Annotated in this window: 219 protein-coding genes; 130 read left to right on the top strand and 89 right to left on the bottom strand. The window is 67.4% G+C overall.

Translation table 11 applies throughout. The features are described 5' to 3' along the window. Window positions 1-19 precede the first annotated feature (19 nt). A complete protein-coding gene (locus AAHH99_RS07215; RefSeq protein WP_418768051.1) occupies window positions 20-520 on the bottom strand; it encodes a murein hydrolase activator EnvC family protein in 501 nt (166 codons plus the stop codon). Between the two features lie 286 nt (window positions 521-806). Here AAHH99_RS07215 and rpsB point away from each other — a divergent pair, with 286 nt between their 5' ends. The 3 genes from rpsB (at window position 807) to AAHH99_RS07200 (ending at window position 4,035) form a co-directional block, all read left to right on the top strand. Next, window positions 807-1,670: a 30S ribosomal protein S2 gene (rpsB, locus tag AAHH99_RS07210; protein ID WP_094292201.1), complete on the top strand. Its 864-nt coding sequence runs from the start codon at window positions 807-809 to the stop codon at window positions 1,668-1,670. A gap of 12 nt (window positions 1,671-1,682) precedes the next feature. Beyond that, entirely contained in the window at window positions 1,683-2,498 is an 816-nt protein-coding gene (gene tsf / locus AAHH99_RS07205) for a translation elongation factor Ts (protein ID WP_068197883.1), read from the top strand. Window positions 2,499-2,628: 130 nt separating this feature from the next. Then, entirely contained in the window at window positions 2,629-4,035 is a 1,407-nt protein-coding gene (locus AAHH99_RS07200; RefSeq protein ID WP_418768050.1) for an amidase, read from the top strand. Here the strand turns inward: AAHH99_RS07200 and AAHH99_RS07195 are convergent. Together AAHH99_RS07195 and AAHH99_RS07190 are read right to left on the bottom strand one after the other, a co-directional pair. Further along, the gene (locus tag AAHH99_RS07195; protein ID WP_418768049.1) at window positions 4,032-5,153 is read right to left on the bottom strand and encodes a glycerate kinase; all 1,122 of its coding nucleotides are present in this window, start codon (window positions 5,151-5,153) and stop codon (window positions 4,032-4,034) included. The two genes, AAHH99_RS07200 and AAHH99_RS07195, sit on opposite strands and share 4 nt — an antisense overlap. Before the next feature lie 19 nt (window positions 5,154-5,172). Next, the gene (locus AAHH99_RS07190; protein ID WP_068197875.1) at window positions 5,173-5,598 is read right to left on the bottom strand and encodes a MarR family winged helix-turn-helix transcriptional regulator; all 426 of its coding nucleotides are present in this window, start codon (window positions 5,596-5,598) and stop codon (window positions 5,173-5,175) included. A gap of 45 nt (window positions 5,599-5,643) precedes the next feature. On the opposite strand from AAHH99_RS07190, the gene AAHH99_RS07185 reads away from it, so the two are divergent. The 5 genes from AAHH99_RS07185 to rlmN all read left to right on the top strand — a co-directional run bounded on the left by AAHH99_RS07185 (window position 5,644) and on the right by rlmN (window position 9,888). Continuing rightward, window positions 5,644-6,321 carry a class I SAM-dependent methyltransferase gene (locus tag AAHH99_RS07185; protein WP_418768048.1) on the top strand — a complete coding sequence of 226 codons (678 nt, stop codon included), beginning with the start codon at window positions 5,644-5,646 and terminating at the stop codon, window positions 6,319-6,321. A gap of 198 nt (window positions 6,322-6,519) precedes the next feature. Beyond that, window positions 6,520-7,221, top strand: coding sequence for a UMP kinase (pyrH, locus tag AAHH99_RS07180; protein WP_068198329.1), 702 nt, complete (start codon window positions 6,520-6,522; stop codon window positions 7,219-7,221). 73 nt (window positions 7,222-7,294) lie between these two features. Next, window positions 7,295-7,852: a ribosome recycling factor gene (frr, locus tag AAHH99_RS07175; protein ID WP_418768047.1), complete on the top strand. Its 558-nt coding sequence runs from the start codon at window positions 7,295-7,297 to the stop codon at window positions 7,850-7,852. Further along, window positions 7,852-8,730 (top strand): phosphatidate cytidylyltransferase, encoded by an 879-nt coding sequence (locus tag AAHH99_RS07170; protein WP_418768046.1) that lies wholly within the window; start codon window positions 7,852-7,854, stop codon window positions 8,728-8,730. The genes frr and AAHH99_RS07170 overlap by 1 nt, the downstream gene beginning before the upstream one ends. Window positions 8,731-8,763: 33 nt before the next feature. Continuing rightward, complete coding sequence (gene rlmN, locus AAHH99_RS07165; RefSeq protein WP_418768045.1) at window positions 8,764-9,888, top strand: 23S rRNA (adenine(2503)-C(2))-methyltransferase RlmN; 1,125 nt, start codon at window positions 8,764-8,766, stop codon at window positions 9,886-9,888. A gap of 71 nt (window positions 9,889-9,959) precedes the next feature. Here rlmN and AAHH99_RS07160 read toward each other — a convergent pair whose 3' ends face one another. Genes AAHH99_RS07160 through AAHH99_RS07145 form a run of 4 tightly spaced genes read right to left on the bottom strand, consistent with a single transcriptional unit; the run spans window position 9,960 to window position 13,616 of the window. Next, on the bottom strand, window positions 9,960-10,394 hold the full coding sequence (locus AAHH99_RS07160; protein WP_418768044.1) for a nuclear transport factor 2 family protein: 435 nt from the start codon (window positions 10,392-10,394) through the stop codon (window positions 9,960-9,962). Continuing rightward, a complete protein-coding gene (locus AAHH99_RS07155) occupies window positions 10,391-11,887 on the bottom strand; it encodes an aldehyde dehydrogenase family protein (RefSeq protein WP_418768043.1) in 1,497 nt (498 codons plus the stop codon). The genes AAHH99_RS07160 and AAHH99_RS07155 overlap by 4 nt, the downstream gene beginning before the upstream one ends. Before the next feature lie 58 nt (window positions 11,888-11,945). Continuing rightward, window positions 11,946-12,491, bottom strand: coding sequence for a TetR/AcrR family transcriptional regulator (locus AAHH99_RS07150; RefSeq protein WP_418768042.1), 546 nt, complete (start codon window positions 12,489-12,491; stop codon window positions 11,946-11,948). A 21-nt stretch (window positions 12,492-12,512) separates the two neighbouring features. After that, entirely contained in the window at window positions 12,513-13,616 is a 1,104-nt protein-coding gene (locus AAHH99_RS07145; RefSeq protein WP_418768041.1) for a phosphotransferase, read from the bottom strand. Between the two features lie 44 nt (window positions 13,617-13,660). Between AAHH99_RS07145 and AAHH99_RS07140 the strand changes: the two genes are divergently transcribed. Further along, complete coding sequence (locus AAHH99_RS07140; protein WP_418768040.1) at window positions 13,661-14,827, top strand: CaiB/BaiF CoA transferase family protein; 1,167 nt, start codon at window positions 13,661-13,663, stop codon at window positions 14,825-14,827. Here the strand turns inward: AAHH99_RS07140 and AAHH99_RS07135 are convergent. Further along, window positions 14,808-15,338 carry a TetR/AcrR family transcriptional regulator gene (locus AAHH99_RS07135; protein WP_418768039.1) on the bottom strand — a complete coding sequence of 177 codons (531 nt, stop codon included), beginning with the start codon at window positions 15,336-15,338 and terminating at the stop codon, window positions 14,808-14,810. The two genes, AAHH99_RS07140 and AAHH99_RS07135, sit on opposite strands and share 20 nt — an antisense overlap. Window positions 15,339-15,382: 44 nt before the next feature. Here AAHH99_RS07135 and AAHH99_RS07130 point away from each other — a divergent pair, with 44 nt between their 5' ends. From AAHH99_RS07130 to AAHH99_RS07120, 3 genes are read left to right on the top strand one after another with little or no spacing between them, the layout of a single operon-like run. Next, window positions 15,383-16,624, top strand: a complete 1,242-nt coding sequence (locus AAHH99_RS07130; protein ID WP_418768038.1) for a cytochrome P450 — start codon at window positions 15,383-15,385, stop codon at window positions 16,622-16,624. 8 nt (window positions 16,625-16,632) lie between these two features. Further along, the gene (locus AAHH99_RS07125; RefSeq protein WP_418768037.1) at window positions 16,633-16,824 is read left to right on the top strand and encodes a ferredoxin; all 192 of its coding nucleotides are present in this window, start codon (window positions 16,633-16,635) and stop codon (window positions 16,822-16,824) included. 60 nt (window positions 16,825-16,884) lie between these two features. After that, window positions 16,885-17,646, top strand: coding sequence for a MarP family serine protease (locus AAHH99_RS07120; protein WP_418768036.1), 762 nt, complete (start codon window positions 16,885-16,887; stop codon window positions 17,644-17,646). Here the strand turns inward: AAHH99_RS07120 and AAHH99_RS07115 are convergent, their stop codons facing one another. Together AAHH99_RS07115 and AAHH99_RS07110 are read right to left on the bottom strand one after the other, a co-directional pair. Further along, window positions 17,647-18,462: a thioesterase family protein gene (locus AAHH99_RS07115; RefSeq protein WP_418768035.1), complete on the bottom strand. Its 816-nt coding sequence runs from the start codon at window positions 18,460-18,462 to the stop codon at window positions 17,647-17,649. Continuing rightward, a complete protein-coding gene (locus AAHH99_RS07110; RefSeq protein WP_418768034.1) occupies window positions 18,459-19,277 on the bottom strand; it encodes an SMP-30/gluconolactonase/LRE family protein in 819 nt (272 codons plus the stop codon). The genes AAHH99_RS07115 and AAHH99_RS07110 overlap by 4 nt, the downstream gene beginning before the upstream one ends. 73 nt (window positions 19,278-19,350) lie before the next feature. Between AAHH99_RS07110 and AAHH99_RS07105 the strand changes: the two genes are divergently transcribed. Genes AAHH99_RS07105 through AAHH99_RS07075 form a run of 7 tightly spaced genes read left to right on the top strand, consistent with a single transcriptional unit; the run spans window position 19,351 to window position 26,134 of the window. Next, window positions 19,351-20,055, top strand: coding sequence for an NIPSNAP family protein (locus tag AAHH99_RS07105; protein WP_418768033.1), 705 nt, complete (start codon window positions 19,351-19,353; stop codon window positions 20,053-20,055). Next, window positions 20,052-21,290: a cytochrome P450 gene (locus tag AAHH99_RS07100; protein WP_418768032.1), complete on the top strand. Its 1,239-nt coding sequence runs from the start codon at window positions 20,052-20,054 to the stop codon at window positions 21,288-21,290. Before AAHH99_RS07105 ends, AAHH99_RS07100 begins: the two co-directional genes overlap by 4 nt. Before the next feature lies 1 nt (window position 21,291). Next, window positions 21,292-22,260, top strand: coding sequence for a zinc-binding dehydrogenase (locus AAHH99_RS07095; protein WP_418768031.1), 969 nt, complete (start codon window positions 21,292-21,294; stop codon window positions 22,258-22,260). Beyond that, window positions 22,257-22,994 (top strand): HpcH/HpaI aldolase family protein, encoded by a 738-nt coding sequence (locus AAHH99_RS07090; RefSeq protein ID WP_418768030.1) that lies wholly within the window; start codon window positions 22,257-22,259, stop codon window positions 22,992-22,994. The genes AAHH99_RS07095 and AAHH99_RS07090 overlap by 4 nt, the downstream gene beginning before the upstream one ends. Continuing rightward, a complete protein-coding gene (locus AAHH99_RS07085; RefSeq protein WP_418768029.1) occupies window positions 22,991-23,713 on the top strand; it encodes an SDR family NAD(P)-dependent oxidoreductase in 723 nt (240 codons plus the stop codon). Before AAHH99_RS07090 ends, AAHH99_RS07085 begins: the two co-directional genes overlap by 4 nt. Beyond that, window positions 23,710-25,215 carry a flavin-containing monooxygenase gene (locus tag AAHH99_RS07080; RefSeq protein WP_418768028.1) on the top strand — a complete coding sequence of 502 codons (1,506 nt, stop codon included), beginning with the start codon at window positions 23,710-23,712 and terminating at the stop codon, window positions 25,213-25,215. Before AAHH99_RS07085 ends, AAHH99_RS07080 begins: the two co-directional genes overlap by 4 nt. 4 nt (window positions 25,216-25,219) lie before the next feature. Continuing rightward, entirely contained in the window at window positions 25,220-26,134 is a 915-nt protein-coding gene (locus AAHH99_RS07075; RefSeq protein ID WP_418768027.1) for an alpha/beta hydrolase, read from the top strand. Window positions 26,135-26,221: 87 nt separating this feature from the next. On the opposite strand, the gene AAHH99_RS07070 is transcribed toward AAHH99_RS07075, so the two are convergent. Beyond that, on the bottom strand, window positions 26,222-26,692 hold the full coding sequence (locus AAHH99_RS07070) for an SRPBCC family protein (protein WP_418768026.1): 471 nt from the start codon (window positions 26,690-26,692) through the stop codon (window positions 26,222-26,224). 68 nt (window positions 26,693-26,760) lie between these two features. Here AAHH99_RS07070 and AAHH99_RS07065 point away from each other — a divergent pair, with 68 nt between their 5' ends. Continuing rightward, window positions 26,761-27,924, top strand: coding sequence for an acyl-CoA dehydrogenase family protein (locus tag AAHH99_RS07065; protein ID WP_418768025.1), 1,164 nt, complete (start codon window positions 26,761-26,763; stop codon window positions 27,922-27,924). On the opposite strand, the gene AAHH99_RS07060 is transcribed toward AAHH99_RS07065, so the two are convergent. Next, window positions 27,921-28,850: an LLM class flavin-dependent oxidoreductase gene (locus tag AAHH99_RS07060; RefSeq protein WP_418769541.1), complete on the bottom strand. Its 930-nt coding sequence runs from the start codon at window positions 28,848-28,850 to the stop codon at window positions 27,921-27,923. The two genes, AAHH99_RS07065 and AAHH99_RS07060, sit on opposite strands and share 4 nt — an antisense overlap. Before the next feature lie 101 nt (window positions 28,851-28,951). On the opposite strand from AAHH99_RS07060, the gene AAHH99_RS07055 reads away from it, so the two are divergent. Continuing rightward, a complete protein-coding gene (locus AAHH99_RS07055; protein ID WP_418768024.1) occupies window positions 28,952-29,869 on the top strand; it encodes an LLM class F420-dependent oxidoreductase in 918 nt (305 codons plus the stop codon). Window positions 29,870-29,960: 91 nt separating this feature from the next. Here the strand turns inward: AAHH99_RS07055 and AAHH99_RS07050 are convergent, their stop codons facing one another. Further along, window positions 29,961-30,644: a DUF427 domain-containing protein gene (locus tag AAHH99_RS07050; protein WP_418768023.1), complete on the bottom strand. Its 684-nt coding sequence runs from the start codon at window positions 30,642-30,644 to the stop codon at window positions 29,961-29,963. A 116-nt stretch (window positions 30,645-30,760) separates the two neighbouring features. Here AAHH99_RS07050 and AAHH99_RS07045 point away from each other — a divergent pair, with 116 nt between their 5' ends. Next, window positions 30,761-32,188, top strand: coding sequence for a WS/DGAT/MGAT family O-acyltransferase (locus AAHH99_RS07045; RefSeq protein WP_418768022.1), 1,428 nt, complete (start codon window positions 30,761-30,763; stop codon window positions 32,186-32,188). Between the two features lie 107 nt (window positions 32,189-32,295). Then, window positions 32,296-32,850, top strand: a complete 555-nt coding sequence (locus tag AAHH99_RS07040; protein WP_418768021.1) for a hypothetical protein — start codon at window positions 32,296-32,298, stop codon at window positions 32,848-32,850. On the opposite strand, the gene AAHH99_RS07035 is transcribed toward AAHH99_RS07040, so the two are convergent. Continuing rightward, complete coding sequence (locus AAHH99_RS07035) at window positions 32,847-33,101, bottom strand: DUF2631 domain-containing protein (protein WP_418768020.1); 255 nt, start codon at window positions 33,099-33,101, stop codon at window positions 32,847-32,849. The two genes, AAHH99_RS07040 and AAHH99_RS07035, sit on opposite strands and share 4 nt — an antisense overlap. 89 nt (window positions 33,102-33,190) lie before the next feature. Here AAHH99_RS07035 and AAHH99_RS07030 point away from each other — a divergent pair, with 89 nt between their 5' ends. Beyond that, a complete protein-coding gene (locus tag AAHH99_RS07030; protein WP_233151204.1) occupies window positions 33,191-34,051 on the top strand; it encodes a mycofactocin-coupled SDR family oxidoreductase in 861 nt (286 codons plus the stop codon). Here AAHH99_RS07030 and AAHH99_RS07025 read toward each other — a convergent pair. Continuing rightward, a complete protein-coding gene (locus AAHH99_RS07025; protein ID WP_418768019.1) occupies window positions 34,044-35,336 on the bottom strand; it encodes a cryptochrome/photolyase family protein in 1,293 nt (430 codons plus the stop codon). The two genes, AAHH99_RS07030 and AAHH99_RS07025, sit on opposite strands and share 8 nt — an antisense overlap. Window positions 35,337-35,375: 39 nt before the next feature. On the opposite strand from AAHH99_RS07025, the gene AAHH99_RS07020 reads away from it, so the two are divergent. Together AAHH99_RS07020 and AAHH99_RS07015 are read left to right on the top strand one after the other, a co-directional pair. Beyond that, window positions 35,376-36,248 carry a TIGR03619 family F420-dependent LLM class oxidoreductase gene (locus AAHH99_RS07020; RefSeq protein ID WP_418768018.1) on the top strand — a complete coding sequence of 291 codons (873 nt, stop codon included), beginning with the start codon at window positions 35,376-35,378 and terminating at the stop codon, window positions 36,246-36,248. Beyond that, a complete protein-coding gene (locus AAHH99_RS07015) occupies window positions 36,245-36,655 on the top strand; it encodes an ester cyclase (RefSeq protein ID WP_418768017.1) in 411 nt (136 codons plus the stop codon). Before AAHH99_RS07020 ends, AAHH99_RS07015 begins: the two co-directional genes overlap by 4 nt. A 78-nt stretch (window positions 36,656-36,733) precedes the next feature. Here the strand turns inward: AAHH99_RS07015 and AAHH99_RS07010 are convergent, their stop codons facing one another. Both AAHH99_RS07010 and AAHH99_RS07005 read right to left on the bottom strand, forming a co-directional pair. Then, window positions 36,734-37,315, bottom strand: coding sequence for a fasciclin domain-containing protein (locus tag AAHH99_RS07010; RefSeq protein WP_418768016.1), 582 nt, complete (start codon window positions 37,313-37,315; stop codon window positions 36,734-36,736). 174 nt (window positions 37,316-37,489) lie between these two features. Continuing rightward, window positions 37,490-38,158: a fasciclin domain-containing protein gene (locus AAHH99_RS07005; protein ID WP_418768015.1), complete on the bottom strand. Its 669-nt coding sequence runs from the start codon at window positions 38,156-38,158 to the stop codon at window positions 37,490-37,492. Between the two features lie 181 nt (window positions 38,159-38,339). On the opposite strand from AAHH99_RS07005, the gene dxr reads away from it, so the two are divergent. The 11 genes from dxr (at window position 38,340) to AAHH99_RS06950 (ending at window position 49,894) form a co-directional block, all read left to right on the top strand. Further along, window positions 38,340-39,530 carry a 1-deoxy-D-xylulose-5-phosphate reductoisomerase gene (dxr, locus tag AAHH99_RS07000; protein ID WP_064415033.1) on the top strand — a complete coding sequence of 397 codons (1,191 nt, stop codon included), beginning with the start codon at window positions 38,340-38,342 and terminating at the stop codon, window positions 39,528-39,530. Then, window positions 39,527-40,750 (top strand): M50 family metallopeptidase, encoded by a 1,224-nt coding sequence (locus tag AAHH99_RS06995; RefSeq protein WP_418768014.1) that lies wholly within the window; start codon window positions 39,527-39,529, stop codon window positions 40,748-40,750. Before dxr ends, AAHH99_RS06995 begins: the two co-directional genes overlap by 4 nt. Window positions 40,751-40,765: 15 nt before the next feature. Further along, on the top strand, window positions 40,766-41,941 hold the full coding sequence (gene ispG, locus AAHH99_RS06990) for a flavodoxin-dependent (E)-4-hydroxy-3-methylbut-2-enyl-diphosphate synthase (RefSeq protein ID WP_418768013.1): 1,176 nt from the start codon (window positions 40,766-40,768) through the stop codon (window positions 41,939-41,941). A gap of 53 nt (window positions 41,942-41,994) precedes the next feature. Next, window positions 41,995-42,849, top strand: coding sequence for a GNAT family N-acetyltransferase (locus AAHH99_RS06985; RefSeq protein ID WP_064414940.1), 855 nt, complete (start codon window positions 41,995-41,997; stop codon window positions 42,847-42,849). 35 nt (window positions 42,850-42,884) lie between these two features. After that, entirely contained in the window at window positions 42,885-43,541 is a 657-nt protein-coding gene (locus tag AAHH99_RS06980) for a GNAT family N-acetyltransferase (RefSeq protein ID WP_064414941.1), read from the top strand. A 176-nt stretch (window positions 43,542-43,717) separates the two neighbouring features. Beyond that, a complete protein-coding gene (locus AAHH99_RS06975) occupies window positions 43,718-45,526 on the top strand; it encodes a penicillin-binding transpeptidase domain-containing protein (protein WP_418768012.1) in 1,809 nt (602 codons plus the stop codon). Window positions 45,527-45,558: 32 nt separating this feature from the next. Further along, window positions 45,559-46,143 carry a DUF1707 SHOCT-like domain-containing protein gene (locus AAHH99_RS06970; protein ID WP_418768011.1) on the top strand — a complete coding sequence of 195 codons (585 nt, stop codon included), beginning with the start codon at window positions 45,559-45,561 and terminating at the stop codon, window positions 46,141-46,143. 19 nt (window positions 46,144-46,162) lie between these two features. Continuing rightward, a complete protein-coding gene (map, locus tag AAHH99_RS06965; RefSeq protein WP_418768010.1) occupies window positions 46,163-47,023 on the top strand; it encodes a type I methionyl aminopeptidase in 861 nt (286 codons plus the stop codon). Between the two features lie 94 nt (window positions 47,024-47,117). Continuing rightward, entirely contained in the window at window positions 47,118-48,605 is a 1,488-nt protein-coding gene (locus AAHH99_RS06960; RefSeq protein ID WP_418768009.1) for a cobyric acid synthase, read from the top strand. Further along, window positions 48,602-49,267: a hypothetical protein gene (locus AAHH99_RS06955; RefSeq protein WP_418768008.1), complete on the top strand. Its 666-nt coding sequence runs from the start codon at window positions 48,602-48,604 to the stop codon at window positions 49,265-49,267. The genes AAHH99_RS06960 and AAHH99_RS06955 overlap by 4 nt, the downstream gene beginning before the upstream one ends. A 63-nt stretch (window positions 49,268-49,330) precedes the next feature. Continuing rightward, window positions 49,331-49,894, top strand: coding sequence for an alpha/beta fold hydrolase (locus AAHH99_RS06950; protein WP_418768007.1), 564 nt, complete (start codon window positions 49,331-49,333; stop codon window positions 49,892-49,894). 1 nt (window position 49,895) lies between these two features. On the opposite strand, the gene ngg is transcribed toward AAHH99_RS06950, so the two are convergent. From ngg to AAHH99_RS06935, 3 genes are all read right to left on the bottom strand, one after another. Continuing rightward, window positions 49,896-51,662: an N-acetylglutaminylglutamine synthetase gene (gene ngg, locus AAHH99_RS06945; RefSeq protein ID WP_418768006.1), complete on the bottom strand. Its 1,767-nt coding sequence runs from the start codon at window positions 51,660-51,662 to the stop codon at window positions 49,896-49,898. Beyond that, entirely contained in the window at window positions 51,659-53,476 is a 1,818-nt protein-coding gene (locus tag AAHH99_RS06940; RefSeq protein WP_418768005.1) for an N-acetylglutaminylglutamine amidotransferase, read from the bottom strand. Before AAHH99_RS06940 ends, ngg begins: the two co-directional genes overlap by 4 nt. Before the next feature lie 129 nt (window positions 53,477-53,605). Beyond that, window positions 53,606-55,150: an amino acid permease gene (locus AAHH99_RS06935; protein WP_418768004.1), complete on the bottom strand. Its 1,545-nt coding sequence runs from the start codon at window positions 55,148-55,150 to the stop codon at window positions 53,606-53,608. A 175-nt stretch (window positions 55,151-55,325) separates the two neighbouring features. On the opposite strand from AAHH99_RS06935, the gene AAHH99_RS06930 reads away from it, so the two are divergent. The 12 genes from AAHH99_RS06930 to AAHH99_RS06875 all read left to right on the top strand — a co-directional run bounded on the left by AAHH99_RS06930 (window position 55,326) and on the right by AAHH99_RS06875 (window position 67,578). Then, window positions 55,326-56,705, top strand: a complete 1,380-nt coding sequence (locus AAHH99_RS06930; protein ID WP_418768003.1) for a glutamine synthetase family protein — start codon at window positions 55,326-55,328, stop codon at window positions 56,703-56,705. Beyond that, a complete protein-coding gene (locus AAHH99_RS06925) occupies window positions 56,692-57,477 on the top strand; it encodes a gamma-glutamyl-gamma-aminobutyrate hydrolase family protein (protein WP_418768002.1) in 786 nt (261 codons plus the stop codon). Before AAHH99_RS06930 ends, AAHH99_RS06925 begins: the two co-directional genes overlap by 14 nt. After that, a complete protein-coding gene (locus AAHH99_RS06920) occupies window positions 57,474-58,841 on the top strand; it encodes an aldehyde dehydrogenase family protein (RefSeq protein ID WP_418768001.1) in 1,368 nt (455 codons plus the stop codon). Before AAHH99_RS06925 ends, AAHH99_RS06920 begins: the two co-directional genes overlap by 4 nt. Further along, complete coding sequence (locus AAHH99_RS06915; protein WP_418768000.1) at window positions 58,842-59,615, top strand: 3-oxoacyl-ACP reductase; 774 nt, start codon at window positions 58,842-58,844, stop codon at window positions 59,613-59,615. A 2-nt stretch (window positions 59,616-59,617) separates the two neighbouring features. Next, complete coding sequence (locus AAHH99_RS06910; RefSeq protein ID WP_418767999.1) at window positions 59,618-60,367, top strand: FadR/GntR family transcriptional regulator; 750 nt, start codon at window positions 59,618-59,620, stop codon at window positions 60,365-60,367. Between the two features lie 124 nt (window positions 60,368-60,491). Continuing rightward, window positions 60,492-60,821: an ArsR/SmtB family transcription factor gene (locus AAHH99_RS06905; protein WP_164673997.1), complete on the top strand. Its 330-nt coding sequence runs from the start codon at window positions 60,492-60,494 to the stop codon at window positions 60,819-60,821. A gap of 114 nt (window positions 60,822-60,935) precedes the next feature. Further along, window positions 60,936-61,796, top strand: a complete 861-nt coding sequence (locus tag AAHH99_RS06900) for a class I SAM-dependent methyltransferase (protein WP_418767998.1) — start codon at window positions 60,936-60,938, stop codon at window positions 61,794-61,796. Window positions 61,797-61,863: 67 nt separating this feature from the next. Continuing rightward, window positions 61,864-64,698, top strand: a complete 2,835-nt coding sequence (locus AAHH99_RS06895) for a BTAD domain-containing putative transcriptional regulator (RefSeq protein ID WP_418769540.1) — start codon at window positions 61,864-61,866, stop codon at window positions 64,696-64,698. Between the two features lie 336 nt (window positions 64,699-65,034). Next, window positions 65,035-65,712, top strand: a complete 678-nt coding sequence (locus tag AAHH99_RS06890) for an energy-coupling factor ABC transporter permease (protein ID WP_418769539.1) — start codon at window positions 65,035-65,037, stop codon at window positions 65,710-65,712. After that, window positions 65,709-66,065, top strand: coding sequence for a PDGLE domain-containing protein (locus AAHH99_RS06885; protein ID WP_418767997.1), 357 nt, complete (start codon window positions 65,709-65,711; stop codon window positions 66,063-66,065). The genes AAHH99_RS06890 and AAHH99_RS06885 overlap by 4 nt, the downstream gene beginning before the upstream one ends. A 2-nt stretch (window positions 66,066-66,067) precedes the next feature. Then, the gene (cbiQ, locus tag AAHH99_RS06880) at window positions 66,068-66,841 is read left to right on the top strand and encodes a cobalt ECF transporter T component CbiQ (RefSeq protein WP_418767996.1); all 774 of its coding nucleotides are present in this window, start codon (window positions 66,068-66,070) and stop codon (window positions 66,839-66,841) included. Next, the gene (locus tag AAHH99_RS06875; protein WP_418767995.1) at window positions 66,838-67,578 is read left to right on the top strand and encodes an energy-coupling factor ABC transporter ATP-binding protein; all 741 of its coding nucleotides are present in this window, start codon (window positions 66,838-66,840) and stop codon (window positions 67,576-67,578) included. Before cbiQ ends, AAHH99_RS06875 begins: the two co-directional genes overlap by 4 nt. Before the next feature lie 56 nt (window positions 67,579-67,634). Here the strand turns inward: AAHH99_RS06875 and mtr are convergent, their stop codons facing one another. Both mtr and AAHH99_RS06865 read right to left on the bottom strand, forming a co-directional pair. Then, window positions 67,635-69,050 (bottom strand): mycothione reductase, encoded by a 1,416-nt coding sequence (gene mtr / locus AAHH99_RS06870; RefSeq protein ID WP_418767994.1) that lies wholly within the window; start codon window positions 69,048-69,050, stop codon window positions 67,635-67,637. Beyond that, a complete protein-coding gene (locus AAHH99_RS06865) occupies window positions 69,047-70,024 on the bottom strand; it encodes an alpha/beta hydrolase (RefSeq protein ID WP_418769538.1) in 978 nt (325 codons plus the stop codon). The genes mtr and AAHH99_RS06865 overlap by 4 nt, the downstream gene beginning before the upstream one ends. A 211-nt stretch (window positions 70,025-70,235) precedes the next feature. Here AAHH99_RS06865 and mqo point away from each other — a divergent pair, with 211 nt between their 5' ends. From mqo to AAHH99_RS06820, 9 genes are all read left to right on the top strand, one after another. Further along, a complete protein-coding gene (gene mqo, locus AAHH99_RS06860) occupies window positions 70,236-71,735 on the top strand; it encodes a malate dehydrogenase (quinone) (RefSeq protein WP_418767993.1) in 1,500 nt (499 codons plus the stop codon). After that, the gene (locus tag AAHH99_RS06855; protein WP_418767992.1) at window positions 71,732-72,178 is read left to right on the top strand and encodes a GNAT family N-acetyltransferase; all 447 of its coding nucleotides are present in this window, start codon (window positions 71,732-71,734) and stop codon (window positions 72,176-72,178) included. Before mqo ends, AAHH99_RS06855 begins: the two co-directional genes overlap by 4 nt. Then, on the top strand, window positions 72,175-74,037 hold the full coding sequence (locus AAHH99_RS06850; RefSeq protein WP_418767991.1) for a magnesium chelatase subunit D family protein: 1,863 nt from the start codon (window positions 72,175-72,177) through the stop codon (window positions 74,035-74,037). The genes AAHH99_RS06855 and AAHH99_RS06850 overlap by 4 nt, the downstream gene beginning before the upstream one ends. A gap of 31 nt (window positions 74,038-74,068) precedes the next feature. Further along, on the top strand, window positions 74,069-74,683 hold the full coding sequence (gene cobO / locus AAHH99_RS06845; RefSeq protein ID WP_418767990.1) for a cob(I)yrinic acid a,c-diamide adenosyltransferase: 615 nt from the start codon (window positions 74,069-74,071) through the stop codon (window positions 74,681-74,683). Between the two features lie 76 nt (window positions 74,684-74,759). After that, the gene (locus tag AAHH99_RS06840; RefSeq protein WP_418767989.1) at window positions 74,760-76,172 is read left to right on the top strand and encodes a cobyrinate a,c-diamide synthase; all 1,413 of its coding nucleotides are present in this window, start codon (window positions 74,760-74,762) and stop codon (window positions 76,170-76,172) included. After that, window positions 76,169-77,374 carry a uroporphyrinogen-III C-methyltransferase gene (gene cobA, locus AAHH99_RS06835; protein ID WP_418767988.1) on the top strand — a complete coding sequence of 402 codons (1,206 nt, stop codon included), beginning with the start codon at window positions 76,169-76,171 and terminating at the stop codon, window positions 77,372-77,374. Before AAHH99_RS06840 ends, cobA begins: the two co-directional genes overlap by 4 nt. A gap of 32 nt (window positions 77,375-77,406) precedes the next feature. After that, a complete protein-coding gene (locus tag AAHH99_RS06830) occupies window positions 77,407-78,999 on the top strand; it encodes an MFS transporter (protein WP_418767987.1) in 1,593 nt (530 codons plus the stop codon). A 97-nt stretch (window positions 79,000-79,096) separates the two neighbouring features. Continuing rightward, on the top strand, window positions 79,097-80,614 hold the full coding sequence (locus tag AAHH99_RS06825; RefSeq protein WP_418767986.1) for an MFS transporter: 1,518 nt from the start codon (window positions 79,097-79,099) through the stop codon (window positions 80,612-80,614). A 66-nt stretch (window positions 80,615-80,680) separates the two neighbouring features. Beyond that, window positions 80,681-82,438 (top strand): proline--tRNA ligase, encoded by a 1,758-nt coding sequence (locus tag AAHH99_RS06820; protein ID WP_418767985.1) that lies wholly within the window; start codon window positions 80,681-80,683, stop codon window positions 82,436-82,438. Between the two features lie 74 nt (window positions 82,439-82,512). Here AAHH99_RS06820 and AAHH99_RS06815 read toward each other — a convergent pair whose 3' ends face one another. Beyond that, on the bottom strand, window positions 82,513-82,980 hold the full coding sequence (locus AAHH99_RS06815) for a ferritin-like domain-containing protein (RefSeq protein ID WP_418767984.1): 468 nt from the start codon (window positions 82,978-82,980) through the stop codon (window positions 82,513-82,515). After that, the gene (locus AAHH99_RS06810) at window positions 82,977-83,486 is read right to left on the bottom strand and encodes a hypothetical protein (protein ID WP_418769537.1); all 510 of its coding nucleotides are present in this window, start codon (window positions 83,484-83,486) and stop codon (window positions 82,977-82,979) included. The genes AAHH99_RS06815 and AAHH99_RS06810 overlap by 4 nt, the downstream gene beginning before the upstream one ends. 96 nt (window positions 83,487-83,582) lie before the next feature. Here AAHH99_RS06810 and rimP point away from each other — a divergent pair, with 96 nt between their 5' ends. The 7 genes from rimP to AAHH99_RS06775 all read left to right on the top strand — a co-directional run bounded on the left by rimP (window position 83,583) and on the right by AAHH99_RS06775 (window position 91,292). Next, a complete protein-coding gene (rimP, locus tag AAHH99_RS06805) occupies window positions 83,583-84,161 on the top strand; it encodes a ribosome maturation factor RimP (protein ID WP_418767983.1) in 579 nt (192 codons plus the stop codon). Then, on the top strand, window positions 84,158-85,201 hold the full coding sequence (nusA, locus tag AAHH99_RS06800) for a transcription termination factor NusA (RefSeq protein WP_418767982.1): 1,044 nt from the start codon (window positions 84,158-84,160) through the stop codon (window positions 85,199-85,201). The genes rimP and nusA overlap by 4 nt, the downstream gene beginning before the upstream one ends. Beyond that, window positions 85,111-85,671: a YlxR family protein gene (locus AAHH99_RS06795; protein ID WP_418767981.1), complete on the top strand. Its 561-nt coding sequence runs from the start codon at window positions 85,111-85,113 to the stop codon at window positions 85,669-85,671. The genes nusA and AAHH99_RS06795 overlap by 91 nt, the downstream gene beginning before the upstream one ends. 78 nt (window positions 85,672-85,749) lie before the next feature. Continuing rightward, the gene (infB, locus tag AAHH99_RS06790) at window positions 85,750-88,479 is read left to right on the top strand and encodes a translation initiation factor IF-2 (RefSeq protein WP_418767980.1); all 2,730 of its coding nucleotides are present in this window, start codon (window positions 85,750-85,752) and stop codon (window positions 88,477-88,479) included. Next, window positions 88,480-88,983, top strand: a complete 504-nt coding sequence (gene rbfA / locus AAHH99_RS06785) for a 30S ribosome-binding factor RbfA (RefSeq protein ID WP_064349765.1) — start codon at window positions 88,480-88,482, stop codon at window positions 88,981-88,983. It begins immediately after the preceding gene. Beyond that, entirely contained in the window at window positions 88,958-89,956 is a 999-nt protein-coding gene (locus AAHH99_RS06780; RefSeq protein WP_418767979.1) for a DHH family phosphoesterase, read from the top strand. Before rbfA ends, AAHH99_RS06780 begins: the two co-directional genes overlap by 26 nt. A 7-nt stretch (window positions 89,957-89,963) precedes the next feature. Continuing rightward, entirely contained in the window at window positions 89,964-91,292 is a 1,329-nt protein-coding gene (locus AAHH99_RS06775) for an MATE family efflux transporter (RefSeq protein WP_418769536.1), read from the top strand. A gap of 135 nt (window positions 91,293-91,427) precedes the next feature. Here AAHH99_RS06775 and AAHH99_RS06770 read toward each other — a convergent pair whose 3' ends face one another. After that, complete coding sequence (locus tag AAHH99_RS06770) at window positions 91,428-91,994, bottom strand: class I SAM-dependent methyltransferase (protein WP_418767978.1); 567 nt, start codon at window positions 91,992-91,994, stop codon at window positions 91,428-91,430. 121 nt (window positions 91,995-92,115) lie between these two features. Next, on the bottom strand, window positions 92,116-92,871 hold the full coding sequence (locus tag AAHH99_RS06765; protein ID WP_418767977.1) for an enoyl-CoA hydratase: 756 nt from the start codon (window positions 92,869-92,871) through the stop codon (window positions 92,116-92,118). Window positions 92,872-92,893: 22 nt separating this feature from the next. Here AAHH99_RS06765 and AAHH99_RS06760 point away from each other — a divergent pair, with 22 nt between their 5' ends. Then, window positions 92,894-93,175 carry a DUF2277 domain-containing protein gene (locus AAHH99_RS06760; protein ID WP_418767976.1) on the top strand — a complete coding sequence of 94 codons (282 nt, stop codon included), beginning with the start codon at window positions 92,894-92,896 and terminating at the stop codon, window positions 93,173-93,175. A 25-nt stretch (window positions 93,176-93,200) separates the two neighbouring features. Beyond that, window positions 93,201-93,761 carry a DUF1802 family protein gene (locus tag AAHH99_RS06755; RefSeq protein ID WP_418767975.1) on the top strand — a complete coding sequence of 187 codons (561 nt, stop codon included), beginning with the start codon at window positions 93,201-93,203 and terminating at the stop codon, window positions 93,759-93,761. Window positions 93,762-93,769: 8 nt separating this feature from the next. On the opposite strand, the gene AAHH99_RS06750 is transcribed toward AAHH99_RS06755, so the two are convergent. Continuing rightward, the gene (locus tag AAHH99_RS06750; protein ID WP_418767974.1) at window positions 93,770-95,440 is read right to left on the bottom strand and encodes a CocE/NonD family hydrolase; all 1,671 of its coding nucleotides are present in this window, start codon (window positions 95,438-95,440) and stop codon (window positions 93,770-93,772) included. A gap of 9 nt (window positions 95,441-95,449) precedes the next feature. Continuing rightward, window positions 95,450-96,058, bottom strand: a complete 609-nt coding sequence (locus tag AAHH99_RS06745; protein ID WP_418767973.1) for a TetR/AcrR family transcriptional regulator — start codon at window positions 96,056-96,058, stop codon at window positions 95,450-95,452. Between the two features lie 43 nt (window positions 96,059-96,101). Here AAHH99_RS06745 and AAHH99_RS06740 point away from each other — a divergent pair, with 43 nt between their 5' ends. Beyond that, complete coding sequence (locus AAHH99_RS06740) at window positions 96,102-97,256, top strand: sulfotransferase family protein (protein ID WP_418767972.1); 1,155 nt, start codon at window positions 96,102-96,104, stop codon at window positions 97,254-97,256. Next, window positions 97,253-98,359, top strand: coding sequence for a hypothetical protein (locus AAHH99_RS06735; RefSeq protein ID WP_418767971.1), 1,107 nt, complete (start codon window positions 97,253-97,255; stop codon window positions 98,357-98,359). The genes AAHH99_RS06740 and AAHH99_RS06735 overlap by 4 nt, the downstream gene beginning before the upstream one ends. On the opposite strand, the gene AAHH99_RS06730 is transcribed toward AAHH99_RS06735, so the two are convergent. After that, window positions 98,347-98,916, bottom strand: coding sequence for a DUF3558 domain-containing protein (locus AAHH99_RS06730; RefSeq protein WP_418767970.1), 570 nt, complete (start codon window positions 98,914-98,916; stop codon window positions 98,347-98,349). The genes AAHH99_RS06735 and AAHH99_RS06730 overlap by 13 nt on opposite strands. A gap of 131 nt (window positions 98,917-99,047) precedes the next feature. Here AAHH99_RS06730 and AAHH99_RS06725 point away from each other — a divergent pair, with 131 nt between their 5' ends. Genes AAHH99_RS06725 through AAHH99_RS06710 form a run of 4 tightly spaced genes read left to right on the top strand, consistent with a single transcriptional unit; the run spans window position 99,048 to window position 102,027 of the window. Next, a complete protein-coding gene (locus AAHH99_RS06725; RefSeq protein ID WP_418767969.1) occupies window positions 99,048-100,004 on the top strand; it encodes a metallophosphoesterase family protein in 957 nt (318 codons plus the stop codon). Further along, window positions 100,001-100,681 carry a 4'-phosphopantetheinyl transferase family protein gene (locus AAHH99_RS06720; RefSeq protein ID WP_418767968.1) on the top strand — a complete coding sequence of 227 codons (681 nt, stop codon included), beginning with the start codon at window positions 100,001-100,003 and terminating at the stop codon, window positions 100,679-100,681. The genes AAHH99_RS06725 and AAHH99_RS06720 overlap by 4 nt, the downstream gene beginning before the upstream one ends. Beyond that, entirely contained in the window at window positions 100,678-101,559 is an 882-nt protein-coding gene (gene truB, locus AAHH99_RS06715; protein ID WP_418767967.1) for a tRNA pseudouridine(55) synthase TruB, read from the top strand. The genes AAHH99_RS06720 and truB overlap by 4 nt, the downstream gene beginning before the upstream one ends. A gap of 51 nt (window positions 101,560-101,610) precedes the next feature. Further along, complete coding sequence (locus AAHH99_RS06710) at window positions 101,611-102,027, top strand: DUF6632 domain-containing protein (protein ID WP_418767966.1); 417 nt, start codon at window positions 101,611-101,613, stop codon at window positions 102,025-102,027. A 170-nt stretch (window positions 102,028-102,197) separates the two neighbouring features. Here AAHH99_RS06710 and mntR read toward each other — a convergent pair whose 3' ends face one another. Then, window positions 102,198-102,893 carry a manganese-binding transcriptional regulator MntR gene (gene mntR / locus AAHH99_RS06705; protein ID WP_418767965.1) on the bottom strand — a complete coding sequence of 232 codons (696 nt, stop codon included), beginning with the start codon at window positions 102,891-102,893 and terminating at the stop codon, window positions 102,198-102,200. 83 nt (window positions 102,894-102,976) lie between these two features. Here mntR and AAHH99_RS06700 point away from each other — a divergent pair, with 83 nt between their 5' ends. The 5 genes from AAHH99_RS06700 (at window position 102,977) to bla (ending at window position 109,195) form a co-directional block, all read left to right on the top strand. Then, entirely contained in the window at window positions 102,977-103,957 is a 981-nt protein-coding gene (locus AAHH99_RS06700) for a bifunctional riboflavin kinase/FAD synthetase (protein ID WP_418767964.1), read from the top strand. Window positions 103,958-104,103: 146 nt separating this feature from the next. Beyond that, window positions 104,104-104,373, top strand: a complete 270-nt coding sequence (gene rpsO / locus AAHH99_RS06695) for a 30S ribosomal protein S15 (protein WP_418767963.1) — start codon at window positions 104,104-104,106, stop codon at window positions 104,371-104,373. Between the two features lie 311 nt (window positions 104,374-104,684). Further along, window positions 104,685-106,961 carry a polyribonucleotide nucleotidyltransferase gene (locus AAHH99_RS06690; protein WP_418767962.1) on the top strand — a complete coding sequence of 759 codons (2,277 nt, stop codon included), beginning with the start codon at window positions 104,685-104,687 and terminating at the stop codon, window positions 106,959-106,961. Further along, complete coding sequence (locus AAHH99_RS06685) at window positions 106,939-108,279, top strand: M16 family metallopeptidase (protein ID WP_418769535.1); 1,341 nt, start codon at window positions 106,939-106,941, stop codon at window positions 108,277-108,279. The genes AAHH99_RS06690 and AAHH99_RS06685 overlap by 23 nt, the downstream gene beginning before the upstream one ends. Before the next feature lie 19 nt (window positions 108,280-108,298). Continuing rightward, window positions 108,299-109,195, top strand: coding sequence for a class A beta-lactamase (gene bla / locus AAHH99_RS06680; RefSeq protein ID WP_418767961.1), 897 nt, complete (start codon window positions 108,299-108,301; stop codon window positions 109,193-109,195). 216 nt (window positions 109,196-109,411) lie between these two features. Here bla and ald read toward each other — a convergent pair whose 3' ends face one another. Then, entirely contained in the window at window positions 109,412-110,524 is a 1,113-nt protein-coding gene (gene ald / locus AAHH99_RS06675; protein WP_418767960.1) for an alanine dehydrogenase, read from the bottom strand. A gap of 90 nt (window positions 110,525-110,614) precedes the next feature. Between ald and AAHH99_RS06670 the strand changes: the two genes are divergently transcribed. Continuing rightward, entirely contained in the window at window positions 110,615-111,130 is a 516-nt protein-coding gene (locus tag AAHH99_RS06670; RefSeq protein ID WP_418767959.1) for an Lrp/AsnC family transcriptional regulator, read from the top strand. 19 nt (window positions 111,131-111,149) lie between these two features. Here the strand turns inward: AAHH99_RS06670 and AAHH99_RS06665 are convergent, their stop codons facing one another. Then, on the bottom strand, window positions 111,150-111,668 hold the full coding sequence (locus AAHH99_RS06665; protein WP_418767958.1) for a general stress protein: 519 nt from the start codon (window positions 111,666-111,668) through the stop codon (window positions 111,150-111,152). Between the two features lie 92 nt (window positions 111,669-111,760). Between AAHH99_RS06665 and dapB the strand changes: the two genes are divergently transcribed. The 4 genes from dapB to AAHH99_RS06645 are packed head-to-tail and all read left to right on the top strand — an operon-like array spanning window position 111,761 to window position 113,878. Then, the gene (dapB, locus tag AAHH99_RS06660; protein ID WP_418767957.1) at window positions 111,761-112,495 is read left to right on the top strand and encodes a 4-hydroxy-tetrahydrodipicolinate reductase; all 735 of its coding nucleotides are present in this window, start codon (window positions 111,761-111,763) and stop codon (window positions 112,493-112,495) included. After that, complete coding sequence (locus tag AAHH99_RS06655; RefSeq protein ID WP_064428291.1) at window positions 112,495-112,962, top strand: hypothetical protein; 468 nt, start codon at window positions 112,495-112,497, stop codon at window positions 112,960-112,962. Before dapB ends, AAHH99_RS06655 begins: the two co-directional genes overlap by 1 nt. Next, complete coding sequence (locus AAHH99_RS06650) at window positions 112,959-113,417, top strand: flavodoxin family protein (protein ID WP_418767956.1); 459 nt, start codon at window positions 112,959-112,961, stop codon at window positions 113,415-113,417. Before AAHH99_RS06655 ends, AAHH99_RS06650 begins: the two co-directional genes overlap by 4 nt. 2 nt (window positions 113,418-113,419) lie before the next feature. Continuing rightward, entirely contained in the window at window positions 113,420-113,878 is a 459-nt protein-coding gene (locus AAHH99_RS06645; RefSeq protein ID WP_418767955.1) for a hypothetical protein, read from the top strand. Here AAHH99_RS06645 and AAHH99_RS06640 read toward each other — a convergent pair. Together AAHH99_RS06640 and AAHH99_RS06635 are read right to left on the bottom strand one after the other, a co-directional pair. Beyond that, window positions 113,872-114,795 carry an HpcH/HpaI aldolase/citrate lyase family protein gene (locus AAHH99_RS06640; protein WP_064428288.1) on the bottom strand — a complete coding sequence of 308 codons (924 nt, stop codon included), beginning with the start codon at window positions 114,793-114,795 and terminating at the stop codon, window positions 113,872-113,874. The two genes, AAHH99_RS06645 and AAHH99_RS06640, sit on opposite strands and share 7 nt — an antisense overlap. A 57-nt stretch (window positions 114,796-114,852) precedes the next feature. Next, window positions 114,853-115,593 carry a dienelactone hydrolase family protein gene (locus tag AAHH99_RS06635; RefSeq protein ID WP_064426051.1) on the bottom strand — a complete coding sequence of 247 codons (741 nt, stop codon included), beginning with the start codon at window positions 115,591-115,593 and terminating at the stop codon, window positions 114,853-114,855. Window positions 115,594-115,636: 43 nt separating this feature from the next. On the opposite strand from AAHH99_RS06635, the gene AAHH99_RS06630 reads away from it, so the two are divergent. The 3 genes from AAHH99_RS06630 to AAHH99_RS06620 are packed head-to-tail and all read left to right on the top strand — an operon-like array spanning window position 115,637 to window position 118,166. Then, window positions 115,637-116,437: a thymidylate synthase gene (locus AAHH99_RS06630; RefSeq protein ID WP_418769534.1), complete on the top strand. Its 801-nt coding sequence runs from the start codon at window positions 115,637-115,639 to the stop codon at window positions 116,435-116,437. Further along, window positions 116,427-116,915, top strand: coding sequence for a dihydrofolate reductase (locus AAHH99_RS06625; RefSeq protein WP_418767954.1), 489 nt, complete (start codon window positions 116,427-116,429; stop codon window positions 116,913-116,915). The genes AAHH99_RS06630 and AAHH99_RS06625 overlap by 11 nt, the downstream gene beginning before the upstream one ends. A 33-nt stretch (window positions 116,916-116,948) precedes the next feature. Continuing rightward, window positions 116,949-118,166, top strand: coding sequence for a winged helix-turn-helix domain-containing protein (locus AAHH99_RS06620; RefSeq protein ID WP_418767953.1), 1,218 nt, complete (start codon window positions 116,949-116,951; stop codon window positions 118,164-118,166). 30 nt (window positions 118,167-118,196) lie between these two features. Here the strand turns inward: AAHH99_RS06620 and AAHH99_RS06615 are convergent, their stop codons facing one another. Beyond that, window positions 118,197-118,496, bottom strand: coding sequence for a DUF4193 domain-containing protein (locus AAHH99_RS06615; RefSeq protein WP_066809211.1), 300 nt, complete (start codon window positions 118,494-118,496; stop codon window positions 118,197-118,199). Between the two features lie 228 nt (window positions 118,497-118,724). On the opposite strand from AAHH99_RS06615, the gene thyX reads away from it, so the two are divergent. From thyX to AAHH99_RS06600, 3 genes are read left to right on the top strand one after another with little or no spacing between them, the layout of a single operon-like run. Next, window positions 118,725-119,489 carry an FAD-dependent thymidylate synthase gene (gene thyX / locus AAHH99_RS06610; RefSeq protein ID WP_418767952.1) on the top strand — a complete coding sequence of 255 codons (765 nt, stop codon included), beginning with the start codon at window positions 118,725-118,727 and terminating at the stop codon, window positions 119,487-119,489. Window positions 119,490-119,512: 23 nt separating this feature from the next. Next, window positions 119,513-120,415 carry a 4-hydroxy-tetrahydrodipicolinate synthase gene (gene dapA, locus AAHH99_RS06605; RefSeq protein ID WP_418767951.1) on the top strand — a complete coding sequence of 301 codons (903 nt, stop codon included), beginning with the start codon at window positions 119,513-119,515 and terminating at the stop codon, window positions 120,413-120,415. Further along, complete coding sequence (locus AAHH99_RS06600; protein WP_418767950.1) at window positions 120,415-122,094, top strand: ribonuclease J; 1,680 nt, start codon at window positions 120,415-120,417, stop codon at window positions 122,092-122,094. Before dapA ends, AAHH99_RS06600 begins: the two co-directional genes overlap by 1 nt. Before the next feature lie 253 nt (window positions 122,095-122,347). Here AAHH99_RS06600 and AAHH99_RS06595 read toward each other — a convergent pair whose 3' ends face one another. The 3 genes from AAHH99_RS06595 to AAHH99_RS06585 all read right to left on the bottom strand — a co-directional run bounded on the left by AAHH99_RS06595 (window position 122,348) and on the right by AAHH99_RS06585 (window position 124,006). After that, window positions 122,348-123,160 carry a mycofactocin-coupled SDR family oxidoreductase gene (locus AAHH99_RS06595; protein WP_418767949.1) on the bottom strand — a complete coding sequence of 271 codons (813 nt, stop codon included), beginning with the start codon at window positions 123,158-123,160 and terminating at the stop codon, window positions 122,348-122,350. Next, window positions 123,160-123,486 (bottom strand): putative quinol monooxygenase, encoded by a 327-nt coding sequence (locus tag AAHH99_RS06590; RefSeq protein ID WP_418767948.1) that lies wholly within the window; start codon window positions 123,484-123,486, stop codon window positions 123,160-123,162. The genes AAHH99_RS06595 and AAHH99_RS06590 overlap by 1 nt, the downstream gene beginning before the upstream one ends. 67 nt (window positions 123,487-123,553) lie before the next feature. Further along, window positions 123,554-124,006, bottom strand: a complete 453-nt coding sequence (locus AAHH99_RS06585; protein WP_418767947.1) for a DUF2834 domain-containing protein — start codon at window positions 124,004-124,006, stop codon at window positions 123,554-123,556. 98 nt (window positions 124,007-124,104) lie between these two features. On the opposite strand from AAHH99_RS06585, the gene AAHH99_RS06580 reads away from it, so the two are divergent. Beyond that, window positions 124,105-126,600, top strand: coding sequence for a DNA translocase FtsK (locus tag AAHH99_RS06580; protein WP_418767946.1), 2,496 nt, complete (start codon window positions 124,105-124,107; stop codon window positions 126,598-126,600). 48 nt (window positions 126,601-126,648) lie between these two features. Here AAHH99_RS06580 and AAHH99_RS06575 read toward each other — a convergent pair whose 3' ends face one another. Beyond that, window positions 126,649-127,158, bottom strand: a complete 510-nt coding sequence (locus AAHH99_RS06575; RefSeq protein WP_198957133.1) for an amino-acid N-acetyltransferase — start codon at window positions 127,156-127,158, stop codon at window positions 126,649-126,651. Window positions 127,159-127,199: 41 nt separating this feature from the next. Here AAHH99_RS06575 and pgsA point away from each other — a divergent pair, with 41 nt between their 5' ends. The 5 genes from pgsA (at window position 127,200) to pspM (ending at window position 130,444) form a co-directional block, all read left to right on the top strand. Next, entirely contained in the window at window positions 127,200-127,796 is a 597-nt protein-coding gene (pgsA, locus tag AAHH99_RS06570) for a CDP-diacylglycerol--glycerol-3-phosphate 3-phosphatidyltransferase (RefSeq protein WP_064428481.1), read from the top strand. Then, window positions 127,774-128,262 carry a CinA family protein gene (locus AAHH99_RS06565; protein ID WP_418767945.1) on the top strand — a complete coding sequence of 163 codons (489 nt, stop codon included), beginning with the start codon at window positions 127,774-127,776 and terminating at the stop codon, window positions 128,260-128,262. The genes pgsA and AAHH99_RS06565 overlap by 23 nt, the downstream gene beginning before the upstream one ends. Before the next feature lie 83 nt (window positions 128,263-128,345). Then, window positions 128,346-128,666 carry a transcriptional regulator ClgR gene (clgR, locus tag AAHH99_RS06560; protein ID WP_064395243.1) on the top strand — a complete coding sequence of 107 codons (321 nt, stop codon included), beginning with the start codon at window positions 128,346-128,348 and terminating at the stop codon, window positions 128,664-128,666. 116 nt (window positions 128,667-128,782) lie between these two features. After that, on the top strand, window positions 128,783-129,598 hold the full coding sequence (gene pspA / locus AAHH99_RS06555; RefSeq protein WP_066841468.1) for a phage shock protein PspA: 816 nt from the start codon (window positions 128,783-128,785) through the stop codon (window positions 129,596-129,598). A gap of 15 nt (window positions 129,599-129,613) precedes the next feature. Continuing rightward, complete coding sequence (gene pspM / locus AAHH99_RS06550) at window positions 129,614-130,444, top strand: phage shock envelope stress response protein PspM (RefSeq protein WP_418767944.1); 831 nt, start codon at window positions 129,614-129,616, stop codon at window positions 130,442-130,444. Here the strand turns inward: pspM and AAHH99_RS06545 are convergent, their stop codons facing one another. Beyond that, entirely contained in the window at window positions 130,445-130,885 is a 441-nt protein-coding gene (locus AAHH99_RS06545) for a limonene-1,2-epoxide hydrolase family protein (protein ID WP_418767943.1), read from the bottom strand. A 42-nt stretch (window positions 130,886-130,927) separates the two neighbouring features. Here AAHH99_RS06545 and AAHH99_RS06540 point away from each other — a divergent pair, with 42 nt between their 5' ends. Next, entirely contained in the window at window positions 130,928-132,100 is a 1,173-nt protein-coding gene (locus tag AAHH99_RS06540) for a glycosyltransferase (protein ID WP_418767942.1), read from the top strand. Between the two features lie 9 nt (window positions 132,101-132,109). Next, a complete protein-coding gene (locus AAHH99_RS06535; RefSeq protein WP_064416978.1) occupies window positions 132,110-132,304 on the top strand; it encodes a DUF3046 domain-containing protein in 195 nt (64 codons plus the stop codon). A 4-nt stretch (window positions 132,305-132,308) separates the two neighbouring features. Here AAHH99_RS06535 and AAHH99_RS06530 read toward each other — a convergent pair whose 3' ends face one another. The 19 genes from AAHH99_RS06530 to hypA form a co-directional block, all read right to left on the bottom strand. Beyond that, window positions 132,309-132,752, bottom strand: a complete 444-nt coding sequence (locus AAHH99_RS06530; RefSeq protein ID WP_418767941.1) for a hypothetical protein — start codon at window positions 132,750-132,752, stop codon at window positions 132,309-132,311. A gap of 53 nt (window positions 132,753-132,805) precedes the next feature. Beyond that, window positions 132,806-133,933 carry a hydrogenase formation protein HypD gene (gene hypD / locus AAHH99_RS06525; protein ID WP_418767940.1) on the bottom strand — a complete coding sequence of 376 codons (1,128 nt, stop codon included), beginning with the start codon at window positions 133,931-133,933 and terminating at the stop codon, window positions 132,806-132,808. 10 nt (window positions 133,934-133,943) lie between these two features. After that, window positions 133,944-134,216 (bottom strand): HypC/HybG/HupF family hydrogenase formation chaperone, encoded by a 273-nt coding sequence (locus tag AAHH99_RS06520; RefSeq protein WP_418767939.1) that lies wholly within the window; start codon window positions 134,214-134,216, stop codon window positions 133,944-133,946. 12 nt (window positions 134,217-134,228) lie between these two features. Beyond that, the gene (hypE, locus tag AAHH99_RS06515) at window positions 134,229-135,323 is read right to left on the bottom strand and encodes a hydrogenase expression/formation protein HypE (protein WP_418767938.1); all 1,095 of its coding nucleotides are present in this window, start codon (window positions 135,321-135,323) and stop codon (window positions 134,229-134,231) included. Next, window positions 135,320-136,006 carry a D-sedoheptulose-7-phosphate isomerase gene (locus AAHH99_RS06510; protein WP_418767937.1) on the bottom strand — a complete coding sequence of 229 codons (687 nt, stop codon included), beginning with the start codon at window positions 136,004-136,006 and terminating at the stop codon, window positions 135,320-135,322. Before AAHH99_RS06510 ends, hypE begins: the two co-directional genes overlap by 4 nt. Further along, window positions 136,003-136,728, bottom strand: coding sequence for a HypC/HybG/HupF family hydrogenase formation chaperone (locus AAHH99_RS06505; RefSeq protein ID WP_418767936.1), 726 nt, complete (start codon window positions 136,726-136,728; stop codon window positions 136,003-136,005). The genes AAHH99_RS06510 and AAHH99_RS06505 overlap by 4 nt, the downstream gene beginning before the upstream one ends. After that, window positions 136,725-137,444, bottom strand: coding sequence for a DUF6390 family protein (locus AAHH99_RS06500; RefSeq protein ID WP_418767935.1), 720 nt, complete (start codon window positions 137,442-137,444; stop codon window positions 136,725-136,727). Before AAHH99_RS06500 ends, AAHH99_RS06505 begins: the two co-directional genes overlap by 4 nt. Further along, complete coding sequence (hypF, locus tag AAHH99_RS06495) at window positions 137,441-139,747, bottom strand: carbamoyltransferase HypF (RefSeq protein ID WP_418767934.1); 2,307 nt, start codon at window positions 139,745-139,747, stop codon at window positions 137,441-137,443. Before hypF ends, AAHH99_RS06500 begins: the two co-directional genes overlap by 4 nt. Beyond that, window positions 139,744-140,007 (bottom strand): HypC/HybG/HupF family hydrogenase formation chaperone, encoded by a 264-nt coding sequence (locus tag AAHH99_RS06490; protein WP_064395255.1) that lies wholly within the window; start codon window positions 140,005-140,007, stop codon window positions 139,744-139,746. The genes hypF and AAHH99_RS06490 overlap by 4 nt, the downstream gene beginning before the upstream one ends. 3 nt (window positions 140,008-140,010) lie before the next feature. Beyond that, window positions 140,011-140,487, bottom strand: a complete 477-nt coding sequence (locus AAHH99_RS06485) for a hydrogenase maturation protease (protein ID WP_418769533.1) — start codon at window positions 140,485-140,487, stop codon at window positions 140,011-140,013. 28 nt (window positions 140,488-140,515) lie between these two features. Further along, complete coding sequence (locus AAHH99_RS06480) at window positions 140,516-140,635, bottom strand: DUF6893 family small protein (protein WP_418767933.1); 120 nt, start codon at window positions 140,633-140,635, stop codon at window positions 140,516-140,518. Further along, window positions 140,626-141,963 (bottom strand): hypothetical protein, encoded by a 1,338-nt coding sequence (locus AAHH99_RS06475; protein WP_418767932.1) that lies wholly within the window; start codon window positions 141,961-141,963, stop codon window positions 140,626-140,628. The genes AAHH99_RS06480 and AAHH99_RS06475 overlap by 10 nt, the downstream gene beginning before the upstream one ends. Then, complete coding sequence (locus AAHH99_RS06470) at window positions 141,960-142,604, bottom strand: DUF6084 family protein (protein ID WP_418767931.1); 645 nt, start codon at window positions 142,602-142,604, stop codon at window positions 141,960-141,962. Before AAHH99_RS06470 ends, AAHH99_RS06475 begins: the two co-directional genes overlap by 4 nt. Then, window positions 142,592-143,233, bottom strand: coding sequence for a DUF5947 family protein (locus AAHH99_RS06465; RefSeq protein ID WP_418767930.1), 642 nt, complete (start codon window positions 143,231-143,233; stop codon window positions 142,592-142,594). Before AAHH99_RS06465 ends, AAHH99_RS06470 begins: the two co-directional genes overlap by 13 nt. Further along, window positions 143,230-144,168 carry a NifU family protein gene (locus tag AAHH99_RS06460; RefSeq protein ID WP_418767929.1) on the bottom strand — a complete coding sequence of 313 codons (939 nt, stop codon included), beginning with the start codon at window positions 144,166-144,168 and terminating at the stop codon, window positions 143,230-143,232. The genes AAHH99_RS06465 and AAHH99_RS06460 overlap by 4 nt, the downstream gene beginning before the upstream one ends. A 3-nt stretch (window positions 144,169-144,171) precedes the next feature. After that, window positions 144,172-145,968 (bottom strand): nickel-dependent hydrogenase large subunit, encoded by a 1,797-nt coding sequence (locus AAHH99_RS06455; protein ID WP_418767928.1) that lies wholly within the window; start codon window positions 145,966-145,968, stop codon window positions 144,172-144,174. 87 nt (window positions 145,969-146,055) lie between these two features. Further along, entirely contained in the window at window positions 146,056-147,111 is a 1,056-nt protein-coding gene (locus AAHH99_RS06450; protein WP_418767927.1) for a hydrogenase expression protein HypE, read from the bottom strand. Window positions 147,112-147,232: 121 nt separating this feature from the next. Continuing rightward, complete coding sequence (hypB, locus tag AAHH99_RS06445; protein WP_418769532.1) at window positions 147,233-148,054, bottom strand: hydrogenase nickel incorporation protein HypB; 822 nt, start codon at window positions 148,052-148,054, stop codon at window positions 147,233-147,235. 2 nt (window positions 148,055-148,056) lie between these two features. After that, entirely contained in the window at window positions 148,057-148,386 is a 330-nt protein-coding gene (hypA, locus tag AAHH99_RS06440; RefSeq protein WP_418767926.1) for a hydrogenase maturation nickel metallochaperone HypA, read from the bottom strand. A 271-nt stretch (window positions 148,387-148,657) separates the two neighbouring features. Here hypA and recA point away from each other — a divergent pair, with 271 nt between their 5' ends. The 3 genes from recA (at window position 148,658) to AAHH99_RS06425 (ending at window position 152,209) form a co-directional block, all read left to right on the top strand. Next, window positions 148,658-150,811: an intein-containing recombinase RecA gene (recA, locus tag AAHH99_RS06435; protein WP_418767925.1), complete on the top strand. Its 2,154-nt coding sequence runs from the start codon at window positions 148,658-148,660 to the stop codon at window positions 150,809-150,811. Beyond that, complete coding sequence (recX, locus tag AAHH99_RS06430; protein ID WP_418767924.1) at window positions 150,780-151,301, top strand: recombination regulator RecX; 522 nt, start codon at window positions 150,780-150,782, stop codon at window positions 151,299-151,301. Before recA ends, recX begins: the two co-directional genes overlap by 32 nt. A gap of 86 nt (window positions 151,302-151,387) precedes the next feature. Further along, entirely contained in the window at window positions 151,388-152,209 is an 822-nt protein-coding gene (locus AAHH99_RS06425) for a TIGR03560 family F420-dependent LLM class oxidoreductase (RefSeq protein WP_418767923.1), read from the top strand. Here AAHH99_RS06425 and AAHH99_RS06420 read toward each other — a convergent pair whose 3' ends face one another. The 4 genes from AAHH99_RS06420 to AAHH99_RS06405 are packed head-to-tail and all read right to left on the bottom strand — an operon-like array spanning window position 152,210 to window position 155,365. After that, on the bottom strand, window positions 152,210-153,091 hold the full coding sequence (locus AAHH99_RS06420; protein ID WP_418767922.1) for an amino acid ABC transporter permease: 882 nt from the start codon (window positions 153,089-153,091) through the stop codon (window positions 152,210-152,212). Then, complete coding sequence (locus tag AAHH99_RS06415) at window positions 153,088-153,771, bottom strand: amino acid ABC transporter permease (RefSeq protein ID WP_418767921.1); 684 nt, start codon at window positions 153,769-153,771, stop codon at window positions 153,088-153,090. Before AAHH99_RS06415 ends, AAHH99_RS06420 begins: the two co-directional genes overlap by 4 nt. A gap of 27 nt (window positions 153,772-153,798) precedes the next feature. Further along, the gene (locus tag AAHH99_RS06410; protein WP_418767920.1) at window positions 153,799-154,620 is read right to left on the bottom strand and encodes a glutamate ABC transporter substrate-binding protein; all 822 of its coding nucleotides are present in this window, start codon (window positions 154,618-154,620) and stop codon (window positions 153,799-153,801) included. Window positions 154,621-154,636: 16 nt separating this feature from the next. Then, window positions 154,637-155,365 carry an amino acid ABC transporter ATP-binding protein gene (locus AAHH99_RS06405; protein ID WP_064395601.1) on the bottom strand — a complete coding sequence of 243 codons (729 nt, stop codon included), beginning with the start codon at window positions 155,363-155,365 and terminating at the stop codon, window positions 154,637-154,639. Between the two features lie 157 nt (window positions 155,366-155,522). Between AAHH99_RS06405 and miaB the strand changes: the two genes are divergently transcribed. After that, window positions 155,523-157,076 carry a tRNA (N6-isopentenyl adenosine(37)-C2)-methylthiotransferase MiaB gene (gene miaB / locus AAHH99_RS06400; protein ID WP_418769530.1) on the top strand — a complete coding sequence of 518 codons (1,554 nt, stop codon included), beginning with the start codon at window positions 155,523-155,525 and terminating at the stop codon, window positions 157,074-157,076. Beyond that, entirely contained in the window at window positions 157,064-157,660 is a 597-nt protein-coding gene (locus tag AAHH99_RS06395) for a hypothetical protein (RefSeq protein ID WP_418767919.1), read from the top strand. The genes miaB and AAHH99_RS06395 overlap by 13 nt, the downstream gene beginning before the upstream one ends. Window positions 157,661-157,665: 5 nt before the next feature. Here the strand turns inward: AAHH99_RS06395 and AAHH99_RS06390 are convergent, their stop codons facing one another. Further along, window positions 157,666-158,103, bottom strand: coding sequence for a lipoprotein LpqH (locus AAHH99_RS06390; RefSeq protein WP_418767918.1), 438 nt, complete (start codon window positions 158,101-158,103; stop codon window positions 157,666-157,668). Window positions 158,104-158,182: 79 nt separating this feature from the next. Next, complete coding sequence (locus AAHH99_RS06385) at window positions 158,183-159,406, bottom strand: DUF349 domain-containing protein (RefSeq protein ID WP_418769529.1); 1,224 nt, start codon at window positions 159,404-159,406, stop codon at window positions 158,183-158,185. Between AAHH99_RS06385 and AAHH99_RS06380 the strand changes: the two genes are divergently transcribed. The 6 genes from AAHH99_RS06380 (at window position 159,399) to hflX (ending at window position 164,552) form a co-directional block, all read left to right on the top strand. Then, a complete protein-coding gene (locus tag AAHH99_RS06380; RefSeq protein WP_418769662.1) occupies window positions 159,399-159,575 on the top strand; it encodes a hypothetical protein in 177 nt (58 codons plus the stop codon). The two genes, AAHH99_RS06385 and AAHH99_RS06380, sit on opposite strands and share 8 nt — an antisense overlap. Window positions 159,576-159,686: 111 nt before the next feature. Continuing rightward, window positions 159,687-160,562 (top strand): DMT family transporter, encoded by an 876-nt coding sequence (locus AAHH99_RS06375; RefSeq protein ID WP_418767917.1) that lies wholly within the window; start codon window positions 159,687-159,689, stop codon window positions 160,560-160,562. Window positions 160,563-160,572: 10 nt separating this feature from the next. Continuing rightward, window positions 160,573-161,262, top strand: coding sequence for a hypothetical protein (locus tag AAHH99_RS06370; protein ID WP_418767916.1), 690 nt, complete (start codon window positions 160,573-160,575; stop codon window positions 161,260-161,262). Between the two features lie 13 nt (window positions 161,263-161,275). Next, complete coding sequence (gene miaA, locus AAHH99_RS06365) at window positions 161,276-162,184, top strand: tRNA (adenosine(37)-N6)-dimethylallyltransferase MiaA (protein WP_418767915.1); 909 nt, start codon at window positions 161,276-161,278, stop codon at window positions 162,182-162,184. 4 nt (window positions 162,185-162,188) lie between these two features. Then, window positions 162,189-163,061 carry a diaminopimelate epimerase gene (gene dapF / locus AAHH99_RS06360; protein ID WP_418767914.1) on the top strand — a complete coding sequence of 291 codons (873 nt, stop codon included), beginning with the start codon at window positions 162,189-162,191 and terminating at the stop codon, window positions 163,059-163,061. A gap of 45 nt (window positions 163,062-163,106) precedes the next feature. Continuing rightward, window positions 163,107-164,552, top strand: a complete 1,446-nt coding sequence (gene hflX / locus AAHH99_RS06355; RefSeq protein ID WP_418767913.1) for a GTPase HflX — start codon at window positions 163,107-163,109, stop codon at window positions 164,550-164,552. Window positions 164,553-164,624: 72 nt separating this feature from the next. Here the strand turns inward: hflX and AAHH99_RS06350 are convergent, their stop codons facing one another. Both AAHH99_RS06350 and AAHH99_RS06345 read right to left on the bottom strand, forming a co-directional pair. Then, complete coding sequence (locus AAHH99_RS06350; RefSeq protein WP_064395281.1) at window positions 164,625-164,882, bottom strand: CsbD family protein; 258 nt, start codon at window positions 164,880-164,882, stop codon at window positions 164,625-164,627. Window positions 164,883-164,973: 91 nt separating this feature from the next. Beyond that, the gene (locus AAHH99_RS06345) at window positions 164,974-167,259 is read right to left on the bottom strand and encodes a molybdopterin-dependent oxidoreductase (protein ID WP_418767912.1); all 2,286 of its coding nucleotides are present in this window, start codon (window positions 167,257-167,259) and stop codon (window positions 164,974-164,976) included. 419 nt (window positions 167,260-167,678) lie between these two features. Here AAHH99_RS06345 and AAHH99_RS06340 point away from each other — a divergent pair, with 419 nt between their 5' ends. Further along, window positions 167,679-169,826, top strand: a complete 2,148-nt coding sequence (locus AAHH99_RS06340) for an LGFP repeat-containing protein (RefSeq protein WP_418767911.1) — start codon at window positions 167,679-167,681, stop codon at window positions 169,824-169,826. Here the strand turns inward: AAHH99_RS06340 and lexA are convergent. Then, window positions 169,823-170,518 (bottom strand): transcriptional repressor LexA, encoded by a 696-nt coding sequence (gene lexA, locus AAHH99_RS06335; protein WP_418767910.1) that lies wholly within the window; start codon window positions 170,516-170,518, stop codon window positions 169,823-169,825. The two genes, AAHH99_RS06340 and lexA, sit on opposite strands and share 4 nt — an antisense overlap. A gap of 219 nt (window positions 170,519-170,737) precedes the next feature. Here lexA and AAHH99_RS06330 point away from each other — a divergent pair, with 219 nt between their 5' ends. Beyond that, window positions 170,738-171,193, top strand: coding sequence for a LysM peptidoglycan-binding domain-containing protein (locus tag AAHH99_RS06330; protein WP_418767909.1), 456 nt, complete (start codon window positions 170,738-170,740; stop codon window positions 171,191-171,193). Between the two features lie 162 nt (window positions 171,194-171,355). Continuing rightward, entirely contained in the window at window positions 171,356-171,826 is a 471-nt protein-coding gene (gene nrdR, locus AAHH99_RS06325; RefSeq protein WP_064350988.1) for a transcriptional regulator NrdR, read from the top strand. Between the two features lie 19 nt (window positions 171,827-171,845). On the opposite strand, the gene AAHH99_RS06320 is transcribed toward nrdR, so the two are convergent. The 4 genes from AAHH99_RS06320 to sthA all read right to left on the bottom strand — a co-directional run bounded on the left by AAHH99_RS06320 (window position 171,846) and on the right by sthA (window position 176,216). Further along, complete coding sequence (locus AAHH99_RS06320) at window positions 171,846-172,532, bottom strand: PhzF family phenazine biosynthesis protein (protein ID WP_418767908.1); 687 nt, start codon at window positions 172,530-172,532, stop codon at window positions 171,846-171,848. Between the two features lie 58 nt (window positions 172,533-172,590). Further along, a complete protein-coding gene (locus tag AAHH99_RS06315; RefSeq protein WP_418767907.1) occupies window positions 172,591-173,613 on the bottom strand; it encodes an alpha/beta fold hydrolase in 1,023 nt (340 codons plus the stop codon). A 67-nt stretch (window positions 173,614-173,680) separates the two neighbouring features. Then, on the bottom strand, window positions 173,681-174,670 hold the full coding sequence (locus tag AAHH99_RS06310; protein ID WP_068197516.1) for a proteasome assembly chaperone family protein: 990 nt from the start codon (window positions 174,668-174,670) through the stop codon (window positions 173,681-173,683). A 139-nt stretch (window positions 174,671-174,809) separates the two neighbouring features. Then, window positions 174,810-176,216, bottom strand: a complete 1,407-nt coding sequence (sthA, locus tag AAHH99_RS06305; RefSeq protein WP_418769528.1) for a Si-specific NAD(P)(+) transhydrogenase — start codon at window positions 176,214-176,216, stop codon at window positions 174,810-174,812. A gap of 161 nt (window positions 176,217-176,377) precedes the next feature. On the opposite strand from sthA, the gene AAHH99_RS06300 reads away from it, so the two are divergent. Continuing rightward, the gene (locus tag AAHH99_RS06300) at window positions 176,378-177,418 is read left to right on the top strand and encodes a DUF4192 domain-containing protein (protein ID WP_064426033.1); all 1,041 of its coding nucleotides are present in this window, start codon (window positions 176,378-176,380) and stop codon (window positions 177,416-177,418) included. A 29-nt stretch (window positions 177,419-177,447) separates the two neighbouring features. On the opposite strand, the gene AAHH99_RS06295 is transcribed toward AAHH99_RS06300, so the two are convergent. The 3 genes from AAHH99_RS06295 to AAHH99_RS06285 form a co-directional block, all read right to left on the bottom strand. Continuing rightward, entirely contained in the window at window positions 177,448-178,143 is a 696-nt protein-coding gene (locus AAHH99_RS06295; RefSeq protein WP_064417002.1) for a metal-dependent transcriptional regulator, read from the bottom strand. A gap of 134 nt (window positions 178,144-178,277) precedes the next feature. Further along, window positions 178,278-179,237: a sigma-70 family RNA polymerase sigma factor SigB gene (gene sigB, locus AAHH99_RS06290; RefSeq protein WP_064426032.1), complete on the bottom strand. Its 960-nt coding sequence runs from the start codon at window positions 179,235-179,237 to the stop codon at window positions 178,278-178,280. A 147-nt stretch (window positions 179,238-179,384) separates the two neighbouring features. Next, the gene (locus AAHH99_RS06285; protein WP_418767906.1) at window positions 179,385-179,804 is read right to left on the bottom strand and encodes a DUF3099 domain-containing protein; all 420 of its coding nucleotides are present in this window, start codon (window positions 179,802-179,804) and stop codon (window positions 179,385-179,387) included. Window positions 179,805-179,852: 48 nt separating this feature from the next. On the opposite strand from AAHH99_RS06285, the gene AAHH99_RS06280 reads away from it, so the two are divergent. Beyond that, window positions 179,853-180,089 carry a DUF3039 domain-containing protein gene (locus AAHH99_RS06280; RefSeq protein ID WP_064426140.1) on the top strand — a complete coding sequence of 79 codons (237 nt, stop codon included), beginning with the start codon at window positions 179,853-179,855 and terminating at the stop codon, window positions 180,087-180,089. Here AAHH99_RS06280 and AAHH99_RS06275 read toward each other — a convergent pair. Then, complete coding sequence (locus AAHH99_RS06275) at window positions 180,079-181,095, bottom strand: YihY/virulence factor BrkB family protein (RefSeq protein WP_418767905.1); 1,017 nt, start codon at window positions 181,093-181,095, stop codon at window positions 180,079-180,081. The genes AAHH99_RS06280 and AAHH99_RS06275 overlap by 11 nt on opposite strands. 64 nt (window positions 181,096-181,159) lie before the next feature. Then, on the bottom strand, window positions 181,160-181,354 hold the full coding sequence (locus tag AAHH99_RS06270; protein ID WP_064350917.1) for a DUF7455 domain-containing protein: 195 nt from the start codon (window positions 181,352-181,354) through the stop codon (window positions 181,160-181,162). A 130-nt stretch (window positions 181,355-181,484) separates the two neighbouring features. Between AAHH99_RS06270 and AAHH99_RS06265 the strand changes: the two genes are divergently transcribed. Together AAHH99_RS06265 and AAHH99_RS06260 are read left to right on the top strand one after the other, a co-directional pair. After that, on the top strand, window positions 181,485-181,844 hold the full coding sequence (locus tag AAHH99_RS06265; protein WP_064426029.1) for a DUF952 domain-containing protein: 360 nt from the start codon (window positions 181,485-181,487) through the stop codon (window positions 181,842-181,844). 108 nt (window positions 181,845-181,952) lie between these two features. Beyond that, on the top strand, window positions 181,953-182,735 hold the full coding sequence (locus AAHH99_RS06260) for a hypothetical protein (protein ID WP_418767904.1): 783 nt from the start codon (window positions 181,953-181,955) through the stop codon (window positions 182,733-182,735). A 13-nt stretch (window positions 182,736-182,748) separates the two neighbouring features. Here the strand turns inward: AAHH99_RS06260 and AAHH99_RS06255 are convergent, their stop codons facing one another. Beyond that, the gene (locus AAHH99_RS06255) at window positions 182,749-183,813 is read right to left on the bottom strand and encodes a methyltransferase (protein WP_082693900.1); all 1,065 of its coding nucleotides are present in this window, start codon (window positions 183,811-183,813) and stop codon (window positions 182,749-182,751) included. 247 nt (window positions 183,814-184,060) lie between these two features. On the opposite strand from AAHH99_RS06255, the gene AAHH99_RS06250 reads away from it, so the two are divergent. Next, window positions 184,061-184,549, top strand: coding sequence for a hypothetical protein (locus AAHH99_RS06250; protein WP_418767903.1), 489 nt, complete (start codon window positions 184,061-184,063; stop codon window positions 184,547-184,549). Window positions 184,550-184,552: 3 nt separating this feature from the next. Here the strand turns inward: AAHH99_RS06250 and AAHH99_RS06245 are convergent, their stop codons facing one another. After that, the gene (locus tag AAHH99_RS06245) at window positions 184,553-186,049 is read right to left on the bottom strand and encodes an RNA polymerase sigma factor (protein WP_418767902.1); all 1,497 of its coding nucleotides are present in this window, start codon (window positions 186,047-186,049) and stop codon (window positions 184,553-184,555) included. Between the two features lie 172 nt (window positions 186,050-186,221). Further along, window positions 186,222-187,028: a polyphosphate--glucose phosphotransferase gene (gene ppgK / locus AAHH99_RS06240; protein WP_418767901.1), complete on the bottom strand. Its 807-nt coding sequence runs from the start codon at window positions 187,026-187,028 to the stop codon at window positions 186,222-186,224. Window positions 187,029-187,163: 135 nt separating this feature from the next. On the opposite strand from ppgK, the gene AAHH99_RS06235 reads away from it, so the two are divergent. Then, a complete protein-coding gene (locus AAHH99_RS06235) occupies window positions 187,164-188,012 on the top strand; it encodes an inositol monophosphatase family protein (RefSeq protein WP_418767900.1) in 849 nt (282 codons plus the stop codon). Window positions 188,013-188,033: 21 nt separating this feature from the next. Here the strand turns inward: AAHH99_RS06235 and cei are convergent, their stop codons facing one another. Then, window positions 188,034-188,690, bottom strand: coding sequence for an envelope integrity protein Cei (gene cei, locus AAHH99_RS06230; RefSeq protein ID WP_418767899.1), 657 nt, complete (start codon window positions 188,688-188,690; stop codon window positions 188,034-188,036). A 165-nt stretch (window positions 188,691-188,855) separates the two neighbouring features. Here cei and AAHH99_RS06225 point away from each other — a divergent pair, with 165 nt between their 5' ends. After that, window positions 188,856-189,158 (top strand): DUF4193 domain-containing protein, encoded by a 303-nt coding sequence (locus tag AAHH99_RS06225; RefSeq protein ID WP_064350907.1) that lies wholly within the window; start codon window positions 188,856-188,858, stop codon window positions 189,156-189,158. Window positions 189,159-189,175: 17 nt separating this feature from the next. Here the strand turns inward: AAHH99_RS06225 and AAHH99_RS06220 are convergent, their stop codons facing one another. Beyond that, entirely contained in the window at window positions 189,176-189,652 is a 477-nt protein-coding gene (locus AAHH99_RS06220; RefSeq protein WP_418767898.1) for a DUF3093 domain-containing protein, read from the bottom strand. A gap of 25 nt (window positions 189,653-189,677) precedes the next feature. Between AAHH99_RS06220 and dut the strand changes: the two genes are divergently transcribed. Then, on the top strand, window positions 189,678-190,142 hold the full coding sequence (gene dut / locus AAHH99_RS06215; RefSeq protein WP_418767897.1) for a dUTP diphosphatase: 465 nt from the start codon (window positions 189,678-189,680) through the stop codon (window positions 190,140-190,142). Between the two features lies 1 nt (window position 190,143). After that, the gene (locus AAHH99_RS06210) at window positions 190,144-190,920 is read left to right on the top strand and encodes a DUF3710 domain-containing protein (protein ID WP_066841416.1); all 777 of its coding nucleotides are present in this window, start codon (window positions 190,144-190,146) and stop codon (window positions 190,918-190,920) included. A gap of 101 nt (window positions 190,921-191,021) precedes the next feature. On the opposite strand, the gene AAHH99_RS06205 is transcribed toward AAHH99_RS06210, so the two are convergent. Further along, a complete protein-coding gene (locus tag AAHH99_RS06205; RefSeq protein ID WP_418767896.1) occupies window positions 191,022-191,720 on the bottom strand; it encodes an alpha/beta hydrolase in 699 nt (232 codons plus the stop codon). A 135-nt stretch (window positions 191,721-191,855) separates the two neighbouring features. On the opposite strand from AAHH99_RS06205, the gene AAHH99_RS06200 reads away from it, so the two are divergent. Both AAHH99_RS06200 and AAHH99_RS06195 read left to right on the top strand, forming a co-directional pair. Next, entirely contained in the window at window positions 191,856-192,227 is a 372-nt protein-coding gene (locus AAHH99_RS06200) for an OB-fold nucleic acid binding domain-containing protein (protein ID WP_418767895.1), read from the top strand. After that, complete coding sequence (locus AAHH99_RS06195; protein ID WP_418767894.1) at window positions 192,224-192,907, top strand: DUF3159 domain-containing protein; 684 nt, start codon at window positions 192,224-192,226, stop codon at window positions 192,905-192,907. The genes AAHH99_RS06200 and AAHH99_RS06195 overlap by 4 nt, the downstream gene beginning before the upstream one ends. 11 nt (window positions 192,908-192,918) lie before the next feature. Here the strand turns inward: AAHH99_RS06195 and AAHH99_RS06190 are convergent, their stop codons facing one another. Both AAHH99_RS06190 and AAHH99_RS06185 read right to left on the bottom strand, forming a co-directional pair. Continuing rightward, window positions 192,919-193,575 carry a potassium channel family protein gene (locus AAHH99_RS06190; protein WP_418767893.1) on the bottom strand — a complete coding sequence of 219 codons (657 nt, stop codon included), beginning with the start codon at window positions 193,573-193,575 and terminating at the stop codon, window positions 192,919-192,921. Then, window positions 193,572-194,243 (bottom strand): potassium channel family protein, encoded by a 672-nt coding sequence (locus AAHH99_RS06185; protein WP_082961556.1) that lies wholly within the window; start codon window positions 194,241-194,243, stop codon window positions 193,572-193,574. The genes AAHH99_RS06190 and AAHH99_RS06185 overlap by 4 nt, the downstream gene beginning before the upstream one ends. 85 nt (window positions 194,244-194,328) lie before the next feature. Between AAHH99_RS06185 and AAHH99_RS06180 the strand changes: the two genes are divergently transcribed. From AAHH99_RS06180 to AAHH99_RS06170, 3 genes are read left to right on the top strand one after another with little or no spacing between them, the layout of a single operon-like run. Then, window positions 194,329-196,323, top strand: coding sequence for an APC family permease (locus AAHH99_RS06180; protein WP_418767892.1), 1,995 nt, complete (start codon window positions 194,329-194,331; stop codon window positions 196,321-196,323). Then, complete coding sequence (locus tag AAHH99_RS06175) at window positions 196,320-197,540, top strand: class I SAM-dependent RNA methyltransferase (protein WP_418767891.1); 1,221 nt, start codon at window positions 196,320-196,322, stop codon at window positions 197,538-197,540. The genes AAHH99_RS06180 and AAHH99_RS06175 overlap by 4 nt, the downstream gene beginning before the upstream one ends. A gap of 18 nt (window positions 197,541-197,558) precedes the next feature. Continuing rightward, window positions 197,559-198,038, top strand: coding sequence for an MSMEG_6728 family protein (locus AAHH99_RS06170; protein WP_064426020.1), 480 nt, complete (start codon window positions 197,559-197,561; stop codon window positions 198,036-198,038). A gap of 2 nt (window positions 198,039-198,040) precedes the next feature. Here the strand turns inward: AAHH99_RS06170 and AAHH99_RS06165 are convergent, their stop codons facing one another. Then, window positions 198,041-198,502, bottom strand: a complete 462-nt coding sequence (locus tag AAHH99_RS06165) for a hypothetical protein (protein ID WP_064426019.1) — start codon at window positions 198,500-198,502, stop codon at window positions 198,041-198,043. Next, entirely contained in the window at window positions 198,499-198,903 is a 405-nt protein-coding gene (locus tag AAHH99_RS06160) for a GbsR/MarR family transcriptional regulator (RefSeq protein WP_082680649.1), read from the bottom strand. The genes AAHH99_RS06165 and AAHH99_RS06160 overlap by 4 nt, the downstream gene beginning before the upstream one ends. A gap of 180 nt (window positions 198,904-199,083) precedes the next feature. Here AAHH99_RS06160 and AAHH99_RS06155 point away from each other — a divergent pair, with 180 nt between their 5' ends. From AAHH99_RS06155 to AAHH99_RS06145, 3 genes are read left to right on the top strand one after another with little or no spacing between them, the layout of a single operon-like run. Further along, complete coding sequence (locus tag AAHH99_RS06155) at window positions 199,084-199,989, top strand: ABC transporter ATP-binding protein (protein WP_064417018.1); 906 nt, start codon at window positions 199,084-199,086, stop codon at window positions 199,987-199,989. Continuing rightward, window positions 199,986-200,699, top strand: coding sequence for a hypothetical protein (locus AAHH99_RS06150; protein WP_064415849.1), 714 nt, complete (start codon window positions 199,986-199,988; stop codon window positions 200,697-200,699). Before AAHH99_RS06155 ends, AAHH99_RS06150 begins: the two co-directional genes overlap by 4 nt. Next, on the top strand, window positions 200,699-201,454 hold the full coding sequence (locus AAHH99_RS06145) for an ABC transporter permease (protein WP_418767890.1): 756 nt from the start codon (window positions 200,699-200,701) through the stop codon (window positions 201,452-201,454). Before AAHH99_RS06150 ends, AAHH99_RS06145 begins: the two co-directional genes overlap by 1 nt. A gap of 29 nt (window positions 201,455-201,483) precedes the next feature. Here AAHH99_RS06145 and AAHH99_RS06140 read toward each other — a convergent pair whose 3' ends face one another. Beyond that, window positions 201,484-203,115, bottom strand: a complete 1,632-nt coding sequence (locus AAHH99_RS06140; protein WP_418767889.1) for an ABC transporter permease — start codon at window positions 203,113-203,115, stop codon at window positions 201,484-201,486. Then, window positions 203,112-204,035, bottom strand: a complete 924-nt coding sequence (locus AAHH99_RS06135) for an ATP-binding cassette domain-containing protein (protein WP_418767888.1) — start codon at window positions 204,033-204,035, stop codon at window positions 203,112-203,114. Before AAHH99_RS06135 ends, AAHH99_RS06140 begins: the two co-directional genes overlap by 4 nt. Window positions 204,036-204,240: 205 nt before the next feature. Between AAHH99_RS06135 and nhaA the strand changes: the two genes are divergently transcribed. Both nhaA and dxs read left to right on the top strand, forming a co-directional pair. Further along, window positions 204,241-205,569, top strand: coding sequence for a Na+/H+ antiporter NhaA (gene nhaA / locus AAHH99_RS06130; protein WP_064415845.1), 1,329 nt, complete (start codon window positions 204,241-204,243; stop codon window positions 205,567-205,569). Between the two features lie 28 nt (window positions 205,570-205,597). Further along, window positions 205,598-207,511 carry a 1-deoxy-D-xylulose-5-phosphate synthase gene (dxs, locus tag AAHH99_RS06125; protein WP_418767887.1) on the top strand — a complete coding sequence of 638 codons (1,914 nt, stop codon included), beginning with the start codon at window positions 205,598-205,600 and terminating at the stop codon, window positions 207,509-207,511. The last annotated feature ends 19 nt before the right edge of the window (window positions 207,512-207,530 follow it).

Genomic DNA, 207,530 nt, shown 5'->3' with positions numbered 1-207,530 from the left:
TTCGCGCAAAAAGGGGAGCTCAGCCGGGGGTCGGTTTGAGGCGGATCGGGGTGGTGACCACGAGGGCGAGCGGGTCGACGTAGTCGGCGCGCGACGCGGGACCCCACATCGCTCCCCAGTGCAGGCAGGCCGAGCGTGGGCAGCCGGGATGTCCGGCTTCCAGCACGCCGATCACCGCCTCGGCGTCGATGCGTTGTCCCCGCACGACCGTCGCCCGGACCGGTTCATAGCTGGTCCGCAGACCGCCGGGGTGGGCGATCGAGACGACCGGCCGCCCCGCCAGCTCACCCGCGAAGGCCACGGTGCCCTCGGCCGCCGCCAGCACGCGTTGGCCGGGTACGCCCGCCAGGTCGACGCCTCGATGCCCGGGCGTCCAGTTCGGCTCTGCCGCGTCGAAAGTCCTGGTCACCTCGGGGCGCGGCCGCAGCGGCCAGGTCAACCGGCCGCCGTCGGCCGCGACGGGTCCCGCCAAGACCAGCCCGGACACCAGCGCGGCGCAAGCGAGCGCGACCCATCGCATCACCCCACCTCAGCGGGTGATGCCCGACCGGCGCCAGAGTGCGACGCGGATCTGTGGACAGCCTGCTCGGCGTGGAAAAAGCACCCCTTGCGCGGGGTGTAAACTGCTAACCGCAGCTCGCTTGCGCGGGCTGACTTCGCGTGTCTGCACCCGCGACCCGTTCCACTAGGTCGTTTCCCCGGATGCCGTCGGTCCCGTCTCCAGACGGGTTCTGGCATTCCGAGCAGTCACCAGGGATCGGCGTCGCCCGGCGCCGGCATCAACCGACGAAAAGGACCATGGACTCATGGCTGTTGTAACCATGAAGCAGCTGCTCGACAGCGGCACCCACTTCGGGCATCAGACCCGTCGCTGGAACCCCAAGATGAAGCGGTTCATCTTCACCGACCGCAACGGCATCTACATCATCGACCTGCAGCAGACGCTGACCTATATCGACAAGGCGTACGAGTTCGTCAAGGAGACGGTCGCGCACGGCGGGACGATCATGTTCGTCGGCACCAAGAAGCAGGCGCAGGAGTCGATCGCCGAAGAGGCCACCCGCGTCGGCATGCCATATGTGAACCAGCGCTGGCTGGGCGGCATGCTCACCAACTTCCAGACCGTGCACAAGCGGCTGCAGCGTCTCAAGGAACTCGAGACGATGGAGCAGACCGGCGGGTTCGAGGGTCGCACCAAGAAGGAAATCCTGATGCTGACCCGCGAGAAGAACAAGCTCGAACGGTCGCTCGGTGGTATCCGGGACATGTCCAAGCTGCCCTCGGCCGTGTGGGTCGTCGACACCAACAAGGAGCACATCGCCGTCGGTGAGGCGCGCAAGCTCAACATCCCGGTCATCGCGATCCTCGACACCAACTGCGACCCGGATCTCGTCGACTACCCGATCCCGGGCAACGACGACGCGATCCGTTCGGCTGCGCTGCTGACCAAGGTGATCGCCGCCGCGGTCGCCGAGGGTCTGCAGGCCCGCGCGGGCGTGGGTCGCGACGGTGACAAGCCGGACGCCGACGCCGCCGAGCCGCTCGCCGAGTGGGAGCAGGAGCTGCTTGCGAGCGCGACCGCCACCGCAAGCCCCACCGCCGCGGGTGCCGCGCCCGGCACCCCCGAGGCGGACGTCCAGACCGAACCGAAACCCTCCCAGAATCCGTAAGAGAAGGCTGATATGGCTAACTACACCGCTGCCGACGTCAAGCGACTGCGGGAGCTGACCGGCGCCGGCATGCTCGACAGCAAGAACGCGCTTGTCGAGGCCGACGGCGACTTCGACAAGGCCGTCGAGTTGCTGCGCATCAAGGGCGCCAAGGACGTCGGCAAGCGTGCCGAGCGCGCGACCGCCGAAGGCCTGGTGGCCGCAAAGGACGGCGCGCTGATCGAGCTCAACTCCGAAACCGACTTCGTCGCCAAGAACTCGGAGTTCCAGTCCGTCGCCGAGCAGATCGTCGCCGCCGCGGCCGCCGCCAAGGCGACCGACATCGACGCGCTCAAGGCTGCGAAGGTGGGCGATACCACCGTCGAGCAGGTCATCGCGGATCTGTCGGCCAAGATCGGCGAGAAGCTCGAGCTGCGTCGCGTCGCCTACTTCGACGGGGCGGTGGAGACCTACCTGCACAAGCGTGCCGCGGACCTTCCGCCCGCCGTGGGTGTGCTGGTCGAGTACCAAGGCGATAACAAGGAGGCCGCCCACGCGGTCGCCCTCCAGATCGCCGCGCTCAAGGCCAAGTACCTCACCCGGGAGGACGTGCCCGAGGATGTCGTCGCCAACGAGCGGCGCATCGCCGAGGAGACCGCGCGCAACGAGGGCAAGCCCGAGCAGGCCCTGCCCAAGATCGTCGAGGGCCGCGTGACCGGCTTCTTCAAGGACGTCGTGCTGCTCGACCAGCCGTCGGTGTCTGACAGCAAGAAGACCGTGAAGGCCCTGCTCGACGAGGCGGGTGTGACCGTGACCCGCTTTGTTCGCTTTGAAGTCGGCCAAGCCTGACCACTTCTTAGCGAACCAGTCTCCAGCGCGAGCGCTCATCGTTGTACGGCCCGGACGCCGGGAACCGTACAAGGGTGAGCGCTCGCGCATTTGTGGGGCCGTGGCGGTACGACTTGGTACCGTCGTCGGCATGACTCGGATAAGCGCCTTCGGCGACGACGCCCTCGGCGATCTCGATGCGGTCGGTCTGGTGGAGGCGCTGCAGGCGGGCGCGGTGTCGCGAGCCGAACTCGTCGACGCCGCGATCGCCCGCACCGAGGCCGTCAATCCGGCGCTCAACGGACTCGCGTACGAGGCGTTCGAGCAAGCCCGCGCGCGTGCTGCGGCCCGTCCCTACGGCGGCTACTTCAACGGGGTTCCGTCGTTCCTCAAGGACAACGTCGCGGTGGCCGGCATGCCGACGATGAACGGCACCGACGCCTGGGATCCGCATCCGGAGCGCACACACGGCGACTTCGCGCGATCATTCCTCGCGACGGGCCTGGCTCCGATCGGCAAGACGCAGATGTCGGAATTCGGTTTCAGCGCCTCGGCCGAGCATCCCCGCATTGGACCTGTGCGCAATCCGTGGAACACCGAGCACACCGCGGGCGCCTCGTCGTCGGGTTCCGCGGCGTTCGTCGCCGCTGGGGTGGTGCCGATCGCGCACGCCAATGACGGCGGCGGGTCGATCCGAATCCCCGCCTGCTGCAACGGGTTGGTGGGTCTCAAACCGTCGCGCGGTCGGCTGCCGCTGGACAAGAAGCTGCGCCAGATGCCGCTGCGCATCGTCGCCAACGGCGTTGTCACGCGCACCGTGCGCGATACCGCGGCGTTCTATCGCGAGATCGAGCGGGTGTACCGCGATCCGCGGCTGCCCGCGATCGGCAACATCACCGGACCCGGAACGCAGCGGCTGCGCATCGCGGTGTGCACCCAGTCGATCTCGCGCGAGGCCAGCCCCGAGGTGCGCGAGCTGACGCTGAAGAACGCCGCCCTGTTGGAGGAACTGGGACACCGGGTGACGGTGATCGACAACCCCGTGCCGTCGCACTTCATGAACGACTTCCTGCTCTACTGGGCGTTTCTCGCGTTCGCGCTCGTGCGCAGCGGACGTACGTTGGGTCCGAACTTCAACCGCGGGCGTCTGGACAATCTGACGCTCGGCCTCGACCGTCACGCGTCGCGCAACCTGCATCGGTTGCCCAGGGCGATCGCGCGGCTCGCACGGATCCGTCAACTCACCGAGCGCGCAACCCAAGACCACGACGTGGTGTTGACACCCACGCTCGCCGACGTCACGCCGCGGATCGGCCACCTCGACCCGACGCTCGACTACCAGACGATCATCGACCGGCTCATCGAGTGGGTGGCGTTCACGCCGCTGCAGAACGCCACCGGTGAGCCGGCGATCTCGCTGCCCCTGGCCGAGTCCGCCTCGGGCCTTCCCGTCGGCATCATGTTCGCCGCGCCGGTGGGCCACGAGGGCCGGTTGCTCAAGTTGGCCTACGAACTCGAAGAAGCGCGTCCGTTCAAGCGGATTCACGACGCGGGCTAGAGGGAGCGGCAGACCTCGGCCGTCGCGCGGGTGAGCGACTGGGCGCCCTCGCGCAGCGCTCGCTCGATCGGTGTGCCCTCGGCGGTGATCGCGACCAGTCGCTCGACGCCGTGGTCGAGCAGCACGGCGGCGTCGGGGGCGACCCGACCGGCGAAGATGACCACCCGTGCCCCGGCGCGCAACGCCGCCCGGGCCACGCCGAACGGCGTCTTGCCCATGACGGTCTGAGCGTCGACGCTGCCCTCGCCGGTGAACACCCAGTCGGCACCGTGCAGCGCCCGTTCGAGCCCGACGGTCTCGGCCACCTCTTCGACGCCGGGTCTGCTTACCGCGCAGAGGAATTCGACGAGCGCGAATCCCACGCCGCCCGCTGCCCCGGCGCCGGGGCGCTGCGGTTGGGTGCCGCCGAGCGTCGCCGACGCGACGGTGGCCAACCGTGCCAGACCCGCCTCGAGTCGCGCGACGCCGTCGGGGCCGGCGCCCTTCTGCGGGCCGAACACCGCGCTGGCGCCGCTGGGACCCAGCAGCGGCGCGGTGACGTCGGAGGCCACCCGGATCCGGATATCGCGCAGGCGGGGATCCAGCCCCGTGACGTCGATGCGTTCGAGGCGTTCGAGGTCCCCGCCGCCGGGGGCCAGCGGTTTGCCATCGGCGTCGAGGAACGCCGCGCCCAGCGCGGTGAGCATGCCCGTCCCTCCGTCGTTGGTGGCCGAACCGCCCAGCCCGATCAAGAAGTCCTCGGCGCCGCGGTCGAGGGCCGCGCGAATCAGCTGACCGACTCCGAAGGTGCTCGCGGACATGATGTTTCGGTCGGCGGGGGCGATGAGTTCCAGACCCGCCGCGGCCGCCATCTCGATCGCGGCCAACTGGCGCAGCGGGACATAGCCGTACCGGGCGGTGACGGTGCGGCCGAGTGCGTCGGCCACTGGCACCTCGACGTGTTCACCGTGCAACGCGTCGACGACGGCGTCGACGGTGCCCTCGCCGCCGTCGGCCATGGGCACGCCGATGACCTCGGCGTCGGGCAGCACCTCCGTGACACCGGCCCTCATCGCGGCGACCGCTTCGGACGCCGTCATCGACTCCTTGAATGAGTCAGGCGCCAGGACGATCTTCATGGACGTAGTCTCGCAGAACTCAGTCCGTTCCGAGCGCCGCGAGGATCTGCTTGAAGTCCCGTTGCTGGCGTTGACTCAGATTCGCCATCAACTTGCGCTCCGCCGCGCGCACGCCGGAATCGGTGCGTTTCAACAACTCCCGGCCCTCACGCGTGAGCTGGGCGGGCAGCGACCGTCCTGAAGACACGCTCGCGGGGCGGGAGACGAGCCCGCGGTCCTCGAGGCCGCGCAGCACCATGTTCATCGCCTGCGGCGAAACGTTGAAGTCGCGGGCCAGTTCCGCATTGGACCGTCCTTCGTGCTGGGAAAGGATCCGCATGCACAGGTACTGGGGGAACGCCACGCCAAGGGGTTCGAGCACCGTCGTGGTGACCTCGGCACGTAGGGCCTTGGCGACGCGGGACAGGAGCAAACCCAGCGGCTGATCCTCGAGCGGGCCATTCATGTCAACTATATTGACATATATCAACTACATTGATATCAACGATGCATGACCGAACCAACGGGTGAGCTGTTCGAGAACGCATACAAGGGCGAGATGCCCGAGATGAGCGGCGGCAAGCCGCCGTGGAGCATCGGTGAGCCGCAGCCGGAGCTCATGCCCCTAATAGAAGAGGGCAGATTCCACGGCGACGTGCTCGACGCGGGGTGCGGTGAGGCCGCGCTGGCGATCCACCTCGCCGAACGGGGCTACACCACGGTGGGTCTGGACCAGTCGCCCACCGCGATCGAGCTGGCCAGGCAGGAGGCCGCCAAGCGCGAGCTGACGAACGCGACCTTCGACGTCGCCGATATCAGCGACTTCTCGGGCTACGACGGCCGGTTCGGCACGATCGTCGACTCGACGCTGTTCCACTCGATGCCCGTGGAACTGCGCGACGGCTATCAGCGTTCGATCGTGCGCGCCGCGGCACCAGGCGCCTCCTACTTCGTGTTGGTGTTCGACAGGGCGGGCATGCCCAACGGTCCGGCCAACCCCGTCACCGAAGACGAGTTGCGCGACGTCGTCTCCAAGTACTGGACGATCGACGAGATCAGACCGGCGCGCATACACGGCGTCTTCCCGGACGGATTCGAGGAGTTCTTTCCGGCGCTCGACATCCGCGACGAGCCGAAAGGCCGCAAATCCGTGCCCGCCTGGTTGCTGAGCGCCCACCTGCCCGACTGACCCGGCGAGTCGCGACCCACTGGCCGCCCTCGGGCCCGTCATGAGGCAGGATGAAGGGGATCTCAGCGAGGACCCGTAAGGAGTCGGATGGCGGATCCCAACGTCGCCGGTCAGGCAGCTCCGAACTCCGAAGTCGCCACCGGAGCGGCTCCGGACGCGAGCAAACCCAACGGAGCCGCCGCAGGTTCCATCCGTCCCATGTACACCCGGGTACTGCTCAAGCTGGGCGGCGAGATGTTCGGCGGTGGGGAAGTGGGCCTCGATCCCGACGTCGTCCACCTGGTGGCGCGTCAGATCGCCGAAGTGGTCCGCAGCGGCGTGCAGGTGGCCGTGGTCATCGGCGGCGGCAATTTCTTCCGCGGTGCGCAACTGCAGCAGCGCGGCATGGAGCGCACCCGCAGTGACTACATGGGGATGCTCGGCACCGTCATGAACAGCCTGGCGCTGCAGGACTTCCTGGAGAAGGAAGGCATCGCGACCCGGGTACAGACCGCCATCACGATGGGTCAGGTCGCCGAACCGTACATCCCGCTGCGCGCCGTGCGGCACCTCGAGAAGGGTCGCGTCGTCATCTTCGGGGCGGGCATGGGCCTGCCGTACTTCTCCACCGACACCACCGCCGCCCAGCGCGCGCTCGAGATCGGCGCCGAGGTGGTGCTGATGGCCAAGGCCGTCGACGGCGTCTTCACCGCCGACCCGCGCCAGAACCCCGACGCCGAACTGCTCACCGCGATCAGCCACCGCGAAGTCATCGACCGCGGCCTGAAGGTGGCCGACGCCACCGCGTTCAGCCTGTGTATGGACAACGGCATGCCGATCCTGGTGTTCAACCTGCTCACCGACGGCAATATCGCCCGGGCGGTCGCGGGTGAGAAGATCGGAACACTGGTCACCACCTGACGCCCCCCGCGCCCGCAGCGAAGGTGCACACGCGAGACCGGTGACCGACGCGCACTGACGAAGGAGAAGGACCGTGATCGACGAAACCCTCTTCGATGCCGAGGAGAAGATGGAGAAGGCGGTGTCGGTCGCGCGCGATGACCTGTCGTCGATCCGCACCGGCCGCGCCAATCCCGGCATGTTCTCGCGTGTCAACGTCGACTACTACGGATCGCCGACACCGATCACTCAGCTGTCGAGCATCAACGTGCCCGAGGCGCGCATGGTGGTGATCAAGCCCTACGAGACGGGCCAGCTGCGCAACATCGAGGATGCGATCCGCAACTCTGACCTCGGGGTGAACCCCACCAACGACGGCAATGTCATCCGCGTGGCGATCCCGCAGCTGACCGAGGAGCGACGCCGCGACCTGGTCAAGCAGGCCAAGGCGAAAGGCGAGGACGCCAAGGTCGCGGTGCGCAACATCCGCCGCAAGGCGATGGAGGAGCTGCACCGCATCAAGAAAGACGGCGAGGCAGGCGAGGACGAGGTGTCGCGCGCGGAGAAGGACCTCGACAAGTCCACCGCCACCTACACCCACCAGATCGACGAGCTGGTCAAGCACAAAGAAGGCGAGCTGCTGGAGGTCTAGTGACCGAACAGCAGAAGGGTCCCGTGGCAGAGACGCCGGTCGACGAACCGCCCAAGAAGAAGTCGCGGGCGGGCCGCGACCTGCCCGCCGCCATCGGAGTCGGCGTCCTGCTCGGCGCCATGGCGATCGGAATCCTGCTCTTCTGGCCGATCGGATGGCTGCCCGTGCTGGCGGTGTTCATACCGATCGCCACCCACGAGGTGATCCGCCGACTGCGCGAGGCCGGATACGACCTTCCTGCGATTCCGTTGCTGCTCGGCGGCCAGGCGATGATCTGGTTGAGCTGGCCGTTCGGGCCGGCCGGGGTGCTAGGAGCGTACGGCGGGACGGTCGTCGTCTGCATGGTGTGGCGGCTGGTCGGGCACGGTTTGCGCCACCAACCGGTCAACTACCTTCGCGACATCGCCGCCGCGGTGCTGCTGTCGACGTGGGTGCCGTTGTTCGCCAGCTTCAGCGCGCTGCTGATCTTCCAGGACCACGGCGGCGGCAGGGTGTTCACGGTGATCGCGACCGTCGTGTTCGCCGACATCGGCGGCTATGTGGCCGGTGTGCTGTTCGGCAAGCATCTGATGGCGCCGGAGATCAGCCCGAAGAAGTCGTGGGAGGGCCTTGGCGGCTCGCTGGTGTTCGGCACCGCCGCCGCTGTGCTGTCGGTGACGTTCCTGATGGACAAGCCCGCCTGGGTCGGCCTGCCGCTCGGGCTCATGCTGGTGATCACCGGTGTGCTCGGTGACTTGGTCGAGTCGCAGGTCAAACGCGACCTCGGAATCAAGGACATGGGCACGCTGCTGCCCGGCCACGGCGGCATCATGGACCGCATCGACGCGATGCTCCCGTCGGCCGTCGCGGGTTGGATCGTCCTGACGCTGTTGGCGTGACGCCCCGCGGAGCTGGGATACTGGTCGGAGCTCATGCCCACCTCGTTGCCGCTCGTCTTCGATGCCCCGCGCCGCGCCATGCCGCCGCGGCATTTCGCCGACCTCGACGACGCGGGTCGTGCCGCGGCCGTCGGTGAACTCGGGCTGCCGGCGTTTCGGGCCAAACAGCTGGCCAACCAGTACTACGGCAGGCTGATCGCCGACCCCCACCAGATGACCGACCTGCCCGCAGGCCTGCGCGACCAGGTGGCCGGCGACCTGTTCCCCACGCTGCTCGATGCGGTACGCGAGATCGAGACCGATGCGGGCGAGACGCGCAAGATGCTGTGGCGCGCGGTCGACGGCACCACGTTCGAGTCGGTACTGATGCGCTATCCGCAACGCAACACCGTCTGTATCTCGTCGCAGGCCGGATGTGGGATGGCCTGCCCGTTCTGCGCGACTGGCCAGGGCGGACTCAAACGCAACCTGTCGACGGCCGAGATCCTCGAACAGGTACGGGCGGCCGCGGTGGAACTGCGTGACCGCGACGGCGACGGAATCACACCTGCGGCGCGAGGCGGGCGGCTGTCCAACATCGTGTTCATGGGCATGGGGGAGCCACTTGCCAACTACAACCGGGTGCTGGCCGCAGTGCGGCGGATCATCGCCCCCGCCCCCAACGGTTTCGGGATCTCGGCCCGGTCGGTCACGGTGTCGACGGTCGGGCTGGCGCCCGCGATCCGCAAGCTCGCCGATGAACGGCTCGGGGTCACGCTGGCGTTGTCACTGCACGCCCCGGACGACGAACTACGCGACACGCTCGTCCCGGTGAACAACCGCTGGAAGGTGTCTGAGGCGCTCGACGCCGCCCGCTACTACGCCGACGCGACCGGCCGTCGGGTGTCGGTCGAGTACGCGTTGATCCGTGATGTCAACGACCAGCCTTGGCGGGCAGACCTTTTGGGTAAGCGACTGCACGGCGCGCTCGGCCCGCTCGCGCACGTCAACGTCATCCCGCTGAACCCGACACCGGGCAGCGAGTGGGATGCCAGTCCCAAACCGGCCGAACGCGAGTTCGTCCGGCGTGTCCGCGAGCGCGGCGTGTCCTGCACTGTTCGCGACACGCGTGGGCGTGAAATCGCGGCGGCCTGTGGGCAGTTGGCGGCCCAAAGCTGAGTTCGTCGCCTCGAGACCGACGTATTGGCGGGTTCCGCTCGGACTTTCGCGCCAGAACGTCGGTCTGGGCGTTACTGAGCGGGGGGATTGGTGAACCAGACGTTCTCCTCGACCAGGCGACGGCTGCGCCAGCCGCCGCCTGTCCGCACGAGTTCGTGATGGTAGTACCCGCCGCAGAAGCTGGGCCCGGTCATGCCGGGCAACTGCATCGGGTTGTAGAACATCGCCCGGACCCGCGCGGTGTCACCCTCGGGCCCGGTGTCGACATCGGCCTCGATGTTGGTGACGTGGTGCAGGCTCCAGGCGATCACCCCGAAGTTCGCCGCGAACCAGTCCACCGCCTCGTCGCGGCTCCCGACGACAGCCCCCGCCGACGAGTAGTCGATGTGGGCGTCGTCGGTGAACACTGAGCGGTACAGCTCCCAGTCCTTGGTGTCGACCGCGCGGGCGTAGCGGTACAGCAGCGCGGCGATCTCGGCCGTATCGCTGGCGGAGGCCTGGGTCATGGCGCCGCGGTGTCGGGCATGCCGATCGTCTTGGCTTCGAGGTATTCCTTGTATCCCTCTTCGCCGTTGCGGTAACCCAGCCCGCTCTGTTTGGTGCCGCCGAACGGGCTGTTGATGCCGAAGTGGCTCTTGGCGTTGATCGTCACGTTGCCGGTGCGCATGCGGCAGGCCACCGCGAACGCGCGATCGAGGTCGGCGCCGGACACCTCACCGGACAGCCCGTAGATCGTGTTGTTGGCGATCGCGACCGCCTCGTCGTCGGTGTCGTACGGGGTGACCGTGAGCACGGGGCCGAAGATCTCCTCCTGGGCCACCTGGGAATTCGGGTCGACATCGGCCAACAGCGTCGGCTGGGTGTAGTAGCCGGTCGGCAGGTTCTCCGGGATGCCGCCGCCGGTGACAAGCCGCGCACCGGAGTCGATACCGCTCTTGATCAGGCCGAGAACCTTCTGGCGCTGGGTCTCGCTGATCTGCGGGCCCTGCATGTTGCCCGGTGTCCACGGGTCGCCGACCGGGAAGCCCTCCATCATCGTCTTGAGGATCTCGATGCCTTCGTCATAGCGGCTGCGCGGCAACAGGATCCGGCTCGGCAGGATGCAAGACTGCCCGCTCATCACGCACGCCATCATCGCCGCCATCGACAACGCCGAGTTGAAGTCGGCGTCGTCGAGCACGATGTGGGCCGACTTGCCGCCCAACTCCAGCAGCGTCTTCTTCACCGTCGGCGCGCCTGCGGCCAGGATGGCCCGCCCAGTGGCCGTCGACCCGGTGAACGTGATCATGTCGACCCGCGGATCGGCGGACAGCGCAGCGCCGACCTCGTTGGAGTTGGACACCACCACGTTGAACACCCCGGCCGGGATGTCGGTCTCCTCGGCGACGATGCGGGCGTACTCGCTGCCCGACCACGGCGTCAGCTGCGCGGGTTTGAGGACGACGGTGTTACCGGCCATCAGCGCGGGCACGGTCTCGGCGACGTTGAGGTAGAACGGCACGTTCCACGGGGTGATCGCGCCGACCACACCGACCGGCTCGTAGTGGATCTTGCGGCGGGCCGGGCCCAGCGGTGTCTCGTGCACGCCGTTGTCAACCAGGTAGTCGAAGTTCTTGCCGTGCTCGGCCCAGTGCTTGACCTCGTCGATCGGGCTCTCGATCTGGCTGCCGCTCACCGATACGGGGCAGCCGACCTCGGTGATCAGGATCCGGCGCAGCCGCTCCTTATTGCGTTCGAACGCCTTGTGCAGCTGGGTCAGGCAGTGGTAGCGGAAGTCCAGATCGCGCGACCAGTCGGTTTCGTCGAAGGCGCGCCGCGCCGCACCCACCGCGCGTGCCATGTCCTCGACGGTGCCGTCGGTCGCCCGGCCTGCGACCTGTTCACTGGCGGGGTGAATGACATCGAACGTCGCGCCACTGGCCGTGGTCTGCATTTCGCCGTCGATCAACATCCGCTCGTCGCCGGCCAGCACGCCGGTATCAGTCTCAACCTGGGTCATGCGGACAGCTTTACAAATTTTTGCGCGAGTGTCAGCTTTTCGGGCCGGAGCCTTACGCCTAACCCTGTGGCTTGATCCCGGTGGCGTGCCGCAGTTGCGCCAGGAACTGGTCGTCGTCGTCGCTGCGCACGATGTAGTGCGAGATCGCGACCCGAATTGCGGTGGCCGCCTTGACCGCTGCGTTCGGGCCGCTCAACAGCTTCTGCAGGCGCGCCCGCATGAGCGGAATGATCTTCGTCAGCTGCGGGATGACGACCTCGGGTTCGATGTCGACCACGCGAACACCGGAGTACGAGTGCTGGTATTCGACGATGAACCGCAACGCGGCGTCGAGCTTCTCGTTGCCCCGCAGGCCGGCCGTCGCCTTACTGATGCCGTTGTCGAACAGGTCACGCTCGAAAACGCCGAACGCGTCGAGCAGTTCACCTTTGGAGGCGAACCAGCGGTAAAGCGTCGGGCGGGACACGCCGGCCTGCAACGCGACCTCCGAGAGGCTGAGCTTGGTCTGCCCGCTTCGGGCCAGGACCTCCGAGGTCGCGACGAGAATCCGGTGCCGCGTCGAGGTGTCCTCGGGTCCGAGTGCGTCGCGCAGCGCTTCGTCCACGGGGCAAGCGTAGATCGTTCTTCACATCGACTTCTGGAGTACGGCGACAGTGTCGAGATCTTCTAGCGCCGCGATGCCGCGGCGCAGGCCCTCCAGGGCGATGCCCTCGGCCTGCATGCCTCCCAACCCGGCGGTGATCAGCGCGGCGACGTAGGCGTAGAGGGCGCCCTGGCGGTACCGCTCCCACAGCTCGTCGCGGTCCAACTCCGGTCCGCCGCATGCGGTGAGCGCTTGGCGGTAGACGTCGAGCAGGTCGCGTTGGTGCGCCTGGCGATCGGCGGGCGTCATGCTGGTGACCAGGGTGTACGCCAGCTCACGGTTGGGATGCCCGCGCCGGACGGCTTGCCAGTCCAGTAGCCCGGCCTCACCGTTGCGGAAGTACACATTGCCCGGATGCGCGTCCCCGTGCATCACGGTGTGGGGCGGCTCGTCGATGAGCCGGGCCACGGCACGGTAGTTCTCGTCGATGAATCGGCCGGCGTCGACCGCGATATCGGTGCGCTCGGCGATGCGGCGCGCCGACGTCTTCAACAGCGGCCCGGTGAGCAGTGACGCGGTATCGCCCGATGCGGTGTAGAGCCAGTCGGGCACCTGGTTCCAGAAGGTCGCGTGCAGCCTCGCCTGCAGCTCGACGATCTTGGCGGCCCGGTCGGCGCTGATCGGATGCAAGGTGTCGGGAAACTCGCATTCGTCGGCGGGCAGATCCTCCAGCACGAGGACGTAGCGACCCGTCACCGAGTCGAACACCGAGCCGTGACACGTCGGGACGCCGGTGAGCCGCGGGGACAGTTCGCGGTAGAAGCGGGTTTCGGTCGCGCCCAGCCGACCCATCTCGCCCATCAGGCGCGTGGCGACCGTCTCGGCGGCCAGCTTGACGAACACGGTCGGCGGGACGTCGTCTCCGATGAGCCCGAGCCGGGCACGCGACGAGGTGCCGGAGTCGCCGCCCAGCACCGACACCGCGGTCACAGGGCGGCCGATGATCCGCGACATGGCGGGCGCGTCCAGTTCGGACACGCACCGCGGAAGTGAGCGGAGACGGCCGAACGCGGCGTCGGTGGCGATACGTTGTACCCCGCGGCCCACATGTGTGGCCAGGCCGAGCACCGGCGCAGTGTGCTTCACCACGCCAGTTTACAAATTCGGGAATACATGTAAAGAAGGTGTCGATGGCGGGTCCGCTCGAGGGAGTGCGGGTGGTTGAACTCGGCGTGTGGGTCGCCGGGCCGGCGGCTGCCGGGATACTCGCCGACTGGGGCGCCGACGTCGTCAAGATCGAACCGCCGACAGGCGATCCGGCGCGGTTGTTCGGCAAGATGCTCGGTGTCGACGGCGACGTGAGCCCGCCGTTCGAGATGGACAACCGCGGTAAGCGCAGCATCGTGCTCGACATGACGACCGCCGACGGCCGCGCCAAGGCCCGCGAATTGATCGAGGGCGCAGACGTTTTCGTGACCAACGTCCGGCCCGGCGCGCTGGCGCGCATGGGGCTGGACTTCGCGGCTCTCGCCACGCACAATCCGCAATTGGTGTACGGGCTGATCACCGGCTACGGCGACAGCGGTCCGGACGCGGACCGGGCGGCCTACGATGTCGCCGCGTTCTGGGCGCGAGCGGGGCTGGCCCACTTGCTGACCCGTCCCGGCCAGACCCCGCCGTTTCAACGCGGCGGAATGGGCGACCACGCGGCGGGGATGACGCTGGCCGCCGCGATCTGCGCCGCGATGGTGGCGCGGGGCCGCACCGGGAAGGGGCAGTTGGTCAGCACGTCGCTGTACCGCCAGGGGGCTTACACGGTGAGCTTCGACCTCAACACCTTTCTGCTGACCGGGAATTCGATCGCGATCGGGCAGCGGGAAACGATGGGCAACCCCTGCATGAACAACTACGCGGCCGGTGACGGGCGCCGCTTCTGGATCGTCGGCTTGGAAGCGGGCAGGCACTGGCCGCCGTTGTGTCGCGCGGTCGGGCGTCCAGAGTGGCTGACCGATCCCCGGTTCGACACCCCGCGGGCACGCGCCGTCAACGCGGTCGAACTCGTCGCCGAACTCGACGAGATCTTCGCCTCGAAAACCCTCGCCGAGTGGGCGGAGGTCTTCGCCACCGAACCGGACTTCTTCTGGTCGCCGATCAACTCGCTGGAGGACATCGTGGCCGACGAGCAGTTCCACGCCGCGGGCGGCATCGTCTACGTGCCCGACGGCGAAGGCGCGGCCCCGATGGTCGCCTCACCGGCCGACTTCTCCGGTACGCCATGGGAGCCCCGATGGGCCGCACCGCGCTTGGGCCAGCACACCGACGAGATCACAGCCGAGCTCAAGACGTCGGGTGCTTAACCCGCACGGCATGGCGTAGCTGCGCGAGGAAGTCGGCGTCATCGTCGCTGCGCACCAGATAGTGAGACACCGCGACCCGCACCGCCGTCGCCACGGCAAGACCGGGGTCGGGTCCAGTGGCCAGCCGCTCCAGGCGCTGGCGCATCAACGGAATCACCCGGGAGAGCCGTTTGATCACTTGCTCCGGTTCGATGTCGATCATCCGCAGACCCGGATAGGACTGCTGGTAGTCGACGATCACCCGCAGCGCCGCGTCGAGCCGTTCGCTCGGAGGCAAGCCCGCCGTCGCCTCGGCCACCGCATGTTCGTAGTACTGGCGTTCCCACACCACGAACGCGTCGAGCAGGTCACGCTTGGAGGCGAACCATCGGTAGAGAGTGGGACGGGAGACCTGCGCCTGCAGTGCGACCTCGGAGAGGCTGAGCTTGGTCATGCCGTGGCGGCCGAGCACTTCTGCGGTCGCGGCGAGGATGCGTTCGCGCGTCGAGGAGTCTGCATCGGCTACCGGCACCGTCATAGCTTTACAAACATTTGACGAAGTGTCACGCTGAATCGGTGACTTCAGCCCGCGAATACAGCGCTGTCGACATCACGTCGGAAGAGTTCTGGAGCCGGCCCTTTGCCGCGCGCGACGAGACGTTCGCACGGCTGCGGGCCGCCGACGGGTTGTCCTGGCACCCTCCGCTGCCGTCCATGTTCGGGATCGAGGAGCCCGGCTTCTGGGCACTGACGCGGCGCGACGACATCGCCTACGTCAGCCAGCATCCCGAATTGTTCACCTCGGCTCAGGGCGTGGCGCTAAACCCGATGCCGGCCGAGATCCAGCGGTTCGCCTCGTTCTTCTTGACCATGGACCCGCCGCAGCACACCGTGTACCGCCGGCTGATCAGCTCAGCGTTCACCCCGCGCAACGTGCGGCTGATAGAGGAACAGATTCACAAGAACGCGGTCACCATCGTCGAAAACCTCGTCGACGCGGGCGAAGTCGACTTCGTGTCGGCATGCTCGGCGCAGCTGCCCATGCTGACGATCATGGACATGCTCGGCGTGCCCAGTGCCGACCAGCCCGCCGTCGCCTATGCAGCAGAGAAATTGTTTGGCATGAGCGACGACGAGTACGCCACCGAGGACGAGCGCGTCGCCGACCCGGTCGCGCAGATCGCGCTGTTGTCGAACACCGGCGTCGACCTGGCCAAGTTCCGGCGCACCCACCCCGGCGACGACCTGATGACGAGCATCGTCAACGCCGAGGTCGACGGCCACCGGCTGACTGACGAGGAGATCGGGGCTTTCCTGATCCTGCTCGCCTCGGCCGGCAACGACACCACCAAGCAGGCGACGACGCACGCGATGATGGCGCTGGTCGACAACCCCCGAGAGCGTGACTGGTTGATGGAGGACTTCGACGGCCGGATCGGTTTGGCCATCGAGGAATTCGTCCGCTGGTCCTCGCCGGTCCTGCAGTTCGCGCGTTTTGTCACCGAGGACACCGAGATCAACGGCCAGCCGGTCCGCGAGGGCGAAAAGGTCGCGCTGTTCTACTGCTCGGCCAACCGCGACGAGGCCGCGTTCGCCGACCCCGACACGTTCGACCTGTCCCGATCGCCCAACCCGCATCTCGGGTTCGGCGGCGGAGGCCCGCATTTCTGCCTGGGAAGCCAGCTGGCCAAAGCCGAGTTGCGAAACCTGTTCCGGGAGTTGCTGACTCGGTTGACGACGATCGAGTTCGGCGAACCCGACCTGCTGTACAGCAGCTTCGTGCACGGCGTCAAACGGCTACCCGCCGTCGTTCGCTAGGAGTGGGCATGCGCGTCGAAGTCGATCTGGACCGGTGCACCGGACACGGGATCTGCGAGTCGATCGCCGAAGACGTGTTCGAGGTGGGTGACGACGGCATCGTGCTGATCCAAGAGCCGGAGCGTCCGGAGTCCGACAGGGACCGGATGCAGCAGGCGGTGACGCAGTGCCCGGCCGCGGCGTTGCGCCTGCTCGACTAGCTCGACTGGCTGGGCAAGCTTCACCTCCGATTCGCCTCCCGCGGAGTTATCGTTTCGGCAATGAGGTCGAAATTGCTTGCGGTGTGCCTGGTCGCGATCGGCGCGACCGGCTGCGGCGCGATCAGGGGATCGTTCGACCTCGTCGCCGAGGAGCCCACTCCGATCGCGATCACCACGCTCGCCGCACCCGATGCCACGCTGGCCGACAGCGCAATCGTCGCCGAGGTGGCCCGCAGCGTCGTGAAGATCCACACGGAGGCCCTGCAGTGCGCGAGGACGGTGGACGGCAGCGGGGTCGTCGTCGCACCGAACCGGGTGATGTCTGCCGCACACACCGTGGCGGGCGCGGACGTCGTCAGAGTCTGGGCGGGCGACCGGGAGATACCGGCCACCGTCGTCGTTTTCGACCCCGCGATGGACGTCGCCGTGCTCGACGTGCCCGACCTGCACGCCCCCACGCTGGCGATGGACCAGCGCACCGCCGTCATCGGCGCCGATGCCCTCGTGCTCGGATATCCGGGCGGAGCGCAGTTCGTGGCCACCCCTGCGCGAATCCGCAGGGTCATGGAGCTTCTCGTGCCGGACATCTACCGCACCACGACGGTGAACCGCGAGGTCTACGTCATCAGGGGGCCGATCCGGCGCGGCGGTTCCGGCGGACCGCTCATCGACCTGAACGGCCACGTGCTCGGCATCAGCTTCGGGGCGGCCATCGACGACCCCGAGACAGGTTTCGTGCTCACCGCCAAGCAGGTCTCCGCGATGGTGACCGACGGGGCGCGCGCCAACAAGCCGGTCGCGACCGGTGCCTGCACGCCCTGATCAGCGCTGGGGCATCGGCCGGACGAGCACGGACTGCTGGATCGCGCCGACAGCGCCGGTCTCGTCGAAAAGCGTGCCGAGCGTCGTGCCGATGCCGTCGGGCCCGTAACTGGTCTCGGCGCGGATACCGATCCACTCGCCCTCCGGGATCCGGTGCACATGCACGACGAGGTCGGTGTTCATGAACGTCCAGCGGCGGATGTCGAGCTTGGTCCCGATGCCGTTGGCGTCGTCAGCCACCGCGAACAACCGCTCCAGCGGTGTCATGGCCTCGCCATTGACCAGGTCGACCTCCGGGCGGATCCACGACTCGCCGGGCCCCTCGCGCAGTGGTTCGGTCAACCACCGCCAGTCGAGGCTGTGTACGTAGTTGCGATCCCAGTCCTTTTTCATGTCACGGCTTTTCGCCTCGGACAGCGGGCGCAGGGGAGGTTGCGGCGCATGCTGCACGGCGTGGGTGTCGACGGTCTTCAACCGCCACCCGCTGGCCCGCGCGACAGGCCGCGGGTCCCCGTCCGGCCGCGCAGCGAGCAGTTCGGAGCTGACGAGCTCGATCTGCCTGCCCGAGCGCTCGATTCGCGACCGCACCCACAGATCACCCTCGGCGGGAACACCGCCGAGCAGGTCGATCAGCACCCGACTCAAGCGGGTGTCGTCGCGGGCCTCGCAGCGTTCGAGCGCGCGAACCAGGATGGCGGACACCGGCGCTCCGTGCTGGATCGCGGCCGACCAGGTGCTGCGGACCAGGTCGGTCGCGCGGAATTTCTCGCCGAGTGGATCGGCGTCGTCGATGAGCTCGTAATACGAATCGCTCACGGTAACCCGGCTCCCGGTATGTCGACGGTGGTCGCATCGAGGCGCGACAGCTTGGTGCCTTGCAGCCGCTGCGGGTACGCCTCGGTGCTGGACAACAGAAACAAGGTCCGACGCTCGGGACCGCCGAGCGCGCAGGCGATCGCGATGCGCTCGCCGATATCGATGCGGTCGGTGACGCCGCCGCCTTCGGTGATCCGCTCGAACTGACCGGCCAGCGTCATCGCGGCCCACACGCCTCCCTCGGCGTCGAGGCAGATGCCGTCCGGTGGCCCGTCCAGCCTGTCGGCGAAGACGCGGCGTTCGGACAGTGCGCCGTCGTCGGCTTTGGAGTACGCGGTCAGTCGGCGGCCGGTCGACTCGGCGACGATCAGCGTCGTGCCGTCGGCGGTGATGACCATCCCGTTCGGGAAGTCGAGGCCGTCGGCGACGACGGTGAAGGTGCCGTCGGGATCGAACCGCACGATCACTCCGTCTTCGCGGGCCTGGGATCCGACGTAGGCGCGCCCGATGCCGTCGACGACCATGTCGCCGAGTGGGGCCGGGACGATCGCGGACAGGTCGGCGATCGTCGTGACGTTCTCGCCGTCGTAGCGCAGCACCTGGCGCGCCTCGGTGGAGGAGATCAGCAACGACCCGTCGGGGCGAAATCCAAGGCCGGCAGGCGCGTGGCCGGGCAGCGGCAGCGTCGTCAGATCACCGCTGAGGTCGACGGTGTGCACCGCCCCGCCGAGCATGTCGGAGAACCAGAGCAGACCCTCGAACCAGCGCGGGCCCTCTGCGAAGCAGAACCCCTTCGCCAGTGGGGTCAGGGTCACCCGGGGCACACCTTTACAAAACACGCGACAAGTGTCACGCTCGCAAGGTGTCGCTGTCAAACGGGTGCACGTCATGAAGAAGTACTACGGTCACACGCTGCTCTATCTCCACGAGACCATCGCGCTCGGTTCTGGCCGGTCCGACCGGTTCAGTGAGGTTTTTGGCGACGTGTACCAGCCGATGATGGCTGAGCTGGGGGCGCGGTTGTTCGCGATCTGGGAGACGACGCCGTACAACGGCCACTGGCCCCAGGTCACGATCATCTGGGAGATCGACAAGTTCGCCGACTATGCGCGCATCGGTAAGGCCCAGGCCAGGTGCGGCACCCATGAGGAAGCCGCAGCGAAATGGTCGGCGTTTCTCGCCGAGATCGGCGCCTCGGGTGAGGGCCGCATCATGTACGCGGGCAAATACAATCGGACACTCGCCCAGCTGCAGGATGCGAACTTCCGTGCCGGCCTGGTGATCCAGGAGATCATGCAGACCAAACCCGGCCGCCAGGACGACTACATCCGTGAACTGGAACGCCTCTACGTACCGTGGTCGGAACGCACCGGAAAGCGTTGGCTCGGTTCGTTCATCACGACCTTCCGCTTCAACGAGGTCATCCATTACTGGGCGCTCGACGACGACTGGGACTGCTTCGCCAACCACTACCCGTCGTGGAAGGACAGCCCGCCCGCCGAGATCGTCACCTGGATGAGCGTCGCGCCCGCGTTGCGCGACGGCTGGGAAGACTCCATCCTGGCCGCCCTACCGCCGTCACCGCTGCGATGAAAATGACTGTTCTCGAGACGTTTTCCTATGATCCGTTCGACCCGGCGGTGATGGCTGATCCGCTGCCGTTCTATCGGGCGCTGCGCGATCGGTACCCGGTGTACTACGTCGAGAAATGGGACACCTACGCACTTTCGCGTTTCGAGGACATCTGGCGGGTGTTGGAGGTCAACGACGGCACGTTCGTCGCCTCCGAGGGAACCCTGCCCGCGGCAACGATTCTCGCGAAGCACAACGATGGGCCCGTGCCCGATCCGGCGCTGCATCCGATGCCCTTCCACGCCAACTTCGACGCGCCGATCTACGACACCGTGCGACGCTGCACGTCGGCTCCGTTCCGGCCGAGGTCGGCCGGCAAGTTGGGCGACCGCATCCGTCAACTGGCCAACGAGCGCCTCGACGAGTTGCTGCCGCACGGCGCCTTCGACCTGACCCAGGACTACGGCGGCATCGTCGCCGCATCCGTGATCTGCGAATTGCTCGGATTGCCGGTGGATCTCGCGGCCGACGTGCTGGCGACCGTCAACGCGGGCAGCCTCGCGCAGCCGGGAAGCGGGGTCGAGGTGGCCAATGCACGGCCGGGTTACCTGGAGTACCTGATTCCGATCATCCAGCGCAGCAGGACCACACCCGGCGAGAACCCGATCGCCGACAACCTGATCGAGTACCGGCTGCCGGACGGCTCGGCGTTCAACGATGTCGAGGCCGCCACCCAGTTGCTCGGGATCTTCATCGGCGGAACCGAAACGGTGCCGAAGATCGTCGCACACGGTCTCTGGGAGCTGGGCCTTCGGCCCGATCAGCTGTCCGCCGTGCGCAGCGACATCGACACCCACGTGCCCGTCGCGCGCGAGGAGATGATCCGCTATTGCGCGCCCGCGCAATGGTTTGCACGCACTGTGCGTAAACCGTTCACCATGCACGGCATCACAATGCGGCCCGGGCAGCGGATCATCTCACTGCTGGCGTCGGCCAACCGTGACGAACGCGAATACTCCGAACCCGACGCGTTCATCTGGAACCGTCCCATCGAGCGCCTGCTGACCTTCGGTCGCGGACAACACTTCTGCCTCGGGGTGCACCTGGCGCGGTTGGAGATCGGCATCATGGTGACCGAATGGCTCAAGCGGGTCGGAGACTGGTGCATCGACGGTGAGGCCGCTTCACGGCCGCCGTCGAGTTTCCAATGGGGCTGGAGCAGTGTTCCTGTCGAGGTGCACCCGGAGGGTGTGTGAGATGTGGTCCTATCGACTGGTCGCGCCGTACACCTTCGAGCGCCAAGACATTCCGGAGACAACGCCGGATTCGTTGGCGGATCAGCAGGTGCTGCTGCGCTTTCGCGCGGCGGGGGTCTGCGGTAGCGACCTGCCGCCGTTCCGGGGTGTTCGCGGCAAGATCGCCGGCGATCGGGGGGTGAGCGCGGCCGAGATGCCGGGCTTCCCGATCCACGAGGTCGTCGGCGAGGTGATCGCCAGCAGGCATCGCAGCCACGGTGTGGGGGACTGGGTCGTCGGCTGGGCGTCCGGCTTCGACGGCCTGATGCAACATGTCGTCGCCGACGGCGACGGGCTGGCCTACTACGACCATAATCTGAGCCCGCAGCATGCCGTCGCACTGCAGCCGCTGGCGTGTGTGCTGTATGCGGTCGAACAGTTGCCCAAACTCAAAGGCCTGCACGTCGCGGTGATCGGGCAGGGCTCGATCGGTCTGCTGTTCTCCTATGCGGCAAAGGCGTTCGGCGCACGTCGCGTCACCGGCGTCGACCCGGTCGACCGCGACGTGGTGGGCAAGGAGTTCGGCGTGGACACGATCGTGCGCGCCACCAGCGACCGGTGGGTGAGCCACCTCGAGCCCGGCGACCGGCCCGATGTGGTAATCGAAGCCGTCGGGCACCAGGTCGCCACCCTCGGTCACGCGATCGAGGCAGCCGCGCCAGGTGGGACCGTGTTCTATTTCGGTGTGCCCGACGACGACAGCTATCCGATCAGCATGCGCACCATGCTGCGCAACAACCTGACGCTGAAGTCGGGTGTGACCCTGGACCGGCGACGGATGCTGGCCGCTGCCAACGAGTTCGTCCGGCACCACCCCGATCTGCTGCCCGCCTATGTCACACACACATTCGGCGTCGACGATGCCCAGGCCGCGTTCGAACTCGCGTGCCGCCCCGCACCCGACCGCATCAAGATCGCGATCGTCGAATGACCAGCCGAATTCAGCAGGCGCTCGCCACCCGTGAGCACGTGTGGGGAGGATGGGTGGTCGGACCGACCATCATGGGTCCCGAAGAATTCGCCCAGGCCGGCTACGACTACGTCGGATTCGACGTGCAGCACGGGTATCTGAGCGACGCCGATGTCGCGCTGTTATTGCGTCGCCTCGAACACGTCCGGATCGCGACGGCGGTGCGGTTACCCTCTGCCGACCCCGCACCGATCGGCCGTGTGCTCGATGCGGGCGCCGACGCCGTCATCATCGCGATGGTGGAATCGCCGGAGCAGGCCGCCGGGGCCGTCGCGGCGACCCGGTACCCACCCGCGGGGGTGCGCAGCTACGGGCCGCTGCGCGCCGACGTCGGCCGCGTTCCGGCCGAACACGAAGCCCGCGCTGGGGTATTCGCGATGATCGAGAGCGTGCGGGGACTGGCCGCGGTCGACGAGATCTGCGCGGTGCCCGGAGTGACGGGCGTGTACGTCGGCCCCAACGATTTGGCGATCGCGCTCGGACACGCCCCGGCCGCGGCCTGGACCGCGGCGCCCGTCACGGACGCGCTCGCTCGTATCCAGTCCAGCGCCGCCGCGTCCGGCGTGATCGCCGGCATCCACGCCGGCAAGAATGGAAGGACCATGGCCGACATGGGGTATCGCATGCTCACGGTGGCGTCGGAGTCTCAGGCGTTGCGGCGCGGCGCCGAGGAGATCCTCAGGGATTCCCAGTGACGGGCGATCGCGTCGCGCTGGTGACCGGCGCCGCACGCGGGCAGGGCGCGGCGATCACGAAACGCCTTCTCCAGGACGGGTTCCGGGTCGCGGCATGTGACGTGCGGATGGACGAACTGCGGGCGACGATCGCCGACCTCGGCGACGAGGTGATCCCGGTCGAACTCGACGTCACTTCGCCCGAGCAGTGGCAAGCCGCCGTGAGCCAGGTGGTCGACCGGTTCGGGGGGTTGTCGACGCTGATCAACAACGCCGGGGTGCTGCATCGGTGCTCACTCGACGACGAAACACCCGAGGCGTTCGAAAGCAGTTGGCAGTTCAACTGTCTGGGCCCGTTCCTCGGAATCAAGGCGGCACTGGAGCATCTCCGGCGGGCAGCGGGGCCCGCGATCGTCAACACTGTCAGCACCGGTGCCATTCGGCCCTTCCCGAACCACGCCGCGTACGGATCGTCGAAGTGGGCGTTGCGTGGGCTGACCCAAGCCGCCGCCGCTGAACTCGTTGGGGCCGGCATTCGGGTCAATGCGGTGTTCCCGGGCCCGATCGAGACCCCGATGCTCGACCCCGCCACACAGCAGCGGCTGACCGCGACGCTCGGCCGGATCGGGAAGCCCGACGAGGTCGCGAACGTGGTCGCCTTTCTGGTCTCCGAGCAGGCGTCCTTCATGACGGGAGCCGAAGTCGTCGTGGATGGAGGGCAATGCCTTCGAATCGGGTGAGGTATCCGAGCCCTTCGGTCGGGATCATCGGCGCCGGCCCCGGCGGCCTCGCGCTGGGAATCTTCCTGCGTAAGGCCGGATTTAGGAACTTTACGATCTTCGATCGTGAGGACGGCGTCGGCGGTACATGGCGAACCAACACCTACCCTGGCCTGGCCTGCGATGTGAAGTCGCATCTGTACTCCTACTCGTTCGACCTCAACCCCGACTGGTCACGGCTGTGGTCCGGGCAGAAGGAGATCCTCGAGTACTTCGAACGCTGCGCGCAGCGCTACGAACTCACGCCGCACCTGCGGCTCAACACCGAGATCACCTCGGCGCGATGGGCGGGCGACCGGTGGCAGCTGACCTCGGCGACCGGTGAACACTTCGCATTCGACATGGTGGTCTCCGCGGTCGGATTGTTCACCCGTCCCGTCATGCCCGACCTGGTGCAAGAGGAGCCGTTCACCGGCACACTGATGCACACTGCGCGGTGGGACCATGCGGTGAACTTGGTCGGCAAGCGAGTCGCGATGCTGGGCACGGGTTCCACGGCGGCGCAACTGGTTCCGGAGGTCGCCAAGGTGGCCGAGCGGGTCTATTCGGTACAGCGCTCACCGACATGGGTGCTGCCCAAACCTGACCGTGCCTACACCGAGCGTGAGAAGTGGATGTTTCGCAACATCCCGCTGGCGAAGAAGATCTACCGGACCCGGCTGTGGCTGCGCAGCGAGTCGAACATCGCGGTCATCGAGGACGGCAGCGACAAGACGCAGGAGTTCAAGGGCATTGCGCTCAAGACGCTCGAGGCGACGATCCCCGACGACGAGTTGCGTGACAAGCTGACCCCCGACCATCCTTTCGGCTGCAAGCGGTTGGTGTTCGCCACCGACTACCTGCAGTCGCTGACCCAACCGCACGTCGAGGTCATCGCGAGCCCGGCGCGAGCGTTGCGGGCGCGCTCGCTGGTGACGGAGGATGGCACCGAACTCGACGTCGACGTGGTGCTCTGCGCGACGGGCTATGCCGCCGCCGACTATTTGGGCCAGATCGAGGTTGTCGGCGAGGGCGCGGTCACGCTGCGCGAGACCTGGAGCGAGGGCGCCTACGCCTACCTGGGCATGGCGGTGCCGCGCTTTCCCAACTTCTTCATGCTCTACGGTCCCAACACCAACGTCGGGTCCAACAGCGTGATCTTCATGCTCGAGGCGCAGGCGTACTACATCGTGCGGGCGCTCAAACACCTTCGGCGCCGCGGTAAGTCGTACATCGAGGTTCGGCCGCGCACCATGGCGGCGTTCCTGGCCAAGATCGACGGCTGGATGCAAGGCACCGTCTGGCTGACCCGCTGCAGCAACTACTTTCGCGCCGCCAACGGCCGGGTCGTCACGCAGTGGCCGCGCAGTGCCCGGGCGTTCTGGGGTATGACGCGACGGTTCAAGGCGTCCGACTACACGTTCGACCCGCCACGGCGGGACCGGGCGGCGACGAAGCACACCCCGACCGCTGCGAGGCGCTGACGTCGTGACCCTCACCGAGCGACTCGACCCCGCGCTGCGCCACCTGGCGGAGGCCCGGACCGACCTGTCGCCCGGACTGCTCGGCGTCGTGCGCGACTCGCTCAACCAGCGCCGCGCCGAAACGGCCAGGGCGGTCAACGACATCGTCGTCGAGATCGAAGAGCGGGTGGCGCACTCGGTTCCGGTGCGGATCTACCGCGGCGCGGCCGCACCGTCACCGGCGGCGATCTACTGCCACGCCGGGGCGTTCGTATTGGGCAACCTCGACACCGACCACCTGCAGTGCGTCGAGCTGGCCAGGCGCGGCGGTTGTACGGTGCTCTCGGTCGACTACAGGCTGGCGCCCGAGCATCCGTTCCCTGCGGCGCTCGATGACGCGCTGGCCGTGCTGAACTGGACGGCCGAGTGCGCGACCGAACTCGGCCTCGACGCCACCAGGTTGGCGGTCGCGGGAAGCAGCGCAGGTGGCGCGCTGGCGGCAGGACTCGCGCAACTCTCGGCGGACTCGTCGGCGCCGCCGGTGGTGTTTCAGCTGCTGCACCAACCGGTGCTCGACGACCGGCCCACCGAATCGAAGACGGAGTTCACCACGACGCCCGGTTTCGACGGGCCCGCCACCGAGATGATGTGGCGGCACTACCTCGGCGATACGGCCGCCGACGCGTCCGCGGTTCCGGCCCGCTCGGCCGACTTGTCCGGTGTGGCAGACGCTTTCATCAGTTGCTCAGAGCTCGACCCGTTACGTGACGAAGCGGTGGAGTATGGGTTGCGGCTGATGCGCGCCGGCGTCGCGACCGAACTGCATGTGTTTCCGGGCACCTGTCACGGGTTCGACTCGCTGCTTCCCGAGTGGGACACCAGTATCCGGCTGTTCGAACTGCAGGGCACGGCGCTGCAGCGCGCGTTGCACGGAAGCTGAATACGCACGCTCGCCGGCCGCGAGTGTCCACAAATTGTCGCGATGTGGCGGCGTGTCGTGTGCAGACACGGTCGCTCGCGGAAGTTTTTACAAGGTGAGTTCGCGGGCGATCGCGGAGTGGTAGGCGTCGATGTGTGCAGGGTTGACCGCCCGGAAGAACCCGTCGGGCATCGGGGCGTGCTTGGGGGCCTCGACCGTCATCGTCCGAGTGAACAGCGTGATGTCTTCGCCCGGCCGGGTGAAGTGGTACTCGACGGTGATGCGTCCCTCCATGCCGCCGTTGCCGTCGGGGTCGTGACCGAGGCGGCCGACCGAGGTGAAGACCCAGATGGTCGGGCGGGCGGCGACGGCCAGGTGCCAGGTGAAGATGCGATCGCCGTCGGCACCGGTCTCGGTCCAGGTGTCGCCGACGCGCAACGGCAGGTGGTCGGGCAATCCGCCGATGTGGGCGCTGGTGGGATACGTCTTGGGCCAGTTCGACGGGTTGGTCACGAAGTCGTAGATCTCCGCCGCCGGGTGTCGAAACGCGGTCTCCGAGCTGGTGGTGACGATCCCCAATGTGCTGCCTTCCGTGGATGAACCGGTTGAGACTTTACAACTAACCGCACTAGTGTCACGGTGTCCAGGTGGACTTCTCCCGCCTAGAGCTGAGCGAGGACGACCGGGTGTTTCAGGACGAGCTCCGGGACTTCCTGCGCTCCGTCGTCACCGACGAGGTCATCCAAAGGGACCGCGAAACGGGTGAGAACTTCGACGAGGGTGTCCATCTGGCGCTCGCCGCGCGCGGATACCTCGCTGCCGACTTCAATTCCGAGGCCGAAGGCGGATTCAACGCCATCCGTCGACGGATCTGGGAGCTGGAGATCGGCCGCTCCCACGCACCGTGGTTCCACTGGCCCACGACGATGATGGTGGCACGCAGCCTGCAGCAGTTCGGCTCCGAGGAACTGAAGCAGGAGATCCTGCCGATGGTTCTCTCGGGGCACTACCGGCTCTGCTTGGGCTACACGGAACCCGAGGGTGGCTCGGACGTCGCGACCTGCAAGACCCGGGCGGTGCGTGACGGCGACGCCTGGGTGGTCAACGGCTCCAAGATGTTCACGTCCAACGCGCACAACGCGCATTACGTTTTCCTGATCACCAACACCGACCCCGCCGCGCCGAAACACCAGAGCCTGACGATGTTCCTGGTGCCGCTCTCCTCGCCGGGCATCGAGATCCAACCGATCCGCACCGTCGACGGCGACCGCACCAACATCACCTACTACAGCGACGTCCGCGTCGACGACAAGTACCGCGTCGGCGCGGTCAACGGCGGCTGGTCGGTGCTGCGCGAGGCGCTCAACGCCGAGCACGGCACCATCGAACGCGACGACCAGGGTCTGCAGAAGCTGGCGACGATGACCGAGCACCTGCTACTGCTCGCCGAGGCGGCCGACCGCATCGCCGCCGTTGTCGGCGAGGAGGATTCGGCCCGGTATCGCCTTGGCCGCGCGATCGCCAGGATCGAGGCTGCGATGAGCACGCCGGAGATGTTCGGCAGGGTGGCGAACGCCCAGACGATGCGCGACGTCGCACCCGATCTGATGGACCTCTCGGGCGCCGCGGGCGGCTTGCCGACCGGTGTCGAGGGCGCAGCGGGCGACGGGGGAGTCGAGTACGCCTTCCGCCTGGCCGGACCCGCCGGTATCTACGGCGGCACGCTGGAGGTGTTCCGCAACATGATCGCCCAGCACGCACTCGGACTCGGGCGGCCGAACTACTCACCGCCGGCGAAGCGTCCGGCCTAGAGTCGCGCGATCACCTCGCAGGCCAACAGGTCCAAGGTCTGGTCGGATGCCCGATCGTGGGTAAACAGCACGATCTGACCGAAACCGAGGTCCTGCAGTTCATGCAGCCGGTCGACGACGGCGGACGGCGTTCCGATCAGGCCCCCCTCGTGCAGCCCGAATGCCGATGCGCCGAAACGCTTCTCGGCCAGCCGCTTCACGTCCGGCAGCGACGCGTCGTCGGGCGCCAGCGCCATCACCGCCTCGACCGACAGCACGACGCTCGACGGATCCCGGCCGACGTCCTCACAGATGGCGCGCAGGACCGACACCTTGTGGTGCAGTTCGCCCAGTGCGTACGTCGGCACGTTCCAGACGTCGGCGTACCGCGCGACCAACGGCAGGGTGTACTTCTCGCCGACGCCGCCGACCACGATGGGTGGCCTCTGCTGTACAGGACCAGGTTTGACGGGGAAATCCGTGACCGTGAAATGCTTGCCGCTGAAGTCGATTCGCTCGTCGGCGAAGGCCTGGGTGAGGATCTCCAGCGTCTCGCCGAGGCGTTCGGAACGCTCGCGAAATGACCCCCACGGCAGCCCCACCCGGTTGTGCTCGTCCTCGATCGAGCCGCTGCCGAGCCCGAGCTGCAGCCGGCCGGCCGAGATCTGGTCGAGTGTGGTGACCATCTTGGCCAGCACCGCGGGATGGCGAAACTGGTTGCACAGCACCATGTGTCCGACGCGGATCCGTTCGGTGTTGCTGAGCAGCGCGGTGGCCAGCGTCCACGCCTCCAGCGACGGATAGTCCGGCACGCCCGGGCCGTAGAGATGGTCGTAGAGCCACAGCGAGTCGATGCCGAGTTGCTCGCAGCGCCGGGTGCGATCCAGCATCTGCCCGTAGGTGAAGCCCATCTGAGGCAGGTACACGCCGATCTCGGGCTTGCCCATGTCCGCAGTTCCCATCGCTGTCGAAGCTGTACTTTCCGCGGTTCGCATGGTAACGACATTCTCGGAAAACGAGAAGAATGTTCTAGACGGGACACACATATATGCGGTTCACCTTCACCCATCCGATGCACAGCCACCCGTACAACCCGGAGTTGGTCACCGGCAGGGGGATCGCCACCGTCGCGGCCGCTGCCGAGGCCGCGGGGTTTCACGGCTTCGGTTTCACCGACCACCCGGCGCCGACTGAGCGCTGGCTGAACGCCGGTGGTCATGATGCGGTGGACCCGTTCGTGGCCATGGGTTACGCGGCCGCCACGACGACCACGCTGCGGCTCATCCCCAACATCGTCGTGCTCCCGTACCGCAATCCGTTCGTGGTGGCCAAGGCCGGTGCCACCCTGGACCTGTTGTCGGAAGGGCGGTTCAACCTCGGCGTGGGGGTCGGCTACCTGAAACGCGAATTCGCGGCGCTAGGAGTCGATTTCGAGGAGCGAGCGGCTCTGTTCGAGGAGGCGCTGGAGGTCATCCGCGGCATCTGGACAACCGACGACTTCTCGTACGAGGGCCGTCACTTCACCGCCAGCGGGATCACCGCGCACCCGCGACCCCTCACCGACCCCCATCCGCCCATCTGGATCGGCGGCAACACCGGCGCCGCCCGCAAGCGCGTCGTCGCCTACGGCGACGGGTGGTGCCCGTTCCCCGCACCGGCAGTACTGGCCCAGACCGCGCGCACGGCGCCGATGGACGTGGACGCTCTGACGTCCGGCGTCGAGGATCTTCGCCGTCGCTTCGACGAGGCAGAACGCGACTGGTCGCGCATCGACATCACGTTCACCAATCCCGACGGTGGCAACCCCGGCGGCGACGACTTCAACGCCGACGCGTACCTGTCCGGCCTGGAGAAGCTGGCCGGGGTCGGGGTGACGTGGGTTCAGGTCGGCCTTCCGGGTGACAGCCTCGCGCACGTGCTCGAGACCATCGAGCGGTTCGGGGAGTCGGTGATCGCCCAAGCCTAGCTACGGTCGCCGAATCTGAACTTCTGTGCGATATTTCGGCGCAAAGTCGAGCATAAATTCAGGTTCGGCGCGGGGGTTATCGGCGCGGGGGTTATTGGTCGGGCGACGGCAACTCGGCCAGCACGTCGGCGCGGGCCGGGTCGAAGCTGAAGAAGCCTGCGATCGGCAGCGTCTCGGGCGGCGGGTCCGGATAGCTCCACGCGATGTCCTCGACGACCGTGTCGCCGACGACGGCCGACCAGTACGACGCGTAGCCCTTGTAGTTGCAGTAGGTGGTGGTCGGTGACGGCCGTAGCAGGTCCGTTCGCACGTGCGACGGGTCGACGTAGAGGCGCGGCTCGAGCGACGTCTCGAACACGATCACCGTCTCTGTCGTGTCGACCAGTGCCTGGCCCGCCACCGTCACCCGCAGCGCGCGATCGGTCGGGCGGCAGTCCACGCGGTGATACGGGTTGGGCGGATAGTGCACGAGCGTGCGGCCTTCCTCCAGCCAGGTGTCGACGGCGTCCCATGGCACGCGGACATAACCGGGCGCCTCGACCACAGGCTCACTCGGAAGGTCGCCGACCTCGTCGACGGGAAAGGCGTAGCTGAGCGGATGGTCGCGCCGATGCACCATCAGCGCCCGCTCGGTGTCGAGCACCGGGCGACCGCCGCGCAGGGCCTGCACGCGGCGCGGATGCGGTTCGACGAACACCACGTCGTCGGGCAGCGGGGGCGTGAACCAACCGGCCGGATCGTTGCTCAGCGGTCCGCGGGCGGCGACGAGGGTCATGCCGTCAGCCTTACAAATTTCGCGCACATCGTCACCTCTTGTCCGAACGCGCTTGAGAAAGAGCACGATTGGGAAACCGGTAGGCGTCGGCTGGGCGAGGTGGGATGCGGGGAGGAATGAAGCGACTCAACGGCGTGGACGCGTTGATGCTGTACAGCGAGACGCCCGAGGTCCACATGCACACCCTCAAGATCGGCATCCTCGACGTGTCGAATGTCCCCAACTACAGCTTCGAGATGTTCCGGGAGGTCGCGTATCCGCGCCTGCTGGGACTGGCGGCACTGCGCTACCAGCTCGTCGACATCCCGCTGCGACTCCACCATCCGATGTGGTGGGAGAACCCCGACATCGACCTCGACTACCACCTGCGCCGCGCACGAGTCGCACCGCCGGGCGGACGGCGCGAACTCGACGACCTGATCGGCGAGATCGCCAGCACGCCGCTGGATCGCAGCCGCCCGCTGTGGGAGATGTACGTCGCCGAGGGGTTGGCCGACGGCCGCGTCGCGATCATCCATAAGGTCCATCATGTGCTGGCCGACGGCGTCGCCTCGGCCAATCAATTGGCCAAGGCCCTGGAAGACGAGACGCCGACGCCCGTTCGCGCCGTGGCCGATCCCGCGATGAGGTCCACCGCGCAGCTGCTCAAGGCCGCGGGCCGCGACCACGCGCACCTCATCCGCCGACTGCCCAGGCTCGTCAACGAGACGGCAGCCGGTGTCGCCCGGGTGCGCAAGCGCGCCAAGGAGCGCGGCCGTCATCCCGATCTGGCGCGCAACTTCGCCCCGCCGCAGACTTTCCTCAACCACGTCGTGTCCCCTGGCCGCCGCTTCGCGACGGCGCCGCTGTCGTTGGCCGAAGTCAAGGAGACCGGCAGGCATCTAGGTGTGACGCTCAACGATATCGTGCTGGCTACCGCGGCCGGGGCGCTGCGCACGCTGCTGCTGCGCTATGACGGGCACGCCGATGCACCGCTGATCGCCGGTGTTCCGGTCAGCACCAACCCCTCGCGAGATCGGTTGACGGGCAACGAGTTCACCTACATGATGCCGTCGCTGCCGGTGCACACCGCCGATCCACTGGAACGGGTCCGGCTCACCGCGCTGGCGACCAAGATCGCCAAGGAGAGCCATCAGTTGCTCGGACCGACGGTGCTGCCGGCGTGGATGTCGTATCTACCGCCGGCTCTGGCGCCCAGGTTCTTCCGATTGCAGGCGCGCCGGATGGAGTCGGGCGCGGTGATGAACCTGACCATCTCCAATGTGGCGGGACCCCGCGACCCCGGGCATATCGCCGGTGGCGTCCTCAGCGAGATCTACTCGGTGGGGCCGGTCGTCACGGGCAGCGGGATGAACATCACGGTGTGGAGCTACGTCGATCAACTTGCCATCTCGGTACTGACCGACGACCGCACACTCGACGACCCGCATGAGGCCACCGACGCGCTGCTGGAATCCTTCGCCGATATCCGCCGCGCGGCCGGACTCCCCGGCGAGTTGGCCACCGTGGCATCGGCGATGCCGCTGGCCGCCGCGTCTCACTGACCGGCACCGCGACGTCGGACCTTTACAGATCGCGACAATAGTGTCACGCTCTAAGGGCGCCGCGACGGCCCCTCGACCGGCGTCGCTGACCCGATCGGATAGGAACTATGGCAACTCGACCCTTTCCCGACGACGTCGTGTCGGTCGACGGTGCTTCGGCTGCCGACGGCCCGGCCAACTACCATCACCTGACGGTCCTGGCGGCCGACCTGGCCGATGTGATCGGGTCTGCGGGCGGCTGGCTGTTCGACCGGGCGCGGGCCGGGTGGGATGTCGACGTGTGGATCGCGGACTGCGCTGACGAGCGGCCGCTGACGATCCTGGGCGCCAACGCCGTCGACGACACCGGTGAGGCTGTCCTGCGCGATGTACCCCGCAACGGCGCGCTGGCGGTCAGTGCGGCGCTGCTGCGCGACGATCCACGGGTCCGCGCCGGCGTCTTCGAGCTGGCGAGGCGCGGCGTCGAGGTGACGGCCTGGGGTGATGACCGGTCGGGTGATTTCGGTGATCGCATCGACACGATCGAGCACCAGCTCAGCGTCGCGGCCCGCGCGTTCAAGGCCCATGCCCTGACCGCGGCCGGATTGACGCACAGCGTGGGGGCCACCGAGACGCTGGTCGGCCTAGGGGTCGATTCCTTCCGGCCGCTGAATCCGGTCTAGCGGATCCAGCCGCGTCTGCGCAGCCACCAGTCGCGCGCCACCGCGGCCAGAATCAGCACGGCGAATCCGATCAGGAAGAGGTCCTCGACGCGCCCGGTGTGGTTGCCGTGGATGAGGGCGAGCAGGAACAGCGCCGCGATGATGCCGCCGATGTGGAAGAACTTGGGGTTCTCCTTCGACCATCCCCACTCGGCGGACGGCACGTCTTCGACGTCGACCCCGCTGTGTCGCTGCACCTCGGTGTTGGCCACGGCTGCTCCTCATGGTCGGGCTCGATACTGCCGACATTCTGGCATATGCGTATTCAGGGCCTACTACGCCGGCCGTAGGGTGATGCGTCATGACAGCGCGGACGCGAGGAGCGCAACGGCAGATGCAGTTCGAGGGCAAGGTCGCATTCATCACTGGCGCGGCGCGAGGTCAGGGCCGGGCGCACGCCGTGCGGTTCGCCGAGGAGGGCGCCGACATCATCGCCGTCGACCTGTGCGAGCAGATCGACAGCGTCGCCTATCCCATGGCGACGCAGGAGGACCTCGACGAGACCGTCAACCTGGTGGAGAAGACCGGCCGCAGGATCATCGCCGAACGCGGAGACGTCCGCGACCTGGAGCGGATGCAGGAGATCGCGGCCAAGGGCACCCAAGAGTTCGGCCGTATCGACTTCGTGCTCGCCAATGCGGGGATCCTGCCCGCCGCGGGGGACCAGGGGCGCGAGATCTCCGCGTTCGTCGACGCGGTGAACGTCATGCTCAACGGCGTCTACTACACGATCACCGCGACGTTGCCTGCGCTGCTCGCCCACGGCGACGGTGGCGCGATCGTCATCACCAGTTCGGCGGCCGCGTTCAAGCCCGTCACCGTCGACTTCGGCACCATGAACCACGGCGCGGCGGGCTACACGGTCGCCAAGCACGGAGTCATCGGCGTGATGCGCCACTTCGCGCGGGCGTTGGCGGAGAAAAACATTCGCGTCAACTCGGTGCACCCTGGCGGGGTGGCCACGCCGATGATCTACAACGAGGCGTTGGCGCAGTGGTCGGGTGAGCATCCGGCGTTCAGCGTCAGTCAGCAGCCGCTGCTGAACGTTCCACCGGTCGAGCCCGAGGCGATCAGCGACGCGATGGTGTACCTGTGCGGCGCAACCGGCAGATACCTTACCGGGGTGGCGCTGCCGGTCGACGGGGGTCAGATCATCAAGTGATCTCGGCGTACCGCCGCAGCGCCTCCTTGCGTTCGGCGGCGTGGTCGACGATCGGCTCCGGATAGATGTCGTCGTCGAGGTCGGGCACCCAGCGCCGTACGTAACTGCCGTCGTGATCGAACTTCTCACCCTGGGTGGTCGGGTTGAAGACGCGGAAGAACGGCGCGGCGTCCGTCCCGGTGCCTGCGGCCCATTGCCAGCCATGCTGATTGTTGGCCATGTCGCCGTCCACCAGCTGCTCGAGGAACCATCGTGCACCCCACTGCCACGGCAGATGCAGGTCCTTGACCAGGAAGGAGGCGACGATCATCCGGACCCGGTTGTGCATCCAGCCGGTCTCGGCGAGCTGGCGCATGCCGGCGTCGACGATGGGATAGCCCGTCCTGCCCTCTTTCCAGGCCTCGAACCGCTTCTGTGCGTCGGGACCGTCGTCGAGGCTCATCCCGTCGAACGACCGATTGAAGTTCCACCAGACGCTGCGCGGCCATTCGCCCAGCACCGCGGCGTAGAAGTCGCGAAACGCCAACTCCCGCAGGTACGCCTGCGCGCCCTCGCCCCGGCCGAGATCGGCGGCCATGGTGCGCGGATGGATGGTGCCGAACTTCAGATGCGCCGACATGCGGCTGGTGCCGTTCAGATCGGGGCGGTTCCGGTCGTCGGCATACGTATCGAGTCCGTTGGCCACAAACGACTTCCACTGCTTGCGGGCCGCCGTTTCACCGGCGGGCATGTCGAGGTCGACACCTGCGTCCGGGATGTCCACCGCGCCCCCGACATCCGACGGGTCGAGCCAGCGCGCCGATTTCGGGCCGGACGTGGCAGGTGCGCGCCAGCCGTGTTCGCGCCAGGCTCGGTGAAACGGGGTGAACACCTTGTACGGGGTGCCGTCGGGTTTTTTCACCCGGCCGGGGGAGACGAGGTACGGCGAGCCCGACGCCTCGAGAGGGATATCGCCCAGCGCGGCCGCCACGGCATCGTCGCGCCGCCGAGCGAACGGCGTGTAGTCCGCCGAGATGTGCACCGCGGAGGCGCCAATAGCCTTGGTCGCAGCGGGTATTCGCTTCTCAGGCCGGCCTCGCGTGACGTACAGCCTGCCGCCGAGGCCGTCGCGCAGATCGCGCAACGCGTCGTAGAGGTACTGCAGTCGACGGGCTCCCGCCGACGCTTCGAGCCGGGGGTCGAGGACGTAACAGGCGAACACCTCGCCGTCAGCGGCGGCCGCGGCCAGCAGTGAGGGCAGATCGCGCAGGCGCAGATCGCGACGAAACCACAACAATGTGGGCATGGCATTGATGCTGCCCTGAAATCGCGGTAGAGAAACAGGATGGAGTTCTGGTCGGGCACCGCGTTCATGAAAACGTCAGAGATCCTCGGGCTCGCCCGCGCCTTCGACGAGGCCGGTTACGACGGGATGGTGTGCTCGGACCACATGATCTACCCGCGCGAACTCAGTTCGCCGTATCCGGATTCGCCGACCGGAAAACCGATGTGGGCACCGGAGACCGCCTGGCCCGACTGCTGGGTGCAGATCGGTGCGATGGCCGCGGTGACGACGCGGCTGCGGTTCTCCAACGCCGTGTACATCGCGCCGGCACGACCGCTGCTGGAGGTGGCCAAGCAGGTCGCGACCGCGTCGGTGCTGTCCGACGGGCGGGTGTCGCTGGCCGCGGGCGTCGGCTGGATGCGCGAGGAGTACGAGTTGATGGGCCAGGATTTCGGCACCCGCGGCAAGCGGCTCGACGAGATGATCCCCGCCCTGCGCGAACTGTGGCGCGGCGGTTGGGTGTCGTGGAGCGGCGAGTACTACCAGGTGCCGGAGATGATGATCGAACCCCATCCGGTGTCCCCGGTGCCGATCTTGTGCGGCGGGGAGTCCGACGCCGCGCTGCGTCGCGCCGCACGGCTGTGTGACGGGTGGGTCGGCTACGCCTACCGGTGGGACGATGCCGTGGGCTACGCCCAGAAGTTGCGCGCGCTGCTGCGCGAGTACGGCCGCGAGAACGCCCCGTTCGACATCATGCTGGCGCTGCTCGAGCCGCCGTCACCGGATTTGTACAAGCGGGCCGAGGACGCAGGCATCACCGCGGTGATGTGCAGTCCGTGGATGGGTATGGACCTCGAACCCGGTGGGGTGGAGCGGTATCGCGAGCCGATCGAGCGGTTCGCCGAGACCATCATCGCCAAGGTGCGGGGATGACCTTCTCCGAGGACGAGATCCGCGAACTGGTCGAGTGCTTGTACATCTCGATCGACCGCAGGGACTGGGCGACGGTCGAAACCCTGGTCTCGCCACGGCTGGTCGTCGAGGTCAACGGACCACCGGCCCTCGGGTGGCAGGAGTGGCAGTCGCACCTCGAAGAGTTCACCCGGGGGTTCTCCGACGGACGGCATGCGATCGAGGAGATTCTGGTCGACGGTTCGCACGGCGTCACGCGCTTCACGTTCACCGGCACCCATGACGGCGAGTTCCGCGGCGTACCGGCGACCGGGACCAAGGTCTCGGTCACCGGAATCCACATCGACCGGTTCCAGGGCGACATGCTGGTCGTGCACCGCGGCCAACTCGACATGCACGGGCTGCTGCGACAACTCGGGGCCGGCTGAGGCAGGGCTGCCGCCGACAGGAGAGGGCAGCCCGGTTCGGGGGTACCGGGCCGCCCTCGGATCCTGTTGTGGCGCAGATCAGTTCATCGGGGGCATCAGCACCGTGTCGATGAGGTAGACGGTGGCGTTGGCCGTCTGAACGCCGCCGCACACCACCGAGGCGTCGTTGACCCGCAGGTCAGACCCGTGACCGCTCACGGTGACATCGGAGCCCTGCACCGTCTTGTGCGTGCCGACGACCTGAGCCGGATCGGCCTGGCCGGGCACCACGTGGTAGGTCAGGATGCTGGTCAGCAACTCCGAGTCGGTCTTGAGTGTCTCGATGGTGGCCGGGTCGATCTTGGCGAACGCGTCGTCGGTCGGTGCGAACACCGTGAACTGGCCGCCGTCGAGCGTCTCGACGAGGTTGACGTTCGGATTGAGCTGTCCCGAAACAGCTTTCGTCAACGTGGTCAGCAGCGGGTTGTTCGAAGCCGCGACCGTGACCGGATCCTGGGCCATGCCCATCACCGAGCCCGGACCTTCAGGCACCTGCTGTGCGTATGCTGTGCAGCCGGGTCCGACCATCTCGGCCTGGGCCGTGGCGGTGGTGCCCAGCATCAGGGTGGTGGCTCCCAACGCGGCCAACCCTGCGCCGGCCAATCTCTTCCTTGCGTTCATTCCTCGTGCTCCATTCAGGACGGGACGGCTTGTGCCGTCGGATCTTTGCTTCGATCTCTATTCGGTGCCGACAACGTGCCGGATGGGTGGCAATTTCCGATCGGGGTTGCGACGGGCCCGGAACCGCGCATGTGGAGTCGAAAGCGATTCCGGGCCCGCCCGCAAGGGAGCGGCCTAGGAGGCGGCCGGCGGCATCAGGACGGTGTCGATCATGTACACCGTCGCGTTGGCAGTGCGCACTCCGCCGCACACCAGGCCCGCGTCGTTGACCTCCAGGTTGTCGCCCTCACCGGTCACCGTGACGGTCGCGCCCTGCACGGTCTTGTGGTCGCCTGCGACCTGCGCCGGGCTGGCCTGGCCGGGCACCACGTGGTAGGTCAGGATGCTGGTCAGCAACTCCGAGTCGGTCTTGAGCGTCTCGATGGTGGCCGGGTCGATCTTGGCGAATGCATCGTCGGTCGGGGCGAAGACGGTGAACTCCCCGCCGTTGAGCGTGTCGACGAGGTTGACGTTCGGGTTGAGCTGTCCGGACAGCGCCTGCGTCAGCGTCGTGAGCATCGGGTTGTTCGACGCGGCGACAGTCACCGGGTCCTGCGCCATTCCGGCCACCGAGCCCGGACCCGAGGGCACCTGCTCGGCGTACGTCGCACAACCGGCCCCCACCAAATCGGCGGCCGGGTCCATGGACTGCTCCATCGGTGCGGGCGCGACGCTGGTCGGCGTCGACTCCGCCGCGGCCGAGGGCGCCGCGGAGGTGGCGTCGTTCGAACACGCCGAGAGGGTCAGGATCGCGGCCGCGGCCACCCCCGCCACGGATACGGACTTGCCGAAGTTGATCTTCATGCGCTGCTCCCTTGTCGTGGACGGGTTGGTGCCGTCCTCTGCTGTGACACCGGGAATTCGGACCGCGGCGGTGAGTGGATGGGTCCCGTCAGATTCGCGTCACAATTCGACGGCGGATGACGCCCTCCCTCGGCAGGGCTGACGAGTGGGCGCCGGCAGGCGGCACAATGGTTCGGTGAGTATTTCCGGCGGAGCCGAGCGCGGCGACGGGGCGTCAGGCCGGCGACGCGTGCTGATCCTCGGCAGCACCGGATCGATCGGGACGCAGGCGCTCGACGTCATCGCCGCCAACCCCGACCGCTTCGAGGTGGTCGGCCTGGCCGCCGGCGGCGCCAACCCGGACCTGCTGGCGCGGCAGCGTGCAACGACCGGTGTGACCAATATCGCGGTCGCCGACCAGGTGGCCGCCGCCCGCGTCGGAGACGTCACGTACGCAGGACCCGGCGCCGTCACCGCGCTCGTCGAGAACACCGATGCCGACGTGGTGCTCAACGCGCTCGTCGGCGCGCTGGGGCTGCGGCCGACGCTGGCCGCGCTCGGGACCGGTGCACGTCTGGCGCTGGCGAACAAGGAGTCGCTCGTCGCCGGTGGCCCCTTGGTGCTCAAGGCCGCCCGACCAGGTCAGATCGTGCCCGTGGACTCCGAACACTCGGCGATGGCGCAGTGCCTGCGCGCAGGTGGCCCCGACGAAGTGGCCAAGATCGTGCTGACCGCATCGGGCGGTCCCTTCCGCGGTTGGGACGCCGAGCGGCTGGAGTCGGTGACCCCCGAGCAGGCCGGCGCCCACCCGACCTGGTCGATGGGGCCGATGAACACGCTCAACTCGGCGTCGCTGGTCAACAAGGGGCTCGAGCTGATCGAGACGCACCTGCTGTTCGGCGTGCCCTACGACCGCATCGAGGTGGTGGTGCACCCGCAGTCGATCGTGCACTCGATGGTCACGTTCACCGACGGTTCGACGGTGGCGCAGGCCAGCCCGCCGGATATGAAGCTGCCGATCGCGCTGGCCCTCGGGTGGCCGCAGAGGGTTCCCGCGGCGGCGTTGGCCTGCGACTTCAGCACCGCCTCGACCTGGGATTTCGAGCCGCTCGACGATGAGGTGTTCCCCGCCGTGGCGCTGGCCCGCCACGCCGGGGAAGGGGGTGGCTGCCTGCCGGCGGTCTACAACGCCGCCAACGAGGAGGCGGCCGCGGCGTTCCTCGACGGGCGTATCCGCTTCCCGGAGATCGTGCGCACCATCGACGACGTGCTGCGCGCTGCCGACCAGTGGGCCGCCGAACCAGCTACCGTGGATGACGTACTTGACGCCCAGCAGTGGGCGCGTGACCGTGCCGCGCGCGCGGTCGAGCGGAAGGTAATCAGCACCAGATGATGTGGCTCACCGGTGTCGTGCTGTTCGCACTGGCCATCTTGGTTTCGGTGGCGCTGCATGAATGCGGCCACATGTGGGTGGCGCGCGCCACCGGAATGAAGGTGCGCCGCTACTTCGTGGGCTTCGGTCCGACGCTGTGGGCGACGTGGCGGGCGAACAAGCTCGGGGACCGCACCGAGTACGGCGTCAAGGCGGTCCCGCTGGGCGGATTCTGCGACATCGCGGGCATGACCTCGGTGGAGGAACTCGCGCCCGACGAGCAGGACCGCGCGATGTACAAGCAGAAGACGTGGAAGCGCGTCGCGGTGTTGGCCGCCGGGCCGGGGATGAACTTCGTCATCGGCCTGGTGCTGATCTACGGCATCGCCGTGGTGTGGGGCCTGCCCAACCTGCACGCGCCGACCACGGCGATCGTCGGTGAGACGTCGTGCGTGAAGGCCGAAGTCAGCAGGGGTCAGCTCGGTGACTGCCTGGCGCCCTCGCCGGCCGCGGCCGCGGGCATCCAAGCCGGGGACACGGTGGTCAAGATCGGCGATACGCCGGTGGCGAACTTCGACGAGTTGGTCACCGCCGTCCGCGCGCTCGACGGTCCGACCGAGTTCACCGTGCAGCGCGACGGCGACGAGTTCACGACCCTCGTCGACGTCGTCCCCGCCCAGCGGTGGGTCGCCAAGGGTGATGTGGCCGAACCGGTTCCCGTCGGCACGGTCGGTATCACCGCGGCGCAGTTCGGGCCCACGCAGTACAACGCGCTGTCGGCGGCACCCGCGACGATCGCGTTCACCGGCGACCTGGCCGTGGAGATCGGTAAGTCGCTGGCCAAGCTGCCGACCAAGATGGGCGCGCTGGTGCGCTCCATCGGCGGTGAGGAGCGTGACCCCGAAACACCGATCAGCGTCGTCGGCGCCAGCATCATCGGCGGCGACGCCGTGGATCAGGGGCTGTGGGTGGCGTTCTGGTTCTTCCTGGCGCAGTTGAACTTCGTGCTCGGAGCGATCAACCTCGTACCGCTGCTGCCGTTCGACGGCGGTCACATCGCGATCGCGTTCTACGAGAAGATCCGCAACTCGATCCGGTCGGCACGCGGCAAGGTGGCCGCGGCTCCGGTCAACTACCTGAGGCTGATGCCCGCCACGTACGTGATCCTCGTCGTGGTGGCCGGCTACATGCTGTTGACCGTGACCGCCGACTTCGTCAACCCCATCAGAATCTTCCAGTAAGCAGTAGGAGAGTAAATGGCCTCCGGCCAACAGATCGGACCTCAACAAATAGGACTGGGCATGCCGGCGCCCCCGGCACCGGTTCTCGCGCCCCGACGCAAAACCCGTCAGTTCATGGTTGGCGATGTCGGCATCGGCAGCGATCATCCGATTGCGGTGCAGTCCATGTGCACCACCAAGACTCACGACGTCAACTCAACGCTGCAGCAGATCGCCGAATTGACGGCGTCGGGCTGCGACATCGTGCGGGTGGCGTGCCCGCGCCAGGAGGACGCCGACGCGCTCGCCGAGATCGCCCGCCACAGCCAGATCCCGGTGATCGCCGACATCCACTTTCAGCCGAAGTACATCTTCGCCGCCATCGACGCCGGGTGCGCGGCTGTGCGCGTCAACCCCGGCAACATCAAGGAGTTCGACGGCCGCGTCGGCGAGGTCGCCAAGGCCGCGGGCGCGGCGGGCATCCCGATCCGTATCGGCGTCAACGCCGGGTCGCTGGACAAGCGCTTCATGGAGAAGTACGGCAAGGCCACGCCCGAGGCGCTGGTCGAGTCCGCGCTGTGGGAAGCCTCGCTGTTCGAGGAGCACGGCTTCGGCGACATCAAGATCAGCGTGAAGCACAACGACCCCGTCGTGATGGTGGCCGCCTACGAACAGCTGGCCGCGCAGTGCGACTACCCGCTGCATCTGGGCGTCACCGAGGCGGGCCCGGCGTTTCAGGGCACGATCAAGTCGGCGGTCGCGTTCGGCGCATTGCTGTCCAAGGGCATCGGGGACACCATCCGCGTCTCGCTGTCGGCGCCGCCCGCCGAAGAGGTCAAGGTGGGCAACCAGATCCTCGAATCGCTGAACCTGCGTCCGCGGTCGCTGGAGATCGTGTCGTGCCCGTCGTGTGGGCGCGCCCAGGTCGACGTCTACTCGTTGGCCAACGAGGTCACCGCCGGACTGGAGGGGATGGACGTTCCGCTGCGCGTCGCCGTGATGGGTTGTGTCGTCAACGGTCCCGGCGAGGCGCGCGAAGCCGACCTCGGGGTGGCCTCCGGCAACGGCAAGGGTCAGATCTTCGTCAAGGGCGAGGTCATCAAGACCGTCCCCGAGGCCCAGATCGTCGAGACGCTGATCGAAGAGGCCATGAGAATCGCTGAAGAGCGCGGAACAGATGCCAGCGGTTCGCCGGTCGTGACCGTAAGCTGAATGTGATCCCAAACACCGGGTAGACCGCCCGGTGTCGGCGAGAAAGAGATCCCATGTCGGCACCGCCGCTGTTTCGTCACGTCGACGAACGACGGGTCTCGGTGGTGCGTGACGTCGGCGCCGTGATGCGGGTGCTCGACGAGGATCCGATCGGCTCGTGCATGGTCGCCTGCCGGGTGGCCGAATACGGTGTGGAACCTTCGGCGATCGGCGGGGAACTGTGGACGCGGCGCAGGCCCACCGAATCGCTGTGCTACGCCGGTGCGAACCTGATTCCGTTGCGCGGGGACATGATTGACCTTCATGCGTTCGCCGAGAAGGCGATGAGCACCGCGCGTCGCTGCTCCTCGCTGGTCGGGCGGGCCGAGTTGGTGCTGCCGATGTGGCGTCGCCTCGAGAACGCCTGGGGTGCCGCCCGCGATGTGCGTGAGCATCAGCCGCTTCTGGCGTTGAGCACGCCGCCGTCGTGTGCGACCGATCCCGCCGTACGCCAGGTGCGTGCCGACGAACTCGACGCCTACCTCGTCGCCTCGATCGACATGTTCATCGGTGAGGTCGGTATCGATCCGCGGCTCGGCGATGGAGGCAGGGGATACCGCAGGCGGGTCGCCGGTCTGATCGCCGCGGGCAGGGCGTGGGCCCGCTTCGAGCGCGGCGAGGTGGTGTTCAAGGCCGAGGTCGGTTCGCAGTCGCCGACGGTCGGACAGATCCAGGGCGTGTGGGTGCACCCCGACTGGCGCGGGCATGGTCTGGGCGCCACGGGCACCGCCACGCTGGCCGAGGCGGTGGTCCGGTCCGGGCGCACGGCGAGCCTGTACGTCAACGACTTCAACACCGTCGCGCGGGCCACCTATGAGCGCGTCGGCTTCCAACAGGTGGGAACGTTCGCGACCGTTCTGCTCGACTGACCGTTCCGGGCGCCCGACTCATTTACGCTCACGGCATGGCTGACGACGACCGCACAATCGCGCGCAGGGAGATCGCCGACACGATGGTTCGCGCGCTGGAGCGGCGGCACGAACTGCTCGACGTCATCGTCGATTCCGAGGACTACGACGCCGCGATCGAGGCGATCGCGAGCATGCTCGGCGCATCGCACACGGCCGCCGAGGCGGTGCTGCGGCTGTCGTTCGATCGGCTGACCAAGGTGTCGCGGCGCCGGATCGCCGCCGAACTCGAGGACCTCAACAACCAGCTCAGCTTCACCATGGGTGAGCCGGCACGCAGCGCGGACAGCATGGCGCTGCGCCCGTTCCTCGCCGACGCCGATCGCGACATCTTCGCCGCACGCACCCAGGACGTGCGCGAGGCGGGCGACGGGTCGCGCGCCCCCGCGGGCGACCTCGACGACGAGATCCGCGCCGGCCTACGACGCGTCGACGCGGAAGAGGCGGCTTGGCTGGTCGCGGTGCACGGCTCCGAGAAGATCGGGATGGTGTTCGGCGACCTGGTCTCCGGTGAGGTCAACGTGCGGATCTGGATCCACCCCGACCATCGCAAGCAGGGTTACGGCACCGCGGCGCTGCGCAAGTCGCGCTCGGAGATGGCCGCCTACTTCCCAGGAGTGCCGCTGGTGGTGCGGGCGCCGGCCGCGGGCTGACATTCGGCGCCGGCCGGCGCTGCGGCCCGCCGGCGCGCGCTGCGGACCTTGACGGGTTGATCCCACGCACCAGGTGCGTGCGATCAACCCCTTAAGCCCTCCAATCCGAGAACCGGCCCCCACAACGCGGTGCGCCTCCCGGGATTGCGGGTCTCGACTTCGTAACATCTGCCCCAATGGCATCTTCAGTAACACGCATAGTGAGCCTGGCCGCGGTCGGAATCCTGGCCGTCGGCCTCAACAGCGCCTGTACACCCAAGCCTGCCGGACCTGAGACCGCCGCCGAGAAGTTCTTCGCGGCCCTCGCGACCGGTGACACCGCGGGCGCGGCCGAACTCAGCGACCGGCCCGCCGATGCGCGCGAAGACCTCAACGAAGCGTGGGCCGGACTGCAGGCCACCCACCTGGACACACAGATCCTGGGCTCCAAGTACGCGATGGACACCGGCAGCGTCACCTACCGCTACACGTGGCATCTGCCGAAAGACCGCACCTGGACCTACGACGGACAGCTGAACATGGTCCGAGACGAGGGCCGGTGGATCGTGCGGTGGAGCGCCACCGGCCTGCACCCGCGGCTCGGCGAGAACCAGACCTTCGCACTGCGCGCCGACTCACCCCCGCGGGCGTCGGTGATCGAGCGGGGCGGCACCGAGGTGCTGGTGCCGGGATACCTGTACAGCTACTCGCTGGACGCGCGGGAGGCTGGCGGGTCGCTGATGCAGACCGCGCGGGCCGTCGTCGACGCTTTGCGGCCCTTCGACAACACGCTCGACGCACAGCGGCTCGCCGAGCAGGCCAGCTCGTCCAAACAGCCGCTGAACCTGATCACGCTGCGCAAGGCCGACCATGACCGGGTGGCCGCCGCGATCGGTGCGCATCCCGGTGTGGTCATCACGCCGCTGGCCGAAATGCTGCCCACCGACGAGACTTTCGCGCCGGCGATCGTCGGTGAGGTCAAGAGGGCGGTCGCGGGTGAACTGGCCGGCGATGCGGGGTGGCGGGTGGTCACCGTCAACCAGAACGGCGTCGACGTCGACGTGCTCAACGAGGTGCCGGGGGATCCCGCACCGTCGATCCGGATCAGCCTCGACCGGTCGGTCCAGGACGCCGCGCAGAACGCGGTCAACTTCACCGGCAAGAAGGCGATGATCGTCGTGATCAAACCGTCGACCGGTGAGATCCTGGCCGTCGCTCAGAACGCCGCCGCCGACACCGAGGGCCTCATCGCCACCACCGGCCTGTATCCGCCCGGGTCGACGTTCAAGATGGTGACCGCCGGTGCGGCCATCGAACGCGATATGGCCACCCCGAACACGATGCTTCCGTGCCCCGGCACGATGGACATCGGCCACCGGACGGTGCCCAACTACGGCGGCTTCGACCTCGGCACGGTGCCGATGTCGCGGGCGTTCGCCAGTTCCTGCAACACCACCTTCGCCGAACTGGCCAGCCGGATGCCGCCGCGCGGGTTGACGATGGCCGCGGCCAAGTACGGCATCGGAGCCGACTACGACGTCCCCGGGCTGAGGACCGTGACCGGTTCCGTACCGCCCACCGTCGACCTCGCCGAGCGCACCGAGGACGGCTTCGGTCAGGGCAAGGTGCTGGCCAGCCCGTTCGGCATGGCGTTGGCCGCGGCGACCGTCGCCGCCGGGAAAACCCCTGTCCCGCAACTGATTCAGGGCAAGGAGACCGAGATCGCCGAGAGCCCTGCGCCGATGGACCCGAAGATCGTCGAAGGGCTGCGGCCGATGATGCGGCTGGTGGTGACCAACGGCACCGCCGAGGACCTGCAGGGTGCGGGCGACGTGCGCGGCAAGACCGGTGAGGCGGAGTTCGCGGGCGGTTCGCACTCGTGGTTCGCCGGGTACCGCGGCGACATGGCGTTCGCGGCGATGATCGTCGGGGGCGGTTCCTCGGAGTACGCGGTGCGCATGCTCAAGGGCATGCTCGACGGGCTGCCGCCGGACTACCTGGCCTGATCGGGCGTCGTCGCCGTACCGTGGAACGTGCGATGACCGAGACCAATCACGACGCCATGCGCGTCTCCGACGCCGACCGCAACGGCACGCTGCGGCGACTGCACAACGCCGTCGCGCTGGGCCTGATCGACATCGAAGAGTTCGAGGAGCGCTCGGCGGCGGTAGCGCGGGCGCGGCTGCACTCGGACCTGGACGCGCTGGTGGGCGACCTGCCCGGACCGGGTGCGATCGTCACCTCGGCCGCCGATCGCATCGAGTTGCGCGGTGTGCTCGGCTCGCTCAAGCGGCACGGCGAATGGACGGTGCCGAGCCGGCTGGCCCTGCACCGGCGGATGGGTTCGGTGGACCTGGACCTGACCCGGGCGCGCTTTGCCGGGCCGATGGTCGTCATCGAGCTCGACCTGAAGTTCGGCGGGCTCGAACTGCGGCTGCCCGACGGGGCCAGCGCCTCCATCGACGACGTCGAGGTCAACGTGGGCAGCGCCCGCGACCACCGCAGGGACGCACCTGCCGAAGGCAACCCGCACGTGATCCTGACCGGGAAGGTGGTCTTCGGCTCGGTGGACATCCGCGGACCCCGCCGGTCCTGGCGGTTGAGCCCGTTCGACCGGCGCTAGCCTCGTCTACCCTGTTGACATGCCCGTTCGTACCGCCCTCCGCCCCGGCGTGGTTTTTCCTACGCTGCCGGTGCCCGCGTCCATCCCGCGGCCGGAGTACGCCTGGAAGCCGACCGTCGACGAGGGCCGCGAACCGTGGGTGCAGACGCCCGAGGTGATCGAGAAGATGCGCGTCGCGGGTAGGATCGCGGCGGGCGCGCTGGCCGAGGCGGGTAAAGCCGTCGCGCCGGGCGTCACGACCGACGAGCTCGACCGCATCGCGCACGAGTTCATGATCGACAACGGCGCCTATCCGTCCACGCTCGGTTACAAGGGTTTCCCGAAGTCCTGCTGCACCTCGCTCAACGAGATCATCTGCCACGGCATCCCGGACTCGACGGTCATCGAGGACGGCGACATCGTCAACATCGACGTGACCGCATACATCGACGGTGTGCACGGCGACACCAACGCGACATTCCTCGCGGGCGACGTCTCCGAGGAACACCGGCTGCTCGTCGAGCGGACACGGGAAGCGACCATGCGCGCGATCAAGGCCGTCAAACCCGGACGGCAGCTGTCCGTCGTCGGCAGGGTCATCGAGTCCTACGCGAACCGGTTCGGCTACAACGTGGTTCGCGACTTCACCGGCCACGGCATCGGCACCACATTCCACAACGGCCTTGTCGTCCTACACTACGACCAGCCCGCAGTGGAGACCGTGCTGGAGCCGGGTATGACGTTCACCATCGAGCCGATGATCAACCTCGGCGGCCTCGACTACGAGATCTGGGACGACGGTTGGACCGTCGCCACCACCGACAAGAAGTGGACCGCGCAGTTCGAGCACACGCTCGTGGTTACCGACGAGGGCGCCGAGATACTGACAGTCGCCGACTAGGGCGCTCGACTGTGAATCCGACGACGCCCAGGCATGTGATCCCGTCGCCAGATTCACAAACGAGGGGTGGCGTACTGACCGCGGAGGGCGATCGATGAGCGGCGCGCTCCTGGTGGCCGGGACCACCTCGGACGCGGGCAAGTCGATGGTGGTGGCCGGGCTGTGTCGGCTGTTGGCGCGCAAGGGTATTCGCGTCGCACCGTTCAAGGCGCAGAACATGTCGAACAACTCCGCGGTCACCGTCGACGGCGGCGAGATCGGCCGCGCCCAGGCGATGCAGGCCCGCGCCGCCGGTCTATCGCCGCACACGCGGTTCAACCCGATCCTGCTCAAACCCGGCAGCGACCGCACCTCGCAGCTGGTGGTTCGCGGTCGGGTGGTCGACACCGTCAGCGCACGCGACTACATCGGGCACCGTGAGCACCTTAGAGCGGTGGTCGTCGACGAACTGAAGCAACTGCGGACCGAATTCGACGCCGTCATCTGCGAGGGCGCCGGCTCGCCCGCCGAAATCAACCTGCGGGCAACCGATCTGGCGAACATGGGCTTGGCTCGCGCGGCGGGCCTACCGGTGATTGTCGTCGGCGACATCGACCGCGGCGGCGTGCTCGCGCACCTGTACGGCACCGTCGCGGTGCTCGAACCCGAGGACCAACGCTTGATCGCCGGCTTCGTGGTCAACAAGTTCCGCGGTGACCCGTCGCTGCTCGATCCCGGTCTGGCGCGGCTACAGGAGCTGTCGGGGCGGCCGACCTACGGCGTCATCCCGTATGCCGAGGGTTTGTGGCTGGACACCGAGGACTCGGTCTCGGTGGTGGCTCGTCGCGTGGTCGGTGAACCGCAGCCCCCGCGGGGTGAGCAGTGGTTGCGGGTGGCCGCGATCCGGTTGCCGCGCATCTCCAACTCGACCGACGTCGAGGCCCTCGCCTGTGAGCCGGGCGTGCTCGTGCGCTGGGTCGGCGAACCCGCCGATCTCGTCGATGTCGACGTGGTCGTCATCCCCGGCAGCAAGGCCACCGTCGCCGACCTGGATTGGCTGCGCCGCAGCGGGCTTGCCGACGCGCTGAGCGCACACGCCGCCCGCGGTATGCCCGTGCTGGGGGTGTGTGGCGGCTTCCAGATGCTGTGCGCGCGCATCGACGACGCCGTGGAATCCGGGGCAGGCGTCGTGCCCGGCCTGAACCTGCTCGAGGCCGACATCGTCTTCGCGCCCGAGAAGACCCTGTTGCATCACGAAGAACCGTTGTCCGGCTACGAGATTCATCACGGCCAGATCGGCCGCTCGGCCGAGCAACCGTGGCTCGGGGTTGGCTTGCGGCGCGGGGCGGTGTACGGCACCCACTGGCACGGCGTGCTCGACAACGACGACGTGCGGCGCGCATGGCTGGTGGAGGTCGCGCAGGCGGCCGGCCGCGACGGGTTCGTCGTGGCCGACGATGTCTACGTCAGTTCCCGACGCGACGCGCAACTCGACCTGATGGCCGACCTGCTGACCAGCCATCTCGACGTGGACGCGGTGCTCACCCTGCTCTCCGACGGCGCGCCGGCCCGGCCCGACATCGTGACGGGACTGCGGCGATGATGCGGCGACTCGCCGTGGCGGCCGCCCTGACCGCGGTCACGTTGACCGGTTGCGCGCACTCGACCGTGGGCTCGCCGACCTGGCCAGGCGCCCGCCTGGACCGAGCGCTGCTCACCGCGGCCGACTTCCCGCAGGGGGTGCAGTTCGACCACGTCGTCCGCGAACCGGGCGAGGGTGGCGACGGTGCTGGTGCCCCACCGGCCATGCTGTCCCGACCGGCGGGGTGTTCGGAGGGACTCACCCGGGTGATCGCCGAGACGGGGGAGCGTGGGCCGGGCAGCGCCGCGGAGTACGTCGTGGGCTATGACGGCGCCCGCATCGTGATGACGGTGCTGACATGGCGTCTGGATCTCGACAAGCTGGCGGCCACGGCCGAACGGTGTGCGCACTTCGAGACGTTCTTCGACGAGTCCTCGCCGGGCATCCCGATGACGACGACCAGGATGGATCCATCTCGCGCCGACGCGCTCGTCTACGAGCAGACCATGCAACTCGGCGGAGTCGACAGCAGCGTCTACTTCACGTTCGAGAACATCGGGACCATGGCGGTGTACGGTGTCGCGTTCCCGACTCCGAACCCGACAATTCCGGTCAAAGCCACGCTGCCGCAGACCTTTCTGGACATCGCGACCGAGCAGGCCGAGCGCGTCCCCGCGCTCTGAATCGCCCCGTTCACTCCCCGCGAAATGACCGCGTCGCCCCGTCGACCGCTGTAGCGTGGCCCAATGCCATCCACCACGGTCACCGTCGAGGGGTTCAGCGTGCCCGTCGACGTCGCCGGTCCCGAGAAGGGGTCGGTCGTGGTGGTGCTCGGGGCGGGCCATCAGCCGGCCGCCGCCTATGACGCCGTCTGTCAACGGCTGCACACCGCATCGCTGCGGACCGTCGTCGTGCCTCCCGATCCCCGGCTGACCGCGAAGTCGGTGGTCGGCATCCTCGACACCCTTGGCGTGAAATGGGCGCTCCTGGTGGGCGACCGCGTCGGCGGTGAGCTGGCGTGGGAACTGGCCGCCACCCGGCTCGACCGGTTCATCGGGTTGGTCGTCATCGACCGCGGGCACCCGCGCGTCGCGGACGCCGCGGGCGTGGTCCGCGACGAGCACTGCCCGCCGGTCGAGATGAACACCACGGCACTGGTCAGCACCCCGCGGGCGCGCGCGGTCGCCAAGGCCAGCCAGCGCTATGTGTACGGCGACTACCGGATAGTCGACCTGCTCGGCAGGCGCAACGCCGCCGAATCCACGGCCCAGCTGGCCGCCGAGATCGTGATGCGCACCAGCACCTGGTGACTCAGGCGGGCGACTCCTCGGGCGTCCACGCCTGAGGCAGCGCCGGGCTGCCCGGGAACAGAAAATCGACGAAAGCCTTTGCGGTGGGCTGTGGTTCGTGATTGGCCAGCCCGGGGCGCTCGTTGGCCTCGATGAAGACGTACTCCGGCTCGGTGACGTCGGGCACCAGCAGGTCGATCCCGGTGACAGGGATGCCGATCGCGTGGGCGGCCCTGACCCCGACGTCACACAGGTGGGGATGGACCTTGGCGGTCACGTCGTGAATGGTGCCGCCCTGATGCAGGTTCGCGGTGCGCCGCACCCGCAGTCGCTCGCCCTCGGGAAGCACATCGTCGAACGACCAACCCGCCTCCGTGACCGTTGACTCGGTGACCGCGTCGATCGGGATGCGCGATTCCCCGCCCGTGGCCGCCGCCCGGCGCCGGCTCTGCGCCTCGATCAGCTCGCGCACCGTGTGGTGTCCGGTCCCGACGACCTCGGCGGGCTTGCGTAGCGCCGCGGCCACCACCTTGCCGTCGATGACCACCAGCCGAAGATCGTCGCCGGGTGCCCGCTGCTCGATCAGCACGTGCGGATGTTCTTTGCGTGCGCGGGCCAGCGCGGCGTCCAAGTCCTCGGCGCTGCTGATGCCGACGGTGATGCCCTTGCCCTGCTCACCCCGGGTCGGCTTGACCACGACGTCGCCGACCTCCTCCAGAAACTCGTGGTCCTTTTCGTCGAAGGTCGCCAGCCTGCCCTTGGGCACCGTAATACCGTTCTCGGCCACCAGCCGCCGGGTGAGCCGCTTGTCGTCGCAGCGCGCCATCGCGACTGCGGAAGTGAACTCCGACAACGACTCCCGGGTGATGACAGTGCGGCCGCCGTGAGACAAGCGCATCTCACCGGCCTCGGCGTCGAGCACCTCGACCCAGATCCCGCGGCGCATGGCCTCGTCGGCGATGATCCGCGCGTACGGGTTGAGGTCCTCGACGGTCTCGGGCGGATGGGTGAACAGCGGTTCGTTGATCGCGTTCTTGCGTTTGACCGCCATGACCGGGACGCGGTGGAAGCCCAGCTTCTCGTAGAGCGAGATCGCGGCGGCGTTGTCGTGGCTGACCGACAGGTCCATGTAGGCCCGGCCGCGATCGCGGTAGATCGCGGCCAGCGCCCGGGTGAGCGCCGCGCCGACACCGGGCAGGCTCGTCGTCGGGTCGACGGCCAACGTCCACAGGCTCGACCCGTTCTCCGGATCGGAGAACAGCCGTTTGTGGTCGACACCGGTCACGGTGCCCAGCACGGACCCGTCGTCGCGCACCGCGACCAGATAATCGAGGGCGTCCTGAGTCCGGTGGTTGTTCCACAGCACCTCGACGGGCGCGGGCACCATGCCGCAGCGCACGTACACGCGGTTCATCTCGTCGGCGTCGTCGGCGCTCTGCAGCGCGCGCACCGAGAACCCGTTCGGCGTCCGGTCGGGATCGGGGTCCTCGGTGAACCGCAGCCGGTAGGTGTGGCTCGGGTCGATGAAGAGCTCGGCGGGCGCCATCGACACCAGGACGTGGGGTTCGCGCGCGTAGATGCAGATGTCGCGTCGTCCGGGTCCCTCATGCCTGAGCACTTCGGCCAGCTTGGCGGGGTCGGCGAACGTCTGACCGAAAACCAGCCGCCCCCAACCCATCTCGATGACAACGTCGTCGGCCATCGCGTCGACGAGATGCTGCGGTGACGCGTCGTGCAAGCCGAGGGTGATCGCTTCGGTCTGCTCTGCGTCGGGCCCGAGCGCCGTCATGCCGCGGGTCCGGTGATGCTGTGCCGCTGCAACCACAGCTCGAGCAGCGCCAGTTGCCACAGTTCGTTACCGCGCAGCGGCGTCAGGCGTCCGTTCGGGTCAGCAAGCAACCGTTCGATCGCGGCGGGTCGGAACAAGTCGCGTTCCTTAACCGCGGGCGCGTACAACGCGTCGCGCACCATGTCCAGGTACGGGCCCTCGAGATGGGTGAGCGCAGGCACCGGGAAATAGCCCTTCGGCCGGTCGATGACGTCGGATGGAATCACCTGGCGCGCGGCTTGCTTGAGCACACCCTTGCCTTCGTGGGCGATCTTCAGCTCGGGTGGGCAGGTGGCGGCGAGCTCGACGAGTTCGTGGTCGAGGAACGGCACGCGACCTTCCAGACCCCACGCCATCGTCATGTTGTCGACGCGCTTGACCGGGTCGTCGACGAGCATGACGGTGGTGTCCAGTCGCAGGCCGCGGTCGATGCCGGTTTGGGCGCCTGCCCGCGCGAAGTGCTCGGTGACGAAGTCCAGGCTCGGGTCGCCGTCGACGGCGAACGCCGGCGTCACCAGAGCGTCGTAGCCCGCGCGGTCGCGGTCGAAGAACGCCTTGCGGTAGCTGGCCACCGCTCCGTCGATCGACGCCGCGTCGGGTCCGCCCAGCGGCGGGTACCAGTGGTATCCGGCGAACACCTCGTCGGCGCCCTGACCGGACTGCACGACCTTGACGTGCTTGGCCACCTCCTGGCTGAGCAGGTAGAAGGCAACGCAGTCGTGGCTGACCATCGGTTCGCTCATAGCGCCGATCGCGCCGTCGAGCGCGGGCAGCATGCGGTCGGTGCCGATGCGGATCTGGTGATGGTCGGTGCCGAAGTGCTCGGCGATGATGTCGGAGTACTTGAATTCGTCGCCGGCCACACCGCCGACCGATTCGAAGCCGATCGAGAACGTCTTGAGTCCGTGCTGACCCGCCTCGGCGAGCAGCCCGACTATCAGGCTGGAGTCGACGCCGCCCGAGAGCAGGCAGCCGACGGGCACGTCGGCGACAAGGCGTCGCTCCACGGCCACGCGCAACGCGTCGAGAACGGCGTTCTCCCAGTCCCGTTCGGACCAGTCGGCCCGGTCCGCCCTGCGGGTGAAGTCGGGCTCCCAGTACGTCGTGGTCGTGCGGCGGCCGTCGGGCTCGATCGCCACCAGCGACGCCGGCGGCACCTTGGCCACACCGCGCAGGATCGTGCGCGGCGCGGGCACCACCGAGTGGAACGACATGTAGTGGTGCAGCGCGATCGGATCGATGCGGGTGTCCACCGATCCGTCCTTGGCACCACCGGCCAGCAACGCAGGCAGCGACGACGCGAACCGAACGCGGGCGGAATTCTCGCTGATATACAGCGGTTTGATGCCGAGCCGGTCGCGCCCGAGCAGCACCCGGCCGCTGTCACGCTCGACAATCGCGAACGCGAACATGCCGTGGAGGTGGTCGACGAACCGGTCGCCCCAGTGGTGATACGCCTTGAGCAGCACCTCGGTGTCGCTGTGGGAGAAGAACCGATAGCCGTGGCCGCTGAGCTCGCGGCGCAGCTCCTTGTAGTTGTAGATGCAGCCGTTCCATGCGATCGCCAACCCCAGCTCGGGGTCGAGCATGGGCTGACCGCCCGCTTCGGAGAGATCGATGATTTTCAGGCGACGGTGACCCAGCGCGACCCTGCCCTGAGACCAGGCGCCCGCCGAGTCCGGGCCCCTCGGTGTCATCGCCTCGGCCATCGCCGAGACAGCTGCTACATCAGGTATCCGGCCGTCGAGACGCACCTCGCCGGTGGCTCCACACACGCCCTCGACATTACCCTTGTTGACGGTAGCGAAACCTGTTACGGGTGTGACGTGGGTCTAGTCACCGCTGGTCGCACCGCAAAACCGCCGACGCGGGGCTCCCCACGGGCAACGGTTGGCGCTGGCGGCTCACTCGGTGCGGCCCTGGAGTATCTCGTCCTCGATGGTGCCGCCGAGACCTTCGGCGCTCGGGTCGTAGCCGTGCAGGCCCCCGGTGACGGCGTACTCCTCTTCGGGTGACAGCACCAGGCGGTGCCTGCCGTACAGACCGAACACCAGCAGCCCCAGGATGTAGAGGATGACGATCGCGATGACCGCGGGCCGGTAGTCCGGGTTGACAAGGATGCCGACGAACGTCACCGCCGCGATGACCAGCGCGACGACCGCACCCGAGTTGCCGGTCGGGCTCACCCACGGTCGTCGCGCGTTGGGGAATTTGCGGCGCAGCAGGATGAACGAGATCATCTGCAGTCCGTACGCCAGCACCGCACCCCACACCGCGATGTTGAGGACCACCGCGCCGGCGCCTTCGTTGTAGTTGACGATGAGCAGCGCCACGAATCCGATGACCGCGCCCGCCAGCAGCGCGACGTACGGTGTCTGCCGAGAACCGGTCAGCGACAACGTCTTCGGGTAGTAGCCGGCGCGGCTCAGCGAGTACATGTTGCGGCCGTAGGCGTACATGATGCCCTGCAGGCTGGCCAGCAGGCCGATCAGCGCGAACGCCGACAACACCGCGGCGAGGTCGGCGGGCAGGAAGGCGCGGAAGCCGTCGAGCAGCGGCTCGTCGGAACTGCCCAGCGCCTCGGACCCGGTCACCGCCGGGTTGAGGAAGAACACGATCGCACCGCAGCCGATCAGCGAGAGCAGTCCCCAGATGCCGGCGCGGGGGATGTCGCGGGCCGGGTCGTGCGCCTCCTCGGCCGCCAGCGGAAGCTCCTCGATGCCCAAAAAGAACCACATCGCGAAGGGCATTGCGTACAGGATCGCCACCCAGCCGAACGGCAGGAACGTCGAGGAACCCGCGGCGTCCGGATCGGGCGCGATATCGAAAAGCTTGCTGAAGTCCACGGCGCCGTTGGCGATGGCCAGGATGCCGAACAACACCAGGATGCCGATCGACAGGATCGCGACGACGAGGGCGAACTTGAACGAGATCTCCGCACCCCACGAGTTCAGCCCGACGAAGAGCGCATACAGGATGATCCACCACACCCACATCGGCAGGGAGAGGTTGAACAGGTCGGTCGTGACGGCGTTGGCGTAGGAAGCCGAGAAGTAGACGATCACCGCGGTGGTGAACACGTACTCGATGGTCTCGGCGAACCCGGTGACGAAGCCGCCCCAGGGGCCCATCGCGGCGCGCGCGAATGAGTACGCGCCGCCGGTATGTGGCATGGCCGCCGACATCTCCCCGATCGAGAAGAGCATGCCGAAGTACATGATCACGATGACGACCGAAGCGATCGCCAAGCCGCCCCATCCGGCCGCGCCGATGCCGAAGTTCCAGCCGGAGAAGTCGCCGGAGATGACCGCGGCGACGCCGATGCCCCACAGGCCCCAGAAGCCTGCGGTGCGTTTGAGTTGCCGCTTCTCGAAGTAACCCTCGCCCGCTTGGCTGTAGGTGACCCCGCCCGAGCGCTTCATCTGGTCCCGTGCCTGATCTTGGGCCACGTGGTCGCTCCGTTCTTGCGGTTATGGGGCATAGGGAGAATAAACTTGCAAAGGTCTGGTGTCCTACCTTTGGAAATGACTTTTCTGTAAAGCCCTGGGCGAACGCCGGAGCGAGCCGCATCCAATGGTTGACTACCCGCAATCTCGCGCTGTCGAAGGAAAGGCCCCACCACGGATGAGCGTCACATCGGGCATGTTGTCGCAGACCGACCTCGAGCGCATGGTCGCCGACAGGGAGATCGACACGGTGATCGTCGGGTTCTGCGACATGCAGGGCAGGCTCACCGGGAAGCGGGTGTCGGCCCGGTTGTTCGTCGAGGAGGTTGCCGAGCACGGCGCAGAGTGCTGCAACTACCTGCTGGCGGTCGACGTCGACATGAACACCGTCCAGGGCTACTCGATGTCGAGCTGGGAGACCGGCTACGGGGACATGGTGATGACGCCGGACTTCTCGACGCTGCGGCTGATTCCGTGGCTGCCCGGCACCGCGATGGTGATGGCCGACCTGGGTTGGCACGACGGCAGCCCGGTCGAGCAGGCCCCGAGGAGCATCCTCAACCGTCAGATTGACCGGCTCGCCGAACGCGGTCTGGTGCCCTACGTCGGGACCGAACTCGAGTTCATGTTGTTCGACGACGGCTTCCGCGAGGCGTGGGCCAAGGGGTATCGCGGGTTGACGGCGGCCTCGGACTACAACGTCGACTACGCGATGCTCGGCTCGACCCGGATGGAGCCGCTGCTGCGCGACATCCGGCTCGGCATGAGCGGTGCGGGCATGTACTGCGAGGGCGTCAAGGGGGAGTGCAATCTCGGCCAGCAGGAGATCGCGTTCCGCTTCGACCATGCCCGGGTCACCTGTGACAACCACACGATCTACAAGAACGGCGCCAAGGAGATCGCCGACCAGCACGGCAAGAGCCTGACGTTCATGGCGAAATTCGATGAGCGCGAAGGAAACAGCTGCCATGTGCACATTTCGCTGCGGGGCGACGACGGCAGTCCTGATGGCACAGCGGTGTTCGCCGACGACACCGACCCGCTCGGAATGTCGCCGATGTTCCGCAGCTTTGTAGCCGGGCAGCTGGCCACGATGCGGGAGATGACGCTGTTCTACGCACCGAACATCAACTCCTACAAGCGGTTCGTCGACGGTAGTTTCGCCCCGACCGCGGTCGCGTGGGGTCTGGACAACCGAACCTGTGCGCTGCGCGTCGTCGGCCACGGCCACGGCATGCGGATGGAGAACCGCGCCCCCGGGGGTGACGTCAATCAGTACCTCGCGGTCTCGGCGTTGATCGCCGGCGGCCTGTACGGCATCGACCGCGAACTCGAGCTGCCCGAGCCGATGGAGGGTAACGCGTACACCAGTGGTGTCGAACGGCTTCCGACCACACTCACCGAGGCTGCCGCGCTGTTCGAGAAGTCCGAGGTGGCGCGGGCCGCGTTCGGCGACGAGGTGGTCGAGCACTACCTCAACAACGCCCGCGTCGAATTGGACGCGTTCAACGCCGCCGTCACGGACTGGGAGAGGATTCGCGGTTTTGAGCGGCTCTAGTGTTTCGGCAGGCGAGCACAAGCGCAGACCCGTACTCGGGCTGACCACCTACCTGCAGCAGGCGCAGACCGGGGTGTGGGATGTGCGGGCGAGCTTCCTGCCCGCGATCTACTTCGAGGGTGTCGAACTGGCCGGCGGGATCTCGGTTCTGCTTCCGCCGCAACCCGTCGACGACCACATCGCCGACCGGGTGCTCGACGGGCTCGACGGCGTGATCATCACCGGTGGGCGCGACGTCGTGCCTGCGCACTACGGCCAGGAACCGCACCCGGCCACCGACGCCGACGTCGAAGACAACCGGCGCCGTGACCAGTTCGAGTTCGCGCTGGTGCGTGGCGCGCTGCGGCGCGGCATGCCGGTGCTGGGCATCTGCCGCGGCGCGCAGGTGCTCAACGTCGCGCTGGGCGGCACGCTGCACCAGCACCTGCCCGACGTCATCGGGCACAACCGCCATCAGCAGGGCAATGCGGTGTTCACCACGTCGACCATCCGCACCGTTGCGGGCACTCGGTTGGCCGAGCTCATCGGCGAGTCGTCGGACGCGCAGTGCTACCACCACCAGGCCATCGATCGACTCGGCGACGGCCTGGTGATCAGCGCTCAGGACGACGACGGTGTCATCGAGGCGGTCGAAGTCGACAGGGCGGCGCACCCGGACGATTTCGTGCTGGCCGTGCAGTGGCATCCCGAAGAGCGCCTCGACGACCTGCGGCTGTTCGCCGCCGTCGTCGAAGCGGCGGACGCATACGCAACAGAAAGGGCGAACGCTTGAGCACATCCGACGTGATCAACCCGGCGACCGAGGAGCTGCTGCGCACCGTCGAGCAGACCGACGAGGCCGCAGTCGATGATGCGGTGGCCCGGGCGAAAGCGGCACAACGGGATTGGGCGCGGCAGGCGCCCGCCGAACGCGCGGCGGCGCTGCGCGCGTTCGCGGCGACGGTCGACGCGCACATCGACGAGCTGGCGGCGCTGGAAGTCGCCAACTCCGGGCACCCCGTCGGGAACGCCGAGTGGGAGGCCGGCCATGTCCGCGACGTGCTGCAGTTCTACGCTGCCACACCGGAACGCTTGTCCGGCAAGCAGATTCCGGTCGCGGGCGGCATCGACGTGACGTTCAACGAGCCGCTCGGCGTTGTCGGCGTCATCACGCCCTGGAACTTTCCGATGACAATCGCCTCGTGGGGTTTCGCGCCTGCGCTCGCCGCGGGCAACGCGGTGCTCATCAAACCCGCGGAGTGGACGCCGCTCACCACGATCCGACTGGGGGAGTTGGCGGTCGAGGCGGGAATCCCTGCCGACGTGTTCTGCGTGCTGCCCGGTAAGGGCTCGGTGGTGGGGGAACGTTTCGTCTCGCACCCCGACGTGCGCAAGGTGGTGTTCACCGGTTCCACCGCGGTCGGCACCCGCGTCATGGCGGGCGCGGCCAAACAGGTCAAACGCGTCACCCTCGAACTGGGTGGCAAGAGCGCCAACATCGTCTTCGACGACTGTGATCTGGAGCAGGCGGCGGCCACCGCGCCGTACGGGGTGTTCGACAACGCGGGCCAGGACTGCTGTGCGCGCAGTCGAATACTGGTGCAGCGCAACGTCTACGACCGCTTCATGGAACTATTCGAGCCCGCGGTCAAGGGTGTGGTGGTCGGCGACCCGCGCGCCAAGGACACCGAGATGGGCCCGCTGGTGTCGAAGGGGCACTGGAACACCGTCGCCTCCTTCGTGCCCGACGACGCGCCCGTCGCGTTCCGCGGCTCGGCTCCCTCAGGCCCGGGGTACTGGTTCCCGCCGACGGTATTGACGCCGCAGCGTACCGACCGCACGGTGCGCGAGGAGATCTTCGGACCGGTGGTCACCGTGCTGCCGTTCGACGACGAGGCCGACGCGATCGCGCTGGCCAACGACACCCCCTACGGGTTGTCCGGGTCGATCTGGACAGAGAACCTATCGCGGGCGGTGCGGGTGTCGCGGGCGGTGGAGGCGGGCAACCTGTCGGTCAATTCGCATTCCTCGGTGCGGTACAACACGCCGTTCGGCGGCTTCAAACAGTCCGGCCTCGGACGCGAACTCGGCCCCGACGCGCCGCTGTCGTTCACCGAAACCAAGAACGTGTTCATCGCCGTGCAGGAGGCGCCCTAGATGGATCTGACGCAACGCTTGGCGGGCAAGGTCGCCGTCATCACCGGTGGTGCCAGCGGCATCGGCCTGGCGAGCGCCAGGCGGATGACGGCCGAGGGCGCGACCGTCGTCATCGGCGACATCGACCCGGCGGCCGGAAAGACCGTCGCCGACGATCTGAACGGCACCTTCGTCCAGGTCGACGTCTCCGACCAGGTCGCGGTGGACAAGCTGTTCGACACCGCCGCCGAGACACACGGATCGGTCGATATCGCGTTCAACAACGCGGGCATCAGCCCACCTGAGGACGGTCTCATCGAGGACACCGGCATCGACGCCTGGCAGCGGGTTCAGGACGTCAACCTCAAATCGGTGTTCTTCTGCTGTAAAGCGGCGCTGCGGCACATGGTTCCGCAGCAGAAGGGGTCGATCATCAACACCGCGTCGTTCGTCGCGGTCGTCGGCTCGGCGACGTCGCAGATTTCCTACACCGCCTCGAAGGGCGGTGTGCTGACCATGTCGCGTGAACTCGGTGTGCAGTACGCACGGCAGGGAATTCGCGTCAACGCGCTGTGTCCCGGACCCGTCAACACGCCGCTGCTGCAGGAGTTGTTCGCCAAGGATCCGGAGCGCGCGGCACGGCGGTTGGTGCATGTGCCGGTGGGCCGGTTCGCCGAACCGGAGGAACTCGCCGCCGCGGTCGCCTTTTTGGCCAGCGATGACGCGTCGTTTATCACCGCGTCGAGCTTCCTGGTCGACGGCGGTATCGGCGGCCACTACGTCACCCCGCTGTAGCCATGTCGGCCGACTCGGACGTACCAGTGGCGCACGTGGGGTTCACCGCGTTGGCGGCCGCCGAAGCGCTGCTGCGTCCGGTGCGTGGGGGTAACGCCTTCGAGGACACCGTGGCACGGCTCCTGCAGACCATCCGGCTCGGTGTGTTGGCGCCCGGCGAATGCCTGCCGCCCGAGCGTGAACTCGCCTCGCGTCTCGGCGTCAGCCGCGACACCGTGCGCGAGGCGATCAAGTCGCTGTCCGACGCGGGTTATCTGGTATCTCGGCGCGGACGGTACGGAGGGACGTTTCTCTCCGATGAACTGCCGCGACCTATTGCCCGAACCGACGCGGTGACGCGCGCGGAGATCGACGACGCGCTGCGCCTGCGGGAGATCCTCGAAGTCGGCGCCGCGCACATGGCGGCCAGCCGCACGCTGACCGCATCGGAGCGCGAACAACTGTGGGCCCGGATGACCGACGTCCGCGCCGCTGCCGCCGACGACTACCGCCGGCTCGACTCGCGCCTGCACCTGGCGATCGCCGAGGCCGCCGGATCGCCGTCGCTGGTCCCGCTGCTGGCCGAGAACAGGATGCGGCTCAACGCCCTGCTCGACCAGATCCCGCTGCTGCCACGCAACATCGCCCATTCCGACGAGCAGCACGAGGCGATCGTCCTCGCGATCCTGGCCGGCGACGGCGACCGAGCGGCATCAGCGATGCGGGCTCACATCGAGGGGTCGGCCGCGCTGCTGCACGGCTTCCTCGACTGAAGCCACGCACCCCACCCCCAGCACCGCGAGTGTGCGTGTCGGCACACGACACGCCGCCGAATTCTCGACATCCGCGCACGCTCGTGCGCCCGCGAGCGTGCACATCGGCGCTACATTGAGTCCCGTGAACGAGCCAGTCGGCCAGGTGGACGTCGAACGCGCTGCGTCGGCGCTTGCCGACGTGGACACCGCCAGCTGGACACAGCGGTTCGACCTGCTGTCGGACCCGCACCGGCTGGAGATTCTGCTCACCCTGCATCGGGTGCCGGGGATCCGCGTCGGAGACCTCGCAGCGGCGCTGGGCCGCTCGGAAAACGCCGTCTCCCAAGCGCTTCGCGTACTGCGCCAGCAGGGCTGGGTCAGCGCGACTCGGGTGGGACGGGCCGTCAGCTACCGCCTCGACGACGAGATCGTGCACGACCTGCTGCACTGGATCGGCGCCCGGCACGGTTGACTCCTGACCAGGGCATTTCACGATTTCCGAATCGCCATTTCACACCCTCGACCGATCGTCGGAACCGTCAGAATGAACATGCTCGGCGGATGACGGGCAGAGAGACCGAGGCGCATGACCATGAAGAACACCCTCGACAACACGACCGAGCACGACGCGGACCGCGCACTGAAGGCCAAGCACCGGGCGCTGTGGGCCTCGGGTGACTACCCGGCCGTTGCCGCCGAGTTGATTCCCCAGCTGGGCCCTGAACTGGTGCGCGCCTGCGGGGTCCGCGCTGGCGACCGCGTGCTCGACGTCGCCGCGGGCTCCGGCAACGCGGCCGTCCCGGCCGCCACGGCGGGTGCGACCGTCACGGCAAGTGACCTCACCCCGGAGTTGTTCACGGCCGGGCGCGCGATCGCCGACCGGCAGGGAGTCCAGATCGAATGGGTCGAAGCTGACGCCGAGGCGATGCCGTTTGCCGACAACAGCTTTGACGTCGTCATGTCGTGCGTCGGAGCGATGTTCGCACCGCACCATCAGGCCGCCGCCGATGAACTGTTGCGGGTGTGCCGGCCGGGCGGAACCATCGGAATGATCAATTGGACTCCAGACGGGTTCATCGGCAACCTGTTCACAACGATGAAGCCCTACGCGCCGCCTCCGCCGCCCGGTGCGAGCCCCGCACCGCTGTGGGGAGACGAAGCGCATGTGCAGTCGCTGTTCGCCGACCGGGTGACCGATCTGCGGATGCAGCGGCACACCGTCCGAATGGATCACTGCGCGAGCCCGCTCGAGTTCAGGGAGTACTGGAAGCGCAACTACGGGCCAACGATCGCCACCTATGCGTTCAACGCCGGTGAGCCACAGCGGATCGCCGACCTCGACCGTGACTTCCTGCGGTTCCTCACCGACTGGCCCCGCTCGGCGGCCAACGCGTATGACGCCGAGTATTTGCTGGTCACTGCCACCAAGGCGGCACCGGGGCGCTGATTGTCCGTACTTGACGAATAGCCCGGACACCCGCTGCGGCCTGGTGAAAGCTGTGAGCGTGACGGTGATGTTCCGGCTGCTCGGCGACATCGGGGCCGACATCGACGGTGAACGCGTCGACGTCGGGCACGCGCGACAGCGTGCGGTTCTCGTCGCGATGCTGATCGACCTCAACCGCCCGGTCCCGTCCGACCAGCTGATCTATCGCGTGTGGGCCGACGAGCCGCCCTACCGCGCGCGTAACGCCCTGGCCGCCTACGTGTCCCGGTTGCGGGCGGTCATCGGGCACAGCGGAGGCGTCGATATCAAGCGGGAGTCCGGCGGCTACATCCTGCTGGCCGACCCGATGACCGTCGACCTGTACCGTTTCAGCCACCTGACCAACCAGGCGCGCGCCGCGGTGGACCCCGTCGAAGCCGACGAGCTGTTCGCCCGAGCGCTGCAGCTCTGGCGTGGCAGCCCGTTCGTCACGCTGGACACCCCATGGCTGAACGAGGTCAGAAACTCCCTGCACGCCGAACGGCTGGTCGTGGCACTGGATCGCAACGACACCGCGTTGCGCGTCGGCCGCCACGCCGAGTTGCTCCCCGAACTGACCACGATGCTGGCCGAGCACCCGCTCGACGAGCGGTTGGCCGCGCAGCTGATGTTGGCGCAGTACCGGTGTGGCCGTCAGGCCGACGCACTCGAGACGTTCCGCGCAATGCGTGAACGGCTCGTCGACGAGCTGGGCGCCGATCCGAGTCCGGCGCTGCAACAGGTGCATATGCAGCTTCTAGAGGGTGATCCGGAGCGCGTGGCTCCGCCGGCCGCAGCACCCGCGGCCGTCAGCGCGCGGCCCCGGATGAACCTTCCGCGGCGGAGCACCAGTTTCATCGGCCGCGACGACGACGTCGCGCACGTACTGGACGTCTTGCGTGAACGTTCACTCGTGACGCTGACCGGGGTCGGCGGTGTAGGTAAGACGCGACTGGCCCTCGAGGCCGCCGTTAGGGCCGAAGCGCGCTTCACCGACGGCGTCACGCTCGTCGAGCTCGCACCGCTGGATGACGGTGCCGCCGTTGGTCATACCGTGGCGGCCGCGCTTCACCTGCAGCAACGCCATGGGCTCGGCATCGAAGAAACAGTGATCGATTACCTGCGAACAAAAAACCTGCTGCTGGTTCTGGACAACTGCGAACACCTGCTCGACCCGGTCGCGCGGCTGACCGACTCGATCGTCGCCAATTGCCCCGACGTGCTTGTCCTGGCCACCAGTCGAGAAGCGATCGGCGTTGATGGGGAACACATCTGGCCGATTTCGCCGCTGTCGCTCGACGAGGCCACCGAGTTGTTCGCCGATCGGGCCAGGGCGAGCCGGCACGATTTCGCCTTGGAAGACGAGCCCGTGGGCGCCGTCGCAGAAATCTGTCGACGCGTCGACGGTCTGCCGCTGGCGATCGAACTGGCGGCCGCGCGGATGCGGGCGATGAGCAGTCTGGATGTCGCGCGCCGGTTGGACGGGTTGCGATTACTCAGGGGCGGGACGCGCGGAAGCCCACGTCAACAGAGCCTTCTTGCGACGATCGAGTGGTCTTATCGTTTGTTGACCGACGCGGAACAACAGCTGTTCTCCGCATTGTCGGTGTTCGCGGGTGGTTTCGATCTCGAAGCCGCGCATACCGTCTGCGGCGTCGGGGAGGAGGACGACACGCTTGACTCGATCAACGGACTCGTCGAGAAATCGATGGTCCTACGGAGGGCAGCGGCCGATCGAACACGGTACACGGTTCTCGAGATGCTGCGCGCTTACGGGCGGGACCGTCTGCAGGACAAGGGCATCGGAAAGCTGCTGGCCTCGCGACATGCGGAGTACTACACCACTCTGGCCGAAAGCGCCGCTGCCGGCATGCATGGGCCCGACGAGCGGATGTGGGTGGACAGAATGCTGCCCGACTACGACAACCTGCGGGCCGCGTTCGAGCACGCGCTCTCGGTTCAGGATGTCGACACCGCGCTGCGGTTGGTGACCTCACTACCCGAAGTCGTCCACCTACGACACAGCTACGAATCGGCAGGATGGGCCGAGCGCGTCGCCGAAGTGGCCGATCCCGCTCACCCGCTCTACACCGCGGCCGTCGGCTTCGCCGCGCGAGGCGCGTGGAACAGGGGCGAATTCGACACGGCCCGTTCGCTCGCGAAACTCGCGCAGGGGCGCACGCCGGCACGAGGCACCGCCCGCGTCGCCTATCCCGCTGATGTGCTCGCCGACGTCGCGCTCTACGAGGGCGATGCGACCGCAAGCCTGCTGCACTACGCGGCGGAGGCGAAGCGGGCACGGGATGATTCCGACCCGATTCGTCTGGTGTGGACGCTCTTCTACATTTCGATATGCCATGCCGCACTACGAGTTCCGTTCGACGGGGTGGCTGCGGCCGAGGAGGCGGTTCGCGTCGCGGACGAGACACGCAATCCGACGGCGCGGTCGATGGGTCGTTATGCACTCGGCTTGGTGCTCAAGAAATCCGAGCCGGATCGCGCGTTGCAGTTGTTCGACGAAGCCGCCGCGTCGGCCGCGTCGGTGCGGAATCTGTGGTGGTACGGCATTGCGCTGATGGAGGCCGCAGCGACCCGGGCCGTGCACAGCGAACCCGACGAGGCTGCAAGAGTTCTCGTCGACGTGCTCGATCATTGGGATCGAGTGGGGGACTGGAGCCAGCAATGGCTCAACCTGCGCTACGTGACCCGATTCCTCGACCGCATCGGAGCCGACGACGATGCGCTCGCACTTCACCAGGCGCTGACCGCCGCCGGCAAGGAGTCGCCGCTCGGCGACGTTCGCGTCAACCACGGGCAACGCCGTCTGACTGGCGTCGAGGCGGTCGAACTGGCCAGGGCGACCCTCCTGCGTTGCTGCCGATAACCGTGTGAACAGCGGGTTTCACGATCCGTCAAGGAAGACGGAAACCGCGCGCGCGACGGTGATGACGTAACAGTTCGCGGGAACGGCCCGCGGGCGAATGCGAAGGAGAAACATCATGGGAACAGTGCTCAACCGGGCGATCGCCGCGACGTTGCTGTCCGCGGCCCTCGCGACGCCGGCAGTCGCCGGTCTCACCGCAGGTACTGCCGCAGCCAAGCCGGGCCATCATGCCCGCCCGGTCCCGCCGAAGGCCAAAGCTCGCATGAACACCTGTTCAGCTAGACAGGTGTTGCATGCGAGTTTTAGGCTCGCGGGGTGACCTCTTCGTACGTTGCGATGCACATGAGCGACGGCATCGTCAACGCCCCGACCTCCGTCGTCTTCGGCGTCATCGCTGTCGCCGCAGTCGCGCTCTGCGCGACCAAAGCGCGCAACGAACTCGACGAGCGCACGGTGCCGCTGGCAGGCCTCGTCGCCGCGTTCATCTTCGCCGTCCAGTTGATCAACTTCCCGATCCTGCCGGGGGTCAGCGGTCACCTGCTCGGCGGGGCGCTCGCCGCGATCCTGGTCGGCCCCTACACCGGGGCGCTGTGCATCGCCATCGTGCTGGTGGTCCAGGCGCTGCTGTTCGCCGACGGCGGGGTCACCGCGCTGGGCACCAACATCGTCAACATGGCGGTGATCGGTGTCGCGGCCGGCTATCTGACCGCCGTCCTGCTCTACACCATGGTCAGGAAGCGCGCCGAAGTACCAGTGGCCGGCCTGGGCGTGATCGCCTTCGTCGCTGCGCTGATCGGGACCATCTGTGCGGCAATGGGCTTCGTCGTCGAGTACGCGATCGGCGGCGCGGCCACCACGTCAATGGGCGCGGTGACGGGCTACATGCTCGGCACCCATGCGCTGATCGGCGTGGGAGAGGGCGTCATCACAGCGGTCACCGTGATGGCTGTCGCGCGTTCGCGTCCCGACCTCGTCTACCTGTTGCGCCGGACCCGACAGGAGGTCGCGGCATGAGGTCGCGCTGGCAGTTCTTGGCGGGTTTCGCGGTCGTCACGTTGCTGATCGCGGGGGTGGTGTCGTACTTCGCCAGCTCGAGCCCCGACGGGCTCGACTCGACGACGCTGCGCGGGTGCGAGGTCGTCGAGACCGCCGAGGGCGAGGAACTCACCGGAGAGTGCATAGCCCAGCACGCCGAGGAGCACAGCCTGGCGGCCTCCCCGCTCGCCGACTACGCCGTCGGCGGACGCGACGGCACCGGCGGCATCGCCGGGATCGTCGGCGTGCTCGCGACGCTCGTCGTCGCAGGATCGGTGTTCTGGTTGATCGCGCGGAGCCGCAGGGCGACCGACCGCAGCGGATCGGGCTGATCGTGGGCGCGGGCGCTCACCCCCTCTACCGGCACGACGACTCCATCGTGCATCGCGCCCCCGCCGAGGTGAAGGTCGTCTGCCTCGTGGTGTTCGTACTCGCGGTCGTCGCGACCCCGCGGGAGATGTTCTGGCCCTTCGTCGTCTACGCGGTGATCGTCGTCGGCATCTGGCGTCTCGCGCACATTCCGCTGCGGTGGGTCCTGCCGCGGATGCTGATCGAAGCGCCGTTCCTCGTCCTGGCCGTGCTGCTGCCGTTCGCCGAGGGCAGCGAACGAATCGACGTTGCGGGAGTGGCGCTTTCGGTCAGCGGGTTGTGGGCGGCATGGGGCATCGTCATCAAGGGCACGCTCGGGGTCGCGGCGGCACTGACCGTGGCCGCCACCACGTCGACGACAGAGCTGCCCACCGCGCTGGGTCGGCTCGGTGTGCCCGCGATCGCGACGTCTGTGCTTGTGCTGATGATCCGCTACGTCGACCTGCTGACCGCCGAGGCCGGCCGGATGCGCATGGCGCGCATATCGCGTGGCGATTCACCGCGCGTCCTGCATCAGGCCGGTGCGATCGCGAGGGGTATCGGTGCGCTGTTCCTGCGGTCCTACGAACGCGGTGAACGAGTCTACGTCGCGATGCTGTCGCGCGGGTTCGACGGCAACGCACCGGATCTGGCCGTGATCGGTGCGCCACCGCGCGCGGTCGCGTCGCAGTGGGTGATCGTGATGGCTCCGGCCGCGGCCGCGGTGGCGGTTTCCGCGTCGGCGTGGGTGCTGCGATGAACGCGATCACGATCGAGGGTCTGCGCCACGTCTACCCGGACGGCCACGTCGCCCTCGACGGTGTCGACCTGACCGTGCGTGGCGGCGAACGCATCGCCGTGCTGGGCCCCAACGGCGCGGGCAAGACCACGCTGATGCTGCACCTCAACGGCGTGCTGACCGCGACGTCGGGTTCGGTGCGCATCGCCGATGTCGCGCTGACCCGCAAGACGCTTCACGACGTGCGCAGGCGCGTGGGCCTGGTCTTCCAGGACCCCGACGACCAATTGTTCATGCCGACGGTCGCCCAGGATGTGGCATTCGGTCCCGCCAACTTCGGCTTGCGCGGTGACGCGCTGGCCGACCGGGTGCGAGAAGCGCTTCAGACGGTGTCTCTGACCGAGGAGGCCGACCGCAGCCCCACCCACCTGTCGGCGGGCCAGCGTCGCCGTGCGGCGTTGGCGACCGTGCTGGCTTGCCGACCCGACATCCTCGTGCTCGACGAACCGTCGGCGAACCTCGATCCCGTCGCTCGCCGGGAACTGGCCGAGACGTTGTCCGCGCTGAACTCCACGATGTTGATCGTCACGCACGACCTGCCCTACGCCGCCCAGCTGTGCGAGCGGGCGGTCGTGATGGACCGCGGCGTGATCGTCGCCGACCGGCCCATCCGGGAGATCCTCGCCGACACCGAACTGCTTGCCGCGCACCGGCTCGAGCTGCCGTGGGGTTTCGAGGTGCCCACCCGCCCGCCCTGACTTGTGCACATCGAGGAGCGTTGAGCGCTCCCAGATGTGCACAAATCGCCGGGAAGTCAGTGTCGTCGGGACGGCGGCCACGGCGGCTCGCCACACAGCGCCAGCAATGCGTTCTCGACAACCTCCGGCAGGGCGGGGTGAATCCAGTACTGCCCGCGCGCCATCTCCTGCGCGGGCAGGTCGAACGCCATGCCCTGGACGACCGGCTGGATCAGCGATGACGCCTGATGGCCCATGATGTGCGCACCGAGGAGCAGCCCGGTGTCGTCGTCGACGATGAGTTTGGCAATACCCGCGGTGTCCTCCATCGCCCACCCGTAGGCGACGTCGGCGTAATCCTGGATCTTCACCCGGATCCGGAAACCCTGTGCGCGCGCCTCGTTCTCGGTCAACCCGACGCTGGCGATCTGTGGGTCGGTAAAGACCGCCGACGGGACATGGCGGTGGTTGGCAGGCATGAGCGCGTCCGTGTCGTCCCAGTCCTGCAGGAGGTTGTGTTTGACGACGCGCGCTTCGTGGTTGGCCACATGCTTGAGCTGGAAGTCCGACGAGACGTCACCGAGCGCGAAAATGCCGCGGGCGGTGGTGCGTTGATATTCGTCGACGACGACCTGTCCGCTTGCGGTCACCTTCACACCGGCGTGCTCTGCGTCGAGCAGGTCGCCGTTGGGGACGCGACCAGTCGCGACCAGCAGGACGTCACCGCGCAGTTTCGAGCCGTCGTGACAGGTGACTTCGACGCCGCCGTCGACCTCGCGGGCGTCGGCGAGCTCGTGATGGTTGCGCACCTCCCACTTCTTGGCGGCGATGTCGGTGAAGCGCATCGCGATGTCGTCGTCATGGCCGCGCAGCAGTGTGCTGCCGCGGATCAGCAGCGTGATCCTGCTGCCGAGCGACGAGAAGATGTGGGCGAATTCGCAAGCGACATAACCACCGCCGACGATGATCAAGTGCTCGGGCAGATCGGTGATCCGCATGATCGTGTCGCTGGTGTGGTACGGCGCACCGCATTCGGTGACCGCGTCGGGTACCACCGCGCGGGAACCGGCCGCGATCACCACCTGGTCGGCGGTGAACTCATCGCCGTCGTCGGTGCGCAGCCAGTACCGGCCGTCGGGTCTCGTGGGCGCAAACATGGTGTGGCTGGAGAACACCTGCACATTCGGTGAGGAGCGGCGGTAGTTCTCTCCCGCGACGGCCAACGGGTCGATCCGTCCGAACACCCGCGAGACGATGTCGGGCCATCGCACCGCGTCGATGTGCGCGTCGACGCCGTATCGCGCCGCGTCCCTGACGTTGTCGGCGATGCCTGCCGCGTAGACGAACATCTTCGTCGGGATGCAACCGACATTGAGGCAGGTTCCGCCGAACACACTCTGCTCGCAGATCGCGATCTTCTTGTCGATGTAGCGCTCGTCGAGGATCGAGTTACCCGAGCCGGTTCCGATGATCGCGATGTCGAAGTGCGTCATGATGACCAGCCTCCTGGGGATCGGGTGACGGCAGAGCCGCGGCCGGCCGGGTCGAGGTACCAGTCCAGCCACCGGTCCAGTTCGCCGTAGGCGGCCCGCCGTGCCTCGGGTACCGACAGGAACACGTCGTGCTTGGCGTCGACGATCGGCACGATCGTGGTCCGGTTGCCGATGCATCCGGCCCACCGGGCGATCTGTTTGACGTCGAGCACCGCATCGCCCTTCTGAATCGCGTCCGGGTCCTTCACCTCGCGCACGCTGCGGTCCGAGCGCAGGACGAGGTTGGGCACACCCACGTCGAGACCGCGGTGCAGTCTCGCGTGGCCCCGGCGGATCGCGGTGATCCAGCCCGTCGTGACGGGAAAGCCGCCGACGGGCTTCCACTTCAGGTCGTAGTCGAAGTCGCCGTGGTAGTCGCGGTGCAGCGACGAACCGTAGCCACCCTCGCTCGGCGGGCGCACCACCAGCCGCTTGTTCACCCGCGAGACGGCGCCCAGTGCGGCGCGCGTCGGTGCGGCCCGAAGGATCGACGGCCCCTGTAGGTCCAGCCACGGGCTGTTCAGCACGAGGCCGCCGACGCGTTTGCGCCCGGTCCGCGCGCGGCGACGCAACCGGTCCAGCCACAGCGACACGATCAGCCCACCGGCCGAGTGCCCGTACACCAGGATCTCCGCGGGGGACACCGAACCGATGATGTCGAGTGCGCGCTCGAGTTCGACGTCGTAGCGGGCCAGGTCGGTGGTGAAGTGAGGTGTCTGGCCCTCGCGCCACGAACGCCCGCATTTGTGCAGGTCGATCGCGTAGAAGGCGAATCCGCGACCGGCGAAGTGATCGGCGAGCTCGATGTTGAAGAAGTAGTCGGTGAACCCGTGCACCAACAGCACCGCGCGCATGGCCGACCGATCCGGCTCGCCACGGCGCACCAGGGTCGCGACGAGCTCGCCCTCCCCGTCCGGGTCCGCGCCGAGGGCCATCGTGTGTTGCCAGTAGCCCGGCAGCACGTCTGCCTTCCAGTCGGGCACGACAGCAACGATAGTCGCGACAGCCGGTGCCGCCGCGTGAAGCGGCCCGATGGCGTTCCGCGCGCTGATCGCGCGGGGATTGAGAACGCCCTTTGCGGGCTAACCTGATGATCGACCATGACCGCCGCGAGCGGAAAACCGAGTCCAGTCGGGGGAACTGAGAGTGTCTGACGAACCGAGAAAGACAGACGTCGTGCTCATCGGGGCCGGCATCATGAGCGGAACGTTGGGCGCGCTGCTGCGACAGCTGGAGCCCGACTGGGACATCACACTGATCGAGCGCCTCGACGCCGCGGCCGCCGAGAGCAGCGACGCCTGGAACAACGCCGGTACCGGCCACTCGGCGCTGTGCGAGCTGAACTACACGCCGCAACAGCCCGACGGGTCGATCGACATCTCCAAGGCGGTGCGGGTCAACGAGCAGTTCCAGGTGACGCGCCAGTTCTGGGCGTACGCGGTGGAGAACGGGTTGATCAGCGATCCGCGCAGCTTCCTCAACCCGATCCCGCATGTGAGTTTCGTGCACGGCGCCGAAAGCGTGAAGTATCTGCGGCGCCGCTACGGAGCGTTGGTGACCAACCCGCTGTTCGCGCGCATGGAGTACATCGACGACGAGGACGAGTTCACCCGGCGGCTGCCGCTGATGGCCGAGAAGCGCGACTTCTCCGAACCGGTCGCGCTCAACTGGACCGAGCAGGGCACCGACGTCGACTTCGGCGCCTTGTCACGCCAGCTGCTCGGCTACGTCGCCCAGCGCGGTATGACCACATATTTCGGGCATGAGGTGCGCGATCTGGAGCAGGAGTCCGACGGTTCGTGGACGCTGAAGCTGGTCAATCTGCGCACCGGGCGAACCAGCAAGCTCAAGGCCGGCTTCGTGTTCGTCGGCGCGGGTGGCGGGGCGTTGAACCTGTTGCAGAAGGCAGGCATGAAGGAAGCCAAGAACTTCGGCGGCTTCCCGGTCAGCGGCAAGTTCCTGCGCACCGATGTCCCGCGCCTGACCGATGCGCACCAGGCCAAGGTGTACGGCCAGCCGCCGGTGGGTGCGCCGCCGATGTCGGTCCCGCACCTGGACACGCGCGTCATCAACGGCCGGTCCTGGTTGCTGTTCGGGCCGTTCGCCGGCTGGTCACCGAAATTCCTCAAACAGGGCGACGTCTCGGACCTGCCCGAATCCATCACGCTCAACAACGTCGCGTCGATGGTCAACGTCGCGCTCACCCAGTTCGGACTGCTCAAGTACCTGGTGGGCCAGCTGATGCTGTCGGACGCCGAGCGAATCGAAGCGCTACGCGAGTTCGCGCCCAGCGCAAAGGAATCCGACTGGGAGCTCAACGTGGCGGGGCAACGCGTCCAGGTCATCTGCGGTAAGAGCGGCAAGGGCGTCCTCGACTTCGGCACCACCGTGCTCACCTCCGGTGACGGCACCATCGCCGGGCTGCTCGGCGCTTCCCCGGGCGCCTCGACCGCGGTGCCCGCGATGATCGACGTGCTGCAACGCTGCTTCGCCAAGCGCTATCCGGTGTGGGAGTCCGAGATCAAGGAGATGGTGCCGTCGCTGGGACACGAGTTGTCCTCCGAGCCTGCGCTGTTCGACGAGGTGTGGTCGCACGGAACGCGGGTCCTGCGCCTCGAGGAGTCCTCGGCGGTGGCCACGGGATGACGGTTGCGCTGCGCCGCAGCTGGTCTCGAGACCTCGACGCCGCAACGCTCTACGAACTGCTCAAGCTGCGGGTCGAGGTCTTCGTCGTGGAGCAGGCCATTCCGTATCCAGAACTCGACGGCCGCGATCTTCTCGCCGAGACGCGGCACTTCTGGCTGGAAACGTCCACCGGTGAGGTGATTTCGACGCTGCGTCTGATGGAGGAGCATCCCGGCGGGCAGAAGGGCTTCCGCATCGGCCGGGTGTGCACCAAGCGTGAGGTGCGCGGGCAGGGGCACAGCACGCGGCTGCTCCAGGCCGCGCTGGCCGAGGTGGGCGACTATCCCTGCCGCATCGACTCCCAGACGTACCTGGCCGATATGTATGCCCGCCTCGGCTTCGTCCGCGACGGAGAGGAGTTCATGCAGGACGGCATTCCGCACGTCCCTATGCTGAAGCCGTGACCTATCCCTTCAGCGCGATCGTCGGCCATGACCGTCTGCGGCTGGCGCTGCTGCTGTGCGCGATCCGCCCCGACATCGGAGGGGTGCTGATCCGCGGGGAGAAGGGCACCGCGAAGTCGACGGCGGTGCGGGGCCTGGCCAAGGTGCTGGAAGCGGCGGCCGCAGCGGACAGGGCGTCGGGCACCACTGGTCAGCTGGTCGAACTGCCGATAGGCGCCACCGAGGACCGGGTGGTCGGCTCGCTGGATTTGCAGAAGGTGCTGCGTGACGGTGAGCACGCGTTCTCGCCGGGACTTCTCGCCCGAGCGCACGGCGGCGTGCTCTACGTCGACGAGGTGAACCTGCTGCACGACCATCTGGTCGACGTGCTGCTCGACGCCGCGGCGATGGGCCGGGTGCACGTCGAGCGCGACGGGGTGTCGCACAGCCATGAGGCACGCTTCGTGCTGATCGGCACGATGAATCCCGAAGAGGGCGAACTGCGTCCACAGCTGCTCGACCGGTTCGGGCTCACCGTCGACGTGCGGGCCTCGCGCGACGTCGACGTGCGCGTCGAGGTGATCCGACAACGCATGGCGTACGAGGCCGATCCCGCCGGGTTTGCCCAACGCTACGCCGAACACGACGACGAACTGGCGCGCCGTGTCGCGGCGGCCCGCGCTTCGGTCGACTCGGTTTCGTTGCCCGACACCGAATTACGTCGGATCGCGGCGTTGTGCGCGGCGTTCGACGTCGACGGCATGCGTGCCGACCTGGTGGTCGCCAGGACCGCCGTCGCGCACGCCGCGTGGCGCGGGGCCGAGGTGGTGACCGAGGAGGACATCCGGGTGGCCGCCGAACTCGCACTGCCGCACCGCCGACGCCGCGACCCGTTCGACGACCCCGGCCTCGATCCAGGTCAACTCGACGACGCGATGGCGCAGGCCGACGAGGCCACCGACGAAAACCCCGACCCCGAACCGGATCCGGAACCGCCAGGCGGTGGCGCGTCGTCGCCGCCGGAGGATGACAGCCGCGATGGGCAACCGTTGCAACGGAATTCGGGGAGTACCTCGCGTCCCAGCGCGGCACCCTCGGCGGTGTTCCGCACCCGCTCGCTGGTAGTGCCCGGTGTGGGGGAGGGGGCGCCAGGTCGCCGGTCGCGGGCGCGTAACCGTACCGGCAAGACGATCTCGGCCACGCCAGACGGCCGTACCGGTCATGGCGTGCACGTGTTCGGCACCCTGCTGGCCGCCGTGGAGAGCCAACGCAGACCCGGAGCGCCCCGGCCGCAACCGGGCGATGTGCGGCGCGCGATCCGAGAGGGCCGCGAGGGGAACCTGGTGATCTTCGTGGTCGACGCGTCGGGGTCGATGGCCGCGCGCGACCGGATGTCCGCGGTCGGGGGTGCGGCGCTGTCGCTGTTGCGCGACGCCTACCAGCGCCGCGACAAGGTCGCCGTCATCACCTTCCGCCAAAGCGACGCGAAAGTCCTGCTGCCCCCGACGTCGTCGGTGCATATCGCCAGCCGGCGCCTGGCCCGTTTCGACACCGGCGGCAAGACGCCTCTGGCGGAAGGCTTGTTGGCGGCGCGCGACCTGATCGTGAGGGAGAAGGCACGCGACCGCGCCCGACGCAGCCTCGTGGTGGTGCTGACCGACGGACGCGCCACCGGCGGTGCCGACCCCTTGGGGCGCACGCGCTCGGCCGCCGCGCGGTTGGTGGCCGAAGGCGCCGCCGCGGTCGTAGTGGACTGCGAAACGTCGTATGTGCGGTTGGGTCTGGCCGAAGAGCTCGCCGAACAACTGGACGCCCCGGCGGTGCGGCTGGCCCAGCTGCGGGCGGACAGCCTCACCGACGTGATCCGCACCGCCGCCTGAGATGGGCCACACGGAATAGGGAGAGGTACATATGCCTCAGGGTCAGCCGCTGACGGTTCCCGACGACGGGTTGACCACCCGCGCACGCCGCAACGCCCCACTGTTCGCCGTGCACACCGGTGCGGGTAAGGGCAAGTCGACCGCGGCGTTCGGCATGGCGCTGCGCGCATGGAATCAGGGCTTTGATATTGCGGTGTTTCAGTTCGTCAAGAGCGCCAAGTGGAAGGTGGGCGAGGAAGCGGCCTTCCGCGAACTCGGCAAGCTGCACGACGAGCACGGTGTCGGGGGACGGGTGCAGTGGCACAAGATGGGTTCGGGATGGTCCTGGTCGCGCAAACACGGCGACGACGTCGACCACGCCGCGGCGGCGGCCGACGGCTGGGCCGAGATCGCGCGGCGGCTCGCCGACGAACGCCACGACTTCTATGTGCTCGACGAGTTCACCTATCCGCTGAAGTGGGGCTGGATCGACGTGGACGAGGTGGTCGAGACGATCCGCTCGCGACCCGGGATGCAGCACGTCGTCGTCACCGGTCGCGACGCGCCGCAGCAGTTGCTCGATGCCGCGGATCTGGTCACCGAGATGACCAAGATCAAGCACCCGATGGACGTCGGGCGCAAGGGTCAGAAGGGCATCGAGTGGTGACGCACCGTCGCGCGAGCGTGCGCAAAGTGTCGAGAATTGGTGGCGTGTCGTGTGCACACACGCACGCTCGCGGGGAATGGGCGCCGTGACCAGGGCGACGCCTGCGGTGGTGATCGCCGCGCCCGCGTCGGGTAGCGGAAAGACCACCGTCGCAACGGGTTTGATGGGAGCGCTGCGGCGGGCGGGCCGGGCGGTCGCGCCGTTCAAGGTCGGCCCCGACTTCATCGACCCCGGCTATCACGCGCTGGCCTCGCTACGGCCCGGCCGCAACCTCGACCCCGTCCTGATGGGGGAGCACCTGATCGGCCCGTTGTTCCGGCACGGCAGCGCCCGAGCCGACATCGCGGTCATCGAAGGCGTGATGGGGCTTTTCGACGGCCGCATCACCGAGGAGTCGCGCGGCAATGCGTTCGGATCCACCGCGCATGTCGCCGCTCTGCTGGGCGCGCCGGTCGTCATGGTCGTCGACGCCCGCGGACAGAGCCACAGCATCGCCGCACTGCTGCACGGCTTTTCGACGTTCGACACCTCGGTTCGCGTCGCCGGGGTGATCCTCAACCGCGTCGGCTCGCCGCGCCACGAGGAGGTGCTGCGCCAAGCCTGCGAACACGCCGGCATCCCGGTCTTGGGTGCGATTCCCCGGTGCGACCAAATGTCTGTCCCTTCACGTCATCTGGGCTTGGTTACCGCGGTCGAACACGGCGACAGGGCGCGGGAGGCGGTGGAGGCGATGACCACGCTCGTCGGTCGCCACGTCGACCTGGGCTGGATCGCCGCGCTGGCCGACAGCAGGGTCATGGACGACCCCTGGGACGCCGAGGAGGTGACTCCCGTCGGCGGAAACGCCATGGTGGCGCTGGCGTCGGGCAGGGCGTTCAGCTTCGGTTACGCCGAACATCGCGAAGTGCTCACCGCGGCGGGCGCCGAGGTCGTCGAGTTCGACCCGCTGACCGACGCGCTGCCGTCGGGCGCCGACGCCCTCGTCGTCCCCGGCGGTTTCCCGGAGGAGTTCGTCGCCGAACTCTCGGCCAACGACGTCGCCCGCACGCAGATCAGACGACTGGCGGCGTCGGGGGCCCCCGTGCACGCCGAATGCGCGGGCCTGACCTATCTCGTCGACGACCTCGATGGTCACCCGATGTGTGGGGTGATCTCCGGCTCGGCGACGTTCACCGACCGCCTCACACTTGGCTACCGCGAGGCCGTCGTGGTGGCCGACTCGCCATTGCACTCGATCGGCGACCGGATGATGGGACACGAATTTCACCGCACCGCAGTCACTTTCAAAGACGACTACGCCCCCGCGTGGATCTTCACCGGCCAGGCCGCCGGCCGCAGGAGGGACGGTGTCGTGAACGGCGCAGTGCATGCCGGCTACCTGCACACCCACCCCGCCGCGCACCCGCGGGCGATCAGCCGCTTCGTGGCGGTGGCCGCAACCTCTAAGCTCGCGCCGATGAGCTCGCGCGAACAGGATCCGGATCAGTGATCGAGAACGCCTATCTGGTCGGTCTGCGCCTGACCGGCAGGAAAGTCGTCGTCGTAGGCGGCGGCAGTGTCGCGCAGCGCCGCTTGCCGCTTCTGGTGGCCAACGGCGCCGACGTGGTCGTGATCGCGCGCGAGGCCACGCCCGCGGTCGAGGCGATGAGTGGAATCACGCTGCAGCTGCGCGAGTTTCAACCTGGCGACCTTCAGGGCGCCTGGTACGCGATCGCGGCCACTGACGACCCGGCCGTCAACGCCACCGTCGTCGCCGAGGCCGAGGACCGCCACATCTTCTGTGTGCGCGCGGACGTGGCCGTCGAGGGCACGGCCGTCACCCCCGCATCGTTCGAGTACGAGGGGCTGTCGGTCGGTGTGCTCGCCGGCGGTGAGCACCGCCGGTCGGCGGCGATCAGGTCGGCGATCCACGAGGCCATGCAGCGCGGGCTCATCGCACCGGACAGTTCGGCGACCACCGACGTCGTACACGGCGGGGTGGCGCTCGTGGGAGGGGGACCGGGCGACCCCGAGTTGATCACCGTTCGCGGGCGTCGGCTGTTGGCGCACGCCGACGTCGTCGTCGCCGATCGCCTCGCACCGCAGGAACTGCTGGCCGAGATGCCGCCGCATGTCGAGGTCATCGACGCGTCGAAGATCCCGTACGGCCGGGCCATGGCACAGGACGCGATCAACGGCCTGCTGATCGACCGCGCGAAAGAGGGCAAGTTCGTCGTAAGGCTCAAGGGCGGCGACCCGTTCGTGTTCGCCCGCGGATATGAAGAGGTGCTGGCGTGCGCCGAGGCCGGTATCCCGGTCACCGTCGTACCCGGTGTGACCAGTGCCATAGGGGTTCCCGCGCTCGCGGGTGTGCCCGTCACCCACCGGCACGTCACGCACGAATTCGTGGTGGTGAGCGGGCATGTCGCGCCCGGGCATCCCGAATCGTTAGTGAATTGGAATGCCTTGGCCGCGCTCTCGGGCACCATCGTGTTGCTGATGGCGGTCGAACGCATCGAACTGTTCGCCGAGGCTCTGCAGGAAGGCGGACGACCTGCGAATACGCCGGTTCTGGTTGTTCAGCACGGCACCACCGCCGCACAGCGTACTTTGCGCGCGACGCTCGCCGATGTCGCAGAACGCATCCGGGAGGACGGAATTCGGCCGCCTGCGATCATCGTTATCGGGCCCGTGGCCGCCTTCGCCGGTTAAAGGGATCTTAAGATTACTGTAAGGTAACCCCCATGACGGCTCTCAATGACGCAGAGCGTGCTGCCATGCGCCGTGACGCCGAGGGTGGGGCAAATCGAGCATTTCCACCGCACTCCCAGAAGACCGCTATCGGGTCTGCGCGCGGGCAAACCGGCAGGTCCTCGGCGTGGCTGCCATCGCCGAGGTTCATCGCTGCGGTCATCGCGATCGGCGGTATGCAGCTGCTCGCGACCATGGACAGCACGATCGCGATCGTCGCGCTTCCTAAGATCCAGGACGAGCTGAGCCTCTCCGACGCCGGCCGTAGCTGGGTGATCACCGCCTACGTGCTGACCTTCGGCGGGTTGATGCTGCTCGGCGGGCGACTCGGCGACACGATCGGCCGCAAGCGCACCTTCATCGTCGGCGTGGCGCTGTTCACCATCGCTTCGATCCTGTGTGGTCTCGCGTGGAACGAGGCGACGCTTGTGGTCGCCCGGCTGCTGCAGGGCGTCGGCGCGGCCATCGCGTCACCGACCGCGCTGGCGTTGATCGCGACGACGTTCCCGAAGGGCCCGGCCCGCAACGCGGCCACCGCGATCTTCGCCGCGATGACCGGTATCGGCTCGGTGATGGGCCTGATCGTCGGTGGTGCGCTTACCGAGGTGTCGTGGCGCTGGGCGTTCCTGATCAACGTCCCGATCGGCCTGGTGATGATCCACCTGGCCCGCAAGACCCTGCGGGAGACGAACCGCGAGCGGCTAAAGCTGGACGCCGCAGGCGCCCTCTTGGCCACGCTCGCCTGTACCGCAGCGGTGTTCGGGTTCTCGATGGGGCCCGAACAGGGCTGGCTGTCACCGATCACGCTGGGTTCCGGTCTCACTGCGTGCGCTGCTTTCCTGGCGTTCCTCTACGTCGAGCGCACCGCGGCCAACCCGGTCCTGCCGTTCGACCTGTTCAAGGACCGCAATCGGGTCGCGACCTTCGCCGCGGTGTTCCTGGCCGGCGGCGTGATGTTCACGCTGACCGTCCTGATCGGCCTGTACGTGCAGGACATCATGGGCTACAGCCCGCTGCGCGCAGGCATCGGATTCATTCCGTTCGTAATCGCGCTCGGGATCGGGCTCGGGCTCTCGTCGCAGCTGGTGCAGATGTTCCCGCCGCGACTCTTGGTCATCGCCGGCGGCGTGCTGGTGCTGGGTGCGATGATCTACGGCTCCACGCTCGACGCGAACATCCCGTACTTCCCGAACCTGGTGCTGCCGATCACCGTCGGCGGGCTGGGCATCGGAATGATCGTGGTGCCGCTGATGCTGTCGGCGATCGCCGGCGTCGGCTTCGACCAGATCGGTCCGGTGTCGGCCATCGCGCTGATGCTGCAGAACCTCGGCGGGCCCGTCGTGCTGGCCATCATCCAGGCCGTGATCACGTCGCGCACGCTGTATCTGGGCGGCACCACCGGCCCCGTCAACGACATGAGTGCCGCACAGCTGCACGCCCTCGACCAGGGCTACACCTACGGGCTGCTGTGGGTGGCCGCGGTCGCGGTGATGGTCGGGCTCGCCTCGCTGTTCATCGGCTACAGCGCGTCGCAGGTTGCGCATGCGCAGGAAGTCAAGGACGCGATCGACTCCGGAGAGCTTTAGCTCGACATCCAACTCCGGAGAGCTCTGACTCCGGTGTAGTCCGTCGCGCGCGGCGCGACCGAATACACCGAAATCGCACTCGGTAGGGTGGCTGACCATGTCTGCCGTCGGTGGTTCCTCCGAGTCGACGGACCGTCCCGTGCCGCCCGCGGCGTTGCCGCTCGCGAAGTCCGTTCTGGGCCCGGCGATCATCGCGATCACCGGCATGCAGCTGATGTCGACCCTCGACGGCACGATCGTGATCGTCGCGCTGCCCCGGATGCAGGCCGACCTCGGCCTCACCGACGCCAGCAAGAGCTGGGTGATCACCGCTTACGTCTTGGCGTTCGGCGGGCTGCTGCTGCTCGGCGGGCGCGTCGGCGACGCGATCGGCCACAAGCGCGCATTCCTGTCCGGCGTCGGGGTGTTCACCATCGCCTCGCTGGTCTGTGGCCTGGCCACTGATCCCGCCACGCTGATCGTCGCGCGCGCGGTACAGGGCACCGGGGCGGCGGTGGCAGCGCCGACCGGGCTGGCGCTGATCGCGACGACTTACGCGGTCGGCCAGGCGCGTAACCGGGCGTTGGCCATATCGGCGGCCATGCAGGGCATCGGCTCGGTGCTCGGGCTGGTGCTCGGCGGCGCGTTGACGGTGATCTCCTGGCGGCTGGCGTTTCTGATCAACGTGCCGATCGGTATCGCGATCATCACCATCGCGGTCCTCAAACTCGCCGAAACACACCACGAGCGACTCAAACTCGACATCACCGGTGCGCTGCTGGCGACGCTGGGCTGCTCGTCGGCGGTGCTCGTCTTCACCCAGGGCCCGCCGCGCGGCTGGATCGACCCGCTGGTCATCGGCGCCGCGGTAGCGTCCGCGGTCTTCTTCATCAGCTTCCTGCTCGTCGAACGCACCGCGCAGCACCCCATCGTGCCGTTCTCGGTGTTCGACAACCGCAACCGGGTCATGACGTTCATCGCGCTGTTTCTGGCAGGCGGCGTGCTGCTGACGCTGACGGTGATGATCGGTCTGCTGGTGCAGGACGTGCTGGGCTACTCGGCCCTGGAGGCGGGCATCTGCTTCATCCCGTTCGCGCTCGCGTTCGGGGTGGGCACCGCGGTGGCCGCCCGGCTCGCGCCGCACGTCGCCCCGCGCTGGCTGATCCTCGGCGGCGGCATCTTCGTCCTCGGCGCGATGCTGTACGGGTCGACGCTGGACCGCAGCATCCCCTACTTCCCGGACCTGTTCGCGCCGATCGTGGTCGGCGGCTTCGGCATCGGAGCCATCGCGGTGATCCTGCCGCTGTGCGCGATCGCGGGAGTGGGCCCCGGCGAGATCGGCCCGGTGTCGTCGATCACGCTGATGGTGCAGAACCTCGGCGGCCCGGTGGTGCTCGTCGTCATCCAGGCGGTGCAGACGTCGCGCACGCTGTACCTGGGCGGTACCACCGGACCGGTCAAGGACATGACGCCTGCCCAGCTCGACGCGCTCGGCTACGGCTACACCTACTCGCTGTTGTGGGTCGCCGGTGTCGCGGTGATGGTCGGTATCGCCGCGTTCTTCATCGGTTTCTCGTCGCGCCAGATCGCCTCCGCGCAGCACACCAAGGAAGCCGTGGAGGCCGGCGAGCTGTAGCTGGGGCCCGGCGGGGTAAGAGCGGTGGCGATCGGTGGATCAACACAGTCAGTAAGGTTGTCGGCTGTGATCACCCGCATGTCGGAGCTGTTCCTGCGCACCCTGCGCGACGACCCAGCCGACGCCGAAGTGCCCAGCCACAAACTGCTGATCCGCGCCGGCTACATCCGACCGGTCGGGCCCGGGCTCTACAGCTGGCTGCCGCTGGGGCTGCGGGTGCTGCGCAACATCGAACGGGTCGTCCGCGACGAGATGACCGCGATCGGCGGCCAGGAGATCCTCTTCCCGGCGCTCCTGCCGAAGGGGCCCTACGAGACGACGAACCGCTGGACCGAGTACGGCGACGGCGTGTTCCGGCTGCAGGACCGCAGGCGCAACGACTACATGCTCGGCCCGACGCACGAAGAGTTCTTCACCATGACGGTGAAGGGGGAGTACAACAGCTACAAGGATTTTCCGCTGCTGCTGTTCCAGATCCAGACCAAGTACCGCGACGAGGCCCGCCCGCGGGCGGGAATCCTGCGCGGCCGCGAGTTCGTCATGAAGGACTCGTACTCGTTCGACGTCGACGACGACGGGCTGCGCGCGCAGTACCTGGCCCACCGCGACGCCTACCGGCGCATTTTCGACCGGTTGGGGGTGCGCTACGTCATCGTCTCGGCCGTTTCCGGGGCGATGGGCGGCAGCGCATCCGAGGAGTTCCTGGCCGAAAGCGAGATCGGCGAGGACACGTTCGTGCGGTGTCTGGAGTCCGGTTATGCCGCCAACGTCGAAGCGGTGACCACGGCCGCCCCGGCGCCGCTGCCGGTCGACGGCCAGCCCGAGGCCAAGGTCCACGACACCCCGGGCACCCCGACGATCGCCACGCTGGTCGACTGGGCCAACGCGGCGCTGGATCGCACCGTCACCGCCGCCGACACCCTGAAGAACGTGATGCTCAAGACCCGCGTGCCCGGCGGCGAGTGGGAGCTGCTGGGCATCGGCGTGCCCGGTGACCGCGAGGTCGACGACAAGCGCCTGGGCGCTGCGCTCGAACCGGCCGAGTACGCGCTGCTCGACGACGCCGACTTCGCCAAGTATCCGTTTCTCGCCAAGGGGTATATCGGTCCGAAAGCGTTGCTGGCGAACGGGATTCGTTACCTCATCGATCCGCGTGTGGTCGAGGGCACGTCGTGGATCACCGGTGCCGACGAGCCCGGCAAGCACGTCGTCGGCCTGGTGGCGGGCCGCGACTTCGTCGCCGACGGCACGATCGAGGCCGCCGAGGTACGCGACGGCGATCTGTCGCCGGACGGGGCGGGGCCGCTGGTGAGTGCGCGCGGTATCGAGATCGGTCACATCTTCCAGCTGGGCCGTAAGTACACCGACGCGTTCGAGGTCGACGTGCTCGGCGAGAACGGCAAGCCGGTCCGGTTGACCATGGGTTCCTACGGCATCGGGGTGTCGCGGCTGGTCGCCGTCATCGCCGAACAACACCACGACGAGCTCGGCCTGCGCTGGCCGGCGGAGGTGTCGCCGTTCGACGTCCACCTCGTCATCGCGAACAAGGACGCCGCCGCTCGCGGAGGGGCCGAAGAACTGGCTGGCGAGTTGGATCGGCGCGGGATCGACGTGCTGCTCGACGACCGCACCGCCTCGCCAGGGGTGAAGTTCAAGGACGCCGAACTGCTCGGCGTGCCGTGGCTCGTCGTGATCGGCCGCGGCTGGGCCGACGGCGTGGTCGAGCTGCGCAACCGGTTCACCGGCGAGACGCGCGAAATCTCCGTGAGCGGCCGGGACGGCGATGCCGCGGCGGAGATCGCGGGGGCGCTCACTTCGCCGTAGGCCGAACGTGGGTTACCCGCACGCCACAGGCGGGTGGAGCGTGACACAAGCCCACAGTCGGCGCCTCGTGACCGCTACTCGCTTCCGCCCGGGAATGCGACGGTGACCGGCGTCGTGCCGAGCAGTTGGCTCCACCGTGCCGCCATCACCGCACACTGCGTCAGCGCCTCGACGCCGAAGGCCCGGTCCTGTTCGGTGCTGGCCTGCTCGACGACCGCGCGCCAGGCGACGGCCGCGTCCTCTTCCATCCGCACCGCGAGTTTGGCGGCGTCGGCGGGCGTTTTGACCTCCATCGGCAGCTGGTAACCCGCGGCGGGCAGCGGGCCGACGATCGACCGGTCCTCCAGCATCTGCAGCCCGGTCTCACGGCGTTCGCGGTGCTCGGCCATGGCCTTCGACACCAGCCAGTTGTCGTCGGGCGCCGAACGCGCAGACACGACGCCGTATCCGTAGATGGTCGCGTGTTCGGTGGCGATCGCGTCGTAGAGCGCGCCGTCGGCGGCCTCCGACGGCCGCGTCGGGGTGGGCTCCGCCGATGTCATCGCGGCTTCTCCGGTTCGGCGAGGGCGACCGTGTACGCGGCGGTGCACGCCGCGGCGATCGAGGCGAGCAGTCCGGCGCGGTAGCCGGAGAGCTTGGCCGCGAGCTCGGCGGCGCTGGACGCCGAGACCCGCAGTGCGTTGGCGGCGTCCTTGGCGGTGCGCGGCTTCGCCGGCTCTGCGGTCGTGCTGGTCGGAGTGGACGTGGGTGCCTGTTCGCCGCGCAGCCGGACCAACTCGTCGGAGAGCGCCTGGGCATGGGCGGCGCGTTCGGCGGCCACCGCCGTCAACGCCTCGACGACGGGTCCGCGCTCGTTGGCCGCCGCGTCGGTGGCCAGCTGGCTGTCGGTGCGAGCCCGGTCGAGTTGAGCAGCGAGTTCGTCGACCTCGGGCGGCGGGGGCGGTGTGCCGCAGGCCGCCGCGGTCGCGCCCAGCAGCGCCAATGCCGCCGCCGAGGCCAACACGCGTCTCCTGCTGACGGTCGGCGGGGGGCTCGGCACGGACAACATCTTGCCATTGCGCTTCGTTCGCATCGGTGTTCGTTTGGCGTTTTACCGCGGCGACGCTGGCGTATCGTGGAGTGTCGGTTCCAAGGTGTGCCACCGATGGATCGAGTCCGGACAACTCAAGACGAGGAGCTCGCCGTGACGGAGCATTCTGCGCGATTACCGTCGCAGAACGAGGTGATCGAGCTACTCGACGGCGAGTTCGCGCGCGCGGGTTACGAAATCGAGGACGTGATCGTCGACCCGGCCGCGCGTCCGCCGCGCATCACGGTGGTGGCCGACGGGGACGACGGCCTCGACCTCGCTTCGATCGCCCAACTGTCCCGTACTGCTTCTGCGCTGCTCGACGAGGTCGACGCGCGATCCGCCCCCTATGTACTCGAGGTCACCTCACCGGGTGTGGACCGGCCGCTGACCGCCGAGAAGCACTACCGCCGGGCGCGCGGCCGCAAGGTCGAGCTGACGCTGTCCGACGGCTCGGAGCTCACCGGCAGGCTCGGCGAAACCCGCGACGGCATGGTGCGTTTGGTGGTGCGCACCGGCCGGCAGGCCACCTTCTCCGTCCGGGAGTTGCCGCTCGACGGTATCGCCAAAGCTGTTGTGCAAGTTGAATTCTCGCCCCCCAATCCGCGAGAGCTGGAGCTGGTCGGCCAATCTGGGAAGGAGGCGTCGGCGTGAATATCGACATGGCCGCGCTACACGCCATCGAGGTCGACCGCGGAATTCCGGTGGGCGAGCTCGTCGAAACCATCAAATCCGCCCTGCTGACCGCCTATCGACACACCGAGGGCCATGCCGCCGAGGCGCGCATCGAGATCGACCGCAAGACCGGCGAGGTCAAGGTCATCGCGTCTGAGGTCGACGAGGACGGCAACACGATCACCGAGTGGGAGGACACCCCAGAGGGTTTCGGCCGCGTGGCCGCGACGACGGCGCGCCAGGTGATGCTGCAGCGATTCCGCGACGCCGAGAACGAGAAGACCTACGGTGAGTTCTCCGCCCGCGAAGGCGACATCGTCGGCGGGGTGATCCAGCGCGATGCACGGGCCAACGCCCGCGGCCTCGTCGTCGTCCGGATGGGCAGTGAGACCAAGGGTTCCGAAGGCGTCATCCCCGCCGCCGAGCAGGTGCCCGGCGAGCGCTACGAACACGGCGACCGGTTGCGCTGCTACGTCGTGGGCGTCAGCCGCGGCGCGCGGGAACCGCTGATCACGCTGTCGCGCACGCACCCGAACCTGGTGCGCAAACTGTTCTCGCTCGAGGTACCCGAGATCGCCGAGGGCTCGGTCGAGATCGTGGCGGTCGCCAGGGAGGCCGGTCACCGCTCGAAGATCGCGGTGGCCTCCCGGGTGCCGGGACTGAACGCCAAGGGTGCCTGCATCGGGCCGATGGGTCAGCGGGTGCGCAACGTGATGAGCGAACTGTCGGGCGAGAAGATCGACATCATCGACTACGACCCCGATCCGGCGAAGTTCGTCGCCAACGCGCTCTCACCGGCCAAGGTCGTCTCGGTGACGGTCATCGACGAGGCCGCCCGCGCGGCCCGCGTCGTCGTACCCGACTTCCAGTTGTCGCTGGCCATCGGCAAGGAGGGGCAGAACGCCCGGCTGGCGGCCCGGCTCACCGGGTGGCGCATCGACATCCGCAGCGACGCGCCTCCCGCGGGCACCGGAGAGCCCGACCAGGACGCCGCACGCGGTGCCGTGGGGGACCGGTAAGCGCCGGCCGGCGCACGCGTCCACGCCGAGCAGCGCAGCCATTTCAAATACCAGCGGACGTGACGGTAGACTCACCTGTGATCCAGCGCGAGACTTCGGCTTCGGCGCAACGACGCAGCCCCGACGATCCTGTCGGACCGGTGCGGACCTGCGTTGGTTGCCGAAAGCGAGAGCTGGCCGTCGAACTGCTTCGGGTGGTCGCCGTCGGCAACGTCGATGGGGCTGGGAATTCTCTCAGCACCGTCACCGTTGACCACGCGAGAAAGCTGCCGGGGCGGGGTGCGTGGCTGCATCCCACTCCACAGTGCCTCGAGGCAGCGATTCGTCGGCGAGCGTTCGGTCGAGCGTTGCGTATCACCGGTTCACCGGACCTATCCGCGGTGATCGAGTATGTCGGCACTCGTAGCAGTGCAGACCCGCCCGAGCCCTCGGCAACAGAACAGGTAGCGAAGAACATGAGCACACCGTGAAGTCCCGATGACCATGCGTCATAGCTAACCCGAGGCGCGGCGCCTACCACCGCTGACGCCTCTAGAGATGGAGATGTAGTGGCAGGTAAGGCCCGTGTACACGAGTTGGCCAAGGAACTCGGTGTCACCAGTAAGGAAGTTCTCGCTCGTCTGAGCGAACAGGGCGAATTCGTCAAATCCGCGTCCTCCACCGTGGAGGCCCCGGTCGCGCGCCGGTTGCGCGAATCCTTCGGCGGCGGCAAGAAGGCCGCCGAGAAGGTCAAATCCGAGGGCAATGGTTCGGCGGCTGCCTCGTCGACCGCTGCGCCCGCCGCGCCTGCCAAGAGCGCCGCTCCGGCGGAGCCCGCAAAGGCGCCCGCGCCCAAGCCCGCGGCACCCGCCGCCGAGGCTCCGTCCGCCGCGCCTCCCGCGCCTCCCGCGGCGGCCGCCGCCCCGCCGGCCACACCGGCTGCGCCGCCCACCCGCCCGGGGCCGACACCCGGCCCCCGGCCGGGCCCCACGCCCGGTGCGCCGAAACCGGCGCCACGCGTTCCCCGCGTTGGCAACAACCCGTTCTCCTCTCAACAGCCGGTCGACCGGCCGATGCCCCGTCCCCAAGGCCCCCGGCCCGGACCCGGTGGTCCGCGTCCCGGTGCCCCACGCCCAGGCGGGGCGACGCCCGGCAACATGCCGCCGCGCCCGCCCGGCGCGCGGCCCGGCGCGATGGGTCGCCCCGGTGGTCCGCGTCCCGGCCCCGGTGGCCGCGGACCGGGTGGCGGCGGTGGTCGTCCCGGCGGTCCCGGCGGTGGTGGCGGTGGCGGTAACTACCGCGGCGGTGGCGGCGGCGCACCCGCCGGCGGAGGTTTCCGGGGCCGTCCAGGTGGTGGTGGCCGCCCCGGCCAGCGTGGCGGTGCGGCCGGTGCGTTCGGTCGTCCCGGCGGCGCGCCCAAGCGTGGACGTAAGTCGAAAAGGGCGAAACGCGCCGAATACGAGAACATGCAGGCGCCGGTCGTCGGTGGCGTCCGGCTGCCGCACGGCAACGGTGAGACCATCCGGCTGGCCCGCGGCGCATCGCTGAGCGACTTCGCCGAGAAGATCGACGCCAACCCGGCCACGCTGGTGCAGGCGCTGTTCAACCTCGGCGAGATGGTCACCGCGACGCAGTCCGTCGGCGACGACACCCTCGAACTGCTCGGCAGCGAGATGAACTACAAGGTTCAGGTCGTCTCCCCGGAGGACGAGGACCGCGAACTGCTCGAGTCGTTCGACCTCACCTACGGCGAGGACGAAGGGGGCGAAGAGGACCTCGAACAGCGTCCGCCGGTCGTCACCGTCATGGGTCACGTCGACCACGGCAAGACCCGACTGCTGGACACCATCCGTCAGGCCAACGTCCGCGAGGGCGAGGCCGGCGGCATCACCCAGCACATCGGCGCCTACCAAGTCCAGGTTGACCTCGACGGCAACGTCCGCCCGATCACGTTCATCGACACCCCGGGTCACGAGGCGTTCACCGCCATGCGAGCCCGCGGTGCGAAGGCCACCGACATCGCGATCCTGGTAGTCGCCGCCGACGACGGCGTGATGCCGCAGACGGTCGAGGCCATCAACCACGCGCAGGCGGCCGAGGTGCCGATCGTGGTGGCGGTCAACAAGATCGACAAGGAAGGCGCCGATCCGGCCAAGATCCGCGGCCAGCTCACCGAATACGGGCTGATTCCCGAGGACTACGGCGGCGACACGATGTTCGTCGACATCTCCGCCAAACAGGGCACCAACATCGACGCGCTGCTGGAAGCGGTCGTGCTGACCGCGGACGCGGCCCTGGACCTGCGGGCCAACCCGGACATGGAGGCCCAGGGTGTGGCGATCGAGGCGCACCTGGACCGCGGCCGCGGCCCGGTGGCCACGGTGCTGGTGCAGCGCGGCACGCTGCGGGTCGGCGACTCCATCGTGTCGGGTGACGCCTACGGGCGTGTCCGCCGCATGGTGGACGAACACGGCGAGGATGTCGAGGAGGCGTTGCCGTCGCGGCCCGTGCAGGTCATCGGCTTCACGTCGGTGCCGGGTGCAGGTGACAACCTGCTCGTCGTCGACGAGGACCGCATCGCGCGTCAGATCGCCGACCGGCGCAGCGCCCGCAAGCGCAACGCGCTGGCCGCGCGCAGCCGCAAGCGGATCAGCCTCGAGGACCTGGATTCGGCGCTGAAGGAAACCAGCCAGCTGAACCTGATCCTGAAGGGCGACAACGCCGGTACGGTCGAGGCGCTCGAGGAGGCCCTGCTGGGTATCCAGATCGACGACGAAGTCGAACTGCGCGTCATCGACCGCGGCGTCGGCGGTGTCACCGAGACCAACGTCAACCTGGCGTCGGCCTCGGACGCGATCATCATCGGCTTCAACGTCCGCGCGGAGGGCAAGGCCACCGAGCTCGCCAACCGCGAGGGTGTCGAGATCCGCTACTACTCGATCATCTACCAGGCGATCGACGAGATCGAAGCGGCGCTCAAGGGCATGCTCAAGCCGATCTACGAGGAGCGCGAACTCGGCCGCGCCGAGATCCGCGCGATCTTCCGGTCGTCGAAGGTCGGCAACATCGCCGGCTGCCTCGTCCAGTCGGGCATCATGCGACGCAACGCGAAGGCGCGGCTGCTGCGCGACAACGTCGTGGTGGCCGAGAACCTCACCGTGTCGTCGCTGCGCAGGGAGAAGGACGACGTCACCGAGGTCCGCGAGGGTTATGAATGCGGTCTGACGCTGACGTATTCCGACATCAAGGAAGGCGACGTCATCGAGACCTACGAGTTGGTCGAGAAGGAACGGGTGTAGATGGCTGACCCCGCACGGGCGAAGCGATTGGCCAAACGCATTTCCACCATCGTCGCCTCGGCGATCGAGTACGAGATCAAGGATCCGCGGCTGTCGGGTGTGACGATCACCGACGCCAAGGTCACCAACGATCTGCACGACGCGACGCTGTACTACACGGTGCTCGGCGCGTCGCTGTCCGAGGAGCCGGATTACGGCGGGGCAGCGGCGGCGCTCGAGAAAGCCAAGGGTGTGCTGCGGTCCAAGGTGGGCGCGAGCCTGGGTGTGCGTTTCACGCCCACGCTCGCGTTCGAGCGCGACACCGTTCCCGACGCCGCGGTCAAGATGGAGGAACTGCTGGCCCGCGCCCGCGCCGCAGATGAGGATTTGGCGAGAGTTCGGCAAGGTGCCAAGCACGCCGGCGATGCGGACCCGTACCGTGTCAGTGAGGTGGAGGGCGAGGCAGTAGCCGGGGGGCCCGACGACTCTGAGGACAGCGGTGACCGCGATCGACAAGACGACTGACGCCCTGGAAGTGGGCGATCGGGTTGACGCCCACGGCGCAGCCGAACTGTTGTCAACGGCCGCCTCGGTCGGAGTGGTCTGCCACGTCTATCCCGACGCCGACACCATCGGCGCCGGTCTGGCGCTGGCGCTGGTGCTCGACCAGGTCGGCAAGAGCGTCGAGGTGAGTTTCGCGGCGCCGGAGAAGCTGCCCGAATCACTGCAGTCGCTTCCCGGCGGGCATCTGCTCGTCGGCCCGGACGAGATGCGCCGCGACCCCGACCTGATCGTCACCGTCGACATCCCCAGCATCAACCGCCTTGGTGCGCTGCGCGGCGTCGTCGACGACGGTCGCGAGGTCCTCGTCATCGACCACCACGCCTCCAACCAACTGTTCGGCACCGCCAACTACGTCGACGCCTCGGCGGACTCCACCACGATGCTGGTGGCCGACCTGCTCGACGCGTGGGACAAGCCGATCGACATCGGCGTCGCGCACTGCCTGTACGCGGGCCTGACCACCGACACCGGTTCGTTCCGGTGGGCCAGCCCGCGCGCGCACCGGTTGGCGGCACGCCTCGTCGATCTCGGCGTCGACAATGCCGGCATCAGCCGGACCCTGCTCGACACCCATCCCTACGCCTGGCTGCCGATGCTGTCTCGGGTGCTGTCCTCGGCGCAGCTGTTGCGAGATGCCGCCGGTGGCCGGGGCCTGGTGTACGCGGTGGTGTCACACCACGAATGGGTCAACGCCCGGCCCGAGGAAGTCGAAAGCATCGTCGACATCGTGCGCACCACCGACGAGGCCGAGGTGGCCGCGGTGTTCAAGGAGATCGAGCCGGGGCACTGGTCGGTGTCGATGCGGGCCAAGTCTTACGACCTGTCGCCGGTCGCGAGCGGGTTCGGCGGTGGCGGTCACCGCCTGGCCGCGGGATATTCGGCCACCGGGTCCGCCGAGGACGTGGTGAAGGCGTTGCACGCGGCCCTTGGCTGAGCCCGAACTGGGGCCGCCGAACGCTCCGGTGACGGGCCGCCGGATCGCCGGGCTGGCATTTCCGGCACTCGGAGTGCTGGCGGCCGAACCCATCTACCTGCTGTTCGATCTCGCGGTCGTGGGCCGGTTGGGCGCACTGGCACTGGCGGGTCTGGCGATCGGCGGGCTGATACTGACCACGCTGAGCTCCCAGATGACGTTTCTGGCGTACGGGACCACCGCCCGGTCGGCCCGCTTCTACGGCGCAGGCAATCGGGCGGCCGCCGTCGGGGAAGGCGTGCAGGCCACCTGGCTGGCGTTGGCGTTGGGTGTGGTCATTGTCGCCGCGGTGCAGGTGTTCGCGGTTCCGCTGGTGTCGGCGTTGGCGGGGTCGTCCGACGGGGGAGAGATCGCCGACGAAGCGTTGTCGTGGGTGCGCATCGCGATCATCGGCGTACCCGCGATCCTGGTGTCGGCGGCGGGCAACGGGTGGATGCGCGGGGTGCAGGACATCGTGCGGCCGCTCAAGTTCGTGGTGTTCGGGTTCGGGGTGTCGGCAGTGCTGTGCCCGCTGCTGGTCTACGGCTTGCTCGGTATGCCCCGGCTCGGTTTGCCCGGCTCGGCCGTCGCGAACGCGGTGGGACAGTGGATGGCCGCCGCGTTGTTCTGTCGTGCACTGCTGATCGAACGGGTGCCCCTGCGGGTGCACCCCGGGGTGTTGCGCGCGCAGGTGGTGATGGGCCGCGATCTGGTGTTGCGCACGCTGGCGTTTCAAGCATGTTTCGTGTCGGCGGGAGCTGTCGCGGCCCGGTTCGGCGCGGCCGCCGTCGCCGCGCACCAGGTCGTGCTGCAGCTTTGGAATTTCCTTGCGCTGGTGTTGGATTCGCTGGCGATCGCCGCGCAATCGCTGGTCGGTGCGGCGCTGGGCGCGGGTCAGCTGACGCACGCCAAATCGGTGGCGTGGCGGGTGACGATCTTCTCGGCGTTGGCCTCGGCGGTGCTTGCCGTCGTGTTCGCGGCCGGTGCGTCGGTGTTTCCCAGCGTGTTCACCGACGACCGCTCGGTGCTCGACGCCATCGGGGTGCCGTGGTGGTTCATGGTGGCCCAATTGCCGATTGCCGGAATCGTTTTCGCACTCGACGGGGTGCTGTTGGGCGCCGGCGACGCGAAGTTCATGCGCAACGCGACGCTGGCCAGCGCGCTGGTGGGCTTCCTGCCGTTGATCTGGCTGTCGTTGGCGTTCGGCTGGGGGCTGCTGGGTATCTGGGCGGGGCTGTCGACGTTCATGGTGCTGCGGTTGGTGTTCGTCGGTTGGCGCGCGTTCTCGGGCCGCTGGCTGGTGCCGGGCACCGCTTAGCCCCTCGCATCTCCCGTTATGTGCCGCGAACGAGCGTGTTTGCCCACGACACGCCGCGGATTTCCGACACTTTGCGCACGCTCGAAGCGGACTCAGCGTGCGGTTGCGTCGGCAGTCGCGGTTCTGTGCTGTTTTCTATGCGCCGGCGCGCGCTATCGCGGCCCAGCCGAACTCCGTCGTCTTGACCCGAACATCGCCAAATCCCGCTGCCGCCAACCGATCCGGCAGCGCCGCGGGGTCGACGGGGTTGTAGGTGTCGCCTTCGTGCGCGACGGCCAACTCGTCGCTACCGAGGCTGTCACTGGCCACCAGCGCCGCCCCGGGCCGCAACACCCGGGCGACCTCGGCGAACAGCCGGTCCTGAAGTTCGGCGGTGGGGACGTGATGCAGCATCGTGAAACACGCCGCGCCGGAGAAGCGGTCGTCGTCATAGGTCAGCGCAGTCGCATCGCCGCGCACGATCTCGACGGTCGGGACCTTGGCGAAGCGAGCCGTCAGCATCGCCGCGAGTTCGTCGTCGATCTCCACCGACGTCAGCCGGCCCACCGACTCGCTAAGCACGTCGGTGGTGGCGCCGTAGCCTGGGCCGACCTCGAGCACGTCGTCGCCGAGGTCGATCTCACCCAACGCCCACGGCAGAATCACCTCGCGGATCAGCTGTCGCCATTCCTCGCTGCCGCAGTACTCATGCGCTTCGTTCACGCTCGCAGCGTACGAGCGACCGCAAACTGCTGTAAATCCGCGGCGTGTCGTGGGCAGACGCGGTCGCTCGCAAGGTGGTGCGCTCGCGCACGCTGGCGCCGGAAACGGAGCGAGGGGCCGGTCAGCGGACTTGGGAGCGGCCTCGCTGCAGGACGGCGTCGCGGTTGGCGGCGATGTCATCTCCGCTGGTCGTGCGCATCCATTCGCGCGCCGACGCCGCCTCGATCCACAGTCCCTCGTTGGTCTGCGCCTCGTCGATGCGGTGATACGACGCCAGCAGCGCGCGTACGGCCAGCTGGTTGTTGCCGACGATCGACGCCGCGACCTGCCGGGCGGTCGACATGAGCTCGGCGTGCGGCACCACCTGGGTGACCAACCCGGTCCGCAGCGCCTCCTCGGCCGACAGGTAGTCGCCGGTCAGGCTCATCCGGCGGGCCATTCCGACGCCGACCTTCTGCGGCAACCGCACAGACAGCCCCCACGTCGGCAACAGCCCCACCCGGGCGTGCGTATCGGCGAAGCGCGCCTGTTCGGAGGCGATCAGCACATCGCAGTACAACGCGATCTCGAGGCCACCGGTGACCGCCGCACCGTTGATCGCGCCGATCACCGGCTTGGTCATCGGCGGCCACTTCGGCGAGATGTCGGGCAGCTCGGTGGTGTCGCCCAGCTCCTTGAGGTCCAGACCCGCGCAGAACACCGGATCGGCGCCGGTGACGATCACGACGTCGACGTCGTCGTCGGCCTGGGCCTCACCGAGGGCGCGGTAGAACCGCTTGCGCAGTTCGGACGACAGCGCGTTGCGCGACTGCGGCCGGTTGAGGGTCAGGGTGCGCACCCGGTCGCGGGTGTCGATGAGCAGGATGTCGTCAGTCACCCGACGAACCTATCGTGGAGCCATGTGCCGAAACATCACCGAGCTACGCGGACTCGAACCGGCGGCGACCGACGAGGAGATCGAGGCCGCCGCGCGGCAGTACATTCGCAAGGTCAGCGGCATCACCCGGCCGACTTCGGTCAACGCCGAGGCCTTCGAGGCCGCCGTCGCGGAGGTCACCGCCACCACCCACCGGCTGCTGACGTCGCTGCCGGCCCGGCGCCAGCCGCCGAAGACGGTGCCGCCGTTGCGCCGCCCCGAGGTGCGGGCCCGCATGAACAGCAAAGCGGCGGCCGCGACATAGCGGACGAAGCGACACAACCGGTCCCATGACGACGACGCTGACGCAGCCGGCGCTCAAGGAGTGGAGTGCTGCCATCCACGCACTGCTGGACGGCAGGCAGACCGTTCTGCTGCGCAAGGGCGGTATTCACGAGAAGCGCTTCGCGGTCACGGCATCGCGCTTTCTGCTGTTTCCGACGGTCGCGCACAGCCACGCCGAGCGGGTGCGCGCCGAGCACCGCGATCTGCTCGAAGTGGCGACCGCCGACAGCACAGAAGCTGCGGTGGTGGTCCGCGCCGGTGCCCGCGTCGTCGCCGCAGTCGAGGTGAATAAGCCCGAGGCGCTCGAAAAGATTGCGCCCCTGCATATTTGGACCGACGAATCGGTGCGTGCCGACCGGCTCGATTTTCGGCCCAAGCATCGGCTCACCGCGCTCGTCGTCCGGGCCAGCCCGCTGGTGCGGCCGCTGCGACTCGAACGCACACCCGAATACGCAGGTTGCACCAGCTGGGTGCAGCTGCCGATCGACCCCGAGTGGGCGGCCCCAGTGCACGACGACGCCACGCTGCACGAGATCGCCGAGCGGTTGCGCCGTTCGGTGGGCTGACCCGTACCTCAGCCCGCGGGCGGCTGCGGCGCGGCGGGCAGCACAAGCCGTGACGCGCCGTCGCCGAGATGCACCGTGTGGGTGGCCGGCGCGAGGTTCTTACCCGTCCCGAGCGGTTCGCCGGTACCGAGGTTGCGGGCGAACCGGGGGTGCGACCCGCCCGCCACGAGCACGCGGATCCGTGAACCCGCACCGAAGCGATGCGCGATCGGGTCGAGTTCGATGCGCACCAGTCCGGAATCCGGTGCGGCGCTGAGGTAACCGTCGCTCACGTTGTGTGAGCGTCCCTTGGCGTCGACCTCGCTCAGGCGCACGAACAGATCGTTGTACGGGTTGTCGCACGAATGCGACAGCTCCACGGCCGGCATCCCCACCACGTACTTGTCGGCGGGCAGGCGGTCGCCGGTGAAGCTCAACACGTCGGCACGCTGCGCCAACCGGGTGTCTCTGCGATATCCGCCCTTTGGCGACAGCAGCCGGCCGCCCACCGTCGGCGTCGGCTTCGCCGGGTTGTAGGTGAACGTCGAGGGAGCCGCGGTCTCCGGCGGGACGGCATCGCCGAGGCGACCACCCGGCTGAAGGTAGCGCACCACTTCGGGCATGGCCGGCGGCCAGTCGGGCAGGTCGATCCAGCCGCTGCCGTTGATGAAGATCCGCACCGGCTGACGCCGCTTGCTCTCGGCACCGGCGAGATGAGCGCCCAACCAGTCGAGTGTCTCGCGGATGGCGGTCGGCGCGGCCTTGGTCATCAGCTGGGTGTGGTTCCACGGGCCGACGGTCAGTCCGACCTCGACTCCGCGTTCACGCAGCCGCCGATACTGGGCCATCGTCTGCTCCAGGAACAGGTCCTGCCAGCCGCTGATCAGCAGCACCGGCACGTCGGCGGTGTCCAAGGCCCGACGCAGGTTCAGCGCGGTCCAGAAGGGATCGTCGGCATCGGGGTGATCGAGCCAGGACTCCCACCACGGCGCGCCCTCGCCCAACAGCGCGCGGCCCGCCTCGCCGGCGGGCAGCCGGCTCATCGCACGGGCGAGCCGGCGCCGCGACCGCAGCTGTCGCACCAGCGCCCGCGCGCGGTTCGGATCCTCCTGGGAGGCCACCAGGTGGCTCCAGCCGAGGAAGTCGCTCAACGCGAACGAACCGGGACCCCACCGCGGCCCGCTGACGTCGTGCGGACCGACGGTGATCACCGCGGCCTTCATCTCCGGTGGTGGGTCGGTGAGCAACGCCCACTGGGTGAAACCGAGATACGACAGCCCGATCGTGGCGAACGAGCCGGTGAACCACTCCTGGTCGCGCAGCCACTCGACGGTGTCGGCGCCGTCGGCGATCTCGTTGACCATCGGGTCGAAGTCCCCGCCGGAGCCGTAGGTTCCGCGAACGCTCTGCAGGACGACGTGATAGCCGCGGGCGGCGTAGACGCGGCCGTAGATGGCGGCGAAGGGGAAGTCGCGGCCATAGGGGCAGCGGACCAGCAGCGTGCCGGCCGGGTCTGGCGTGCTGGGCGCATAGTGGTCGGCGCGCAACTCGACCCCGTCGCGCATCGGTACGCGGACCTTGCGGACCGTGAAGTCGGTGGTGTGCGGCGGCAGCCGCAGCAGGCGTGACACGGTGCGTCCGGTGAGCTGCTTGACCTTCGAACGGGATGCCGGCGTGGCGGCGACGGAGGATGCGGTCACGTCACGAGGCTACGCAGACTCGATGCCGCCGCGTCCGATCGCCTGTGTCACCTGGGCCATCAACGAGTCGATCGCACCCGTGGCCGCGTCACCGTCCAGGCCCCACACCGCGACCAGGCGCTCGTAGGTGGCCGGGCTCCACAGCACGTCGAGCAGGCCCGCGATCGCGCGCCGCTGTTCGTCGGGTAGCTGCGGTGAGGCCTCGTTCACGGCTCGCAACAGCGCGTCACGGCGGCGGACGTCGGAGCTGACGAACGCGGGATCGGCCGGCGACGGTGTGCTGTGCTTGACCGAGAAGCGTTGCAGCGACGCGAAAACCCGCGCCGTCACCTCGCTCAGGTTCGCCAACGTGACGTCCTCATAGGACACCCCGGCTTCGGTCTCGAGCCGTTGCATCACCGCGTCGTGCAGATGGCGTTCGGTCGGAAAATGCCGGTACACCGTCCGCTCGCCGACCCCGGCCCGCGCGGCGACGGCCTTGAACGTCAGCTCGCGCCAGTCCCACGTCTCGAACTCGTGCACCAGCGCACTGCCCGCGGCGACGATGCGCTCGCGGGTGTGTGCGGCCTTGCGCCTGCGGACGCTGTTGTCGTACGAGCGCGTTGACGGCCCGACCATAGTAGTGGCAGTGTACTGTCACCAATTCGGTGGGAGGTGCAGGGTGGTATCCGTCGAGGATCTGATGGCCGCGGCCGTCGAGCGCACCGGCCTCGACGACTTCGGCGAGGACTCGTTTCGCGAGGGCCTGGAGATCCTCGTCCGTGCGCTTAGCGACGAAGCCCGGCTCAACGCACGCGGCCAAGACTTCGTCTACAACCGCATCGGACTGCACCTGTCGCAGCGGCTCCAGGTGGAGGATTGGTGCCGCCGCAACCCCGACATCGACGACGAGCAGATCGCCTCGCCGCTGTTCGGGTTGGGCCTGCCGCGGACGGGGTCGACCGCGCTGTCGTTCCTGCTCGCGCAGGATCCCGATGTCCGTTATCTGCGCAGCTGGGAGTCCGCGCAGCCGTGCCCTCCACCGTCGACCGTGCGCGGCCACGACCCGCGCATCCCGCCCGATCAGCGGCCCGTCCTCGTGGGCACTCGTCACCACGTGCCGACCGACATCCGCGGCCCGATGGAATGCCTGGACCTGATGGCGCTCGACTTCAAGTCCCAAATCTTCCAGGCCTACGCACAGATTCCGACCTACTCTCAATGGCTCTGTGACCGAGCGGATTTCACGTCGACGTACCGGTATGAGCGACGGGTGCTCAAGTTGCTCCAGTGGGGGGAACCGGCGCGCCCATGGCGGCTCAAGTCGCCGGCACACGTGCTTTCGCTGGACTACCTCGACCGCGTGTTCCCCGATGCCCGCTTCGTCATGACGCACCGCGATCCGACCGACGTGCTGCTGTCGGTTGTAGACGTCTACGCCGACATCGTCGGCGGTTTCACCGATCACCTCGACCGGCGCTACCTCGGTGAACTGAACGTCACCCAGTGGTCGACGGGTATCGCGCGGGCGATGGCGTTCCGGGACAGGGCCGCGGACCGGTTCTACGACATCGACTTTCGGGCGATGCAGAACGATCCGATCGGCGAAGTCGAGCGGCTGTACAGCTGGCTCGGCGAGACGGTGACCGAACGGTTCGAGGCCGGTATGCGGGCGTGGTGGGCCGAGAACGCCGAGAAGCGTGAGCCACACCCCAAGGCCGCGCCAGAGGCATTCGGCCTGGACGACAACGTGATTCGGCCGTTGTTCGCCGCCTACGTAGACGCCTACGCGGGCGGTTCTCGGCGTCCCGACCGGCCGAAGGAAAGCGCCCCATGACCGTCGACGTGACGGGCGGCATCGACCCCGCCCGCGAGTACATGTTCGCCGAGCGGCCGCAGGACCCCGAGATGCGGGATTCGGTGAGCTTCTGGGTGTTCGACGACAGCGGCCGGGTCGGCCTGCCGAGGATCGGCATCGAGGCGGTCGCATCCAATTGGGACGCTCACGGACTGCAGGTCAACCTGGCGTTCGCCGACGGACGCGTCTACCGCTTGCGCGCCGACGGGCAGAGCGCGCCGGTCGAGGGCCGCGACGGAAGGCCGACGGTACTCGGCGCGGGGCCGCTGACGTTCGAGTGCGTGGCGCCGTTCGACACGTGGACGGTGGCGTTCGATGGTCAGGCCGTCCAGACGTCCTCGGAGGCGCTCGCCGCCGGTGACAAGAGTGGCCCACTGGTCGACGTGCGGTTCGAGGTCGAGGCGAGAATGGCGGTGCCACCGTGGATTCAAGGGGCGATGGGCGATGAGGCCGCCGACCAACTGAAGACGACGGTGGTCGGCGAGCTCATGGGCGGCGCCCGTTACGAACAGTTGTTCCGCGCCGACGGAACCGTGGAGGTGGCGGGACACCGGCACCCCTTGTCGGGAAGCGGACTGCGCATCCGTCGCCAAGGCGTGCGCCGACTGGAGGGGTTCTGGGGGCACTGCTGGCAGTCCGCGCTGTTCGGGAGTGGACGAGCGTTCGGCTACATCGCCTACCCGCCGCGGCCCGACGGGCAGCCGAACTACAACGAGGGTTACCTGTACCTCGGGGACTCGGCGGGCCTGATCCCCGCCCGCGTCGTAGAGGCGCCGTGGCTGCGGCGGCTGTGGCCGCGCGGGGAGGACGTGTCGCTGGTGCTCGAAACGGCCCGCGGAACCGTGCGCATCGAGGGGGAGACGGTGCTGTCCACCCACGACATCACCGATCCCGCCGAGCTTCCCGCCGAACAACTGGAGAAGATGGCCAATTGGACGTTCCCGGCCCTGCAGCAGGCCGGTGTGCGCTACCGCTGGGACGGCGAGGAGGCGATCGGGATGCTGGAGCGGTCCAGCCCAATGGACCGCATCGAACACGACGGGTCGAACGCGACGGCCGATCAGAAGACTCAGAACACGTAGTGCGGAATCAGCTCGTGCGCTCGCTGCAGGTTGGTCTGCATGCAGTCGGGGTCTGGCTCGGAGTAGATCGGCGAGTAGAACAGCGATTGCTGCAGCACGCCGTAGCTGGTGTCGAAGGCGATCATGCAGGTGATCCACCAGCGGTTGTTCCAGTCCGTCGGCTTCATGACCCAGTACTGCGCCGCCCGGTGCCCGTCGATGTCGAGTTGGACCGCGTCGGCGGGCAGCGTCTGCTCATAGGTGCGCCAGACGATCGCCTCTACGGCCAGTTGATAGTTCCCCGCGTCGTACCTGCACCGCAGCTGATCCTCCGGCGTCGGCGGCGTGAACGTCAGACCGATCGCCTGCACCGCCTCGAGCGGAATCTGCTTGCACGGGTTGAACGGCGACGGATCGGTGGTCTCGATGACGGGCCACTTGATCGACGTCGTGACATTCGTCATCGGAATGTCGACGGCATCCACCCGCGGGGCGCCCGCCGGGTTGGCCTGCCACACCACCATCACCGCAGCGATCAGTGCGCACAGTGCCGAGACCAAGCGCAGCTTGGCGAGCATGTCACCCCTTTGTTCGTCGGTCCGACCCTGCGGGGAGTGTAGCGGGCCGCTGCCAGCGCCCGAGAGGAAACAAGAACCTGTTCTAGTTGCCGGACGAACCGCGCACATCCGGTTAAGTACCCTGGTCAGTTGTGACACGCGACGGCCGACGACCCACCCTCTGGGCGATCAGCGACTTGCACACGGGTCACACAGGCAACAAACCCGTGACCGAGTCGCTGCACCCGGCCTCGCCCGACGACTGGCTCATCGTCGCCGGCGACGTCGCCGAACGCACCGACGAGATCCGCTGGGCCCTGGACTTGTTGCGCAAACGGTTCGCCAAGGTGATCTGGATTCCGGGCAACCACGAGCTGTGGACCACCAACCGCGACCCGATGCAGATCTTCGGGAAGGCCCGCTATGACTACCTGGTCAACATGTGCGACGAGATGGGCATCATCACCCCCGAGCACCCGTTCCCGGTATGGACCGAGGAGGGCGGCCCGGCCACGATCGTGCCGATGTTCCTGCTGTACGACTACACCTTCCTGCCCGAAGGCGCCGCCACCAAGGCCGAAGGGCTGGCCATCGCGCGCGAGCGCAACGTCGTCGGCACCGACGAGTTCCTGCTGTCCGCCGAGCCCTACGCCACCCGCGACGCGTGGTGCCGCGACCGGGTGGCCTACACCCGCAAAAGGCTCGAGGACCTCGACTGGATGACGCCGACAGTGCTGGTGAACCACTTCCCGATGGTTCGCGAACCCTGCGACGCGATGTTCTATCCGGAGTTCTCGCTGTGGTGCGGCACCACCGCCACCGCCGACTGGCACACCCGCTACAACGCGGTGTGCTCGGTCTACGGGCACCTGCACATTCCGCGCACGACGTGGTACGACGGTGTGAGGTTCGAGGAGGTCTCGGTCGGTTATCCGCGAGAGTGGCGCCGCCGCAAGCCATATCGCTGGATGCGCCAGATCTTGCCCGACCCGGGGTATCCGCCCGGGTACCTCAACGAGTTCGGCGGCCACTTCCAGATCACCCAGGAGATGCGAGACAACGCGCAGAAGATGCAACAACGGATCCGCGACAGGCAGGTCTCGCGATGACGGTCGCCGCTTCGCTGCTGTCCGGTGTGTTGCCGGCGACGACGACGGGACTGGCCGCCGCCGAGGTCTACCGCGACCCGCCGGACCTGGCGCCGCTGCCCGAGGAGGAGCCTCTGGTCGCCAGGTCGGTGGCCAAGCGGCGCAACGAGTTCGTCACGGTGCGGTACTGCGCGCGGCAGGCACTCTCCGAGATCGGTGTCGGACCGGTGCCGATCCTGAAGGGGGAGAAGGGCGAACCCCGGTGGCCCGACGGCATCGTCGGCTCGCTGACGCACTGTGAGGGCTATCGCGGCGCTGTGGTCGGCCGGCAGGCCGAGGTGCGGTCGGTGGGCATCGACGCAGAACCGCACGGCGTGCTGCCCGACGGTGTGCTCGATGCGATCAGCCTCCCCGCCGAGCGGACCGAGCTGCAGCAGCTGCCGGGCGAACTGCACTGGGACCGAATCCTGTTCTGCGCCAAAGAGGCGACCTACAAGGCGTGGTTCCCGGTGACCCGCCGGTGGCTGGGCTTCGAGGACGCGCACATCGTCTTCGACGTGGACAACAGCGGCACCTCCGGCGGTTTCGTCTCGCGAATTCTGATCGACCCGGCGGCGATGCACGGACCCCCACTGGAAACCCTGGCCGGCCGGTGGTCGGTTCGCGACGGTCTGGCGCTGACCGCGATCGTGCTATGACCGAAGCGGGTCTGGTCATCGTCGACAAACCCGCGGGCATGACGAGCCATGACGTTGTCGGCCGCTGCCGTCGCTTCTTCGGCACCCGCAAGGTCGGCCATGCCGGGACCCTGGACCCGATGGCCACCGGCGTTCTCGTCATCGGGATCGAGCGCGCCACCAAGATACTCGGACTGCTGACGGCGACGGACAAGGCGTACTCCGCGACCATCCGGCTCGGCCAGACCACCTCGACCGACGACGCCGAAGGCGAAATGCTGCAGCAGGTTTCGGCCGACAGCGTCACCGACGAGCACATCGAGCGCGCGGTCGCGGACCTTCGCGGCGAGATCGACCAGGTCCCGTCGGCGGTGAGCGCGATCAAAATCGGCGGACAACGCGCCTACAAACTCGCGCGCGAAGGGCAGGCCGTCGAGTTGGCACCCCGCCGCGTGCGTATCGAACGCTTCGCGGTGCTCGACGTCCGCCGCGAATCCGGCGTCGTCGATCTCGATGTCGAGGTAGAGTGCTCCAGCGGCACCTACATCCGCGCACTGGCCCGCGACATCGGCGCCGCGCTGGGAGTCGGGGGGCATCTCATGGCGTTGCGCCGCACCAGAGTCGGCGGTTTCGGGTTGACCGAGGCGCGCACACTCGACGAGCTCGCCGAAAACCCGCGCCTGTCCTACAGCCTCGACACCGCATGTCTTCTTGCCTTTCCGCGGCGGGACCTGACCGCGAACGAGGTCGAGGACGTGCGGCACGGCCGACCGCTCAAACCGGGTGGCCTCACAGGTATTTACGCCGCAACGGCTCAGGACGGCCAGGTCATCGCGCTGCTGGAAGACCGATCGGATCGCACGAAGTCGGTCGTCGTGCTGCGTCCGGCGACCTTGTAGCCCGGCGCATCCGGGCGCATACTGACGCCGTCCTAGAGATGGGAGCCGAAAATGGCGTCTCCGTACAAGGCTCTTCAGATCGCATTGGGCGTGTTCGGCGTGGTCGCCCTCTGCTTGTATCCGCTTGCCGCGTTGTGGCCGTCAGGTTGGGCGTGGCATCCGGGACCGCCGCATCACTCCGACTACTTCATGATGATCGTCGGGCTGTATGCGACCCTCGGGGTCTTTCTGGTGTGGGCGGCGCGAAACCCGCGCGCTCATCTGAGCCTGATCTGGTTCGCGGTGTGGTCCAGCGTCGTGCACGCCGTCATCATGGCGGTGCAGTCGGTGCGCGGTGAGCACCAGACCGGGCATCTGGTGGGCGATGTGCCCGCGCTGCTGTTGGTCGCGATCGTGCTCGCGGTGCTCGTGCGGGCTTCTGGGCTCACGATGGCCGAGGAACAGCCCGCCGCCGTCGAACGAAGCTGATCGGGCACCCCGCGAATGTGGAGCCATGGCGAAACTCCTTCGGTCGGTTATCGCCGCCGACCATTCGGGAAGGCGCCCGCCTTGCAGCGAAAATACGCTGGCAGCGAATAATTCGCTGATAGGCGGGCACTCATCGCAGTGGTCGGCAGCCCGCCGTAGCCACCAACGCGCTAGCTCGCGACCACCCAGATCGCTTCTGCGGCAGGGCTCCCCAGCTCGACGGTGGTGTCGTCGCCGTCAGCCGACTCGATGGCCACCGAGATCATGCCGGCGAAGTCGCGCCGCGCCACCACGCGAAGGCGCGAGTCCAGGCTGATGCCGACACTGTCGAAGTACCGCAGCATCTCCGGATCGGCGTCCGAGATGCGCGCGATCGTGCCGCGGTCGCCGTCGTTGCAGGCCGACAATTGGCGCGCGTCCGGGGCGGGCACGCGTCCGTCGGCGGCCGGAATCGGATCACCGTGTGGATCGCGCGTCGGGTGCCCGAGCTTGGCGTCAATGCGGTCGAGCATCCGGTCCGACACCGCGTGCTCGAGCACCTCGGCCTCATCGTGCACCTCGTCCCAGCTGTAACCCAGCTCGCGCACGAGGAACGTCTCCATCAGCCGGTGCCTGCGCACCATCGCCAGGGCGGCGGCCCGGCCGGCTTCGGTCAACGTCACCGCGCCGTACTTCTCGTGATCAACCAGACCCTGGTCGGCGAGCTTGCGGATCGACTCCGAGGCGGTGCTGGCCGACACGCCGAGACGCTCGGCCAGCAGCTTGGTGCTCACCTTCTCCTGCGACCACTCCTGGACGGTCCAGATGACTTTCAAGTAGTCCTGGGCAACCGTCGTCAGGTCACGCGCATCGCCGGCAGGATTCACAATGACAAAGTTTAGGCAATACTCACCTCATCTGGGGGATCCGGCGACGCGCGGGACCCCTCTCGCGCCGTAGGCTTGTCCTCGTGCAGCGCTGGCGGGGACAAGACGAGATCCCGACGGACTGGGGCCGATGCGTGGTCACCATCGGGGTTTTCGACGGTGTACATCGCGGACACCAGGAGCTGATCAACCACGCGGTCAAGGCCGCCCGGTCCCGCGGCGTGCCCACGGTGCTGATGACCTTCGACCCCCACCCCATGGAGGTGGTCTTCCCGGGCAGCCATCCCGCCCAGCTGACCACGCTGACCCGGCGCGCCGAACTGGTCGAGGAACTCGGCATCGACGTCTTCCTGGTCATGCCGTTCAGCGCCGACTTCATGAAGCTGACCCCGGAGCGCTACATCCACGAACTCCTGGTCGAACGCCTGCACGTGGTGGAGGTAGTCGTGGGGGAGAACTTCACCTTCGGCAAGAAGGCGGCGGGCAACGTCGAGCTGCTGCGCCAGGCCGGCGAGCGGTTCGGCTTCGCCGTGGAGAGCATGACCCTGGTTTCCGAGGTGGCCGACACCGACCGGGACAGGGCCGTCACGTTCTCCTCGACCTACATCCGGTCCTGTGTCGACGCGGGCGACGTCGTCGCCGCCGCCGAGGCACTGGGGCGCCCGCACCGCGTCGAGGGCGTCGTGGTGCGCGGCGATGGACGGGGCAAAGTGCTGGGCTTTCCGACCGCCAATGTGGCGCCGCCCATGTACTCGGCGATCCCCGCCGACGGCGTCTACGCGGCGTGGTTCACCGTGCTCGGCCACGGACCGGTCGCGGGCAGCGTCATCCCCGGCGAGCGGTACCAGGCCGCGGTCTCGGTGGGGACCAATCCGACATTCTCCGGGCGCACCCGCACCGTCGAGGCGTTCGTGCTCGATACCACCGCCGACTTGTACGGCCAGCACGTCGCCGTCGATTTCGTTGCCCGGTTGCGCGGCCAGGAGAGGTTCGCCAACGTCGAGGACCTGGTCGAGCAGATGGGTCGCGACACCGAACACGCCCGCACACTCTTGGCTCGGTGACGCCGGCAACGTTGAGCTGCGATTTCGCCGCTCACCTCGGCCGCTGCTAGACTGCCTGCCGACCGGGCGTGCGCTGCAGTTCGCGGCGGCCGCGCCTTCCCGGGGCCCACCCCCTTCCCGCGGACTGAAAAAGATGGAGTTGTTTCGTGGCGCTTACCGCCGAAGAGAAAAAGTCGATCCTGACCGACTACGGCCTGCATGACACAGATACCGGCTCGCCGGAGGCGCAGGTCGCCCTGCTGACCAAGCGGATCATCGACCTCACCGAGCACCTGAAGGTGCACAAGCACGATCACCACTCGCGGCGTGGTCTGCTGCTGCTTGTCGGCCGCAGGCGCCGGCTACTCAAGTATGTGGCTCAGGTCGACGTCCAGCGGTACCGCACGCTGATCGAACGACTCGGCCTGCGTCGCTGACCTCGTACCGTCGCGCGAACGCGCGACGGGATTCGGCCGCGTACTCCTCGCAGAGTACGATGGCTTCGTTCGACTGCCACTGAGGCGCGAACGACCTGGGTGCGGTTTTCGCAGCTCCGCGAGCACCGTTCCCGCGTGTCATAACCAGGACCTGCTCGATCGCGCGGTCTTCGGTAGTGGCTGCCGGAAGAACTGCCGGCAGCTTCGATCGATGGCCGTAGCCGCATCGAGGCCGGTGGTTCAAGCGCTGTGACGACGCGAAAACAGCTAAACAGTGGAGACACTGAACCAGAGAGGCCATACGGACACCTATGTCTGTAGTTGAAATTGAAGACGGCGTGTACGAAGCGACCGCCGTGATCGACAACGGGAGCTTTGGCACCCGCACCATCCGTTTCGAGACCGGCCGGCTGGCCCAGCAGGCCGCCGGCGCCGTCGTCGCCTACCTCGACGACGAGACGATGTTGCTCTCGGCGACGTCGGCCAGCAAGAACCCTAAAGACCATTTCGACTTCTTCCCGTTGACCATCGACGTCGAAGAGCGCATGTATGCCGCGGGTCGCATCCCCGGTTCGTTCTTCCGCCGCGAAGGCCGCCCGTCGACCGATGCGATCCTGACCTGCCGGCTGATCGACCGTCCGCTGCGGCCGACGTTCGTCGCCGGCCTGCGCAACGAGATCCAGGTCGTGGTCACCGTCATGAGCCTGGATCCGAAGGATCTGTACGACGTGGTCGCGATCAACGCCGCGTCGGCGTCCACGCAGATCGCGGGCCTGCCGTTCTCCGGGCCGGTCGGCGGCGTGCGTGTCGCGCTGATCGACGGGACCTGGGTCGCCTTCCCGACCGTCGAGCAGCTCGAGCGGGCGGTGTTCGACATGGTCGTCGCCGGTCGTGTAGTCGCGGGGACCGCAGACCAAGAAGAAGAAGAAGTGGCGATCATGATGGTGGAGGCCGAGGCCACCGACAATGTCGTCGAGTTGATCGCCGGCGGTGCGCAGGCGCCCACCGAGAGCGTCGTGGCCGAGGGCCTGGAGGCCGCCAAACCGTTCATCGCGAGCCTGTGCGCGGCCCAGCAGGAGCTGGCCGAGCGCGCCGCCAAGCCGACCGCCGACTACCCGGTGTTCCCGGAGTACGGCGAAGACGTCTACTACGCCGTCGCCTCGGTGGCCACCGACGCATTGTCGGAGGCGCTGACCATCGCCGGTAAGGCCGAGCGCAACGACCGCACCGACGAGATCAAGGCCGAGGTGCTCGAGCGGCTGGCCGAGCAGTACGCGGGCCGTGAGAAGGAGGTCGGCGCCGCATTCCGCTCGCTGACCAAAAAGCTTGTGCGCCAGCGTATTCTGACTGACCACTTCCGCATCGACGGGCGCGGCATCACCGACATCCGCGCGTTGAGTGCCGAGGTCGCCGTCGTCCCGCGGGCGCACGGCAGCGCGCTGTTCGAGCGCGGCGAGACTCAGATCCTGGGCGTCACCACGCTGGACATGATGAAGCTGGCCCAGCAGATCGACTCGCTGGGGCCCGAAACCTCCAAGCGCTACATGCATCACTACAACTTCCCGCCCTACTCGACCGGTGAGACCGGCCGTGTCGGTTCGCCGAAGCGCCGCGAGATCGGCCACGGTGCGCTGGCGGAGCGGGCGCTGATGCCGGTGCTGCCCAGCGTCGAGGAGTTCCCGTACGCGATCCGCCAGGTGTCGGAGGCGTTGAGCTCCAACGGTTCGACGTCGATGGGCTCGGTGTGCGCATCGACGCTCGCGCTGCTCAACGCCGGTGTGCCGCTCAAGGCCCCGGTCGCGGGCATCGCGATGGGTCTGGTGTCCGACGACATCGAGGTTGACGGAAAGACCGAGCGCCGGTTCGTCGCGCTCACCGACATCCTCGGTGCCGAGGATGCGTTCGGCGACATGGACTTTAAGGTCGCGGGCACCAAGGAGTTCGTCACCGCGCTGCAGCTGGACACCAAGCTCGACGGTATTCCTTCGCAGGTGCTGGCCGGTGCGCTGTCGCAGGCCAAGGACGCCCGGCTGACGATCCTCGAGGTGATGGCCGAGGCCATCGACGGGCCCGACGAGATGAGCCCGTACGCCCCGCGGATCACCACGATCAAGGTGCCCGTCGACAAGATCGGCGAGGTGATCGGGCCCAAAGGCAAGATCATCAACCAGATCACCGAGGAGACCGGCGCGTCTATCTCCATCGAGGACGACGGCACGGTGTTCGTCGGCGCGACCGACGGGCCGTCGGCGCAGGCGGCGGTCGACAAGATCAATGCGATCGCCAATCCGCAGCTTCCCAAGGTCGGCGAGCGGTTCCTCGGAACCGTGGTCAAGACAACGGATTTCGGCGCCTTCGTGTCGCTGCTTCCGGGTCGCGACGGGCTGGTCCACATCTCGAAGCTGGGGCGCGGCAAGCGGATCGCCAAGGTCGAGGACGTCGTCAAGGTCGGTGACAAGCTGCGTGTGGAGATCGCCGACATCGACAACCGTGGGAAGATCTCGCTGATCCTCGTCGATGAACAGGAAGATGGAGCCGCGTCCAATTCCGACGCCGCGCCGGCAGATGCCGCAGCGGCCAGCAGTTAGGGCGTTGCGCCACACCGAACGTGGCGACAGATCAGCGGAGGCAGTGCGTCGCACGGTGTTACCCGGTGGCCTGCGTGTGGTCACCGAGTACCTCCCGTCGGTGCATTCGGCGTCGGTCGGCCTATGGGTCAACGTCGGTTCGCGCGACGAGGGCCCGAGTGTCGCGGGCGCGGCCCACTTCCTCGAGCACTTGCTGTTCAAGTCGACGCCGACCCGGTCGGCGGTCAGCATCGCGCAGGCCGTCGACGCGGTCGGCGGTGAGCTGAACGCCTTCACCGCCCGCGAGCACACCTGCTACTACGCGCACGTGCTCGACTCCGATCTGGAGTTGGCCGTCGACCTCGTCGCCGACGTCGTCTTGCGCGGACAGTGTGCGGCCGAGGACGTCGAGATCGAACGCGACGTGGTGCTCGAGGAGATCGCGATGCGCGACGACGATCCCGAGGACACCCTCGGCGACGAGTTCCTTGCCGCGATGTTCGGCTCGCATCCGGTTGGACGCCCGGTGATCGGCAGCGTGGACTCGATCTCCTCGATGACACGCGCCCAACTGCACTCCTTCCACGTCCGCCGCTACACCCCCGAGCGGATGGTGCTCGCGGTGGCGGGCAATGTCGATCACGACGACGTGGTGTCGCTGGCGGGCGAGTACTTCGGCGCGCGACTGGTGCGTGGCCGCACACCGGTGCCGCCCCGCAAGGGCGCCGGCCGGGTGGGTGGACGCCCGAGCCTGGAACTGGTCAACCGGGACTCCGAACAGACGCACCTTTCGCTGGGTGTGCGCACACCGGGACGGCACTGGGAACACCGCTGGGCGCTGTCGGTGCTGAACACCGCGCTCGGCGGCGGCCTCAGTTCGCGGCTGTTCCAGGAGATTCGCGAGGCCCGCGGATTGGCGTACTCGGTGTACTCGACGATCGACACCTTCTCCGACAGCGGCGCGCTTTCGGTGTACGCGGGTTGCCTGCCCGACCGCTTCGACGAGGTTGCCCGCGTGACCACCGATGTGCTCGAGGCCGTCGCAAGCGACGGGATCACCGAAGGCGAGTGCCGTATCGCGAAGGGTTCACTGCGCGGCGGACTGGTGCTCGGCCTGGAGGATTCGGGCTCGCGAATGAACCGCATCGGCCGCAGCGAACTACATTTCGGTGAACACCGCACCATCGACGAGACGCTGGCGAAGATCGACGCCGTCACGCTCGACGAGGTCAACGCCGTCGCGCGCCGGCTTCTGCGGCGGCCCTACGGTGGCGCTGTGTTGGGCCCGCTTCAATCGAAACGGTCACTGCCTCAGCCGCTCCGGGCCATCGCCGGCTGATCACCTACGCTGGGGGCCCATGGCTGGGTTGTCACGTCGTCACGTTCTGATCGGTGGATTGACACTGGCGGCGCACGCCGCATCACCGCACAAGTTCGCCATAGCCGACCCCAACCGTCCCCTGCAGCCGATCGAGGACGGGCTCGGCGAGATGGAGCGTCGCCAGAACGCGTTTATCGGGGTGTTCGCAACCAATCTCGGCACCGGGCGCACCATCGCGCATCGTGGGCAGCACCCGTTCGCGATGTGCTCGACGTTCAAGACCTACGCCGCCGCGCGGGTGCTGCAGAAGGCCGAGCGCGGTGAGCTCGCGCTCACCGATCGCGTCACCATCGAGCCGGGCGATCTCGTGCCCAACTCGCCGGTGACCGAGGCGCACGTCGGGCAGACGATGACGCTGGCGGAGCTGTGTCAGGCCGCCCTGCAGCGAAGCGACAACGCCGCGGGCAACTGGCTGCTGCGGGTGATCGGTGGTCCGTCCGGCGTTACTGACTTCGCCCGCAGCATCGGCGACGAACGGTCCCGACTCGACCGCTGGGAGATCGAGCTGAACGCGGCAGTGCCCGGGGATCCGCGCGACACCACCACACCCGAGGCCATCGGAAACGGTTACCGGGCGATACTCACCGGCAATGTGCTCGCCGAGCCGCAACGCCGGCAGCTCGAGGACTGGATGCGGGCCAATCAGACGTCGAGCGTGCGACCGGTGCTGCCGCCGGACTGGGCGACAGCCGACAAGACCGGCAGCGGTGACTACGCGAGCACCAACGACGTCGGTATCGCGTTCGGCCCAGCCGGTGAGCGATTGCTGCTGGCGATCATGACCAGGACCGCGGCAAACGACCCCGACGTCCCGAACGACCGGCAGCTGGTCGGTGAAGTGGCTTCTGTGCTGTTCGCCGGCCTTCTGGCTTGATATCGGACGAAGGCGCCAGCATTGCCCGGTCACCCCTCGGGACCGGGTCAAGCTGGCTTGTCAGCGGCTGTCCCCCCACGCTCTTCGCCCCCCGCACCGAGCGTCAGCCGCTGGACTAAACGGTATGGCATGGAGCGCGACGGAGGAATCGGGCGAATCCCTATCTTTTTGCACCGGCACGTTTAAGGGTGGCCGGCAAACACGCCGAGCGTGGGGTCAGAGCAGCACCGATGGATCCGTGTACGGCAGGTCGAGGCCGGCGGCGACCTGTGCGGACAGCAGGGCGCCTTCGTGAGTGGACAAACCCCTCGCGAGCGAGGCATCCGCACGGCAGGCCGCGTGCCAGCCGTGGTCGGCCAGCTCGAGCACGTACGGCATGGTCGCGTTGGTCAGGGCGAAGGTCGAGCTGCGGGGCACCGCGCCGGGCATATTGGCGACGCAGTAGAGGAGCGTGTCGTGCACGGCATACGTCGGGTCGTCGTGCGTGGTCGGACGCGAATCCTCGAAGCACCCACCCTGGTCGATGGCGATGTCGACCAGCACCGCGCCCGGCCTCATGTGGGCGACAGTCGAATTCGTCACCAGTTTGGGCGCTTTGGCGCCCGGCACCAGGACCGCGCCGATGACGAGGTCGGCGTCCTTCACCGCATCCTCGAGCTCCAGGATCGACGAGTAACGGGTTCCGACGCGCCCGCCGAACTCCGCATCCACGTCGCGCAGCCTGTCGAGGCTGACGTCGAACACGGTGACGTGTGCGCCCATGCCCGCGGCCACGCGCGCGGCATTGCGGCCGGCGGTGCCGCCGCCGATCACGACGACGTTGGCGGGAGCCACGCCCGGCACGCCGCCCATCAAGACCCCGCGGCCGCCGTGGCTGCGCATCAAGTGGTAGGCCCCGACCTGGGCAGCCAACCGTCCGGCAACCTCGCTCATCGGGGCCAGCAGGGGAAGGGCGCCGTCGGCGGTCTGAACGGTTTCGTAGGCGATCGACGTCGTCCCCGACGCCATCAGCGCTTCGGTGCACGGCCGCGACGCCGCCAGATGCAGGTAGGTGAACAGCGTCTGGCCCCGACGCATGCGGTGATATTCGGCTTCGATCGGCTCCTTGACCTTGAGCAGGAGTTCGGCCTCGGCCCATACCTGGTCGGCGCTGTTGATGACCTGCGCGCCTGCGCGTTTGAAATCTGCATCCGAGATCGCCGAACCGTCGCCGGCACCGGCTTGGATGATCACCTCATGGCCGCGGTGCACCAACTCGGCGACTCCGGCCGGGGTGATTGCGACCCGGTATTCGTTGTTCTTGATCTCGGTCGGGATGCCGACACGCATGATCGCTCCTCTGCTGTATGCTGCCTCCAGTGTGAAGAAGCTTCGTTTGATCACGCAATTCCTGTGGTTGAAATTCTGTAAGATTGCGCTATGAGCGAAGTATCTTCATTCTCAGGGGCCTCGGGGGGGCCCGGCCCGAAGGATGTTCGCCCGGTTGCCCTCGACGACGTCGACCGCCGGATTCTCACCGCGCTGCACCGTGAGGCGCGGATGTCGAACAACGCACTGGCCGAGGCGGTCGGGATTGCGCCGTCGACATGCCACGGCCGGGTCCGCCGACTGCAGGAGTCGGGGGTGATCCGCGGTTTCTACACCGACATCGATCCAGCCGCGATCGGTCTGCCGCTACAGGCGATGATCTCGGTGAGCCTGCAGTCCAGCGCTCGCGGCCGGATTCACACCTTCATCCAGCAGATCCGGCGCAGGCCCCAGGTGATGGACGTGTACTTCCTCGCGGGCGCCGACGACTTCATCCTCCACGTCGCCGCGCGTGACACCGACGACCTACGGTCGTTCGTAGTGGAGAACCTCAACGCCGATGCCGACGTGGCCGGTACTCAAACGTCGCTGATCTTCGAACACCTGCGAGGTGCGTCGCCGCTCTAGCGGCGGGAAGCATTGCTGCTCAGTCCATTTGGGTGTAACGCGCTGCGTCGGCGGCGTACTGCGGCGGCACGCACACCTCGTAGCGCCGGGCTTCGAGTGTCTCGACGCTGGAGAAGTCCCGTTCGCCTCTGGTCGTCACATGCGCGACGAACCCGAACACCGCGCCCCAGAACGCGCCGATCGTCAGCGCGATCAGCATGGTCACGATCCACACCGGACCCACCGTGAAAATCGCGAACAGCAGCCCGATGAACAACCCGAACCAAGCGCCGCTCGCGGCGCCGGCGAACGCCGCCCGTCCCTTGGTCATACGTCCCGTGATGCGTTCGACCGTGCGCAGATCATCGCCGATGATGCGCACGTGCTCGACGGGGAAGCCGCCGTCGGACATGCGGTCCACCAGCCGTTGCGCCTCGGGATAGTTGTCGAACGTCGCGATGACCTGGCGTGCGGGCCGCTGGTCGCCCAGCTGCTGCTCGGGCCGTCCACTCATATCCGTCACTTCGAACTCCATCTGCTGTCGTTCCGGTGTCCTCATGCATGGTTACCCGCTTTAAGGGGGCGCCGTCACCGAAAGCGGCGATCCGGTCGCGTCGATCAAGCTGGGCCCCGGGTGGATAAGGTGACGCCATGCGAGTCGGAGTGCTGGGGGCAAAGGGCAAGGTCGGCGCGACGATGGTCGAGGCCGTGCAAGCCGCCGAAGACCTGACCTTCACCGCGGGAGTCGACGCGGGCGATCCGTTGAGCCTGCTGACCGACAGCCAGACCGAGGTCGTCATCGACTTCACCCATCCCGACGTCGTGATGGACAACCTCGAGTTCCTCATCGGCAACGGGATACACGCCGTCGTCGGCACCACCGGGTTCACCGACGAGCGGTTGGAGACCGTCCGGGAATGGCTGGACGCCAAACCCGATGCGGCGGTCCTGATCGCGCCGAACTTCGCGATCGGCGCGGTGTTGTCCATGCATTTCGCCCAGCAGGCCGCGCGGCACTTCGAATCGGTTGAAGTCATCGAACTGCACCATCCGCACAAGGCCGACGCCCCGTCCGGCACCGCGGCGCGCACCGCGCGACTCATCGCCGAGGCGCGAAAAGACATGCCGCCCAACCCCGATGCCACCAGCACCGGTCTTGACGGCGCGCGGGGTGCTGACGTCGACGGGGTTCCGGTTCATTCGGTGCGCCTGGCCGGGCTGGTCGCTCATCAGGAGGTGCTGTTCGGCACGCAGGGGGAGACGCTGACGATCCGGCACGACAGCCTGGACCGGACCTCCTTCGTGCCAGGAGTCCTGCTCGCGGTGCGGCGGGTGGCCGAACGGCCGGGGCTCACCGTGGGTATCGAGCCGCTCCTCGACCTCTGATGGCCGACGGCGGGCGCGTCCTGCGCATCCAGCTGCTGATCGGCTTCATGTGTGTCGCGCTGGTCGTGTACTTCGTGCTGCTCGGCCGTCTGGCGATGGCATTTGTCACGACCGGGGAGCCCGCCGCCGTCGGGCTGGGCCTGGCGCTGATGGTGCTTCCACTGATCGGGCTGTGGGCCATGCTCAGCACGCTGCGCGCCGGCCTGGCCCATCAGCGGCTTGCGCGGATCTGCCACGACGAGGGGATGGAACTCGACGTCAGCGCGCTGCCCCGGATGCCGTCCGGGCGAATCCAGCGCGACGCCGCCGACGCGTTGTTCGTTACCGTGCGTGCGGAACTGGACAACGACCCGCAGAACTGGCGACGGTGGTATCGCCTGGCGCGTGCCTACGACTACGCCGGTGACCGCAGCAGGGCGCGGGAAGCGATGAAGAGGGCTGTCGAGATGGAGGAGCGGGACCGATGAGCAGGACGCTGTTGGTCGTGCACCACACCCCGTCGCCGGGAACCCGCGAACTGCTCGAGGCCGTCCTCGCAGGCGCCGGGGATCCCGAAATCGAGGGCGTCGAGACCGTGGTTCGCCCGGCGCTGGCCGCCACCCTGCCCGACATGCTCGACGCCGACGGCTACCTGTTCGGGACCACGGCCAACTTCGGGTACATGAGCGGCGCGCTCAAGCACTTCTTCGACACCGTTTACTACCCGAGCCTCGACCATGTCGGCGGCCGGCCGTACGGCGTGTGGGTGCACGGCAACAACGACACCGTCGGCGCGGTCAACGCGGTGGACAAGCTCGCGACCGGACTCGCCCTGACCAAGGCCGCCGATGCGCTGGAGGTCGTCGGCGGCGTGGACGCGGGCGTGCGGGAACGCGCCTACGAACTCGGTGGCACACTGGCCGCGACGCTGATGGAGGACTAGCCATGCCGGGGATCGCCGAACTCGCCTTGGGCGCAGCTCCTATCGCAGGAGGAGCGATGATGGGTGTGATCGCGGGCAATCTCAAGCCTCCCGATGTACGCGGCCTGATCGCCAAGGACCTCGACCTGCTGGACCGGATTCCTCTCGAGCAGGCCGAGCGGCGGGCCCGGCTGCAAGCGAGTATCGATCAGCGCATCGACGATCTGATCTCAGCGGGCGAGCGGACGCGCGAACTTCGTCAGGCGGCCATGTCCTACGAGGGCAACTGGCGCGACATCGTGGTGTTCATCTGCGCGATCCTGTTCACCGTCGTGTGGTGGAACGTCGACCACGACCGGACGAACTGGCTGGTGATGTTCGTCGCGATGATCCTGCTGTCGGTAGCGGCGGGGATATACGCGGGGCGCGGTGTGTTGCGCGCCGTCCGCCACTTCATGCGCAACCGCGACGGCGGTCAGTAGTGGTAGGTATCCGACGGCGCCGGGATGTGTGCGGGATCGTCGACGTCGTCGAACTCCGAAACCTCGATGCCGTACGCGCGGGCCAGGTCCAGGATCTTGTTCGCCCTGGCGATCCGGGGTAGATCGGACCCGTTGCGGATCTCACCGCCGTCACGGTCGAACTCGACGAAAAACTCCTTGGCCCAGGCGATTTCCTCGGGTGACGGGGAAAGGCCCTCGTTGACCGTGGTGCACTGTTCGGGTGTGAGGCAGATCTTGCCCGTCATACCGAACTCGACCGACACCGCCGTGGCCTCGCTGAGCTTGAGCGCACTCGAACCGACCGTGGGACCGTCGATCGCGCTCGGGAGGTGGGCGGCCTTGGCCGCGATCGTGAACCGCGACCGAGCGTAGGCCAGCGTGGTCGGACTCTCGCCGAAGCCGGTGTCGCGCCGGAAGTCGCCAATGCCGAAGGCCAGCCGGAACGTGCCCTTGGCCGCCGCGATCGCGGTGATGCGTTCGAGCCCCCGGGCGGTTTCGACCAGCGCGACGATCGGCACCCCCGGTAGCCGATTGGCGGTTTCGGTGACGTGGTCGACGGACTCGACCATCGCCAGCATCACCCCACCGACCGACGTCTTGGCCAGAGCGTCGAGGTCGTCGGCCCACCACGGCGTGCCGAAGCCGTTGACGCGGACCCAGTCAGTGTTCCCCTCGGTCAGCCAGCGCACGACGTTGTCGCGGGCGACGTTCTTGTCCTTCGGTGCGACGGCGTCCTCGATGTCCAGGACGACGATGTCGGCTCGTGACCGCACGGCAGGGGCGAACCGGTCGTACTGTGCGCCGTTGACCAGCAGCCAGCTGCGGGCCAGCACCGGGTCGATACGCGAGCCGACGTCCTCGTGGTCCGCGTGAGCGCCGTGATCCTGAACGTCCATCGGATTATCGTCGCGTATCGGTCCGGCAGGGTGTGACTGGACCCGGTGGAATGCGCCTCAATTGGGCAGAGCGGATTCGAACAGCTCCTGCAGTGCGATCCAGTGCCGTTGGGCGGCCTCTTCGTCGTACGGGGCGTTGTCGGGCACCGCGAAGCCGTGGCCGGCTGGATAGAACTCCACCGTGTGGGCGACGTTCGCTGCGGTCAAAGCTTTGTCGAGGGTTTCGGCGTGCGCGTTGGTGAAGCCCTGGTCTTTCTTTGCGCCTGCGACATAGACGGTGGCCTTCATCCGGTCGGCGAGCAGGTGCGGGCTGGTGGGTTCGTCGGTGACCAGGCCACTGGCGTGGAAAGATCCCGCCGCGGCGACCCGGTCGGGTACACGACCGGCCACGATGACCGAGGTCCGCCCGCCCATGCAGTAGCCGCAGACGCCGAATGTGTCGCCCTTGACCTCCGGCCGTGACTGCAGGAAGTCAAAGAAGGCTGCGGCGTCGGAGGCCATCATGTCCGGGGTGATCGAGGAGATCATTCCGAACAGGCGTTTGCGCTGCTTCGGGTCGGTGAACGCGGTTTGCATGTCGAACGGCTCCCAGTCGCCGTGGCGGTAGTACACGTCGGGCAGCAGCACCGCATGGCCGAAGCCCGCCAGCCGCGCGGCCATTTCCTGGAAGGTGTCGCGGACTCCGCCGGCGTCGACGTACATCACGACACCGGTCCACGGTCCGGGACCGTTCGGGGTGTGCAGGGTGACAGGGCAGGTGCCGTCGGCAGTGGTGACGGTCGTGGAGATGCTCGGCATGGCCTCCGTTCTACTCGCCGGGTCTGGAAGTAAGCTGACCGACGTGCCGATCGCCACCCCGTACGAGGATCTCCTGCGGCTGGTGATGGAGCGTGGGACCCCGAAGTCCGACCGCACCGGCACCGGCACCCGCAGCCTGTTCGGTCACCAGATGCGCTACGACCTTGCGGCCGGTTTTCCGCTCATCACCACCAAGAAGGTGCACACCAAGTCGATCGTGTACGAGCTGTTGTGGTTCTTGCGCGGCGACTCGAACGTGCGCTGGCTACAGGAGCGCGGCGTCACCATCTGGGACGAATGGGCATCTCCGACAGGGGATCTCGGCCCTGTGTACGGTGTGCAGTGGCGGGCGTGGCCGACGCCGTCGGGCGAGCACATCGACCAGATCCGCGCCGCGCTGGAGCTGCTGAAGTCCGATCCCGACTCGCGCCGCAACATCGTCTCGGCGTGGAACGTCGGGGAGATTCCGCAGATGGCGTTGCCGCCGTGCCACGCGTTCTTCCAGTTCTACGTCGCCGACGGCAAACTGTCGTGCCAGCTGTATCAGCGCAGCGCCGATCTGTTCCTCGGGGTGCCGTTCAACATCGCCAGCTACGCGCTGCTGACCCACATGATGGCGGCGCAGGCCGGGTTGGAGGTCGGCGAGTTCATCTGGACGGGCGGCGACTGCCACATCTACGACAATCACGTCGAGCAGGTGCAGTTGCAGCTCAGCCGCGACCCCCGGCCATACCCCGAACTCGTTCTGGCGCCGCGTGATTCGATCTTCGACTACACCTACGAAGACGTCGCCATCCTCAATTACGACCCGCATCCAGCGATCAAGGCCCCGGTTGCGGTCTAACGTCGGACTCATCTGGGCACAGTCGAGCTCTGGTGTCATCGGCCGCGGCGGCGGTATCCCATGGCGCCTGCCCGAGGACCAGGCCCGATTCAAGGAACTGACGATGGGCCACACCGTCGTGATGGGCAGGTTGACGTGGGAGTCGCTGCCCGCCAAGGTCCGTCCGTTGCCCGGGCGTCGCAACGTGGTGCTCACCCACCGGCCCGACTACGCGGCCGAGGGGGCAGAGGTGGTGGCGTCGCTGGACGACGCGCTGACCGATGATCCGGTCTGGGTGATCGGCGGTGCGCAGATTTACCTGGCTGCCCTGCAGGTCGCTACCCGCTGCGAGGTGACCGAGGTCGAGATCGACCTGCCGCGTCAGGACTCCGACGTGATGGCCCCGGTGCTCGACGAGTCCTGGATCGGTGCGGCGGGGGATTGGCTGACCAGCACCTCGGGATTGCGCTACCGCTTCTACAGCTACCGGAAGCGCTGACGCGCTGTCGGTGCCGTCCGGCACGATGAAGACGTGCCGACCAGACTCACGGCCAATCAGGCGCGGCGTGTCGCCGTCGCTGCGCAAGGTCTCGCCGAGCCGCGTCCGCGGGGCTCTGTCACCCGCGCGCACCTGCGCAGGCTGATCTCTCGGATCCAGGTGTTGCAGTTGGACTCGGTGTCGGTGTCGGTGCGCGCGCATTACGCGCCGGTGTTCAGCCGGCTCGGGCCCTACGACCGCGATGTGCTCGATCGGGCGGCGTGGAGTCATTCGGGGCGGGCTCCGCGGGTGCTCGTCGAGTACTGGGCGCATGAGGCCGCGCTGATGGCCGTCGACGACTGGCCGCTGCTGCGCTGGCGGATGCGCGAGTACACGCACGGCAGGTGGGGCAAGGAGATCGTCAAGAAGAACGCCAAGCTGGTTGACGACGTGGTCGGCGCCGTGACGGAGTTGGGCCCGTCGACCGCAGGCGAGATCGAGGCGTATCTGGGCGCTGAACAACGCGGCCGGAAGGGTCCGTGGTGGGACCGCAGCGACACGAAGTGGGTGACCGAGGCGTTGTTCGCGTCGGGGGTGCTGACGACGGCCACTCGGGTCGGATTCGCCCGGCACTACGATCTGTCGGAGCGGGTGCTGCCGCCGGAAGTGTTCGCCCGTGAGGTTGATGAGGCGGATGCCGTCAGGGAGTTGGTGCTGAGGGCGTCGGGCGCTCTCGGGGTGGGCACCGAGCAGGACATCCGCGACTATTTCCGGCTGTCGCCGGCGCAGGTGAAGCCTGCGATCGCGAAACTGGTCGTCGACGGCGAGCTGGAACCGGTGGAGGTCGACGGATGGAAGGGGCCGGCATATCTGCGCGCGGGACAGATCATTCCGCGACGCGATCGCGGAACGGCGCTGCTGTGCCCGTTCGATCCGCTGATCTTCTTCCGGCCGCGGGTGGAGCGCCTGTTCGGCGGCTTCAGGTACCGCATCGAGATCTACACCCCGGCAGCGAAGCGGCAGTACGGCTACTACGTGTGGCCGTTTCTGCTCGACGGTGAACTGGTCGGAAGGGTCGATTTGAAGGCCGATCGGGCCGCGGGCGTCCTGCACGTTGTGGGCGCGTTCGCGGAGGAGGGCGCAGAGCGGTCGCGGGTAGCTCCGGCGTTGGCGGACAAACTGCGGACCATGGCGTCGTGGCTCGGGTTGTCAGTCGTCACGGTCGGCGCGAACGGCGACCTGGTCGACGACTTGCGCCGAGAGTCGGGTTGACGCAACCCGACACTCGGCCGGAAACGACGCTCAGACGCAGTCGGCGCAGATCGTGCGGTCGCCAGATTGCAGTGCCAGCCGGCTGTGGTGCTGCACCAGGAAGCAACTTGAGCAGGTGAACTCGTCGGCCTGCTTCGGGATCACCCGGACCGTGAGCTCTTCACCGGACAGGTCCATGTCGGGCAGGACGATCGGGTCGACCCCGTCACCGTCATCGACGTCGAGAACTGCGATGTCAGCCTGGCCACGCCGGGCGGCGATCGCCTCGAGTGACTCATCGACCGCTTCGTCGGTTTCCTTCGCACGGGGTGCGTCGTAATCGGTGGCCATCGGTCACACTCCCTCTCTAGATCGGCGTCTGGGTAACACCGATTGAGAACGGATTTGTTCCCGGCCCGCGCGCGGTCGAAACGTGGTTTCTTCGCTTGGTTCGCCGCCGAATGTGCGATCTGATCCGCTGCAACCGGCGAGTCGCGGATGAAACCGCACACCCGGTGGTCGGCTCGGCGCAGATTGGGCGCTCACGGGCATCTCCGACGGCCCGCGTTAGGGTGAGCCGTGGCCGAGACCTCGCCGCTGCGTGTTCAGCTGATCGCCAAGACGGAGTTCACCGCGCCGCCGGAAGTGCCATGGGAAACCGACGCCGACGGCGGACCCGCGCTCGTCGAGTTCGCCGGCCGCGCGTGCTACCAGAGCTGGTCGAAGCCGAATCCGCGCACCGCGACCAACGCGGCCTACATCCGCCACATCGTCGACGTCGGACATTTCTCGGTGCTCGAGCACGCCTCGGTGTCCTTCTACATCACCGGCATCTCGCGGTCGTGCACACACGAGCTGATCCGTCACCGCCACTTCTCGTATTCGCAGCTCTCGCAGCGGTACGTTCCAGAGCACGACGCGCAGGTGGTGGTGCCTCCGGGCATCGAGGACGACCCCGAGTTGACGGAGATGTTCGCCGTCGCCGCCGACGCCAGTCACGCCGCCTACACCGAGCTGCTCGAACGCCTCGAAGCCAAATTCAGGGGCGACGAGCCCGGGGAGCAACTCGGTGTGCTGCGACGCAAGCAGGCGCGACAGGCCGCCCGTGCGGTGCTGCCCAACGCCACCGAGACCCGCATCGTCGTGACCGGCAACTACCGCGCGTGGAGGCATTTCATCGCGATGCGGGCCAGCGAGCACGCCGACGTCGAGATTCGTCGGCTGGCCATCGAGTGCTTGCGCCGACTGGTCGACGTCGCACCCCAGGTGTTCAGCGACTTCGAGATCTCCGCGCTGTCCGACGGCACGGAGGTCGCCACATCCCCTCTGGCCACGGAAGCGTGACCATCAACGAGTAATCTGAGCCCGTGAGCACCAGCGGAATCGATGTGAGGGCCCGGTTGGGCACCGTGCTGACCGCGATGGTGACTCCGTTCAAGCCCGACGGCATGCTCGACACCGAAGCCGCGGCCCAGCTGGCGACACGACTCGTCGACGCCGGCTGTGACGGCCTGGTGCTGTCCGGGACCACCGGCGAGTCGCCGACCACGACCGATGCCGAGAAGATCGCACTGCTGCGGGCGGTGCTCGACGCCGTGGGTGACCGGGCACGCATCATCGCCGGTGCGGGCACTTACGACACCGCGCACAGCGTGCATCTTGCGCGGGCGTGCGCGGCCGAGGGCGCGCACGGGCTGCTGGTGGTGACGCCGTACTACTCGCGCCCGCCGCAGGCTGGGTTGCTGGCCCACTTCACCGCGGTGGCCGATGCGACGCCGCTTCCGGTGGTGCTCTACGACATCCCGCCGCGGTCGGTGGTGCCGATCCAGTGGGAGACGCTGCGCATGCTCGCCGAGCACCCCAACATCGTGGCCGTCAAGGACGCCAAGGGCGATCTGCACGGCGGCGGGCAGATCATCGCCGAGACCGGGCTGGCGTACTACTCCGGAGACGACGCGCTCAACCTGCCCTGGTTGGCCATGGGCGCCGTCGGATTCATCAGCGTCTGGGGCCACCTGGCCGCCAGCCAGCTGCGAGAAATGTTCTCGGCCTTCCAATCCGGCGATATCGCGACGGCCCGCAAGATCAACGTCACGCTGGGCCCGCTGGTCGACGCGCAGGCCCGGCTCGGTGGCGTGACGCTGTCGAAGGCCGGGTTGCGACTTCAGGGCTTCGACGCCGGTGACCCCAGGCTGCCGCAAGTACCGGCCACCCCTGCACAACTCGACGCGTTGGCCGCAGATATGCGGGCGGCCGCGGTGCTGCGGTAGTGAACGAAGAACTGAACCCACCGGGGCCACTGGCCCCAGGCGGACTTCGGGTCACTGCGCTGGGCGGGATCAGCGAAATCGGTCGCAACATGACCATATTCGAGCATCTGGGCCGGTTGCTCATCGTCGACTGCGGGGTCTTGTTCCCCACCCACGACGAGCCCGGCGTCGACCTGATCCTGCCCGACCTGCGCCTGATCGAGAACCGCCTCGACGAGGTGGAGGCGCTGGTACTGACCCACGCGCACGAGGACCACATCGGCGCGATCCCCTTCCTGCTCAAGCTTCGCCGCGACATCCCGGTGGTCGGTTCGAAGTTCACGCTCGCCCTGGTGGCCGAGAAGTGCCGCGAACACCGGATCAAACCCGTCTTCGTCGAAGTCGACGAGGGCCAGAGTTCCAGACACGGTGTGTTCGAGTGCGAATACTTCGGGGTCAACCACTCGATACCCGGCTGCCTTGCCATCGCGATCCACACCGGCGCCGGCACGGTGCTGCACACCGGCGACATCAAGCTCGATCAGTCTCCGCCCGACGGGAAACCCACCGACCTGCCCGGTATGTCGCGGCTCGGCGATGCCGGGGTGGACCTGTTCCTGTGTGATTCGACCAACGCCGAGATCCCCGGGGTGGGGCCGTCGGAGAGCGAGATCGGTCCGAACATGCACCGGCTGATCCGCAGCGCCCAGGGCCGCGTCATCGTGGCCTGCTTCGCCTCCAATGTCGGTCGCGTACAGCAGATCATCGACGCGTCGGTGGCGCTGGGCCGCAAGGTGGCGTTCGTCGGCCGGTCGATGGTCCGCAACATGGGCATCGCCAAGGAACTCGGATACCTCACGCTGGAAAACGATGACGACATCATCGACATCGGCGCCGCGGAGATGATGGCACCTGAACGCGTCGTGCTCGTCACCACCGGAACGCAGGGAGAGCCGATGGCGGCGCTGTCGCGGATGTCGCGCGGTGAGCACCGCAGCATCACCTTGACCGCGGGCGACCTCATCATCATGTCGTCGTCGCAGATACCGGGCAACGAGGAAGCGATCTTCGGAGTGCTTGACGCGCTGGCTAAGATCGGCGCGCGTGTCGTCACCAATGCGCAGGTGCGCGTACATGTTACGGGGCACGCTTACGCCGGTGAACTGCTGTTTCTCTACAACGGTGTGCGCCCTCGCAACGTGATGCCCGTGCACGGCACCTGGCGGATGTTGCGTGCCAACGCCGGTTTGGCCGCCCGCACGGGGGTCCCCGAGGACAACATCGTGCTGGCCGAGAACGGCGTGAGCGTCGACCTGGTGGCCGGGCGGGCGTCGATCGCGGGCGCGGTGCCCACAGGCAAGATGTTCGTCGACGGGCTGGTCACCGGCGATGTGGGGGACGCCGTGGTCGGTCAACGGCTCACGCTCTCTTCGGGGTTCATTGGCATCACGGTCGTCGTCCAGCGCGGCACAGGCAAGCCTGCGGCGGCGCCGCACCTGCACTCTCGCGGCTTCTCCGAGGACCCGAAGGCTCTCGAGCCGGCCACCCGCAAAGTCGAAGAGGCACTCGAAGCGCTTGTGGCCGAACGGGTCACCGATATCAACCGCATCGCCCAGGCGTCGCGGCGCGCCGTCGGCAAATGGGTGGGGGAGGTCTACCGGCGCCAGCCGATGATCGTGCCGACGGTCATCGAGATCTGACTCTTGGGTCTGGCTAGGACACGTCGCGGTGCCGGTCGCCGGTATGGCCAGCCTCACCAGCCTCCGCGGGACCAAGTTGTGGGCTACCCGCCTCTGAGCGAATTATTCGCTACTGACGAATATTTCGCTCGTAGCTGGGCAGTCAGAGAGGCATCACCGAGAGATAGAAGAGGCGGCTGCAACTGCTGAGCCACATGCGCAGCATGCACCGAGGCCCGGTATATCTCGCCGCTAGTTTCTCCCTCGCAAGAGCTCAGCGTTTGTTGACCGACCCCGCGTCGACGGGAAGCGCGACACCGGTGACGTAACGCGCCGCGTCGGAGACCAGCCACGCCACCGCGTTGGCGATGTCTTCGGGTTGCAACACCTGCACCGGCAGCGCATTGCCCATGTCCTGGGGTGACTTCTCCGCGATGCTGCCCAGCCACCGCCGCGTCGCCTCGTTGTTGATCATCGGGGTGTCCACACCGGCAGGGTGCACCGAGTTGACGCGGATACTGTGCGGTGCAAGCAGATTGGCATACAGCCGCATCAGCCCGACGATGCCGTGTTTGGCGGCGACGTAGCCGATCGCACCGGGATCGTCGCTGCCCATTCCGACCAGGCCCACGACCGAACTGGTGAGCACGATCGAGCCGCCCTCGCCGGTGGCGATCAGCGCAGCCTTGGAGACCTCGACCGTGTGATGGACGCCGGTGAGGTTCACGTCGATCACATCGCGCCACCCGTCGGCGCCCGACTGCATGGGCGCGATTCCGGCGTTGGCCACGACGATGTCGAGGCGGCCGAACTCGTCGACACCGGCCTGCAACGCCGACGCCAGCGCATCCTGCTCGCGAACATCGGCCTGGCGAGCCACGATTCGCGCACCGGTGTCCTCGACGAGCTTCACGGTCTCGGCCAGATCGTCGCCCGTCGCCAATGGGTAGGGCACCGAGGCGATCTGGTCGCAGAGGTCGACGGCGATGATGTCGGCGCCGTCGGCGGCCAACTTCACCGCCTCCGCGCGGCCCTGGCCCCGCGCTGCGCCCGTGATGAACGCGACTTTGCCTGCGAGCCCGGGCATCAGAACCGCAGCGCGCCCTTGTTCGGGTCGCCGGCGACAACCGGCTGCAGCATCTTGATGTCCGGCGCCCCGTCGAGGTGCTCACCGACCGCGCCGAACAGCTCAGCTATGGCCGGTGCGGTGCTGTGCGTCTTGAGGGCGTCCTCGTCCGCCCACTGCTCGACGAACACGAAGGTGCCGTTCGCCTCGTGCAGCGCGTAGAGCTCGCAGCCGGGCTCTTGGTGGACCGCCTCGATGGCCCTCTTGCAGGCGTCCCGCACCGTGTCAACGGATTCGGGCTTGGCGGTCATGGTGGCGACAACGACAACTGCATTTGGGCTGGACATCAGGCGCCGACTCCTCGGTGAGTGCTGCTGGACGAGTGCACAGCCTACCCAGCGACACCTGCGACGTTCAGACCACGTCGATCCAGATCGTGAACGCCACGGCAAGCACCGCGACGAGAACGAGCCCAACGGTGTCCCCGACACCGATCCGCGGGGCCTCGGTGCGGTGGATGCGCAACTCGCGCGCCAGGAGGAATAACGGGAACGTCACGCTGATCGCGACAAGGAACGAGGCGATGACGTACACCCAGACGAATTGGATGCCGTGTTTGCGCGCCTCGAACACCATGAAGATGATCACGGCGAGCCCGAACAGGGTGATGTCCGCGGTGATGGAACGCGACGCCGGGCTGACCTTGGTTTCTTCCCAGAACACGCGGAGCATGTTCGCCCCGCGGTCGAGGTAGGCCAGGTTCTGGCTCCAGGTGGCGATCAGCGCGACGAGCGCGATGACGCCATAGGCGGCACACAGCGCTTTGGTGGTGGTCGGCAGACCCGCCGACGTGTTGGTTTCGGTCATTTCCGCACGGTAAGTCGCGAAACCGCATCAATCGATACGCATCTGTTACCCGTGTGGCAGATGGTGATTATGGGGCTGGAGCGACTAGGCTTACATGCATGCCTAGTAAGACCGCCGCGCGCTCTGGAAGTCGTTCGACCAGGTCAAAACAGGGCGCGCGATCGGGTGGCCGAGCGGCGCCGCGGCGTAAGCCGGCGCCGCGCAAGACCACGTCACCGCGCCGGACGTCGTCACCCATCTCATCGGCCGGTGCCTCGGTGGGCCGCGGTGTGCGGGCGGGTTGGCTGATGGTGGCCAAAGGCGCGGGGACCACCGCGCGTTCGGTCGGGCGGGCCCGCGACCTGGAACCCGGTCATCGCCGTGATGGCATCGCGTTGGCACTTCTCGGCCTGGCGGTGATCCTCGCAGCGAGTTCATGGTTCGGTGCCGCCGGTCCGGTCGGCGACTGGCTCGACATGTTCTGGCGGACGCTGATCGGCGCCGCCGTCGTGCTCGTGCCGATCGCTCTGGCCACCGTCGGTGTGACGCTGATGCGCACCGAGCCGGATCCGGACGCCAGGCCGAGGCTGATCCTGGGTTCGGCGATGATCGCGCTGCCCGCGCTCGGGTTGTGGCATCTGTGGGCCGGTTCGCCGCAGGATCCGGTGGCACGCCGACATGCCTCCGGCTTCTTCGGGTTCGCCATCGGCGGTCCGCTCTCCGACGGGCTGACAGCGTGGATCGCCGCGCCGCTGTTGTTCATCGGTGTGGTGTTCGGCGTATTGCTGGTGACCGGCACGACGATTCGCGAAGTGCCCTCGACCGTGCGCTCCATGTTCTCCGCCCGCGGTTACGACGAATACGACTACGACGAGTACGACGACGAGGACACCGCCGTCATATCCGAGTCCGACGATTTCTCCGACGGCTACTACGACGATTCATTCCCACCCGGCCCGCCCGGCGACCCGAACGCCTACGACGCCGAACAGGCATGGCCGACCGGCACGCCGATGGAGAACTACCCGCTCTCCGACGAAGCGCCGACGATTCCCGAACCGACCGCCAAGACGCGCAAGAAGAAGCAAAAGCAGTCGACGATGACGCTGGACCGCGTGGTCGACGGCCCGTACGCGCTACCGTCGCTCGAGCTTCTGATCGCCGGCGATCCTCCGAAACGGCGCAGCGCGGGCAACGATCGAATGATCGAGGCGATCACCGAGGTGCTCGACCAGTTCAAGGTCAACGCATCGGTCACCGGATGCACTCGGGGCCCGACCGTCACCCGGTACGAGGTCGAACTCGGACCGGGCGTCAAGGTCGAGAAGATCACTGCGCTGCAACGCAATATCGCCTATGCGGTCGCGACCGAGAGTGTCCGGATGCTGGCGCCCATCCCGGGCAAGAGTGCGGTCGGTATCGAGGTTCCCAACGTGGATCGCGAGATGGTGCGCCTGGCTGACGTGCTGACCGATCCGAGTACCCGGGGTGACCACCACCCGCTCGTCATCGGTTTGGGCAAAGACATTGAGGGCGAGTACATCTCGGCGAACCTCGCCAAGATGCCGCATCTGCTGGTCGCCGGCTCGACCGGTTCCGGTAAGTCGAGCTTCGTGAACTCGATGCTGGTGTCGCTGTTGGTGCGGGCCACACCGGAGGAGGTCAGGATGATCCTGATCGACCCGAAGATGGTGGAACTGACGCCTTACGAGGGCATTCCGCACCTCATCACGCCGATCATCACCCAGCCGAAGAAGGCCGCCGCCGCGCTGGCGTGGCTGGTGGAGGAGATGGAGCAGCGCTATCAAGACATGCAGGCCTCGCGCGTGCGCCATATCGACGACTTCAACAAGAAGGTGCGCTCCGGCGAGATCACCACACCGCTGGGAAGTCAGCGTGAGTACAAGCCCTATCCGTACATCGTCGCGATCGTCGACGAGTTGGCCGACCTCATGATGACCGCCCCGCGCGATGTCGAGGATGCGATCGTGCGCATCACCCAGAAGGCCCGCGCGGCAGGCATTCACCTGGTGCTGGCCACGCAGCGACCGTCGGTGGACGTCGTCACCGGCCTGATCAAGACCAACGTGCCGTCACGGTTGGCGTTCGCCACGTCGTCGTTGACCGACAGCCGCGTCATCCTCGACCAGCAGGGCGCCGAGAAGCTGATCGGCATGGGCGACGGGCTGTTCCTGCCGATGGGGGCCAATAAGCCGATCCGTCTGCAGGGCGCATTCATCACCGACGACGAGATCCACGCCGTCGTGGAAGCGACCAAGTCGCAGGCCGAACCGGAGTACACCGAGGGCGTCACCAACGCCAAGACAAACAGCGAGCGCACCGACGTCGACCCCGACATCGGCGACGACATGGACGTCTTCCTGCAGGCGGTCGAGTTGGTGGTGTCGAGCCAGTTCGGGTCGACGTCGATGTTGCAGCGCAAACTGCGCGTCGGTTTCGCCAAGGCGGGCCGGTTGATGGATTTGATGGAGACCCGCAACATCGTCGGGCCGAGCGAGGGTTCCAAGGCCCGTGAGGTTCTCGTCAAACCCGACGAACTGGCCGCGACGCTGGCGTCGATCCGCGGCGCCGACACCCCAGAAGACGACGAGTGATTGGTGCACCGCTAGGAGCGCTCAGCGCAACAAAGTGTGCACAAATCGCTAGAGGGTCAATAGCATTCGGGTGTTGCCGAGGATGTTCGGCTTGACGTAGGACAGGTCGAGGAACTCGGCGACGCCGGTGTCGTACGAGCGGCACATCTCCTCGAAGACCTCCGCGGTGACGGGTGTTCCGTCGATCTCCCGAAACCCGTGCTTGCTGAAGAACTCGACTTCGAAGGTGAGCACGAAGATCCGCTCGAGGCGCAACTCGCGCGCGACGTCGAGCAGTTTGTCGACGATCGCGTGCCCGACGCCCTGGCCTCTGACCTTGGGATGCACGGCCACGGTGCGCACCTCGCCGAGGTCGGACCACAACACGTGTAGCGCGCCGCAGCCGAGCAGTTCGCCGCCCAGTTCGGCGACCCAGAACTCCTGAACTGCCTCATAGAGCGTCACCAGGTTCTTCTCCAGCAGGATCTTGCCGGAGTAGATGTCGACCAAGGTTTTGATGGCGGGGACATCCGAAGTTCGCGCACGCCGCACGACGACCTCGCCGGATTCTGCGCTCACAGGTGGAGAGTATCGGTTCGGGCAACCGATATTCTGTTGCGGTGTCGGGCCAACCCCATACTGATCCGCTGGTTCCGCGCGCCCGTATAGCGAACATCGCGAATGTGCTCACCGGCGTGCGGATGGCGTTGGTTCCGGTTTTCCTAGTGGTGCTGTTCGTCGGCGACGGGCATGAAACATTCTGGCGGATAGCCGCATTCGTCGTGTTCACCGTCGCGGTGATCACCGACCGGTTCGACGGGGCACTGGCGCGCAACTACGGCATGGTGACCGAGTTCGGCACACTGGCCGACCCCATCGCGGACAAAGCCCTCATCGGCGCGGCGCTGATCGGGCTTTCGCTACTGGGCGACCTGCCGTGGTGGATCACGGTGGTGATCCTGACCCGGGAGATCGGCATCACGGTGTTGCGGTTCGCGGTGTTGCGTCACGGCGTGATCCCGGCCAGCCGCGGCGGAAAGCTCAAAACCCTCGTACAAGGGGTGGCGATCGGGCTGTTCGTGCTGCCGCTGTCGGGTGCGTGGCTGGCCGCGGCGTGGGTGGTCATGTGCGCGGCCGTCATCCTGACCGTCGTCACAGGGGTCGATTACGTCGTGACGGCCATCAAGGACTCCCGTGGACGACCCGCTGGTCAGTGACGACGCTCGCGTGTTGGTCGCGGACCTCACCGTGCACGGGCAGACGGTCGCGACCGCCGAATCGCTGACCGCAGGCCTGCTGGCGGCCACACTGGCCGGCGTGCCGGGGGCGAGCGCGGTGCTACGCGGCGGCCTTGTCACCTATGTAGAGGACACGAAGATCTCGCTGGCCGGGGTGACACGCCAGATGCTCGACGAGGTTGGGCCCGTCGCAGCGCCGACCGCTCGCGCACTCGCCGTGGGAGCCCGAATGCGTTGCGAGGCGACCTGGGGCGTGGGTCTCACCGGTGTTGCCGGACCCGAGCCCCACGGCGGCCACCCCGTCGGGACGGTGTTCCTCGGCATCGCCGGGCCGGTTGAGACCGACGTCGTCGAGTTGCGGCTGGACGGATCGCGCTGGGAAATCCGCCTCGCGGCGGTCCGGGAGGCCGTCGTGCGCCTGCGGTCGGCCCTCACTCGACAGTGATCTGCGCCATCCGGGAACCAACTAGCCCACGCTCTGCGTTGCCCTATTGGATCCCCAGACACTGACTCCGAAGGGAGAGCACGATGACGGCATTGCTGCGCGAGGTGATCGGCGACGTGCTGCGTCGTGCCCGCGTCGACCAGGGACGCACCCTGCGCGAAGTGTCCGACACCGCCCGGGTCAGTCTGGGCTACCTCTCCGAGGTCGAACGCGGCCGCAAGGAAGCTTCGAGCGAATTGCTCAGCGCGATCTGCGGTGCCCTCGACGTTCCGCTGTCCCAGGTGCTCTTCGACGCCGGTCAGGAGATGGAGCGTGAGGAGAGTGCCGCCTTCGCCGGTGCCGCCAACATCGACGCCACCACTAAGGTGGTCATCCCGCAGGTCGTGTCGATGGCGGTCGCCTGACGCGCTGAGCCGACCACGACCGACTGTGGTGATACGCGCTGACCCGATAGATTGGGCAGCACGGGAAGCCGGGCCGGCGAGTCCGACACAACGACACGAAGGCGGAGTGAACTGACATGGCCAATCCGTTCGTCAAGGCGTGGAAGTACCTCATGGCGCTGTTCAGCTCCAAGGTGGACGAATACGCCGACCCGAAAGTGCAGATTCAGCAGGCCATCGAGGAAGCCCAGCGCCAGCACCAGGCCCTGACCCAGCAGGCCGCCCAGGTGATCGGCAACCAGCGCCAGCTCGAGATGCGTCTGAACCGCCAGCTCGCCGACATCGAGAAGTTGCAGGTCAACGTGCGGCAGGCGTTGACGCTGGCCGATCAGGCCGTCGCCAACGGTGACGCCGCCAAGGCCACCGAGTACAACAACGCCGCCGAAGCGTTCGCGGCGCAGCTGGTGACCGCAGAGCAGAGCGTCGAGGATCTCAAGACCCTGCACGACCAGGCGCTCAACGCGGCCGGCCAGGCTAAGAAGGCCGTCGAGCAGAACGCGATGATGCTGCAGCAGAAGATCTCCGAACGCACCAAGCTCCTGTCCCAGCTTGAACAGGCCAAGATGCAGGAGCAGGTCAGCTCGTCGCTGCGCTCGATGAGCGAGTTGGCCGCCCCGGGCACCACGCCCAGCCTCGACGAGGTGCGCCAGAAGATCGAGCGCCGGTATGCCAACGCCATGGGCGAGGCCGAGTTGGCGCAGAACTCGGTGCAGGGCCGGATGTTGGAGGTCCAGCAGGCGAGCGTGCAGATGGCCGGGCATTCCCGGCTGGAGCAGATCCGCGCCTCGATGCGCGGTGAGCAGTTGCCCGCGGGCGGCAACGCCGCGCCGCAGCCCGCGACCCCGGCGACCAATCCGCAGCAGGCGACACCGGAAAATCCGCTGTCTCAATAGTTCGTGAGGACACCAGTGAGTTCGCAGAGGAGTCGACCCGAGCCGTTACGCTCGCTGGTGCAACGTGGTGTCCAGAACGGCATCGACACGGCCGCCGAGTGGTCCGATGTCCTGGCCGACAAGCTGAACGCCGCCGCTGACCCGCGCGCCAAGCTGCTCCGCAAGCGCCGCTGGGCGCTGCGGCTCACCGTGTTCTTCACGATTTCCTGCGTGTTCTGGATCGGCGTGACCGGCGTGGTGGCCGCATGGGATGTTCCCGCATGGGCGCTGCTCATCCCGTCGCCGATCGCCGTCGGCGCCGCTTTCTTGGCCACGCTGACGTTGTTGCGGTACCGCTGGCTGCGACGCGAGCCGCTGCCCCCTCCACGGTCCCGCGCCACCCGCAGGCTTCCACCGTGGGGATCGGCCGCACGCCCGCCGATGGCGGCGTTGGCCACCTCCGAGCGTGGATTTTTCTCGCTGCTCGGGGTACTGGAGCGCGGACGGATGCTGCCGCCGGATGAACTTCGCGAGCTGGCCGCCGCGGCAAACCAGACCGCGACGACCATGGCAGCCACCGCGAACGAAGTGATGTCGACGGAACGGGCGGTCCGCGCGACGCCGCAATCGCGCGCCCACCTGGTGCCCACTATCCAGGCGTTCACGGCGCAACTCGATCACGGGGCGCGGCAGTACGGCGAAATGGTCAACGCCGCAGCACAACTGGTGTCGGCGGCGAACGCCGGTCCGACATCCACCTCACCGATGTGGCAACAGCGTTACCGCGACGAGCTGTCCAATGCCACCGATCGGCTGGTCGGCTGGGCCGAGGCGTTCAACGAACTCGGCCACGTCCGCGGGGCCTAGTCACATCGTGGGGCGCAGCGCAGGGAACACCGCCGCGACCAGACCGCGCACCGTCGCCTTGAGGAAGTCCAGAGTGTCGAAGTAGTCGCGCCACAACGTGATTCGGCCGGCGTGCACCTCGAACGTTCCGCACACCCAGAACTGCAGGCGCACCGGTCCGAACACCAGCGCGTCGGTGCGTTCGGTGAGCACGGAGCTGCCGTCGGCGGCGATGCGGTGAATTTTCACCTCGAAGCCGAACCGGCCCTGACCGCGACGCATCAGGCCGATGATGCGCTGGCGGCCGCGGATCGTGGGGTAGCCGACGTTGTGCCATTCGGCGTGATCGGCGAGCAGGCCGTCGGCGGTGTCGAAATCCTCGTCCTGCAAGGCGTAGAGGAACGTTTCCACCGCCCGGATGTTGTCGACGTCGTTTTTCAGTTCAGAAGCCTGGTCGGTCATGGGCGCAAGCCTAGTGCCGGGCCGCTGTGGCAGGGTAGCCCAATGCGCGTGGCGGTGGTTGCTGGACCGGATCCGGGACATGCCTTTCCGGCACTCGCGTTGTGCCTTCGTTTCCTGGCCAACGGGGATACGCCGACGCTGCTGACCGGGACGGAATGGCTGGACACGGCCCGCGACGCCGGGGTGGCCGCCGTCGAACTCCTCGGCTTGGATCCGGTGGACACCGACGACGACGCCGACGCCGGCGCGAAGGTCCACCAGCGTGGCGCCCGGATGGCCGTGCTCAACGCGCCGCAGATGCGTCAGCTCGCGCCGGACCTCGTAGTCTCCGACGCCATCACCACGGCGGGCGGGTTCTGCGCCGAACTGCTCGGGCTGCCCTGGGTCGAGTTGAATCCGCACCCGCTGTACCGGCCGTCGAAGGGCCTCCCGCCGATCGGCAGCGGGCTGGCGCCCGGCGTCGGCGTCCGCGGCCGGTTGCGCGACGCGATCCTGCGCGCCCTCTCCGCCCGGTCGTGGCGGCAGGGCATTCGACAGCGCTCGGCGGCGCGTGTGCACATCGGTTTGCCCGCAGACGATCCCGGCCCGCGCCGACGGTTGATCGCCACGCTGCCCGCGCTGGAGGTGCCGCGGCCGGACTGGCCCGCCGAAGCCGTGGTGGTGGGTCCGCTGCACTTCGAGCCGACGTCGGCGACGCTCGCCATCCCGCCGGGCGACGGACCCGTCGTGGTCGTCGCACCGTCGACCGCCACCACCGGGGAACGCGGCCTTGCCGAGGTCGCGTTGGAGACCTTGACGCCGGGGGAGGCGTTGCCGCCGGGATCGCGCGTCGTGGTGTCGCGACTGGGCGGCTCGGAGGTCGCGGTGCCGCCGTGGGCGGTGGTCGGGCTGGGAAGACAGGACGAACTGCTGTCGCACGCCGACCTGGTGATCTGCGGAGGCGGCCACGGCATGGTGGCCAAGACACTGCTGGCCGGAGTTCCGATGGTGGTGGTCCCCGGTGGGGGTGACCAGTGGGAGATCGCCAATCGTGTTGTGCGACAGGGGAGTGCGCAGCTGGTTCGTCCTCTCACCGCGGCTGGGCTCGCGCAGGCGGTGAGCGCGGTGTTGGACACACCTCGCTACCGGCAGGCGGCGCGGCGAGCGGGCGCGACGGTCGCCGACGTCGAAGATCCGGTACGGGTGTGCCATGAAGCGCTGGCCGCGTCGGCGTAGTTTGGGCTCGTGCGGTTGACGGAATTTCATCAGCTCGTCGAGGAACAGTTCGGCCCGGTGCGAGGCTCGTCGCTGCTCGTCGACCACGTCCTGAGCGCACTGGATGGGCGCACCGCCGAACAGGCCATCGAGGAGGGCGTCGATCCCCGGGACGTGTGGCGTGCGCTGTGCTCGGACTTCGACGTTCCGCGTGATCAGTGGTGAATCGCTAGCGTTTGTCCTCGGCGCGACCGGTGCCCACGGTGTGTGACGGGCCCACCCGATCGTCGCCGCGGTCGGACTCCGGCACCTGTGAAGCCGGTTGTTCGTCAGCGGGAGAGGCCGTCGCACCGCCCTCGGTCTCGCTCGGCGACGGTGCCTTGCTCGCTGCATCCGTCGCCGGTTTCACAGCGCCCGCGGTTCGTTCGCCGCCGTCGTCTCCTGGGCCTTCCGGCTTGGCCGACGTCTGCCGACCCGCGTACGGGGGGACCTCGGGTTCGACGTTCTTGGGCGGCTCGTTGGTGAATCCCGTCTCGAAGTCCGGCTTTCCACCGTCGTCGTGTTCGGGGACGGATTCGTCACCTTGATATGTGCCCGACGGGCGGTCCACCGGCCCTCCCGATGGTTCATCGGATCCGGTTCCGCGCTTTCCCCGTTCCTCCGGCTCTGTCATGACAATCACTCCTCACTTGTCGCCGCTGGATCTGCGGCGATGAATCGACGGCCTCAGGGGCGCTGACCCAGGACCAACGCCGTCTCACGGTGCAACCGGCCGAAGTTGTAGTACGCCGCGCAGGCGCCTTCTGGGGACACCATGCACGTCCCGATCGGTGTCTCCGGCGTGCACGCCGTACCGAAAACCTTGCACTCCCACGGTTTGATGACACCTTTCAGCACCTCGCCGCACTGGCACGCCTTCGGATCGGCCACCCGCACACCCGGCATGGCGAAGGTGCGTTCGGCGTCGAATTCGGCGTAGTCGGGTTGGAGCCGCAGCGCGCTCTGCGAGATGAAACCCAGCCCCCGCCACTCGAAATGCGGTCGCAGCTCGAACGTCTGCGCCATCAGTTTGAGTGCCTGGGTGTTGCCTTCGGGACGCACCACCCGCGTGTACTGGTTTTCGACCTCGCAGCGACCGCCCCGAATCTGCTGCAGCAGCATGTGCACCGACGCGAGGATGTCGAGCGGTTCGAATCCCGCCACCACCATCGGTTTTCCGTACACATCGGGGACGAACCGGTACGGGCGCAGCCCCACCACCGTCGAGACGTGTCCGGGCCCGAGGAATCCGGACAGCCGCAGGTCGGGGGACTCCAGGATCGCCTTGATGGGCGGAACGATCGTGACGTGGTTACAGAACACGCTGAAGTTACCCACGCCCAAAGCCTTCGCGCGCACCAGCGTCACGGCGGTGGACGGCGCGGTTGTCTCGAAGCCCACTGCGAAGAACACGACCCGCTTGTCGGGGTTGTCGATCGCTATCTTGAGGGCGTCCAGCGGCGAGTACACGAAGCGCACATCGGCACCGCGGGCCTTCGCCTCGATGAGGTTGCCCCGCGATCCCGGCACCCGCATCATGTCGCCGAACGTCGTGAAGATGACGTCCGGTTGTTCGGCCAGCCACATCGCGTCGTCGACGCGTCCCATCGGGATGACGCACACCGGGCATCCGGGTCCGTGTACCAGCTCGACCGTCTCCGGCAGCAGATGCTCGATGCCGTGGCGGTAGATGGTGTGGGTGTGGCCGCCGCACACCTCCATGAACTTGAACTCGTCGTCGCCTGCGAGGTCGGTGATGGATCTGACCAGCGCGCGTGCTGCGGCCGGGTCGCGGAATTCGTCGACGAATCTCATGGTTTGCCTCTCAAGCGATTTCGGACGAGTTGAACGCTTCGATCTCGGCGGTGTAGTCGGCGCCCATCTTCTGCACCTGGTCGAGGGTAAGAGTGGCCTCGCGTTCGTCGATCTTGGCCATCGCGAACCCGACGTGGACCAGAACCCAGTCGCCGACCTGCAGATTGTCGTCGGCCAACAGGCGCACGCTGATGATTCTGCGGACGCCGTTCACGTCGACCTTGGCCAGCGATTGTTCGGCGTCGACGATGTCGACCACCTGACCGGGGATGCCGAGGCACATGTCGGTCTCCTCTCAACAGATCCGCGGCAGGGGGTCGCCGACGAGCATGTCGACGATCCGGCTGCCACCGAATGACGTTCGTAGCGCGACGATTCCCCGGGGTTCGGGGACGATCACGCCGACCACCGCGGCCTGCGCGCCCTGCGGGTGGCCGCGCAGCGCGGACACCGCGGCATCGGCTTCGTCGGCGGGCACCACGGCGACGAACTTGCCCTCGTTCGCCACGTAGAGTGGGTCGATGCCGAGCATGTCGCAGGCCCCGAGCACCTGCGGCAGGACGGGCAGCCTCTCCTCGTCGAGGATCATCGCGAACGGCGCGTCTTTGACGAGTTCGTTAGCCACCGTGCCGACGCCGCCGCGGGTCGCGTCGCGCATCCACCGGGTCGACGGCGCCGCGGTCATCAGCAGCTCGACGAGTTCGTGCACCGGCGCCGTGTCCGAGGCGATGTCGGCGTCGATGGCCAGATCGCCGCGCGCCAGCATGACGGCCATCCCGTGCTCGCCGATCGTGCCTGACAGCACGACCTTGTCGCCGGGCTTTACGCTCTCGCGGGACAGCCGCCGGCCCTCGGGAATCAAACCCATGCCCGCGGTGCAGATGTAGACGCCGTCGGCGGCGCCCCTGCCGACGACCTTCGTGTCGCCGGTCACGATCTGCACCCCCGCGTTCAATGCGGCTTCCCCCATGTCCGCGACGATCTCGCGCAGTTCGGCGATCGGAAAGCCCTCTTCGATCACGAACGCCGTCGAAAGCCACTGTGGGCGGGCGCCGGACACGGCCAGGTCGTTGATCGTGCCGTGCACCGCGACGTGGCCGATGGAGCCGCCAGGGAAGCGCCGCGGCGACACCACGTAGGAGTCGGTGGAGAATGCCAGTTGTTCACCCGACGGCATCCGCACCGCGGCCGCGTCACCGAGTTGTTCGAGTTCGTCGTTGCGGAAGGCCTCGAGGAACACCGCGTCGACGAGCGCTGCCGACGACTTGCCGCCCGCCCCGTGTGCGAGCGTCACCACGTCATCGAGCAGACGGGGTCGTCGCTGGCGGAACTTGTCGATCCGTTCCAGCACCCGGTCTTCGCGTTCGGACGCGCTCGCAGCTCGTGTCATGTGGAATGCGCTCCGTTCAGTGTGCGGGCCGTGGTGGTGTGCAGGTGTTCCTGGACTACCGACCAGAGTTGGTAGCCGAGCATCGCGTGGCTCTCCTGGATGCGGTGGATGCTTTGTGAGTGGATGGTGAAACAGAAGTCGAGGTCGTCGGCGGCCGCCATCCGCCCGCCGTCATGGCCGGAGAAGCCCACGGTCAGCAGACCTCGTCGCTTGGCTTCGGTGATCGCGGTCATCAGATCGTCGGAGTTGCCGGACGTGGACAGCGCGATCGCTACGTCGCGGTCGCGGGCGTGGGCGATGATCTGGCGTTTGAAGATCAGCTCGAACCCGACGTCGTTGCCGAGCGCGGTAACCACGGCGTTGTCGGCGGCGAGCGACCACGCGGCGACGGGCCTTCCGCGCGCCGGTCGGCTGAACAGCGAGGCCAATGTCGCGGCGTCGGTGGAACTTCCGCCGTTGCCGAAGGTGTACAACCGCCCGCCGCGGCCGAACCGCTCGGCCATCTGCGTTCCGGCCGCGGTCAAACTATCGCCGTACTCATCTAGCGATTCCCGTTGAAGCCGAGCGCTTTCAGCGGCCTTACCGCGGGCCGAGGCCGCGAGATCGTCGAGCAGGCTCGTGGCGTCGGTCTCCTCGGACTCGATAAACGGGTACAGGAAACCGGTGGCATCGGATTCGGTCATCGGCGCACCTCCTCGGGCTCGACGCGCGAGATCGCCGCGCCGGCGTGAAGCAGGACGAGGTCGTCGACGGCGACGTCACCGATCAGCGTGACGTCGACCCACTCCTCGCCGTCGGCGGTGCGTACCAGCGCCGAACTCGTCGCGTCGACCGGTTCGGCGAGCACCTCGCCGAGCCGCCCCTCGTCGCTGCACGTCGCGCAGACGGCAGCGGGCTGCGCCGGTCCGAGCAGACCCTGATGCTCGAAGCAGACGTGGGTGAGCTCCCACAGCAGGTGATACAGCAGCACGAACGCCCCGGTGGCGGGCACCATCGGGTCGTCGGTGTCGATCCAGAGGATGTGGTTCGCCGCTCCCGCAGGCGGACGCGGTCCGGAGCCGATCCACAGCGTCAGGACGCCCCACGCGCGGGCGCGCTGCATGGCGTCGACGACAGACGGTTCGTCCGCCGATGCCACCGCGACCAGCAGATCACCGGGCCGGCTGGCCACCCGCGTCTGCGCGACCGGATCCGGTTCGACCAGGGCGACCGACGGAAGCGCCCGCTTGCCCATGATCACCGGGTGCACGAACTCGACCGCGATGTGGTGGGCGTGCGGTTCCCATTGCGGTGAGATCACCCACAGGGTCGCGCCGTCGTTGAACCGGCGGGCCAGATCCAGCGCGGCGGCGGCCAGGTCGGCAGATAACTCGTCGCCGACATACGGTCGTTCAGCGGTCGTCATCGCGATACTCCCTGTCCGAGTATGGAGTTCACAAGGTCGAGCGTTGTCTGCGTGGCCCCTTCGAGGTCGGCGGCCTCCTCGTCGGTCAGCGTCCCGCAGATCCAGTCCCAGTGGGCGGAGACGATCGTCCCAGGTTTCGGAGGGGGTGCCAGTGACAGCTCGCCCCGCTTCCATGTGATTCGCTCGGCGCGCCGGCCACCCAGCACCAGGCGACCGGCTCCGTATTTCAGCGGCCGCGACGTGATCTCCGCCTGGTCGCCGGTGACGGACGTGACGGTGCCCCACCGGATGCGGCAAGCCTGCATGACGCCCATGGCGGTGTCGGCGTCGCGTCCCAGGAACTTCACCCAGGGGTAAACGACCAAGACGTGAAAGCTGTGGTGTGCCAGGACATCAGAGGTGGAGGAAACAATGTCGAGCATCCCGGTGACCTGGCCGGTGAACGAGGCACGTAGTCGGGCGAGCAGGTGCTCGGGATCCACCTTGCTCAGCGCGCGACCGCCGATCCAGTAAGCGCGAACGACCTCTTCGTCGAGTGCGTCAGAGGTGCCGACCGCCTCGGCGATGGCGGACAGATACGGCCAGGCTCCATCGAATTCGCGTGCACGCGAGGCGAGCCCGGAGGTGGCGTCGACCTCGGCGGGTCCACAGTAGCCGAGCTCGTTCGGCGGGTACGCGTAGCGGCCGAACTCCGTACGACCGTCCTTGCCGTTCATGATGCGTTCCCCACCAGGAGCTGGCCGAGCGCGATACCGCCGTCGTTGGGCGGCACCATGCGATGGGTCATCGCGTCGATGCCCCTGTCGTGTAGCCCGTTCAGCGTCAATTCGAGGAGCAGCGCGTTCTGGAAGACCCCCCCGGAAAGGGCCACGGGACGCGACGAGTCGGCGTGTGTGCAAGCGAGCTCGACGACCAGGTTGGCGACCGCGCGGTGGAACCGGGCGCCGATGACCGACGAGGATACGTCCGCACGGAGGTCGGCGACGATGGCGTGCAGTACGGGCGCCGGATCGATCACCGTAGTCGAGTCGGATGCGTCGATGGCGAATGCATAGGCGATTGTGCCGCAGTCGGTGCCGCGTGAGATGCCCTCCAGCTCGATGGCGGCCTGCGCCTCGTAGTCGACGACGTGCCGCACGCCGGCCAGCGAGGACACCGCGTCGAACAGCCGGCCCACGCTGGAGGTCGGCACGCAGCCGAGGCCGGTCTCGAGTTGCCGGGCAAGCGCTTGACGCTCGTCGGGGGGGCAGGCCGAGACCGGGGGCAGTTCGGGATCCCACGCGATCCCCGCCGACCGCAGGTGTGCCAGGGCCATCCGATACGGGCGCAGGACGCTGACGTCACCACCGGCGAGGGGCACGTACTTCAGGTGCGCGAGCCGTTGGTAGCCCTTGTAGTTGGCCAGCAGCACCTCGCCGCCCCACACCGCACGGTCGGGCCCGTAACCCGTTCCGTCGAAGGCGAACCCGAGCACCTGTGCGGACCCGTCGAGGCCGTGTTCGGCCATCACCGCGGCGATGTGTGCGTGATGATGCTGAACTAGTTTGACCGGCCGGTCGGCGGCGTTGCGCCGGGCCCACTCGGTCGACCGGTACAGCGGATGCGCGTCGGCGACCAACACCTGCGGCGCGACGGACGTCAATTCCCGCAGGTGGCGTTGGGCGGAATCGAACGCCGACAGCGTCGCCAGGTCGTCCATGTCGCCGATGTGCTGGCTCAGCCATGCGTATCGGCCGTCCGCGACCGCCATGGTGTTCTTCAGGTCGGCGCCGACCGCCAGCGAGGGCGGTACCGGCATCGGCAACGCCACGGGCAGCGGCGCATAGCCGCGCGATCGCCGGATCGGCAATTCCACCGGCTCGTCTCCGCCGTCGAGAGTGATCACCCGCATCACGGAGTCGTCGCAGGGCACCAGGATTTCGCGGTCGTTCATCAGCCAACCGTCGACGATGCGCGAAAGCCGTTCCAGCGCAGTCGCATCGGCGAAGCAGATCGGCTCGCCGGCGAGGTTGGCCGAGGTCATCACCAACGCGGTCGGTCCGGGTGCGTCGCCGGGCAGCCCGAACAGCAGAGCGTGCAACGGGGTGTAGGCCAGCAGGATGCCCAGGTCGGGGTTGTGCGGTGCGACGGCGTCGGCGACCGGGGCGCCGTCGCGCCGCGGCATCAACACGATGGGGCGTTGCGGTCCGGCCAGCAACCGCGCCGACGGCGCATCGATCTCGACCAGGCCGCGAGCGGTCGCGAGGTCGGGTGCCATCACCGCGAACGGTTTGTCGCCGCGGCGCTTCCTGGCACGCAACTCGGCGACCGCGCGTTCGTCGGCGGCGTCGCAGGCCAGGTGGTAGCCGCCGATGCCCTTGACCGCCAGGATGCCTCCGTCGGTCAGTAACCGGCGCGCGCGCCGCAGCGCGGATTCGCCCGTCATCGTGGCTCCCGCGAGGTCGCGGTAGGTCAACGTTGGGCCGCAGTCCGGGCAGCAGACGGGCTGGGCGTGGAACCTCCGGTCGGCGGGATCGTGGTATTCGCGGGCACAGGCCTCGCACATCTCGAAGGACGCCATCGTCGTCGCGTGTCGGTCGTAGGGCAGTGAGGCGATGATCGTGAAGCGGGGTCCGCAGTTGGTGCAGTTGACGAACGGATGGCGGAAGCGCCGGTCGCCCGGGTCTCGCTGCTCGGCGGCACAGTCGGAGCACATGGCAACGTCGGGTGAAGTCAGGGTGCGGCCCCCGTCAGTCCGAGACGTGTCGGCGATGATGAAGCCTGTTCCTCCCGCGAGCGGAAGGCGCTCGGTATCAAAGCTTTCGACGACAGCCAGCGGCGGTGGGTGATCGCGCAGGCGGGCCAGGAATGCCTCGACATCGGCCGCGTCACCCTCGACGACGATGAGGGCGCCGGAACTGTCGTTGCAGACACTCCCGGTCAATCCCAGCGCGGCCGCCGTCGTGTACACGAAGGGCCGGAAGCCGACTCCTTGAACCACTCCGCGCACATGGACGCGCAACCTGCGCCGCGTGGTCATGGCGGATCCTCGGCGCCGGTGACAGATTCGCCCCTGCCCATCAACTGCAGACCAGCCAGCGCGGCGTCGGCCCCGGCCCTGTCGGTCTTCTCCACGACGAAGCCCATGTGGATGATCACCCAGTCACCGGGCGAGAACGTTTCTTCGGGCAGCATGCCGACGTTGACCTTGCGGTGCTCGCCGGCGACGTCGACGAGGGCGAGCTGATCACCGTAGCCGTCCAGCATCGTCACGACCCGCCCCGGTATCCCAAGACACATCGTTCAGCCCTCCGCCACCGAGACGCGGGCCGATAGTCCGGCGGCCACCTCGCCGATCACCCGCACCGCCTCTGGTACGGCCGCCGCGACGGCGTCCGACAGCCCGATGCCTTCTTCGACGGTGTCGACCTCGCAACCGATCACCACGGTGTAGGGCGGAGTCCCGCCCAGGGCGTTGAGGCTCGCGAACACTGCCGCGGGGTCCATCGCGTGTGCATCGAGACCTGTTGTCGCTTGCGCGCCGTGGAGGTCGGCCTCGAAAACGTGAAGCGTGCCGGGTGCCCCGCGGCTGGGGATGGCATCGACGAGCACCAGGGCATCCCATCCGTCGAGCAGGTCATAGGCGAGGTGCATGCCGCCGATGCCGTAATCCCTCACCTGAACGCGCGCTGAGGTGAGGTCGGCAGGCACGCAGCGCAGCACCTCGGGGCCGAAGCCGTCGTCCCCGAGGAAGATGTTGCCGAGGCCGGCTACCAGAATTCGAGAGATCGGGACACCTCGTCCGGCTTCACATCCGGCGCATCTTCATGTAGCGCCGCGCATCCGGTACGGAGCGGATGCCGACCAACGCCGCCGCCACGGCCACGACCGCCACGGCTCCGACCGCGATCCAGCCAATCACTTCCATTGCGGACTCCCTTCAACCAGAGGTTCGACCTCGTCGGGTGCGAAGTACAGGTAGCGGCCGTACCAGTCGTGCAGGTCGGCTGCGGGGTCGTCCTCGATGACGACGCCGATGTGGTGCTCACCGTCGACGTCCTCGTGGACCGAGGTGACGCGCGCGATCTTGTCGGCGTAGAACACGTCCTGCGCGTCGGCCCGCCGGGAAGGGCGCAGCCTGACGCGGGTGCCGCGGGCGACGCGAGTGTCGTTGACCAGCACGGCATCCGAGTCGGGTTGCACTGCCGCATCGGTCATGGGATCCCACCACTCGACGCCGGCCGGGATCTGCGGGATCAGGTCCGGCTCCCCGCCCGGCGCATGCGGGTTCCGCAGCACGCCGTGCAGATCTAGCATCGCCTCGGGCGACATCGCATCGCAGCGGTCGATGATCGCCGTGGCGCGTTGATCGGTGGCCCGGGCCTGCGCCTTCTCGTCGTCGGTCATGGTCATGATGCGCAGCGTCAGGATCTCGTCGATCTCGGTCGAGTCGTAGAGCGCACCCTTGCTCTGCTCGGCGATCTCGGGGTGGTCGTAGAGGATGATCGGCGACGCGAGCACGAGATCCCGATGTGGCGCGGGGCCGGCGAGCACCGGAAAGCAGCGGTACTGGCGACACCGCGCCACGGCGTCGGCGGCCCACTCCGGCGGTTCGAGCAGGGAGATGAACTCGCCGTCGGCCACCTCCAGCAAGAGGTGGGTCCCGATCAGTGACACGGCGATCGCCTCGTCCTTGTCGCCGGCCGGTGCAGCGGTGTTGCACACATCGAACGTGAGCCGCAGCAAGTCGCCGTCCTGCTCGGCGGAGACGTCGAGTCGGCCGCTCAGCTCGCGGCGCGTCCGCACCAGCCTGCCGCCCGCGACGGGCTCGATCTCTCTCGCCGACGGAACCGAGATGTCCAATGTCCGGGGCAGGCTCATGACCGGGAACGGGTCGATCGGGATCTCGCACTCGAAGGCTTCGTCCCAGCTGACCCATGCATCGGCCCCCGAACGCAGCTCACCGACCGGTTCGAACCGTCCACCCCCGGCGTCGCGTTCGACGCTGCGGCGCTGCAATTGCAGGAAGCGGATCACACCGGTAACCATCGGGATGCCGTGCGGGTCCAGCAGCACCTGGGTGGACAGCGAGGCGTCTTCTCCGATGGCGGCCTCCGCGGCGCCGTTCGGTCCCAGAACGCCGAACTGCCAACGGGACTGGTTCTTGCTCGAGCTCGCTCGGTAGGGATACAGCAGGTACCCCTCGTAGAGCACCGCGTCCGCGACGGCCCGGGCGTGATCCCAGTCTGCGGTCATCGAATCTCCTCTGCGGTGTGAGCGGCCAGTAGCGAGACGATCGCGTCGTCGTAGTTCAGAAGGCCGCGGGCTGATTTGAACTCGGACAGCGCGTCGATGGTGTCGCGACTCAGCCGCAACCAACCGGTGTTGGGAAAGTGCAGGCGCATCAGGTCGTGCCACGTCGACACGGGCAGGTCGTAGTGGTCCTCGCGATCCCAGGGGACCTGCTGAACGCTGAAGTTCTTTTCACCGCGGGTAAAAACCGTTCCACTGAACAGGAATTGCAGCGGAACCCCACCGTCGCCCAGCGCATGGAAGTATTTGGCCGCAGTCACCTCGAGGTCGTAGGTGCACGCGAGCGGCAGGTCGACCTGCGTGGTTCCGGTGAAGCCCGGAACCATGGCGCTGGCATGCTGCCAAAGGAAGTTGTGTTGTGTGGTGTCCCAGCGCTCACGGGGTCCGAACAGGTCGAGCAGTCCGAACGCCTCGTCATCGGAGTACCGGCGGCGCAACGGTTCGATGCGGACCTGGCACCGCAGCGCGATGGCATGCACGGGGTCGTCACCATCGGAAGCGATACCGATCCGGGCCGTGAGCACCGGTGCCACCGCGTACGGTTCGGCGCGGATGTCGAGCACCGCGAAGGTCAGCTCTGGCACGGCGCCACCACCTTCGTCCGGTCACGCACGTGTTCGAAGAAATCGTCGAGGTATCCGCGCACCTGCTGACCGCCGTCGAAACCGTGCCAAAGCTGGCGGAGCCTGCCGACGAACTCGTAGCAGGCGTCGATGGGCACCAGGAAGCATTCCGGTGCCCGACGTTCATCGTCGGGCACCCGCACCAGCAGGGCCTCGGTGTCGTCGGCGAGCAGGTCAACCCGCGGGTCCGCCGCACGGACGCCGTCCCACGCGGAGAGGTCCAGTTCAGACTCGGTCGCGCCCGCCGGCCCGGGATAGAAGGCCACCACGCGATTCAACGTCGAGTTCCTGAAGAAGAACGCCAGCCCGACCGGGATCTGAAGAAGCTGCCAATCCCGGCGTCCCAGCCCGAATTCCGGGAAGGACAACCAGCGGTCGGGGACCGCGCGATAGCGGAGCTCGGCGCTGGTGTCGGTGAACAGCAGATAACAGCCGCGGCATACGCACATCAGCGCTCGCGCTTCGACATTCACGACGTGCTGGTGTTCGTCGGCGATCGCTTCGGCGCACATCTCACAGCGTTCGCCCGCGGGTGCGGGGGCGCCGCGGTTGGCCCGGATCATCGCGAGCACGTCGTACGCGCTGGTCATGCCACACCCGCCTCGGTGGCTTGCGCGCCCATCGCGATCGACAGCACGCCGTCGCGCGCCAGCAGCGGAATCGGCTCCAGGTGAGTGAGCGGATCGAAGCCCTCGTCGACGCAGGCTCCCGCGTGCACAACGTCGAAATGGGCATGGCAGCGCGGGCAGCGCAGCACCGGGTCACCCGCGGGTGACCCGATGCTGCGGTGGAGCGCGGCACCGGCCAGCGATTCATGGCAGACACCGCACCGGTCGCGGTAGGCGAACACCTCGTCGCCGATGCGGCACGCCAGCACAGTGGTTCCCGCCACCGAGAACCCGCCGACCTCGCCGGGCGTCAGGTCGGTGACTTCGGGGACGGGGTGCCACGAGGAATGTCCGGGCGCGCGCTGCTCGACGCGGCTGAACAGCGTTGCCGGCGAAATCATCGTCGGGCTCGGCTCCGGCGCAACCACCTCGATCGCGGTTACCTCGGGGGCCGCCGCCCGGATGGCGTCCTCGACGGTCAACTCCAGGGTGACCGCCGACGAGGGGCAGCTCTTGCAGCTGCCGGCGAACTGCAGGCGGACGGTGAATCCGTGTGAGCCGTCGTCGACGGTTTCGAGAAGCGTCACGTCACCGCCGTGTGAGCCGAGATAGGGCCGCACCCTGTCCAAGGCGTCCCCGACGCGCCGGTGGATATCGTGCGGGTGCAAGCCGTGTACGAGCAGCAGGCTCGCGACGAGGTCGTCGCCGGCCAGCCGTTCGGCGATCCGGGCGTCGGCGCTCACCGCGATCCGCAGCATCCGCTCGAGTGCGGCGCCGTAGAGATCGGTGACCTCACCGAGGAGTTGGACCGCCCGCTCGTGTGCGGCGGGGCCGCCTGCGGCCGACGCATCGAGCAGGGCCTGTATCCGGTCACCCGCCGTACGCCATTGCGCGTCGTTCTCGATCGGCGGGGCCATTCCCTATTCCCCGGTGACGGACTGGGTGGGGGAGTGCAGCAGGTCCAAGGTCTTCCCCTTACCCAGGTACATGTGCACGCCGCATGGCAGGCACGGGTCGAAACTTCGAACGGTGCGCATGATGTCGATGCCCTTGAAGTGCTCCCTGTCGTTCTCCTCGAAGATGGGCTGGCCCTGGACCGCGTCCTCGTAGGGTCCCGGTGTGCCGTAGCTGTCGCGGGGATTCGCATTCCACGGTGTCGGTGGATAGGGGTGATAGTTGGCGATCTTGCCGTCGCGAATCACCATGTGGTGACTCAGGACTCCGCGTACCGCCTCGGTGAACCCGCATCCGATGCCCTCGTCGGGTACGTCGAATTTCTCCCAGGTCTTGGTGCGGCCGGCGCGGATCTCCGTCAACGCCTTCTCCGCGAAGTGTAGGGCGCAGGCGGCCGCATAGGCCTGGAAGTACGTTCGGGCGCGATTGCGCTCGAGTGTGTTGCTGCCGTATTGCGGGATCTTCCACTCGAGCTCGACCGGGCCCTTTAAGGCGGTCTTGGGCAGGTTGATCTGCACACTTTGGCCGGTCGCCTTGACATAGCCGATGTCGACCAGCCCGGCGAGCGCGGTGGACCACAGCCGTGCCAACGGCCCGCCGCCGGTGTCCAGCGCCAGGTGGTCCGTGCCGTCGAACCAGCGCGGAGCCATCACCCAGCTGTAGTTACCGTCGAAGTCGCGCTTCTGTGGCCGCGGGTTGGTGTGCTGGTTCCAGGGGTGCCGTCGGTCGATGGGATTGCCCAGCGGATCGGTCTTGACGAACATCTCCTGATCGGTCCAGTCGTCATAGTACGAGTGGCCCAACAGGATTCGGATACCAAGGTTGATGTCGACAAGCGAGTGGGTGTGCAGCTTGCCGTCGATCACGATTCCGGGTGTGACGAACATGGCGTCGCCCCAGCGCTCCATGTCCTTGTACTCGAAGTTGCACACCTCGGGATCCTGGAACGATCCCCAGCAGCCGAGCAGCGTGCGCCGCAGGCCCACCTGGTCGTAGCCGGGGAGGGCGTCATAGAAGAAGTCGAAGAGATCGTCGTGCATCGGCACGACCTTCTTCATGAACTCGACGTAGCGCATCAGCCTCGTCATGTAGTCGGTCATCAACTGGACCGTCGCGGTGGTGCCGATGCCACCGGGGTAAAGCGTCGACGGATGAACGTGCCGACCCTCCATCAGGCAGAACATCTCTCGCGTCCAACGACTGACCTGCAACGCCTCCCGGTAGAACTCACCGGTGAATGGGTTGAGCGAGCGCATGATGTCGGCGATCGTGCGGTGGCCGTGCATGTCGGCGTGCGGTGCCTGGGTGTTCTCGGCCTTGGCCAGCACGCTGGGATTGGTCTCGGCGACCATCTTCTCGCAATAGTCCACACCGACCAGGTTCTCCTGGAAGATGTTGTGGTCGAACATGTACTCGGCGGCCTCGCCGAGGTTGATCAGCCATTCGCCGAGATGCGGCGGTTTGACGCCGTAGGCCATGTTCTGGCAGTAGCACGAGCACGTCGCGTGGTTGTCGCCGCAGATGCCGCAGATGCGGCTGGTGATGAAGTGGGCGTCGCGCGGGTCCTTGCCCTTCATGAAGATCGAATAGCCGCGGAAGATCGACGAGGTGCTGTGGCACTCCACGACCTCGCGGTTGTCGAAGTCGACCTTGGTGTAGATGCCGAGGCTGCCGACGATCCGGGTGATGGGGTCCCACGCCATCTCCACGAGTTGGCCCGGATCGCGCTTCACGTGTGACGGGTCGGGGATGATGGTTGTCATCGAACTCTTCTCTTTCTTCTGATGAGAAGCGTCACAGGCCGTTTCGATACCCGAAAGCACGCCTGCGCGCCCCGGGACGAACCACACCTACCAGGTGCGGGTCGCTCCGGTCGTGAGTTGCGTGCCGGGATGGCGCCACTTGGGTTCTTTGTCGACGGTGCGGCCCGTGACATGGCGCAGGCTGCGGATCACCGATCCGTACAGACCTGACGCCGCGGTGGACACTTTGCCTCCGGGTGGTTCGTCCATGAACGGCATGAACTTGTCCGGGAATCCCGGCATGGTGCAGCCGATGCATATGCCACCCACGTTCGGGCAACCGCCGATACCGTTGATCCAGCCGCGCTTCGGCACGTTGCACTTGACGACCGGACCCCAACAGCCCAACTTGACAATGCATTTCGGCGAACCGTACTCAGTTGCGAAATCGCCTTGTTCGTAGTAGCCGGCCCGGTCGCATCCCTCGTGCACGGTGGCGCCGAACAGCCACTGCGGGCGTAACGCGTCGTCCAGGGGGATCATCGGAGCCTGATCCGTGGCCATGTACAACAGGTAGGTCAAGGTTTCGGCGAGGTTGTCGGGCTGGATCGGACATCCGGGTACGCAGACGATCGGAATGCCTGCCTTGGTCTTCCACTCCCAACCGAGGTAGTCGGGCACGCCCATGGCGCCGGTCGGATTGCCGGCCATCGCATGGATGCCGCCGTAGGTGGCACAGGTCCCGACCGCGACGATGGCAGTGGCTTTGGGCGCCAGCCGATCCAGCCATTCGCTCGTCGTCATCGGTTGGCCGGTCGCGGGGTCGTTGCCGAAACCGCACCAGTAGCCTTCGGCTTTGATCTTTTCGTTCGGGATCGACCCCTCGACAACCAGAACGAACGGCTCCAACTCTCCTCGGTCAGCCTTGAAGAACCATTCGAGAAAATCGTCGGCGCCCCCGTTCGGTCCGCATTCGAAATCGATCAGGGGCCAATGGACGGCGATTTTCGGCAGCCCGGGGAGCGCGCCAAGGGCGATCTCCTCGATGCTGGGCTGGGTGGCGGCAGTCAACGCCACCGAATCGCCGTCACAACTCAAACCGGCGTTGATCCACAGGACGTGGATCAAGGCCTCTTCTGCTTTGACTGCTGCCTCCGTTGGCATAGGTCACAGCTTCCTGGGGGCCGGGCTGGGGCCCTCACGACCGGGAGCCGGGCTGGGGCTCCCACATCACGTGGTGTCGTGGCGCCGATTTCCGACGCTGAACTTGGGTTTACTCCGGGGGCTATGGCTTGTCAACGGGTGCCGGCGAAGTAGCCGAGATTGCGCAGTCGGCGATCCAGTCGTGCCACTGCGAGGTCCCCTCGCCCGTGACCGCCGACATCGGGAGAATCTGGGCGTCGCGGTTCAGCGATCGTACGTAGCTGCAACACTTTTCAAGATCAAAGGTGACGTACGGCAGCAAGTCCACTTTGTTGACGATCACGAGTCGGGCTGCCGCGAACATGTGCGGATACTTCAACGGTTTGTCGTCGCCCTCCGTCACCGAGATGACGACGACCTTGCTTTGCTCACCGAGATCGAACATCGCGGGGCAGACGAGGTTTCCGACGTTCTCGATGAACAGGATCGAGCCCGGTTCCGGGTCCAACGCCCGTATAGCGCGATGCACCATCTCGGCGTCGAGGTGGCAGCCCGCGCCGGTGTTGATTTGTACGGCGCGCGCTCCGGTGGCCCTGATGCGCTCGGCGTCCAAAAGCGTCTCCTGATCGCCCTCGATGACCGCTACCGGGCGATCCGGGTTGAGCTCGCGAATCGTGCGCTCGAGCAGCGTGGTCTTTCCGGCTCCAGGGGAGCTGGTGATGTTGAATGCCACGATGTCGTGCGCGGCCAGCCAGGCGCGGTTGCGATCGGCCAGCTCGTCGTTCTTGGCGAGCACCCTCTGCTCGAGGGTGACGGTCTCGGTGTGGGGATGGGCATGGGGCTGGTCATCGGGGTGGGAATGGTCATGGGAATGCTCGGCGTGGTGGCCGTTCTCATGGGGGTGGGCGTGTCCGGGCAGAGTGACGGTCGCGCCGTCGTCGCCGCAGCCGCAGGTTGCGCACATGCTCAACTCACTTCCATCGAGAGAATCTTCAGATCCCGGCCGGCGACCACCTCGACATCCGCGCTGCCGCAGGGGCACAACAGAATCAGGTCGCGCAGTTCGAAGCTCTGCCCGCAGGTGCGGCAGCGTGCGGCGCCGGGTTGCACGTCGAGGTCCAGGTGCGCCCCGTCGGCGACCGTGCCCGCGGTGGCGAGTTCGAAGCAGAAGCGCATCGAATCGGGTACCACGGCGCACAGCGCGCCGACCTCGAGTTGGACGCGGTGCACCCGGCGTCCGGCGGCGTGCTCGCACACCGCATCGATCACACTTTGCGTTATCGCCATCTCGTGCACGCGGACCCCGTTTCGGCCGGGATGTCTTCACCATAGGCCGCGCAGCGGGCGGCGGAGAGTGGACGGGAGAACCATTGGACACTCGGTATCGACGGCACGGCGTGTCTCCCTTGAGTCGAACAGGTGTTCGTCTACTGTGGGCGGTGTTCGACGGCTAGATGCTGCTGGTCAGGCCGACCTGTCCCGACTTGTCGGAGGCTGCCTCTAGCGTCACGGCCAACTGATCGAAACCGATCACCGAACAGCTAGACATCCAAGGACGGAGACCACCATGGCGCAGGCACCCGACCGCGAGAAAGCCCTCGAGCTGGCCCTCGCACAGATCGACAAGAACTTCGGCAAGGGCTCGGTGATGAGGCTCGGCGAAGAGGTCCGCCAGCCGATCTCGGTCATCCCGACCGGTTCGATCGCCCTGGACGTGGCGCTCGGCATCGGCGGCCTGCCGCGCGGCAGGGTCATCGAGATCTACGGCCCGGAGTCCTCGGGTAAGACGACCGTCGCACTGCACGCGGTCGCCAACGCGCAGGCCGCCGGCGGAATCGCGGCGTTCATCGACGCCGAGCACGCGCTGGACCCCGAGTACGCCAAGAAGCTCGGGGTGGACACCGACGCGTTGCTGGTCAGCCAGCCCGACACCGGTGAGCAGGCGCTGGAGATCGCCGACATGCTGATCCGCTCCGGCGCGCTGGACATCCTGGTCATCGACTCGGTGGCGGCACTGGTGCCGCGCGCGGAGATCGAGGGCGAGATGGGCGACAGCCATGTCGGCCTGCAGGCCCGGCTGATGAGCCAGGCGCTGCGCAAGATGACCGGCGCGCTGAGCAATTCGGGCACCACCGCGATCTTCATCAACCAGCTCCGCGAAAAGATCGGTGTGATGTTCGGGTGTGGGTCCTGGTACACCAATGTCACGCTGGCCGATGGCTCGACGGAGAAGCTCGGCAAGATCGTGAACCAGAAGATGGACGTCGAGGTACTGTCCTACGACTTCGAATCCGGGCAGATCGTGCCTCGCAAGGTGACCAATTGGTTCAACAACGGGAAGACCGAAGAGTTCCTGCACTTCAAGGTCGATAGAGCGGGAGGCGGGACAGGACGCGGTCACGCAAGCTTGGCAATGACTCGCAATCACCTAATCCGCACTCCGGGCGGCTGGCGTGAGGCCGAAGACATCTGTGTGGGTGACCGTGTGATGTTGGCGCAACCTAGCTTGCTCAGTGATCAACAGTGGGAAGTCATCCTCGGCTCGTTAATGGGTGATGGATGTTTAGCATCGCCAGTACGGCGTGAATCTGAGTCGGCTCGATTCCGTATGGGACACGGTGCGAGGCAAGCGGAGTACCTCGACTGGAAGGTTTCTCTGTTTGAAAACATTCCGCATTGCCGGTCGACCAATGAGAAGGGCGCTGTATTTGCCGATTTCACGCCACTTGCTGAGCTCCACGAGTTGCGATCAGCGGTGTATCTCGGCGATGGCAAGAAATTCCTGTCGGAGGAATATCTTAAGGCCCTTTCGCCGCTAGCTCTCGCGGTTTGGTACATGGACGACGGTTCATTTACCTTGCGTTCCAAGGGGTTGCAGCAACGTACGCAGGGCGGTAGCGGTCGAATCGAAATTTGCGTGGAAGCGATGAGCAAGGGCTCGCAAGAGCGACTTCGTGATTATCTGCGGGACACTCACGGACTCGATGTGCGACTGCGGAACGCTGGTACGGCTGGAAAGACAGTGCTGGTCTTTTCTGCGCAGGCTACCGCGATGTTCCAGGAGCTGGTCGCACCGTTTGTGCATCCCTCGTTGGCATACAAGCTGCTTCCGCGCTTCCGCGGGCAATTCAAAGTCGAACCGCAGTTTGTACATCCGACGATGCAGTTGATGCCAGCACGCGTCATGGAAATCGAGTCGAAGACGAACTATCCGATTATGAGCCGCTATGACATCGAGGTCGAAGGATCCCACAACTACTTCGCCGACGGCGTAATGGTGCACAACTCACCTGAAACGACAACGGGTGGAAAGGCTTTGAAGTTCTACGCCTCGGTCCGGATGGACGTCAGGCGGATCGAGACCCTCAAGGACGGCACTGACGCGGTCGGTAACCGCACCCGGGTGAAGGTCGTCAAGAACAAGGTTTCGCCGCCGTTCAAGCAAGCCGAGTTCGACATCCTCTACGGCAAGGGCATCAGCAAGGAAGGCTCGCTCATCGACATGGGCGTCGAGCAGGGCTTCATCCGCAAGTCCGGCTCGTGGTTCACCTACGAAGGTGAGCAGTTGGGCCAGGGCAAGGAAAACGCCCGCAACTTCCTGCTCGAGAACGTTGAGGTGGCCAACGAGATCGAGAAGAAGATCAAAGAGAAGCTCGGCATTGGCGCAGTGGTGACCGATGACTTGAACGATGACGTACTGCCCGCCCCGGTCGACTTCTGAGGCCTCGCGCGAGGAGCAGGCGCGGAACGTGTGTCTGCGTCTGCTCACCGCGCGAGCGCGTACCCGCGCCGAACTGGCCGGCCAGCTGGCCAAGCGCGGGTACCCCGAGGACGTCAGCGACAAGGTGCTCGACCGGCTCGAACAAGTCGGTTTGGTCGATGACGCCGACTTCGCCGAACAATGGGTCCGATCCCGGCGAGCGAACGCAGGCAAGGGGCGACGGGCGTTGATCGCGGAGTTACGGACCAAGGGCGTCGACAACGACGTCATCGATGCCGTACTGGCCGAGGACGACCCTGCGGCTGAACGCAACCGCGCCGAGCGTCTGGTGGCCGACAGGCTGCGCCGCGAGAAGTTGGCCAACGGTGACGATGCCAGGCTGGCGCGTCGCCTGGTTGGGATGCTCGCCCGCCGCGGATACAGCCAGACGATGGCGTTCGATGTCGTGAAGATCGCGTTGGCCAACGAACGCGAGCGCCGTCAGGTCTAGCACCGGAAAGTCAGAGCGAGGGCTCGAGGCGTCGGTGCACAGCGTGGCCGGTTGCAATGAAATAGCCGACCGCGTAGGCACATTGCATGCAGGTATCTGTCAAGCTGGCGCCCACCTTCGACTATCCGGTCCTCGAGCGGTTCTGGCGGACGGCCGACGACCTCGGCTTCCCGGCGGTGTGGAACTACGACCACTTCTACGGTCTGGTCGATCATGCGGCACCGACCCACGAGGGGTGGACGAGTCTGGCCGCGATGGCCGTGGTCGTGCGGCGCGCCCGGGTGGGCTGCCTGGTCACCGGTGTCACGTACCGCAACCCCGCGGTGCTGGCGAAGATGGCCGTCACCGTCGACCACATCTCCGGTGGGCGACTGGAATTCGGCCTCGGGGCCGGCTGGCACGAGGGTGAGCACCGCGGATACGGCATCGACTTCCCACCGCCGGGACAGCGGGTCGCGATGGTGGATGAGGCGCTCACGGTCATCCGCAGGCTCTGGACCGAAGAGGCGGTCGACTTCACCGGCCGCTTCTTCACGCTGCAGCAGGCGCGCTGCGATCCCAAACCGCTTCAGCGTCCGCATCCACCGATCGTGGTCGGCGCCTCACAGCCGAAGATGTTGCGCGTCGCGGCAAAGCACGCCGACGAATGGAACATGCCGAGCACCTCGCCCCAGGAGTGGGCGGCGGCCAGCAGGGGGCTCGACGACGCGTGCGCGGCGGAAGGCCGTGACCCAGCGTCGATCCGACGGGGCGTGCAGTTGTTCCTGTATCCGGATCAACCCGATCAGGTCGACGCCCAGCTGGATTCCCTGACCGAGTACGACCGACTCGGCTGCCAGCACGTCGTGTTGTCCTTCTATCAGCCGCCCGACGATGAATTGCTGGCCAAATGCGCCGAACTGACCTGATCACACGGCTTTCGCGCCCGGTGCGCCTTCCTGTTCGACCGCTTCGGTCTCGAGCGGCGTGGGGCCGCGACGCGAACGTCGCATCCGCGCCTCCACCCGGGTCGCCACCCAGGACAGCGTGAAGTTCACGGTGATGATCAGCAACGCGACCACGATCAGCGCGGGCAGCAGATTGCTGTATGCGGTACCCATCTGCACGCCCTGGCGCACGAGTTCGAGGAACGTGATGATGTAGCCGATCGCGGTGTCCTTGAGCACCACGACGAGCTGCGAGATCAACACCGGCAGCATCGACGTGATCGCCTGCGGCAGAAGGATCGAGCGCATCGTCTGGCCCCAGGTCATGCCGAGGGCGTAGGCCGCCTCGGACTGTCCGCGGGGCAGGGCGTGGACGCCGGCCCGCACGATCTCGGCGATGACAGCGCCGTTATAGAGCGTCAGCCCGGTGATGACCGCCGCCAGCGCCAGATACCTGGACGGGAACATGTCGTAGGCCGCGTACAGCGCGAACGCGAACAGCATCATGATCAGAACCGGCACGGCGCGGAAGAATTCGACGATCACCGCGCACGGCCAGCGAAGAAGGCCGTGCGTGGACAGTCGACCCACGCCGAGCAGCAGACCGAGGATCAGCGCCAGCACGATCGACACCGCGGCGGCGGTCAACGTGCCTTGCACGCCGGGCAGCACGTACGTCCGCCACAGATCGGCTGTCAGGAACGGCTCCCATTTGGCCGCCGTGAGCTGATCTTTGGCCGCCATCTGCACCAATACGGCGACCAAGACGAGCGCGGTGACCACGATGACGATCGCCGACACCACCCAGTTACGGACGCGCGCCCGCGGTCCCGGCGCGTCGAAGAGAACAGAAGCGGTACTCATCTGTTGACCGCCATCCGTTTGCCGAGCCAGCCGAAGAACAGTCCGGTCGGCAGTGTGAGGACGACGAAGCCGGCCGCGAAGATCGTGCCGATGGCGAGTATCGCCGCGGTGTTTTCGATCATCTCCTTCATCAGCAGCGCGGCCTCGGCCACGCCGATTGCCGAGGCGATCGTGGTGTTCTTGGTCAAGGCGATCAGCACCGACCCGAGCGGAATGATCACGGCTCGAAAAGCCTGTGGCATCAGGATGAGTCGCAAATTCTGTCCGAACGTCAACCCCAGCGACCGGGCCGCCTCGGCCTGGCCCAGCGGCACGGTGTTCACCCCGGAGCGCACCGTCTCACATACGAACGCCGCGGTGTACAACGCCAGGCCGAGCACCGCCAGACGAAAGTTGCTGTCCTCGATGGACGTTCGCGAGTTCGGGTCAACCAGCGTGATTCCCATGGTCCCGGCCAACCCGAACGAACAGAACAGGATGATCAGCGTCAACGGCGTATTGCGCACCACGTTGACATATGACGTTCCGAGCCAGCGAAGCACCGGCACCGGTGCCAGCCGCATCGCGGCCAGCACCGTGCCGAGCACCAGCGCACCGATGCCGGAGTAGACCGTCAGCTGGATCGTCGTCCCGAACGCCTCGACGATCTGGCCGACGGTGTAGCCGGGGAGAACCTCCACATGACCTCCTAGTGCGGGGGAGGCCGGTCAGCTCTGGTTGATCTGCGGCGGCTTCGGCGCGGGAATGCCCGCGGCCCCGAGGTTGTCGTCCCAGGCCTTCTTCCAGGCGCCTTCCTGCTCCATCTTGGCCAGCGCGTCGTTGATCTGCGTCAGCAGCTCGGCATCGCCCTTCTTCAAACCGATCCCGTACCGCTCCTCGGAGAAGGTGCCGCCCACGACCTTGAACGCGCCCGGGCTCTGGGCCGCATAGCCCGCCAGGATCACCTCGTCTGTCGTCACCGCATCGATCGCGCCGTTCTTCAACGCTTCGATGCACGCCGAGTACGTGTCGTACTGCTGCAGCTGCACACCGGAGTACTTGTCCTTGATGCGTTGCGCCGGTGTCGAACCCGACACCGAACACAGCTTCTTGTTGTTCTCCAGCGACGCCTCACCGGTGATGTCGGTGTTGTCGGCGCGCACCAGCAGGCTCTGCCCCGTGATCAGATACGGCCCGGCGAAGTCGACCTTCTCCTGGCGCGCGTCGGTGATCGAGTACGTCGCGACGATGTACTTCACCTGACCGTTCTGGATCAGCGTCTCGCGCTGCCCCGAAGGGGCTTCCTTCCACTCGATCTTGTCCTCGGGATAGCCGAGTTGTTGGGCCACGTACTTGGCCACGTCGACGTCGAAGCCGCTCATGGTGCCGTCCGGATTCTTCAGTCCCAGCCCGGGCTGGTCGAACTTGGTGCCGATGACGATCGTGTCCTCGTCACCCCCGCCGCACGCGGTGGCGGACAGAGGCAGCGCGACGGCGAGCGCGAGCGCTCCCAGGACTCGCTTGGAGACGCGCTTGAATTTCAGAGGCATTGGAGATTCCTTTCGACTAGTGGTGAAGGATCTTGCCGAGAAAGTCTTTGGCGCGCTCGCTTTGCGGGTTGGTGAAGAACTGCTGGGGTTCGGCCGCCTCGACGATCGCGCCGTCGGCCATGAACACCACCCGGTTGGCCGCGCCGCGGGCGAAACCCATTTCGTGCGTCACGACCAACATCGTCATCCCGTCTTTGGCCAGCGACGTCATCACGTTGAGCACTTCGTTGATCATCTCGGGGTCCAGCGCGCTGGTCGGTTCGTCGAACAGCATCACCTTCGGGTTCATCGCCAGAGACCGCGCGATCGCCACCCGCTGCTGCTGCCCGCCGGACAGCTGCGCCGGGTACTTGTCGGCCTGGTTGGCGATACCCACCCGCTCGAGTAGCTGCATCGCCTTCTCGCGGGCCTCGTTCTTGGACTTCTTGCGCACCTTCATCGGAGCCAGCGTGACGTTCTCGAGGATCGTCTTGTGGGCGAACAGGTTGAACGATTGGAACACCATACCCACGTCAGACCGCAACTCGGCGAGCTTGCGCCCCTCCTCGGGCAGCACCTCGCCGTCGATCGTGATGGTGCCCGAATCGATGGGCTCGAGCCGATTGATGGTGCGGCACAACGTCGACTTGCCCGAGCCCGACGGACCGAGCACCACGATCACCTCGCCGCGCTCCACCTCGAGGTTGATGTCTTTGAGCACATGCAGGTTGCCGAAGTGTTTGTTGACATCCGAGATCGAGATCATGGGCACGCTTGACTGAGTCGGATCGACCTCTTTTCCGTCCGACTCGCTGGTCTTCATGGGTGCAGACCTTACCGAGGGAAGGGCATGCCTGCCCGGAACTCGACAATCCGCCCGGGTCGATGCACCGTGCGGTCCGTACCATGGGGCCGTGACTTCGATGGTGACGCGAGAGGCAGCGGCCGGGCGGGCCGTTCGCCCGCACGCGACCGACGAGTCCTCGCATGCGCCGGCGACGACCCGCACATACCAGGTCCGTACCTACGGCTGCCAGATGAACGTGCACGACTCCGAGCGACTCTCGGGGTTGCTGGAGGGCGCCGGATACCAACGCGCCGCCGAGGGCGAGGACGCCGACGTCGTCGTGTTCAACACCTGCGCTGTCCGCGAGAACGCCGACAACAAGCTCTACGGCAACATCAGCCACCTGGCGCCGCGCAAGCAGGCCAACCCGGATATGCAGATCGCCGTCGGCGGCTGCCTGGCGCAGAAGGACCGGGCAGCCGTACTGGACCGGGCGCCGTGGGTAGACGTGGTGTTCGGCACCCACAACATCGGGTCTTTGCCCACGCTGCTCGAGCGCGCCAGGCACAACAACGCGGCCCAGGTCGAGATCGTCGAGGCGCTGCAGGAGTTCCCGTCCGCGCTGCCCGCCGCGCGCGAATCCGCATATGCCGCTTGGGTGTCGGTGTCGGTGGGCTGCAACAACACCTGCACGTTCTGCATCGTGCCTGCCCTGCGCGGCAAGGAGGTCGACCGGCGGCCCGGCGACGTGCTCGCCGAGGTGCAGACACTCGTCGAACAAGGCGTGCTCGAGATCACGCTGCTCGGCCAGAACGTCAACGCCTACGGGGTCTCCTTCGCCGACCCCGCCGAACCGCGGGACCGCGGCGCGTTCGCCAAGCTGCTGCGCGCCTGCGGCGGCATCGACGGACTCGAACGGGTGCGGTTCACCTCACCGCACCCCGCGGAGTTCACCGACGACGTGATCGCCGCGATGGCCGAGACACCGAATGTGTGCCCGACGCTGCACATGCCGCTGCAATCCGGATCCGACCGCATCCTGCGGGCGATGCGACGGTCCTACCGCGCCGAGCGCTACCTCGGAATCATCGACCGCGTCCGCGCCGCGATACCGCACTCGGCGATCACGACCGACCTCATCGTCGGTTTTCCGGGTGAGACTGAGGAGGACTTCCAGGCCACGCTCGACGTCGTCGAGCAGGCGCGGTTCACCAGCGCGTTCACCTTCCAGTACTCCAAGCGGCCCGGCACCCCCGCCGCCGAGTTACCCGATCAGGTTCCCAAAGCCGTTGTGAGCGAGCGCTATCAGCGTTTGATCGACCTCCAGGAGAGGATCTCTCTCGAGGAGAACCGCGCTTTGGTCGGCCAGACGGTCGAAGTCCTGGTGGCCGCCGGTGAGGGCCGCAAGGACGCCACGACGGCCAGAATGTCGGGTCGGGCCCGCGACGGCCGCCTCGTGCACTTCAACCCGGAGCGACTCGACATCCGCCCCGGCGACGTCGTGACCACGACCGTGACCGGTGCCGCTCCGCACCACTTGATCGCCGATTCCGCCGTGCACACCCATCGGCGAACCCGCGCCGGCGACGCCCACGCCGAAGGCCGGCGCCCGCGCACCGGTGTGGGCCTGGGCATACCGGGCATCGGCGCACCGGCGACACCGGCTGCCGCGATGGGATGCACACGGTGACGGCGCCCGGCGACAACGGCTTCGAAGAGTTCAAGGGCGACATCGAGGCCGCCGAGCGGCGCGTCGCCGGCGAGATCGACCCCGGCGCACGAGCTCTGGTGATCGCCATCGGGGTGTTCGTGCTGCTGGTGTCGTTCATCCTGCCGTACACCGGCGAGGCCCGCGGGCTGGATGTGCTCCTCGGCGGTGAAACGGCGCTGCGCGAGGGGATCACCCTGCCGCTGCGCGTATTCACCTGGCTGGTACTGGTATTCGGCGTCGGCTTCTCGATGCTCGCGCTGCTGACCCGGCGCTGGGCGTTGGCCTGGATCGCGCTGGCGGGTTCGACGGTGGCGACGCTTCTCGGTTTGTTGGCGGTGTGGTCGCGCCAGACCGCCCCCGATCGCTACCCGGGACCGGGCATCGGGCTGATCATCGCCTGGATCGCGGTGGCGGTGGTGACTTTTCATTGGGCCAGGGCGGTGTGGTCGCGCACGGCGCTGCAGTTGGCCGCCGAGGAGGAACGGCGCCGGGCGGCTGCGAACCAACAGAAAAAGGGTCTACTCGACAACCTCGACGACGAGGACGGTTCGCCCGAGAGCTGACCGGGTCAGCACGCGGCGGTGATATCGAACGCCGCGGTCGCCGGCCGACGGTCGTCGTCGGCGAAGTACCCGTAGCCGGTGCCGCTTATCGTGAGTCGGCCGTCGTCGCGTGTGGCTCGCAGTTCACCGACCCCACCCGTCCATGCCGAACCGGTGAACCCCCCGAGGTCGCGGATCTTGACCACCTTGGCGTCGGGGCGGTTGTCGGTGTCGACGATGGCGGTGAACCCCGCGTCGGCGTCTCCGGTTTCGATGGTCAGCAGCCATTTCACCTTGGCGCAGCTGACGTAATACCGCTCACCGGTGGGCTCGGAGTTGATGGACACCGTCGCGGTGCCGCCCATGTCGTCGGGTGAAGGCGGCGGTGGCGATGAGCAGCCCGACAGCCCGACCGCCAGCAACACCGTAGCCGCGGTGCTCAGGGCCCTGACGTGTTCGACCATGACCGTCCTTCGGGAGTGGCGTCAAGGTAGTACCCGCAACAGTCCCGGGTCATGCCGATGTCGTCGACGCCAGCCGGGCTCAGCGGGTCTTGCCGAGCGCCTCGGCGGCCGCGTCCGCCCACTGCCGCCACTGCTCGGCGTTGGCGCGCGCCTCGGCGGCGTCCTTGTCCCGGCCGGCGGCGGCGGCCTTCTCCGCCTGACGCTCGTATTGCTCTGCGCGGACCCGGAATTGGTCGGCACGCGCCTGGGCTTCGGGATCGACACCGTGCGTCGGCGCCTCGCGGACCTTCTTCTCCACCGCGCGCAGACGCCGCTCCAGCTCGGCGCCGCGTTCGCGGGGCACCTTGCCGATGGCGTCCCACTTGTCGCCGATCACCCGCAGCGCGGCGCGGGCCGCGTCGAGATCGGAGGTGTCGATCTTCTCCGCCTCGGCCAGCAGCGCCTCCTTGGCCTCCGCGTTGGCGCGGAACTCGGCGTCGCGCTCGGCGCTGGCCGCATTGCGCGCCCCGAAGAACTTGTCCTGGGCCGCCTTGAACCGCTGCCACAACGCGTCGTCGACGTCCTTGGCCGCGCGGCCCGCGGCCTTCCATTCGTTGAGCAGTTCGCGGAACGCCGCGCTAGTGGGACCCCAGTCCGTCGAATCGGCCAATCCCTCGGCGCGCTCACACAGCGCCTCCTTGGCCTGCCGGGCGCCTGCGCGTTCGCGGTCGAGTTCGGCGAAATGCGAGCCGCGCCTGCGGTTGAACTGCTCGCGCGCCGCCGAATAGCGCTTCCACAGGGCGTCATCGGTCTTGCGGTCCAGTCCGGTGATCGTGCGCCACTCGTCGAGGATCTCCCGCAGCCGGTCGCCGGCCGCCTTCCACTGGGTGGAGTTGGCGGCGATGTCCTCGGCCTCGGCGGCAAGCGCCTCCTTGCGGGCGGTCTGCGCAGCGCGCAACTCCTCGCGCCGGGCCTTCTCGGCCTGCGCGGTCTCGTCGGCGTGGTTGATGATCGCCTGCAGCCGCTCGGCGATCGCGTCGACGTCGCCGAGCACGTGGGCCGTCGTCAGGGTCTCGGCCAGCGACTGCGCGGCCGTCTTGATCTTGCGGGCGTCGCCGGTGCCGGTCTCGAGCCGGCTCTCCATCAGCGCGACCTCGGTCTGGAGGTCGTCGAAGCGCCTGCCGAAGTGCGCGTAGGCGGCCTCGGTGTCGCCGGCCTGCCACGATCCGATGATCCGTTCACCCGAGCCGGTGATCAGCCACACCGTGCCGTCGGGGTCGACGCGGCCGAACCGGTGCGGATCGCTGGTCGGGGGCATGGCCACCGTCGGCCCCGGTCGGCCCGGCCGCGGCACGGGTCCGGGACGCGGCGGTCCGGGCCGGGGAGCGGGTTTCGGCGAGGAGGACTGGCCTCCTGGCTGGCTGGTCGTCATGTCGGTAATCCTCGTGCCCTCCGCGGCGTACCGCGTAGCTGCCGCGCAACGCGGCGCCTGATCGCTGTCCGAACGCTATTCAAACAGGTCGTCGGGGCGCGTGCGCACAGCTTTCCCCGATGACCTGCCTAGGCTCGTCGCGACAACCTACGGAAGGACTGCGATGGCCGGCATGAGCGCTGGGGTGGATCTGGCCGTCGTCCTGGCCCTGGGCGCCGCTTTGTTCGTGGCGATCGGCGATGTGATCCACCAGCGGCAGGCCCATGAGGTCGCCGACGAGCCGGTCGGTCATCTGGAGCTGTTCACGCGGCTGCTGCGCGACCGGCAGTGGTGGCTGGGCAGCTTCGTGGCCGCCGCCGGGTTCGCGTTGCAGGCCGCCGCGCTGGGCGTGGGGTCGGTGCTCCTCGTCCAGGCGATCCTGGTGACCTCGCTGCTGTTCGCACTGCCGATCCACGCCCGGCTCTCGCATCAGCGGGTGACGCCTTGGCAGTGGACGTGGGCGGCGCTGCTTGCGGCCTCGGTCGCCGTGATCGTGACGGTCGGAAACCCGACCGAGGGGGACTCTCGGGCCTCGTGGGAAACCTGGACAGCGGTGCTGGTGGTGCTCGTTCCGGCGCTGGTGTTGTGCGTGATCGGCGCCGGCATCTGGAAGGGACCCGTCAGCGCGGTGCTACTCGCGCTGGTGTCCGGAGCGTTGTGGGGGCTGTTCGCCGTGTTGACCAAGGGCGTGGTCGACCGTCTCGGGGACGGGTTCGAAGCCCTGCTGCGGACTCCCGAGCTGTACGTCTGGGTGGTCGTGGCGGTCGCGGGTACGGCGTGGCAGCAGGCGTCGTTTCGCGCCGGGTCCCTGACCGCGTCGTTGCCGACGATGACGGTGACCGAACCGGTGGTCGCCGCGGTGCTCGGCGTCGTCGTGCTGGGGGAGACGCTGCGGCCGGGCGAGGAGGGCTGGCTCACGCTGATCGTCGCGGTGGCGGTGATGGTGGTTTCGACGGCCGCGCTCGCCCGCGGCGAAGCCGCCACCGCCGCCCAGCCCGCATCGCATTAGCGTGGACGGCGTGTTGAGCGCCATCGCGATCGTCCCGTCAGCGCCGGTCATGGTGCCCGAACTCGCCGGAGGCGCCGCGCCGGAGCTGGCCGACCTGCGCGAGGCGGTGTTCACCGCGGTGGCCGGGCTTCCGTCGCGCTGGGTCGCGGTCGGGGTGGGGCCCTGCGATCAGGTCGTCGGTCCCGGTCAGGCCGGGACGTTCGCCGGCTACGGCGTCGATGTCAGGGTCGCGTTGTCTCCAGGCGGCGACGGCGATCCGGCCGCGATGCCGTTGTGCGCCCTGATCACCGGCTGGTTGCGCGGTGCGGCCCGCCCCGAGGCCTCCGCCGAGGTGCGGGTCTACAGCGACGGCCACGACATCGACGCCGCGCTGGCCCACGGCGAGCGGCTTCGCGCCGAGATCGGCGAGGCGGGCGACCCCGCCGGCGTCCTCGTCGTCGCCGACGGAGTCAACACGCTGACGCCCTCCGCGCCGGGCGGCTTCGACCCGGACTCGGCCGCCGTACAAGCCGCGCTCGACGATGCGCTGGGCGGCGGCGAGACCGCGCCGTTGACCCGGTTGCCGGCGGCGGTGGTGGGGCGGGTCGCCTTCGGGGTGTTGGCCGGGTTGGTCGGTCCCGGTCCGCGGTCGGCCAAGGAGCTGTACCGCGGTGCGCCGTACGGCGTCGGCTATTTCACGGGCGTGTGGCAGCCGCGATGAGCGCTCGGACACGATGACGCGGCCGATTGCGATCATCGGACCGACGGGGACCGGTAAGTCGGCGCTGGCGCTGGACGTGGCCGAACGGCTCGACGGCGAGATCGTGAATGCCGATGCGATGCAGATGTACCGCGGCATGGACATCGGAACCGCGAAGCTGACGGTTCAGGAGCGTCGCGGGATACCGCACCATCAGCTCGACGTGCTCGAGGTGACCGAGACCGCGAGCGTGGCCCGCTATCAGCAGTCGGCGGCCGGCGACATCGAGGCCATCCTCGATCGCGCTGCGGTGCCCGTCATCGTGGGCGGGTCGATGATGTATGTCCAATCGCTGCTCGATAACTGGACGTTCCCGGCCACCGACCCGGCGGTGCGCGCACGCTGGGAACGGCGGCTCGCGGAGATCGGAGCGGCCGCACTGCATCAGGAACTGGCCCGCGTCGACGTCGACGCTGCGGCCGCCATCCAGCCCACCGATGGACGGCGCATCGTGCGCGCGCTGGAGGTGGTCGAACTGACCGGCCGGCCGTTTGCCGCGTCGTTCCCCGCCATCGGCGCACCGCGCTGGGACACCGCCATCATCGGACTCGACTGGGCCACAGCGCTTCTCGACGACAGACTGGCTCAGCGGACCGACAAGATGTTCGCCGACGGACTCATCGACGAGGTGTGCGCGCTGCTGAAATGCGGACTGCGCGAGGGGGTCACCGCGTCGCGGGCGCTGGGTTACGCCCAGGTCCTCGCGGACCTCGACGCCGGCGGCGACGGCTCGGCGGCACGAGAGCCGACCTTCGTCGGCACTCGCCGTTATGTCCGCAGGCAACGGTCCTGGTTCCGCCGCGACCACCGCATCGCCTGGCTGGACGGCGCCGGCTCCGGCCTCGCGGAGGAGACGCTTCGGGCGTGGCGGGACGTACCCTGAACACGTGAGGTTCGCCAAGGGGCACGGCACGCAGAACGATTTCGTGCTGCTGCCCGACCTCGACTTCGAGCTGACGTTGTCGCCGGCGGCGGTGACGGCGCTGTGCGACCGGCGCCGCGGGTTGGGCGCCGACGGTGTGCTGCGGGTGACCACCGCGCAGGCCGCGCAGCGTGCCGGATTGTTCGAACAGCTGCCGGAGGGCGTCGCCGGCGACGACTGGTACATGGACTACCGCAACGCCGACGGGTCGATCGCGCAGATGTGCGGCAACGGGGTCCGGGTGTTCGCGCACTATCTGCGCGCCAGCGGCTTGGAGAGCCGCGACGACTTCGTGGTCGGGTCGCTGGCGGGTCCCCGACCGGTGGCGTTGCACCACTGGGACGCGACGAACGCCGACGTCACCGTCGAGATGGGCAACGTGAACCAGTTGGGCACCGGCGAGGCGATCGTCGGCGGCAGGCCGTTCGCCGGCCTTGCTGTCGACGTCGGCAACCCCCACTTGGCCTGCTTCGACCCTGATCTGACGTTCGAGGAGCTGACCGCTCTCGACGTGGGTGCGCCGGTGTCCTTCGACGCCGCGCAGTTCCCGGAGGGGGTCAACGTCGAGGTGTTGACCGCACCTGTGGACGGCGCGGTCGCGATGCGGGTGCACGAACGTGGTGTCGGGGAGACCCGGTCGTGCGGAACGGGCACCGTCGCGGCCGCCGTCGCCGCGTTGGCGTACTCCGGCGCGGTCACCGGCAGCCTCGACGTCCGCATTCCGGGCGGCGAAGTCTCGGTCACGGTCACCGAAGCCAGTAGTTTTTTGCGCGGCCCGTCGGTTCTGGTGGCCCACGGCGAGCTGTCCGAGGAATGGTGGGACGTTGCGCAACGTTAATTGGGGTGCATGAAAAGTGATTTCCGTGCGAATCTCTATTCGCCTATGACGTATCCCGATCCTTCTACTCACAGCGCCCCGAGCGCGGGCGAGTTGGCTCTCGAAGACCGCACGGCGCTGCGCCGCGTGGCCGGTTTGTCGACCGAACTGACCGACGTCTCCGAGGTCGAATACCGTCAGCTCCGCCTGGAACGCGTGGTGCTGGTCGGCGTGTGGACCGAAGGCAGTGCCGCCGACGCCGAGGCCAGCCTGGCCGAGCTGGCAGCGCTTGCCGAAACCGCGGGCTCGGAAGTGCTCGAGGGTGTCGTCCAGCGCCGCGACAAGCCCGACGCCTCCACCTACATCGGCTCGGGCAAGGCCGCCGAACTTCGCGAGATCGTGCTCGCGACGGGCGCCGACACCGTCATCTGCGACGGTGAGCTCAGTCCCGCCCAGCTGACAGCCCTGGAGAAGGCGGTCAAGGTCAAGGTCATCGATCGCACCGCGCTCATCCTCGACATCTTCGCCCAGCACGCGACCAGTCGGGAGGGCAAGGCGCAGGTCACCCTGGCGCAGATGGAGTACATGCTGCCCAGGCTGCGCGGTTGGGGCGAGTCGATGTCCCGGCAGGCAGGTGGCCGTGCCGGCGGCGCGGGTGGCGGCGTGGGTCTGCGTGGTCCGGGTGAAACCAAGATCGAGACCGACCGCCGCCGTATCCGCGAGCGGATGGCCAAGCTGCGCCGCGACATCAAGGACATGAAGAAGATCCGCGACACCCAGCGCAGCGGCAGGCGGCGCAGCGAGGTGCCGTCGGTCGCGATCGTGGGTTACACCAACGCGGGTAAATCCAGCCTGCTCAACGCGCTCACCGGTGCGGGCGTGCTGGTGGAGAACGCGTTGTTCGCCACACTCGAACCGACAACGCGCCGAGGAGAATTCGCCGACGGCAGGCCGTTCGTGCTAACCGACACCGTCGGGTTCGTCCGTCACCTGCCCACCCAGCTCGTGGAGGCCTTCCGCTCCACGCTGGAGGAGGTCGTCGATGCCGATCTGCTGGTACACGTCGTCGACGGATCCGATGCGAATCCGCTCGCCCAGATCAACGCTGTGCGCACGGTGGTCAACGAGGTGATCGCCGGAGCCGCTCCGGCGGCGACAGCCAATTCGGTCCACGACGGCGCTCCGGCGCCGGAACTGTTGGTGGTCAACAAGATCGACGCCGCTGACGCTTTGACGTTGGCGCAGCTGCGCCAGGCCCTGCCCGATGCGGTGTTCGTCTCAGCGCGCACCGGTGACGGACTGGAGCGTTTGCAGCAGCGGATGGCCGAGCTGATCACACCCACCGACACCGTGGTCGACGTGACGATCCCTTACGAGCGTGGCGATCTGGTCAACCGCGTGCACGCCGAGGGCCGTGTCGACGCTACCGAACACATCGCCGAGGGGACGAGGATCAAGGCCCGGGTTCCGGTTCCACTGGCGGCCGCGTTGCGCGAGTACGCGACGTTCTGAATCGTTCCTGCGAGCCTTTAAGGATGCAAAGAGGCGCAGAGGTCATGCCTCTGCGCCTCTCGCTTGAAAAATCTACCGGTCGTCCGTCGGCCGCTGCTCGGACTCCTGCCGCTTCTCGGCGGTCTTGGCCGCGGCACGCGCGCTCTCGGCTTCGGCTTCCTTCTGTGCGGCGTCGCGCTGCGCATCCGCCTTGTCCTGCTGGGCCTTACCTTCGCGATACAGGTCGTCGCGACCCGCGACCGCGCCCAGCACCTCTTTGGCCTTGCCCTTGGCGCCTTCGACGACACCCTTGATGGCCTCTTCGGGCCCGCTGTTCTTGTTGTCGGACACTGCGGCTTCCTCCTTGCCGATCGATCGGTGTGACCGTCCAGTACCCGAAACGCGGTTTCGCTAATCGGACAACTTTCATCGGTGAGAAGGCTCACAGCCCCTCGATCACCGGCGGCTCGTGTGCCCGCACCGGCGGCAGATCGCCGGTGTACTTCTCCACCTGCACCAGCACATGTGCGCCCGTGCAGCCGTGCGCAAGCGACGAGGTACCCACGTCGTCGGTCAGCACGTTCGGATTTCCGTGCGCGCACATCGAATCCGGATCGGCCGGATAGACGGGGTCGAACCAGGCCCCGGTCGACAACTGCACGACGTCGGGCCGCAGGCGATCGTCGATCACCAGGCCGGCCAGACACGACCCGCGGTCGTTGAACACCCGCACTACGTCGTCGTCGACGAGGCCGCGGACAGCGGCGTCCCGCGGATGCATCCGGATCGGCTCGCGCCCCTGAACTTTCGACTTCTGGCTGACCGCTCCGCCGTCCAGTTGACCGTGCAGCCGAGACGCTGGCTGGTTGGCCAGCAGGTGCAGGGGATAGTCGGCCGCTCGCGGGCCGCCCAGCCATTCGGCGGGTTCATACCACTTCGGGTGCCCAGCACAATCGGCGTAGTCGAAGCCGTCGATGTCGGCGGAGAAGATCTCGATCAAACCACTCGGAGTGCCGAGTCGATGGGTGACGGGATCGGCGCGGAAGTCGGCCAGCAGGGTGAGGCTCTTCTCGACAGGCAACCGCAGCCGCCCGCGCCTCCAGAACTCCTCGAACGTCGGAACGGCGAAATCGAGCTCGGCCGCCCATTTCTCGTACAGATGCGCCAACCACTGTCGCGGTGTACGGCCCTCGGTGAACTGGTCGGCGAAGCCCAGTCGATCCGCCAGCGCGGCGAAAGTCGTGTAGTCGTCGCGTGATTGGGCGAACGGTTCGGCGAGCTTGGGCATCCTCATCAGCATGGGATCGTTGCGCGACCCCGAAAAGTCGTCGCGTTCGAACGATGTCGTCGACGGCACGACGATATCGGCGTGCTTGGCCATTGCGGTCCAATAGGGCTCGTGCACAATGATTGTGTCGACGCGACCGAGTGCACGCCGCAACCGCGGGATGTTCTGGTGGTGGTGAAACGGGTTACCGCCGGCCCAGTACACCAATCTGATGTCGGGGAAGACCAATCGTTGCCCGTTGTAGTCGAACTGCTCACCGGGCCGCAACAGCAGATCGCTGATCGCTGCAACCGGAATGAACGTCCGCACGGGATTGATGCCCTGTGGAAGCCTTGGCAGTCCGGTCCGCAGCGGCGGCAGGCCGGGCTCGTTCATCGAGCCGTAACCGTGCCCGAATCCGCCACCCGCAAGGCCGATCTGCCCCAGCATGGCGGCCAGCGTCAAACCCATCCACGGCGCCTGTTCGCCATGCCGCGTCCGTTGCAGTGACCAGCTGACCGTAACGATCGTGCGGTGCTTCGACATTCGCCGGGCCAAGTGGATCAAGTCGTCGGCGGGTATGCCGGAGATCGCCGACGCCCACCGCGGAGTTTTCGGCACGCCGTCGTCCGCTCCGAGGAGATAGTGCTCGAAGTGTTCATAACCGGTGCAGTACGTGGCCAGGAAGTTTCGGTCGGCCAGCCCCTCTGTGGCCAGCACGTAGGCGAGCGCGAGCATGATCGCCACGTCGGTGCCGGGCACCGGCGCGAACCATTCACGCTCACCGTCGACGTCGTCGCCCAGAGGTGAGAACGACACGATCTGTCCGCCGCGAGCTCGATAACGTCGCAGCGCATCGCGCGCCGGATGCGCGGTGGTCCCACCGTGGTTGATCGCCGTGTTCTTCAGCGCCAGCCCGCCGAAGCACACGAGAAGTTCGGTGTGCTCGACGATGACGTCCCAGGCGGTGGACCGCTTGAACAGGTCGTCGTGCGTGCCGACAACACGCGGCATGATCACTCCTGTCGCGCCGAGGCTGTAGGAGTGACGGGAAAACGTGTAGCCGCCAAGGAGATTCAGGAAGCGGTGGACCTGGCTCTGGGCGTGGTGAAATCGGCCCGCGCTTGACCAGCCGTATGAACCGCCGAAGATCGCCTCGTTACCGTGCGCGTCGACGACACGGCGCAGCTCGTCGGCGAGCAGTTGTGTCAGCTCGTCCCACGTGACGGCGACGAACTCGTCGTTACCGCGCCGAATGGTCGGACCCGGTCCGTCGCGCAACCAGCCGCGGCGTACGGCGGGTGTGGCTATCCGTGAGCGGTGCCGAAGCGATCCCGGCAGATTGCCCAGCAGCGGTGAGGGGTCCGCGTCGCCCTCGACGGGTCTGACCGCGTAGATGTCGCCGTCTCGCATGTCGGCGGCGAAGGCTCCCCAGTGCGTCAGGCTGACCGGGGCAGGCATGGCGTCAGTCTAGGTGCGGGCACCGGCTGCCCGGTCCGGCCGACGAACCGGGCGGTTATACATCGACGCCCACGGATAGCGAATGGCAATTCGGCCGCAATCGTGTGCACACGTCGTCGATCGCACGAGACATTGCCTGGTAGCTACCAATATTTGTGCAAATACTTCGCGAATGTCCGCCATTCCCGACTGTTGCGTGCAAACTAATTGCTGCGCTGCCAACGAAACCGCGGTGGCAAATTGGGGGATGCGGTCGGGATTAATCGAGGCGGCACGGCGGGGTTATCCACAGCGAATGGAGTATCGGCAGGTATTTTCATCCGAAGATCGGCGTGTTCGTTGGTTATTGGCGTCTGACGACAGATAGAGGACGGGTGCGAAAAATTCGAGCGAAATTTCGTACCGACCTGGGAGGTCGAATGATCGGGCAGGACAGCCGGGGCACCACGGTGTTGGGCCGGATCGCGATCGGTCTGCTCGTGGGCGCCGTGGCCCTACTGTTACCGCCGGTGGCGAGCGCCTCACCGGAATCCGATGCCGCCAACGCCGCGATCACCGCGGCCTGGGACGGCAGCGGCGGTGACGGCGGCCCGCTGGGGCCCAGGCAGGGCGACGTGTACGCGGTGGGCGACGGCTTCGCGCAGAACTTCGCAGGCGGCAAGATCTTCTTCACACCCGATACAGGCGCTCACATCATGCGCGGCGCGATCCTGGAGAAGTACGAATCGCTTGGCGGCCCGGCCGACAGCGACCTGGGATTCCCGACCATGGACGACGGACCCGGGCGGGCGCCCGGCAGCTTCAACGTCACGTTCAGCGCCAGCGACAACCCGGTGATCTTCTGGACCCAGGACACCGGCGCGCGTGTGGTCCGGGGACCGATCAACGCGGCATGGGACAAGTTGGGCGGTTCCAGCGGACCGCTCGGTGTGCCCGCCGACGACGAGACCTACCGCGGCGATCTGATCACCCAGAAGTTCACCGGCGGCGAGATCACCTACAACACCCGCGACAAGACGTTCACCACCGTGCCGCCCGACCTCGCCGGGCAGTTGGCGGACCTGCAGATCCCCGGCGACGCGACGTCGGCGATCAACGCGGCACGCCGCGCGGCGGGAGGTCCGCTGGGTCCGCTCGGCGCCGCGGAGGGACCGCCGTACCCGATAGGCGACGACGGTCTGGCTCAGAACTTCGCCGGCGGCAAGATCTTCTACAGTCCCGCGACAGGGGCGCGAGTCGTCACCGGTCAGGTCCTGGCCAAGTACGAAAGCCTCGGTGGACCCGAGGGGGATCTCGGATTCCCGATCGCCAGTGAGACCGACGGCGGGTTGCCCACCGCGAGCCGGATGGTGCGCTTCGCCGCCGACGACAAACCGGTGATCTTCTGGACGCCGGACCACGGCGCGGTCCTGGTGCGCGGCGCGATGAGTGCGGCGTGGGACAAGCTCGACGGCGCCGAGGGGACGCTCGGCGCACCGATGGCCGACCAGTCCGAGAAGGGCGACGTCATCACGCAGCGGTTCACCGGCGGCGTGGTCAACTGGAATCGGTCGACCGGTGAGTTCAGCACCGAGCCGCCCAACCTCGCGACCGAGTTGGCCGGCCTCGAGGTCCCCGCCGAGCAGGGCTCCGATACGCCCGGCACGCCGCGCGCTTCGGACTCCGGTGGTGACGGGAACTGGTTCGCCTTCAGCTGGTGGTGGCTGCTGGCGATCGTGCCGGTGCTCATCCTCGTGGGCCTGGTGGCGTTTGCGAGCCTGCGAAACCGGCGTCGTAGCGACGTCGATCGACCCGGTCCCGTCGAGGACCACTACGACGACTCGTACGGTGCGGAGGCCGAACAGGCCTACAGCACACTGGGCTCGGGAGCAGCGGGGTCGAGCGGTGGTGATCCGTCCGCGGCGATGTTCGGCGATCGGTATGCCACTGAGGGTTTGGGCGCGTTGTCTGCGTCAGGGGAGTCGGGCTCGGCGTCATCGGCCAATCCCTGGGAGGCGCCGTCGCCGGACTTCGGTGATGCCTCGGACAGGTCGGCATTCGCCGCGGGTGAGGAGAACCCGGATAACGTCGACACCGCGCCGACACGGATACCGAGTTCCGGGGAGGCTGGCATCGCCGCGGAGCGCTTGGCTGCCGGCGCGGGTGAGACCGCCGGCGAGCAGGACGGTGCGCCCGAAGAGCGCGACGCCCTACCCGAAGAGCGTGACGCACTGCCCGAAGAACGTGACGACGAGCTGTACGCGGCGTTCGAGGAGCCCGATATGGGGTTCGAGGAACGCGATATACCCGCCTTGCCAGTGGAACGCGAACCTCCGCAACGGGATCCGCTGACCGACACGGGCCGTCACGCCAAGATCGTCATCGACGAGCCGGAAGTGCCCAGCCCGGCGTTCCGTCTTCCGTTCGGTGACTCCGGGCAGGCGCCCGAGGGTTACCCGATCAAGGCCGACACCCAGTCAGGGCTCTATTGGCTTCCCACCTCGGCCGCCTACGACGAGGTACAAGCCGAAATCTGGTTCTCCAGCGAGGAATTCGCGCGCACGAACGGTTTCGTCCGAGCCGACTAGATCTTCCGTATGACGGTGACGACCTTTCCCAGCACCGCGGCGTCGTTACCTGGTATCGGATCGAAAGCCGGGTTGTGCGGCATCAACCACACCTGTCCGCGCGTACGTTTGAACGTCTTCACCGTGGCTTCGCCGTCGATCATCGCGGCCACGATGTCCCCGTTGTCGGCGACGTTCTGCTGACGCACCACCACCCAGTCGCCGTCGCAGATCGCGGCGTCGACCATCGAGTCGCCGACGACCTTGAGCAGGAAGAGCGAGCCCTCGCCGACCAGTTCGCGCGGCAGCGGGAAGACGTCTTCGACGGCCTCCTCGGCCAGGATCGGCCCGCCGGCGGCGATGCGCCCGAGCACGGGCACGAACGTCGGCTCCGGTAGGGCATCGGATCCGGCGACGTCGGTGGCGACGATCGGAGTCACGTGGTCGTCGGCGCCGCGCACGTCGACGGCGCGCGGCCGGTTGGGGTCTCGCCGCAGGTAGCCCTTGCGCTCCAGCGTGCGCAGTTGATGCGCGACCGAGGAAGTGGAGGTCAAGCCGACCGCATCGCCGATCTCCCTGATGCTCGGCGGGTAGCCACGGTTGGTGACCGATGCGCGGATCACGTCGAGGATGGTGCGCTGACGCTCGGTGAGTCCAGAGTCCACAGATCTGGCCCCGCCTGTGCCGTCCGGATTATCGCTGCTGGAGTCCATGCCGCCGAATGTAACCCGCGGCACTCGATTAATCAAACATGTGTTCGAGGCGTGTCGGAGTCGGGATACGTCTGGAAGTCGCGAGAATCGCACATCGATTTTCTGTCGGTGGCCTGTCCTATCGTTTCACAACAGTTCGATCACACGTTCTATCTTTCGAACATGTGATCGACTATCTTCGAACACAAGAGCGAAAGCAGCGGATCGGAAGGTAGGCAGATGACCGTTCTCGACACCCACGAATTCCAGGCCCCGCGCGTGGTCAGGACCGGTATCCGGCCTGCAGGCGCCCGTCGTCGGCATCCTTCGGCGACCCGACCGAGCGGAGCGGCGGTCCGCTACCGCGGAACCGGAGTGCTGGTGTCGCGCGCATCGCACCGGCGGCGACCGATCACCCCCGCCACCACGGTGCTCCTATCCTTGGTCGCGGCGGGAATCACGATGTGGCTCGGCCTGGTCGCGCAGTTCGGCGGCGTCGTGGGCACCACCTCGACCGCGGTGCCGGAGCGCCTCGCGGTGGTGCAGGTCCAGACCGGCGAGAGCCTGCAGCACGTGGCCATGCGCGTGGCCCCCGATGCGCCCGTGAGCCAGGTGATGGAGCGGATCAGCGAGCTCAACCAGCTCGACTCGCCCGCGCTGGACGCCGGCCAGACGCTGATCGCGCCGGTCGGCTGACGGTTACCGGCCGCCGGCCAAACAGCTTGCTGCGCAGACATGTTCACCGACAATTCGGCCGACTATGTGCCCTTCAGCCCGGTGCTGGGCTTTCGCAACCCGCCGCGGGTACGCTCGGAGAGGTTCGAGTTAGTCCTCTGTTGGCGCGGCGAAGGAGCGGTGATGCACTGTCCGTTCTGCCGTCACCCGGATTCGCGCGTGGTCGACTCGCGGGAAACCGACGAGGGCCAGGCCATCCGGCGGCGGCGTTCATGCCCGGAGTGCGGACGCCGGTTCACCACGGTCGAGACCGCCATCCTGGCCGTCGTCAAGCGCAGCGGTGTCACTGAGCCGTTCAGCCGCGAAAAGGTCATCAAGGGAGTGCGCCGGGCGTGCCAAGGCAGTCAGGTCGACGAGGACGCGCTGAACCTGCTGGCACAGCAGGTCGAGGACACCGTGCGCGCCGCGGGATCGCCCGAGATCCCCAGCCACGAAGTGGGACTCGCCATCCTGGGGCCGCTTCGCGATCTCGACGAGGTGGCCTACCTGCGCTTCGCCTCGGTGTATCGCGGATTCACCTCGGCCGAGGATTTCGAGCGCGAAATCGAGGCGCTGCGAGCGCATCGGAATTCGCCGCAGCCGACGGCCAGCTGACTGGCTGTCTAAGGTCCACTCAGTCGATCTGCTTGATGCCGTCGTTGACGACACGGCCGGCGACACGCACCCAACCCTCTGCGCTCCACTTGGTATAGATGTGCGAGCCCTTACCCTGCACGATCGTCAGGTCCCGACTGAGGTAGTCGGTGATTCGAACGGCGGCGGCGCCGGTGGCCTCGTCTTCGGGCACACCAAGATCGGTCGCGAACATCCGTGACCGCAACTCACCCTTGTCCCGGTCAATCCACGTCCACAGATAGTGATTGATGTCGTCGGGGTAATCCGACGGGTCGAGCGCCAGGAGTTCGTCGACGGAGCCGATGTCGTGGACGGCGAACTCGGGTGCCCACTCCGCACGGGCCTGCACGGAGGTCAGGCCGTCATCGTGGGCAACTTGGACGATGCCGGCCGGGACCCGCAACGTGTGGACCGGAGTGCCCTGCTCGCGAAGCCACCACGCCGCGCCGACAGTGGGGTGTCCGGCGAACGGCAGCTCGACGACCGGAGTATGGATACGCGCGTGCGCCGTGCTCGTACCCGGGGTGGGCAGGTCGACGAAAATAGTTTCGCTGTAACCCAATTGGGTGGCTATCCGCTGGTGATCGTCGGGGTCCACGGTGCTGGCGTCGACGACACCGAGTGGGTTTCCGTGATTGCCGTCAGGGTCGGCGAAGACTCGCAACACCGTCACATCGATGGCCATGGGCCCGATGCTACTTCGTATTAGCGTGCCGTTGGCCGGGTCGCTGCGCGCAGGACGCTCAGGTCGCGCTGCGCTCGTCGGTTTCCATCGCGTCGAGCACCGCGACCCGAGTGTGGGCCGATCCGGAGATCGTACCTTCGGTGATCCCCGCCCGCAGCAGCCCGCGCAGGTATTCCTGGTCGTAGACGGCCGGTTCGGAGCTGTCGATGAACTTCTCGACCACCTCGACGAAACGGTCCGGGTCGTCGTGGAAGGGGAAATGGCCGGAGCCGTCGAAGATTTCCAACTGCGATCCCGGCATCGCGGCGTGCGCCATCCGGGCGTGGCTGACCGGGATCACGGCGTCGCAGCTACCCCAGATCAGCTGAACAGGAACCGATTGCGTCAGGTAGCAGCGATCCAGCATGGTCACCACCTGACCGCGCCAATCGACCACAGCGCGCAGCGTGCGGGCGAACGCTGACGACGCGGTCGGTTCGGGCAGGTCGTTGAGGATGCGCAACACCTGCGGCAGGTCGCGACCGAGGCCGGTCGAGCCGAACATTCCGCCGGCGACGCGGCCCACGGCCTGCACGGCAGGCAGCACGAACGGCAACCGCAGCAGCGCCAGCGCCTCACTGCCCAACGGCAGGGAGGCGAAGCGCAACGCGATGTTGACATCTTTGGTGACCCCACCGGCGCCGACCAGGATGAGCCGATCGACCAACTGCGGGAACTGGTACGCGAACTGCATGGCCACCCCGCCGCCCAGCGAATGCCCGATGACCGTGACGTGGTCGATGTCCAGGATGCTGAGCAGGTCGCGCATCCCATTGGCATAAGCGGCGACCGAATAGTCGGCACGGGGTTTGTCGGACTTGCCGTGGCCCAACAGGTCCGGTGCGATGACGGTGAATCGCTGCGCAAGCTTCGACTGAACCGTCTCCCACGTGGTGGAGTTGTCACCGATTCCGTGGATCAGCAGGATCGCTGGCCCCGAACCGGCCACCCGGTACGCGCGCCGGTAACCGTGGATGGTGCGAAACTGCAGGACGGGTGTGAGGTCCCGTACGGGGCGAAGATTCGGCTTTCGCGGCGGCATTGCGTCAACTTAGCGGGCCGCCGCGCACTGCGCCCCTTGAGTCGCCCATTGACCGGGCCACTGCCCGTTATCCGGCGTCGTCGCCGTCTTCAAATCGGTCCTTCGACTTCTTCTCGGCCTGCTGGGCCAGGAACCGCTCGAACTCGGCGCCGAGTTCCTCACCGCTGGGCAGGTCCTCGTCTTTGGCGAGCAGGGACCGGTTCTCCTGGGCCGCCATGTAGGCGTCGTACTGGCGTTCCAAAGCGGCGACCACCTGCGCCACCTCGGGGCTCTGCTCGACCTGCTCGTTGACCTTGGTCAGCACCTCCGCGCCGGCCGTGACCAACGCCTCGAGCGGGATTTGAAGAGACGCGTTCCTGGAGACCTCGGCCAACAACGCCTCGGCCGCCGCGGGATAGTCCGTCTGCGCCAGATAGTGCGGGACGTGGACGGTGTAGCCGACCACCTCGTGCCCGTGCTGCGACATCCGGAACTCGAGCAGGTTCGACGCGCTCGCCGGAACCTGAACCTCGCCGATCCAGGGCTGATGGTCGGCGATGAGTTCTTTGTCGCTTGAATGTGCAGTCATCGTGATTGGCCGGGTGTGCGGCACCGCCATGGGGATGGTGCCCAGCCCTACCACGCGGCGGACGTCGAGCCGTTCGGCCAGAAGCCGGACCGCAGTGATGAACCGCTCCCAGCGCAGATCCGGCTCCAGGCCGGCCAGAAGGAGGAACGGGGTGCCGACGCTGTCGCGCATCGCGTACAGGTTGAGTTCAGGATCCTCGTAGTGGGTGAAATGGTCGGTCTTGAATGTCATCAACGGGCGGCGGGAGCGGTAGTCCAGCAGCTCGTCGATCGCGAACGATGCCACCAACTCGGTGTCGAGAGTGTCCTTCAGGTGCTGGGCGGCCAACCGGATCGCGTGCCCGGCGTCGGAGAAGCCTTCGAGGGCGTGGATGAGCACCGGCCCCCGGCCGTCCGTGGACGACAGCTGGGGCGCGGGGAACTCCAACTCGTACATGCCTGAGTGTTCCGGCTGGTAGTGCTGTTCGGGGTGACCAGCGTCGTCAGCCATGAGCCTCGCCTCCTTGCGGGTGGTGCCAGACCGTTAACGTCTTCGTACAGTGACAACTAGTCTCGCGCACGTTGCGTTCCCGCTGGCGGGCATCCCATGCGCGAACCCGTGAAAACGTTTGCGGGTGCGACCCGGTCGGCTACGCGCGGAACTGGTTGAGCGCCCGCAGCTTGTTCATCACATCCAGGGCCGCGACCTTGTACGCCTCCGAAAAGGTGGGGTAGTTGAAGACGGCGTCGACGAGATAGTCGATGGTTCCTCCGCAGCCCATCACGGCCTGGCCGATGTGCACCATCTCGGTGGCGCTGGTGCCGAAGATGTGCACGCCGAGCAGGCGCAAATCGTCCGTCGCGACCAGCAGTTTGAGCATGCCGTAGGAATCCCCGGCGATCTGGCCCCTGGCCAGCTCGCGGTAGCGCGAAACCCCGACCTCGTAGGGGATCGCGCTGCGGGTCAGCTCGACCTCGGTCGCGCCGACGTAGGACACTTCTGGGATCGAGTAGATACCGATCGGCTGCAGGTCGGTCATGCCCTTCGCCGGCTCGCCGAACGCGTGGTAGGCCGCCAGCCTGCCCTGGTCCATCGACGTCGCGGCCAGCGCCGGGAAGCCGATCACATCGCCGACGGCGTAGATGTGGTCGACCTTGGTCTGGAAGTTGCTGTCGACGTCGATGCGGCCGCGCGCGTCGGTCTGCAGTCCGGCGTTGTCGAGGTCGAGATGCTCGGTCTGACCCTGCCGACCCGCGGAGTACATCACGGTCTCGGCGGGGATCTGCTTACCGCTGGCCAGCGTGGTCACGGTGCCCGCCGATCCGACGTCCACTGCCGTCACTTCCTCGCCGAACCGGAACGTCACCGCGAGGTCGCGCAGGTGGAACTTCAGCGCCTCGACGATCTCGGGGTCGCAGAAGTCGAGCATGCTGTCGCGCTTCTCGACGACGGTGACCTTGGTGCCCAGCGCGGCGAACATCGACGCGTATTCGATGCCGATCACCCCGGCACCGACCACCACCATCGTCGAGGGCAGCGACTTGAGGTCGAGGATCCCGTCGGAGTCCAGCACACGGTTCTCGTCGAACTCGATACCGGCAGGACGGGCCGGTTTGGTGCCGGTGGCGATCACGATGTACTCGCCGCTGACGGTGGTGCGCTCACCCCGGGTGGGTTCCTCGACCAGGATGGTGTGGGCGTCGATGAATCTGCCGTGGCCCTGGATGAGGTCGATGCGGTTGCGCATCAACTGGGAGCGGACGACGTCTTGTTCCTTGCCGATGACGTGGCTCGTTCGTGCCAGCAGATCGGCGGGCGTGATCTTCTCCTTCACCCGGTAGCTGGCGCCATACAGCTCGCGCTGGCTCATGCCGGTGAGGTAGACGACCGCTTCGCGCAGCGTCTTGGAGGGGATCGTTCCGGTGTTCACGCACACCCCGCCGAGCATGCGTCCCCGCTCGACGACTGCGACCGTCTTCCCGAGCTTCGCCGCGGCGATCGCCGCCTTCTGCCCGCCTGGTCCGGAACCGATGACCACGAGGTCGTACTCGAGCATGGAAGCCATGGCAACAAGGTGTACGCCGGTTGGGCGGGTTCTGCACGCCGACTGCCTCAACCGACGCTGAATTCATCCCCAACCGCGGATTGATCCACAGCGGCGCGGGCCCCGAACGTCGACGGGCGGCTGCCGTCCGAGGCGGCGGGGAAGGTCACCCCATGACGACCTCACCTTCACCCGACTTCCACCTCGACCGCCCCGCGGTGTTGATCGCCGCCCTGCCCGCCGTTCTGGGTTTCGTCCCCGAGAAATCCCTCGTGCTCGTGACCGTGGACCGCGGCGCGATGGGATGCGTCATGCGGGTGGACCTCTCCGACGAGCTGACCGAGTCGGTCGAGCACATCGCCGAGGTCGCCGCTTCGGCGCGACCCGACTCGGCGATCGCTGTCGTGGTCGACGAGGACGGTGCGGGCTGTCGGCTGTGCAACGACGAATACCGCGAGCTGGCCGCCACACTGGCGTCCGCCTTGGCCGACCGGGGGATCGAACTGCTCGCCGCGCATGTCGTCGACCGGATCGCGGCCGGCGGGCGGTGGCACTGCGCCGACGGCTGCGGCGCATCGGGCACCGTGAACGACCCGTCGGCGTCGCCGCTCGCGATGGCCGCCGTGCTGGACGGGCGCCGGCTCTATACCCGGCGCACCGAACTCCAGGACGTCATCGCGGTCACCGATCCCGCCCGCGCGCGAGCGATGGCCGGGCAGATCGAGGAAGCGCAGGCAGCTCGATCGGACTCCGACGCGTGCGGCGAGATCGAGGGGGTGATCGCGGCGGCCGCGCGTGTGTCCGAGGGTGACGACCTGCCCGACGAGACGGTGACCCGGATCGCGGCTGCCCTGACCGATCTGCAGGTGCGCGACACGTTGTACGCGCTCGCAGTGGGTGAGCGCGCGGCCCACGCCGAGTCGCTGTGGGCGGAGTTGTCGCGGCGGCTCCCGGAGCCGTGGCGGGCCGAGGCGCTGGTGTTGTTGGCGTTCTCGGCCTACGCCCGCGGTGACGGTCCGCTGGCGGGGGTGGCGCTGGAGGCGGCGCTGCGCTGTGACGGCACCCATCGGATGGCCCGCATGCTCGACACCGCGCTGCAGTCCGGCCTGCGGCCGGAGCAGATCCGCGAACTCGCCGCGACCGGCTACCGCTTGGCCGACCAGTTGGGAGTCCGGTTACCGCCCAGGCAGGCGTTCGGAAGACGGGCCGGTTGACGGCCGGCCGCTGTCCGTCGCTCGGGAGGTCAGACCTTCTCGACCTTGACGGCGTGCGCCATGTGGTGGGGCAGCTCGACCTGTTCGTGGCCGGGGATCACGATCAACACCCCGCCGTGGTCGTTGCTCTGCACGGTCACGCGGGCGTTGGGCACCACACCGGCATCCTTGAGCCTGCTGATCAGGTCGGCGTCACCCTGTACGTGCTCGGTCAGCTGCCGCACCACGACCGCGACGGGCATACCGGCGGGCAACTCGGTCAGCCGAACGAGGTTCAACCGGTCGCGTTCCGACGACGTGCTGATCAAGCCCAGCTCCGAAAGCCCGGGGATGGGGTTTCCGAACGGCGAGGTGGTCGGGTTGTCGAGAACCTGGACGAGCCGGCGCTCGACATCCTCGCTCATCACATGTTCCCAGCGGCAGGCCTCGGCGTGCACTTCCTCCCAGGGCAGGCCGATGACATCGACGAGCAGCCTCTCGGCGAGGCGGTGCTTGCGCATGACGGCGACGGCGAGGGCGCGGCCCTTGTCGGTCAGCTCGAGGTGGCGATCGCCCGCGACGTGCAACAGGCCGTCGCGCTCCATCCGCGACACCGTCTGGCTGACGGTGGGGCCGCTCTGATCGAGACGTTCTGCGATGCGTGCACGCAGGGGCACCACGCCCTCTTCCTCGAGGTCGTAGATCGTCCGCAGGTACATCTCCGTGGTGTCGACCAGATCATTCATTGCGCTAACCCTCCGTCAGGGGTCGAGTCTACCGGCTAAAGGGCCTGAACTGCGTTGTTACGTCTGCGACACCGGCACTTGCTGATACGACGCGATCCCCACCGGTCGAATCGGCGGGGATCGTGTCGGGGGGTCTAGCTGGCGTACGAGCGGAGGCGGTCCGCACGTTCGCCGTTGCGGAGCTTGGCCATGACCTCGCGCTCGATCTGGCGCACCCGTTCGCGGGAGAGCCCGAACAGCTTGCCGATCTGGTCGAGGGTGCGGGGCTGACCGTCGTCGAGGCCGAACCGCAGCCGGATCACCTGCTGCTCGCGCTCGTCGAGCGTGGCCAGCACGTGCCGGATGTCGGTGTGCAGCAGTTCGGAGATCACCGCGTTCTCAGCAGACATCGCCTCGGCGTCCTCGATGAAGTCACCCAGCGGCGCTTCCTCGTCGCTGCCCACCGGCATGTCGAGGCTCACCGGGTCGCGGCTGTGCTCGAGCAGATCGGTGATCTTCTCCACCGGGATCCCGGACTCGGCGGCCAGTTCCTCGTCGGTGGCTTCACGGCCGAGGTTCTGGTGCATCTCACGCTTGATCCGAGCCAGCTTGTTGACCTGCTCGACGAGGTGCACCGGCAGCCGGATCGTGCGGCTCTGGTCGGCCATGCCGCGGGTGATCGCCTGACGGATCCACCAGGTGGCGTACGTCGAGAACTTGAAACCCTTGGCGTAGTCGAACTTTTCCATCGCCCGAATCAGGCCCAGGTTGCCTTCCTGGATCAGGTCGAGCAGCGGCATGCCGCGACCGGTGTAGCGCTTCGCCAGCGAGACGACGAGACGCAGGTTGGCTTCGAGAAGGTGCCTACGCGCGGCCTCACCGTCGCGGACCACGGCGGCAAGATCACGTTTGCGGTTCTCGCCCAAGCGCTTCCGCGTGTCGAGCAGGTGCTTGGCGTAGAGTCCTGCCTCGATGCGCTTTGCGAGTTCCACCTCATCGGCGGCGTTGAGCAAGGCAGTTTTGCCAATACCATTGAGATACACGCGTACGAGGTCAGCCGCTGGACTCTGGGCGTCCAGGTCCCGGTCGACGCGGATGGTGCTGGCATTTGCCATGACGGCCTCCTGATCAAGTCGAACTGTCATGAGCTACAACGCCCACGAGGTCCAAAGAGTTCCCAGCCGTTGGCTGGTTCACACCTTCTGATCAGCGGTTTCTCGGACCCGACCTGAGAATGTCCTTAGAAAAGGGATAGAAGCGTCTCAGCTGGGAACATCGCCATTCGAGCCACGCCCCTCGGGTTGCGGCGTCGCGACCGTGCGGTGCTCGAGTGCCGGCCGTTCGCCGGTCGGCACCTCGGAGGAGTGACGGCGGTTGTCGAACCGGCGCGGCTCCTCGGGACGCCGCGGCGGACGGTCGTTGGCGATGAGCACGGCGATCCACGGCAAGGGAATCGAGCCGACGAGAATCGCCAACGAGATCAGGCCGTTGTGCCAGATGCCGTAGGCGATGGCGGCCAGTACGAGGGCCGGTATCCGAAACGACATGAGCGTCAAGTACTTGCGAACCCGTTGGCGGTGCTGTTCCTCGTAGGCGGGGGCGGCGCGAGTGATCAGGACGGGCCGGCCGTCGTCGTCGAAACTCAGCTCGCGGCTTTGTTTCATACCTTCACTGTCCCACATTGTGGCTCCGCTGTACGGGTCGGTTTTCTTACGGGCAAAATGGTTGTCATGCAAACCCAGACGATCGAGCGCACCGACACCGACGAACGCGTCGACGACGGGACTGACAGCGATACCCCGAAGTTCTTCCACTATGTCAAGAAGAACAAGATCGCCGAGAGCGCGGTGATGGGCACCCACGTCGTCGCGCTGTGCGGCGAGGTGTTTCCGGTGACGAAGTCGGCCAAGCCCGGGTCGCCGGTGTGCCCGGAGTGCAAGCGCATCTACGAGAAACTCAAGAAGTAGCCCGGTCGGTCGTCGCTCCCGCGGCTCCTGCCGGGGACGCCGGAGCGGCTGTCGGTGCTTCTTCGGCCACGACGCCGTTGAGTGACTCGGCTTTTCCCTTCAACCACCACCCGAACCGCTTGGCGTGCGTGTCGGCCGCCGGCCACTCCTCCTGGATCGCGGCGTTGAGCTCGGCGCCGATCATGATCGCGAATCCGAGGAAGAACGCGAACAACAAGAAAGCGATCGGCGTCGCCAACGCGCCGTAGGTGTAGCCGGTCGCGGTGATCCACGTCAGGTAGAAGCGCAGACCAAACGTCGCCAACAGGAACACCGTGGTGGCCAGGATCGAGCCGAACAGTAACCGGTGCGACGGTAACGGCTTGGGCAGTGACACCCGGTAGAGCACGTTGACGGACACGATCAGCGCCAGTATCAGCACCGGGTAGTAGCCGAACCGCAGAACGTGGTCCCAGCTGTCCGGGATGTACGTGGAGATCTTGCGCGGCCCCAGCGCGATGAACGGGGCCGCAAGGATCGCGCCGACCAACATCACCACGTAGAGGCCGAGCGCGTAGAACCTCTGACGGACCGGATGGCGTAGCGGCGTCTGGCCGTGCGCCTCGGTGATCGAGTCGACGAACGCTGAGATGGCCGACGATCCGGCCCACAGCGAGATGACGAAGCCCAGCGAGACCACTTCACCGCGGGCGCCCTGGACGATGTCGCGGACCGTCGGCTCGATGATCTCGGTCACCACATTGGTCGAGAAGAACCGCGCAGCCGTGTCGACGATCTGGCTTTCGATCATCGGAAGCGTGTCGGGTCCGAACAGCGGAGCGATGTAGGCCAGGCTGCCGAGCATCCCCAACAGCAGCGGGGGAAGCGACAACGCCGACCAGAACGCGGCCTGCGCGGACTCCGAGAAAATCGAGTCGTCCCAGCTCTTGGACAAGGTGCGCCCCACGATGTGCCGGATGTGGTGGCGCGACGGCTTCGTAGGCAGCGGCCGGGACTGGTCATTCATGACCAGTCCAGCATTACTGACGAGAGGTGATCCTGCCGAGAGCGGCTCTCAGCCGTGTCGGACGCTATGCCTCCACCGGGCTGACTTCGAGGACGGCCGCCAACTCGATCAGCTTGGCCTCGTGCTCATTGGCGTGGTGCTGGCAGAAGAGCAACTCCGCTCCCGACGGGAGCTTCGCGCGCACCCGTGCCGCGGCGCCGCAACGATCGCAGCGGTCAGCCCGAGTCAGTGGGGGACTGGTGAGCGTTGCGTTCGTCATTGCGGACCTCCGTACTGTCGCGTGCATCTACTGTCTCAGACGTTTTGGCTTTCGGCGTTGTTCCCAAAGGCTCTACCGGTGTGTCGTGTCTCACCGTTACCTCGAGTTGCCGGCGCGGCAGGCTGGCTATATGAGCCCGCCGCCCACCGTACTGGTCCACCTGTGTAGCAAAGACGAATGGCAGTCTGCTCAAGCACGCGGCGAGCATTGCCCCGCTTCGTTGACCGCGAGTGGCTTCGTGCATCTGTCGACACCCGAGCAGGTGCACCTTCCGGCCAACCGGCTCTACGCCGGTCGTACCGACCTGGTGCTGCTTCACATCGACGCTGCACGACTGTCCTCTCCGGTTCGCTGGGAACCCGGTGTGCCCGCTGATCCCGTGGGAATGGAGTTCCCACATCTCTACGGCCCTTTGCCGATCGAAGCTGTGATCCGCGTCACGTCTTATCTGCCGGACTCCGAGGGCAGGTTCGCGCCGCCGGCGCTCTGACCGACCGCTCCCTCGTCGCCGATCGGGAGGCCATGTTGCGCCGCTCTCGCACCGCCTCAAACTAGAACACTTCCACGCGCGGGAGGGGTCTACGTACACTTACAAATCGTGGGCATTTTGTTAGGTCTCGCACCGTGGATCGTCTACTGGGTGCTCGTTGGCAATGTTCCGTTCATCGTCGCGGCCCTGATCGCTCTGGCGGTCGCGCTTGGCGCATTCGCGCTGGGGCAGATGCGCGGCGGCCCCGGGCGGATGCTCGAAATCGGCGCAGTAGCAACGTTTTTCGTTTTGACGGTACTCACATTGGCGCTCGACGAATCGTTTTCGGAACGGTGGATGCTGCCGCTGAGCAACGCGGGCATCTTGCTCGCGGCGCTCACCGGTGTGCTGATCGGCAAGCCGTTCGTGCGGGAGTTCGCCGAGGCCGGCCAGCAGCCCCACGTCATCAAGAGCGACCTGTTCGCTCGCGTCACCTCTGCGCTGACGTGGATCTGGGTGGCGGTGTTCGGCGGCATGACGCTGTCGTCGGTGATCCCGCCGATCGTCGACCGCGACGCGACGATTCATGACACCGAATCACCGCTGTCGTTCCTCTGCTACTGGGTGATCCCGTCCGTGTTGTTGGCAGGCGCGGCGTTCGCGACGCGGGTGTTGCCGGACCGCATCGCCGCCGGCGCGGACGACATCGTCCGCAAGACGTCGTTCGTCGCATTCGCCGAAGCCGAGATCGACCAGTTGATCTACCTGGCCACCGAGCACGCCAACCGGGAGGTGGGCCCCGGCAAGGAGGCCTACGACATCAAGATCGGAAGCAAGGGCATTCCGTTGACCGGCGACGAGACGCGCGAATCGTGGCCCTCGACGTACAGGGTGCGCGACAAGAAGCGGTGACCTCCGGGCCGCGCTAGATCGGCGTTGCTTCCACGATCGATATCGGTGTGACGGTGTCGACGACGCGGTCGAGCCGGAAACCCGCGCCGCGCAAGAGTTCTGCGTAGTCGGCGCGGGTGCGTTCTCTGCCGCCCACGGTGACGAGCATCTCCAGGTCGAGTTGGAATCCGATGAACGGAGTCGCCCGTTGGGGCAGAACCATTTCCAGTAGGAGCAGTTTGCCGTGCGGTGCGATCGCGGTGCGGACGTTGCGCAGGATCGTCAGCGACGTGGCGTCGTCCCAGTCGTGGATGATGTTCTTCAGCACGTAGGCGTCACCGCCTTCGGGCACTCTCTCCAGGAACGATCCGCCTTCTGCCGTGCAGCGGTCCGTCACTCCGGCGGCCTTGAATGTGGTTGCGGCGTCGGTGACCACAGAGGGCAGGTCGTACACGATGCCGTGGGCGCCCGGCGCCCGATTCAGAATCGTCGACAGCAGCAGGCCGTGGCCGCCTCCGACGTCCACGATCAGCTTGAAGGTGCTGAAATCGTATTGGCTGAGCGCTATTTCGTTGGTGATGCCGCTTGTTGCGGTCATCGCTTTGTTGAACACCTGGGCCAGATCGGGATCGGTCTCCAAGTAGTCGAAGTACGGCATCCCACGCAGCTTGATGACTGACGGTTCGCCGGTCTGCACCGAATGCAGCAGGCTGCCCCAGTCCTCCCAGCGGGCCTGGTGGCCGATGAACAGCACCATGTCGCGCATCGACTCCGGGTGATCGGAGCGCAAGGCTTCCCCAACTTTCGTCAGGCTGAAGGTGTCGTCGCGGCGATGGTCGAGCAGCCCCTTGGAGGTCAGCGCCCGCATCAGCCGGTACAGGGCATCGGGGTCAGCGCCCACCCGCTCGGCGATGTCTGCGGCGTGCGCCGGTCCGTCCGCGAGTTCGTCGGCGACACCGAGCTTCGCAGCGACGTACATCGTCTGCGTCGTCCAGGCGCCGGTCACCATCTCGAGGATGGCGACACTGGCGGGCACCGTCGAGCGATGAACGGATTGCAGAGCCGCCCGCAGTCGGTCGACGACGCGGACCACAGGCATGGGAGGAACCTTCGCGGGCTTGTTCGGCACGGCGCGAAACACTACAGGTTCTGTGTTACCGCTGGTTTGCTGCCCGGGAACCGACGCGATCGCGGCGCAGCGAGTGTCGGTTCGACGCACACTCGAATGCGAGATCGCGTTTAACAACCCGACACTCGCGGACGCTTCGTTGACCGGAAATCGAGTCAGCGGTGATCCCTTGCGAGGCATACTGCGTAAGACGCGAGCCGGACACGAAGGAGTGCCAATGGGAAGCAGGGGGGTGACCGCGGCGGCGTCCGTCCTCGCGGCAGGCATGGTCGCGGTGGGGCTTGCGGCCCCCGCGTACGGCACCGACCAGATCACGGCCAACGCGGTCGGTACGTACGACGCCGTCTATGAGTGGGGCACCAGGACGTGGGTGGTAACACCCTGCGATGGCGATGCCTTCCAGTGTGTGTACGTCACCCAGTACCACGCCGACGACGTCGAGCGGAAGTCGCCGTCATGGAGCGGGAACGCATATTGGCAGGTCGGCTGGTGGATCATGAGGGGAGTGCTGGACCGCAACGCGGTCACGTGCGAAGACGGCTCGCAACACGACCTGGTCATGAACTATGCGTGGGACGCCGCGAGCGGGAAGGCGATCCGGTCCTTCCACGACCCTGGCCTGTGCGGTGAGGCCGGAAACGGTGCCAACGAATTCACGCTGCACAGGATCGGCCCGCCGCCACCACCGCCGCCGCTACCGGCGTAGGCGTCAGTCCAGGTAGTCGCGCAGAACCTGGGAACGGCTGGGGTGGCGCAACTTTGACATGGTCTTCGACTCGATCTGGCGGATGCGTTCGCGCGTCACGCCGTACACCTGACCGATCTCGTCGAGCGTGCGCGGCTGACCGTCGGTGAGCCCGAACCGCAGCCGCACCACGCCGGCTTCACGTTCGGACAGCGTCTCCAGCACCGACTGCAGCTGATCCTGCAGCAGCGTGAACGACACCGCATCCACGGCCACCACGGCCTCGGAATCCTCGATGAAATCGCCCAGCTGCGAATCGCCCTCGTCGCCGATGGTCTGGTCCAGCGAGATCGGCTCACGGGCGTACTGCTGGATCTCCAGCACCTTCTCCGGCGTGATGTCCATCTCCTTGGCCAGCTCTTCGGGAGTGGGCTCGCGGCCGAGGTCCTGGAGCAGCTCACGCTGGATGCGGCCGAGCTTGTTGATCACCTCGACCATGTGCACGGGGATGCGGATGGTGCGGGCCTGGTCGGCCATCGCGCGGGTGATCGCCTGGCGGATCCACCAGGTGGCATAGGTGGAGAACTTGTAGCCCTTGGTGTAGTCGAACTTCTCGACGGCGCGGATCAGGCCCAGGTTGCCTTCCTGGATGAGGTCGAGGAACGCCATGCCGCGACCCGTGTAACGCTTGGCCAGCGATACCACCAGCCGCAAGTTCGCTTCCAGTAAATGGTTTTTCGCGCGGTCGCCGTCGCGGCAGATCCACATCATGTCGCGGCGCTGCGCGGCGGGCAGCTTCTCACCCTTCTCGGCGAGTTCGGCCATCAACTGAGTCGCGTACAACCCGGCCTCGATGCGCTTGGCGAGCTCGACCTCCTCCTCGGCGTTGAGCAGCGCGACCTTGCCGATCTGCTTGAGGTAGGCGCGCACCGAGTCGGCCGATGCGGTCAGTTCGGCGTCCTTACGGGCCTGCCGGAGCGCCTCGGATTCCTCTTCATCCCAGACGAAGTCGCCGGATGCCTTGTCCTTCTCCGACGGCTCGGCGATCTCGTCGTCCTCCGCGACAGCCTCGGCGTCGGCTTCCGCGGCGGGGGCGTCGCCCTCGGCTGTCTCCGCACTCTCCTCGGCGGGTTCCTCCTCGACCTCGAGATCTGCCAGGTCGATTTCGGTGTCTTCGACCGCGAGGTCCTCGCCGGGCTCGGCTTCGATGTCATCGGTCTCGAGGTCGTCGGCCTCGGCGTCGACCTTGGTGTTGTCGGACTCGGCGGCGGCGGCCTTCTTGGCGCGACCGCGCGGTGCGGCGGTCTTGGCGGCCTTCGAAGCCTTGGCCGGTGCCTTGCCTGTCGTGCTTGCCTTGGCGGCGGTCTTGGCGGGCGCCTTGGTGGCGCGGGTCTTGGCGGCCTTCTTGGCCGGCGCCGTCCCGTTGGCCGACTTCGCCGCGGTCTTCTTGGCGGGGGCGGTTTTGGTAGCGGTGCGCTTCACCGGCTCATCGGTTGCCGGGCTTGCCTTTGTCGCTGCCACGTACACCCTTTCCTTGTGCTACCTCATCACGGGCAGGGTAAGCCCCATAGATGAGCGTCGGCTGTCGAATAATGGCGGTTGATAATCGTCGCTATCCAGGCTGCGGCCGCCGTCGACCATTGTAACGACAGTGTGCGAGAACGCCGCCTCCAGCGGCAAATCCCGGGCGTGGCTACTTGGCGGTAGCTGTGACGTCCACCTCAGCAGCCATCGCGGCGCCCACGATGCCCGCCGTGTTCTGCAGAGCCGCGGCCACCACCGGCGTCCGGTTCTTGAGCAGCGGAATCCATTTCTCGGCCTTGCGGCTGATGCCGCCGCCGGCGATGAACAGGTCCGGCCAGATCGCATTTTCGACCGCTACCAGCACCTTCGTCACCTCGACGGTCCAGCGCTCGTAGTTCCAGCCCTTGCGTTCCTTCACCGATGACGCGGCGCGATGCTCGGCTTCCTTGCCGCCGACCTCGAGATGGCCGAACTCGGTGTTGGGCAGCAGCGCGCCGTTGTGGATCACCGCCGAACCGATTCCGGTGCCGAAAGTCAGCAGCACGATCACCCCGGTGTTGTCCCGCCCCGCGCCAAACTTCTCCTCGGCCAACCCGGCGGCGTCGGCGTCGTTGAGAACCGTGACCGGCTGTCCGTCGAGCGCATTGCTGTAGAACTCGCTGGCGTTGCTGCCGATCCACTCCTTGTCGACGTTGGCCGCGGTGCGCACGATCCCGTCAGTGACCACGCCGGGGTAGGTGACGCCGACCTTCTCGGTCCAGCCGAATTCCCGGACCACCGCCGCGACCGTCTTGCTGACCGCCTCGGGAGTCGCGGGCTGGGGGGTCGCCAGCTTGAACCGCTCGCCGATCAACTGGCCGGTGTTCAGGTCGACAATGCCGCCCTTGACGCCGCTTCCACCGACGTCGATTCCGAATCCGCGCCGCTGGCTCCCGTTGACGCTCTGGGTGACGGCGGGTGAATTGGTCGCGGTCATGAGCGCTCCTCTACTCCGGGCAGGCGTGCCGCAGCCACGTCATGCGCCCCACACCTTAATGGTTCGAAAGTCGCTGCGCGGGCCTGTCGGAGACAGTCGGCGACAACGACGACCGAAACGTGCTGCGATGGGTGCATGCCCGACAACGACGCCGATCCCGTCTTGCTGCGCTCGGTCGCCGAGCAGTTGGCCACCGAAGCGGCCGCCTTCGTGCGGCAGCGCCGTGCAGAGGTTTTCGGCGGCCCCGGCTCGTCGACAGACTATTCAGGGCTGCGAACCAAGAGCTCGCCCACCGACCCCGTCACCGTCGTCGACACCGAAACCGAGCGACTGATCCGCGACAGGCTGGCAGAGCTACGGCCCGGCGAGCATGTGCTCGGCGAAGAGGAGGGCGGAACCCCCGCACACGGGGACGACCTCACCTGGGTGCTTGATCCGATCGACGGCACGGTCAACTTCGTCTACGGACTGGAGGCCTACGCGGTGTCGGTGGCCGTGCAACGCGGCGGCAGATCGGTGGCCGGTGCGGTCGCGAATGTGCCCGCCGGCGCGGTGTACTCGGCTGCGCTCGGCCACGGCGCCTCTCTGCGCGACGCCGACGGCACCACATCGCTGCACACCAGCGGCGCCGACGATCTGTCAATGTCGTTGTTAGGTACGGGTTTTTCGTACGACCGAGAACAGCGGGCCCGGCAGGCCGCGGTGTTGACGCGGGTTCTCCCCGAAGTGCGCGACGTGCGCCGGATCGGATCCTGCGCACTGGACCTGTGCATGGTGGCGGCGGGTCAACTGGACGCCTACTACGAGGACGGCGTCCACCTGTGGGACTGGGCGGCCGGAGCGCTGATCGCCGCGGAGGCCGGGGCCAGGCTGCAGTTGCCGCAGGGGAGCGGGGCGACGGGTGGGCCTGGGTTCATCACGGCCGCCGCGCCGGGTGTCGCGGCCGCCCTGAACGACGTGCTGCGCGGGGCGGGCGCGCCGTAGAGATCGGCTGGCGATCGCGGCTCAGCAGGTCCCCGAGTGGATCTTCGACAGCAGCGACGAGTCGGATGCCTGCGTGGCGTCGGGGCGCAGGCTCGCCAGGACCGCCTCGATGTCGTCGCTGCTGCTCAACTCCGTGAATTCGGTGCCGAGAGCCAGATCGACGCTGTCGTCGCCGCGCTCATCCTGGAAGAGTTCGGTGCACGGCGCCACCAGCCACACCGCGGCGGCCGCGGCCCGTCCGGCTTCGCCGAACCGGATCTGACCCTGGCATTCCAGCCGCGCGGTCGCGTAGATCGGATCGTTCGCCGCGGTCGGTTCGGCGAACCCGAGGTCCTTCAGCGCGCTGGCTACCTCGGCGGCCTGACCACCCTGACCGCTGGCGTTGAGGACCCTGATCTTCGTGTCGGCGAGGCGGGCGGGGCTCACGTCGACCATGTCGGCGCGCGATACCTGCTCACCCAGCGTCGGGGCGGGGGCGCTGGGATCACTGGGCGCAGGCGGCGGATTGCAAACAGCGGCCTCCGGCACGTCGGCGGGACGGTTCAGGGCGATGACCCACACCATCAACGTCACCACCGAGAGGGCGACGAACAACAGGATGGCGGGCAGGAAGTTCCGCCGCCGGAAGGGGCGACCGTGTTCGTCGAACGCGGTTCCCTCTGTGATTTGCGCGACCACGCCTGCACTCTAAAGCCCCTGTTCCTGCGTTCCGCGCATGGTACGAGCCCTCATGTGACATAAATCACAGTGCAACGGGTACTCATACGGGCACGAATCGTTTGGCGGATGCGTTCGACGCTGGTACAAAGCTCTGCTGCACAAGGTTTATTCGGAGGGGACACGATGGCTACCGATTACGACGCCCCACGGCGCACCGAGACAGATGACGTCTCGGAAGATTCGCTCGAAGAGTTGAAGGCGCGGCGTAACGAGGCCCAGTCGGCGGTGGTTGACGTCGACGAGTCGGAGTCCGCCGAGTCGTTCGAATTGCCCGGCGCCGACCTGTCCGGCGAAGAGCTGTCGGTGCGAGTGGTCCCCAAGCAGGCCGACGAGTTCACCTGCTCGAGCTGCTTCCTTGTACACCACCGCAGCCGTCTGGCCAGCGAGAAGAACGGCATGATGATCTGTTCGGACTGCGCTGCCTGACTGCGCCGCCGAGCGGTTCAACTGTGGAGCGCCGCCAGCACCCTCCCCGGCTGACGACAACTGACCAGCCAATACGGCGTCGGATCGTCCGGATCGTCGAGCACCACGAGAACCATCGGGCCCACCCATGCCCGATGAACGACGTAGGCGGCCGGATCCAGTTGACGTCCCAGCGCCGCGGACTTGGCGCTGCGCGGCACCTCGGCGGACCGGGTGATCACGTCGGCGGGCAGATGCGCGGGACCAGCCCACAGCTCGGTGCCGCCGGGCCCGCTGACGACCCGCACCTCCGTACGGCCCAGCCATAACAAGACGACGGCGGCGACGGGCAACAGCAGTGCGTACGGCAACCATTCGGGTATGGCGCGAATGCCCATGTTGATCTCGAGCGCGATGAGCGCCGCGAGGCCCAGGCCGGGCGGCCACCACCACCACGGCACCCAGAGCCGCTCGCGGTAGCGAACGGATTGCGTCGTGGCGCGCGTGTCGGACACGCGGCCAAGAGTAATCTCTGACGTCGTGCCCACTTCTCTGGCGGTCGTGCGCCTCGATCCTGATCTGCCGATGCCCAGCCGCGCCCATGACGGCGATGCGGGCGTCGACCTTTTCAGCGCGCTCGACGTCGAACTGGCGCCCGGTGAACGCACGCTGGTTCCGACGGGTATCGCCGTGGCGATCCCGCACGGGATGGTCGGACTAGTGCATCCCCGTTCGGGTTTGGCTGCCCGAGTGGGGCTTTCGATCGTCAACAGCCCGGGCACCATCGACGCCGGCTACCGCGGCGAGATCAAGGTTTCGCTGATCAACCTCGATCCGCAGATACCGATCGTCGTGAACCGCGGGGACCGCATCGCTCAGTTGCTGGTCCAGCGGGTAGAACTGCCCGAGCTGGTCGAGGTCACGTCTTTCGACGAGGCTGGTCTTGGTGAAAGCACCCGTGGCGAAGGTGGCCACGGTTCCTCCGGCGGACATGCGAGTTTGTGAAATGGCATTCGGTAAACGCAAAGACAACGAGATCGGCGACGTCGACGATGTCGCCGGGCAGGCGACGGGCGACGCGATCGACGACGAACTGGAAGGCCCGTTCGACATCGAGGACTTCGACGATGCCGAGACGGCCGCCGCTGGCCGACTGGATCTGGGTTCGGTCCTGATCCCCTTGCCTGCGGGTGGTCAGGTGCAGGTCGAGCTGACGCCGCAGGGCGTGCCCAGCGCGATATGGGTTGTCACTCCACACGGCCGCTTCACCGTCGCCGCGTACGCCGCTCCTAAGAGCAGCGGCCTGTGGCGCGAGATCGCCGGAGAACTCGCCGACTCGCTGCGCAAGGACGGCGCCCAGGTGTCGATCAAGGACGGGCCGTGGGGCCGTGAGGTCGTCGGCGTGGCCGCCGCGCAGCAGGGCCAGGCAGCGCAGCAGGGGCAACCCGGCGTGGTCCGCTTCATCGGCGTAGACGGTTACCGGTGGATGATCCGCTGCGTCGTCAACGGTCCGCAGGAACACATCGACACACTGGCCGCCGAAGCGCGAGAAGCGTTGGCCGACACCGTTGTTCGTCGCGGAGAGACTCCGCTGCCGGTGCGCACGCCGCTTGCGGTCGAGCTGCCGGAGCCGATGGCGAACCAGCTGCGCGAGGCCGCCGCGGCTCAGCAGGCCGCCCAGCAGGCGCAACAGGGCCAGCCGCCCGGTCAGCAGGCGCCGGTCGCGCGCCGCAGCGAACAAGGCTCGGCGATGCAGCAGTTGCGGACAATCACCGGCGGCTGATTCGCCGTACCGCCTTAGACGGGTTGATTCCACGCACCAGGTGCGTGCGATCCACCCCTTAACGCGTGCCACGCCTGACCCCGCCACGCCTGACCCCGCCGTCAGGCCTCCAGCAGGGCCGCCACGCACGCGGCTCCCAACACCGCCGGGTCGGCGCCGAAATCGCCGAGCGTGACGGTCCGCAGCGCCGCCTGCGGTGCCGCGGTCACCCATTCGACGGCCACCTCGATCGGATGCACCGGATCGTCGCTGGCGGCGGCCACGCCCAGCGGGACGGCCAACCCTGCCAATTCGGCGCAGGTGGGTGCGACGTAATTCGCCGCCTCCTCCATCGCCTCCGGTAGGGCCGGCCATTGCCCGAGCCACGACCGGGTCAGCTCATCGCCCAGCCATAGTGGGCTCGACGCCCGCATCGCCGCGCTGGTGGCCGCGAGCCCGTCGCGGCGCAGCAGTTCGGCGGAGTGACGCGCGGCGGCCGCCGCGGGTGCGTGCTGCGGGGAGCCGGTCCACGCCGGAAGTGCCGCGAGCACCGCAACCGTCCGGCCAGGATGGGTCAGCGCCCATGCCGTGGCGACCGCCGCACCGATCGACACGCCGCCAACAGCGATGGGTCCGCTGCGCGCGGCGTCGTCGAGCGCGTCTCGGTAACCGGCGACGAGCCTGTGCGGCTGAGGCGCGGGTGTGACGAGCGTCGCACCCTGCTCGTGCAACGCGCTGGAAAACGCCCGGTATACGAAGTTGTCGTCGGATCCGGTGCCCGGTAGCAGCACCGTCGTGACGCCGCGGAGAGAGACCGTCATGACCCGATCGTGCCTTGGTCGAAGTACACCCGGCGTGGCGAGGTGACCCCACGTGGCATCTCGTAACTCACAGGGTTAACGTGGCGATTACTTGGGTAGGTCCAAGGTGCATCTGCGGATAGGTCAGGAGAGGCCATGGCAACGGCCGAAGGGTATCTGCGCCGGCTCACGAGACGGTTGACAGACGACCCCGAGCAACTCGACGTCGAAGAGCTCAGCGACGAAGCCGCCTCGACCGGCGCGCAGAAGGCGATCGACTGCGAACGCGGCCAGGAAGTGACGATGATCGGCACCCTGCGCAGCGTCGAATGCAACGGCAAGGCATGTGCCGGCGGTGTGAAGGCCGAGCTGTTCGACGGCACCGATTCGGTGATGCTGGTCTGGCTCGGCCAACGCCGCATCCCGGGTATCGAGTCGGGCCGCACCCTCAAGGTGCACGGCCGCGTCGGCAAGCTCGACAACGGCGCCAAGGCTATCTACAACCCGCACTACGAGATCCAGAAGTGAGCGACCCCGGAACCGAACCGGGGCAGCCTAGAACCCAGCAGTCGACGAGGGCCAACGCCGTCCTCGACCAGATGGGCGGGGTCAGCGGTCTGATCTATTCGACGTTGCCGGTGGTGGCGTTCGTTCCGGTGTCCCAGATGGTCGGGCTCATCCCCGCCATCGTCGCCGCGCTCGGCGTGGCCGGCATCATCCTCGCGTGGCGGCTGGCGCGGCGCGAGTCCGCCCAGCCCGCGATCTCCGGCTTCTTCGGTGTCGGCATCTGCGCGTTGATCGCCTACGTGATGGGGGAGTCGAAAGGCTACTTCCTGCTTGGTATTTGGACATCGCTGTTCTGGGCGGCGGTGTTCACCGTGTCGGTGGTGGTCCGCAGGCCCGTCGTCGGTTATGTCTGGGGCTGGGTCAACGGACACGGCCGGGACTGGCGCGGGGTACGCAGGGCGGTGACGGCGTTCGACGTGGCGACGCTGTTCTGGGCCGCGGTGTTCGCCTCCCGCTTCATCGTCCAGCGGCATCTGTACGACGCCGACCAGACCGGGTGGCTGGGTGTGGCGCGAATCTCGATGGGCTGGCCGTTGACGGCGGTCGCGGCGGTAGTCACCTATCTGGCGATCCGGACCGCGCAGAAGGCCATCAACGCGCGCGAGTCCTCCGACGACGTCAGCGCCCCGACCGGAGGCTGAATCCAGCGGAGCTACGGGTGCAGCAGCAGCTCCTGCAACTGGTCTTCGGCCTCGGCGACGGCCACGAACAGCAACTCGTCGCCACCCTCGAGCGGTTCGTCCGACTCAGGCACGATCACGCGCGGGCCACGCAGGATCGCCACCAGCGTGCAGTCGCGGGGCAGCTCGAGGCGCTTGACCGGCTTGCCGCCCCACGGGGTGTCGTCGGGCAGTGTGATCTCGACGAGGTTGGCCTGCCCCTTGCGGAATTCCATCAGCCGCACCAGGTCGCCGACCGCGACCGCCTCCTCCACGAGGGAGGCCAGCATGCGCGGCGTCGACACCGCCACGTCGACGCCCCAGCTCTCGTCGAACAACCACTCGTTGCGTGGGTCGTTGACGCGGGCGACCACCCGCGGCACGGCGAACTCGGTCTTGGCCAGGAGGCTGACGACGACGTTGACCTTGTCGTCGCCGGTGGCCGCGATCACCACGTCGAATTGCTCGAGTAGGACGGATTCGAGCAGGGTCAGCTCGCACGCATCGCCCAGCCGCCACTGCGCCGAAGGAATCGCGTCGACGTCGATGTGGTCGGGATTTCGTTCCAGCAGCGTCACTTCGTGGGTGTCGACCAGCTCACGGGCGATGGACCGGCCGACGGCGCCGGCCCCGGCGATGGCGACCTTCATCCCTCGAGATCCTCGCTCGGTGGCAGGGCCGCGATGGCCAGAGCCTCGGCGATATGGCCGGCGATCGCGGCCATGAACACCTGGTCGCTGGCCTGGATGACGGTCTTCGCATCGGGCAGCAATCCGGCTCCGAACCGGATCAGGAACGCCACCCGGCCGCCGGTGGCCGTCTCGAGGTCGGTGATGCGGCGGCCCACCCACGCCTCGTGCAGCGCCAGTTCGGTGACACCGACATTGCCGGTGGGGTCGCGCCACTTGGTGGTTTCGGTCTCGCGGGTCAGCACATTGAGCAGACGGTCGGTCGTCCACGGCACGGTGGCCACCGTCGGGATGCCCAGCCGTTCGTAGACCGCGGCACGCTTGGCGTCGTAGATCCGGGCGACCACACGCTCGACACCGAAGGTCTCGCGGGCGACACGCGCGGAGATGATGTTCGAATTGTCACCCGAGGACACGGCGGCGAACGCGCCGGCCTCTTCGATGCCCGCCCGCAGCAGCACGTCGCGGTCGAAGCCCATGCCGAGCACCCGCTCCCCGTTGAACTCGGGTGAGAGCCGGTGAAATGCCGTGCCGTCGCGGTCGATGACCGCGACGTCGTGGCCGATCCGGGAGAGGCTGTCCGAGAGCAACGCGCCTACCCGGCCGCAGCCCATCACCACTACACGCACTCCACGGTCCTTTCTGTCGAACCCGTGCAGTCGAACGCTACAGCTTTCCGACGGGCAATTGCTGCTGGGCTTAGTCTTGGCACTCGTGTCCAAGCTATCCAGGTTCGCGCGGCGGGTGGTCCTCGGCAGGCCGTTTCGCAGCGACAGGATTTCGCACACTCTGCTGCCGAAGCGGATAGCCCTTCCCGTCTTCGCTTCCGATGCCCTGTCGTCGGTGGCCTACGCGCCCGAAGAGATCTTTCTGGTGCTGTCGGTCGCCGGCCTGGCCGCCTACTCGATGACGCCGTGGATCGGCCTGGCAGTGGCCGGGGTCATGGTGATCGTCATCGCCAGCTACCGGCAGAACGTGCATGCCTATCCGTCCGGGGGCGGAGATTACGAGGTGGTCACCACCAACCTCGGGCCGACGGCCGGCCTGACCGTGGCGAGCGCGCTATTGGTCGATTACGTGCTTACGGTCGCGGTGTCGATGTCTTCGGCGATGTCGAACATCGGCTCGGCCGTGCCGTTCGTCAACCAGCACAAGGTGCTGTTCGCGGTGATCGCGATTCTGCTGATGGCGGCGATCAACCTGCGCGGCATCAGGGAGTCCGGAACCGCTTTCGCGATCCCGACCTACGCATTCATGGTCGGGATGTTCATCATGCTCGGCTGGGGCTTCTTCCAAATCTATGTGCTCGACGAACCGTTGCAGGCCGAATCGGCGGGTTTCGAGATGCATTCCGAACACGGGGAGATCCTCGGCTTCGCGCTGGTATTCCTTGTGGCACGGGCATTCTCGTCGGGCAGTGCGGCACTGACGGGTGTGGAGGCGGTCAGCAACGGGGTGCCGGCGTTCCGCAAGCCGAAGTCGCGCAACGCCGCGACCACCCTGGCGCTACTCGGTCTGTTCGCGGTCACCCTGTTCATGGGCATCATCATGTTGGCCAAGGCAACCGGCGTGAAGATCGCGGAGCGACCGCACGAACAACTCGTCGGGGCTCCGGCGGACTACCACCAGAAGACGCTGATCGCGCAGTTGGCCGACGCGGTCTTCCACGACTTCAGCGTCGGGCTCTTCCTGATCGCCGGTGTCACGGCGCTGATTCTGTTGCTGGCCGCCAACACGGCGTTCAACGGGTTTCCCGTACTCGGCGACATCCTGGCGCAGGACCGGTACCTGCCGCGCCAACTGCACACGCGCGGAGACAGGCTCGCGTTCTCCAACGGAATCCTGTTCCTGGCGTTCGCCGCGATCGCGTTCGTCGTGGCATTCCGCGCCGAGGTCACCGCGCTGATCCAGCTCTACATCGTCGGGGTCTTCGTGGCATTCACGCTCAGCCAGATTGGCATGGTGCGGCACTGGACGCGGCTGCTGCGCACCGAAACCGAGCCGATGTTCCGGCGCAAGATGATCCGTTCTCGCGTGATCAACGCGATCGGTTGCGCCTGCACCGCCACGGTGCTCGTGATCGTCGTGGTATCGAAATTCGTTGCCGGAGCCTGGATCGCGATCCTGGCGATGGGCCTTCTGTTCGGGATGATGAAGCTGATCCGCCGGCACTACGACACAGTCGCGCGCGAGCTCGAGGAGCAGGCCGCCGCCGCGAGTGACATGGTGCTGCCCAGCCGCAACCACGCGATCGTGTTGGTGTCCAAACTGCATCTGCCCACGATGCGCGCGCTGGCCTATGCCAGGGCCATCCGCCCCGACACGCTGGAAGCCATCACGGTCAGCGTCGACGAAGGCGAGACTCGTGCCCTGATGGACAAGTGGGAGGACAGCGATATCAGCGTCCCGCTGAAGGTAATCGCCTCGCCGTACCGCGAGGTCACCCGGCCGGTCCTCGAGTACGTCAAGCGGATCAGCAGGGAGTCGCCGCGCACCGTCGTCACGGTGTTCATCCCTGAGTACGTCGTAGGCCACTGGTGGGAACAGTTGCTGCACAACCAGAGTGCGTTGCGGCTCAAGGGTCGCTTGCTGTTCGAACCGAACGTGATGGTGACATCGGTGCCGTGGCAACTGAGTTCCTCGGAGCGGCTCAAGACTCTGCAGCCACAGTCGGCGCCCGGCGACGCGCGCAGGGGATTTCTCGAGTGACCGGTGTCGCGGCTGTGCCGTCGGAACTGACGGTGACAGCAGGGCCGCCCGCCAACGGCGGCAGCTGTGTGGCGCGCGACGAAGGCCGCGTCGTGTTCGTCCGCTACGCGCTGCCCGGCGAGCGGGTCAGGGTCCGGGTGGTCGCCGATCGTGGGAAGTATCTGCACGCCGACACCGTCGAGGTCATCGAACCGTCGGCAGACCGCATCGCATCGATCTGCCCGATCGCGGGTGCGGACGGCGCCGGCTGCTGCGATATGTCGTTTGCCGAGCCTGCGGCGGTCCGCAGGCTCAAGGGCGCCGTCGTCGCCAACCAGTTGATGCGGTTGGGCGGGTACCACTGGCGCGAGGAAGCCGACGCCGCCGCCGACCCGGTCGGGGACGTGGGCGCAACCGGGTGGCGGACGCGGGTTCGGTTGGACACCACCGCCGCAGGGGAACCCGGATTCCACCGGTTCCACAGCCCCGAGCTGATCACCGACTTGAACTGCGCGCAGCTGCCCGAAGGGATGGTCGACGGGCTGGCCGAGCGGGCCTGGCCGCCGGGCGCGCACCTGCACGTCGCGATCGACGACGAGGGCACGCGCCACGTCGTGCAGTCCGGACCCAAGTCGGGGCCCAAGGGCAGGGCCGCCACGCAGGTGATCGAGGGCGACTACGAAGCCGTCCAGCGGGTCGCGGGCCGGACGTGGCGGGTGCCCGTGACCGCCTTCTGGCAGTCGCATCGGAACGCGGCGCGGCTCTACAGCGAGTTGGTGGCCGGCTGGGCGCAGCTGAGCCCCGGGATGACGGCGTGGGATTTGTACGGCGGGGCAGGAGTATTCGCGGCCGTGCTCGCCGAAGCGGTCGGGGAGACAGGCAAGGTCGTCACGGTGGACACCTCGCGGGGAGCATCGCGGGCGGCGCGCGCCGCGCTGGGCGACATGAGATGGGTGTCGGTGGTCACCGACTCGGTACGCCGAGCGGTCGCCGCCCAGCGAGCGCGGGCCGATGTCGCGGTGCTCGATCCGCCGCGGACGGGAGCCGGTCGCGAGGTGATCGACCTGCTGGCGGCCGCCGGGGTACCACGTGTCATCCATATCGGTTGTGAGGCGGCGTCGTTCGCGCGCGATGTTGGTCTCTACCGCGGACACGGATACACGGTCGAGGAGTTGCGGGTCTTCGACTCGTTCCCGCTCACGCACCACGTCGAGTGCGTGGCGGTGTTGAGCCGCTAAACGGGTATCCGGCGGGGGATGCAGACGTTTTTGCCCTGCCCGGGTTTCGACGACACCGCCAGCGTCCTCGACACGAAGCGGCTCGGCAAGCAGCGGGTCGAGACCATCCAGGTGGTTCGCGCGCTGACCGTGCCGGGCTATGGCTGGCGTCATCACCCCGCAGCGGCGATGTGGGCCGGCTACGAGGAAGCTCTGGTCCGCTACGGGCTCGACATCTGCGCCGCATGGTGCCGGCTGGGCCACGCTGACACGTGTGCGACCACCATGGTCTCCGACCTGGCCCGCACGACCGGCATCGCCACCCCGCGTACCCAGGACGAGTTGGCCGCGGCGGGGGAGGTGCCGCCGTGGCTGGGCGATCCGGAATTTCACCGCAGCCACCAGTCGGTGCTGGTGCGCAAGGACCCGCAGCACTACCGCACGTTTTTCCCCGATGTTCCCGACGATCTGGACTACGTCTGGCCGGGTTCCGACCGTCCGCGACGTATTGCGATCTGACGTCAGCGGCTGAAGTACCGGGCCAGTCGGCGCTGGCGGTGCCCGAACAGCGCCCCGACAGCAGCCGCGATGGCGGGTGTCAGCACTCGCAGCGGGGTCCGCAGTTCGAAGGTGAGCCGGTCGCGCACCACGGTTCGCGCTTCGCCCACCGGTTCGAGCGTGCGTTCGTGCCGCCACAGCCGCATGCTCAACATCGTCGATTCCTCATGAAACCCACGGCCGGGCCACAATTCGGCGATCGTCAGATGGTCGTAGTCGAACGGCAGCACCCCGAATAGCCGCATCCAGCAGCGCCCGACGGGCTCGCCAACGGGAATGGTCTCGACGGTGAGATCCTTGCGACCTCGCGGCATCGACATGGTCATCCACGGCCGCAACTCGTCGTTGATGCCCTCGGGCGTGACGATGCGCTCCCAAACCTGCTCGGCCGACGCATCGATGGCCCTCTGTCGTTCGACGATCATTTCGCTCCAGCAGCCGATCGTGCGTGCCAGCGATCAAGGACGGCCGGGATCTCCTGCATCAGAAACACGTAAAAATCGCGCATCTGGGTGATCCGGTGCCGCGACAGCGTGCCCTCCTCGGTGGCGGCGATACCGGCCTCGGCCGCCACCAGGACGCTGGACAGTGCTTCGTTGTGTTTGGTGTATTGCACCGCCCACGCGTCGTCGCGAAGGCGGAAATGGTCGCGCCGGCTACCGGGTGCCGGTGCTCGCTCCACCACACCGACTGCGACGAGCATTTTCAGTGCACCGGAGATAGCGCCAGAACTAGCCTGCAGCTGCTCGGCGAGTTCTCCCATCGACATCGCGGGTTGCTCGGTGAACACGAGCGCCGCAAGGACGCGCGCTGTCATGCGTTGCATCCCATGGGTGGACAGCACGCTCGCCAATTCTTCGGCGGCGGCGCGTCCCTCGGGCTTGCCGTCCAACAAACTCTCCGATTTCAGAGACTTCAGTAATTTCTGAAAACTCAGTATAGTGACGGGCGGCGTTCCGGGAAGTCTGGTCGGAGATCGATATCCGGCTACCTGGAAGGCACGGGAATGCAGAGCGTTGCGTCGACAGCAGTGCGCCCGCCAGCCGCTACCGAAGTGATTCGGGTGCGCGGGCTGACGTTCACCTATCCGAAATCCTCCACTCCCGCGGTGCGGGGGATGGACTTCAGCGTCGCCCGGGGCGAGATTCTCGGATTCCTCGGTCCGAGCGGCGCAGGAAAGTCCACGACGCAGAAGCTGCTCATCGGACTGCTCCGCGGTCACGGCGGCGAGGCAACCGTGTTCGGAAGAGATCCCGCCGCCTGGGGCGCGGACTACTACGAGCGCATCGGGGTGTCGTTCGAGCTGCCGAACCACTACCAGAAGCTCACCGGCCTGGAGAACCTGCGATTCTTCGCGTCGCTATACGGGGTCGACACCATCGACCCGATGGAACTTCTTGCCGCGGTCGGATTGACCGATGCCGCCGACACGCGAGTCGCCAACTACTCCAAGGGCATGCAGATGCGGCTGACGTTCATCCGCGCGCTGCTCAACGATCCCGAGCTCTTGTTCCTCGACGAACCGACGTCGGGGTTGGACCCGGTCAACGCCCGAAAGGTCAAGGACATGGTCCTCGACCTGAAGGCACGCGGCCGCACAGTCTTTCTGACCACGCATGACATGCGCGTCGCCGACGAGCTCTGTGACCGGGTTGCCTTCGTGGTCGACGGCCGGATCGTCGCCATGGATACGCCGGCCGAATTGAAGATCGCACGCAGTCAACGGCGCGTGCGAGTGGAGTATCGGGGCAACGACGGGGCGCTGCGGGCGGCCGAATTCGGGATGGACGGCCTGGCAGACGATTCCGCGTTCCACGCGGTGTTGCGCGACCACCACGTCGAAACCATTCATAGCCGGGAGGCGACGCTCGACGATGTGTTCGTCGAGGCCACCGGAAGGCAACTGACATGAGCAGGCTGGCGAGCGCACTGCATCTGGAGATCACACTGCAGATTCGGCAGAAGTTCCTGTACGCGGCCGTCTTCTCCGGCCTGATATGGCTTGCGGTGCTGCTGCCGATGTCGCACCGGCTGCGTCAGATGGCGGAGCCCTATGTCCTTCTGGGAGACATCGCGATCATCGGGTTCTTCTTCGTCGGCGGATCGGTGTTCTTCGAGAAGCAGGAACGAACCTTGAGCGCGGTCATCTCAACACCGCTTCGATTCTGGGAGTACTTGACCGCGAAACTCGTCGTGCTGCTGACTATTTCACTGCTGGTGGCACTCACGGTAGTCTCCATTGCGCACGGCTTCGCGTACCGCCCCGCACCTATGATCGTCGGCGTGTTGCTCGGCACGTTGCTGATGCTGCTGGTCGGCTTCATCACGTCGTTGCCGTTCACTTCGGTCAGCGATTGGTTCATGTCGGCGACGGTTCCGCTGGCGGTCATGACGGGTCTTCCGGTACTGCATTTCTCGGAGGTGTGGTCCACGCCGATTCTGTATCTCGTTCCCACCCTGGGACCGCTGTTGTTACTGGGCGAGGCGTTCGACCAGGTGTCGCTGGCGCCATGGCAACTGGCGTATGCGTTGCTCTATCCCGTGCTGTCCGTTGTCATGCTGAGCTACCTGGCGAAGGCGTTGTTCGGCCGATACGTCATCGCGAAGTCGGGAGGATTGTGATGTCTACTTTGGCCGGGACTCACGGCAGTGCTCTGGCGGCTTTCGGCCGCAACGATATTCGCGGTACATACCGTGATCCCCTGCTCGTGATGATCGTCGTAGCTCCGGTCATCTGGACGGTGGGTGTTCGCGTCCTGACACCTCTTTTCACCGAGATGCTCGCCGCACGTTACGACTTCGACCTGGTACCGTACTACCCGCTGGTGTTGACCGCCTTCCTCTTGCTGACGAGCATCATCATCGCGGGAGGACTGGCCGCGTTCCTGGTGCTCGACGAGGTCGATGCGGAAACGTTGGTCGCTCTTCGGGTGACCCCCGTGCCGTTGTCGACGTTCTTCGCCTACCGTGCGGGCACAGTGTTGGGGGTGACGACGGTCTACGTCGTGACGACACTGTCGTTCAGCGGACTGCTCGAACCCGGACTCCTACCCGTCCTGGTGCCGATCGGACTGCTCGCCGGGCTCTCCGCGATCGTCACGATGCTCCTGATACTCGCGTTGGCGAGCAATAAGATCCAGGGCATCGCGATGGTCCGCGCGCTGGGCATGCTGATCGCCGGTCTGCCGTGCCTGCCGTGGTTCATCGATTCGGCGTGGGCACTGGCTTTCGGCATATTGCCGCCGTTCTGGGCGGCGAAGGCCTTCTGGCTGGCCAGCGACGGCGCCATGTGGTGGCCGTACTTCGTCGGCGGTGTCGTGTACAACGCCGCGATCGCCTGGCCGCTGTTCAAGCGCTTCGTCGCCAAGAACACCTGAGGCGCATCGCGCGCAAACGGGTGCAATCCTCAGGACACCAGGTCGCGGCGATGGTACCCGGCCACCCCAGCCACTGTGAAAACTGCTGCCACGGCGAGAATCACGCCCAACGCCTGCCAATCCGGCGCAGCCAAGGGTACCGCCCTCACATGGACGAACGGCGAGCCGTCCCGCACCCATTGGGGCGCGTGCGCAGTTTCGGCGACGACATCGACCAGGAAGCCGCCCACCACGGGCACTGCGCCGACGGCGATGACCGCCGACGGCAACCACCCGGCGCCCAGAACTGCCGCTCCCATCGCGAGCAGGGCGATCGGCGCGGTGTTCAGCGCGCCCGCGAGCGCATCAAAGAGGCCGAGCGGAGCGCCCGTCGCCGCGGCCCCGACGGTGATACCGACTGCCGCGGTGACGTGCAGTGCGACAACGCCTGCCGCTACCACCACCACTTCGGCGCCCAGCAGGCCGGCGCGCGAAACGGGGGAGGTGAAAAGGATGGTCCAGCGGCGCGCCTGCTCGTCGGCGACGAACGCCCCGAGGCGGGTGGCGGCGTACATCCCTGTCGCCACCGCCGAGAGACTGAACAACGCCGCGGCGAAACCATCCGCTGAGTTCAAGCCCGCGAAGCCGGCGCTGGCGGCCAGCGTGGCGAAACGCGGGTTCTGCTCGAAGAATTCGAGGATGGACGCGATCGTCGCCCCGATGATCACGAAGTAGGTCGCGATCGCGGCGGCCCAGCCCAGCGTCGGCCGCATGGCACGGCGCATTGCGAACAGGTGTATCGAGCCGAGCATCCTCGTGCGCGGCGGACGACTGCCGGAAACCGCCAGTAGTCCGCTTCCCAGGTCCCGCGATTTGGCCATGGCCACGGCGGCAGCCCCCAGCATGACCGGGTAGCAGGCCAACACGGCCAGCGGTGCGATCCTGTTGTCGGCAAAAGGCGCCACCCGCGCGATGAGCCCGAATGGGCTGACCCAGGCCAACCCCGCCAACGCCGCGAAGGCGTCCGACATCATCCGCACCAGAAGGGCAGTGCCGAGGAGCGCCACCGACAAGCCCACCGCCGACGCTCTGCTCGGCATCAACTGGCCCGCCGCGAACCCCACCGCGGCGAATGTCGAAGTCACGCCGAGAAATCCGCCGGCGTAGAGGGTGGCGCCGAGGGGAGTGGTGCCTGCGGCCAGCATCGCACCCCAGACTGCTGTGCTGATCAGCAGAGCGCTGCCTGTCAACGCGAGTACGCAACTCAGTAGCGCATCGGAGGTGCGAAGGGCGCCGGCCAACAGGACGTCCCACCGTCCGGCGTCCTCCTCGCCGCGGGTGATGCGGACAGCGACCAGCATGATCCACACGCCGGCTATCACCAGCAGCGGAGTGCCCGTTCGCCAGACGGTGAATCCGCCCGCGTCATCCAATGCCAGCGGCGTGCCGAAAAGCACCCGGATAGCCGGATTTTCGGCGAGTGCTCGAAGAGCATCCTGGCTCAACTCGGCCTGAAACGTCGATTGATACTGTGCGGCGACGAGGAACGACATTCCTGCGGCCACTGCCGCCACGATCAGCGTGCCGCGGCGAATCTGGCGGATGGCGAGCCCGATGGCCGCTCGTGTCGGCGACGGACGCGCGGCGGCGGCATGCCTGGCGACAACCGTGCCGGTGCTCATCGCGACAGCTCCCCGTAGTAGTCGAGGAAGATCTCCTCCAGATTCGGCTCACGCATTGCGACGGCGGTGATCTCGACGGCGGCGAGGGCGCGCAAGGCGGCCGTCGGCGAGCCGGACATGTTGAATCGCAACCGGTTCGCGCCGAGCCACTCGACGTCGGTGACACCCGGCAGGTCGGTGAGCAGTGGTGCGACGTCGCGGTACGACACCTCGACCACTGTGCGGCGCAGCCGCCGCAGGTCGGCGATGGTGTCGATCTCGACGAGCCGGCCCGAGCGAAGGATGGCCACCCGGTCGCACACCGCTTCCACCTCCGTGAGTTGATGCGAGCTCAGGAAGACCGTTTGTCCACGCTGTCTCGCCTCTTGGATGCAGCGCCTGAACTCGAGCTCCATCAACGGATCCAGGCCACTGGTCGGTTCGTCGAGGATCAGCAATGGTGCCCGCGTCGCGAACGCCGCGACGATCGCCACCTTCTGCCGGTTGCCCGTGGAATAGGCCTTGGCCGGCCGGTCGAGATCCAGCGCGAAACGCTCGACCAACTCGGCCCGGTACTCGAGGTCGACCGGTGGACCCACATTCGCCATCAATTCGAGGATTTCCGCCCCGGTCAGGGACGGCCAGAGACTGACGTCGGCGGGCACATACGCGAGACATCGGTGGGCTCGACGTACGTCAGCGGCGTCGCTGCCGAGAACGGATACCCGCCCGGCATCGGGCCGGATGAGGCCGAGCATCATGCGAATGGTCGTCGACTTGCCGGCGCCGTTGGGGCCGAGGAAGCCGAATACCTCACCACTCTCCACCGTCAGGTCGAGGTCATCTACCGCGACGATCCGCCCGAAACTTTTGGTCAGGCCATCGATGTGAATAGCGGGCTGAAATTGCGCGCGCGTCGGCGCGTGCGGCATGTCGTGCATCGGGTCCCTTTCCGAAGTCGGCAAAATCGATAGCCGACCAGGCTTCCCGGCGCACCTGTGGAGAAATCTACTCGCGGACCGTTCCGCGCACCAGACCCGGCGTGGCGCGTCCCCCGAATCGGTGGCATAGGGTTGAGCCCAAGGTGTGCCGGGAAGTCTGGTCGGCGATTCTTTGTCGACCGCTAGCCACAGATCGGGACTTGCCGTGACTGCCAACCCACCCCACCGGTCCGCGCGACGGACGCTGCTCTCGCGGGGGTCGTGGGCCGAGACAAACCGTGTCTCCACGATCCTGCGCAAGGAGACCGTCGGGGGCGCGCTCCTGCTGCTGGCTGCGGCCGTCGCGCTCGTCTGGGCGAACTCGCCGTGGTCGGAAAGCTACTTCGCCCTGCGCGATCTGAAGGTCGGCGGCGAACCGTTCGGCCTGCACCTGGACCTCGCGCTCGGCACTTGGGCGGCCGACGGGTTGCTGGCCCTGTTCTTCTTTGTGGTCGGGCTGGAGCTCAAGCGCGAATTCGTCGCCGGCGACCTGCGTGACCCCGCCCGCGCGGCGCTGCCCATCGCGGCCGCCGTCGGCGGCATGGTGGCGCCTGCCCTGATCTTCGTCGCGGTGACCGCTCACGTCGGCGACGGCGCCCTACGGGGTTGGGCGATCCCGACGGCAACCGACATCGCGTTCGCCGTCGCGGTTCTCGCGGTCATCTCCACGCACCTGCCCTCGGCGCTGCGCACGTTCCTTTTGACCCTCGCTGTCGTCGACGACCTTCTTGCGGTGCTGGTGATCGCCGTCTTCTACACCGAGGGGATCAACTGGGTCGCGCTGTTGGCGGCGCTGGCGCCGCTGGCCCTTTTCGCGCTGTGCGTGCAGCGCCGCATCCAGTCGTGGTGGCTGTTGGTTCCGCTCGCGCTGGCCACATGGGCGCTGATGCATGAATCGGGTATCCACGCCACCGTGGCCGGTGTGCTGCTCGGCTTCACCGTGCCGGTCGTGCGTTCGCAAGCCGCGGGCGGGCCGGAGGCCGGACCGGGGCTCGCTGAACACTTCGAACACCGCTTGCGCCCGCTGTCGGCAGGTTTCGCGGTCCCGGTATTCGCCTTCTTCGCCGCGGGGGTCAACATCGGCGGCTACTCCGGATTCACCGAAGCGATGACCGACCCCATCGCGCTCGGCATCGTGCTGGGTCTGGTAGTCGGAAAACCCGTCGGCATCTTCCTGACCACGCGGGTGCTGGCGTCGGTCACCCGGGCCGATCTGGACTCCGCGATCCGGTGGATCGACGTGATCGGCATCGCCATGCTGGCGGGCATCGGATTCACCGTATCCCTGCTCATCGGCGACCTCGCGTACGGCATCGGATCCGAACGTGACGATTTCGTGAAGATCGGAGTGCTGACCGGATCGCTGGCCTCGGCTGCCCTGGCCGCGGTCCTGTTACGGCTGCGGAACAGGCATTATCGGGCGATCCACGAACAGGAAACCGCCGATTACGACCATGACGGTGTGCCCGACATCTACCAAGCTCGACAGGACTGACTACGACGGCCGTGCGTAGACTGAACGAATGCTTGAACAGATCCGCGGGCCCGCAGATCTGCAGCACCTGACGCAGTCGCAACTGAGCGATCTAGCACGTGAGATCCGCGAATTCCTGATCCACAAGGTGGCTGCCACCGGCGGGCATCTCGGCCCGAACCTCGGCGTCGTCGAGCTGACGCTCGCGCTGCACAGGGTGTTCGATTCGCCCCACGATCCGATCATCTTCGACACCGGACACCAGTCCTACGTGCACAAGATGCTGACGGGCCGCAGCCACGAGTTCGACACCCTGCGCAAGAAGGGCGGCCTGTCGGGCTATCCGTCGCGCGAGGAGAGCGAACACGACTGGGTGGAATCCAGCCACGCCAGCTCGGCGCTGTCCTATGCCGACGGGCTGGCCAAGGCGTTCGAGCTGTCCGGACACCGCAATCGGCACGTGGTGGCCGTCGTCGGTGACGGCGCGCTGACGGGCGGTATGTGTTGGGAGGCGCTGAACAACATCGCCGCGGCACGACGGCCGGTGGTGATCGTCGTCAACGACAACGGCCGCAGCTACGCGCCGACGATCGGCGGGTTCGCCGAACACCTGGCCGGCCTGCGCCTGCAGCCCGGCTACGAACGCGTGCTCGAGGAGGGCCGCAAGGCGGTGCGCGGCGTCCCGGTCATCGGCGAGGTCTGCTACCAGTGCATGCACTCCATCAAGGCCGGCATCAAAGATGCGTTGGCGCCGCAGGTGATGTTCACCGACCTGGGACTGAAGTATGTCGGGCCCATCGACGGCCATGACGAGCACGCCGTCGAGGTCGCTCTGCGCCGGGCGCGGGGCTTCAACATGCCTGTGATCGTGCACGTCGTAACCCGCAAGGGCATGGGCTACGCGCCCGCGGAGAACGACGAGGCCGACCAGATGCACGCGTGCGGTGTCATCGACCCCGAGACCGGGTTGGCGACGTCGGTCCCCGGCCCGGGCTGGACGTCGACGTTCTCCGAGGCGCTGATCGGCTATGCAGCGCGCCGGCGCGACGTCGTCGCGATCACCGCGGCGATGCCCGGCCCGACGGGTCTGACCGCATTCCGCCAGCGCTTCCCTGACCGGTTCTTCGACGTGGGCATCGCCGAACAGCATGCGATGACGTCGGCGGCCGGGTTGGCGATGGGCGGCCTGCATCCCGTCGTCGCGATCTACTCGACCTTCCTGAACCGCGCGTTCGACCAGGTCATGATGGACGTGGCGCTGCACAAGCTGCCGGTGACGATGGTGTTGGACCGCTCGGGCATCACCGGCCCCGACGGCGCAAGCCACAACGGCATGTGGGACCTGTCGATGCTGGGCATCGTGCCCGGTATGCGGGTGGCCGCACCGCGGGACGGTGTCCGGCTGCGGGAGGAACTCGGCGAGGCACTCGACGTCAACGACGGCCCGACCGCGATCCGGTTCCCGAAAGGCGATGTCGGCGAGGACATTCCGGCTGTCGAACGGCGTGACGGGGTCGACGTGCTGGCCGTGCCGGCAGACGAGCTCGCCGGTGACGTGCTGTTGGTGGCGGTCGGGCCGTTCGCGTCGATGGCGTTGGCGGTCGCCGAGCTCCTGCGTAACCAGGGCATCGGTGTGACGGTCGTCGACCCGCGCTGGGTGCTGCCGGTGCCCGAGGCGATCACCGCGCTGGCCCGCGAACACAAGCTCGTCGTCACGCTCGAGGACAACGGCGTCAACGGCGGCATCGGATCTGCGGTGTCGGCGGCATTGCGCCGCGCCGAGGTCGACGTGCCGTGTCGCGACGTCGGCCTGCCGCAGGAGTTTTTCGCGCAGGCGTCCCGCGGCGAGGTGCTCGCCGAAGTCGGCTTGACCGATCGCACCGTGGCCCGCCAGATCACCGGCTGGGTCGCGGCCCAGGGCGCCTCCGTCAGCGAAGCCGAGGTCAGCGAGCAGCTCGACTAGCGTGTGCCTGTGCCGCGAG

It is taken from the genome of Mycobacterium neumannii (assembly GCF_048452905.1).
GTDB lineage: Bacteria > Actinomycetota > Actinomycetes > Mycobacteriales > Mycobacteriaceae > Mycobacterium > Mycobacterium neumannii_B.
This window is presented reverse-complemented; position numbering and strand designations above follow the sequence as displayed.

What these genes read in the sequence shown, in the direction of transcription:
- AAHH99_RS06985 (WP_064414940.1), top strand. Translation starts at nt 41,995, where the DNA reads ATGTCGGCACCGCCGCTGTTTCGTCACGTCGACGAACGACGGGTCTCG.
- AAHH99_RS06280 (WP_064426140.1), top strand. Translation starts at nt 179,853, where the DNA reads ATGCAAACCCAGACGATCGAGCGCACCGACACCGACGAACGCGTCGAC.
- AAHH99_RS07090 (WP_418768030.1), top strand. Translation starts at nt 22,257, where the DNA reads ATGACCAGCCGAATTCAGCAGGCGCTCGCCACCCGTGAGCACGTGTGG.
- AAHH99_RS06910 (WP_418767999.1), top strand. Translation starts at nt 59,618, where the DNA reads ATGTCGGCCGACTCGGACGTACCAGTGGCGCACGTGGGGTTCACCGCG.
- AAHH99_RS07195 (WP_418768049.1), bottom strand. Translation starts at nt 5,153, where the DNA reads ATGAAGATCGTCCTGGCGCCTGACTCATTCAAGGAGTCGATGACGGCG.
- AAHH99_RS06285 (WP_418767906.1), bottom strand. Translation starts at nt 179,804, where the DNA reads ATGTGGGACAGTGAAGGTATGAAACAAAGCCGCGAGCTGAGTTTCGAC.
- AAHH99_RS06865 (WP_418769538.1), bottom strand. Translation starts at nt 70,024, where the DNA reads ATGGCCCTCGGCGCGGACCCGGACGGGGAGGGCGAGCTCGTCGCGACC.
- AAHH99_RS06450 (WP_418767927.1), bottom strand. Translation starts at nt 147,111, where the DNA reads ATGCCAACGGAGGCAGCAGTCAAAGCAGAAGAGGCCTTGATCCACGTC.
- AAHH99_RS06615 (WP_066809211.1), bottom strand. Translation starts at nt 118,496, where the DNA reads ATGGCCACCGATTACGACGCACCCCGTGCGAAGGAAACCGACGAAGCG.
- recA (WP_418767925.1), top strand. Translation starts at nt 148,658, where the DNA reads ATGGCGCAGGCACCCGACCGCGAGAAAGCCCTCGAGCTGGCCCTCGCA.
- dxs (WP_418767887.1), top strand. Translation starts at nt 205,598, where the DNA reads ATGCTTGAACAGATCCGCGGGCCCGCAGATCTGCAGCACCTGACGCAG.
- AAHH99_RS06900 (WP_418767998.1), top strand. Translation starts at nt 60,936, where the DNA reads ATGACCATGAAGAACACCCTCGACAACACGACCGAGCACGACGCGGAC.
- AAHH99_RS06505 (WP_418767936.1), bottom strand. Translation starts at nt 136,728, where the DNA reads ATGACGACCGCTGAACGACCGTATGTCGGCGACGAGTTATCTGCCGAC.
- AAHH99_RS06755 (WP_418767975.1), top strand. Translation starts at nt 93,201, where the DNA reads ATGACGACGACGCTGACGCAGCCGGCGCTCAAGGAGTGGAGTGCTGCC.
- AAHH99_RS07050 (WP_418768023.1), bottom strand. Translation starts at nt 30,644, where the DNA reads ATGACCCTCGTCGCCGCCCGCGGACCGCTGAGCAACGATCCGGCCGGT.
- rimP (WP_418767983.1), top strand. Translation starts at nt 83,583, where the DNA reads ATGGATCGAGTCCGGACAACTCAAGACGAGGAGCTCGCCGTGACGGAG.
- ispG (WP_418768013.1), top strand. Translation starts at nt 40,766, where the DNA reads ATGGCCTCCGGCCAACAGATCGGACCTCAACAAATAGGACTGGGCATG.
- hypD (WP_418767940.1), bottom strand. Translation starts at nt 133,933, where the DNA reads ATGAGATTCGTCGACGAATTCCGCGACCCGGCCGCAGCACGCGCGCTG.
- AAHH99_RS06885 (WP_418767997.1), top strand. Translation starts at nt 65,709, where the DNA reads ATGAGGTCGCGCTGGCAGTTCTTGGCGGGTTTCGCGGTCGTCACGTTG.
- AAHH99_RS07005 (WP_418768015.1), bottom strand. Translation starts at nt 38,158, where the DNA reads ATGAAGATCAACTTCGGCAAGTCCGTATCCGTGGCGGGGGTGGCCGCG.
- AAHH99_RS06745 (WP_418767973.1), bottom strand. Translation starts at nt 96,058, where the DNA reads ATGGTCGGGCCGTCAACGCGCTCGTACGACAACAGCGTCCGCAGGCGC.
- AAHH99_RS06635 (WP_064426051.1), bottom strand. Translation starts at nt 115,593, where the DNA reads ATGCCGAGCATCTCCACGACCGTCACCACTGCCGACGGCACCTGCCCT.
- AAHH99_RS06375 (WP_418767917.1), top strand. Translation starts at nt 159,687, where the DNA reads ATGAGCGCTGGGGTGGATCTGGCCGTCGTCCTGGCCCTGGGCGCCGCT.
- AAHH99_RS06275 (WP_418767905.1), bottom strand. Translation starts at nt 181,095, where the DNA reads ATGAATGACCAGTCCCGGCCGCTGCCTACGAAGCCGTCGCGCCACCAC.
- hypE (WP_418767938.1), bottom strand. Translation starts at nt 135,323, where the DNA reads ATGACACGAGCTGCGAGCGCGTCCGAACGCGAAGACCGGGTGCTGGAA.
- AAHH99_RS06545 (WP_418767943.1), bottom strand. Translation starts at nt 130,885, where the DNA reads ATGACCGACCAGGCTTCTGAACTGAAAAACGACGTCGACAACATCCGG.
- AAHH99_RS07055 (WP_418768024.1), top strand. Translation starts at nt 28,952, where the DNA reads ATGCGGTTCACCTTCACCCATCCGATGCACAGCCACCCGTACAACCCG.
- AAHH99_RS06340 (WP_418767911.1), top strand. Translation starts at nt 167,679, where the DNA reads ATGATCGGGCAGGACAGCCGGGGCACCACGGTGTTGGGCCGGATCGCG.
- AAHH99_RS07190 (WP_068197875.1), bottom strand. Translation starts at nt 5,598, where the DNA reads ATGAATGGCCCGCTCGAGGATCAGCCGCTGGGTTTGCTCCTGTCCCGC.
- AAHH99_RS06165 (WP_064426019.1), bottom strand. Translation starts at nt 198,502, where the DNA reads ATGATCGTCGAACGACAGAGGGCCATCGATGCGTCGGCCGAGCAGGTT.
- AAHH99_RS06825 (WP_418767986.1), top strand. Translation starts at nt 79,097, where the DNA reads ATGTCTGCCGTCGGTGGTTCCTCCGAGTCGACGGACCGTCCCGTGCCG.
- AAHH99_RS06135 (WP_418767888.1), bottom strand. Translation starts at nt 204,035, where the DNA reads ATGCACGACATGCCGCACGCGCCGACGCGCGCGCAATTTCAGCCCGCT.
- AAHH99_RS06840 (WP_418767989.1), top strand. Translation starts at nt 74,760, where the DNA reads ATGGGCGCCGTGACCAGGGCGACGCCTGCGGTGGTGATCGCCGCGCCC.
- AAHH99_RS07160 (WP_418768044.1), bottom strand. Translation starts at nt 10,394, where the DNA reads ATGACCCAGGCCTCCGCCAGCGATACGGCCGAGATCGCCGCGCTGCTG.
- AAHH99_RS06465 (WP_418767930.1), bottom strand. Translation starts at nt 143,233, where the DNA reads ATGACCAGCGCGTACGACGTGCTCGCGATGATCCGGGCCAACCGCGGC.
- dapB (WP_418767957.1), top strand. Translation starts at nt 111,761, where the DNA reads ATGCGAGTCGGAGTGCTGGGGGCAAAGGGCAAGGTCGGCGCGACGATG.
- AAHH99_RS06160 (WP_082680649.1), bottom strand. Translation starts at nt 198,903, where the DNA reads ATGCAACGCATGACAGCGCGCGTCCTTGCGGCGCTCGTGTTCACCGAG.
- AAHH99_RS06930 (WP_418768003.1), top strand. Translation starts at nt 55,326, where the DNA reads ATGAGCGTCACATCGGGCATGTTGTCGCAGACCGACCTCGAGCGCATG.
- AAHH99_RS06655 (WP_064428291.1), top strand. Translation starts at nt 112,495, where the DNA reads ATGGCCGACGGCGGGCGCGTCCTGCGCATCCAGCTGCTGATCGGCTTC.
- hflX (WP_418767913.1), top strand. Translation starts at nt 163,107, where the DNA reads ATGACGTATCCCGATCCTTCTACTCACAGCGCCCCGAGCGCGGGCGAG.
- AAHH99_RS06960 (WP_418768009.1), top strand. Translation starts at nt 47,118, where the DNA reads ATGAGCGGCGCGCTCCTGGTGGCCGGGACCACCTCGGACGCGGGCAAG.
- AAHH99_RS07045 (WP_418768022.1), top strand. Translation starts at nt 30,761, where the DNA reads ATGAAGCGACTCAACGGCGTGGACGCGTTGATGCTGTACAGCGAGACG.
- AAHH99_RS06455 (WP_418767928.1), bottom strand. Translation starts at nt 145,968, where the DNA reads ATGACAACCATCATCCCCGACCCGTCACACGTGAAGCGCGATCCGGGC.
- AAHH99_RS06730 (WP_418767970.1), bottom strand. Translation starts at nt 98,916, where the DNA reads ATGCTCGCCAAGCTGCGCTTGGTCTCGGCACTGTGCGCACTGATCGCT.
- ngg (WP_418768006.1), bottom strand. Translation starts at nt 51,662, where the DNA reads ATGACGGCGCTCGGGCCCGACGCAGAGCAGACCGAAGCGATCACCCTC.
- AAHH99_RS06315 (WP_418767907.1), bottom strand. Translation starts at nt 173,613, where the DNA reads ATGCCGCCGCGAAAGCCGAATCTTCGCCCCGTACGGGACCTCACACCC.
- AAHH99_RS06345 (WP_418767912.1), bottom strand. Translation starts at nt 167,259, where the DNA reads ATGCCTGCCCCGGTCAGCCTGACGCACTGGGGAGCCTTCGCCGCCGAC.
- AAHH99_RS06145 (WP_418767890.1), top strand. Translation starts at nt 200,699, where the DNA reads ATGTCTACTTTGGCCGGGACTCACGGCAGTGCTCTGGCGGCTTTCGGC.
- AAHH99_RS06270 (WP_064350917.1), bottom strand. Translation starts at nt 181,354, where the DNA reads ATGACGAACGCAACGCTCACCAGTCCCCCACTGACTCGGGCTGACCGC.
- AAHH99_RS06875 (WP_418767995.1), top strand. Translation starts at nt 66,838, where the DNA reads ATGAACGCGATCACGATCGAGGGTCTGCGCCACGTCTACCCGGACGGC.
- AAHH99_RS07140 (WP_418768040.1), top strand. Translation starts at nt 13,661, where the DNA reads ATGGCGGGTCCGCTCGAGGGAGTGCGGGTGGTTGAACTCGGCGTGTGG.
- nrdR (WP_064350988.1), top strand. Translation starts at nt 171,356, where the DNA reads ATGCACTGTCCGTTCTGCCGTCACCCGGATTCGCGCGTGGTCGACTCG.
- AAHH99_RS06310 (WP_068197516.1), bottom strand. Translation starts at nt 174,670, where the DNA reads ATGGCTGACGACGCTGGTCACCCCGAACAGCACTACCAGCCGGAACAC.
- AAHH99_RS06190 (WP_418767893.1), bottom strand. Translation starts at nt 193,575, where the DNA reads ATGAAGGTCGCCATCGCCGGGGCCGGCGCCGTCGGCCGGTCCATCGCC.
- AAHH99_RS06235 (WP_418767900.1), top strand. Translation starts at nt 187,164, where the DNA reads ATGCCCGACAACGACGCCGATCCCGTCTTGCTGCGCTCGGTCGCCGAG.
- AAHH99_RS06380 (WP_418769662.1), top strand. Translation starts at nt 159,399, where the DNA reads ATGGCCACCGTCGGCCCCGGTCGGCCCGGCCGCGGCACGGGTCCGGGA.
- rpsB (WP_094292201.1), top strand. Translation starts at nt 807, where the DNA reads ATGGCTGTTGTAACCATGAAGCAGCTGCTCGACAGCGGCACCCACTTC.
- miaA (WP_418767915.1), top strand. Translation starts at nt 161,276, where the DNA reads ATGACGCGGCCGATTGCGATCATCGGACCGACGGGGACCGGTAAGTCG.
- pyrH (WP_068198329.1), top strand. Translation starts at nt 6,520, where the DNA reads ATGTACACCCGGGTACTGCTCAAGCTGGGCGGCGAGATGTTCGGCGGT.
- AAHH99_RS06760 (WP_418767976.1), top strand. Translation starts at nt 92,894, where the DNA reads ATGTGCCGAAACATCACCGAGCTACGCGGACTCGAACCGGCGGCGACC.
- AAHH99_RS06540 (WP_418767942.1), top strand. Translation starts at nt 130,928, where the DNA reads ATGCGCGTGGCGGTGGTTGCTGGACCGGATCCGGGACATGCCTTTCCG.
- AAHH99_RS06720 (WP_418767968.1), top strand. Translation starts at nt 100,001, where the DNA reads ATGACGGTCGCCGCTTCGCTGCTGTCCGGTGTGTTGCCGGCGACGACG.
- lexA (WP_418767910.1), bottom strand. Translation starts at nt 170,518, where the DNA reads ATGGACTCCAGCAGCGATAATCCGGACGGCACAGGCGGGGCCAGATCT.
- AAHH99_RS06395 (WP_418767919.1), top strand. Translation starts at nt 157,064, where the DNA reads ATGCACACGGTGACGGCGCCCGGCGACAACGGCTTCGAAGAGTTCAAG.
- AAHH99_RS07200 (WP_418768050.1), top strand. Translation starts at nt 2,629, where the DNA reads ATGACTCGGATAAGCGCCTTCGGCGACGACGCCCTCGGCGATCTCGAT.
- AAHH99_RS06830 (WP_418767987.1), top strand. Translation starts at nt 77,407, where the DNA reads ATGACGGCTCTCAATGACGCAGAGCGTGCTGCCATGCGCCGTGACGCC.
- AAHH99_RS06710 (WP_418767966.1), top strand. Translation starts at nt 101,611, where the DNA reads ATGGCGTCTCCGTACAAGGCTCTTCAGATCGCATTGGGCGTGTTCGGC.
- AAHH99_RS06410 (WP_418767920.1), bottom strand. Translation starts at nt 154,620, where the DNA reads ATGCCTCTGAAATTCAAGCGCGTCTCCAAGCGAGTCCTGGGAGCGCTC.
- AAHH99_RS06155 (WP_064417018.1), top strand. Translation starts at nt 199,084, where the DNA reads ATGCAGAGCGTTGCGTCGACAGCAGTGCGCCCGCCAGCCGCTACCGAA.
- AAHH99_RS06995 (WP_418768014.1), top strand. Translation starts at nt 39,527, where the DNA reads ATGATGTGGCTCACCGGTGTCGTGCTGTTCGCACTGGCCATCTTGGTT.
- AAHH99_RS06205 (WP_418767896.1), bottom strand. Translation starts at nt 191,720, where the DNA reads ATGACGGTCTCTCTCCGCGGCGTCACGACGGTGCTGCTACCGGGCACC.
- AAHH99_RS06980 (WP_064414941.1), top strand. Translation starts at nt 42,885, where the DNA reads ATGGCTGACGACGACCGCACAATCGCGCGCAGGGAGATCGCCGACACG.
- AAHH99_RS06420 (WP_418767922.1), bottom strand. Translation starts at nt 153,091, where the DNA reads ATGAGTACCGCTTCTGTTCTCTTCGACGCGCCGGGACCGCGGGCGCGC.
- AAHH99_RS07025 (WP_418768019.1), bottom strand. Translation starts at nt 35,336, where the DNA reads ATGCCCACATTGTTGTGGTTTCGTCGCGATCTGCGCCTGCGCGATCTG.
- AAHH99_RS06210 (WP_066841416.1), top strand. Translation starts at nt 190,144, where the DNA reads ATGGCATTCGGTAAACGCAAAGACAACGAGATCGGCGACGTCGACGAT.
- AAHH99_RS06815 (WP_418767984.1), bottom strand. Translation starts at nt 82,980, where the DNA reads ATGACATCGGCGGAGCCCACCCCGACGCGGCCGTCGGAGGCCGCCGAC.
- truB (WP_418767967.1), top strand. Translation starts at nt 100,678, where the DNA reads ATGACCGAAGCGGGTCTGGTCATCGTCGACAAACCCGCGGGCATGACG.
- AAHH99_RS06170 (WP_064426020.1), top strand. Translation starts at nt 197,559, where the DNA reads ATGCAGACGTTTTTGCCCTGCCCGGGTTTCGACGACACCGCCAGCGTC.
- hypF (WP_418767934.1), bottom strand. Translation starts at nt 139,747, where the DNA reads ATGACCACGCGGCGCAGGTTGCGCGTCCATGTGCGCGGAGTGGTTCAA.
- AAHH99_RS06670 (WP_418767959.1), top strand. Translation starts at nt 110,615, where the DNA reads ATGAGCGAAGTATCTTCATTCTCAGGGGCCTCGGGGGGGCCCGGCCCG.
- AAHH99_RS06665 (WP_418767958.1), bottom strand. Translation starts at nt 111,668, where the DNA reads ATGAGGACACCGGAACGACAGCAGATGGAGTTCGAAGTGACGGATATG.
- bla (WP_418767961.1), top strand. Translation starts at nt 108,299, where the DNA reads ATGGCTGGGTTGTCACGTCGTCACGTTCTGATCGGTGGATTGACACTG.
- AAHH99_RS06150 (WP_064415849.1), top strand. Translation starts at nt 199,986, where the DNA reads ATGAGCAGGCTGGCGAGCGCACTGCATCTGGAGATCACACTGCAGATT.
- AAHH99_RS06855 (WP_418767992.1), top strand. Translation starts at nt 71,732, where the DNA reads ATGACGGTTGCGCTGCGCCGCAGCTGGTCTCGAGACCTCGACGCCGCA.
- AAHH99_RS06390 (WP_418767918.1), bottom strand. Translation starts at nt 158,103, where the DNA reads ATGGTCGAACACGTCAGGGCCCTGAGCACCGCGGCTACGGTGTTGCTG.
- AAHH99_RS07185 (WP_418768048.1), top strand. Translation starts at nt 5,644, where the DNA reads ATGACCGAACCAACGGGTGAGCTGTTCGAGAACGCATACAAGGGCGAG.
- AAHH99_RS06480 (WP_418767933.1), bottom strand. Translation starts at nt 140,635, where the DNA reads ATGGAAGTGATTGGCTGGATCGCGGTCGGAGCCGTGGCGGTCGTGGCC.
- AAHH99_RS06265 (WP_064426029.1), top strand. Translation starts at nt 181,485, where the DNA reads ATGAGCCCGCCGCCCACCGTACTGGTCCACCTGTGTAGCAAAGACGAA.
- AAHH99_RS07010 (WP_418768016.1), bottom strand. Translation starts at nt 37,315, where the DNA reads ATGAACGCAAGGAAGAGATTGGCCGGCGCAGGGTTGGCCGCGTTGGGA.
- AAHH99_RS06250 (WP_418767903.1), top strand. Translation starts at nt 184,061, where the DNA reads ATGGGAAGCAGGGGGGTGACCGCGGCGGCGTCCGTCCTCGCGGCAGGC.
- AAHH99_RS06970 (WP_418768011.1), top strand. Translation starts at nt 45,559, where the DNA reads ATGACCGAGACCAATCACGACGCCATGCGCGTCTCCGACGCCGACCGC.
- pspA (WP_066841468.1), top strand. Translation starts at nt 128,783, where the DNA reads ATGGCCAATCCGTTCGTCAAGGCGTGGAAGTACCTCATGGCGCTGTTC.
- AAHH99_RS06955 (WP_418768008.1), top strand. Translation starts at nt 48,602, where the DNA reads ATGATGCGGCGACTCGCCGTGGCGGCCGCCCTGACCGCGGTCACGTTG.
- sigB (WP_064426032.1), bottom strand. Translation starts at nt 179,237, where the DNA reads ATGGCAAATGCCAGCACCATCCGCGTCGACCGGGACCTGGACGCCCAG.
- map (WP_418768010.1), top strand. Translation starts at nt 46,163, where the DNA reads ATGCCCGTTCGTACCGCCCTCCGCCCCGGCGTGGTTTTTCCTACGCTG.
- AAHH99_RS06640 (WP_064428288.1), bottom strand. Translation starts at nt 114,795, where the DNA reads ATGGACGTTCAGGATCACGGCGCTCACGCGGACCACGAGGACGTCGGC.
- ppgK (WP_418767901.1), bottom strand. Translation starts at nt 187,028, where the DNA reads ATGACCGCGACCAATTCACCCGCCGTCACCCAGAGCGTCAACGGGAGC.
- rbfA (WP_064349765.1), top strand. Translation starts at nt 88,480, where the DNA reads ATGGCTGACCCCGCACGGGCGAAGCGATTGGCCAAACGCATTTCCACC.
- AAHH99_RS06530 (WP_418767941.1), bottom strand. Translation starts at nt 132,752, where the DNA reads ATGACAGAGCCGGAGGAACGGGGAAAGCGCGGAACCGGATCCGATGAA.
- AAHH99_RS06500 (WP_418767935.1), bottom strand. Translation starts at nt 137,444, where the DNA reads ATGAACGGCAAGGACGGTCGTACGGAGTTCGGCCGCTACGCGTACCCG.
- AAHH99_RS06330 (WP_418767909.1), top strand. Translation starts at nt 170,738, where the DNA reads ATGACCGTTCTCGACACCCACGAATTCCAGGCCCCGCGCGTGGTCAGG.
- AAHH99_RS07155 (WP_418768043.1), bottom strand. Translation starts at nt 11,887, where the DNA reads ATGACCCAGGTTGAGACTGATACCGGCGTGCTGGCCGGCGACGAGCGG.
- AAHH99_RS07105 (WP_418768033.1), top strand. Translation starts at nt 19,351, where the DNA reads ATGAAGAAGTACTACGGTCACACGCTGCTCTATCTCCACGAGACCATC.
- clgR (WP_064395243.1), top strand. Translation starts at nt 128,346, where the DNA reads ATGACGGCATTGCTGCGCGAGGTGATCGGCGACGTGCTGCGTCGTGCC.
- AAHH99_RS06645 (WP_418767955.1), top strand. Translation starts at nt 113,420, where the DNA reads ATGCCGGGGATCGCCGAACTCGCCTTGGGCGCAGCTCCTATCGCAGGA.
- AAHH99_RS06595 (WP_418767949.1), bottom strand. Translation starts at nt 123,160, where the DNA reads ATGCCCGGGCTCGCAGGCAAAGTCGCGTTCATCACGGGCGCAGCGCGG.
- AAHH99_RS06690 (WP_418767962.1), top strand. Translation starts at nt 104,685, where the DNA reads ATGTCTGTAGTTGAAATTGAAGACGGCGTGTACGAAGCGACCGCCGTG.
- AAHH99_RS07040 (WP_418768021.1), top strand. Translation starts at nt 32,296, where the DNA reads ATGGCAACTCGACCCTTTCCCGACGACGTCGTGTCGGTCGACGGTGCT.
- ald (WP_418767960.1), bottom strand. Translation starts at nt 110,524, where the DNA reads ATGCGTGTCGGCATCCCGACCGAGATCAAGAACAACGAATACCGGGTC.
- rlmN (WP_418768045.1), top strand. Translation starts at nt 8,764, where the DNA reads ATGCCCACCTCGTTGCCGCTCGTCTTCGATGCCCCGCGCCGCGCCATG.
- AAHH99_RS07120 (WP_418768036.1), top strand. Translation starts at nt 16,885, where the DNA reads ATGAGGTCGAAATTGCTTGCGGTGTGCCTGGTCGCGATCGGCGCGACC.
- AAHH99_RS06510 (WP_418767937.1), bottom strand. Translation starts at nt 136,006, where the DNA reads ATGACCGAATCCGATGCCACCGGTTTCCTGTACCCGTTTATCGAGTCC.
- AAHH99_RS06685 (WP_418769535.1), top strand. Translation starts at nt 106,939, where the DNA reads ATGCCGCAGCGGCCAGCAGTTAGGGCGTTGCGCCACACCGAACGTGGC.
- AAHH99_RS06295 (WP_064417002.1), bottom strand. Translation starts at nt 178,143, where the DNA reads ATGAATGATCTGGTCGACACCACGGAGATGTACCTGCGGACGATCTAC.
- cobO (WP_418767990.1), top strand. Translation starts at nt 74,069, where the DNA reads ATGCCTCAGGGTCAGCCGCTGACGGTTCCCGACGACGGGTTGACCACC.
- AAHH99_RS06580 (WP_418767946.1), top strand. Translation starts at nt 124,105, where the DNA reads ATGCCTAGTAAGACCGCCGCGCGCTCTGGAAGTCGTTCGACCAGGTCA.
- recX (WP_418767924.1), top strand. Translation starts at nt 150,780, where the DNA reads ATGACGTACTGCCCGCCCCGGTCGACTTCTGAGGCCTCGCGCGAGGAG.
- AAHH99_RS07215 (WP_418768051.1), bottom strand. Translation starts at nt 520, where the DNA reads ATGCGATGGGTCGCGCTCGCTTGCGCCGCGCTGGTGTCCGGGCTGGTC.
- miaB (WP_418769530.1), top strand. Translation starts at nt 155,523, where the DNA reads ATGGTGACGCGAGAGGCAGCGGCCGGGCGGGCCGTTCGCCCGCACGCG.
- AAHH99_RS06490 (WP_064395255.1), bottom strand. Translation starts at nt 140,007, where the DNA reads ATGTGTCTTGGGATACCGGGGCGGGTCGTGACGATGCTGGACGGCTAC.
- AAHH99_RS06460 (WP_418767929.1), bottom strand. Translation starts at nt 144,168, where the DNA reads ATGGCCCCGCCGATCGAGAACGACGCGCAATGGCGTACGGCGGGTGAC.
- hypB (WP_418769532.1), bottom strand. Translation starts at nt 148,054, where the DNA reads ATGTGCGCAACCTGCGGCTGCGGCGACGACGGCGCGACCGTCACTCTG.
- mtr (WP_418767994.1), bottom strand. Translation starts at nt 69,050, where the DNA reads ATGACGCACTTCGACATCGCGATCATCGGAACCGGCTCGGGTAACTCG.
- AAHH99_RS07125 (WP_418768037.1), top strand. Translation starts at nt 16,633, where the DNA reads ATGCGCGTCGAAGTCGATCTGGACCGGTGCACCGGACACGGGATCTGC.
- AAHH99_RS06895 (WP_418769540.1), top strand. Translation starts at nt 61,864, where the DNA reads ATGTTCCGGCTGCTCGGCGACATCGGGGCCGACATCGACGGTGAACGC.
- sthA (WP_418769528.1), bottom strand. Translation starts at nt 176,216, where the DNA reads ATGCTCGAGTACGACCTCGTGGTCATCGGTTCCGGACCAGGCGGGCAG.
- AAHH99_RS06950 (WP_418768007.1), top strand. Translation starts at nt 49,331, where the DNA reads ATGCCATCCACCACGGTCACCGTCGAGGGGTTCAGCGTGCCCGTCGAC.
- AAHH99_RS06590 (WP_418767948.1), bottom strand. Translation starts at nt 123,486, where the DNA reads ATGTCCAGCCCAAATGCAGTTGTCGTTGTCGCCACCATGACCGCCAAG.
- AAHH99_RS07020 (WP_418768018.1), top strand. Translation starts at nt 35,376, where the DNA reads ATGGAGTTCTGGTCGGGCACCGCGTTCATGAAAACGTCAGAGATCCTC.
- AAHH99_RS07095 (WP_418768031.1), top strand. Translation starts at nt 21,292, where the DNA reads ATGTGGTCCTATCGACTGGTCGCGCCGTACACCTTCGAGCGCCAAGAC.
- tsf (WP_068197883.1), top strand. Translation starts at nt 1,683, where the DNA reads ATGGCTAACTACACCGCTGCCGACGTCAAGCGACTGCGGGAGCTGACC.
- AAHH99_RS06650 (WP_418767956.1), top strand. Translation starts at nt 112,959, where the DNA reads ATGAGCAGGACGCTGTTGGTCGTGCACCACACCCCGTCGCCGGGAACC.
- AAHH99_RS06810 (WP_418769537.1), bottom strand. Translation starts at nt 83,486, where the DNA reads ATGTTGTCCGTGCCGAGCCCCCCGCCGACCGTCAGCAGGAGACGCGTG.
- AAHH99_RS07015 (WP_418768017.1), top strand. Translation starts at nt 36,245, where the DNA reads ATGACCTTCTCCGAGGACGAGATCCGCGAACTGGTCGAGTGCTTGTAC.
- AAHH99_RS06140 (WP_418767889.1), bottom strand. Translation starts at nt 203,115, where the DNA reads ATGAGCACCGGCACGGTTGTCGCCAGGCATGCCGCCGCCGCGCGTCCG.
- AAHH99_RS06405 (WP_064395601.1), bottom strand. Translation starts at nt 155,365, where the DNA reads ATGATCTCGATCTCGGATGTCAACAAACACTTCGGCAACCTGCATGTG.
- AAHH99_RS06255 (WP_082693900.1), bottom strand. Translation starts at nt 183,813, where the DNA reads ATGCCTGTGGTCCGCGTCGTCGACCGACTGCGGGCGGCTCTGCAATCC.
- AAHH99_RS06475 (WP_418767932.1), bottom strand. Translation starts at nt 141,963, where the DNA reads ATGACCGCAGACTGGGATCACGCCCGGGCCGTCGCGGACGCGGTGCTC.
- AAHH99_RS06320 (WP_418767908.1), bottom strand. Translation starts at nt 172,532, where the DNA reads ATGGCCATCGATGTGACGGTGTTGCGAGTCTTCGCCGACCCTGACGGC.
- AAHH99_RS06585 (WP_418767947.1), bottom strand. Translation starts at nt 124,006, where the DNA reads ATGACCGAAACCAACACGTCGGCGGGTCTGCCGACCACCACCAAAGCG.
- AAHH99_RS07100 (WP_418768032.1), top strand. Translation starts at nt 20,052, where the DNA reads ATGAAAATGACTGTTCTCGAGACGTTTTCCTATGATCCGTTCGACCCG.
- AAHH99_RS06200 (WP_418767895.1), top strand. Translation starts at nt 191,856, where the DNA reads ATGGCAACGGCCGAAGGGTATCTGCGCCGGCTCACGAGACGGTTGACA.
- AAHH99_RS06225 (WP_064350907.1), top strand. Translation starts at nt 188,856, where the DNA reads ATGGCTACCGATTACGACGCCCCACGGCGCACCGAGACAGATGACGTC.
- AAHH99_RS06520 (WP_418767939.1), bottom strand. Translation starts at nt 134,216, where the DNA reads ATGTGCCTCGGCATCCCCGGTCAGGTGGTCGACATCGTCGACGCCGAA.
- AAHH99_RS06890 (WP_418769539.1), top strand. Translation starts at nt 65,035, where the DNA reads ATGCACATGAGCGACGGCATCGTCAACGCCCCGACCTCCGTCGTCTTC.
- AAHH99_RS06735 (WP_418767971.1), top strand. Translation starts at nt 97,253, where the DNA reads ATGACCGTCGACGTGACGGGCGGCATCGACCCCGCCCGCGAGTACATG.
- AAHH99_RS06425 (WP_418767923.1), top strand. Translation starts at nt 151,388, where the DNA reads ATGCAGGTATCTGTCAAGCTGGCGCCCACCTTCGACTATCCGGTCCTC.
- AAHH99_RS07060 (WP_418769541.1), bottom strand. Translation starts at nt 28,850, where the DNA reads ATGGGCAAGCCCGAGATCGGCGTGTACCTGCCTCAGATGGGCTTCACC.
- AAHH99_RS06300 (WP_064426033.1), top strand. Translation starts at nt 176,378, where the DNA reads ATGACGACCTCACCTTCACCCGACTTCCACCTCGACCGCCCCGCGGTG.
- AAHH99_RS06915 (WP_418768000.1), top strand. Translation starts at nt 58,842, where the DNA reads ATGGATCTGACGCAACGCTTGGCGGGCAAGGTCGCCGTCATCACCGGT.
- AAHH99_RS06975 (WP_418768012.1), top strand. Translation starts at nt 43,718, where the DNA reads ATGGCATCTTCAGTAACACGCATAGTGAGCCTGGCCGCGGTCGGAATC.
- AAHH99_RS07030 (WP_233151204.1), top strand. Translation starts at nt 33,191, where the DNA reads ATGACAGCGCGGACGCGAGGAGCGCAACGGCAGATGCAGTTCGAGGGC.